We start from the raw sequence: 206906 nt of genomic DNA on the forward strand, positions 1-206906 counted from the left end.
CCGACGTTGACCAGGAGGGTGTCCTCGGTGGGCAGGGCGGTCAGCGCGGCGATGGCCGCGACGGCGTCCTCGACGTAGCAGAACGCCCGGAACTGGTCGGCGCCGTAGATCTCGAACGGGTCGGCGCCGCCGAGCAGCCGCTCGATGAACTGCGGGATGACGTGCTCGTAGCCCATCCGCGGCCCGTACACGTTGTGGAAGCGGACCATGCGCAGCGGGAAGCCGTACGCCTGGGCGTAGTTGCGGCAGAGCAGCTCGCCGGCGATCTTGCTGAAGCCGTACGAGGAGCGGGCCACCGTCGGGTCCGAGACGACCAGCTGGACGTCCTCGGGGGTCGGCACCGGGGCGACGCCGGCGGTGACGCTGCCCGCGTAGGCCTCGGAGGAGGAGGCGAAGCAGAGGGTGGCGCCGTCCAGCTCCTTGAACCAGTCCAGGACGTGGATGGTGGAGAGCAGGTTGGTGCGCAGCACCCGCTGCGGCTCCTGGTTGGAGTACACGACGCCGACGACGGCGGCGAGGTGGTAGACCTCGTCGAAGTCGCGGGGCAGCCCGGCGGGCAGCGGGAGGGTCAGGTCGTGGGTGAACACCGTGACCTTGGAGCGGAGTTCGTCCAGCTCGTCGTCCTGGCGGCCGCGGCTGAAGTCGTCCAGGACGGTGACGTCGTGCTCGTCGGCGAGCCGGCGGGCCAGGTGCATGCCGATGAATCCGGCGCCACCGGTGATCAGGATCTTCTTACGCATGGCCGAGCCTCATTACGTTGGACGTGGCGGGGAGGATGCGCCAGGTGTCGTAGACGACGGCCGGCGGGGCCATGGTGGCCATCAGCGCGTCGATGTCCTGGTCGCGGTAGGAGAGGTGGTTGTTGAGGATGACCACGGCGTGGGCTCCCTCGAAGCCCTCCGCCAGGTCGACCGGGCGCACGCCGAGGGCGGCGAGGCGCTCGCGCGGGACGGCGAAGTCGTGGCCGACGATCTCGCCGACCCGGTCGCGCAGCACGTCGAGCAGGCCCTCGTAGGCGGCGCCGCGCAGGTCGTCGGTCTCGGGCTGGCCCTTGTAGGCGAAGCCGGAGACCAGCACCCGGGCGGTGGCCGGGTCGCAGCCCTGCTCCCACAGCGCGGCCAGCACCCGCTCGCCGATCCGGCTCGGCAGCGACTCGTTGAGCTGCCGGGCCGCGGCGATCATGCCCGGCGTGTGGCCGTGCGGCTTGAGCGCGTGCATCAGCAGGTACGGGTCCTTGGTGAGGCAGCTGCCGCCGACGAAGCCGGGCAGGCTCAGATCGGGCCGCGGGTAGCCGAAGTTGGCGTTCTTGATCAGCTCCACCGCGTCCAGGCCGAGCTTCTCGGCCATCAGCGCCACCTCGTTGCCGTACCCGTAGATCAGGTCGGTGTGGCAGTTGCAGATCAGCTTGATCATCTCGGCGGCCTCGACCGAGGAGACCGGCACCACGGTGGGCGTCTGCGAGGCGAACAGCTCGGTGGCGCGGCGCACGGCCTCGTCGCTGATGCCGCCGACGATCTGCGGCAATGACAGCAGCTCGTCCAACGCCTTGCCCTGGATGGTCCGTTCGGGGCAGAAGGCGACCAGCGGCTCGGCCACCGTGCGGCGCAGCAGCGGCAGCACCAGGTTGCGGGTGGTGCCGACCGGCACGGTGCTGCGGACGATCACCAGGGTGTTCTCGTCGATCCCGTCGGCGATGGTCTCCACCGCCGCCTGGAGGTGGCGCAGGTTGGGGTCGGTGCCGTCGACCTCGATCGGGGTGCCGACGCAGATGATGACCACCGGCGGCAGCGCGCCGGCCGCCAACTCGGAGGTGACCTTCAGCCGGCGGCTGCCGGCGGCGTCCCGGAAGACCTCCTCGACGCCGGGCTCGGCGAGCTGCAGCACGCCCGCGTCGAGGTCCTCGGCGACCGCCTTGTTGTACTCGTACCCGAGGACGCTCTTGCCGGTCTTCAGCAGGGCCGCGGTGAGCGTGACGCCCACGTACCCCAGACCCACGACGCAGACGTCGTAGTCGGCGTTGGACATGGTTGACTCCATCACTTCCCCTTCGGGTTCGGAACGGGTGGCATCAGGCGGTCGGGTCGCCGGCGGCGGCCCCGACGACCCAGAAGGTCTTCTCCGGCTTTCCGCCCAGCTGGCGCTTCTGGTCGTCGAGGCCCTTGACCTCGGAACCGCCCGCGTCGACCTCGCGGATGCCCTGCTCCCACATGAGCCGGAACACGGTCAGCCAGACGTACTGCGGAATGGCGGTGAATCCGGTGCTGTCCTTGAAGAGCCCGGTCAGCCTTTCCCGGAAACGCATGGTCATGGTGCAGTAGAGAGCGGCCCGCCGCTCTCCGATGCGCTCCCCCGCGAAGAACATCGCGGGGAATTTCTCGCCGTCCTCGGTGACGATGTTGCCGAGGTAGGAGAAGTAGTCCTTCTCGTTGTCTCCGCCGGGCCGCACGCGGACGATGGCGAGGTAGTCCTCCGGGGTCGAACCGACCACGGTGCCCTGTTCGCGGCGGGCCTGGAAGTAGCTCTCCACGACGCCGCGGGCGCTCTCCTTCTCGGGCCCGGAGTAGTGGTAGGGCTCGATCTGGAAGGAGAGGTGGGGATTGCGCTCCAGGAAGTTCTGGAAGCGCCGGTAGGCCATCTTGTTCTTGTTCTTGTACTTCCGCCGCTCCTCGCCGGCCAGCTTGGCGACCTGGAGCGTGCCGTCCTCGTCCTGGTCGAACACCTCGTCCAGGTAGTAGACCCGGTTCGGGTAGGTCTCGTCCTCCTCCGGGGCCCCGAGGTGCCAGGGGTCGGTGTCGATCCCGGCGAATCCGGCGGCCAGGAAGGCGTCGCGATCCTCGGCCGACAGGTGCCGGACGTACACCGACTCCCGGGCCAGGCCGGCCGCGCGGACGGTGGCGATGAACTCCCGGACCGCCTCGAAGCGGGTCGGGCCCTTCGGGGCGACGATGTGGAGGTGCTTGGCGACGTGCCCCTCCTTGCTGAAGTACCCGACCCCGAAGATGTTGGTCCCGTCGTGGTAGACGAGCCCGTTCGGGTACTTGCTGCTGGCGCCGCGGAGGTTGTAGCCGTTCGCGTAGAGCATGAGGCCGATGTGGCCCATGGCGAACGAGCCGTCCTTGTACTTCTGAATGATGTCGAAGGACTCCTCGACCGGCGTGATGCGCGGCCCGAATATCTCCCTGAGACGGTCCTCGAATTGGTCCCGTTCGATCGCGAGAAGGCGCACAGGTATTCAACCTCCAACAGGCTCGGGAATTGATTTCCAGGAGCCCTGGTCAGTATGCGGCGAGCTTATCGTGTCCGGCTCGTGCAAGAAAGGTGGGAATGGGAATTCCGGCTTTTCCGCGGAATGGACCTCCCGCGGTCAGCGGCCCGGCAGCACCTCGGCCCGGGACCGGCGCAGGGCCGGCGCGGGCAGCGCCTTGCGGTCGAGCTTGCCGATGGGGGTGAGCGGCAGTGCGTCCAGCGGGACGAACTGGCTGGGCACCATGTGCTCCGGCAGGCTGCGCCGGAGGTGGTCCCGCAGCTGCTCCCCGGTCGGCGCGGAGGGGCCGGCCGGGGCCGTGTACGCCACCAGGCGGGAACCGCCGGGAAGATCGTCACGGAGTACTACCGCAGCCTGTACGACACCGGGGCAGGATGTCAACGCCTCTTCGACCTCTCCGAGTTCGACCCGGAAGCCACGCACCTTGACCTGCGCGTCCAGCCGCCCGAAGTAGTCCAGCAGGCCGCTCTCCGGACGCCGGCACACCCGGTCCCCGGTCCGGTACATCCGGGCGCCGGGGGCGCCGGAGAACGGGTCCGGGAGGAACCGCTCGGCAGTCAGCCCGGGGCGGCCCTGGTAGCCGCGGGTGACCTGGGCGCCGCCGACGAACAGCTCGCCGGAGGTGCCGTCGGGCACCGGCCGCAGCTCCTCGTCCAGCACGTAGGCGTGCACGGCGGGCAACGGCGTGCCGATGGACACCATCCGGTCGTCCCAGTCGAGCAGGCAGGCGGCCGCCGACACGGTGGTCTCGGTCGGCCCGTAGATGTTGAACACCTGAGTCACCCCGCGCGCCCGCAGTTCGGCGAGCAGCGCCCTGGGCATCGCCTCGCCGCCGGTGAGGACGGCCTTGACCCGCGGTGGCGGGCCGCCCAGGGCGACCATCTGGGCCAGTGCGGAGGGCACCGCGCAGACCGCGTCACCGGTGACCCAGCCGTCCGGTTCGACCAGCGAGAACACGTCCTGGGCCAGCATCACCCGGCCGCCCGCGTACAGCGGGGCGAAGATGTCGCAGACCGAGAAGTCGAACGAGGTGGGGCAGGTCGCCACCATGGTGGCGGACGCCACCGGCCCCAGCAGGGCGACCGCGGCGGCGACGAACTCGCTCATCGCCCCCCGGGGCACCAGCACGCCCTTGGGGCGGCCGGTGGAGCCCGAGGTGTAGATCACGTACGCGAGTTGGCCGTCGAGCACCGGTGGGGCGTCGGCCGCCGGGGCGTCCGGCCCGCCGCGCACCAGCTCCTCCAGGACCAGCTCCGGGCCGTCGTACGCCAGCGTGCCGGCGTGCCGGCGCTCGGCCAGCACGGCCGCGGCGCCCGAGTCGGCCAGCATGTAGCCGATCCGGTCCTGGGGGTAGGCCGGGTCCAACGGAACGTACGCGGCGCCCGCCTTGAGGACGCCCACCAGGGCGGCGAGCATCTCCGGGGTGCGGCCGGCCAGTACGGCCACCCGGCTCTCCGCCCCGATGCCGAGGGCCCGCAGGTGGGCGGCCACCCGGTCGGCGGCGGCCCCCAGTTCGCCGTACGTCCAGGTGCGCCCCTCGCCGGTGACGGCGGGCCGTCCGGGCTCGCGGGCCGTCCACCGCTCGAACGCGGCGACGACGTCGATGACCGGTTCAGCGCTCGGTGCCGGCACTGTGTCCTCCTCTGCTCTTCATGACGTGAAGCTGGCGGTCCAGATAGGGCGCCAGTGCGCTCCTCGGGTGGGCGGCCACCTCCTCCGGCGGCCCGGCGGCCACCAGTTCGCCGCCGTTCTCACCGCCGCCGGGGCCCAGGTCGACGATCCAGTCGCAGGCCGCCGCGAACTCGACGCTGTGCTCGATGACCACCGCGGTGTTGCCCAGGTCCACCAGGTCGTGGACGACCCCCAGCAGCACCTCCACGTCGGAGAAGTGCAGCCCGGTGGTCGGCTCGTCGATCAGGTAGAGCGTGCGGCCGTCGTCCCGCCGCATCAACTCCCGGGAGAGCTTGAGGCGTTGGGCCTCGCCGCCGCTGAGGGTGGTGGTGTCCTGGCCGAGCGCGAGGTAGCCGAGCCCGACCTGGCAGAGCATCCGCAGCGGGTGGGCGACGGCCGGGATGTCCCCGAACACCTCCAGCGCCTCGGCCACCTCGAGGTCCAGGGTCTGGGCGATGTCCCGCCCCCGGTAGGTGACTTCGAGCACCCGCGGGTGGTAGCGGCGCCCGTCGCAGGAGGGGCAGCGCACCGAGAAGTCCGCCAGGAACAGCATCTCGATCCGGATGGTGCCCTTGCCCGCGCAGCGGTCGCAGCGCCCGCCCTTCTCGGTGTTGAAGCTGAACATCGCGGTGGACCAGCGGCGGCGGACGGCCTCCTCGGTCTTCGCGAAGAGCTTGCGGATCTCGTCGAAGATGCCCACGTAGGTGGCCGGGGTGGAGCGGGAGGAGGCGCCGATGGACTCCTGGGTGACGGTGACCACCCGGCTGAACCGCTCCCAGCCGGACAGCTCGGCGAACGGCCCGACAGGCGCCCGGCGGTGGGTCAGGGCCTGCTCCAGGGCGGGCTGCAGGGTGCGGGTGATCAGCGAGCTCTTGCCGCTGCCGCTCACCCCGGTGACGCAGGTCAGCAGGCCCACCGGGATGGCGGCGTCCACCCCGCGCAGGTTGTGCAGCCGGGCGCCGCGGATGCTCAGCCAGTGCTCCCCGGGGCTGCGCCGCCCTTCCCGGGGTGAACCGACGACCAGCTCACCGCGCAGGTAGGCGGCGGTGCGCGACTCCGGGTGGGCGATCACCTCGGCCGTGGGGCCGGCCGCGATCACCCGGCCGCCCCGGATGCCCGCGCCCGGGCCCAGGTCCACCAGGTGGTCGGCGGTCTCCATGGTCTCCTGGTCGTGCTCGACCACCAGCACGGTGTTGCCCGCGTCGGCGAGCTGCCGCAGCAGCGCGATCAGCCGGGAGTTGTCCTTGGCGTGCAGGCCGATGGACGGCTCGTCGAGCACGTAGGTGACGCCGACCAGCCCGCAGCCCAGCTGCCGGGCCAGCCGGAGCCGCTGGCCCTCGCCCGCCGACAGGGTGGGCGCGGAGCGGTCCAGCGAGAGGTAGCCCAGGCCCACGTCGAGCATGAAGGTCAGCCGGGTGCCGATCTGGACCAGCAGTTCCTCGGCGAGTTCGGCGAGGAAGGTGGTGGCGAGCTCGGCGCGGACCTCCGCCAGCCACTCGGCCAGCCGGGCCACCGGCAGCGCGTTCACCTCGGCGATGTTGAGGTCGGCCAGCCGCACCGCGAGCGCCTCGGCGTGGTGCCGGGTGCCGCCGCAGGCGGTGCAGCCGCGGGCCGCCATGAACACCTGGTAGAAGGACTTGCGCTCGGGCGAGTCCGCCTCGCGGAACAGCCGCTCCAGGTGCTGGGCCAGCCCGTCGAAGGGCTTGCGCTCCAGTTCCCGGGCGAGCGGCTCCGGCAGCGGCCGCGCGGTGGCGCCGGTGAGCACCAGCTCGCGCACGCCCTCGGGGAGCAGGTGCCAGGGCGTGTCCAGGCCGGCGCCGGCCAGTTCGAGCACCGTGGGCAGTTCGCGCAGCGGCCACCAGGTCTTCTTGCTGCGGGTGCGGTCCCCGAAGAAGGTCAGCGCGCCGGAGCGGACGGAGGCCTCCGGGTCGCCGACCAGCAGCGCCGGGTCCACCTGGTAGGTGAAGCCGAGGCCCTGGCACTCCTCGCACATCCCGGCCGGGGAGTTGGGGGTGAACCAGTGCGAGGAGGTGGCGCGGGCCTCGGTGCCGCAGTCCGGGCAGATCCAGCCGGCCGTCAGGTGGCGCACGATGGCGCCGTCGCGCCGGGCGACCAGCGGGCCGCCGTCGCGGTGGGCCGCCTCGACGGCCTGCCGGGCCCGGGCCAGGTCCTCCTCGCCGGGGGCGGCGGGCAGCAGCAGGACCCGCCCGCCGGGCTCCTCGCCGACGGCGGGCCGGTACAGCTCCACCGGCTCGGCGGCGGCGGCCAGGGCCAGCGCCGCGAGGTGCTCGCCGACGTCGCGCGGGTGGATGTGCTGCCCGCAGCCGCGGCACTCGTGCCGGCCGGCCCGCGCGAACAGCAGCCGCAGCCGGTCCGAGATCTCGGTGATGGTGCCGACGTTGGAGCGGGGGTTGCGGCTGATGGTGCGCTGCTCGATGGCGACCGTGGGGCTGAGGCCGCTGATCCACTCCACCGCGGGCTTGGGCACCTTGGGCAGCTTCCGGCGGACGTACGCGGACAGGCTGTCCAGGTACTGCCGGTAGCCCTCGGCGTAGATCGTGTCGAAGGCCAGCGAGGACTTGCCGCTGCCGGAGACGCCGGTGAACACCGTGACTCCGTGCCGCGGCACGGCCAGCTCCTCGATCCGCAGATTGTGCTCCCGTACTCCCCGGAGCACGATCCAGTCGCGCGGATCGGGTGCGGCGGGAGTCGTCCCGCCGCCGTGGTCGGCCTTGCTCAATGCGTTCACCGCTTCTCTCTCGGCGTCGTTCAGTGGTGCGGGCTGGGCCCGTCGGGCTGGTCGAGGACCAGCCGGGCGGGGCGCAGGTATCCGGGCAGGAGGGTGCGCAGGCGCTTGGTGAGCGCCGCCGCGTCGGGGGCCTGGTCGGCGGCCCCGGCCGGCCGGGGGGTGATCCGGGCGGTCAGCTTGCCGTCCTCGTCGAACTCCACCCGGGCGTCGGCGACTTCGGGCAGCGCCGTGAGCGCCCAGCGGGCCTCGGCCGGCCGGACGGTGTAGCCGGCCGGGTCGACCCGCTGCTCGGCGGCGGCGCCGAGCAGCTCCAGCCCGCCGTCGGCGGCCTCCCGGGCCAGCAGTCCGGTGGCGAGTTCGCCGCCGGGCACCGCCGCTCCGCCGACGCGCAGTTCGCCGACGGCGCCGGGCAGCACCCGGCGGCCGGAGGCGTCCGCGGGCCACAGCCGCAGCCGGTCGGGTGCAGCGGTGGCGGCCAGGGCCGGTCCGCGGCCGTGGTCGGCGCCGGCCGGGACGGGCCACAGCTCCAGACCCGCCGGGCCGACGGCCCGCAGCACGACCGGCCCGTCGGTGCCGGCCGGGAGCCGGCCGTGCTCGCCGGTGAGGACCAGGGTGCGCAGCCCGGCCAGGGCCGCCGGGTTCGTGCGGTGCACGTTCTCGGCGGGCAGCACAACGACGTCCGCCCCGCCCTCGGGCAGCCGGCCGGCTGCCCCGGCGGGGACGACGACGGCGCCGGCCGCCAGCGGTGCCAGCAGTTCCAGCAGGGCCGTCACGGTGCCCGCGGGGGCGGCGGCCGACCAGCGGGTGCCCGGTCCGGCCTGGCAGCGGTCGGCCCACAGCCGGCCCAGCGCGGCCAGTACGGCGGGCTCCAGCACCGGGCCGGTGCCGGGGTCGACGCCCCGGCCGTCCCGCAGCGCGGCGAGCAGCCGGGCGGCGGCGGCCGGCGTGGGCGCGATGTCGGCGAGCGGCAGCGGGCCGTCCGCCGGGGAGCCCTGGGGCACCCCGGTGACCAGCTGCCACAGCTCCCGGTAGCCGAGCGGGCCGTCCGCGGTCGCCAACGCCACGTCCTGCGGGCGCAGTTCGGCGGCGCGGCGGACCGCCTCGGCGATGCCCTCGGCGGGTTCGGCCGCCGGGAACGCCGGGGCGGGGGCGCCGAGTTCGGCGGTCGGGGCGTCCGGGCGGTCCAGCACGGCGGTGAGCACTTCCGCGTACTGGCCCACCAGCCGGGCGGCGCCGGCCGCCGTGAAGAGGTCCTCGGCGAGCACGAACTGCACGGTGAGGGTGGACGGCTTCTCCACCAGCCGGACCTCCACGTCGAAGGCGCTGGAGGCGGTGGGTTCGCCGATCCGGGCGAAGCCCACCCGCAGTTCCCCGAGGTCCGCGCCGGCGACCGAGTTCATCGCGTGCACGCTCAGGAACATCGCCTGGGTGAGCGGGTTGTGGCTGTCCTCGCGGCGGGGCCGCAGCCGGCCGGTGATCCGGTGGGCGGGCATGTCCGCGTGCTCCTGGGCCTCCAGGACGGCGCTGCGGGTGGCCGCCAGCAGATCGGTGAAGGTGGTGCCCGGTCCGTTCGGCGCCGCCACGACCGCGATCATGTTGCCGAAGTCGCCGATCACGTGCTCCACCTCCGGACGGGTCCGGTAGGCGGTGAGCGTACTGGTGGCGAACGCGGACTGCCCGGTGGCGCGGCCGAGCAGCAGGTGGAAGACGGCGGTGAGGGCCATGTACGTGGTCACGCCGGTGCCGCGGCACAGCGCGCGCAGCCGTTCGGTGACGGCCTCGTCCAGCGGGAGGTCGAGCACCCGGCCCCGGAAGGACCGCTGGGCGGGCCGGGGCAGGTCGGCCGGGAGGTCCAGCAGCGCGGGCAGGCCGCTCAGCCGGGACTCCCAGTAGCCGAACTCGGCCTCCATCCGGGCCTCGTCCATCCACTGCCGCTGCCACAGCGAGAAGTCCGAGTACTGCACCGGCAGCGGGGCGAGCGGGGAGGGCCGGCCGGCCCGGAAGGCCGCGTACAGCTCGCCCACCTCGCGCACCAGGATGCCGATCGACCAGTCGTCGAAGGCGATCTGATGGGTCGTCAGGGCGAGCAGTGAGCTGTCCTCGGCGGTGCGCAGCAGCAGCGCCCGCAGCAGTCGGCCCTCGGCGAGGGCGAACGGCCGGGCCCGCTCCTGCCCGACCAGCGCGAGGACCTGCGCCTCCCGCTCGCCGTCCGGCACCGCGCGCAGGTCGCGCTCGGTGATCAGCGGGCCGGCCGGGGGCTCCTCGGCGGCCTGGACGGCGGTGCGGCCGAGCACGTGGAAGCCGGTGCGCAGGACTTCGTGCCGGGTGACGATCTCGCGCAGCACCCGGTCCAGCAGGGCGGGGTCGAGCGGGCCGTCGAGCCGCAGCGTGGCGGAGACGTTGTGCATCGGCGAGGCGGGCTGCAGCCGGCTGTTCCACCACACCCACTCCTGGGTGTAGGAGAGCGGGAAGAGGTTCATGACGCTCCCCTCCTGCTCCACCAGCCGGCCCAGCCGGTTGCGGTCCGCGGCGGTGAGGGCGGCGAGCTTCTCGGTCCAGCGCATCCGGTCATCCCTCCCCGTCTGTCAGGGCGCCCAGCCGGGCCAGCAGGTCGTCCAGGCCGGCCTCGGTGCGGGCCACCGAGCGGATCGGGCCGGGGGCGCCGGCGCCCACCGCGTCGCCCTGCTGCTCGACGAGCTTGGCCAGGCCGGCCACGGTGCGGTCCTCGAACAGGGCGCGGACGGCGATCTCGGTGCCGAGCGCCTCGCGCACCCGGTGGGTGACCACGGTGGCCAGCAGCGAGTGGCCGCCGAGGGCGAAGAAGTCGTCGTTCAGGCCGACCCGCTCGACGCCGAGGACGTCCTCCCAGATGGCGGCGAGGGCCTTCTCCACCTCGGTGACGGGGGCGGCGTACGGCTCGTCCGCGTCGCGCTCGGCGGCGGGCGCGGCGGGCAGCGCCGACACGTCGACCTTCCCGGTGGGCAGCAGCGGGAGCGCGTCGAGCCGGACGAAGGCGGCGGGCACCAGGTGGTCGGGCAGCACGGCGCCGGTGTGCTCGCGCAGTTCCCGGGCGGTCGGCGCGGCGGTCGTGGCCGGGGTCCAGTGGGCGACCAGGCGCGGGCCGCCGGCGTCGGTGCCGTCAACAGCGTCTCCACCGTCGGCGCCCTGGAGGCCGACCACGCAGTCCGCGACGCCGGGGTGCTCGCGCAGCCGGGCCTCCACCTCCGCGGGCTCCACCCGGAAGCCGCGGATCTGGATCTGGCGGTCGGCGCGGCCGCAGAACCGGACGGTGCCGTCGGGCAGGTAGCGGCCGAGGTCGCCGGTGCGGAACCAGCGGTCCGCCGGGTCGCCGGTGACCGGGCTGGTGTGGAACCGGGCGGCGGTCAGCGCGGCGTCCGCCGGGTAGCCCGCGGACAGGTGGGGCGAGCGGACGTGGATCTCGGCCGGTTCGCCGACGCCGGCCGGGGCGCCGGCCGGGTTGAGCAGGATCAGCTGGGAGCCGGGGGTGCCGGAGCCGAGCGGGATCTCGGCCGCGGGCTCGCCGGCCGGCACCCGGTGGGCGCTCATCGCCTGCGGGGTCTCGGTCGCGCCGTAGAAGTTGACGCAGGTCACGTCCGGGTTCAGCGAGCGGGCCAGGGTGACGTGGTGTCCGCGCAGCCGGTCGCCGCCGAAGAACAGGTGCCGCAGGGCGGGGGCGGTGCGCGCGGCGGGCCGGCCGGCGAGCAGGTACTCCAGGGTCGCCGGGGTCAGGTTGGCCACGGTGATCCGCTGCGCCTCGGCCCAGTCGGCGAACCGGCCGGGCAGCGTGGCGTGGTCGGGGACGCAGACGGTGGCGCCGAGGGCGAGCGGGACGAGGACGTCGCGCAGCATCGGGTCGTGGCCGGGGGCGGAGAGCAGGGCGAAGCGGTCCTCGGCGGTGAGCCCGTACTCGTCCCGGTACCAGGCGGTGAAGTGCGCCAGCGGCCCGTGGGTGCCGAGCACCGCCTTGGGGCGGCCGGTGGAGCCGGAGGTGAAGGCCAGGTAGGCGGGCGAGTCCGGGCCGGGGATGAACTGCGGTACCCCGACGGGCTGTTCGGTGAGGTCGTCGCGGCAGGGCAGCACCGGGGCGGCCCCGGTCCGCGCCAGGAGTTCGGCCGGGACCTCGGCGCCGTCGGTGCGCACCAGGGCGCGCGGGGCGGCGAGGGTCAGCTGCTCGGCGAGCCGGGCGGCGGGCTCGGCGGTGTCCAGGACGAGGAAGGCGGCCCCGGCGGCGAGGGTGCCGAGCATCGCGCAGGCCAGTTCGGCGCCGCGCGGCCCGTACAGGGCGACGACGTCGCCGGCGGCGACCCCGGCGGAGCGCAGCCGGTGGGCCAGCCGGTGGGCGCGCTCGGCCAGTTGCCCGTACGTCCAGTGGCCGGCCGGCTGCTCGACGGCGATCCGCTCCGGCGCGGTGCGGGCCCGCTCGGCGAAGGCCTCGGCGATGCCGCCCCGCCAGTCGGCCGCCAGCGGGCGGGCCGGGTCGGGCAGCACCGCGCGGGCCCGGTCGGTGACCAGGCTGTACGCCGAGACGGGCCGGTCGGGGTCGGCGGCGATCTGCTCGACCAGGGCGACGTACTGCTCCAGCAGCTGTCCGGCCCGCTCCTCCGTGAAGAGGTCGGCGTTGTGGACGAGGGTGAGGTCGCGGCCGTCGAGGCCGGCGTAGAGGGTCAGGTCGAACTTGGCGCCGGCGTCCGGGACGTGCAGGAACCGGGCGCTCAGGCCGGGCAGTTCGAGCCGCTGCTCGGCGAACGGGACCATGTTGAAGAAGACCTGGAAGACCGGGGTGCGGTCGAGTCGCCGCTTGGGCTGGAGGTCGATCAGGATCCGCTCGAACGGCAGGTCGCGGTCGGCGTAGGCGTCGTAGGCGGTGTCCCGCACCTGGCCGAGCAGGTCGCGGAAGGCCGGGTCGCCGGAGAGGTCGGTGCGCAGCGCCAGGGTGTTGACGAAGAAGCCGACCAGCGGCTCGATCTCGGACCGGGTGCGGCCGGCCTCGGGGATGCCCACGATCAGGTCGTCCTGGCCGCTGAGGCGGTGCAGCAGCACCTTGAAGGCGGCCAGCATGACGGTGAAGCGGGTGGCCCCGGTCTGCTGGGCGAGGCGGTTCAGGGCGTCGGCCGTCGCGGCCGGGACGCTCCGCTCGGCCCGGCCGGCCCGGAAGGTGCGCACGGCGGGCCGGGGGAAGTCCAGCGGCAGGTTGAGGTCGGGCAGTTCGCCGGCGAGCCGGGTGCGCCAGCGGTCCAGCTGGGCGGCGCAGGCGTCGCTCTCCAGCCACTCGGCGTGCCAGGCGGCGTAGTCGCCGTACTGGACCGGCAGGGCCGGCAGCTCGGCGGGGCGGCCTTCGGTCAGCGCCCGGTAGTGGGCGGCGAGTTCGTCGGCGAGGACGGACACCGACCAGCCGTCGGCGACGATGTGGTGCAGGGTGAGCAGCAGGACGTGCTCGTCGTCGTCGGTGCGCAGCAGGGTGGTGCGCAGCAGCGGGTCCGCGGCGAGGTCGAACGGGGCGGCGGCCTCGGCCTCGGAGCGGCGGGCGACCTCGGCGGCGCGCTCGGGCTCGGGCAGTTCGCGCAGGTCGAACTGGACCAGGGGGATGTGCCGTTCGGCGTCGACCCGCTGGCGGGGGCGGCCGCCGTGGTCCTCGAAGGAGGTGCGCAGCACCTCGTGCCGGGCGGCGATCAGGTTGACGGCCCGCTCCAGCAGGGCGGCGTCGAGCGCGCCGGTCAGCCGGACGGCCGCGGGCATGTGGTACGAGGGGTTGCCGGGCTCCATCCGGTCGAGCAGCCACAGCCGTTCCTGGACCGGCGAGGCCGGCAGGGTGGCGTCGGGGCGGCGCGGCACCGGCCGCGGTCCGTCGGTGGCGGTGCCCGCGGACAGCAAGGCGATCAGCTCACCCTTGTGCGCGGTGAGCTCGGCGCGCAGTCCGTCGGGGAGTCCCGCGCCGGGGGCGCTGTAGCGCAGTCTTCCGTCCTCCACCCGCAGGTGGATGTCCTGCTCACGCAGGCGGGCCAGCAGATCGATCAGCGACATGGTGCGTCGCACTCCTTACTTGTCCACCGCGATGACGCGGAACTCGCTGGTGTAGCTGGATCCCTGATGGTCTTTCAGCCAGGTCTGCTCGCTGGTCGGGAGCATCTCGCCGACCGAGATGGTCAGCCGGCCGTCCGACTGTCCGGGGGCGCCGCGGACGACGTGGGCGAAGGCGTTGACGAACAGCGGGCTGTCCAGGTCGACGTAGAACGGCTTGCTCTCGTGGGCGGCCTTGACGAAGACGAACCGGGGGATGCCGTGCTCGCGGGCCCAGGCACGGGCGGCGGTGAACCGGGCCGCCTCGTCCTTCTCCCGGGCGAAGGCGAGTTCGGCAGGGTCGAAGCGCCAGGACTCGCGGGCGACCACCAGCCGGTCGACGGTCACCCGGGGGGTGTGCCGGCGGGCGGGCATCGGCTGGAAGCGGCTGGTCACCTTGAACCCGATCGCCTCGGCGAGGAGTTCGACCAGGTCGAGTTCGATGCCGTCCGTGCCGTCGGTGCCGGTGCGGGCCACCACCGTGCCGTCGCGCAGTCCGATCCGGACCTCGGCGGCGTTCAGCGCGCGGGGGTGGCCGGTGAGCCAGGAGCCCTCGTCGCCGAGCAGCAGCCGGTGGTCCCGGTCGGTGAACAGCCGGATGGTGGTGCGGGTGGAGTAGAACCACTCCTTGGGCAGCACCGGCTGGACCCTCGGCGCCGTCATGTCGGCCAGGGTGGCCCGTTCCAGCGCCTGCGGGTCCGGGTGCTGGTCGACGAAGAGCAGGTTGCGCAGGGTGTTGACGCCGACGTGCAGTTCGCCCATCACCAGCTGGTAGTCGCCGGCGGAGACCGCCTCCGGGCTCGCGGCCGCGATCATCACGTCGGGCGCCTGGTAGCGGGCGCCCGGCCAGCCGGGGGCGTCGGCCGCGAAGGCCCGGTCGACCAGCGGGCGCAGCTGCTCGGTGGTGAGGTCGACGCGGCGTCCTTCGAGCGGGCCGAGCACGGTGCTCCAGCGGTCCTGGAGTTCGGTGACGGCCTGGTCGACGATCCGCTGGTCGGGGCCGAGCAGGGCGGTCTGCAGCCGGGCCCAGAGGTCGGTGAGGCGGGGTTCGGTGTCCGGGCGTTCGGCGACCATCCGGTCGTAGCCGCGCCGGAACTCCTCCCGGTAGGCCTGCGCGACCCGGGCGGTCAGCCAGCGGGCGGAGTCCAGCATCAGGGAGAGCGGGCCGCCCAGTTCGGCGAGCAGTTCGGGGCCGACCTCGACCCGGCCGTCGCGCCGGCAGTCCTCGTAGACCAGGGTGCGGGCGCCGTAGGTCTCGCCGTGGGCGCGGGTGGCGGCGGTGCCGGTCAGCTCGGTGAAGACGGACTCCAGGTCGGCCAGCGCCCGGTCCAGCTCGTCGGGCTGCCCGGCGGCGGCCGCCACCCGGTCGCGGGCGTCGGTGAGCCGGCCGAGCCGCGCCAGGGCGTCGGCGCGCAGCGCCGGGTCGCCGATCCGCTCCAGCTGCTCGCGCAGGGCCAGCTCCGGGCGCGGCTGCACCGGGAGTTCGAGGTCCCAGGCGATCAGCCCGGTGGCGCAGAGCGACTCCAGCAGGGCGAAGGCCTCCGCCTCGGCCAGGCCGAGGTCGGCGGCCACCTGGACGGCGGTGCGGGAGCCGTCGCACAGCGCGAGGACGGCGCGCAGCACGGCGGCCTTGGCCGGCGGCAGGTCGACGGTGCGGCCCGGCAGGCGCAGGGTGGCGCCCTCCAGGGCGGCGGAGGGCAGCCGGCGGGGCGGGAACCAGCGGCGCAGTGCGGGGCCGGTGCCCAGGGAGCGCACCAGGGCGTCCAGGCACCACTGCTCGAAGTAGACCTCGCGGCGGGCGACCAGGCCCTCGCCGGGGGTGACGGCCAGGGCCGGCCCGGCGGGGACGGCCTCGGCCCAGCCGACCGGTCCGAAGAAGCCGATGGAGTCGTTCTTGACGGTGTAGCGCTGGAGGTAGCCGGCGACCAGCGCCTCGTGCTCGCGCCGGCGGGAGTTGCGCCGCCCGTCGCCGCCGACCTTGCGCACGCCGTCGGCGTAGGCCTTGCGGTTCTGCCAGATCACGGCCTCGCGGAAGCGCGGGTCGGCGGCGGTGCGGTCGAGCACGGCGGAGAGCTGGGCGAGGTCCTCGGCGAAGACCTTCTCCAGGTCGCGCTCGGCGCCGGCCACCCGCTCCTCGGCCTCGACCAGCGCGGCCACCGCGGGCAGTCCGGCGAATTCGGGCCCCGGTAGGCCGCCCTTGTTGAGGCGGCTGATCGCCTTCAGCAGCGGGCGGCGCAGGGCGGTGTCGTCCCACTGGCCGGCGGCGCGCAGGTCGTCCAGCGCGGTCCGCAGGGCGTCGAGCGCGCCGGCCCGGGCGTCGGCGGCGCGGTCGCGGACCCGCAGCAGCCGGTCGGCGGCGGCGGCCGCGCCGGGTGCGGCCAGGTCGAGCACCTGCCCGGCCGGGAAGCCCGTGCCGCGCAGGCCCATGGTCCGCCACATCCGCCAGTCGCCGGACGGCAGGGGCACCAGGTGGCCGCCGGGGTCGGTCACAGCTCGCCGTCCTCTCGGGACGCGTCGGCGGCGGCGCCTTCCTTGGCCCACAGCAGCGCGTCGATGATCGCGGCGCCCTGGGCGACGGTGCGGGTCTGCATCACGCTGCGGACCGGGACGTCGACGCCGAGGGCGTCCCGGACGCCGGAGATGAGCTGGACGGCCAGCAGCGAGTGCCCGCCCAGGTCGTAGAAGTCGTCCTCGATGCCGATGGGTTCGACGCCGAGCACCTCGGACCAGATCTTGGCCAGGGCGCGTTCGGTGTCGGTGCGGGGTGCCACGTAGCCGGTCAGGGCGTCCTCCTCGGTTGCGGCGTCGCGGGCCGCGCGCCGGGTCAGCAGTTCGGCCGGGCAGAGCTCGGCGACGGGGGTGTCGGGCCGGTCCAGGAGGTCGTCCAGGACGGTCCGGTAGTGCGCCGCCAGCTGCTCCGCGGTGGCGGCGGTGAAGATGTCGGTGCTGTACTCCAGGGCCGCGTGCAGGTCGGGCCCGGCGTCCACGAGGGTGAGCATCAGCTCGTACTGGGCGGTGCGGTGCGCCAGCGGGTACGGCGCCAGGCGCAGCTGCCCCCAGGTGGCGGCGGCGCCGTCGGCGGTGCCGAGCACGAAGCCGGCGGTCTCGGCGTGGGCGTGCGGCCGCTGCAGCACGAAGACCGCCTGGAACAGCGGGTTGCGGCCGGGCTCGCGGCGCGGTTGCACCGTCTCCAGGACGAGGGACATCGGGTACGCCTGGTGGTCCAGGGCGGCCAGCACGGTGCGGTGCAGCCGGGCGGTGAAGGCGCGGGGCGTCACGCCGTCCTCGAAGCCGGCCCGGACGGCGACCATGTTGGTGAAGTAGCCGACGGTGTCCTCGGCGTCCTTGGCGCCCCGGTTGGCGGCGGCGGTGCCGACGATCAGCTCCGACTGGCCGCCGGCGTGGTGCAGGGCGATCTGGAAGGCCGCCAGCAGCACGGTGTAGAGCGTGGTGCCGGTCTCCTGGGCGAGGGCGCGCAGCCGGGCGGTCCGCTCGGCGTCGACCTGGAACGGGATCCGCGCGCCCCGGTAGCTGGGGGCCGCCGGGTGCGGCGCGTCCAGCGGGAGGTCGAGCAGCGGCAGCGGCCCGGCGAGTTCCTCGCGCCAGTAGGCCTGGAGGGCCTCGCCGGCGGGCCCGGCCAGCAGTCGGCGCTCGCGGCTGACCTGGTCGGCGTAGCGGCCGGCCGGGGCGGTCCGCTCCGGCGTGGTGCCGGCGGCCAGGGCGGTGTAGCGGCGGCCGAGTTCGGCGGTCAGGTTGACCATCGACCAGAGGTCGGCGGCGATGTGGTGGACGGTCAGCAGCAGGACGTGGGCGTCCTGGGCGCGGACCAGCAGGTCGGCCCGGAGCACCGGGTCGTGGGCCAGGTCGAAGGGGCGGCGGGCGAGCGCGGAGAGCCGCTCGGACAGCTGCTCCGGGTCGTCCCCGGTGGCGTCGGTGACCCGCAGTTCGATCGGGTCCGCGCTGAGCACGGGGACGGTCTCGCCGCCGCTCACCCGGTAGCGGGTGCGCAGCGTCTCGTGCCGGTCGGCGACCTGGCGCAGGGCGGTGCCCAGCGCCTCGGTGTCCAGCGGGCCGGTCAGCTCCAGGGCGACCGGGATGTTGTAGGCGGAGGCGGCCGGGTCCTGCTGCTGGACGTGCCAGATCGAGCGCTGGCCCAGGGTCATGCCGGGGCCCTCGGCGGCCGCGCCGTCGGCGGGGCCGGACCGCGGCTCGTCGAGTGGGGTGGCCGCGGCGGCGAGGGCGTCGAGGTCGGCGCCGCCGAGCATCAGGCTGAGCGGCAGTTCGACGCCGAGGTCCTCGCGGATCCGGTTGGCGAGCAGGACGGCGGCCAGCGAGTCGATGCCCAGGCTGGTGAGCGGCACCCCGGTGGTGGCGACCTGCCCGGCGGCGCAGCCGAGTGCGTCGGCGATCCGCTGCCGCAGCACCCGGTGGACGAGCGCGGTGCGCTCGGCCGGGGCCAGCGCGGCCACCTCGGCCGGGCCGGGCAGGGTCTCGGCGGCCGCCCGGGACGGGCCGCCGCCGAGCGGCTCGAACTCCCCGGCGGCGTAGCGCTGCCGGCTGAGCGAGCGCTGGATCTTGCCGCTGGTGGTCTTGGGGACGGTGCCGGGCCGGAGCAGCAGCACCTCGTGGACGGCGACGTCGCAGCGGTCCATCACCGCGGCGCGCGCGGCCGCGGTGGCCTCGGCGACGTCGAGGGTGGCCAGTGCGCGGCCCTCGACCTCCTGGAGGACGACGAGCACCTGCTCGCCGTCGTGCTCGGCGGCGACGGCGGCGCCGCAGCCGGACCGGAAGGCGGGGTGGGCGTCCTCGACGGCGAGTTCGACGTCGGTGGGGTAGAAGTTGCGGCCGCGGACGATGATCAGGTCCTTGCTGCGGCCGGTCACGTACAGCTCGCCGTCGGCGAGGAAGCCGAGGTCGCCGGTGCGCAGCCAGTCGCGCGGGTCGGTGTCGTCCTGGCCGGCCGGGCGGGCGGCGAAGACCTCCGCGGTGGTGTCCGGGTTGTCCCAGTAGCCGCGGGCGACGCTCGGGCCGTGCACCCAGATCTCGCCGACCCGGCGCTCGGGCAGCGGCTGCTTGGTGGCGGGATCGACGATCAGCAGCTGCTGGTCGTCGGCGGGCCGGCCGGTGCCGACCAGGGCGCGGGCCGGGCGGTCGGTGCCGGGGGTCTCGGCCCGGCCGGCTTCCAGACCGGCGGCGTCCACCTCCAGGACGGTCGGCTCGGCGGCGGCCGGGGTGCCGGTGACGAACAGGGTCGCCTCGGCCATGCCGTAGCAGGGCAGGAAGCTGCTGCGGCGGAAGCCGCAGTCCGCGAAGGCCGCCTCGAAGGCGTCCAGGGTCGCGGCGCGGATCGGCTCGGCGCCGTTGAAGGCCACCCGCCAGGTGCTGAGGTCGAGTTCGGCGCGGTCCGCGTCGGTGGCCAGCCGGGCGCACATCTCGTACGCGAAGTTGGGGCCGCCGCTGAGTTCGGCGCCCTCGGCGGAGATGGCCCGCAGCCACTGCATCGGGCGGCGCAGGAAGCTCATCGGGGACATCAGGGTGACCGGGAAGCCCGCGTACAGCGGGGTGAGGATGCCGCCGATCAGGCCCATGTCGTGGTACGGCGGGAGCCAGACCACGGCGCTGGTCTCCTCGTGGCAGTCGAACGCCTCGCTGATCATGCGGAGGTTGTGCAGCAGGTTGCCGTGGCTGAGCATCACGCCCTTGGGCGCCGCAGTGGAGCCCGAGGTGTACTGCAGGAAGGCGGGGCTGTCGGTGTCCGGCCGGTGGCCGCTCCACCGGTCGGCGAGCCCGGCGTCCAGCCCGTCGGTGGCGGCGGTGCGCAGCCCGTCCAGGCCGAGTCCGGCGCCGTCGCGGCCGAGCAGGTCGAGCACCGGGGTGACGGTGAGGGCGAAGCCGGCCCGGGCGTCGGCGGCGATCGAGCCGAGCCGGGAGGCGTTGCGCAGGGAGCGCGGCGGGTAGACCGGGACGGGCACGACCCCGGCGTAGAGGGCGCCGAAGAAGGCCCTGACGTAGTCCAGGCCCGGCGGGTAGAGCAGCAGGGCGCGGTCGGTTGCGGCGGCGCCCTGCTCGCGCAGCAGGCCGGCCACCGTACGGGCGTCGCGGTCCAGTTCGGCGTAGCTGATGGTCTCGGCGGTGTCGCCGTCGCCGAGGAAGCGGTAGGCGGTGCGCTCCGGGGCCGCTTCGGCCCGGCCGCGCAGCAGCCCGACGAGGGTCGAGGTCATCAGCGGGTTCCCCCCTGGTCGGTGGTCGGGCCGCGGTGGCTCGCGGCCGCGGCCACCTCGGCGCGCCGGATCTTGCCGGACGAGGTCTTCGGGAGCGCGGCGGTGAACTCGACGCCGCCGGGCACCTGGTGCGGCTGGAGCCGTTCCCGGCACCAGGCGCTGAGTTCGGCCGCGGTGAGCGCTCCGGTGGCCACCACGGTGGCCCGCACGCGCTGGCCGCCGTCCGCGAGGGTCTCGCCCCACACGGCGGCCTCGGTGAGCAGCGGGTGGTCGAGCAGGACCCGCTCGACCTCCACCGGATTGACCTTCTTGCCGCCGACGTTGACGAAGGTGTCCTTGCGGCCGATCAGGTGCAGCCGGCCGGCGTCGTCGAGCCGGGCGAGGTCGCCGGTGCGGTACCAGCCGTCGTGCAGCACGGCGGCGGTGGTCTCCGGCCGGTCCAGGTAGCCGAGGAACATGGCGGGGGTGCGGACCAGCAGCAGGCCCTCCGCGCCGGGGGCGACGTCGCGGTCGGCGTCGTCGACCAGCCGCAGGTCCACGCCGGGGACGGGCCGGCCGACGCCGTCGGCGCCGGCCGCGCCGGCCGCGGTGTCGGCCTCCGGCCGCCGGCAGGCGATGATCCCGGCCTCGGTGCAGCCGTAGACCTCGCTGACCCGGACGCCGAAGCGGTCGGCGAACCGGTCGGCGGTGTCCGGGTGCAGGGCCGCCCCGGAGGACAGGCAGAGCCGCAGCGGCAGCGGGCCCGCCGGGGCGCTCGCGCCGGCCGAGCGGGTCAGCAGGTCGCAGGCGAGCGGGGTGGCGACCAGCACGGTGGCGCCGGTGCGCTCCAGTTCGGCGACGAGCCGGCCGGGGGTGAAGCGGCCGAGCAGCACCAGCCGGGCGCCGGTCAGCAGCGAGGTGACCAGGCCGGCGACCATCCCGAAGGAGTGCAGCAGCGGTACGGCCGTCAGCACGGTGTCCTGCGGGCCGTAGCCGAAGGAGGCGCGGTAGATCAGGCCGCCCTGCACCAGGTTGTGCTGGGTGTGCACGGCCGCCTTGGGCTCCCCGGTGGAGCCGGAGCTGAACTGGTGCAGGAACGGGGCGTCGCCGTCCGGCTCGGCCGGGGCCGGCCGCTCGGCCTCGCCGGCCTGGGGCAGTGCGTCGGTCGCCACGGCCGGGCCGGGCCAGCCGCCGGCGCCGGCCAGGGCGGTCAGCCGTTCGGCGCGGCCGATCAGCACCGCCTCGGCGGCGTCCGGGGCCAGCCCGGTGAGCTGGGAGAGCGTGGCGCCGGGCTCGGCGGGCACCAGCCGGACGCCGGTGCGGGCGGCGGCCAGGAAGGCCAGCAGGCAGTCCGGGGTGTTGTCGAACAGCAGCACGGCGGTGCCGCCCGGGGCCGCCCCGGCCCCGGCGAGCCGGGCGGCGGCCCGCTCGGTCTGCCGGTGCAGGGTGGCGAAGTCCAGTGCGGTGCCCGCCAGTTCGACGGCCGTGCGGTCGGGCCAGCGCTCGGCGGCGGCGGCCAGCAGGCCGCCCAGGGTGCGGGGGGTGTCAGCTGCGGACGGCATCGGCGTCCTCCTCGGCGGCCTGGAAGTCGAGCGCCTGGTGGCGGAAGTAGTGGTCGTACAGCTCCGCGTACCGGCCGCCGGCCGCCAGCAGGGCGTCGTGGGTGCCCTGTTCGACGATCCGGCCGGCGTCGACGACGAGGATCCGGTCGGCCTTGCGGACGGTGGGCAGCCGGTGGGCGACCACCACGGTGGTGCGGCCCGCGGAGACCGCGTCCAGCCCCTCCTGCACCTGGGCCTCGGTCAGCGGGTCGACGCTCGCGGTGGCCTCGTCGAGGATCAGCAGGGACGGGTTGCCGAGCATCACCCGGGCCAGCACGATCAGTTGCCGCTGGCCCGCGGACAGGGTGCCGCCGCCCTCGTTGACCGGGGTGTCGATGCCCTCGGGCAGGACGTCCAGCCAGTCGCCGCCGGCCACCGAGCGGGCGGCGGCCAGGATCTCCTCGGGGGTGGCGCCGGCCCGGCCGTAGCCGATGTTCTCCCCGACGGTGCCGGAGAACAGGAACGGCGCCTGCGGGACGATGCCCAGGTGGCTCTTGTAGGCGTCCAGGTCCAGGGTGCGGATGTCCTGGCCGTCGATGAGCAGTTCACCGCCGCCGAACTCGTAGGCCCGGGTGATCAGCCGGATGACGCTGGACTTCCCGGCGCCGGTGTGGCCGACCAGGGCGACCGTCTCGCCGGCGTCGATCTTCAGGTCGAGCCCGGTCAGCACGGGCTTGTCGGCGCGGTAGCCGAAGTCGACCGCGCGGAACTCGACGGTGCCGTCCAGCCGGGGCACCGGGCGGGCGTCGCTCTGGCGCACCGCGGGCTCCAGGTCGACCAGGGCGAAGATCCGCTCGGAGGCGGCCAGGCCCTGCTGGAACTGGTTCCAGAAGGAGGCGATGCTGGTCAGCGGGAACCAGAACAGTGTCAGGGCCTCCAGGAACAGCGACCACTCCCCCGCCGTGACGGAGCCGTCGGTGAGCAGGTCCCCGCCGAGCACCACCACGCCGACGGTGCCCAGCCCGGTGAGCGTCAGCAGCAGCGGGAAGATCCCGCTGAACAGCCGGTTCAGCCGGACGGTGGCCCGGAACCAGCGCTGGTTCACCTCGACCAGCCCGGCGTGGGTGGACTCCTCCCGCTGGAAGTTGCGGGCCACCGCGATGCCGCGCAGGGTCTCCTGCACATAGCCGTTGATCTGCGCCAGCGAGCGCTGCTGTTGCTGGGACGCCCGCCGCGACACCCACCGGAAGCCCAGGCTGACCAGCACGATCAGGGCGGCCGTGGCCGCGGTGACCAGCGCCAGCGGCACGTTGATGACGAACATCGCGACCAGCAGCAGCCCGATCATCAGGACCTGGCCGACCAGCCCGAGGGTGAGCGTGGCGAGGGTGCCGAAGGCCTGGGTGTCGGCGGTGATCCGGCTGGCCACCGAGCCGGAGGCCTGGGCGTCGTGGAAGGCCATGTCCTGGCGGAGCACCGCCTCGAACGCCCGGCGGCGCATCTCCAGCACGACGTCGCCGACCAGGATGCCGACGGCCCGCTGCTGGAAGAAGGTCAGCAGCCAGGAGACCAGGCCGGTGCCGAGCGCGGCCGCGGTCAGCGGCAGCACCGTCGCTCCGACGTTCTCGCGGGCGGCGTCGTCCACGATGGAGGCGACCAGCAGGGGGAAGGCCGCCCCGGCGACCGCCGCGCCGACCACGGCCAGCGCGATCAGCGCCACCGTGCCGCCCTTGGCGGCGAACAGGGGACGGATCCGGCGCAGCAACTCCCGGTCGCCGTAGGCGCGGTCGTAGCTGTCGGCGGTGATCCCGTCGAGTATGTCTGCCATCAGTGGACTTCCTCTCCGGACCGGCCGGCCGTCTCCCGCAGGTGCGGCGCGAAGATCCGGTGGTACAGCTCGCAGCTCTCCAGCAGGTCCTCGTGGCGTCCGCGGCCCACGATCCGGCCCCGGTCCAGGACCAGGACGAGGTCGGCGCTGCGGATCCGGGACAGCCGGGGGGTGACCATGAAGGTGGTGCGGCCCGCCGCGGCCCGCCGCACGGCCTGCTGGATCCTCTCCTCGGTGGCGCTGTCCACCGCGCTGGTGGAGTCGTCCAGGACGAGGATCCGCGGGTCGGCCAGCAGGGCGCGGGCGATGGCGATGCGCTGGCGCTGGCCGCCGGACAGGGTGGCCCCGCGCTCGCCGACCACGGTGTCGTAGCCGTGCTCGGTGCCGGTGATGAACTCGTGGGCGTGCGCGGCCCGCGCGGCCTCCTCCAGCTCGTCCCGGGTGGGTTCCCGGTCGGCGCCGAAGGCCAGGTTGTCCGCGATGGACCGGGAGAACAGCACCACGTCCTGCTCGATCACCGAGATCTGCGAGCGCAGCGTCTGGGCGTGCCAGGCGGTGGTGGCCACCCCGTCGACGAGCACCTCGCCGGAGTCCGGCGCGTAGGTGCGGTTCAGCAGTTGCAGCAGTGTGGACTTGCCGCTGCCGGTCGGCCCGACCAGGGCCACCGTCATGCCCGGTTCCACGGCGAAGGAGATGTCCTCCAGCACCGGCTTGTCGCCGTGCCCGAAGGAGACCCGGTCGAAGACCACGGTGCCGGTGAGTTCGGCCCGGTGGCCGGCCTCGGTGTCCTCGGAGCCGGAGCGGTCGGTGATGACCTCCAGGATCCGCCGGGCGCCGGCGATGCCGAGGAAGATCAGGCCGACGCTGAACGAGGCCAGCTGGGTGGGCGCCCGCAGGGCGCCCACCAGCCCCAGGAAGGCGACGAACTGACCGATCGTCAGATCACCGGTGGAGACCAGGTGAGCGCCGTGCAGCAGGGCGGCCGCCAGCGCGGCCACCAGCAGCAGGGTGGGCAGGTAGAGGGCCTGCTCCTTGGCCTGGCGCACCGAGGCGTCCCGGTAGGCGGTCGCCTTCGCCATGAACCGGCGCTGCTCGGCGGCCCGGCGGCCGGTGGCGTCGACGGTCTCCATCCCCGCGATGGTCTGCGAGACCTGGGCGCTGAACTCGCCGAAGCGGGCCCGGGTGGCGCCGGCCGCCGGGTCGAGCCGGCGGCCGTACTCGGCCAGCGCCACCCCGAACAGCACCAGGAACACCACGGGCACCAGCAGCAGTTGCGCGTCGATCAGGCCGATGAACACCACCGGCACGATCAGCCCGAGCAGCATGTCGAGGGTGAGGTCCAGGCCGGGCGACAGCATCAGGTTGACGGCCTGGGCGTCCCCGGTGACCCGGGCCGAGAGGTCGCCCACCCGGCGCCGGTTGAAGAACTCCTGGCCCTTCTGGAGCAGGGCCGAGAACAGCGTGGAGCGCACGTCGCGCTCCAGGCCGCAGGCGTACGCCTCCAGCGCGTAGGTGGCGACGAAGCCGGCGATCCCGCGCACCGCGACCAGGGCCAGCAGCACCAGCACCATGGAGTCGAACCGCCCCCGGTCGGGGGTGCTGCCGAGCAGGGCGTCGAAGGCGGCGCCGATCACCACCGGGACCGCCGCGGCCAGCAGGTGCCACACCACCGAGCCGGTGAGGTGGGCCGCGATCCAGCCCTTGGACCGGGCGAGGTGGGACTTCAGGAACGGGCCGACCCGCTCGCCGGGGGCCGGGGGCGGGGCCGCGCGCCGCGGCTTCGCGGTGGTCGCGGTGGTCATGCGTTCTCCAGGGGGGTGTCGTCCGGGGCCGCGCCGGGCTCCCGCAGGTATCCGCTGCGGACCAGCTCGGTGAGGTACGTGTGCAGCAGGGGCTCGTCGATCGGCGGGCAGTCGGTGCCGGACTCCCGGTACGCGGGCCGGGCCGGGCCGGGTACGGCCGCGCCCAGCCCGGCGGGGGCCGCGCCCGCGCCGGGGGCGGCGAACAGCGGCAGGAACGGGAAGAGGGCGTTGTCCCAGGAGTGCGCGGCAGACTCCTGGAGGGCGCTCAGCCAGTCGCCGTAGGAGACTTCGCGGAGCGGGTAGCCGTAGCCGGCGACCCAGTCGAAGACCGTGCCGAGGCCGACCGGCTCGGGGTGGGCCAGGTCGTACGAGGCGGGCTCCGCTCCCGGGCGGGAGGCGAGCGCCAGCACCGCGCCGGCGACCCGGTCCACCGGCACCAGCTGCACCGGGAGGTCCAGGTCGGGGTAACACCCCAGCTGAACACTGCCCTTGATGATCGCCCAGATCAAGTCCTTCGGGTTGCCGATTCCGGTCCCGCTGTGGCCGCCGATGTAGTCGGGGCGGTACACGGCGACCGGGACGCCCCGCTCGCGGGCGGCGACCGCCAGGTGCTCGGCGGCCCACTTGCTCTGGTTGTAGCCGCCCGTGACGGCCGTGGCGGCCGTGCCCGGCTCGGGCACCGAGGCGGTGGAGACGTGGTGCACGGGGATGCCCCCGCCCCGCGCGGCCAGCCGCAGCACCTCCTGGGTGCCGTCCACGTTGGCGGCCCGCAGCGTGGCGTACGGCAGGGTGAAGCTCACCCAGGCGCCGCTGTGGTGGACGGCGTCCACCGTGCGGGCGAGTGCGTCGAAGCGCTCGGCGGGCAGGCCGAGCAGCGGCTGCGCCAGGTCACCGGGCTCGATCACCACCCGGCCCGGCTCGGGCGCGGGCAGCCCGTAGCCGTCGAGGGCCTTGACCAGCCGCCGGCGGCCGTCCTCCGCGTCCTCGGCCCGCAGCAGGCAGTGCACGGTGGCCCGGGTGCCGCGCAGCAGCCCGTCCAGCAGGTGGGCGCCCAGGAAGCCGGTGGCACCGGTGAGCAGCACCGCCGAGGGCTCCCCGGTCCGGGGGCGGCCCGCGCCGGGGGCCACCCGGATCTCCGGGTCCAGCTCCGGCGGTGCGCTCGGCCCGGCACCCTGGTCGACGGCCTCGGCGCCGGCCGGCGCGGTGCGGGCGGCGTCCACCCGCTGGGCCAGTTCGGCCACCGTGGTCGCCTCGAACAGGGCGATCAGCGGCAGGTCCACCGCGCAGGCACGGCGCAGTTCGAACAGCACCCGGGGCACCAGCAGGCTGTGCCCGCCGAGTTGGAAGAAGTCGTCCTCGGCGGTGACCTCCCGGCCGCCCAGGACCTTGGTCCAGATCCCGGCGACCAGTTCCTCGGTGGCGGTGGCGAACACCGCCTCCGCGGGCCGCTCGACCGGCTCCCCGGCGGGCGCCGGGAGGGCCTTGCGATCGTGCTTGCCGTTGGCGTTCAGCGGCATCCGGTCGAGCAGGGTGATGGTGGACGGCACCATGTAGTACGGCAGTTGGGTGCGCAGGTGGTCCTGGAGGGCGAGCGGCTCGGGGGTGCGGCCCGCGCGCGGCTCGACGTACCCGGCGAGCCGCCGCTCGCCCTTGGCGTCCACGTGGACGACGACCGCCGCGGCCTGCACCTCGGGGTGCTGGCCGAGGACGGACTCGACCTCCTCCAGCTCGATCCGGAAGCCGCGGATCTTCACCTGGCGGTCCACCCGGCCCAGCACCTCGACGTCGCCGCCGGGCAGCAGTCGGGCGAGGTCGCCGGTGTTGTAGAGGCGGTCGCCGGGCCGGTCGCCGAACGGGTGCGGCAGGAAGCGCTCGGCGGTCAGCGCGGGCCGGCCGACGTAGCCGCGGGCCAGCGCCAGGCCGCCGATGTACAGCGTCCCGTTGACCCCGACCGGCACCGGCTGGAGCCGGTCGTCCAGGACGTAGAACTGGGTGTTGGGCAGCGGCCGTCCGATCGGGACGGGCTCCTCCTCGGAGCGCTCCGGCATCGGGGTCTCGAACAGGCCGCTGTCCACCGTGGATTCGGTGATGCCGTACGAGTTGACCAGCCGGGTGCCGGGCGGGCAGAGCTTCTTGAGGTTCCAGTAGTCGCGCATGAACCAGATGTCCGCGCCGACCGCCAGCACCTTGAAGTTGTCCAGCAGCCTGCCCTGTTCGGTGACGTGGGCGCTGAGCAGCCGGATCACCACGGGGACGAGGTCGGCGAAGTCGACCCGCTCGCGCTGGAGCAGGTCGTACAGCTTGGCCGGGTCGAGCAGCGTCTCGCGCTGGCAGAGCACCAGGGTGCCGCCGGAGCCCAGGGCGCGGACCATGTCGCCGGTGAACACGTCGAAGGCGATGTTGGCGGCCTGGAGGTGCCGGCGCACCACGGTGCCCAGCTCGTAGACCCGCTCCCAGGAGCGGTAGGCGCTCATCAGCGCGCCGTGGGTGAGCATGGCGCCCTTGGCCCGGCCGGTGGAGCCGGAGGTGTACACCAGGAAGGCCAGGTTGTCGGCCACCGGCTCCACCGCGTCGGCCACGGCGGCCGTTTCGGTGGCGTCCTCGGCCAGCCAGTCGTCGAACCAGCCGACGGTCATCCCGTCGGTGAGGCCGGGCACGGTGCCGGCGATGTCGTGCCGGGTGAGCAGCAGCCGGACGGAGGCGTCGGTCAGGATGAAGCGCAACCGCTCCACCGGGTTGGCCGGGTCCAGCGGCACGTAGGCGCCGCCGGCCTTGAGGACGCCGAGCACCGCGGCCACCGAGTCGGCGCAGCGCGGCGCGCACAGCCCGACCCGGACTTCCGGGCCGACGCCGAGGGCGCGCAGCCGGGCGGCCACGATCCCGGCCCGGCGGTCGAGTTCGCGGTAGCTGACCCGGTCCTCACCGTCCACCACCGCGACGGCGTCGGGGGTGGCGCGGACGTGCTGCTCGAACAGCCGGTGGACGCACTCGTCGGGGCCGACCTCCACCGAGATCCGGTTGTCCCGGGTGAGCGCCTCGGTGCGCTCCTCCTCCGAGAGCAGCGGCAGCTCGGACACCCGCAGCGCCGGGTCGGCGACCGCGGCCAGCAGCAGCCGCTCGAAGTGGCCGGCCATCCGCCCGATCGTCGCGTCGGTGTACAGGTCGGTGTTGTACTCCCAGTCGCAGCGCAGCCGTTCGCCCTCGTCGACGACGTCCAGGGAGAGGTCGTACATCGCGGTGCGCTTGCCCTCCCCGGTGAACGGGGAGATCCGCAGGCCGGCCAGGTCGAGGTCGGCGCGCGGCACGTTGTGCAGCGACAGCATGGTCTGGAACAGCGGGGCGCGGCTGAGGTCGCGGTCCGGCTGGATCTCCTCCACCACCTGCTCGAACGGCACGTCGAGGTGGGCGAAGTCGGCCAGGCAGGCCCGCTTGGTGCGGGCCAGCAGCTCGCCGAAGGCCGGGTCGCCGGAGAGGTCGGCGCGCAGGGCCAGGGTGTTCACCAGGAACCCGATGAGCGGCTCGGTCTCGGGCCGGCCGCGGCCGGCCACCGAGGTGCCGACCACCAGGTCGTCCTGCCCGGAGTAGCGGTGCAGCAGGGCCGTGTAGCCGGCCAGCAGGGTCATGAACAGGGTCGCGCCGGCCTCGGCGGCGACGGCCCGCAGGCCGGCGGTCGCCTCGGCGGACAGGTGGATCGAGCGGGTCCGCCCGGCGTAGGTCTGCACCGGCGGGCGGGCCCGGTCGGTGGGCACGGCGAGGCTGGGCAGTTCGCCGCGGAAGCGCTCGCGCCAGTGGGCCAGGCCCTCGGCCCGGCTCTCGGCGCTGTGCCCGCGCTGCCAGTGGGCGTAGTCGGCGTACTGGACGTCCAGCGGCGGCAGCGGGTCGGTGCCGCCCGCGCGAAGCGCCGCGTAGACGGCGGCGAACTCCCGGGTGAGCACGCCCATCGACCAGTCGTCGGTGATGATGTGGTGCAGGTTGAGCAGGACGACGGTCTCGTCGTCGCTCAGCCGGACCAGGGTCACCCGGAACAGCGGGCCGCGGCTGAGGTCGAACGGGGTGGCCGCGTGGGTGGCGGCGAGCCGGCGCACCTCGTCCTCGGCGTCGGCGGCGCCGCGCAGGTCGACCGTCTCGGGCCGCCAGTCGACGGCCCGCGCCTCGGCGACCAGCTGCACCGGTTCGCCGTCCACCGAGCCGAAGGTGGTGCGCAGGGTCTCGTGCCGGCGCACCAGCGCCTGGAAGGCGGCGGTCGCCAGGTCGAGGTCCACCGGGCCCGTCAGGCGCAGCGCGTACGGCATGTTGTACGCGGTGTCGCCCGGGTTGAGCTGGGCGAGGAACCACAGCCGCTGCTGGGCGTAGGAGAGCGGGGCCCCGCCGCCCGAGGGGCGGCGGGTGATCCCGGCGGGGGCCGCGGCGGCGCGTTCGCGCAGCCGGCTCATCAGGAGGGCGTACTTGGCGGGCGACTGCTCGCGCAGCCGCCGCAGCTTCTCCGGGGTGTCGGTCATGCCGCGCCCGTCCCGGCCGTCTCGGCGAGCGCGACCAGGGCCGCCTCGGCGGCGTCGGCCGCCACGGCCGGGGCCCGGGTGCCGGTCCAGGCGAGGTGGAGCCGGCCGTCGCGCAGGTGGCTGACGACGTACGGCGTCCGGGCGCGCGGGCCGAACGGGGCGGCCAGGTCATGGTCGGCGGAGCCGGCGTGCCGCAGCGGGCCGTCGGCGGCGGGCAGCGGGTCGAGGTCGCCGAGGTGGGTGACGGCGACCGGGACGGCCCCGGCGGGGGCGGTGACGGGGGTGGCGAGGGCGGTGCGGACCCGCTCCAGGGTCGGCGCCGGCCCGGTGCCGTGCTCCGCGGTCGGCGCGGCCACCGCGAACAGCCCGGCCGGGTGCGGGAGTCCGGCGCTCTGGTCGTCGACGGCGAGCAGCAGGGCGCTCGCCCCGCAGGCCTCGGTGAGGCCGTGGGTGACGGCGGCCGCGACCAGGGCGGCGAGCGGGGCGCCGGTGGCGGTGAGCGCCGCGGTGAGCCCGGCGTCCAGCACGGTGCGGCGGACCGGATCCGGGGCGCCGTCGGCCGGCGCGGCGGGCGGGGTCCAGAGCTCGCCGGTGACCGGCACCGGGGCGGAGTGCTCCGGCACGGCCCGCGGGGCGGGCGCGGCGGGCAGCCCGGCGGGCTCGCCGGCCGCGATCCGGCCGAGCGCGGTGCCCAGGTCGTCGAGCAGGCGGCGCCAGCCGGCGGTGTCGGCGGCCAGCTCGTGCGCGATCAGCAGCAACTGGGGGGCACGGTCGCGCTGTTCGGCCAGGGCGGCGGTGAACAGCGTTCCCTGTTCCGGGTTCAGCCGGGTGCGCAGCCGCTCGGCCGCCACCCGCAGGGCGCCGGGGACGCGGGCGGGCTGGTATCCGGTGAGGTCGAGGACGGCGACCGGCACGCCGCCGGTCAGCCCGGCGACCTCGCGCCGCCACCCGTCCTCCTGGCGGCGGAACCTGGTGCGCAGCGCGTCGTGCCGCTGGACCAGGGCGAGCACGGCCTTGCGGACGGTGTCGGCGGTGGTACCCGCCGGCAGGTCGAGCAGCAGGGCGCGGGCCCGGCCGGCCAGGGCGTCGCCGGCCTGCTCCAGCAGCAGCCGCTGGGCGGCGGTAAGCAGGTCGTCGGCCGTCCGGGCGTCGTCGGTGTCCGGGGCGAGCCGCTTGCCGGTCTCGGGGGCCGGGTCGGGCAGGGCCCGCCGGTCCACCGCGCCGTCGGCCTGGCGCGGGATCGCGCTCAGCTCGACCCAGTGCTCGGGCAGCAGGATCTCCGGCAGCCGGGCGCCGACGGCGGCGCGGGCCGCGTCCGGGGTGAGCCCGGTGCGGGGCACGTAGTAGGCGGCCATCCGGCGGCCGAGCCGGCTGCGGTCGCCCGGGTCGGTGTAGCCGATGGTGGCGAGCATGGAGCGGACGCGTCCGGTGTTGACCGGGGTGCGCAGTTCGGCGTCGGCCTCGGCCCGGGCGAGGTGGCCGAGCCGGACCTCCCAGCGGGTCGGCGACTCGTAGTTGTGGTAGCCGCGCTCCAGCCGGTGCACGTACACGCCGACGTCGTTGATCATGCAGTTGGAGCTGCAGAAGCCGGTGTCCTTGGGCGCCGCCCAGAGCGTCTCGGCGGAGGCCAGGAAGGCCCGGATGTCGTCCTTGGTGACGTCGGAGTAGCGGTAGTAGTCGACCACCTCGACGCGGTCCAGCACCCCGTCGGAGAGCGCGGAGCCGACCTGGTGGTAGACCTTGCGGCCGACCTCCAGCTGCTGCTCGATCCGGGCCGGGTCGTACTCGCCGTTGCGGTAGAACCACAGCAGCCGCTCGTCGATGATCTGGCCCCGGGAGAGGCCGGTGACGATGCTCGGGATGCCGCGCTCGTGGGCCAGCTGGTGGCTGAGGTCGAGCAGTGAGCGGAAGCAGCCGTTGCAGACGCTCTTGTGCTGCTCCAGGCTGCGCAGGAAGATCCGGTTCTGGTCGGCCCGGGTCATCGTGACGTGCTCGATGCCCAGCGCCTTGGTGATGGTCTCGACGTTCTCCAGCGCGGTGCGGGAGATGAAGCCGTTGTCGAAGGTGAAGGTCATCACCCGCAGGCCCATCCGGACCAGCTGGTGCAGCACGTAGGTGCTGTCCTTGCCGCCGCTGAACAGCAGCAGGGCGTCGTACTCGGAGCCGGCCGCCTCGGCGCGCTCGCGCAGGATCCGGGTGAACTCGTCCAGCTCCCCGAAGTAGGAGAGGATCTCGGGCCCGTGCTCGGCCTGCATCAGGCACAGGTCGCAGACGCCGTCGCCGTCCAGCCGGGTGCCGGGGTAGGCGGCGTCCATGCCGCAGCGCACGCAGTGCTCGGCCGGGACGGAGTCGACGGAGACGCCCTGGAAGACCACGGCGCAGTCGGCGATCCGCGGGTCGGCGAGCAGGGCGTCCTCGATCTGCCGTTCCAGGACGCGGATGCCCGCGCGGTCCAGCGAGTCGGCCGGCTCGGCGGCGGCGGCGGTGCCGACGGCGCTGGTGTCAGCGGCGGCGGTGTCGGGGGTGGTGGTGTCGGGGGTGGTGGTCACGTCAGTTACCGCCGTTCTGGGCCAGCAGCCGCTCGGCCTCGGCCTCGTCCAGGTCGTCGAGGTCGGCGAGCAGGTCGTCCAGGTCGGAGCCGGCCGAGAGGAGGGCCTCCTCGATCTCGGTCGCCAGGCCCTCGATGGTCGGGGCGGCCAGGAACTTCTGCAGGTGGACGTCCACCCCGAACTCGGCGGTGATCGCGGCGATCAGCCGCATGACCAGCAGCGAGTGGCCGCCGATCCGGAAGAAGTCGTGCGTGACGCCCGGCTTGTCCACCGGCAGCAGCTTCGCCCAGATCCCCGCGAGGGTCTCCTCGGTGGCGGTGCGCGGCGCGACGTAGTCCTGCTCCGCCTGCTGCTGCGGTGCCAGCGGCACGGGCAGCGCCCGGCGGTCCACCTTGCCGCTGATGGTGCGCGGCAGCTGCTCCAGCGGGACGAACACCCGGGGCAGGTGGGAGTCGGGCACCCGGGGCGCCAGGTGCTCGCGCAGGTCCGCCGCCTCGACGGGCTGGATCTGCTCCACGAAGGCGCACAGGTAGGCGGGGTTGCCCTCGTCGTCCGGGACGACGGTGACGGCGGCGTCCTTCACCGAGTGGTGGGCGCGCAGCAGGTGCTCGATCTCGCCGAGTTCGACGCGCACGCCGCCCAGCTTGATCTGCTGGTCCCGCCGGCCGACGTACTCCAGGGTGCCGTCCGGCAGGGCGCGGGCGAAGTCGCCGGTGCGGTAGACGAAGTCCTCCGGGTCGTCGCCCAGCGGGTTGGGCACGAAGGCGGCCCGGGTGGCGTCCGGCTGGTGGAAGTAGCCCAGCGACATGTACGGCGTGCGGATGTGGATCTCGCCGACCGCGCCCTCGGCGCACGGCCGGTTGCGGCCGTCGAGCAGCACCACACGGGCGCCGGGCATGGCCTTGCCGATCGGGACGCTGGAGCGCTCGGTGTCCGCCGGGGTGATGAAGTGGAAGGTCTTGGTCATGGTGGTCTCGCTCGGCCCGTACAGGTTGAGCAGGCTGATCCGCTCCCCGTACCGCTCGAACCACCGGGCGGCGTCGGTCGGCGCCACCGGCTCGCCGGCCAGCGCGACGCAGCGCAGCGCGGACAGCTCGGGGCCGCCGTCGGCCCGCGACGGCAGCATGCCGCGCCAGACCGTGGGGACGGTGTGGACCAGCTCGATCCGCTCCTCGTCGATCCAGCGGGCCAGTGCCGGGCCGTCCAGGGCGAGACCGGCCGGCGGGACGCACACGGTGCCGCCGGTGGTGAGCGGCACGAACAGGTCGCGCAGGATCGCGTCAAAGGCGGGCGAGGCCAGCTGGCTGACCCTGGTGCCCGGCCGCACGTCGAGCAGTTCGGTCTCCCAGCGGACGAAGTGGTCGATGCCCTGCATCCGGCCGACGATCGCCTTGGGCTGCCCGGTCGAGCCGGAGGTGAAGAAGATGTACGCCGCGTCGTCCGGGTCGGGCCGGTGGATCCGCTCCGGGGCCGCGCCGGTGGGCTCGGAGGAGAGGTCCAGCGGGACGCGCCGGGCCAGCGGCAGGGACGGCTCCAGGATCTCGTCCGCCCGGTCGGCGGCGGAGGCGCCGACGATCACCCACTCGGGGGCGGTGGCGGTGAGCATGGTGCGCAGCCGCAGCGGCGGGGCGGTCAGGTCCACCGGCACGAAGACGCCGCCCGCCTTCAGCACCGCCAGGATCGCGACGACCAGCTCGCGCCGGTCCTCGGCCAGGATCGGCACCACACAACCGGCGCCCGCGCCGGACTCGCGGATGGCGACGGCGAGTTCGTCCGAACGGGAGGCCAGTTCGGCGTAGCTGAGCCGGCCGTGCGGGCACTCGACCGCGGTGTGGTCGCCGAAGCGCTGGGCGGCCTGCTGTACGAGACCGTGGACTGCGTGGAAGGCCATCGAGCTTCCTCCAGGGAGGGGCGGCAACACGGGCCGCCCCGGTGATCAGGCGTCAGGAAGGGAAAAGGTGTCGAGCAGCACGCCGAAGGTCAGGACGACCAGCAGCAGGTCGTCGCCGAGGTGCGGGTGAACCTCGTAACCCGGCCGGCGGTACTGCTCCTTGAGGTGCTCGACCACGTCGGGGTCGAAGTAGCCCTGCCGCTTGATCCGGTCGTAGGACAGCAGGTCCTCGACCCAGTCGATCCGCTCGCGCAGCAGGGCGGGGCTGCCCTGGGCCCGGAAGCCGAACTTCTCCCGGTTGATGATCTCCTCGGGCACCAGCCCCCGGGCGGCTTCCTTGAGCACGTACTTCTCGGTGCTCGCGGTCACCTTCAGGCGGGGCGGGACGGTGGTGGCGAAGCGCACCAGGTCCGGGTCGAGGAACGGGTACCGGGCCTCCACCGAATTGGCCAGCGCCATCCGGTCCCCGTGGTCGGAGAGCAGGTGGTCGGCGAGCCGGAGCTTGAAGTCGAGGTAGGAACGCTGGTGCACCGGGTGGCGCCCGCGCAGCATCTCCGGGTCGACGACGGGCCCGGCCAGGCAGTCGAACTCGGCGTGGGCGTCCCGCAGGGCGGGGGCGTACAGGTCGAGCTTGGACTCCCGCCAGGCGTGGTAGTCGCGCTCGTAGAACACGTGCGGGTCGCCCCAGACGGTGCGGCGCAGCTCCTCCTCGAAGGGGTCGCCGCCGGTGCGCCGGCCGCCCAGGTCGAAGCGGTAGCCGAGGTAGCCGGCGAACAGCTCGTCGGCGCCCTCACCGGTGAGGACCACCCGGGTGCCGGAGTCCCGGACGGCGGCCGACAGCGCCATCGAGCAGGTGTTGTAGGTCTCCTTCACCGGGCACTCGGCGTGGCCGACCATGCCGCGCAGCCGGGCGGCGATGTCGCCCGGGCGGAACTCGGTCTCGGTGTGCTCGGAGCCGAGGTGGCGGGCCATCAGCCGCTGGTGGCGGGACTCGTCGATGCCCCGGTCGGGGAAGGTGATGGAGAACGACCGGGGCACCGTCGCGCCGCTGTTGCGGTGCACCAGGGCGCCGATCAGGGAGGAGTCGAGTCCGCCGCTGAGGTAGTAGCCGACCGGGACGTCCGCCTGGAGCCGGCGGCGCACCGACTGCTCCAGCAACTCCCTTACGGTGTCCACGTAGTAGCGGTCGGGGTGCTCGGCCGGCTCGCCCGGCACGTCCACCGGGTAGTCGAGGTCCCAGTACTTCTCGGTGCGCACCGCGCCGTCCTCGACCAGCAGGAAGTGGCCGTTCTCCAGGCTGCTGACCCCCTCGAACAGGGTGCGCGGCCCGACGGTGCCGGGGAAGGTGAGCACCTGGTCGAGACCGGTCAGATCGGCCCGGCGGGGCACCGCCGGGTGCGCCAGCACGGCCTTGATCTCCGAACCGAAGACGAACCGGCCGCCGGCCACCGCGTAGTACAGCGGCAGGATGCCCATCTGGTCGCGGGCCAGGAACAGCCGGCGCCGCCGGGTGTCGTGGACGGCGAAGGCGAACTGGCCGTTCAGCCGCTCCAGCAGCCCGGTGCCGTACTCCTCGTACAGGTGGACGATCACCTCGACATCGGTGCGGGTGCGGAACCGGTGGCCCTTGGCCTCCAGTTCGGCGCGCAGCTCCCGGTGGTTGAAGATCTCACCGTTGCAGACCATGGCGATCGAGCCGTCCTCGTTGAGGATCGGCTGGTCGCCGTCGTCCAGGCCGACGATGCTCAGCCGGCGGAAGCCCAGGGCCACCCCGTCGCGCACCAGCCGACCGCCGGAGTCCGGGCCGCGGTGCAGCAGGGTCGCGGTCATCCGGTCGAGCACCTCGTCGCCCTCGGCGAGGCCGGTGCCCGCGAGGTCCAGGTATCCGGTGACTCCGCACATCTCAGAACCCCCCGAGGTCGTCGTTGAAGCCCGCGGCGGCGTCCGCTCCGGACTGCTGCGGGTCGGCGGCGCCCAGGTCGAGCGCGGAGACCGGGCGGTCCGGGTCGGCGCACGCGTCGGCGAGCAGCGCCAGGTACTGCCGGGCCGTGCGCTCGATCGTCGATCGGTCGAACAGCCGGGTGCTGTACTCCAGTTGGCCGCGCATCTCGTCCTCGAACTCGAACAGGTCGAAGCGCAGGTCGAAGATCGAGGTGGTGCGCACGTCGTCCAGCCGGGTCATCACCACGCCGGGCAGCTCGGCCTGGCGGCGGCGCGGCGGGATGTTCTGCAGGATGAACATCACCTGGAACAGCGGATTGCGGTTGACCGCGCGCTCCGGCCGCACCGCCTCGACCAGGGTCCGGAAAGGCAGATCGCGGTGGACGAAGCCCTGGAGGGCGGTGGTCCGGGTGCGGCCCAGCAGCTCACGGAAGGTCGGGTCGCCGCCGAGGTCGCCGCGCATCACCAGGGTGTCCGCGAAGTAGCCGACCAGCGGCCCCCACTGGGGCTTGTCCCGGTTGCCGACCGGCGTGCCCACCAGCAGGTCCTGCTGGCCGGTGAGCCGGTGCAGCAGGGCGGTGAAAGCGGCCAGGGTGACCATGAAGGTGCTGGCCCGGGAGGCGCGGGCGAGCCCGGTGAGGGCCGTGCGGAGCTCGGCGGGCACCTGGAAGACGTGGCGGTCGCCGGCGAAGTCGGCGGCGCCGGTGCGGGGCCGGTCGGTGGGCAGGTCCAGGGTGACCGGGGCGCCGGCCAGCTGCCGGGTCCAGTAGTCCGCCAGGGCCCGGCCGCGCGGTCCGGCGAGCCGCTCGCGCTGCTCCCGGGCGTAGTCGGTGAACTGGACGGCGAGTTCGGGCAGCGACACCGGCGCGCCGGTGACCTCGCCCGCGTACAGGTCCGCGACCTCCTGGAGCAGCACCTGCACGGACCAGCCGTCGGAGACGATGTGGTGGATGACCAGCGCCATCACGTGCCGCTCGGCCCCGGTGCGGACCAGCTCCACCCGGAACAGCGGCGGACGGCCCAGGTCGAAGGGGCGGTGGGCGGCCTCGGCGACGGTCCGCTCGGCGGCCGCCGTGCGGTCCGCCTCGGGCAGGCCGGTCAGGTCGGTGACGGTGAGCGGCACCGGGACGGACTCGGCCACCCGCTGGTACGGGACGCCGTCGACGGCGACCACGGACGCCCGCAGCATCTGCTGGCGGCGGACGACGGCGGCCAACGCCCGGCGCAGCGCCTCGGTGTCCAGCGGGCCGTCCAACTGCCAGAGCACGGTGGAGTTGTAGCCGGCGTTGCCCGGGTCGAGCCGGTCGAGCAGCCAGAGCTGCTCCTGGGTGACGGAGACCGGGGCGAGGCCCTCCGGGGGGAGCGCGGCGGCTGGAGTCCGCGCGACGCTCTGCCCAGCGGCCTGCCCAGCGGTCTGCCCAGCGGCCTGCTCAGCGGTCTGCGCGGACGTGGAGCTATTCGGCACGGTGCACCCCTGTGGTCGCCATGAGTGTGTCCAGCGGGATCCCCGGGTCCTGCGCGACCTCGGCGAGGACCGCGGTCAGCTCGGCGAGCAGCGCCACCGCGTCGTGGTCGGAGCAGTGGGCGCGGCGGTGGCTGAGCAGGGCGCGCAGGTCGCCGTCCTCCTCGTAGAAGACCAGGTCGAGGTCGTAGAGGGTGCCGGGGTCGTGGTTGAGCAGCCGGGCGGTCAGCCCGGGAAAGGCCGGCGGGACCTCGGGGGTGCTCTGGTGCGAGAACAGCACGTTCACCGGGGAGCGGAAGCCCCCGCCGCGGCGCGGCCGCAACCGCTCGACCACCCGCTCGAAGGGCAACTCCCGGTGCCCGTAGGCACCCAGGGCCGCCCGGCGGACGTCGCGGAGCAGGTCCCGGAAGCTCGCGTCCGGGTCCACCTCGGTGCGGATGACCAGCAGGTTCACGAAGAAGCCGACCGCGGACTCGAACTCCGGGCGGCTGCGGACGGCCGCCCGGGTGCCGACCGCGATGTCGGTGGCGCCGCTGCGGCGGTGCAGCACGACCGCGAAGGCGGCCAGCAGCAGCATGAACGGGGTGACCCGCTCGCTCCGGTAGACCGCGCGGAGCGCGTCGTGGACGGCGCCGGGCACCGTGGTCCACTGGGTCGCGACGGCGCGGGCGCCGGGCGCGACGGTTCCGGCCGGCGCGTCGGCCGTACGGGCCGGCGGCACCGGGGCGAGGCCCGCGAGCCGCTCCGTCCAGTACGCCAGCTGGCGCTGGTGGCCGGCGCCCTCGCTCCACTCGCGCTGCCAGTGCACGAAGTCCGGGAACTGGGCCCCGGGCGCGTCCAACTCCGCCTCGCTGCCGTCGAGTTCGGCACCGTAGAGGGTGGCGAGCTCCGGCAGCAGGACGTTCCACCAGGACCACGCATCGGAGACCAGGTGGTGCAGCGTGAGCCGCAGCACGTACTCGTCGGGCCCCAGCGCGACCACCAGGCCGCGCAGCACCGGCCCGCGGGCCAGGTCGAAGGGAGTGGCCTGGTCGGCCGCCAGCACGGCGGCCAGTTCGGCCTCGCCCGCGGCCGCGGGCAGGTGGGAGAGGTCCAGTACGGGCAGCTCGATGCCGCACTCGTCGGAGACCTGCTGCACCGGGCTGCCGTCGACCAGCGGGAACGTGGTGCGCAGCGCGGCGTGCCGGCCCCGCAGCAGCTCCAGCGCGCGCCGCAGCGCGGCGGTGTCGAGCGGGCCGTTCAGCCGGAAGGTCATCGGGTCCACGTAGACCGGCGAGCCCGACATGCGCTCCAGGAACCACATCCCCAACTGGCCCGGCGTGAGCGGGTGTTGGACGGTAGTGGGGGCGACGGTCACGGCCGGCCTCCTTCGCGGGCGGCCCGCGCGTTGGCCTGGGCCTCGCGCGCGATGGCCCGGAAGAACTGCGGGTAGCTGGGCGAGGTGTGGGCCGCGTGCGCCAGGGCGACGTCGTGGCGCTCGCGCAGCTGGTTGATCGGCACGACCATGGCGGCGTGGTGCTCGATGTGCAGGTTGTTGCCGTTGGTGTACCAGGTGCTGAACCAACTGCCCGTGATGGAGCGGGTGTTGCGCAGCACGTCGGTGGAGGAGTTGTCGCACAGGATGTGCTCGGGCAGCTCGACCAGGAAGTGCAGCGGGACGGCGACCAGCAGCGGCAGCAGCCAGATCCACAGCACCGGCTCGCCGTACCCGAGCAGGGCCAGCGCGATCGCGCCGAGGATCGGCACGGCGAACAGCCGGTATTCGGCCACCACTTCGCGCTGACGGCTCTCGGAGATCTGACCCATGTCGTAGGACCACCGGCCGGCCCAGCAGCGGACGATGTCGGCCACGGCACTGCCGAGCCGGCCGAACGCCAGCGCCTCGCGGACCAGCGCCGGCCAGGTGACCGGCTGACGCGAGTCGAAGCCGAAGAACTCCGAGTCCTGGTCGGTGCCGAGGTAGCGGTGGTGCTGGAGGTGGCGCACCCGGTAGTGGCTGTACGACACCAGCATCGGGATGCCCAGCGGGACACCGGCCAGCCGGTGCCAGCGGGCCCGGCGGAACGCCGAGTGGTGCAGGCACTGGTGCTGGAGCTCCAGCCAGTGGGCGTACATGGCGCCGATCAGCACGACGCCGAGCACTCTCGCCGGCCAGGCCTCCGGGACCAGGACGAGCACCGCACCGGCGACCCAAATGCCGTATGCGACAAGGAGTTTGACAATGAAGACGCGTTCGTCGGTGGCGGTGACCTTGGCCCGCCGGAACAGGTCCTTCGGCGACGCGGGGGTCACGTCGGACGTCGTCATGAACGGAAACCTTCCTTGCGTCAGCCTCCTGTGGGTACGCCACAGCGCCCTGGCGGCACGGCGGCCGGACAGGGAATGGCGTCGCCCCGGTGAGGCGCGGAGATCGGAGAACGCGGCCCCCCGGCCCGGGCAGGGCGGGGCTGACGCGCACACGTGAGCACGCCGGCGGCAGCGTCGGGAGACCGCAGGCGCAGACCGGTCCGGTGAACGACCGGCCGGCATGTGGTGATCAGCAAGAAAGCACGGTGACGCGGGCTCCCGGACTCGCCGGGAGGCCCGTCACCGGGGGAAGTTGGTGACGAAACAGGCCGCCTGGGCGGCCGCGGTCGGCTGCTCGAAGAGCTCGTTGAGGAGCAGGCCCTCAAGCTCCAACGCGGCGTCCTGGTCGATGCCGTGAGTGGCCATCAGACGACCGATCGCCTGAAGTGCAAGCAGAGAGTAACCACCGAGCTCGAAGAAATCGGAGCTCTCGGGGTCGATCGAGTCAGGCGCCACTTCGAGCACGTCCGACCATATGTCGATGACGGCAAGGGTGGCCACCGGCAAGGCGGGAGCCTGCCCGGCGATGGCGCCAATCGTGTTGCTGTCGTCCTGAATCACTACGGTTCCCCCCATAGGAAGCCATTGAGGTCCAGCGTCAACTTGCTTCATTCATCGGCGGACCAAGGGGGTCATCAGACCCCGGCCGGCGCCGGGTCGAGCTCATATCCATCCAGCGGATGTCTGCATCCAAGCATGTCCATGATTGCCTCCGCAAGAGACCAAGTCCGCCAGCCCTCGGGCCCCCTGGCGTGCAGGGATGCATGAACCGGAACCCCCCGTTCGGCGGGCTTGCCCGCCCGATCCCCTGTGGTACCGTACGCCGCAGCGACGGGTCCACCCGGCTTTCCCGCCGGGCAATTTCTTCACCTTCTCGGGCGAGTCCCACTGCGGCAACGAACAATGACCGCACGGCGATCGCGGACCGCACCGACACCTTCCCGACCGGGGGCCGACACCGGCAGACGCCCCGGCAATCCATTCCGTTGGACACCGTGATTCCCGCGTCCGCACCGGGATCCGCAGGGGGGCAGAATCGTGATACCAGTCGACGACCGAACCGCCACCGGGGCACCGGAAAACGCGCCCGCGCGAACACTGGGAGTACTCGGCGGCATGGGGCCGGCGGCCACTGCGGAGTTCCTCCGGCTGCTCTCGCTCGCCGTACCCGCGCGGACGGACCAGGAGCACCCCCGGGTCCTCCTGCTGTCCGAACCCGGCATACCGGAGCGCACCGGGGCGATCCTCGCCGGTACGGACGAACCGCTGCAGCCGATCCGCACCGCCCTGGGGCAACTCGCCTCCTGGGGCGCCGATCTGCTCGTGGTGCCGTGCAACACCGCGCACGCCTTCATCGAGCGGCTGCAGGGCGAGCTGCCGGTGCCCGTCCTCAACATCGCCGACGCCACGCTCCGGGCCGCCATGCGGACCAGCCCGGCGGGCGGCTGGCTGGCGGCGACCACCGGCACCGTGCACAGCGGCATCTACCAACGGCGGGCCGCCGAACTCGGCTACCGGCTGCTGGTCCCCGAGGAGCCGCTGCGCTCCGAGATCCACCGGGCCGGCGTCCTGGTGAAGGCCAACCGGCCGGCCGAGGGCGCCGCCGTCCTGTCCACCGCGGTGCGCGGACTGTGGCAGCGGCACGACCTCCCGGTGCTCACCGCCTGCACCGAACTCCCGCTCGCCTACCAGGCCGCCGGCCTGCCCGCGGAGCGCGAGATCTCCAGCCTGGCCGCCCTGGTCGCGGCCTGTGTCACCGAACTGCGCACCCCACGGGAACGCCACACCCCGCAGGCCGTCATCAGCACTGCGGGGTGGCGGAGTTGACCGGCTCCTGCCGGTCGGTACGGCTACTGCTGTCCGGCGAGCACCAGCTCGGCCACCTCGTCCGCGCGGGCGAAGCGGACGTCACCCCGGGAGAGGACGAACCGGATGAACTCCTCCAGGGCCTTCAGCCGCGAGGGGCGTCCGGTGAGGAAGGGGTGCACGGTCAGCATGCACAGCGACCCGAACCCGCGCATCGCCTCCAGCTCCGAGGTCCACAGGTCCACCACCTTCGACGGCGCCTCGATCAGCTGGCCGATGTTCGGCTCGGGCAGGAAGGCGTACTGCTCCCAGTCGTCCAGCAGCCACTGCACCGGCAGCTCGGCGATCGTCCGCTCCCCGCTGCGCAGCGCGTACGGCCGGTCGTCGTCCATCAGCGAGGAGTCGTAGCGCAGCCCGTACTCACCGAGCAGGTCGAGGGTGTACCGGGTCATCTCCCAGTTCGGCGCGCGGTACCCGGTCGGCTGCACGCCGAATCGGGAGAACGTCTCCAGGCTCCGCTCGATCTCCTCGCGCTGCTCGCTTTCGGAAAGGTGCACCGGGTGCCGGTGGGTGAATCCGTGCAGCGCTATTTCATGCCCCTTTTCGGCGACGGATTCCATCACCGACGGCCAGCGTTCGGCAGATACTCCGGGCACGAAGAAGGTGGCCGGAAGGCCGTAGCGGTCCAGCAGGTCGAGGATCCTCGGCACCCCGACCCGGGGGCCGTAGGCCTGGTGGGACATGGTGGTCAGATGGTCGATGTAGTGCTCGCCACGGGCCAGCACCGGCGACTCGGCGTCCACGTCGATCCCCAGGACCACCACGGCGGACGAGCCCTGCAGCCAGTCCCCGGCCGGCACCCGCTCGGGCCAGTCGACCGTGGGAATCTCGATCCGATCCTTCTGCATCATCCCTGAATTACCTTTCCGAGACGTATTCGGAGAAGCCGCTGAGGCGACCTCCGGCGACACTCTAGCAATTCCGCCAGGAAAAGAAAGAGGGAATCCAAGTGAGTAGTCGAACGAATGACATTCCGGCCGACGCCGAGAAGTTCCGGGTCGTGGTGAACCACGAGGAACAGTATTCGGTGTGGCCGCTCGACCGGGAGCTGCCGAACGGCTGGCGGGACGCCGGCGTGCAGGGCGACAAGGAGGCCTGCCTCGCCCACGTCGAGGAGGTCTGGACGGACATGCGCCCGCTGAGCCTGCGCACCGGGCTGACCGGGAGCGCCGCCTCCGGCACCGCGGAAGCCCCGGAAGCGGGGGCCTCGGCGTGACCCCGCCCCTGACCCTGACCATCGACGGCGCGGCGGTGCCCGGCGCCGCCGAGCTGCCCGTGGAGGACCCGGCCACCGGGGCGCCCTTCGCCCAGGCGCCCGCCTGCTCCCCCGACCAGCTCGACGCCGCCGTCACCGCCGCCGCGGCCGCCAGGGCCGGCTGGGCGCTGGTGCCGATCGCCGAGCGCCGGGCCGCCCTGCGCGCCTGTGGCGAGGCCCTCGGGGCGCACCTGGAGGAGGTGGCCGGGCTGCTCAGCCGGGAGCAGGGCAAGCCCCTGGCCGCCGCCCGGGCCGAACTGCGGCTGTCCGCCGACTGGTTCGGGCACACCGCCGAACTGAAGCTGGACACCGAGGAGTTGCCCGCCGAGGACGGCGCCCGGATCACCCTGGAGCGGGTGCCGCATGGCGTGGTCGCGGCCATCGCCCCGTCCAACTTCCCGATCATCCTGTCGGTCTGCAAGTTCGCCCCGGCCCTGCTCGCCGGCAACACCGTGGTCGTCAAGCCCTCCCCGGAGACCCCGCTGTCGACGCTGCGGATGGGCGAACTGCTCCGCGACCACCTGCCGCCGGGCGTGTTCAACGTCGTCTCCGGCGACCACTCGCTGGGCCGGACGCTCACCGAGCACCCGGCAGTGGACATGATCTCCTTCACCGGGTCGGTGGAGACCGGCCGGGCGATCGCCCGCCAGGCGGCGGACCGGCTGCTGCCCGTGGTCCTCGAACTCGGCGGCAACGACCCGGCGATCGTGCTCCCGGGCGCCGACCCCGCCGCCGTGGCACCCGCGCTGTTCGGCGCCGCGCTCGCCAACAGCGGCCAGTTCTGCGCCGCCGTCAAGCGGGTCTACGTCCCGCGCGCGCAGGCCGCCGCCCTCACCTCGGCACTGGCCGCCCTGGCCGGCTCCGCGGTGGTCGGCCCCGGCGACGACCCGCAGTCCCGGTTCGGCCCGCTGATCAGCCGGGCCCAGCGGGACCGGGTGCACGCGCTGGTCGAGGACGCCGTCGCCCGGGGCGCCCGGGTGGTGGCCGGCGGCACCCCGCTGCCCGGTCCGGGCCACTTCTACCCCCCGACCGTGGTGACCGACCTGCCGGAGGGCTGCGAGCTCGAACTGGAGGAGCAGTTCGGCCCGGTCATCCCGGTGATCGCGTACGACGACCCGGCCGACGCCGTCCGCCGGGCCAACGCCACCCGCTACGGCCTCGGCGCCTCGCTCTGGGGCCCGCCGGAGGCCGCCGAGGAGCTCGCCCCGCTCCTCGACAGCGGCACCGTGTGGATCAACACCCACGGGGACCTGCGCCCCGATGTGCCGTTCGGCGGGGTCCGGTCCTCCGGCCTGGGCGTCGAGTACGGCCACTGGGGACTGCTCGAGTACACGCGGATCAAGGTCCGCAACAGCGCACGGCGCTGACCAGCCGATCATGGGCGACAGGAGAGTGATGAAAGCCAGGATCCGCCGCACGGCGGGAGTACTGGGCGCCACGTTCACTGCGGGCGTGACGTTGTTCGTGTTCGGCGTCGGCTTCGGACCGGTACCGGCGCTCGGCCGGGCGCTGATGCCCGGCGGCGGCGTCTGGCCGTCGGCCGAGGACGCCCGCCCGGTCACCGACGAGCAGATCCGCATACCCGGCCTCGGCCACCCGGTGGACGTCTCGTTCACCGCGGACGGCGTGGCCTCGGTCCACGCCACCTCGGACGAGGACCTGTTCACCGCCCAGGGCTACCTCGCCGCCCGGTTCCGCCTGTTCCAGATGGACGCCCAGCGGCGCCTGGGCGAGGGCCGGCTCGCCGAGCTGAACGGCCCCTCCGGCATCGACTCGGACGTCTTCGAGCTGACCCTCGGCATCCACCGCACCGCGGAGGCCACCTGGGCGGCCACCCCGCACGACGGCAAGGCCGCCAAGGCGCTCACCGCCTACGCGGCCGGCGTCAACGCGCGGCTGGACGAACTCGACAAGAACGGGCAGTGGCCCACCGTCTACGGACTGACCGGCGTCCGGCCGGAACGCTGGACCCCGGTGGACAGCCTGGTCGTCCAGGGCGTGCTCACCCAGACGCTGAGCTTCGACACCCGGCCGCTGACCTACGCGCTGCTGAGCAACTCCCTCGGCGCGGAACGGACTTCGGACTGGTTCCCGGTCGTCCCCGCCAACGAGCAGCACCCGTACGCCCCGGGCCCGTACCAGAACCTCGGCACCGCGCCGCTGCACAGCCCGAACGCCAACGCGGCCTCGGTCGCCGGCCACCCGGGCGTCCCGGGCGCCGGCACCCCGGGGCCGGCCACCGGTCAGCCGGCCGCCGGTCAAGCAGCCAACGGTCAAGCGGCCGCCACTCCGGATGCCGCTCAGCCGACGGCGGGCGCAACACCGGACCCGGCCCAGCCGACGGCGACGGCCACCGCGACCGCCACGGCGGCGTCGACCAGCGTCACCGGCACCAGCGGCAGCGGCAGCGGCACCAGCGCGGCCACCGCCGAAGCCGCCACCGCCGTCCTCCAGGGCATGGCCAAGCTCCCGGAGACCACCCGCCACCTCTACCCCAACAGCAACGCCTGGCTGGCGAACGGCCCGGCCACCGGCGGCGGCGGCGCGATCCTCGCCGGTGACCCCCACCTCAAGCTGTCGCTCCCCTCCTACTGGTACGAGGTCTCGCTCAAGTCCCCCGGCTACGACGTCTCCGGCGCCAGCCTGCCCGGCATGCCGGCCGTGCTCATCGGCCGCAACGCCGACGTCTCCTGGTCGCTGACGGCGGTCCAGAACCAGTCCACCTTCTTCTACCGGGAGAAGACCGACCCGCAGCACCCGGACTCCTACTTCTGGAAGGGCGCCTGGTACCCGGTCGAGAAGGTGAAGTACACCGTCCCGGTGCGCGGCGGCGCCCCCGTCCCGGTCGAGGTCGGCCTGACCGTGCACGGCCCGCTGCTGACCGAGAAGGGCGAGACCACCTCGGTCGAGTGGATGGGCAACCGCCCGTCGCAGAACCTCACCGCCCTGCTCGACCTCAACACCGCCACCGACTGGAACAGCTTCCGCACCGCGCTGCGCAGTTGGCAGGCTCCGGCGCAGAACTTCGCCTACGCCGACAAGAAGGGCGACATCGGGATCATCGCCCCCGGCTCGTACCCGCAGATCGCCTCGGGCGACGCCCGCGGACCGCTGCCGGGCACCGGCGAGTCGGACGTCGTCGGCGCCATCCCGTTCGACGCGGTGCCGCAGGTCCACAACCCGCCGTCCGGGCTCCTGGTCACCGCCAACCAGCGGCCGGTCGGCCCGGACTACCCCTACTACATCGGCCCCGCCGCGAACTTCGACACCGGCTACCGCACCAACCGCATCCTCGCCGAACTGTCCAAGGCCGGCGGCAAGCTCACCGCCGACTCGTTCGCGACCCTGCAGAACGACGTCACCGACGACCTCGCCCGGCGCATGGTGCCCAAGCTGCTCCAGTCCCTGGACGGCGCGCAGCTGACGCCCCAGCAGGAGGCGGCCCGCAAGCTGCTCGCCGACTGGAACGGCTCGATGGACGCCGACTCCCCGGCCGCCGCGATCTGGTTCGCCTTCTACGGCGGCTACGTCGAGCAGGTCTTCAAGCCCTGGTGGGACTCGGCCAAGGTGCCGGTGGACACCGACCCGGCCGGTCTCGACCTGCTGCGCACCCCGGTCGGGCTGATGCAGGACCTGGAGAAGTGGACCTTCACCGACCCGGAGAACCCCGCGTTCACCGCCCCGGGCGGCCCCCGGCGCACCGCCGCCGACGTGATGCGCTCCTCCTTCACCGAAGCGGTCGGCTACCTGGACGGCCGGCTCGGCGGGCAGCCCGGCACGTGGAAGTGGGGCCGCATCCACGAACGCGTGGTGCCCTCACTGACCGGCGCCCCCGCCCTGGGCGACGGCCCGTACCCGGCCGGCGGCAGCCCATGGACCGTCAACGTGGCCGAGAACGGTCTGAGTTCGAACTACGGACCGAGCTGGCGGATGGTCGTCGGCTGGAGCCCCTCCGGCACCGCCGACGCCCGCGCCGTCTACCCCGGCGGCCAGAGCGACAACCCGGCCTCCCGCTGGTACAAGAACCTCGCCCCGGACTGGTGGAACGGCACCCTCCGTCCGCTGCGCACCGCCGACGAACAGGGCGCGGGCGACATCCGCTGGAGCTTGCGAGGCGAAGGATGACCGACATGACCAAGCCGACCGAGGCCCCCGAGGCGCCGGCCGCGACCGAAGCCCCTGAGGCTCCTACCGCCCTTGAGCCTCCCGAGGAAGCCCCGGCATCCGCCACCCCCGCACCGCGCCGCACCACCGCCGTCCTGGTCACCCTCGTCGGCGGAACGGCGGTGACGGCCCTCGGCACCCTGCTCGGGCTCTGGTTCCTCCCCTTCCTGGTCGGCCTCGCCGCCGGCCTCACCAGCCGGTTCGTCCGCACCCCCCGCGGCTACCTCACCGCTCCGGCGGCGGCCGCCCTCGGCTGGGCGATCCCGCTGGGCCTCCAGGCCCTGGGCGGGGCGCCGGTCGGCGAGGTCGCCCGGACCACCGCCGCCCTGGCCGGCCTCCCCGCGTTCGCCACCGCCATCGTGGCCGTCGCCCTGCTGATCCCGCTGCTCCAGGCCCTGGTCGGGGTCTGGTTCGGCCGGACGGTCGGCCCCCGCGGGCGCACCGCCTGACCGTCCGGTGCCCCCGGCCGAACGCCGGGGGCACCGGCCCCCTCAGCCCCGACTCCCCTCCCAGTCCCTCCAACTCCCCATCCCCATCCCCAGAAGGGAACCACCACATGGCGCTGTCCCTCATCGGCAGCAAGATGGCCACGCTCTCGGGTCTCCGCAGCATCATGGAGGACATCGCCACCAGCACGGCCTCGGGCCCGGCCGACTGGCTGAACCTGGGCATCGGCAACCCGGCCTCGCTCCCGGAGGCGATCGCCGAATGGCGGAGCCTGACCGAGGAGGCCCTCGCCGAGGACTTCGCCTCGGCCAGCTGCCTGTACGGCCCGTCCCGCGGCTCGGCCGCCCTGGTGGAGGCCATCACCGAGTACTTCAACACCCGGTACGGCTGGTCCCTCACCGCCCGCAACGTCGCCGTCGGCCCCGGCAGCCAGATGCTCTGCTTCACCGCCGCCGCCCTCTTCGCGGGCCCCGGCCCCGCGGGCACCGGCGGAACCAAGGTCGTCCTGCCGATGTCCCCCGACTACACCGGCTACCAGGGCCTCTGTCTCCACCCGGACGGCGTGGTCGGCGTCCCCGCCACCCCCGTCCCCGAAGGCCCCCACCGCTTCCGCTACGCCTTCGACTTCGCCGCCCTGGAGGCGCAGCCCGACACCGGGATGCTGCTGCTCTCCAGCCCCGGCAACCCGACCGGCCGGGCCGTCGACGCCGCCGAACTCGACGCCCTGGTCGACCACGCCCGCCGCCGCGACGTCCCCCTGCTGCTCGACCACGCCTACGGCGAACCCTTCCCCCGGATCGCCCCCACCCTGACGCCGCCGCCCTTCGACGACCACGTGATCAACTGCTTCACCCTGTCCAAGGCCGGCCTCCCGGGCGAACGCATCGCCTTCGCCATCGGCGCGGAACGCTGGATCACCCCGATGGTCTCCTTCCTCGCCAACTCCGCCCTGCACGCACCCCAGTTGCAGCAGTCGGTGGTCGCCCGCGCCCTGACCTCCGGCCGCCTGGACCGCCTCGTCTCCGACACCCTCTCCCCCTTCTACCAGGAGCGCCGCCGCCTGGCCGAGAAGCTCTTCGAGGAGGCCCTGCCCGAGTCCGTCCCCTGGCGCCTCCACTCCGGCGACGGCGGCATGTTCTGCTGGTTCTGGATCGACGACGACCGCTTCGACGACACCGTCCTCTACGAACACCTCAAGCAGCACAAGGTCTTCATCGTCCCCGGCCGCCACTTCTTCCCCACCACCCCCGGCACCCCCACCGCCCCCCACCACACCCGCTGCTTCCGCGTCAGCCTCAGCCCCACCCTCGACACCCTCACCGAGGGCATCACCCGCATCGCCGCCACCCTCCGCACCCTCTGCCCCTGACCACCCGCCACGCACCTCCCCCACCGGCGCCCCGACCGTCGGCACACCCGGCCGGCCACCGCGCGCCAGAATGGAACCATGCCCTCCCTGGAGACCACGCCGAAGATCCGTACCCGGATGAGCCACCAGCGCAGCCCGTGGCCGCCCGCCAGGCGGCCCGGCGCGGCATGTGCGCGTTGATGGTGATCGGCGGGTCCGGCAGCGCGGCGATCCGCACTCGGGCGCCGGACTCGACCTCCCCGTCGCACTCGTACGGGAACCCGTAGGCGCGGGTGCCCGGCCCGTCGAACCGGCAGTCGGGGTTCTGGGTGAGGGTCAGGAACCGGCCGCCGACCGCCGGTCTGCGGCGGATGCCCACGCGCACGGGCCCTCGTCAGTCGGCCGCCGCGGCGCCGTCCAGCCGGATCAGGCCGAGATCGGCCATGGCCTCCGCGAAGGCCGGGCCGTCCGTCCTGCTCCAGTCGGGGTCGTAGTAGGGGAACCGCTCGGCATCGTATTCGTGGCCGGCCTGCAGGAAGAGGTCGATGTAGTCGTGGGCGACCCGCCGCTCGGCGTCGGTCTCCGGGACCGCGACGTACGACACGCTCCACTGCGCCCGGAGCCTTCCGAACAGGGACGCGTGCCAGAGGCGCACGTCGAACACGATGAGGTCGCCGGGGCCGCAGTCCAGGCTCGTCCCCGGCCACCAGTCGGCCTCACCGGCTTCGTCCAGGGGGCTGTCCGTCGGCCAGGCCGCCCGGTAGTCGGTGAGCCGGTCGCTGAACTCGCCGCGGTGTGAGCCCGCGATCACCTGGAGCGCGCCGGAGTCCGCGGTCAACGGACGGAAATAGGTGACCATCTTCACCGCGTGCAACGCGGGATCAGCGGCGTCCCGATGCCATGGGGAGGCGTCGTTGTAGAGCATCCCCTTGGCCGGCTTGGGTATGACCGGGCCGTCGAGCAGGGCCTCGCCGAGCTCGACCAGACGGGGTCCGGCGACGAGACGCCGGCTCGTGGTGCTGCCCTCCCCCATCATCGGCAGGTAGTACCCCATGGAGCCGGTGACCACGTCGGGGATCTCGGTGGGCAGCTCGTAGGCACTGGCGAGTTGCGCCGTCACCTCGGCTTCGAGGGAGGCGACGGTTCCGGCGTCGAAGAAGCCTTCCAGTTTGAGGAAGCCGAACTGCCGGTAGAAGGAGAGCTGGCGGGGGGAGAGCGCGTGCTGGGTCACGACGACACCTCTGATGTCACGACCGATGCGGCCGACGTGGAGGGGGCGGCCGACGTCGCGGCCGGTACAGGTGATTCCGGCTTTCGGTACTCCGGCGTGGACATGCCGCCCAGCCGGTATCTCAGGGTCGGCGTCTCGGTGCATCCGACGGGGATGTCCAGTCGGCGGATCTGTTCCAGCAGGATGTCGTCCTCGCCGACCCGCGCCTGGATCTCCGCTTCGCTCCGGGTGCGGCGGAATGTCAGCAGGCGCAACAGATCGCGGCGCAGCAGCCACGCCCCCATGTCGACCATGCCGTTCAGGCCCGCCCCGGGGATCACGGCGCGGTCCCGGACGATCGGGCTGCCGGGTTCCAGCACCCGGACCGCGGACAGCTGCTCGAACAGCTCGGCGGCGGCCTCGGAGGGCGGCAGCCACGGGAAACGGTCCACGGTGGCGGGCGAGCCGGAATCATCGATCAAGGTCCGCCACGAGTGCGCCGCCGGATAGCCCGCGTCGGCGACGGCCAGCAGGCTGGACAGGTGGTCGGGGTCCCACTCGTTGTCGTCGTCGAGGAAGGCGATGAAGTCCCCGGTACACCCGGCGACGGCCAGCTCCCGGAGGGCCGCGATCCGCGCGAAGGGTTCGTTCGGCAGCATGCCGTCGGCGCCCAGGGTGACCACGGCACAGCCCGCGTCCGCGACGGCCGCCGGGACCCGGTCCGCGTCCACCCACACCGTCAGCCTGACCTCGGCATCGACATCCTGCTTCGCCACGCCGGCCAGGGCTGCTTCCAGGGTGTCCCGATCTCCCCTGGTGACCATGACGACCTCGATGGTCGGCCGGTCCCGCGGCAGTGCGGGCCGGAGAGCGGCCGGTTCCCGGTCGAGTTCCCGGAGCGTGGCCGCCAGATGGACCAGGCGGGACTCGTCGGCGAGGAAGGCGTGGTGCGGCACCACCACGTACTCGCGGTGCCAGGTCCGGGAGTTGGGCAGCGGTACGGCGGGGGCCCGCAGGGCGGCGTACTGCTTGATGGTCTCCGGCAGGTACAGCGGCCCTTCGACGACCGGCGGGTACACCGAGTCGAGGATCAGGCCGGTCTGCTCCTCCACGGCCGCGATCACCTCGGCCGGACTGCCGACACCGGCCGGGACGCGCACCGCGACGCCGTAGAACGCTCCGCCGGCGACGGCGCTCCGGTCGGCGGTCATCGACCACCGGCTCCCGTCGAGGGCCCCGGCCAGGATCGCGACGCCGTCCGCACGGCGCCGCGCCTGCCGGTCGAACCTGGCCAGCTGGTCGACGAGCAGCGCCGCGGCGAACTCGGGCGGCGAGTGGTTGGCCCCGTGGAGCAGGTGCGCGGGTTCCAGCTCGTTGGCGGAGGTGCGCGACACCGCATCGGTGCGCCGGCGCGAGTCCATGACCAGCGACTCCAGCCGGGCCGCCGTCTCCGGATCGTCGGTGAGGACCGCGCCGCCCTCGCCGCTGGTGATGATCTTCGTGGCCTGGAGGCTCAGGATGGAGACGTCGCCGAGCGAGCCGATCCTGCGTCCGTCGGCGGTCGCCCCGAACTGGGCGTGCGAAGCGTCCTCGACCACCGGCACCCCGGGGAACCGCGCCCGGGCCGCATCCACGTCGAAGTGCTGCGCGTACAGATGGATGCCGAGGATCGCCGACGGCGTCTCGGCCAGGGTCGCGACGTCGCCGCACGGCGATTCGGGGGTGGCGTCGAAGAACACCGGCGTGGCTCCCACGCGCAACACCGAGGTGGCGCAGCTGACCCAGGTGGTCGCGGTCATGGCCACGGTGTCACCGGGCCCGATACCCAGGGCGTGCAGCGCGGTCACGATCGCGCTCGATCCGCTGGTGACCAGGACACAGTGCCGGCGGCCGGACATCCGCGCCACGGTGGCCGCGGCGGCGACGTTCTGCGACGGCCAGGTGCTCTTGCTGCCGCTGACGGCCAGCCGCCCGCTCTGCAGTGCCCGGACCACCGCCCGCTCGGTGTCCTCGTCCGCTTCGGGCCAGCGCGGCCAGCAGGAAACCTTCCGCCCGGGCGACGGAGATGGTGCATGGTTCATCGGCGTCAGGTCCTATCCATCTGGGTGGTGAATGCAGCGCAAGACGTCTGCGTGAGGATGACGATGCGCCGGCCATGGGCGAACTGCCGATCGCGTCGACGTCGATATCGCGATCGGCGATCTTCTGCCTGAACTGTGCCGCCGGCCCGCGTCGCAGGGGGTGGCTCCGGCCGGACGGCGCCAGTACACCAGCCACGGATCAACGTCGGATCAACAACGTGTACGCACGTTGTTGATCCGACGTTGAGAGTCCATCCATCGGCGACTGATTGGCTACGGAAAAGCCACCTTCACGACACCCGTTCCCCCGCTGGCGACGGGGCCGGAGCCGCCGCACACGGCAGTACGGCGGTAAGCCGCTACGGCGCTACGGCAGTACGCCGACCCGCCCCGCCGGCCGACCACCGCCGGCCGGCGCCGCCCGATCGAACCCGAACGTTCCGAGCAACCTTGGAGTCCTCACGATGAGCACCCGGATCGGCCGACCCCGCATCGCCGTCGTCGGCGGCGGCGGAAGGATCGGTAGCACCCACGCCCGCCATCTCGTCGAGCTCGGAGCCGACGTCACGGTGGTCGAACCCGACCCGGCACGCGCCGCGGCGCTCTCGGCCGCACTCGGCTGCCGCGTCGTCCCGCATGCGGCCGGGCTGCCCGATGCGGACGGGGCCGTGGTGTGCACGCCGACCGATACCCATGCGGCCGTGGTCGCCGGCCTGCTGCCGCTCGGGATCCCGGTGTTGCTGGAGAAGCCGTGCACGGCACAGCCGGAGGCCAGCGCACGCCTCGGCGCGCTCGCCGACGAGGCCGGGGTGCCCCTGCGGATCGGCTTCCAGCGTCGGTTCTCCCCGGAGTACGCCGCACTGCGACGGGAGTACCGCGCCCAGCCCGACCAGTTCGGGTTCGCCGTGTTCACCAGCTTGGACGGGGCCCCGCCGCCCCAGGGGTACCAGGTCGCCGGCGGCAGCCTCGCCTTCGACCTCCAGATCCACGACATCGACCTGGTCCTGTGGCTCTTCGGGTCCGAGGTCGTCGAGGTCTCGGCGTCCCAGAGCGACGCCGGCGCGGCGGCCGACCTCCTGGTGACCACGTTGACGCTGGCCTCCGGGACGGTGTGCTCCGTGGTGAGCAAGCGGGCCAGTCCGGGCGGCTGCCAGGCCTATGCCGAGCTCATCGGCTCCAGCACGCTGCTGGACACCCGGCCGAACACCGCCCCGGGTCCGCACCCCGACTTCCGGTCCCGGTTCGCCGCGGCGTACCGCGCCGAGATGGCGGCCTTCCTCGCGTTCGTCGAGGGCGGACCGGACGAACTGCCGCACTGGCGGGACGCGGTGGCCGCGGAGACAGTCTGCGCCCGGATCGACGAGGCGCTCAGTCCGGCGGGCGCCCACGCCGGGGCGCCCGTTGGCTGAGAGCGGGTCGGGTCGGCGCGCGGCCCCCGCGGGCGTGCGGCCCGGCTCGTGCTGACCGATCCGCTGCACGCCCGCTCGCAGGCCGGCGCGGGTGTCGGATGACAGCACCGGGTATCGCCGCGGAATCCCGCGGCTCCGACGCACGACTGGGACGGGACATGTCCAAGGGCCCCTTCACGTTCGACATCATGGGACCGATCCGCGCCGCCCTGAACGGCGCCCCGCTCCCCCTGGGCGGCCCGCAGCAGTGCGCGGTCCTCACGCTGCTGCTGATCCGGGCCGGAGAGTCGGTCCCGCTCCACGAGATCAGCGACCTGCTCTGGCAGGACGACCCGCCGGCCACCGCGGCGAACGTCGTACACCACCACATCAGTGCGCTGCGACGCATGCTCGAACCGGATCTGGGCCGGCGCGACGCCGGACGCTGGCTGCTGCGCAGCAGCGTCGGCTACCGGCTGGACGTCGATCCGGACTCCGTCGACCTGCACGTGTTCCGCGGGCTCGTCGAACGCGGCCGCGACCGCGCCGCCCGATCCGACTGGGAGCAGGCGGCGAGTCTGTACCGCGAGGCACTCACACTGCGGCGGGGCTCCGTGGGCACCGGCAGCCCGCAGAACGTCGCCGGCACCGCCTTGTTCCAGGCCGCCGAGAGCGAGTACGCCAAGGCGGTGGTGGAGGCCGCGCAGATCCACCACCGGATCGGCCACGGGCACTGGATACTCCCTCCGCTCCGGCTGACCGCGGAGCGCTATCCGCTGGACGAACAGCTCCAAGCCGCCCTGGTCCGCGCACTCGGCGCGGCCGGCCGCCAGGTCGAGGCGCTCGACATCTACCGGCGGATCCGGACCACGCTCTCGGAGGAGCTGGGCATCGAGCCCGGCGACGCGCTGCGCGCCGCCCAGACCGCGGTGTTGCGGCAGAGCGTTCGCACGGACGCCACCGCGGATCCGGAGGACACCGCGCCCGCACCGACCGCCGCGGCCCCGCACCCACAGCCAGCCCCGGTCCCGCACCCGCACCCGACCCCGCACCCACACCCGGCCCCGACCCCGCACCCACACCCGGCCCCGGCCCAACTTCCGCCCGGCCTCCCGGTGTTCGTCGGCCGGGACGAGGAGCTGGCCCGGATCCTGGCCCTCGCTGCCGACGCCTCCGGCCCGGTCATCGCGACGATGAACGGTATGGCCGGGATCGGGAAGACCGCGCTGGCCGTGCACGCGGCCCACCTGCTGGCCGAGCGCTTCCCCGACGGGCAGCTCTTCGTGAACCTGCACGGCTTCGACGACTCGGCCGCGGCCCTCGCGCCCGCCGACGCGCTGCGCTGCCTGCTCGAATGCCTCGGCCTGCCGGCCAGGGACCTGCCCTCGACCCTTCCGGGGCTGACCGGCACATACCGCAGCCTTCTGGCCGACCGCAGGGTCCTGATCGTGCTCGACAACGCCAGGGACGCGCAGCAGGTCCAACCGTTGCTGCCGTCGGCGCCCGGCTGCATGGCCCTCGTCACGAGCCGCAACGTGCTCGAACAGCTGCTGGTCACCCACAACGCCCGTCCGGTGTCCGTGCCGCCGTTCAGCGTGGGCGAGGGCCGTGTCGTCCTGGAGCGGCACATCGGGCCGTCCCGGACGGCCGGCCAGGCGCGGGCCCTCGAGGCGATCGTCGAGTCCTGTCGCGGGGTGCCGATCGCCCTGGCGGTCGCGGCCGCACGCGCGTCGTTGAACCCGGGCCGGCCGCTGAAGTCGATCGCGGGAGAGCTGCGGACCGCGGCGAACAGCCTCGACGCCTTCTTCTCCCCGGATCCCGACCTCGACCTGCGCCGCGCCCTGACCTGCTCGTACCGGGTGCTCGACGACGCGACGGCCCGGCTCTTCCGGCGCCTGGGCGAGGGCGCGGACCGCCGTGTCCGGGTGGAGGCCGCAGCCGCGCTCGCCGGGTTGCCGGTAGCGCGCTGCCGGCAGTTGCTGGTCGGCATGGTCGCCGAGTCCCTGATCTCCGAGCCGACACCGGGCTGCTTCGAGATGCACCGGTTCGTCGCCGACTACGCGCTCGAAGCCGAGCACCGCGTCGAATCGCCCGCGGCACAGGTCGCGCAGGCGGACTGCACAGGCGGCCGCGCCCGGCACCGCGCCGCGCCCGCCCGCCGCCCGGTCCACCGGCTGGCGGCTCCGTCGACCGGTTGACGCGCTGCGGCGACCACCCCTCCCGCGCCTGGCGCCGGCCCGAGTCGGCGCCAGGCGCGGCCGCATAGGGATCCCCGGGCCGCGCCGGAACGCCGGGCGGACGAAGCACGTCGCACCGGTCCCCTACCCGAGCGCCGACGCCGCGCGCTGATACGCCGCCACGTCGGCGATGATCGTGGCCAGGTCGTGGCGCGGCCGGTAGCCGATCTGCGCGAAGGCCTTGGCGCAGTCGGGTGCGCGGCTGGGCACCTCCTCGAAGCCCGGGCCGTAGGTCTCGTAGGCCTGCTGGTACTCGACGTGCACGATCTCGCTCGATGACTGCGTGACGGCGACGACCCGCCGGGCCAGCTCGGCGATGTCCACCTGTTCGAGGCCGCCCAGGTTGAACGTCCCGCCGTGGGCGGTCTCGTCCTCGAGCAGCGCGACGAGCGCCGGGACGATGTCGAGCACGTGGCAGAAGCAGCGCCGCTGCGCCCCGCCGCCGTAGACCGTCAGCGGATCGCCCGCCAGCGCCTGGCCGACGAACCGCGGGACGACCATGCCGTAGCGTCCGGTCTGCCGCGGCCCCACCGTGTTGAACAGCCGCACCGTGACCGCCCGCAGCGCGTGCTTGGCCACGTAGCCGTAGGTCAGCGACTCCGCGACAGCCTTGGCCTCCGCGTACGTCCAGCGGCTCAGCTGGGGCGGGCCCAGGATCTGGTCGTCCTGCTCGGTCAGCCGCGGCTTGCTGTTCTTGCCGTACACCTCGCTGCTCGACGCCATCAGGATCGGCACGTCGTGTGCGTGCGCGGCGGCGAGGACGTTCTCGGCACCGTGGATGTTGGTCCGCAGTCCGCCGAGCGGGTCCTCCAGGACGTTGAACACCCCGACCAGGGCGCCGAGGTGGAACACCCGGTCAACCGTGGCGACCTCGCGTCGCACCAGTGCCTCGTCGCAGACGGAGCCGGTGACGGTGCGCAGGCGCGGGTGGCTGCGCACCGACGCCAGATTGGCCATGCTCCCGGTGGTCAGGTTGTCGAGGACGACGACCTCGTCCCCGGCCGCCAGCAGGTGTTCGGTCAGATGGGAGCCGATGAATCCGGCTCCTCCGGTCACAAGGCTTCTCATCGCGGTACACGTTCCTCACCCGCGGGCAGGCCCACATCGGTCAGTTCGGTCATCGGCCAGGAAATCGGTGCGCAGCGGAACGCCGCCGGTCCGGAGGTGCCGGCCTCGTCCTCGGTCGGGTCGAACTCGGACGGGTCGAACTCGGTCGGGTCGAACTCGGTCAGGTCGAACTGGTGCAGTTCCCGGCGGAGCGGAGTGGTGAACTCCCAGTACGGGCGGTCGTACGCCGCCAGCGCCTCGTTCAGTTCGGGGTCCGGCACGGGCACCGGCGCGGTGCTCACGCCGGACAGGACGAACACCTCCCGGCAGACCCGGTCCATCTCGGCCAGCACGCGGCTGAAGGTACCGTCCGGGAAGTGACGCCAGTAGTCGGTGATCACGCCGAGCGCGTAGTGCTTCCCGGCACCCGGGAGCCGGGTCCCGAGCAGCGGCAGGTGGTGTCCCGGGCCGTCGGGCAGGTCGGCCGGGTAGCACACGGTGTCCGGGGCGGGCAGGCCCGCCGGCCAGCCCTGCGGGGCGCCGACCAGCAGGACGGGGCCGTCCGCGTCCGTGATCCGGCGGGTCAGCCGGTCCAGGGCGGCCAGGCGGCCGCAGTCCGCGGTCGCGGCGTCCAGGCCGTCGGAGAACCGTTCCAGCGCGGGGATCAGGTCGCGGGAGTGGGCGATGTCGTAGCTGCACACCGCCTCGACGTCCAGGCTCGGGTAGTCGCGCACAAGGATGTGTTCGTTGCGCCGGTCGCGCACCACCTCGCGGTTCCGGTCGCGCTCGTGCGGCTGGTGCAGGGTGATCGCCGCGGGGGCGAAGACCGTGGGCAGGCCGGCCCGGGCGAGCCGGTAGCCGAGTTCGATGTCCTCGATGCCCTTGACCTCGAACCGCGTGTCGAATCCGCCGACGAGGTCGAAGAACGACTTGGGCACGGCGGCGTTGAGCGTCCAGAAGAACGCCCAGTCGGCCGGACGGGGCCGGGCCAGCAGCTCGGTGAGGGGATCGTGCAGCGAGGGGGTCCGGGCCAGCCGTGCGAAGACGGCGTCCGGATCGGAGAAGTCCCAGTCCGCTCCGAGCTTCAGTCGCCATGCCTCCGGCGTCAGTTCGCGCCCGGCGCCGTATCCGCAGACGGCGACCGGGCCACCGGCCTGGGCGTCGAGGTGGGCGCGCAGCAGGTCCGGGTGGCACAGGCAGTCGGCGTCGAGCAGGACCAGCAGCCCGCCGCGCGCCGCCGCCGCGCCCGTGTTGCGGGCCACGCCCGCGCCCCGGGCGCGCTCGTGCCGCAGCAGCCTGATCCGGTCACCGTCGGCGAACTGCGCGACGGTCTCACCGACCGGCTCGTCGGACCCGTCGTCCACCACGACGATCTCGAACGCACCCGGGTCCAGGGTCTGGCGCCGCAGGCTGGCCAGGCAGTGCTGCAGGGCTCGCGTCCGGTTGTGGGCGGGGATGACGACGGTGATTTCGGGTTCTGCCATGCCTGGGGTTCCTTCCGGTCGGGGCCGTCGGCTCCTCTCGGAGCCGGTCGGCGTCGGCGGCGTGGGCCGGGCCGTGCGTGTCGGACACGGCACCGGCGGCGTGGGCCGGGCCGTGCATGTCGGACACGGCACCGGCCCGGACGCGGATCAGGTGGATCCCGTCCGATGGCTACAGGACGGTCCGGTGGACTTCGAACGCCTCCGCGTGCCGCACGCCGATCGCGGCACCCCGCAGGGTGGCGAGCGCCGCGATCGACTCCTCGCTGCGGATGTGCGGAGCGGGCCGGTGCTGGGACCGGTAGGCCCGGATCGCCGCCAGCTTGGTGTCCAGACGGCCGGTGATGTCGGCGTACGCGGTGGACAGCGGCAGCGGTTCGGACGCCCACTGGATCTTGGACGACTCGTAGCTCATCACATGCGGGACGAGCCACTTGCCGAACTGGGAGCCGATCGGCCGGGCCGCGGCGAAGCCGGCGGCGAAGGTGGCCGCATGGTCCTGGTCGTAGTCCCGGCCGCTGGGCAGCAGCAGCAGGTCCGGGCGCAGCCGGTCCATCTGCTCCTGGAACAGGTCGACCAGTTCCCTGCGGGGAAGCGTGTCGAGCCGCTCGTTGAGCTGCCGGTCGCCGTGGACGACGGTGTAGCCGAAGCCGAGCAGCGCACTGACCTGTTCGACCTCGTCCAGCCGCGCCTGGTAGGTGACCGGCTCGTCCAGCCCGTAGTGCGCCATCCCGTCCACCGACAGGTACACCACGTGCACCTCGCCGCCTGCCGCGGACACCGAGGACAGCAGCCCTCCGCAGCCGAGCACCTCGTCGTCCGCGTGCGGCGAGAGCACCAGCACGCTATGGAAGTTCCTCACGGTTCCGGCTCCTTTCCTTGTCGCTGTCGCCCGGCCACGCCCGCGTTCCGGAGGCGTCGCCGTCGGGGCTCCCGGTGCCGTCGGGGCTCCCGGTGCCGTCGGCGGCTTCGGCGAGCAGCGTTCTGATCGATGTGGTCGACACGAACGGGAGGCCGGCCAGGGCGGCGAGGGGCTCGGGCCCCACGGCGGCGAGCGCGGCCAGGTCCTCGAAGGTCGGCGGTGTGTCCGGCTCGTCGGTCAGCGCGTCCCAGGCGCGCAGCCGGCGCCCGAGCTCGACCACCGGCTCCGGGCCGGGGCCCACCGCCGCGACGGCGTGGGCCCGCAGGGCCGCGGGCGTCTCGGGCGTCCCGGAGGGGAGCGCCCCGACGGCGTGCATGTGGTCGAGCACCGCGACCAGCCGCCGCCGTGACTCCTCGTCGACCGGCGCGTCGCGGGGTCGGCCGAGCAGCGCGGCCACGTCGTACGGCGCCGGCAGCGCGGCCGGGTCCGGGTCCGGCCGGCGCCGCCAGTACGGCGGGGTGAGGTGGTAGAGCTCTGCGAGGTGCCGGCGCAACCGCGGCCAGGGGTACTCGTCGAGCACGCGCCGGACCTCGACGGTGTCGCCGGGCGGCTCGGGCCGGTGCACCTGGACCCCGTCGCGGGCGGCCAGCACCGTCTGGTCGCTCACCGTGCGGCCGTCGCCGGCCGGCACCCACGCCCGGGGCGACGGCGGGTGCCGGTCGGCGGTGACGGTCAGCACGACGTCGGCGGCGAACGCTGCGGCGCGGGTCCACCACTCCGCCGCGTCCAGGCTCGCGTCACCGTGCCGGTATTCGATCGAGTCGTCGGCCCGGCCTACTGACCTGGCGATCTTGAGCGCCGGGTGTTCCAAGCGGCGCTTGAGGTCGTCCCGCAGCTGTCTGATCCGGGTCGCGTCCACCGGCGGCGGCCCGGGCAGCGGCTGGCAGAACCGCGTGCCCCGGTGCGCCTCGGCCCGGATCGAGGTGCCCAGGCGGAAGTGCAGCCACTGCCGGGCCTGGAAGCGGGCCAGGTGGCCGGCGTGCAGGGCGGTGTCGGTGCCGAAGGGGACCCCGACGTGGACGTGGCCACCGGCCCGGACGCTGGTGTAGCCGCCGCAATCGCGGATGATCGCGCACACCTCGACGAGGTCCTCGTACGCCTGCGGGGTGTCCCGCAGGATCGGCGACACGACTTCGCCGTCTCCCTCGGCCTCCTCCAGCTCGACCCGCCAGGTACGGCGGTCCTCGCTGTAGGGCTCGGCGCCGTCGGGCCCGCGGTCGGCGCCGTGCTGCCGCACCCGGGCGTCGCGGGCGAGCCCGCGCGTGCGCAGCAGCGCGGCGATCGCGTCGATCTGCGGGGTGCTGAGCAGCGTTCCGTCCGCCGCCCGGGCACCGCGCCCGGCGTGGAACTCGATCTCCACGCCGCGGGTGACCAGCCTCCCGACGCCGCCGAGCAGCCGCCGGTACTCGGTCTCCAGTGGCGGCAGCCCGGCCCGCAGCCGGCGGGCCACCCGGTGCGCCGCCTCGTCGAAGAGCCGGTGGTCGCGCAGGTAGGCGGCGGTCGGCCCGGCGGGCAGCAATCGGCGCAGCCGATCGCGCACCTCCGCCGTCGTCATCATGGCCGGCCGGCCGTCGGCCGGCTCCAGATGCGGCGGCAGGCCGCGGGGCAGCAGCCGGTCCTGGTGATCGGCGAACCTGGGGACGGCGCCGGCGTGCGGCGGGTGGGAGCGCCACGCGTCGGCCCGTTCGTCGGCGCCGTCCGCCCACTTGAGCCGGACGCCGCGGCGCAGGTCCGCGACGACGTAGCCAGGCGCGGGCACGTGCACGGATTCGCCCCACCGCGCCGCCAGTTCGGCTGCCCACCCCGGCTCCACACCGGAGGCGGCCAGGCACACCTCGAAGCCCGCGTGGCCGTGTTCGCGGAGCAGTTCGGCCACCTCGCCCGGTGCCGGCAGCGGTGCGCCGTCGCGCAGGGTGAGCACGCACAGCCCTTCGGGTCCGGTCGCGCCGTGCACCTCGATTCCGGACACCGGGCCGGCCTGCCCCTGCGCCACGGTCACTCCGATCCGCGCAGCACGCCCCAGGTGTGGTGGACACACCTGACTCCGCCGTGGATCCGGACGGTGAACCCGCGCTCCCGGGCCCCCGTGCACAGCAGCCCGTCCCAGCCCATCTGCTCCTCCCAGTCGAACAGCACCGGTGCCCGGGAGACGACGGCGTTGGCCCAGACAGTGCAGGCGCCGCCGACGCAGCCCACGTCGAGTGGCTCGTCCGGCAGTTCCTCCCACGGGATCGGCGCGCCCCAGCCGCCCTCGGGTACTGCCTTGCCCCCGCAGACGTAGCGCCCCTCGACCCGGTCCCAGGCCGCGGAGATCGCCGCGAGCGGCGTGCCGCTCGGGCGCGAGTACTCCTCGACGAGCCGGCGCACGGCGTCGGCCGGCGGGTCGATGTCGTCCTCCAGCGTCAGGACCAGGTCCTCCTTGATCCTCGGCAGGACCGAGGCGTAGAGGCGGGCCACGTGCAGGTTCCGCTCCCGCTTCAGGTACCACTCGTCCGGCGACGGCCGGTACACGGTGCCGTCGACGGTGAAGTCGAGGTGCTCGATCCCCCGGGCGGCCTGGATCCTGACGCTTGCGGCCCGCAGCCGCTCGGTGAACTCCGGATCGCGGCTGTTGTCCACCACGTAGAGCGAGGTCCGGGCGGGCAGCTCGGTCTTCAGCAGCATCTCCTCCCACCGGGAGAAGGTGCTCTCGCGCCCGGCGTGCAGCGAGACGATGGCCAGCGAGCGCTTCTGCCAGGCGTCGGCCGTGGCGTCGGCCTCGGACCGCGGCGCCGGCGGTGCCGCGAAGCTGACGGCGCGCCAGCCGGCGGCGGTCAGGTCCAGGCAGAGCGCGTGGTCGAGCGACGCGGGCCCGTCGCACCGGTCCGGCCACCACCCCACCAGCTCGGCGGCGGCACGCCGCCAGACCGAGGCTGGCTCGATGCCGTCGGCCACCCGCAGCGCCCAGTAGTCCCGCTCACCGTCCTCGCTGCCGGGCGACAGCACCGCGACGTCGGAGGGCGCCGTGCCCACGGCCCGCTGGGCGGCCGCGAGCAGACCCGCCGGGACGACCGCGTCGACGAACACCGCCCAGCGGGCGTCCGTCGCGGCCCAGCCCGCGGTGCGGGCCTGCGCCCGGCTCGGCCAGTCACCGGCCAGGACCGTCCAGCCCTCGGGCGCCTGAAGGGGGGCCGAAGCGCCGAAGCCGAGCAGGATCCGCTCGGCGGGCGCCGGGACCTGGGCGTCGACCGCGGCCAGCACCGCGCCGAGCCCGCCGGGACCGCCGGCGTCCGCCGTGACGATGACGGCGATCTCGGGGGCCGCGGTCACGCCGCGCTCACCGCGTGGTCGGAGAGCACCTTGGCCAGGGCGTCGACGCAGTCCTGGATGTCCTCGGGCCCGGCCGCGGGGTGGACGGGCAGGCAGAACGCCGTGCTCGCGCACAGGTCGGAGTTCGGGCAGGTCTCGTTGGAGGGGTTGCCCGCGAAGATGGGCTGGCGGGTGAGCGGGATCGGGTAGCGGCGCTGCGCGGGGATCCCCGCCTGCTGCAACTCGGAGACCAGCGTGACGACGTCGAGGACGGACGGGTCGGTGGTGAGCCGCAGGGTGTACTTCCACGGTGCGGCCACCCCGCCGGGCACGACCTTCGGCAGCGAGAGGCCGGGCAGCTGCGCCAGGCCTTCGTCGAGCAGGGCTCCGTTGCGGCGGCGTGCGGCGACGAAGCCGTCGAGCCTGCCCAACTGCACCAGGCCGACGGCCGCCTGCGGCGAGGTCAGCCGGTAGTTGTAGCCGACCGCGGCGTGGTGGAACAGCCCGGGGCCGGCCGGCACCAGGCCGTGGTCCCGCAGCATGCGCAGCGAGGCGGCCAGGTCCGCATCCGCCGTCAGCAGAGCGCCTCCCTCGCCTCCGGTCGTCATCGTCTTGTCCTGCCAGAAGCTGAAGGTGCCGACGTCGCCGATCGTGCCGACACGGCGGCCGTCGACCTCGGCGCCGTGGCCTTGGGCGGTGTCCTCGACGAGCTTGATCCCGTGCCGACGCGCCATCTCCGCCAACTGCCCGACCGGCGCCGGGTATCCGTTGAGGTGCACGGCGATGACGGCCTTGGTGCGCTCACTGATCTTGGCCTCGGCGTCGGCCGGGTCGATGCAGAAGGTGTCCGGGTCGATGTCCACGAAGACGGGGGTGGCGCCGAGGTAGGCGATGGGAGAGGCGGATCCCACGAAGGTGTAGGCCGGCACCAGGACCTCGTCGCCCGGGCCGATGCCCAGCGCCGCGAGCGCGAGGTGGATGGCGCTGGTGCCGTTGTTCACGGCGATCGCGTGCGGCGCCGAATGCCACTGCGCGTAAGCCTCTTCGAACGTGGCGACGTGACGGCCGGAGTTCTGTGAGAGCTCGTTGGTCAGCAGGACGGCGGCGGCGGCGTCCACCTCCTGCGGGCCGAGCTGGGGCCAGGACGGGAAGTTCTTCGTTCGTACGGCGGACACGTCTCTCCCAGCGGGTTCGAAGGTGAGGAGGGAACGGTTCACAACCGGCTCCGTCCCGGCCGCTGAGCTTAGGCACGGGCACTGGTGGAGGAATGAACGCCGTCTGTCGGCGGCGTTCAGAGCGCGGTCAGAGCTTGATCACTGGACTTCCCTAACGTTCTCGCCAGACATCCGAGAGATTGGCGGCTTCGTGGAGCAGGGACTTGCGCCGGTGCCGGAGGGCCCGAAGCGGCCTTTCCGGGACCAGTGGGAAGCGGCGGTCGCCGAGGCCTACGCGGACGAGCTCGACGTCGCCGACGTCTCGATCGACACCGCGTTCAGCACATCCGGCGACGACGAGGCGGCCGACCGCATCGTGGACCGGCTGTTCGAGACGACCCGCGCCCGGCTGCCCCGGGCCGAACTCACCGCCCGCGACACCGTCGAACGGGTCGCCGCGTACCTGCGCGAGCGCGCGCCGTCCGACCGCTGCCTCCAACTGCCGGCCGACTTCGATCCGCACGCTCCCTCGCTGTTCTACTTCCACTCCGCTTCCGGCACGGCGATGGCCATCAGGACCCTGCGCTCGGTGCTGCCGGTCCAGTCGGTCGGCGTGCGCGCCGCCGGGCTGGAGGGCGAGCGCGAGGTGCCCCGCAGCATCGAGGAGTTCGCCTCGATCTACCTGGAGGAGTTGCTGCGGCTGCCGGCGGAGCAGCCGTATCTGCTGTGCGGCTTCTCGACCGGTGGCGCGATCGCCTTCGAGGTCGCCTGCCGGCTGCTGGCGGAGGGTCGGCGCGTCGCGATGCTCGCCCTCATCGACAGCCAGCCGCCGGACCCGTCGCTCGCCGCGGGGGTGTCCTCGGAGGAGGTGTTGATCGGCGGCAGACTGCAGGAGCTGCTCCGCCGGATCGGCGTCGACGTGCCCTACACCATCACGGTCGGGGACGCGGGCGTCGTCAGCAGCCTGAAGGAGGCCCGCGTGCTCGCGGAGACGGTCGGACCGGAGGTCCTGCGGCGCCAACTGGAGGTCTTCGCCCGCGCCCTGCGCGCCGACCGGTTCTACCACCCCGGCTACTACGCCGGCGACCTGCACTACTTCAACGCCCACATCACCGACGACCTGGTCGGCAACTGGGAGCCCCACGCCCGGCGCGTCATCCGCCACCGCGTCGAGGCCGACCACCACGAGTACTCGATCTTCCCCGACCCGGGATTCCGCACCGAGTTCGTGAACGCGGTCCGCGACGCCTTGTCCGAAAGGCCGTGACAGGCATGATCGAGAGCACTCCGTCCGCACCGCCCGCGCAGCGGCGTCCGAGCAGCCACGTCGAGTGGACCGAGGCCCGCCTCGAGAACCACGAGCTGAACCTCCGTGAGTTCGAGCAGCGGGCGACGCGTCTGCACAGCCTGCCCCGGGTGCTGTTCGTGGAGCTGACCGAGAACTGCAACCTCTCCTGCCCGATGTGCCGCTCGGCCGGCAAGTTCGACCGCTCCCGCAACATGAGCCAGGAGCTGTTCGACCGGATCGCGCGCGAACTGTTCCCCACCGCCGAGATCGTGGACCTGCGCGGCTGGGGCGAGAGCACGATCCTGAAGAACTTCCCCCGGTTCGTCGACCAGACCCTCGACTACGGCTGCCGGGTCCGCATGGTGACCAACCTGACGGCGTTCCACGAGGCGACGTGGCGCAAGCTCGTGCGTTCCGGCGCCCTGATCTCGGTGTCCTTCGACGCCGGCGAGCGCGAGACGTTCGGCAAGGTCCGCCGCGGCGCCGACATGAACGTGGTGCTGCGCAACCTGGAGGTGCTGGTCGACGAGGCACACGCCAGCGGAGTGGGCACCGGCAACATCCACCTCAACGTGACCGTGCAGCCCGCGGCACTCGACGAGCTGACCACCATCGCCAAGCACGCCGCACGGCTCGGCGTCGGCATGCACCTCAGCCCGATCACCCTCCCGGACGGGCATCCGGACCAACTGCTGTACCACCGTCCCGAGGTGCTCCGCGCGCTCGCCGAACTGGCGGAGGTGGCCGAGTCGACCGAGGTGGACGTTCAGCTCAACACGGCGCTGGACGAGCTGTGGGCCGACGACGACACGGCGAACAAGACCTGCACGCATCCGTGGATGTACCTGTACGTCAACTACCGCGGCGGCGTGGGCTTCTGCGACCACCTGATCGGCTCGCCCGCGGAGCACCATCTGGTCGGCGATCTGAACACCGCCGGCCTGCGGGAGATCTGGAACAACGAGCAGTACCTGTCGTTGCGCGCCCAGCACGGCGCCGGCCGCGAGCACATCGACCCGAAGTTCGAGGACTGCCGCTGGTGCTACCGCAACCGCTACCTGGACTTCGACCACGAGTCGTACCAACCGTACGAGAAGCACCGGACGCGGCTGACCCGCTCCCTGTGCGCGTCCTTCGTACCCGGTCCGGCGATCGCGCCGCCGGGGAGCCGACTGCTGCCGTTGTCCGTCCGCCCGGCGCCCGCTGCCGAGGGGGAGCAGTGACGGCGCCGCGACAGCCCGCGCGGCCGGAGACGGACGAGCGCTCCCACCTGCTCCCGCTGGCCGGCTCCGACTGGGCCGTGTGGCGTGACATCGTGCTGCGCGGCGCCGGCTTCCCGGCGACCGAGGCGCGCCGGCTCTCGGCGCCCGGCCTGGCGCAGGCCGCCGGTCTTCCGGACCAGGAGTTCGACGGGCTGTGGAAGGCGGAGCTCGAACGGCTGGCGGACTCGCTGCGCGAGGTGGCGGCCGACCCGCGGTTCCGCGAGGCCGTCGCCTGGCAGAACCCCGCCGCGGTGCGCAGCGCCGTGGACAAGGTCGGCCGGCCGGCCGAACCGGGCCGCACCACGGAGCTCAAGCATCTGCAACTCGTCGCCAACTACCTGCAGCGGTACACCGTCAAGAACGACACCATCGGCTTCTTCGGCCCGGCCGCCTGGGGTCGGCTGACCGAGTCCGACCGGCCGATGGACTGCGCCGGCGGGCCCGGCCTGCTCGCCGACCGCACGGTCTACTTCGAGAACTGGGCGATCGACACGCTCGCCCGGCGACTGTCCGACCAGCCCGGCATGCGCCGATGGCTGCGGCCGGTGCTCTCCGGCGGGGTCTTCGTGGACGACGACCGGCTCCTGCGTCCTTACCGGGAACCCGTCGAGCTGCCGCCCGGCGTCCTGTCCCTGCTCCGGATGTGCGACGGATCGCGGACCCTCGCCGAGCTGGCGGCGCGGCGGGACACCTCGACGGTCGACTCGATCGTCGAGGAGCTGCGGCCGTGGCTGGACGACGGCGTGGTGCGGATGGACCTGAGCGGTCCGATCGAGGCGCATCCCGAACGGACGCTGCGGGAACGGCTCGCCCTGGTCGGCGACCGGGAGCCGCGCGAGCGCGCGCTCGCCGCGCTCGACGAGCTGGAGCGCGGCCGGGACGCGGTCGCCGCGGCGGCCGGCCGGCCGGACCAGCTGATGGCCGCCACCGCGGCGCTGGACGAGGCGTTCCTGCGGATCACCGGCAGCGACGCCGTACGCAGGCACGGCGAGATGTACGCCGGGCGGACCCTGGTCTACGAGGACACCAGGCGCGACGTGGATCTGGAGATCGGACGACCAGTGCAGGAGGCGATCGGCGGGCCGCTCGGCCTGGTGGCCGACAGCGCCCGGTGGTTCGCCGACCGCGCCGGCCGCAACTACCTGGACCTGTTCGGTTCCCTGCTCGACCGGCACAGCCGCGCCAGCGGCCGCGACCGCCTTCCGCTGTCCCAGCTGCTGGGGATGGCCACCCGGCAGCTGACGACCCGCGGCGGGCCGCCGGAGCCGGTGGCGGACGCGGTGTCCCGGCTGCAGGCCAAGTGGGCGCGGATCCTCCGGGTACCGGACGGCGCGCGGCGCCACGAACCGACCGTCGAGTCGATCCGGGACGCGGTCCGCCGGGAGTTCCCCGCGACCGCCCCGTTGTGGTCCGCGGCGCGGCACCACTCCCCCGACCTGATGATCGCCGCGGCCGGGCTGGACGCGGTGCGCCTCGGGCAGTTCACGGCGGTGATGGGCGAGCTGCATCTGGCCACGAACACGCTCGAGGCCCGCCCCTTCGTGGAGCGGCACGCGGACGTCGGCCGACTGCTCGAAGCCGCGGAGCGCGACCACGCCGGCCGCCGCTGGTACTCGGTGCCCAGCAAGGACTCACCACTGGTCAACTCCCGCAGCTACCCGGCCGCGCTGCTCTCGCCGCACTTCCGGTACTGGTGCCTGCACGACAGCGACACCGGCGCGCCCGGCCCGGTGTTCCCGTCCGCCGCGTTGGAGGTGTGCCGCGAGGACGGGCGCCTGGTGGTGGTCTCGAAGACCGGCGAGGGACCGTGGGACCTGCTGGAGGTGCTCGCCGAGCAGGTCTCCGCCGCGATCGTGGGCGCGTTCCGCCCGCTGGCGCCGGCCCGGCACCTGCCGCGGATCTCGATCGGCCGCCTGGTGGTCCAACGGGAGGCCTGGAGCTTCGAGCCGGCCGAGCTGGAGTGGGCGTTCGCCAAGACCGCGGCCCGGCGGTTCCGGGAGGCGCAGAGGTTCCGGGAGGCGCACGACATGCCGGTGCGGACCTTCTGCCGCGTGCACACCGAGCGCAAGCCGACCCTGACCGACTTCAGCAGCGTCCTGATGCTGGAGCAGACCGCGCGCGCGGTGCGCCGGGCCGCGGCGGACACCGCCGAACGCCGGAGCGTGACGATCTCGGAGATGCTGCCGGACCTCGGCCAGACCTGGCTGACCGACGCCGCCGGCGCCCCGTACACGGCCGAGCTCCGGATGGTGCTCGTCGACCCGCTCGGCACCGAGGGAGCCCGGCTGTGACCCCTGCGGCCATCGAGGCGTCCGGGCTCGGCCGGTCGTTCACCGTGGCGGAACGGGACGCCGGGCTGCGCTCGGCGGTCGGCGTCCTGGTCCGCCGGCGCAAGCAACAGGTGCACGCCCTGCAGGACGTGGGCATCCGGGTCGAGCCGGGAGAGATCGTCGGCATCCTCGGCGCGAACGGGGCAGGAAAGACCACCCTGCTCAAGCTGCTCTCCGGGCTGCTCCACCCCTCGACGGGATCGGTGCGCGTGCTCGGCCACGATCCGGCCCGGCGCGAGCCGGCCTACCTGCGCCGCATGGCGCTGGTCATGGGCAACCGGTACCAGTTGCAATGGGATCTGCCCGCCGTCGACTCCTTCGAGCTCAACCGGGCGATCTACCGGATCCCCCGCGAGCGTTTCCGGCAGACCAGGGACGAACTGGTCGAACTGCTGGACCTCGGCGACCTGGTGCGCAAGCCGGTACGCAACCTCTCGCTGGGCGAGCGGATGAAGATGGAGCTGGTCGGCTCGCTGCTGCACGGGCCGGAGATGCTGTTCCTGGACGAGCCGACCCTCGGCCTGGACGTCGCCATGCAGCGGCGGATCCGGACGTTCGTCGCCGACTACAACCGGACCCGGTCCGCGACCGTGCTGCTGACCAGCCACTACATGGCCGACATCGAAGCGCTCTGCCAACGGGTCGTGGTGGTCCACCGCGGCCGGGTGCTCTACGACGGAGACCTGTCGCAGCTCGGCGAGCGCTTCGCCGCGCACCGCGACATCGAGGTGACGCCGACCGGTCCCGACGTGGACCTGAGCGGGTTCGGCGAGTGCCGGCCCGCTTCCGCCGGGCGGTTGCGGGTCCGGGTCGAGGCGGCACGGGTGCCGGAGGTGACGACCCGGTTGCTGGCCGGGGGTGGGGTCACGGACCTCACCGTGACGCGGCCCGCGATCGAGGACGTCATCGAGCACATCTTCACCTCGGACGCGGTCGACCTGCGGGTCGACGGCGCCGACCCGGCGGGCCACGGCGCCCCGGCCACGGCGGCGGCCCCATGACGGCCGGGGCCGCGGCGGACCGCGTGCGGGCGCTGGCCGCCTTCTACGCGGCCGCCGGCCGGCAGTCGATGACCCAGCAGCTGACCTATCGCGCCAGCAGCCTGCTGCTGATGGCCGGCATGCTCACCGAGCCGGTGATCTACCTGGTCGTGTGGTCGGCGATCGCCCGCGCCCAGGGCGGATCCGTCGACGGGTACACGCCGGGCACCCTGGCGGCCTACTACATCACCTGGACCCTGGTGCGGAACATGAACGTCGGCTACGCGCCGGCCGGGTTCGAGCACCGGATCACCACCGGCCGGATGTCGGGCCGGATGCTGCTGCCGATCCATCCGATCCACTACGACCTGGCCGGCTTCGGCGGGGCCAAGATCGTCTGGATCGCCCAGTGGCTTCCCGTCGCCGCCGTGCTCGTCCTGCTGTTCCACCCGACGGCGCATCCGACCCCGGTCGGTGTGCTGGTCTTCCTGGTGTCGATCTGGGCGGCGTTCGTCATCCGCTCGCTGTTCCTCTGGCTGATCGGGCTGGTGACGTTCTGGACCACCAGGGCGAGCGCGCTGTTCGAGCTCTACCTCCTGCTCGAACTCCTGCTGTCCGGACGGCTGGTGCCGCTCGCACTGCTGCCGCAGTGGATGCGGAGCGCGGCCGGGTGGTTCCCGTTCGAGTGGATGTTCAGCTTCCCGATCAACGCGCTGATCGCACCCGGCCCGGCTCCGCGGCTCCTGGCGGGACTGGGCGTCCAGGCGCTGTGGATCGGCGTGGGAGCGCTGCTCGTGGCGGTGGTCTGGCGGCGCGCCGTGCGCCGGTACACCGGGGTGGGCGCGTGAACATCCGACTGGCCGCGCTGTACCTGCGCCTGCTGCTGCTCAACGAGATGCAGTACCGGGCGAACTTCCTGCTGCGCATCGCCACCTCCGTGCTGTCCCTGGGCACCTCGGTGATCACACTGGCTCTGGTCTTCCGCCAGGTCCAGCGACTGGACGGCTGGGACCTGTACCAGCTGGTGGTCCTGGCCGGCGTCTACACCACCCTCAGCGGCTTCACCCAGATGCTGGTGATGCCCAACGCGCTGTCCCTGTTGACGGACATCCAGGAGGGCGCCCTCGACGCGGTGCTGCTCAAGCCCGCCGGTGCCCTGCTGACCGTCAGCGTGCGCTCGTCGAAGGTGTGGCAGGGGCTGGACGTGGCGATCGGCCTGGCCACGACGGCGACCGGTGCGGTGCTCTCCGGCGGCGTGGGCCTGTCGGCGGTCCCGGTCTTCGCCGTCACGCTGCTGTGCGCGGCCGCGCTGATCTACAGCTTCCTGATGTCGATCGCCATCAGCGCGTTCTGGTTCGTGAAGCTGGACAACGTCGCCGAACTGTTCTCGGGCCTGTTCCAGGCGGCACGCTGGCCGGTCGGCCTCTACCCCGGGTGGATGCGGATCGGGCTCACGGTCCTGATCCCGATCGGCCTGGCCGTCACGGTGCCCGCCGAAGTCCTCACCTCCCGGGCGGCCGGGGCGGGCCCGGCCGCGTTGGCCGCATTCGCCGCCGCCGGCCTCGCCTTCACCCGGTTCCTGTGGCGGCGCGGTCTGCGGCGCTACTCGGGTGCCTCAGCCTGAAACCTCGTACGGAGACCCTGTGGACATCAGCCTCTTCTCTTTCGCCGACGACGCGTCGCGCACCGACCGGGGACGCTACGACCTGCTGCTCGACGGGGCCCGGCCGGCCGACGACGCGGGCCTGCGCGCGGTGTGGACACCGGAGCGGCCTGTTCGGGTCCCCGGACACCGCGCGCCGCACCCTCCGGTCCTTCGAGGACATGGGGGTCGACGAGGTGGCCTGCCTGATCGACTTCGGTGTCGAGCCCGAGGCCGTGATGAGCGGCCTCCACCGGATCGCCGACCTGGCCCGTGAGCACGCCTGACGTTCCCGCACGAGAAACGAGACGACCGATGACCCTGCACGAACTCGTCGCCGCGGCGGCCCGGCGCGCCCCGCAGGCACCGGCGGTGATCACCTCGCACCGCACGCTCAGTTACGCCGAACTGGACGGCCTGGCCGAGGCCGTGGCCGAACGGCTGCGCGGATCGGTGCGCCCCGAAGAACCGGTCGCCGTGGCCCTGGACAAGGGCTGGGAGCAGATCGTCGCGGTCCTGGGCGTCCTGAAGGCGGGGGCGGCCTACCTGCCGCTCTCCACCGACCTGCCCGAGGCCCGGCTCCGGCAGCTGGTCGAGCTCGGCCGCTGCTCCCATGTGCTCACGCAGGCCTCGCTGTCCACGTCCGCGGCCTGGCCCGCGGACGCGGCCGTCTCCACCCTGGAGGGCCTCGACCCCGCGCCGGCCGGACCGGTCGCGGGCACCCGGGACAGCCTGGCCTACGTGATGTTCACGTCGGGCTCGACCGGCACGCCCAAGGGCGTGATGGTGGAGCACGGCGGCGTCACGGACACCGTGCTGGAGATCAACCGGCGCTTCGGCGTCGGGCCTCGGGACCGCTCCCTCGCACTGACCTCGCTCAGCTTCGACCTGTCGGTCTACGAGATCTTCGGTCCCCTGGCCGCCGGCGGCGCGGTCGTCGTCCCCGACCCGGAGCGTGCGGGCGACCCGGCGCACTGGGCCGAGCTCATGGAGCGGCACGGGGTCAGCCTCTGGCACACGGTGCCGGCGCTGCTGGAGATGCTCGTGTCCTGGCTGGGCGAATCGGGCGTGCCGGCTCCCGGGCCGCTGCGCCTCGCGGTGCTCAGCGGCGACTGGATCCCGGTGGGCCTGCCGGACCGGGTGCGCGACCGGTACCCCGCGGCCCGCGTGGTGAGCATGGGCGGCGCGACCGAGACGTCGATCAACTCCCTCGTCTACGAGATCGGCGACGTCGACCCGGCCTGGACGAGCATCCCCTACGGCGACCCGCTGCCGGGCGAGGGCTTCCTCCTTCTCGACGACTCGCTCGCCCCGGTCCCGGCCGGGACCGCCGGCGAGCTCTGCATCACGGGCACCGGCCTCGCCCGGGGCTACTGGGACGACCCGCGACAGACCGAGGCCGCCTTCGTCCGGCACCCCGAGCTCGGCGTGCGCATGTACCGCACCGGAGACCGGGCCCGGGTCCGCCCCGACGGCACCCTGGAGTTCCTCGGGCGAAGCGACCTGCAGGTCAAGATCCACGGATTCCGGGTCGAGCTCGGCGAGATCGAGGCCTCGCTGCGCGGCGCCACGGACGTCGACCAGGCGGTCGCGCTCGCGCTCGGCCCGAAGACGGCGCGCGACCGCGTCGTCGCCTTCGTCACCCCCGGCCCGCACGCCGTGCCCGACGAGGCGGCGATCACCGCCGAGCTCGCCGCACGGCTGCCCGGCCATCTCGTCCCGCAGCGGATCCATGTGGTCGCGGCACTCCCGCTGACCGCGAACGGGAAGGTCGACCGGGCCGCGCTCGCCTCGACGGCCGCGACGCGGTCCGGCCCGGACGCCGAGCCGCCGCGGCCCGGTACCGAACAGCAGCTCGCGGACATCCTCACCGAACTGCTCGGCCGCCCCGTCGCCGACCGCTCGGCCGACTTCTTCGAGCTCGGCGGCAACTCGCTGCTGTCCGTCCAGTTCGTCACCCGGCTGCGTCGGCGGCTCGGGCTCGACGTCCCCCTGGGCCTGCCGCTCCGGCGGCGCACGATCGCCGGGATGGCCGAGGCGCTCGCCGGCCTGCCCGCCGTGCGCGATGCCGCGGAGCCGAGGCTGGTTCCGCGCGCCGGCACCGGGCCGGCCCCGGTCTCCTTCGGCCAGGAGCAGGTGATCTTCCTCGACCAGCTGGCCGGGGGCGACCGCGCCTACCACTTCCAATGCGTCATCCGCTTCCGCGGCGAACTCCGGCCGGACCTCGTCCAGCGGGCCCTGACCGAGGTCACCCGGCGGCACGAGATCCTGCGCACCACCTTCCACCTCACCGGGAGCGGCCCGGTCCAGGTGGTGCACGACCCGGCCGAGGTGCCGCTGCACGAGCTCGATCTGCGCGCGGTCGCGGACGCCGACCGCGAAGCGGCGCTGACCGCGGCGCTCTGCGCCGAGTTCGACCGCGACTTCGACATCGCCACCGGCCCGCTGGCCGTGTGGACGCTGATCCGGCTGGCGCAGGACGACTGGGCGCTGGTCGAGACCGAGCACCATCTGGTGCACGACGGCTGGTCGGTCTCGGTGTTCTGGCGGGAGATCGGCGAGCTCTACTCGGCGTGGGCGGACGGGCGCGAACCCGAACTGGCCGACCTGCCGGTCCAGTTCGCCGACTACGCCGCCTGGCAGCGGGAGCGCTACGCAGCCCGGCGTGAGCAGGTGCTTCCGTACTGGACGGATCGCCTGGCCGGCACGGGCACCTTCGACCTGGCCGTGAGCCGACCGCGCCCGCCCAAACAGACCTTCCGCGGCACGGCCATCCGGGTCGCGGTGCCCGACGACCTCTATGCCCGGCTGCGCGAGTGCGGGCGGGACGAGGGCGTGTCGCTGTTCGTCGTCATGTTCGCCGGGTTCGCCGTGCTGATGAACCGTTACAGCGGGGCCCGCGATCTGACCATCGGCTCCTGGCTGGCCAACCGCGACAGCCCGGAGACCGAGAACCTGCTCGGCATGCTGGTCAACATGGTCGGCATGCGGCTGCGGTTGGGCGAGGACCTGTCCTTCCAGGAGCTGCTCGGCCAGACCCGCGACGCCGTGCTGGAGGCGCTGGCGCACGGCGAGGCCCCCTTCGAGGACGTCGTGCGCGCGTTGGACCTGCCGCGCGACCCGAGCCGGAACGCACTGGTGCAGACCTGCTTCAGCTTCCACGACTCGCCGGTGCCCTCGTTCGACTGGCCGGGGGCGCGGGGCACCCTGGTCGAACACAACAACGGCAGTGCCAAGTTCGACCTCAATGTCGTCGTCATCCCCCGGGCCGAGCAGCTGCGCCGGGCGGGCGCCCCGGGCGAGCGGGAGAAGCTCGCCCTGATGTGGGAGTTCAACACCGACCTGATCGACCAGGACGCGGCGCAGCGCATGGTCGACCACTACCTGCGGCTGCTGAGCTCGGCGGTGGCCGACCCGAGCGGGGCGGTCGACGCCCTGGACATGCTCGTGCCCGAGGACCGCACGGCCATCGCCGCCTCCAGCGGGACGGCGCGGGACTTCCCGGCCGAGGACGACGTCGTCGCGCTCATCGCGCGCCAGGCCGCCGCGCGCCCCGACGCCCCGGCGGTCACGGCGGGCGGGCGGACCCTGACCTACGCCGAACTCCAGGCCCGGGCCGAGGGGTTGGCCGGCCGACTGGCCGCGCTCGGCATCGGCCCCGGCCACCGGGTCGGCCTGTGCGTCGACCGCTCCGTCTCCACCGTGGTCGGACTGGTGGGCGTGCTGCTGACCGGCGCCGCCTTCGTGCCGCTGGACCACCGGCACCCCGCGGCTCGGAACGAGTACGTGCTCGACGACGCCGACGTCAAGGTCATCGTGACCACTCCGGAGATCGGCGGCCAGTTCCCCGGCCGTCACAAGGAGTTCGTCAACGGCAAACCCGGACCGGCTCCCGAGTACGTCGCCGACCCCGGGAGCGAGGCGTACGTGCTCTACACCTCGGGCTCGACCGGCCGGCCCAAGGGCGTGCGAGTGCCACGGCGCGCGCTGGCCGGGCTCCTGGCCTCGATACGGGCCCGGATCGGCTTCACCGAGGCCGACACGCTGCTGGCCGTGACCACGCTGGCCTTCGACATCTCGCTGCTGGAACTGCTGCTCCCGTTCGTGTCCGGCGGCCAGGTGGTGATCGCCGACGAGAGGTCGACCTCGGACGGGGAAGCGCTGGTCGGCCTGCTGGCCCGGCACTCGGCGACGGTCATGCAGGCGACACCGCTGACCTGGCGCATGCTCGTGGCCGCGAAGTGGTGGCCGGCCAACCGGTTCACCGCGCTGTGCGGCGGGGAGGCGATGCCCGCAGACCTGGCGGCGGAGCTGGTCGAACGGGCCTCCGTCTGCTGGAACCTGTACGGCCCCACCGAGACCACCATCTGGTCGACTGCGTACCGGCTCGACGGCGGCGAGTCGCCGGTGCCGATCGGCACGCCGCTGGCCAACACCGTGGCCCGGGTCCTCGACGACCGGCTGCGGCCGGTGCCGCCGGGCCTGCCGGGCCAGCTCTACCTGGGCGGTACCGGAGTCGCCGACGGCTACACCGCCGCCGGACTCACCGAGGAGCGCTTCACCGCCCTGCCGGGCGAGGACGGCCGGTTCTACCGGACGGGCGACGTGGTGCGACTGCGGAGCGACGGCGGGCTCGAGTTCCTGCATCGCGCGGACCGGCAGCTGAAGCTGCGGGGCTACCGGATCGAGCCGACCGAGATCGAGCAGGTGCTGCTCGCCCACCCGGCCGTGGCGGATTGCGCCGTCGAGCCGAAGGGCGACCCGGCCAGGCTGATCGGCTACGTCGTCAAGGCCGACGCCGCCGTGACCTCCGCCGAACTGACCGAGCACCTCGCGGCCGCGCTGCCCGCCTACATGGTGCCGCAGGCACTCGTCGACCTGGATCGGCTGCCGCTGTCGCCGAGCGGCAAGCTGGACCGGGCGGCGCTGCCGGAGCCCGGCCCGTCGGCCGGGACCGCGGACGCAGCCGGCCGCGCCCCGCTGACCGGGCCCGAGCAGGAGCTGGCCGCGCTCTGGTCGGAGGTGCTCGGCGGTGTCGCCGTGGGGCCCGACGACGACTTCTTCGAGATCGGCGGGCACTCCCTGCTGGCACTGCGCCTGGTGTCCAGGGTCCGGGCGAAGCTGGGCGGCGCGATCAGCGTGGACACGGTGTTCGACTTCCCGACGGTGCGGTCGATGACGGCCGAGCTGGGCCGGACGGGCCGATGAGCACCCAGCAGGCGTTCGCCCCCACACCGGCCGCCGCGGCCTACGTGGGGGAAAGGTTCGGGCTGGCCGGCACCGCGCTCGGCGCGGAGCCGACGGCCCGCGGGCTGTGCGGCCGGATCTGGGAGCTGACGGCCGCCGGCACCCGGCACGCGCTCAAGGAGCTGTTCTGGGACGACGACCAGGACGAGCGGGAGATCCGCGGCCGGGTCCGGTTCGAGACGGCGGCGCGGGCCGCCGGGGTCGGGTGTCCGCAGAGCCTGCCCACCGTGGACGGCGACTACCTGTGCCGGCTTCCCCCTGAACTCGGGGACGTCTACGTCCGGCTCTACGGCTGGATCGACGGCAGGCCCCTGACTCCCGCGGACCGCGCCGCCGAGCAGGCCGCGGACTGGCTCGGCGACTGCCTGGCCCGGCTGCACCGGCTGGCTCTGCGGGACCAGGACGCCGGTGCGCCGGACAGCAGGTTCGAGCGCGTGCCGACCGCGGATCAGTGGCAGGAACTGCTCGACGCCCTGCGCGCACAGCGCGTCGGGTGGGCCGACCGGCTCGAACGGCTGATGCCCGCGGTCGGGGAGCTGTCCGAGCTCGTCGTCCCCTTGGACCGGGACGCCCTGATCATGTGCCACCTCGATCTCACGCCCGAGAACGTGATGCGTGAGCGCACCGGCGGGTTCGTGCTCGTCGACTGGGACAACGCCGGGCCGGGCTCGGCCGACCACGAGCTCGCGGCGGCCCTGATGGCCTGGCACGCACCCGACGGCCGGGCGCGGACGGACCGCGTCGCCGCCACGGCGGCCGCGTACGCACGGGCCGGCGGCCCCGGCCGTGTCAGGGACCTGTCGTGCTTCTCCGGGTACCTGGGCACGGTCCTCAACAACCTGTACACGCAGGCGTCGGTCGCGATCGCGGCGGACGCGCGCGAAGAACACCGTGAGCTCGCGCGGACCAAGGTCCGGCAGGTGATGGCGAACCTGCCCAGCCGGTCCGCACTCGAACAAGTCGGCCTGAGCGCCGAGACCCGATGAGAGGGACGCAGCGATGACGATGAAGTACGGGAAGATCGCCGGCGTGGACCGCGAGGTCTCGCGCATCACGCTGGGCACGTCCGGCATGCGGACGTACGAGAAGGCCGCACCCCTGCTGGAGCACTTCTTCGGGCAGGGCGGCAATCTCCTGGACACGGCCTTCGCCTACGGCGGCGGCGTGTGCGAGGAGGTCCTCGGCACGTGGCTGGCCCGCAACACGCCGGACGAGCCGCCGGTGATCATCGCCAAGGGGGCGCACCCGCCGAAGTGCGCGCCCGAGACGATCGCCGAAGAGCTCTCGATCTCTCTGGAGCGCCTGGGCGTCCCGCGGGTGGACATGTACCTGCTGCACCGCGACGACGAGCAGATCCCGGTCGGCGCATGGGTGGACGCGCTGGAGGCCGAGGTCCGCGCCGGCCGGATCGGCGCCTACGGCGGTTCCAACTGGCGACGGGCCCGCGTCGAGGAGGCCACCGCGTACGCGCGTTCCACGGGCGGGCAGGGCTTCGCCGCGGTGAGCAACCACTTCGCGCTGGCGAAGATGGCCGAGCCGCTGTACCCGGGGTGCATCGCCGCCGATGAGGACGACCTCGCCTGGTTCGCCCGGAACGACGTGGCGTTGATCCCCTGGTCCAGTCAGGCGCGCGGGTTCTTCTCCGGCGTCGACCTCGGCCTGCTCGACCCGAACATGGTGCGCTGCTGGGACACGCCGGCCAACCGCGGCCGCCGCGAGCGCGCCCAGCGGCTGGCCGCGCGGCTCGGCGTCGAGACGATCAACGTCGCCCTCGCCTACGTGCTGGCGCACCCGGCGGCCTTCCCCGTCATCGGGCCCCGCGACCCGGCCGAGGCCGCGATCGCGCTCGGTGCCCTGAACATCGAGCTCGACGCCGCCGCGCTCGCCGAGCTGAACGGCGACGGGCGGCTGGGCTGAGCCCGCCGGCCGGACAAGGAGGAATGCGATGACGAGTCGGGAAGTACTGCCGAGCCTGGTCGGCGACGTCTCGGACTTCTACGCGAAACACTGGCGCACCGCTCCGGCGGTGTTCAGGCCGCGGGAACGGGAGCAGGCGCCCGACTCGACGGGCCCGATCGGTTCGCTCAGCCCGATCAGCCTGCGGGAGGTCGACGACGCGATCGATTCGGGACTGCTGCGCGCGCCCTACCTGGAAATGGTGCGCAAGTCCACGCCGATCGACATGGGCGACTACACGAGGGCCCGCACCGTCAACAACGTGCTCGCCGAGGGCTTCGCGGACGCCGAGGGCATCAGACGCATGATGGACGACGGCGTGACCCTGCTGCTGCGCAATGTGGAGCACTGGCACATGGCCACCCGCGAGGCCGCCACACTGCTCGAACGGAGCCTCGGGCGCCGCGTCGAGGCGTTCCTGTTCGCGACCCCGCCCGGCGAGCAGGGCCTGCCCGTCCACCGCGACGACGCCGACGTGCTGCTGGTGCAGATCCAGGGCGGCAAGCGCTGGAAGGTCTACGCCGGACCGCGCAGCACCGCCTGGTCGCCGGGCCGGGCCGGCAACGTGGGCCCGGCGCTGCTGGCGGAGGTCGTGCGCGAGGGCGAGGTGCTCTACATCCCGCGCGGATTCGCCCACGAGGCGGTCGGGGAGCAGGACGAGCTGTCCGTGCACCTGTCGTTCACGATCCGGGAGGTCGGCCGCTCCGAGCTGCATGCGGCGTTGGAGCGCCTGTTGCTGGACGGGATGCCGCTCAACCACCGCCCCCGCACCGAGCAGGAGCTGCTGGACGACGCCGAGCACCTGCTGGACCGGTTCCGCGCCGGAGCCGGCCGCCTCACCGCCGCCGATGTCCTCGCCGAGGCACGCCGGGCGGAGGCCGTCGGCGGGGAACCCGCCCGATCCGCGCTGGCCACGCGCGCAGGGGAGACGCCGTCGTGACGCCGGCACGAACGCCGTGAAGCCCTGCGGATCCGGCGGCCGCCGGCCCCGACCGGCCGCGGGTCGTCCGGTCGACCGTTGGATCCGCACTCCGCTGGTGGAGACCTGCGGCGATCGCCTCGCGAGCCGGAACGCCCGGCTCGCGAGCTGCCGTTGCCGTTGCCGTTGCCGTTGCCGTTGCCGTCACGATCCGCCGGAATGGCCGACAAGTACCGGCATCCGTACGCCGGTTCCACTGCCGGAATTCCGCAGTCGCCGCACCGGCGGTGGCTCGATTCACCTGGGTGGGAAGTCGGGGTGGGAAGTCGTCGGCCGGCGCCGCGACCGGTTCCCGCGCCGAGGTGAACCGGATGAGTCATCCACTCCTGAACGTCGTCCAAGCTTCACTCCGAGGGGGGTTGTGCGCGCAATGAGTTCCCGTACACCTGTTGATCTGGTCGTGGTCGGCCTGGGCTACGTGGGCCTACCGCTGGTCCGTGGGGCCGCCCGGGCGGGCCTGCGGGTGGCGGGCTTGGACCTGAGCCGTCCGGTGGTGGACGGGCTCAACGCGGGGCGCTCCCACATCGATGACATTTCCGACGCCGAGGTGGCGGCGATGCTGGACCACGGGTTCAGGGCCACCACCGAGGCCTCGGTGATCGCCGGCGCGAAGGCGGTGGTGATCTGCGTGCCGACCCCGTTGACCGCGCACGGAGCTCCCGACCTGTCCGCGGTGAACAGCGCGGTCGCCGTGGTGGCCGATCACCTGCGAGCCGGAACGCTGGTGGTGCTGGAGTCGACGACCTACCCGGGCACGACCGATGACGTCGTCCGGCCGGCGCTGGAGGCCGGCGGACTGCGCGTCGGGATCGACTTCCACCTCGCCTTCTCCCCCGAGCGCATCGACCCGGGAAATCCCGACTTCGGACTTGAGAACACCCCCAAGGTGGTCGGCGGGTGCACTCCGGACTGCACGAAGGCCGCCCGCCGGCTCTACGAGCATTTCGTCGGGGAGGTGGTGGAGGCCAAGAGCCCGCGGGAAGCAGAGATGGCGAAACTCCTCGAGAACACCTACCGGCACGTCAACATCGCGTTGGTCAACGAGATGGCCATGTTCTGCCGGGAGATCGACGTCGACCTGTGGGACGCCATCCGCTGCGCCTCGACGAAGCCGTTCGGATTCGCCCCGTTCTATCCCGGGCCCGGCGTGGGCGGCCACTGCATTCCCATCGACCCGAACTACCTCTCCCACAAGGTCCGGTCGCTGGGTATTCCGTTCCGGTTCGTCGAGCTGGCGCAGGAGATCAACCAGCGGATGCCGGTGCACGTGGTCCAGCGGTCGGTCGATCTGCTCAACGGCCGGGGCAAGGCGATGAACGGCTCTCGGGTGCTGCTGCTGGGCGTCACCTACAAGCCCGACATCTCCGACCAGCGCGAGACGCCGGCCACCGCGCTCGTGCTCGAAATGCGACGACGCGGGGCGGACGTCCGGTACTACGATCCCAAGGTCGCGACCTGGGACGTGGCCGGAACACCGGTGGAGCGGGTGACGGACTACCTGGCCGACGCCGAGACGGCCGACCTCACGATCCTGCTCCAGCCCCACAGCGACATCGACGTCGTCAAGCTCGCCGACCGCGCGGATCTGCTCTTCGACACCCGGGGGAAGACCCTCGGGCACCCGCGAGCGGTGCAGCTGTGACGACGGCGATGAGCTTCGACGGCCCCTCCACGCCGGCCTCGGTTTCTCCCACGAGGACCGGAAGACCAACGTCACGCGGATCGGCCTGGTCGCCGAGATGCTCGCCGCCGAGGGCGTCACCGCACTGGTTCCGGGGCTCGCCCCTCACGCCGGCCGCCGGGACGCCGTCCGCGCCTACCACGTGACCGGCGGGGCCGAGTACCTGGAGGTCCAGATGACTCGGCCCCACCGGTCCGGCGAAGCCGCACCTGGCCGGCGCCGGGGCGGGCAGCCTTCGGGCCACGGCGCCGGCACAGCGCCGCGACCTACACCGTCGCGACCTACCAGCCCACGGACAGCTGCACGGCGAATCCGGTGTCGCCGTCCCGCCTCCACCGTCGGTGCGGGCCCGGTCCGCGCCGGGAGCCGGGCCCGGCGGTGCTACGCGGCGAGGGCGACGCGCTTGGGGGCCCGACGGCGGGAGGAGCTCTGGTTGTCTCGGCTCGCGGCAGCCCGGTTGTCACCGACGGTGGAGGCGGGACGGCCGCGCCGGCCGCGGTTCGCGGAGGGGCTGCGGCGCGGCCGTTCCACGACGGGATCGGCGATCACGGTGGGGATCCCGGTGGGCACCCGGGCACCGGTGATACGGGCCAGCTCCTCGTCGCCGGCGCTGACCCTGGTCGTGATGGGGGTGATGGCGGCGGTGGCCATCATGCGGGTCATCTCGCGGCGCTGGTTGGGCAGCACCAGCGTGACGACGGTGCCGGACTCGCCGGCCCGGGCGGTGCGGCCGCCCCGGTGGAGGTAGTCCTTGTGGTCGGCGGGCGGGTCCAGGTTGACGACGAGGTCGAGTCCGTCGATGTGGATGCCGCGGGCGGCGACGTTGGTCGCGATCAACGCGGTGACCTGGCCGGTACGGAACTGCTCCAGGGTGCGGGTGCGCTGGGGCTGGGACTTGCCGCCGTGCAGGGCCGCGGCCTTCACCCCGTTCGCGAGCAGGTCCTGCACCAGGCGGTCCGCGCCGTGCTTGGTGTCGGTGAACATGATCACCCCGCCGTCGCGGGACGCGATGTGGGCGATCGTGGCGTTCTTGTCGAAGTTCTGCACATGGAGCACGTGGTGCTCCATGGTGCTGACCGCTCCGGCGGACGGGTCCACCGAGTGGGTGACCGGGTCGTTGAGGAAGCGGCGCACCAGGCGGTCGACGTTACGGTCCAGGGTGGCGGAGAACAGCATCGTCTGGCAGCCCTCGGCCACCTGGTCAAGGAGCTCGGTGACCTGCGGCAGGAAGCCCATGTCGGCCATCTGGTCGGCCTCGTCGAGCACCGCGATGCCGACCCCGTCCAGCTGGCAGTCGCCGCGCTGGATCAGGTCCTTGAGCCGGCCGGGGGTGGCCACCACCACCTCCGCGCCCCGGTTCAGCATGTGTGCCTGGCGTCCGATCGACACCCCGCCGACCACGGTCGCCATCCGCAGGCGCACCGCGTGGGCGAAGGGGGTGAGGGCGTCGGTGACCTGCTGCGCGAGTTCGCGGGTGGGGACCAGCACCAGGGCCAGCGGGCGGCGCGGCTCGGCCCGCTGCCCGGCGGTGCGGGCCAGCACGGCGAGCCCGAACGCGATGGTCTTGCCGGAGCCGGTGCGGCCGCGTCCCAGGACGTCGCGGCCGGCCAGCGAGTTCGGCAGCGTCGCGGCCTGGATCGGGAACGGTGTCGTGACGCCCTGGCGGGTCAGGATGGAGAGCAGGGCCTTGGGCATGTCCAGCTCGTCGAAGGCCTCGACGGCCGGCAGCGCCGGGGTGGTGCTGACCGGCATCGCGAACTCGCCCTGCTGGGCGGAGCCCTGACGGGAGCCACGGCCGCCGGACGGGCGGTCGCCGTAGAAGGAGCCGCCGCCGGAGCGGGAGGACCCCGAGTGGCGGGAGGACGCCGAGGAGCGGGAGTTGGCGTTCTGGTACGACGAGCGACTGGAGCGCTTCATGGGAAACCTTCCGGTGCGGCACGTCGCGAGGCGGCTCCGCAGCGCGGGGCGCCGGCAGGAGGCTGCAACGGAACGGGCCTGAAGTATGGAGAGCGGAACGTGGACGGTAGAACCGTGCGGCACGTCACCTACGGTCGGCGCTCACCGCACAGAGCGGGAGCGAGGAACCTCAAAGCCGTGTCATGTCACGGCAGGGCGCCGATCCGGACGCGGCGCTGGGCGTCTCGCGTGGGGATGGGCGGCGGTGGCGGGGCCAGGGGGCCGGACACGGCCGGGGGATGCTCGGTGACGCAATGCCGAGGGGCCCGCACCAGGCATGTGTGCGTGGTGCGGGCCCCTCGCTGCTGGGCGGGTGCCGTGGCAGAAACTACAGCGGACGAATGTTCTCGGCCTGCGGGCCCTTCTGGCCCTGCGTGACGTCGAACTCGACCTTCTGGCCCTCGAGCAGCTCACGGAAGCCGTTGGCGTTGATGTTCGAGTAGTGGGCGAAGACGTCGGGGCCGCCACCCTCCTGCTCGATGAAGCCGAAGCCCTTTTCCGCGTTGAACCACTTCACAGTGCCATTAGCCATAAAAAAATCTCCTTCAAGGGACTGTCCGAAGCACGCACAGCGCGAGCCTCGAGTCACCGTATGGAGCACCCACCCGGAAAAGATCCGGGAAAGAAAAAATGCGCCTGCGATACATCAGCAGGCGCACACAAAGTTCATGGGAACCACTACTGCAACTAGGACCACAGTAGCAGGCCGCAGCCCGCGGCGGTGGGATATTTCCACCCCAGTTCTGCGGGGCCCACCCCTGGAGCTGCCGGACCAGAGCCGACGGGTCGGTCAACGCGCCTGGACAGCAAGCCTGTTGACCGAGTGGATCACTCCGCCCGGCCGGCCCGTGGTCCGATGACCGCAGCTGCGGTGCGTCCGCCCTCCCGGTGGCAGCCGCCAGGGGGACGGATCGCGCCTGCCGGCGCCGCCGAGGGGACGAACCGGACGAGCGCACGCGTCACTCAAGATCCCCCGGAAATCGATGGCGCCGAGAAAGCCCGGCCTCGCGCTTTCCGGCGCATACTGGAGCTGATGACTAAATACGCAGCAGTCCCCCGCCACCTGCCCACCAGCCCCTTCAAGGCCCGGGTGGAGGCCCCGCGCAAGCACTTCGCCGTCGGCGACCGGGTCACCCATGACACGTACGGCCTCGGCCGCACCATCGGCGTCGAAGGCGATTTCGCCGTGCTCGTCGACTTCGGGTCACGGCAGGAGCGCATCACTCAGCCGTACACCGCGCTGTTCAAGCTCTGAGCCCGGGCGCCACCCGTCCCGGTCGGCCGTCTCGTGCGGCGCGCCGGCAGGGCGCGCCGCCCGGGGCGGAGGTCTCGTCGTTCAGCGCGTGCCGTCCGGGCGGACCTCCGACCCGGCCGAGCACCGCTCTGGCATTCCCCGCCGCATGGCCGCCGGCGCCAGAAGGGCGGCTACGGCCGGAGGGGGGACTGCGGCGCGCGTCGTAGAGGTCGCGGGCCGGCAGTCCGGCTCTCCTCAGGTGCGGTCGCGGCGGAGTTCGGCGTTGATGCGCAGAGCCTCTTCGAGTTGGTCTTCGAGGATGATGATGCGGCACGCGGCGTCGAGGGCGGTGCCCTGGTCGATCAGCTCGCGAACGCGGGCGGCGATGCGCAGTTGGTAGCGGGAGTAGCGGCGGTGACCGCCGGCTGATCGCTGGGGGGTGATGAGTTTGGCCTCGTCGAGGCTACGCAGGAAGCCCGGCGTGGTGCCCAGGATCTCTGCGGCCCGGCCCATGGTGTAGGCGGGGTAGTCGTCGTCGTCGAACTTGGTCTCTGCGCTCATGTGGTCCGCCGTGTTGTGGTCGGTGGCGAGGGTGGCCTGTTCCACCAGCACCTTCTTTCTCGGGAAACGGGTCGAGGGCCCCGGCACTGTTGTGCGCCGGGGCCCAGGGATATGTGGATTCACTGCACCATCTACTGCACTACTGCTGTCGGCTGATGCGCCGACCTGCGGTGTCCGCACTGCCCGGGGGAGGGGCAGGATGCGGGGATCGCGTATGCGTGACCGAGGACCACCTCTTCCATGACGTTCCATGACGATGGCTACTGCGGTGACCGCCCAGCTGCTACTGCGTGCCGTGGCGGGCGATCCGACGGGGTGAACCCTTCCCTTCTCCTCTGGTGTGCATCGTGCGTACTGCGATACTGCGAACTGCCGGTACTGCGATCCTGCGCGTGCGCGACCGCCACCGCCCCGGACCCCAAGCACACCCGGGCCCGCGACGCCTGACAGGTCACCCGCCTTCCGCCAAGAGCCCCTTCTGCTGTCACCGGGGCCCCGCGTACTGACGACCTGCACGCCTCCTGCATCCCTGCTGGTACTGCGGTACTGCGGTACTGCCCAGGCAGTTCGTGTCTGCCTGTCCTGCGGTCCTGCTCTTCCAACACGAGGAACGTTACACAGACCGCTGGGCAATGTCTACTCTCGCCAGCACAGATTTCCATGTCCCGGCACGGGGCTTTATCGCGGTGTCCCAGGTCGGCCGGCGCTGGTGGGATCGCCGGCGCCGGAGCAGGCGGCGAGGGCGTCGCGCAGGGCGTAGAGGTCGGCGACGGTCGCCTGCTCGGCCAGGCGTGCGAGGAGCCGGCGCAGGACTCTTTCGTCGCCGTCGCGGACCGCCTCCACGATTCCGGCGAGCACGAAGGTGTCGGTGATCGGGGCGGACTGCTGCATCTCCACTCTCCTTCGCACCCCGGCGAGGGGCGGTGCGTGTGCCGTGTCTGCGCTCTGCGGCGCCCTGGTCGGGGCGGGAGACTACCGGCCGGGCCGGTGGCCTGGACCTGCGAGGGTGCCACTGCGGCGGTGTCGTTCAGCGGGTGGGTGCGAGCGTGGTGAGCGCGGCGGCCAGGATGTCGTGGACGGCGGGCGCGGCCGTACTGGAGGCGAGCAGGAAGCCGAAGACCACGGCGACGCAGGCCGTGAACCCGCTCGCCTGGCGCCGACGCACCAGAACGGCGAGGACCGCGCCGAAGAACACCACGGCCGACACGTTGAGGACCACGACCACCCCTCGGCGATCCGGCGGGCGACGGCCGAACCGCGCCCGGTATCTATTCCAGCCACCCCATATTTTTCCATGCCGCGATCACAGCTAGTGGAAATTGCCGTGACGCGTCGCGTCCGGCGCCGTCACGGGGTCGGGGCGTCCGTGCGGGCGGCTTGCGGCGGGCACTATCCTCGGTTCCATGTCGAACCCTGATGGGCTGCTCGTCGACATCGCCGCGATGGTGGAGTCCGAGCGCAGTAACCAGATGCCTTTGACCGTGGTCGTCCCGGGGGCGGTCATCACCGGCCGCCTGGCGCCGGAAAGCCTTTGGAACGAACGGGTGGCCGAAGTCCTCGGCGCCTCCGAGCACTTGAAGCCCTTCGCCGCGCTGTTCACGGCGCCCGCCACCGGCGACGGCGACGGCGTGGCGCCGCCTGCCGCGCGGCCGACGCACCTGCATCTGCACGTCGCCCGCATCCTGCAGGGCAGCTACGGCCTGCCCCACACGGGGGGCATGTACCGGATCGCCATCGCCGACGTGAGCAGCTGGACAGTGGGGGACCTCAGCTACTCCGACCAGTGACGCCCCGCCCGGGACGGGTGCGCCAGCGCTGCGGCACGGTCGCCGTGATCGTTCTCACCGTCGAGGGCCGCACCGCCGGGGTGTGGTTGTCGGAACGGTCCGGAGTGCCACGGTTGGTCGGCGTCGTTGCCGCGCCGTTCGATCAGGACGCGGGTCGCGTCGTCGCCGGTGATCCCGCCCCCTTGCCGCATCAGGGTGCGGGAGCGCGAGCGCGCCACCGCCCGCGCTCCTTCCTCGGCGTGCTCGATGCGGTTGTCCCGGGCGATGTGCTGCGCCCTGGCCGGACCGCTCCCCGCCGGGTGCGTGTTCCTCGATCAGGCCGTCGGTGAAGCGCGGCACCCGGTCGCCCGCCCGGAGGGCCGGCTCGCCGAGCCGGGGCCCGTCGCCGCCGAAGCCGACGGGCAGGGCGGTGGGGCCGTGCAGGTGCCGTAGGCACCGACGGCGACGGTCGCCTTGGTGGCCGCGGCCGGACCGTGGCCCGTCGCGTCGATCACGGCCAGGTGCCGCGGGCCGTGCATCGCCAGCGGCGGCAGGAGGGACCGCTGGATCTCCGCGGCCGCGCTCATCGGTCCGCGGCGCCGGGCCCGGACGAACTCGTCGGTGCACCTGTGCCTGGCGGTCGACGACCGCCGGCTTTCGCGCGCAGACTCACCACCTTGGTCGCCGCGGTACCGGCCCCTCGCGCCAGGCGTCCACCGGGATCCGGGCCTCGACCAGGGCCTCGGGATCCTGACGGGCAAGCGCGGTGCGCACGCCGTCGGTCGCCTCCGGTCCGGAACGTCTCCGGGGGGTTCGCACTGGTGCGAAGCGCCATCAGCTGTTGTAGCCTGTCATCCATTCGACGACAAAGGCACAGTCAGCGAAAGAGTGACGACGTGGATGTGCAGGACACCGGCGCGGCCGAGGTGGGTCCGGCCTCCTTCCTGGCCGCCGCCGCCGCGCTGGGCACGATGGAGGCCGCCGCCCGTACCGCCCGCCACGCCCCACCGGACCACTCCGGTCAGGACGACCCCGGGCAGGCCCTGGCCGCGCTGCTGATGCTGCGCCACCTGCGCCAGGAACTCGCGGGCTGGGAGACCGGCCTGATCGAGACCGCCCGCGACGCGGGAGCCACCTGGGCCGATCTCGCCGAACCGCTGGGCGTCCAGAGCCGCCAGGCCGCCGAGCGCCGCTACCTGCGCCTTCGTCCCAACGCCGATGCCGGCACCGGGGCGGGCAGCACCGGCGAGCAGCGTGTCCAGGCCGCGCGGGCTCAGCGCGCCGGCGACCGAGCGGTGACCACCTGGGCCCGCGACAACGCCGCCGACCTGCGCAGCCTCGCCGGTCAGATCGGTGCGCTGGGCGACCTGAGCCCCCAAGCGGCCCCCGCCATAGGACGCCTCCTCGACGCGCTCGGCCACCACGACCCCGCCCGCCTGCTCGCCCCGCTCGCCGAGACACGCCCCCTCCTGGGGACGGACCACCCGAAGCTCGCCGACCGCGTCGATCAGGTCACCTCCCGGACCGACCAGCTGCGCGCCGACAGTTCCCGGCACCTCCGCACACCCCCAGCCGGACCGTGACGGCCCCGGCGACGGCCCCTGCCCGGCTGTGGCCCACCCACCGCCGACCGTTCTGCCGCCGACCGCTCCGGCGCGCGGCCCCGGCCCGTCCCTCTCGGACCGCGACGCCTTGAGACTCCTCCTGTCCTGCTTCGGCACCGCCCGCCCCGGCCACGCCCGCCCCGAGCAGCCCTACCAGCCCCTCAGCCACATCTGACCACCACCGGGCCGTGCAGCACGCCGCCCGACCCCGATCGGCTCGACCCGGCCGGAACCCTTTCCACCACCTCGAAGGAGATGCCTCCCGTGCCCAGCCCGACCCAGACGCTGGAGTTCCAGGCGGAGACCCGCCAGCTGCTGCAGCTGGTGATCCACTCGATCTACTCGAACAAGGACATCTTCCTGCGCGAGCTGATCTCCAACGCCTCCGACGCCCTCGACAAGCTCCGCCTGGAATCCCTCACCGACACCGGCCTCGACGCCGACACCTCCGACCTCCACATCGTGCTGGAAGTCGACGCGCAGGCCCGGACCCTGACGGTGCGGGACAACGGCATCGGCATGACCCGCGAGGACGTCGTCGACCTGATCGGCACCATCGCCAAGTCCGGCACCGCCGGCCTGCTGGCCAAGATCAAGGAAGCCAAGGACGCGGAGGCGGCGCAGAGCCTGATCGGGCAGTTCGGCGTCGGGTTCTACTCCGCGTTCATGGTCGCCGACAAGGTCACCCTGCGCACCCGGCGGGCGGGCACCGAGCAGGGGACGGCGTGGGAGTCCGACGGCGAGGGCACCTACACCATCGCGGAGGCCGAAGGCCTGCCGGTGGGCACCTCGGTGACGCTGCACCTCAAGCCCGCGGACAGCGAGGACGGGCTGGGCGACTACCTGGCCGCGTGGAAGATCCGCCAGATCGTCAAGCAGTACTCCGACTTCATCCGCTGGCCCATCCGGATGGCCACCGAGGCCGCCGGCACCACCGGAGACACCGAGGCCGGCGTCGGGGAGGACAGCGAATCCGCCGCCGAGGACACCGCGCCGCGCGAGCTGGAGACCCTGAACTCGATGAAGGCGCTGTGGGCCCGCCCCCGCAGCGAGGTGAGCGAAGCCGAGTACCACGAGTTCTACCAGCAGATCAGCCACGACTGGCAGGCCCCGGCCGAGACCATCCACATGCGTGCCGAGGGCACCTTCGAGTACGAGGCGCTGCTGTTCGTCCCTGCCCACGCGCCGTTCGACCTGTTCTCCCGCGACTCCAAGCGGGGTGTGCAGCTGTACGTCAAGCGCGTGTTCATCATGGACGACTGCGACGCCCTGATGCCGAACTACCTGCGGTTCGTCAAGGGAGTCGTGGACGCCCACGACCTGTCGCTGAACGTCTCCCGCGAGATCCTGCAGCACGACCGCCAGATCACCGCGGTGCGCCGGCGCCTCGTCAAGAAGGTCCTCGGCGCGCTCAAGGGCGTGCAGAGCAACCGGGCGGAAACCTACGCCGAGCTGTGGGAGCAGTTCGGCCGGGTCCTCAAGGAGGGCCTGCTCGAGGACCGCGACAACACCGACGCACTGCTGGAACTGGTCAGCTCCGCCTCCACCCACGACCCGGAGAAGCCGACCACGCTGCGCGAGTACGTCGCGCGGATGAAGGACGGCCAGGACACCATCTACTACCTGACCGGCGAGACCCGGGCGATGGTGGAGAACTCCCCGCACATGGAGGCCTTCACCGCCAAGGGCTACGAGGTCCTGATCCTCACCGACCCCGTCGACGAGGTCTGGACCGACCAGGTGCCCGCCTTCGACGGCCACCGCTTCCAGTCCATCGCCAAGGGCCAGGTCGACCTGGACGAGGCCGACGGCGACGGCGACGACGAGGCGAAGGCCGAGAAGGCCCAGCGCGAACAGGACTTCGCCGCGCTGATCGCCTGGCTCCAGAACAACCTGTCCGACCACGTCAAGCAGGTCCGCCTCTCCACCCGCCTCACCACCTCCGCGGCCTGCCTGGTCGGCGACGCCCACGACCTGACCCCCACCCTGGAGAAGATGTACCGGGCGATGGGCCAGGAACTGCCCCCGGTCAAGCGCATCCTCGAACTCAACCCCACCCACCCGCTGATCACCGCCCTGCGCCGGGCGCACGAGACGAACGCCGACGACCCGGCGCTCACCGACACCGCCGAACTCGTCCACGGCAGCGCCCTGCTCGCCGAAGGCGGCGACCTGCCCGACCCGGCCCGCTTCACCCGGCTGCTGACCGACCGCCTCACCCTCGGCCTGTAGCTCCCCGCCGGGGTGCGGCCCGCCACGTGCCCCTCCGGCACCGCCGGCCGCACCCCGTACCGCTCGACCACCGCTCCCCGCGCGCTTCGCCGCACGAGGCCGGGTCGCTGGGCGGGCCGCGCCCCGGCCCAGCGGCCACGCCCCCGCGTCTCCCGCTCCGGTGCCTGGAAACGGAACCCGGCCACCGCCGACGGCCCCCGACCCGAGCAAGGACACCAGCGTGTACGAGTACACCGACCGCAAGAACCGCACCCTGACCGACCGCATCAACGAAGCCGCCCAGCGCCGCCCGGACCCCGGCACCGAGCAGGACAAGGCCGCAGCCACCGCACTGCTCGCCGACCTGCTCAACGCCGCCGCCCAGCACGGCATCACCCTCGACGTCTTCGACTGGGTCACCGACCTGCCCGGCACCTGCCACCGGGCCGTGGCCAGGCGCCGCGACCTCGCCGACCGCGTCCACGCCGCCGCCGAACGCCACCCGGACCACGGCACCGAGCACGACCAGGCCGCAGCCACCGCGCTGCTCGGCGACATCCTGCACGCCGCGGCGAAACACGGCATCACCCTCGACACCTTCGACTGGGTCACCGACCTGCCCAGCACCTGCTACCGCGCCGTCCTCAGGCGCCGCGACCTGGCCGACCGCGTCGACGAAGCGGCCCAACGCCGCACCGCCCCCGGCACCGAGGAACAGAAGGCCGCCGCGACCGCACTCCTGGCCGACATGCTCAACGCCGCGGCGAAGCACGGCATCTTCCTCGACACCTTCGACTGGGTCACCGACCTGCCCGGAAACTGCTACGCCGCCGTCGTCTCACCCCTGCACGCACGAGCCGCTCACTGGGCCACCGCCGGCTGAACCCGGCGGGCCGCGCCGTCCCGGTCCAGAAACCGCCCCGTCGGCCGGGCCCCAGGGAGAGAGTGCCCCGGTGCTGGGACGGCGCACCCGCCCGTTGGCGCTGCCGACGGCCCGGGTCGCCGTCGTCGGCCCGTCCTACCGGCTCGCCGACGGCACCGCCCGTCTGGTCAGCGCCCGTCTGGTCAGCGCCCGCGGCCGCGGGCTGCCCGCCGGCGCGGCGGCGTGACCGGGTTGCTCAGCGTTCCGCCAGGTCCGGGACGACCTCACGCAGCCGTTCGGCGCTGATCGCGCCCGCGCGCAGGAGGACGGGGGCCGTGCCGGTGATGTCCACGATCGAGGACGGCACGGCCGCCGGGGTCGGGCCCGCGTCGAGGTAGACGGCCACCGCCTCGCCGAGCATGCCCTGGGCGGCGTCGCAGTCCTGCGGCGACGGCTTGCCGGTCAGGTTGGCGCTGGAGACGGCCAGCGGCCCGGTGGCCATGAGCAGATCGAGGGCGACCGGGTGCGCCGGCATCCGGACCGCCACGGTGCCGTGCGTCTCCCCCAGGTCCCACCGGAGCGAGGGCTTGTGGCGGGCGACCAGCGTGAGTCCGCCCGGCCAGAACGCCTGCATGAGCTCCCGCGCCCGCTGCGGCAGGTCGTCGACCAGGGCGTCCAGATCGTCCGGCGAGCCGACCAGCACCGGCGAGGGCATGTTCCGGCCCCGCCCCTTGGCATCGAGCAACCGCGCGACGGCCTCGGGGCCGAAGGCATCGGCACCGAGGCCGTAGACGGTGTCGGTGGGCAGCACCACGATCTCGCCCCGGCGTACCGCCGAGACGGCCTCGCCCAGGCCCATGGCACGCTCGGCCGCCACCGAGCAGTCGAAACGACGTGACATCGCAGTTCTCCAACCGAGCGGGACATCCCGCTTCTCCTCGCGCGGGGAAGACCCGACGCGGCCGACCGCGGTCACATTACCCGCCGCCTTCCGCCTTCCGGAACGAGGGCCGCGTCCCCGCTGTGCTGCCGTCGGCCGGAGCCGGCCGGCCTCGGCCGGGCCGGGAACCTCCAGGTCCCAGCGTTGCGCGGCCCGCTGGCATGCTCCTGCGAGGTTGCGCCGGATGAGGTGGTGCCAGCGGGGCCGCCAGTGGGCCTCGGACCGGAGCCGCCCGATGCGCCGCGGCAGGAGCAGCCGGGTCCGGGGCGTCCGGGTGCTGTCGGTCACGCAACCGCTGACCCCTCTTTCCCCGTACCGGTCCCGTGACGGGGTGGCCGGCCGTCCGAGGACGCCGGTGGGGCGGGAAGCCGGGGAGGCTGTCCCGCCCCACCGGATCGGGGCCGGCGGCGCTGCGCCGCTCCTACCTGCGCGCGCCTCTCCCGCGGCTCAGGCGCACACCGCCGAACACCAGGGCGGCGATGAACAGCACGGCGCCGATGACGAGCAGCCACAGCAGGCCCTTCACCAGGGCGCCGACGAAGCCGAACACCACCGCGATCAGCAGGATGAACAGGAACAGTGCCATGCCGTTGTCCTCCTTCGGCGCGAACGTCAGTCGTTGCGCTTGAGGGCGCCCTTCACCCGGTCGGCGGCGCCGTGCACGGCGTCCTTGACGTCGTCGGCGGCCTGCCTGACCTTGGACTCCGCCTGGTCGGCCTGGCCCTCGCCCTTGAGTTCCTGGTCTCCGGTCAGGTCGCCGGTCTTCTCCTTCGCCTTGCCGGTCAGTTCCTGCGCCTTGTTCGACAGGTCACCCATCGGTTCCTCCAGTGGTCCGTCGGCGGTGCGGTGGCACCGCTCGTTCGTCACTCTTTGCCCGGTATGGGGGCTTTCATTCCTCCCTCGGTGCGGGCGACCGCCCACCCGGTGCGGGGTCAGGCGGCGGCAGGGGCGAGGTCGGCGCGGCCGAACAGGAGGGCATAGCCGCGCGGCAGGTAGTCGAGGAGTCGGGCGGTGAGGTCGTCGCCGACGAGGTCGGCGAGGGCGGTGAGGACGCAGGAGGCGTCCCAGCGGGCGGTGGCGAGGGTGGTGTTGAGGTTGCGCGCGACGGCTTCGACGAAGGCGGGGGCCGTGGCGGGGCGCCCGAGGGGGATGGGGGTGACGAGGGTGGCGCGAGCGTGTTCGGGCAGTGCGGCGGCGAGGGCGCAGCGTTCGTCGCCGGCCAGCTGGGAGCCGAGTATGCCCAGGACGGTGTCGAGGACGTGTTCGGCCTGCTCGTCGCTGGGGTAGCGGCCGAGGGTGCGCAGTCGCTGGATCAGGCGGCGGTGGCGGGTCATGGCGGGTGGCCTTCCTGGTGGGCTGCCGCGCAGGTGCGGCGGTCAGGGGTGTCGGCCGGAGGCAGCGGGGCGGCCGAAGAGGGTGTCGTAGCCGGGCGGGAGCTGGAGCAGGATCTGCTCCATGAGGTCGTCGCCGGCGGCGTCGGCGACGGTGGACAGGACGGCACCGATGTCCCACAGGGCGGTGGCCTCGGTGGCGCCCTCGATCCAGGCGGCGGTGGCGCGCACGAACCGTTCGGGGCTGAGCGGTGCGGCGGCCTGGAGCGGGCTGAGCAGGATCAGGGCGAGGTGTTCGGGCAGGTGGGCGGCGAGGTCGACGCGGACCTGCCCGATGAGGTGGGCGCCGAGCAGGGCGAGCACGACGCGGGCCGCACCCTCCGCTTCCTCGGGCGTGCTGTACTCGCCGCGTTCGCGGACGGTGTCAAGGAATGCTTCCCAGCGGATCGTCACCGTTGTTCACCTTCCTCCCGGGTGAGGGGTGGACGGGGCCCTCCCGGCGGCCGGACCGGGGACGGGGGTCAGGCGACGGGTGAGGCCGGTGAGCTTGAGGAGGCGGGCCACGGGGCGGCTGATGCCGTACAGGACGAGACGGCGTCCGCTGTGGTCGGCCTGGTCGCGAGCCTGGATGAGGGCGCCGAGGCCCACGCAGTCCATGAAGGTGACCTGCGACAGGTCGAGCGCCACCACGAGGTGTTCGTCGAGCGCGCGTTCCAGTTCGCGGCGGAGGCGCGGGGCGGTGTCGAGGTCGATCTCACCGCGCGCCCGGACCGTGAACGGGCTCAGCAGGGTGGTCATCGCAGGGCTCGCAGTCCCTCCCGCCCGCCGCGGCGGGCGGGAGAGCGGAAGGGGTGGGAGTGTCCCGCGCCGCCCCTCGGGGGGATCAGGGGCGGCACGGGACGGTCTGGGCGTGGCCGGTCAGGCCCGGATCTGCTTGCGGTCGCCGCTGTGGCTGATCGCGATCTTGCGGGGCTTGGCCTTCTCGGCGACCGGGATCTTCAAGGTCAGCACGCCGGCGTCGTAGTCGGCGGTGATCCCTTCCGGGTCGAGGGTGTCGGAGAGCATGACCTGCCGGGAGAACACGCCGAGCGGGCGCTCGGAGAGCTCCCACTTCACGCCCTCGCCCTCGCCCTCGCGGCGGGGGCGGCGCTCGGCCTTGACGGTCAGCATGTTCCGTTCGACGTCGATGTCGATCGCCTGCGGGTCCACCCCGGGCAGGTCGAAGCAGATCACGTACTCGTCACCGGCGCGGTAGGCGTCCAGCGGCATCGGGGTCGGACGCGACCAGGTGCCGGTCGTGTTCAGGAACTGCTGGGTCAGCCGGTCCAGCTCGCGGAACGGGTCAGTGCGCATCAGCATTGCGAAACACCTCCACTGATCGATGGGTGCCAGTGCGCTTCACCTGTCACCGTTGTAGCACGTCGTCCATTCAACGACAAGCGGAGTGTGTCATCGGTAGAATGACGTCATGACTACGAAGCCCCCGAAGCCCGAACCCGGCCCCGGGCCGGTCTCCTTCCTTGCCGCCGCCGCGGCACTCGCCTCCATCGACGACGCCGTCCGCACCGCCCGCGCACCCCACGCCGCCACCCAGGACACCGTGGAGGACGGTGCCGAACAGGCACTGGCCGCCCTGGTCCTGCTGCGCGAGCTGCGCACCCAGCTCGCAGGCTGGGAGGCCCCGCTGGTCGAGGCCGCCCGCGCCGGCGGCGCCACCTGGACCGATCTCGCCCGCCCCATGGGCGTCGCCAGCCGTCAGGCCGCCGAGAACCGCTACCTGCGCCTGCGCCCCGCCGGCACCACCGCACCCGGGGAGACCGGAGCCGAGCGCGTCAAGGCCGTACGCGACCGCCGGGCCGCCGACCGCGCCGTCAGCGCCTGGGCCCGCGACCACGGCGCCGCCCTGCGTGTCCTGGCCGCCCAGATCACCGCCGCCTCCGGCCACGTCCCGGCCGCCGGGCCCGCGCTGACCGCACTCACCACCGCCCTCGGCGCCGCCGACCCCGCCGACCTGATAGCCCCCCTGGCCGAGATCCGGCCCCACCTCGCCACCGCCCACCCCGATCTCGCCGACCGACTCGACGACCTCACCCGCCAGACCGACCGACTCCGCGATGACAGCGACCAACGACGCGCCTGACCCCCACACCACCGGCCCCGACCGGTGGCAGCCCATCCTCCGGAAACTGGCAGACCTCGAAACCCGGGTCCGCACCCTGGGCAGCGAGACCACCGCCGCCCTGGACACGCACCTGGCCCGACTCGATGCCCTGCGCCACCAACTGGCCCACCCCGGCCGGCCTCACGGCGGGGCAGCCCAGGAACCCGGCCGCAGCCGCGCGGCATCACCGGCGCCCCGCCGAGCGGCCCGTCACCCGTCGACGTGATCAACAACCTTCCCAGCACGGCGGGACAGCCGGCGGCACCCACCACCCGCTCAGGACGGACCGGCACCGGATCGCGTACCGGTCCGACGGCCGGCCGGTGCGTCCGCCGTGTCGGGCCCGGGAACCACGGCGTACCGGTTCGGGTCCGTGCGGGCGGAGTCCTCGCGCAGGACCGAGAGGTTCGGCATGGTGTCTTCCGGGACGGTGGGCCGGGCCAGGCCGCGGGGAACGGGACACACGGCCTGGCCCGGGGCAGGTGGGGATCACACGGGGACGGAGGTGGTCCCGGAGGGTTCCGCGCCGCGGGAGAGGGAGCGGTTCACGCGGCTCGACCGGCTCGCGACGGCTGATCAGTGCGCACGGGCGGCGGCGCGCCGGGCGCGGCGCCGGCTGCCGTTGACCATGTCGGTGAAGCGGTCGACAGCCCACGCCGTGCGCAGGCCGAACGGACCCAGCATCACGAAGGGTGGGAATTTCGGTTCCTTCGCCCAGATGCCGTCCAGGTCCTCGTGTCGCGATCCGTCCACGATCAGGTCGGCGATGAGTGACCCGACGTACGGCGCCTGGGCCAGTCCGTGTCCGTTGCACGCGATCGAGTAGTAGACGTCGTCCTCGATCCGGCCTGCGATCGACAGGAAGGACGAGGTCATCGCGATCCAGCCTCCCCACGCGCGTGCCACGGCGACGTCCGCGAGGCCGGGGAAGCGACTGGCGAACGCGCCGGCGAGCTCTTCGACCATGGCCCGGTCCGGGGCCTTTGCCGGGAGCGGGTACCGCTCACCCCGTTCGACGCGGCGGACGCCGAACACGATGGTGTTGCGCGGGGTGAGGCGGTAGTGCTCCATGATCTGGTGCTGGGTGATCACCCCTGATCGACTGCTCCAGCCCAGCGCGGCGATGCGTTCCGGGGCGATCGGCTCCGTCTCCATCTCGATGAGCCACATCGGCACCGAGAGGCGCTCGGGGGTGATGGCCCACTCGCCCGAGTACGCGTTCGTCGCGAGCACGACCGTGTTCGCTCGCACGCTGCCGCGAGGCGTCGAGATCACCACCTTGCCGCGGTCCCGCCTGACGTCGGTGACCCTGGTCCGTTCGAACACCTGCGCCGATGACGCGAGCACGGCGCCACGCACCCCGCGGCTCAGCTTGCCGGGATTCAGTGCTCCGCCCACGGCTTCCCGCATACCGCCCACGAAGGTGCGGGGGATGCCGAGTTCCTCGCTGGTACCGACCGTTCCCCGCCCTCCGGCGCGCCGGAGGATCGCGGCGATGGTCCGCGTCCGCAGCATCTGTCCTCGTCCCACCGCGGCGAAGGCGAGGCCGTTGGGCTCGTAGTCGCAGTCGATGTGGTGGGTCCTGATGAGGTCCTCCGTGAAGCGCGCCGAGTTCTCGGCCAGCTGCACCAGGCCGGGCACCTTCCTGGGGTAGAAGAGGCTCAGCAGTCGCAGGTCGCCGCCCGGGACGGAGGCGACCTGGCCCCCGTTGCGGGAGCTGGCGCCGTAGCCGCAGAACTCGGCTTCCAGCAGCACCACCTCCCGACCGCGCTCGGCGAGCCGCAGGGCCGTCGCCATGCCGCCCATGCCGCCGCCGATGACGGCGACGTCGCACGTGAGGTCGCCGTCGAGGCTCGGGAGGACGTCCGTGGGCGGGTCGATCCAGCCGGTGAAGGTGCTGTACTCGATGGTGTCGATGTTCATGACGGTGCGATCGCTTTCTGAGTCGGCCGCGGGCCCGGTGCCGCCATGACGTCGTGCAGGGCGCGGTGGGCGGAGAAGTGGCAGCCTGATGAGCTGCTCCAGGTGGTTCTCCTCGACCGTCTCCCGGAGGTAGTCCCGGATCAGCGGTGCGTCGGCGATCGCGGCTTCGTGGCGCCACGGCTTGAACGCGTAGCCGAAGGTGTGGAGGTCCGAGTCCGAGCGGATGCCCGGATAGCGGAAGAGGTCCCAGGTGCCGCCGATGGTGTCGCGGCCCTCGAGCACGAGCAGGGACTTGCCGGGCAGTTCCCGGCTGAAATAGCTGGCCGCACCGATACCGGAGATGCCCGCTCCGATGATGACCACGTCGAACTCCTCGACGGCGTCACGCACCTCAGTTGTCATGGCGTTTCCTCGCTGTTCCCGGGGTGGTGACCTCACTGTCGCCAGCCACGGCCACCGGTGAGAACGACAGCGCGCACCTGCTTCGCACCGGGCCCGGTGCACGATGCACCAGCCGGCCCGGCGGCGCCGCCCCGAGCCGCCGTCGACAGCCGAACACCCCGCCGGCCGACGTGCCCCCGGCGCTTCGAGAAGCCGGGCGCCCGGGGACGTCTCCGAAGCGGCCCGCCTCGCCGCAGGCCTTGTCGCAGGCCCTTGTCGTGACATCACGGGCGTGATAGAGCTTTGCGGCGATTACCGGTACTCATCACCCACCGCGGTCACCACGGGTCCGGAGCCCGGAGGAGTGCCTGTGGCGTCGGAGGGGCAGAACGCGGATCTCGCCGCCCCACGGCGGCGGAGGACGCGCCGGTCCGGCTCAGGTGGCCGCACCGACCCAGTTACTCGTCGTCCGACCCCGGCGAGCCGGCACCGCCCGGCCGGCCGGCTGAAAGGTGGTCACGTGGCCGGTCTCTCCACGACAGGGCGCTGCGAAGCCCCGGCGCGTGCGGCAGGCGCGGCCGACCTGCGGCACCGCGGGCTCGGTGGGCCGCAGACCGTCCGCGCGGTCGTCGCCGCGGTGGCGCCGTTCGGGATGGCCCCTCTCGCTGCCGTCGGCGGGTTGACGACGGGCGCCTTCGCTGCGGGCCGTGCCGCCGGCTCGCGCCTCCCCTGCCGGTGACGCCGCGCATGTCGGGAGCACCGGCTCCTCGAGGCCAGGAGCAGACTTCGGATATGGACGAGCTGTGGCCCCCGCCCTCCCTTGAGGTCGCCGACGCGATCAGGTCGTTGTGCCAGCGCCTGTTGACGGAAACGGACACCTTGCTCGACGCCGTCGCAAGGCCTTCTCTCGTGGCCCAGAACGATCCCGCCCTCCTCGCGGACGCCTCCCTGGTCGAGGAGGATCGCGAGCTCAACCGCTCCGATCTCCTCCAATGGCTGACGGCGAACATCCAGCAGCCGGGACGGCGGGTGGAGCCCTACGTGGGCCCGAGGACCACGGCGTACATCAATGACCTCGTCTCCCGTGGCATCGCGCCCGACTTCGCCGGTGCCTGGCGCGTGGCCCTGGGGATCGGATGGCGGCGGTGGCTGGAGGAGTGCGCGGCGCACTGCGCCGACCGTGACCTCCTGGTCGGCGTCCTGGACGTGTCGGCGAAGTCGCTGGTGCAGTACGCCCTCGACTCGGTCCTGGCCCTGCGCGAAGCCGGCCTCGCCGCGGCGATGGGCAATGCGGACGCCGACGCGATCGCCCTGATCCAGCTGATCGCCGGCGGGGCGCCGATGGCGGAGGATCTCGCCGAAGGACGCCTGCACTACCGGATGGCGCGCTGGCACACCGGTCTCGTGCTGTGGATCGACGACCCCCGGCAGGTCGACGCTCTGGACGAGGCGGTCTCGGCCGTGCGTTCCGTCGCTTCGGGTCGAAGCGCCCTGGTGGCGCGTGCCAGCGCCACGTCGCGTTGGATCTGGCTCTCGGGAGCAGGCATCCCGGACCTTCACCCAGTGGAGAAGGTCATGGCGACGGCTGACGAGGTTCGTGGGGCGGTGGGAAGGCCTGGGCATGGTCTCGAAGGGTTCCGGTCCAGTCACCAGGACGCTCTCGCGGCGCAGGCACTGGTCATCCGGCTTGGGTCCGATCGGCAGTTCCTCGCCTACGCCGACGTCGAGCTGATCGACGCGCTCACCAAGGATCGGGCCGGCGCCCGCCGGTTCGTCCTCAACACCCTCGGTCCGCTGGTCGAAGCCGACCCGGCACTACGGCAGGCACTCCTCACCTACGTGCAGTGCGGCTTCAACACCACCCGGGCGGCCGCCAACCTCTACGCGCACCGGAACACCGTCGAGCGGAGGGTCTCGCGCGCGAACGAGCTCTCGGCGGTCAAGGTGGAGGACAACCCGACCCACGTGGCGGCCGCGCTCCTCGTGCTGGACATCGCGCCCGACATCGCGACCGGTTCAAGCTGAACTCACGGCACCGGGGCCGACTTGGTGCTCCAGCTTCCTGAACCAGTGCAGGGCCGGGAGAGCGAGCAGGGTGGCGGTCAGCAGGGCCGTGAAGGCCATCGCGGGGCGGGTGACGAACAGTCCGACTGCCGTCGCCAGCAGTACCCCTCCGAGATTGCCCGCCATCCAGATGAGTCCAGCCGCCGTGCTCTCGGCTTCGGGCGCGTGTCGCTCGCTCAGGGACAGCACGATGGGAAGAGCGGGGAGCAGCACGAAGCCCGTCCCGGTGAGGGTGAGAAAGGCCGTGAGTGTGCTGGGGATCAGGGCGAGATGCAGGCAGGCCACAGCGGTGAAAGCGATCGCGACACCCATGACATCGATCTCGCGGCCGCGCCGATCTGCCCAGACCGGCACGACAGCACAGCCGATCACCCCGGCGATCATGGTCAGCGCGAGGATGAGGCCGGCGGTGGACTCAGGGACGCCTGCCGGCGCCAACAGCGGTTGCACGAACGTCGCGAGTGCGATGAACGTGCCCATGGGGATGGCGACGACCGCACACAGACGTCGTACGTATCGATTGCCGAACGCCGCGCGAAAGGCACGGAGGCCGCCGGTCGCGGCCGCGGACTCGCGGTTCGCATGCGGCGGGAAGCGAAGTGCCGCGATGAGACACAGCCCCGCGTCCATGGCGATCAGGGCTGTGATGAGGGTCAGGGTACGGATCTGGCTCTCACCAGGCAGGAACGCGCCGAGCAGGTAGCTCAGGACCATGCCGGCGAACGTGGCGGAGGACGCGACGGCGATCCCGGTGGCACGGTGCCGTTCCGCCAGGTAGCCCGCGGCAAGACCCGGTACGGCGTTCAGGATGAAGGGCTGTCCCACCGCGGCGACGACCTGGCCGACGAACGCCCAGGTGAAATCGTCCGCAACCAGTCTCAGAAACGCCCCTGACGCGGTGAGCACCGCGCCGATCACGAGGGCTGGACGCAGAAACCGGTCGAGCGCGATGCCGGCGGGGACGGCCAGCAGGACGTAGATCAGCGGGAAGACCTGGGAGAGCCAGCCGATCTCGCCGACGGAAACGCCGAAGTGCCGCGCGGCGTCCTGCGTCACGGGTGCGTAGTTCACGAAGAGCGCCTGGGTCGCGACTGCCAGGAGTCCGTAGCCCAGGAAGACCACCCACCGACTCTTCGGCTGCTCCACGCTCGGCGCAGCCGTGGTCGCGGCGACGCGTGCGACCCGTACGTTCTCGTTCGCGGTTCTGGATCTTGTGTGACGGCCATGCGACTCGCCGCGCCTCCGGGCGCTGAGTCGGATCATGACCGTGGCGACGACGCCTGCACCCAGGACGGCAGCTCCGCGCGCTCGTCGCTGTGCGGTCGACAACTCCGGCATCTCATTGTCCTTGTCGGTCGATCGTGGTGCTCCACTGTCGCGATCCGGATGACCCTTGGGTAGGGCACGGTGCACCCCGGTTGGCGCGGCGCTGTGCACTCGGCACTACCGGTGGTGGCCTCGGAGTCGCCGTTGTGGGACTTGCACCGCTGAGCGACGGACTTCGGGGCGGCGGCGGGGCCGGTTCCACGGTCGGTGCGGGCGCCGTGACGTTCGCCGTCACCGGTGCCGACACGTGCCCGGGCCCGGGCCCGGGCGGAAGGGTGCTCCGGCTGCCCGGATTTCGTCGCCCGCACCACACGGCGGGGAGCCGCGGTGCTAGCTTCGCCGTGGCCGGCAGAGGCAGGCGTCGGCAGCACCCGCACGGCGGCCGGCACAGCGACCGGGACGAGGGAGCAGCTTGACGCACCGAACCACCGACCGGCCCGTGATCGACCCGGCGGACCTCGCGGTACTCGAGGAAACCGTCGGACTCATCCGCTCGGCCCGGCTCGAAGACATCCTCGCTGAGCTGCCGCCGACCGTCGGGCCAAGGAAGCGCGCCGACTTGGCGCGTCACTGCACGCTCATCCACGCGGCTGCGCCGCTCTTCACCGCCGCGCCGGCCGAACTGCCGGAGGCGGCCGGCCTGCGGCTGACGGCGCCCGGCCCGCCGCCCCTGGACGGCTTCCTGCTCCGGGCCCGCCGCCGACCGGCCAACGGCGTTCCGGGGGCGGGCAGATGACCGTGACCACCGACGACTACCTCGTCGCCGCCTTCGGGGACCCCGCGCGCCGCCACACCCTCCCCGCCCTGTTCGACGCGGTGGTCGACCGCCTCCCCGACACGGTCGCGGTGCTCGACGCGGGCCGTGCGCGCACCTGGTCCCACTGGCGGGCCGAGTCGTACGCGTTGGCCGCCGCGCTGCAGGAGTCGGGCATCGGCACCGGGGACGTGGTGGCGGTCCAACTGCCCAACTGCTGGGAGTTCCTGGTCGCCCACCTGGCCGTGGCCGAACTCGGCGCGGTGCTGCTCCCGCTGCACCTGGCGCTCGGGGAGCGCGAGGCCGAGTCCCTGCTGACCCGGGCACGGGCCAGAGTCCTCATCCGCCCGGCCGGGCACCCGGCCCCGGGCGACGCCACCGACCGGATCTCGCCGGCCCGGCTCCCGGCCCTCGATCGCGTCCTGCTCGTCGGAGGGGAGCCGCATGCCGGGCACATCGGCCTCGATGAGCTGATGGACCGCCATATCGGTTCCCGGCCAAGGCCTGTGCTGGTGACGCCGGATCTGCCCTTCGTGCTGATGCCGTCCTCGGGCACCACCTCCGAGCGCCCGAAGCTCTGCCTGCACGCGCACGCGGGCCTGCTCGCCAACGCCGAGGCGGTCGCCGGGCAGAGCCTCGCCTCCCACGACGACGTGCTGATCAGCGCCAGCCCGTTCACCCACCTGTTCGGTCTGCTCTCCGTCCACCTCAGCCTGTTCACCGGCGGCAGGCAGGCCCTGCTGCGGCGCTGGGACGTGGCCGCCTTCGGGCGGCTGGCCCGCGACAGCGCGGCGAGCGTCCTGTTCGCCGTCCCCGCGCAGCTGCGTGACGTGCTCCGGTCCCCCGGGGAGCAGCGCGGCACCCTGCGGGAGGTCAGGACCGGTGGGGCCGCCGTTCCCGCCGAGTTGGTCGCCCGCATCCGCGGGGTGCTGGGCGCGACGACGGTCGTGCAGTGGGGCATGTCCGAGCTGGGCGCGGGTACCACGACCGGGCCGGACGACCCGGTCGAGGTGGCGGCCCACAGCATCGGGCGGCCGGTTCCCGGCGCTCAGGCACGGGTGGCCGGGCCCGACGGCACGCCGTACCCCGACGGGGAGACCGGCGAACTCCAGTACCGCAGCCCGTACTCGTTCCGTGGCTACCTCGACGATCCGCAGGCCACCCGGGCGGCCTTCACCCCGGACGGCTGGCTGCGCACCGGCGACCGGGCCCGGCGCAACCCCGACGGCACCTTCTCCTACCAGGGCCGCGATGCCGAACTCATCAACGTCGGCGGGCTGAAGTTCACCGCCTCGGAGGTCGAGACGGTGCTCAGCGGCCTGCCCCAGCCGCAGGCCCTCGCGGTGGCCGCACGCGCCGACGACAGGCTGGGCGAGTACCCCGTGCTGCTGGCAGCGCTACGGCAGGGGCACACGCTCGAACTGGCGCAGGTGCACGCCAGGCTCGCCGAGACCGGGGTGGCCCCCTACAAGTGGCCGCTGGAATTGCTGATCGTCGACCGGATCCCGGTGACGCCGACGGGCAAGGTGGCCCGGGCGCGGCTCGCCCCGCTGCTGGTGGGCCCGACGGACCCTGGCCCACCGGACGCCGACCCACCGGACGCCGACCCGGCACCGCTGCCGTCGCCCACGACGGCAGCGCTGGAGGCGGCGCTCTCCCAGGTCGAGGCCGAGATCGCCGCGGTCACCGGGCGCCCGGCGGAGGGCACCGCCGACCCCCGGACATCCTTCAGGGAGCTGGGCCTGGACTCCGCCGGAGCCGTACGACTCGCGGCGCGGCTCTCCGCCCTCACCGGACAGCGGCTACCGAGCACAGCCGCCTTCGACCACCCGTCGCCCTGGGAACTGGCCCGTTGGATAGCCGCCGGGCCGAACCGACGGGCAGCCCCCGAAGCGCCCCACCCCGGACCCCGGACCCGCCCCCGGCTCCCCGCGTCCGGTGACGATCCGGTCGTCATCACCGGCATCGGCTGCCGCTTCCCCGGGGGGATCGACACACCGGAGGGCCTGTGGCAGTTGCTCGCCGCAGGTCTGGAGACGGTCGGCGGCTTCCCCCAGGACCGCGGCTGGGACCTGGCCCGCCTCTACGACCCGGAGCCGGGCCGAGCCGGCCGCACCACCGCCCGCGGCGGAAGCTTTCTCACCGGGGACGGCGGAGCCGGGGCCTTCGACGCCGCGTTCTTCGCCCTCTCCCCGCGGGAGGCACTGGGCATGGACCCGCAGCAGCGCCTGCTGCTGGAGACGGGCTGGGAGGCCCTGGAGCGGGCCGGGACCGACCCGGCCGGGCTGCGCGGCAAGCCCGCCGGGGTCTACCTGGGCCTGATGCCCTCCGACTACGCACCGAGGCTGCACGAAGCCCCCGAGCTCTACGACGGACACCTGCTCACCGGCAACGCCCAGAGCGTGGCGTCCGGGCGGCTCGCCTACCTCCTGGGCCTGACCGGACCGGCCCTCACCGTGGACACCGCCTGCTCGTCCTCCCTGGTCGCCCTCCACCTCGCGGTCCAGGCCCTGCGCCGCGGCGAGGTGGACCTCGCCCTCGCCGGAGGGGCGACGGTGATGGCCACCCCGGCGTCCTTCGTCGACTTCGCCCGGCAGCGAGCACTGTCCCCGGACGGACGCTGCCGGGCCTTCGCCGCCGACGCCGACGGCGCGGGCTGGGGCGAGGGAGCCGCGGTGCTGGTGCTGGAGCGGCTCTCCGACGCCCGCGCGCACGGCCACCCGGTGCTCGCGGTGGTCTCCGGATCGGCGGTCAACCAGGACGGCGCCAGCAACGGACTGACCGCCCCCAGCGGGCCCGCCCAGCAGCAGGTCATCCGGCTGGCCCTGGCCGACGCCAACCTCACCGCCGACCAGATCGACGCCGTGGAGGCGCACGGCACCGGGACCCCGCTGGGGGACCGCGTCGAGGCGGGCGCGCTGCGGGCCGTCTTCGGCCCGGGCCGGCCGCGTGAACACCCGCTCCGGCTCGGGTCGGTGAAGTCGAACATCGGTCACACCCAGGCGGCGGCCGGGGTCGCCGGAGTGATCAAGGTGGTGCTCGCCCTGCGGCACGGCCTGCTGCCCCGCACCCTCCACGTGGACAGCGGCGCACCGGTGGCCGACCTCCCGCAGCCGCAGGACGACGCGGCGTACGAGGCCGTCCGACTGCTGCACCGTGCGCGGCCCTGGCCGGTCTCGGCCCGCCCACGCCGTGCCGGGGTCTCGGCTTTCGGCATCAGCGGGACCAATGCCCACGTCATCCTCACCGAGCCGCCGCCGGTGTCGCTCCAAGAGCCGGAGCAGGACCCCACCGGGCCCGGGCCGGCGGCGGACCAGCCGGTGGATCCCGCCGTTCCCTGGCTGCTGTCCGCGCGCAGCGACGAGGCGTTGCGCGCCGCGGCGCAGCGGCTCGCGGCGGCCACCGGGGCGGACGTCTCCCCCGGCCCGGCCGCGATCGGGGCCGCCCTGGCCCGGTCCCGGTCCACCTTCGAGCACCGGGCCGTGGTCGTGGGGCGGCACCGGGACGAGCTGCGCGACGCTCTGGCCGCCGTCGCGTCCGGCCGGTGGTCGGCCGACGTCGTGCAGGGCCGGAGCACGGGGCAGCGTGGCGGGACGGTCTTCGTCTTCCCCGGCCAGGGCGCGCAGTGGCCGGGCATGGCCGCCGACCTGCTGGACGCCTTCCCGGTCTTCGCCCGTTCGGTCCAGGAGTGCGAGCGGGCGCTCGCGCCGCACCTCGGCTTCTCGCTCGCGAGCGTGCTGCGGGGCGAGAGCGGCGCGCCGCCGCTGGAACGCGACGACGTCGCCCAGCCGGCCCTCTTCGCCGTGATGGTCTCGCTGGCCGCCCTCTGGCGCTCCTTCGGTGTCCACCCGGACGCGGTGGTGGGGCACAGCCAGGGCGAGATCGCCGCCGCCCACGTCTGCGGCGCGCTCCCGCTGGCGCAGGCGGCCCGGATCGTGGCGGTCCGCGCGCGGGCGGTGCGGCAACTGGCGCCCGGCAGGATGGCGGCGGTGGGCCTGCCCGCGCGGGAACTCGCCGACCGGCTGGCCCGGCGTACCGGACTGGCCCTGGCCGCGGAGAACTCCCCGCGGTCCGCGGTGGTCGCCGGAGACGTCACGGCCGTCGAGGAGTTCGTCGCCGAACTCGCCGAACACGGCGTGCGGGCCCGGATGCTGCCGGTCGGCTACGCGTCGCACAGCGCGGCGGTCGAGCCCCTGGAGGAGGCCCTGACCGCGAGCCTGGCAGGAGTCGGCGCCCGTCCGGGCCGCGTACCGTTCTTCTCCACGGTCGAACCGGGCCCCGGCCCCCTGGACTGCTCCCGGCTCGACGCCCACTACTGGTACCGCAACCTGCGGCAGCCGGTCCGGCTCCGCGACACGATCCAGTCCCTGCTGCGGCAGGGCCACCGCCGGTTCATCGAGATCGGCCCGCACCCCGTGCTGAGCCAGGCTGTCGAGGAGACGGCGGAGGCCGCCGGAGTCACCGCCACGACGGTCGGCACACTGCGCCAGGAGGCAGACGGTCCACGCCAGTTCCTGCTGTCGGCGGCGCGCGCCCAGATCGGTGGCGCACCGGTCGACTGGACCGCCGCGTTCACCGGGGTGCGGGGCGAGCACATCGACCTCCCCACCTATCCCTTCCAGCGTCGGCAGTACTGGCTGACGACAGATCAGCGCCCCGGCCGGGCCGGCGCCGAAGCACCGCCCCTGCCGGAGCCGGGCCGTCGGCAATCGCACGACCAGGATCTGCTGGCCCTCGTCCTGGCCCACACCGCCGCCGTGCTCGGCCACCCCGCAGGCACCCGGCTGCCCGCCGACGCGGCCTTCCAGGAGCTGGGCACCGGATCGATGGCAGCCGTCGAACTGCGGACCCGGCTCAGCCACACCCTGGGCATCGCCCTGTCAGCCACCGCCGTCTTCGACCACCCGACCCCCGCGCTGCTCGCCGCGCACCTGCGGGGCCGTCAGCAGCGGACCGCGTCCGCCGGACCCACCGCAGACCTGCCCGACGGCCTGGACGCCCTGTACCGGCACGCCTGCCGCAGCGGCCTGGGCACGGTCGCCGCCGACCTGCTGCGGACCGCCTCACGGCTGCGGCCGTCCTTCGACGGCTCCGCGGGCACCGAGAACGCACCGGCCGCCGTCCGCCTGCCGGGCGGCTCACGCAGACCGGCACCGGTGCTGCTCTGCCTTCCGTCGGTACTCCCGACCGGCGGCCCGCACGAGTACGCGCAGCTGGCGCGGTGCCTGCCCGGTTGGGAGACGGCGGTGCTCCCGCTGCCGGGGTTCGCCGCGGGCGAGCGCCTGCCGGACAGTGCGCACGCGCTCGTCACCGCGCACGCCGAGAGCGCACTGCGCTACACGGGCGACCGGCCGGTCCTGCTCTGCGGCCACTCCTCGGGCGGGCTCGTCGCACAGGCCCTCGCACAGCACCTGGGGTCGATCGGGCGGCCGGCGGCCGGTCTCGTCCTACTCGACACCCCTTGGCCGGAGCACGAGTTCAGCACGGTCACCCTCCCCGCCGTCCTCGCCCTCCTGGAGGAGCGGCAGCGGCCCGGCTCGCTCGCGGCCGAACCCGTCAACCCCACCCGGCTCACCGCGACCGGCGCGTACCTGCGCCTGCTGGACGGTCTCACGGACGGCGGCCCGGACGGCTCCGACACCGGCGCGTCCCCACCGACGCTGCTGGTCCGGGCCGAACGCCCGCTGGACGGGATCGGTGCCCTGGCGGCCCACTGGCCGCTCCCCCACACCCGAGTGGACGTCCCAGGCGATCACTTCACCATGCTGACCGAGGACGCGGCCTCGGTGGCCCGGGCGATCGACTCCTGGGCCTGCCCCGGCCTGCCGCGCCGCCCCACCCCCGCCAAGGAGCCCACCCAGTGAGCGACGCCCACGACACGCTGGCCGAAGCCGTCCTGCGAGCCGGCGCCGGCCGGCCTGGCCCGGCGCCCTATCCGGCGCTGCGCCGCATCACCGCCCGGACCGGCGGCGGCGGACCCCTGCTGACCACCGACCAGCCCGGCCTCAGGGCGCTGCTCGAAGTCACCGCCGCCGCCGATCCCAGGCTCTTCCACCTCATGTTCCTGCACCACTGCATGACCCTGGGCGCCGCGCTGGACTACGGCGCGACGAGCGGCGACATCGCCGAACTGGCCCAGGGCCGCTCGATCGGCGCGGCCCTTATGACCGAGTTGGGCCGGGGGAACAGCAGCTCCGACATCCGGACCGAAGCCGTCCTCGACCGCGCGAGCGGCGACTTCGTCCTGCACACCCCGGACGCCGCAGCGGCCAAGTACCCGCCGAACGTGGGCGAGGAGGGCATCTCCCGGACGGGGGTGGTGAGCGCCCGGCTGCGGGTCGACGGCACCGACCGAGGGGTCTTCCTCTTCCTGGTCACGCTCAGGGACGAGAACGGACCGTCAAGCGGAGTGACCGTCACTCCCCGTCCGCCCACCGCGCTGCTGCCGCTGGACTACGCCACCGTCCGCTTCGACCGCGTCCGGGTGCCCCGCCACCGCTGGCTGGCCGACGGCGCCCGGCTCACCGAGGACGGCGCCTTCTCCGATCCGGCCGGCGGAGCGGCGGACCGGACCCGCCGCAGCCTGGCGATGAGCCGCTTCGCCTGGGGCGCGGTCACCGCCGGCCTCGCCGCGGCGGCGCGGGCCGCCGTCGCGATCGCCCTGCCGCACGCGCTGCGCAGGGTGACCGCCGACCGCCTGGCCGGCGAGCGCCCCGCGCTCGGGCTGCGCCACCAGCAACGTCTGCTGTTCGGCGCCGCCGCCGCCGCGCACTCGGCCACCGTACTGGCCCGCCGGGCGACCGCGGCGAGCTGGCACATCCCCGAGGGGGGCGGTGCGGGCAGTGGACCGGCACCCGCGGTGATGCGCGCGCTGGCGCTGACCAAGGCCGGCGTCGACCGGCTCGCCGACCGGGCGGTGACCCAGTGCCGCTCGGCGGTCGGCGCGGTCGGCTTCTTCTCCGAGAACCGCCTGATCGAGTACCAGGCACTCACCATGGCGTTCCACTCGGCGGGCGGCGACAACCGGCTGATCCTGTTGGACGCCGCCCGGACGATGGTCGACGCCGTCGCCCACCCGGCGCCGGAGGAGCCGACGGGCCTCCCGCCGGCCGACGACGACGACGACTTCCACGCCCTGTTCCGGGCCCGTGAGCGCCTGCTGCACACCGAGCTGACGCACCGCCTGACCAGCTGCGAGGAGGCCGGAACGACCGCTGCGGCGGCCTGGGACGCCCACACCGACCTGGCGCTCCTCCTCGCCGAGGCCCACGTCGCCCGCACCACCGCGGAGGTTCTCCGGGCCGAGGCCCTGGAAGCGCAGGCGCGGGAGCCCGGGGCTGCGGGGCGCGGCTCCCTGCTGCACGACCTCTCCCTGCTCAGCTGCCTGGAAGAGGTCCGGACGCACAGCGGCTGGTTCGTGACCGAGGGGCTGCTCACTCCCGAACAGGTCCGCTCGCTGCCCGACCGCCTGAACGACCTGTGCCACCGCCTCCTCCCCCGGGCCACGGACCTGATCGACCTGATGGAAACCCCCCGAGCCGTCCTCTTCGGCCCTCTCACCGAACCGGACTACGTCAGGGCACTCGCCGAGCAGCCGCCCCGCCCCGACTGATCCCGGACAGGCTGACGGCCTCCGGGAGGCTCCGGGGCACCGGCGGCCCCCGACGGCCCCCGACGGCGCCCTCGTCCTCGTCGGCGCGCTTCCTGGCTCCGCGGGCCACGGTCAGAAGACCGACCAGCCGGTGAGTGTGGTGAAGGCGTCCAGCGCGGCGATGCCGGCCACGGAGTTGCCGTGCACATCGAGGGCCGGCCCCCACACGCACAGCCCGCAGCGGCCGGGGACGACGGCGAGGATGCCTCCGCTGACGCCGCTTTTGGCGGGCAGCCCCACCCGGTGGGCGACGTCCCCGGCGGCGTCGTAGGTGCCGCCGACCAGCATGACGGCGTTGATCCGCTTGGCCTCGCTGCGGGTGAGCAGGCGGGTGCCGTCGGCGCGGATGCCGTGTCTGGCCAGCAGGCAGGCCGCCCGGGCGAGGTCGTGGCAGGTCATGGTGATCGCGCACTGCTTGACGTAGTGGCGCAGGACGGTGGGCACGGGGTTGGTGAGCTTGCCGTGGTCGGCCAGCAGGTGGGCGAGGGCGGCGTTGCGGTGGCCGTGGCGCTGTTCGGAGGCGGCGACGCGGGCGTCGAAGTCGATGGCGGGGTTGCCGCTCTCCGCGCGGAGGAACTCCCGCAGGGCTCCACTGGCATCGCCGGTCAGGGTCTGCAGGCGGTCGGTGACCACCAGTGCGCCGGCGTTGACGAACGGGTTGCGCGGCACGCCCCCCTCACGCTCCAGCTGGGCCAGGGAGTTGAACGGCGAACCCGAGGGTTCCTTGCCCACCCGATGCCACAGGGTGTCGCCATCGGTGGCGAGGACCAGGGCGAGGGTGAACACCTTGGAGATCGACTGGATCGAGAACGGTGTCCGCCAGTCGCCCGCGCCGTGGACCGACCCGGGACCGGTGGCCGTGGCGAGGGCGATCCCGAAAGCAACCGGGTCGGCGCGGGCGAGCGCCGGGATGTAGGTGGCCACCTCTCCGGTGCCGGCGACCTGCCGCGCCGCCCTGGCCACCCGGCCGAGCACACTCGCGTACTCCATGCTCCCCCCTTGTGGTCCGACATCGCTGTCAGCACCCGGCCAAGGATGCGCGCAATGCCGGAAAGCGGGAAGACAGCGCGTCCACATCGGTACAGTTACCGAGAGAAGGCATTTGTGTACTGAAAGTAGTCTATCCATGTCGGATGACAGACTCGCGCAGCTGATCCAGCACGAGCCGAGCGCCAGGATCCTGCGGCTCGACGAGGTCACTTCCAGCCCCATGGTCGTCAAGTGCATGGGCCGGACCTACACGGCCACTCTGGTCGGCGACTCCGTTGACATCCAGGACCGCACCGACATCACCAGCCCACGCAGCCTGGGCACCGCCCGCCCCGGCCCGACCACGGACGACTGGGAGGTCACCACCTCCTGCGGGGCCCTGCTGACCAGCACCGCGGACCTCCTCCATGCCATGGCCGTGCTCCGACAGGCCCAGTGGCCCCCGCGCGACCAGGCAGCGCTGCCACGAGGCAGGCTGAGTGCGTGTCACCACACGAGCCGGGAGTCGACCAGGCCGGCCATCGTCACGGTCACCGGACCGGACACGACGTGAATCACCGGCATTGGTGCGGGCACACCTACGGGGGGCCGCCGGCCTGCGGCTCACCCGGGTCGCCCCGGTGCTCCGGCCATCCGGGGGTCGGCCATCCGGTGGTCGGCCAGGTCGACGGCGACATCCGGGTGCCACGGGAGCAGCCCGATGTCCTGGTCCTGCAGGGCCAGGACCAGCGCCGAGTCCGGCAGCGCCCGGCGCAGCTCGCGCAGCAGCGCCTCGGCGGTCGGCCGGTCGAGTCCGGCGGTGGGTTCGTCGAGCAGCAGGATGCGCGGGCGGCGCAGGAGCGCGCGGGCGATGGCGAGGCGGCGCCGCTGCCCCTGGGACAGTGCGCGGCCGGCCGGGCCGACCGGGGTGTCCAGGGGCAGGGAACCGAGCCCGACCGCCGCCAGTGCCGCGCGGAGCCGCTCCGGGTCGGCAAGCGGTGCGGCCAGGCACAGGTTGGCGGCGACGGTCGTGTCGGCGAGCCAGTCGTCGGCCTCGACCAGGGTGACCATGTCGGCGACCACGTCGGCGGGCAGCTCCGTGACCGGGGCGGCGCCCAGTCGCACCTGTCCGGAGGCAGTCGGCAGTCGTCCGGCCAACTGGCCCAGGAGCGTGGACTTCCCGCTGCCGTTGGGCCCGGTGACGACGACCAGCCCGGGCGCCCGGACGGTGAACGAGAGGGGCCGCCCGTCGTTGCCGGCGGGCAGGTCCAGCACGGTGAGAGCAGCGACTGCGCTGGTCGCCGCGTGCGGCTGCCGGTCGGTGGCGGTCGCGGTGAACGGGCCGAGCCGTGCGGCCGCGTCCTGGCCGGCGGTCAGCTCCCGGAGCAGCTGGGGAAGGCGGTCCAGCAGCTCCCACACCGCCGCGAGCAACAGCACCTCGCCGACGACGTCGGCCACCGGCTGCGACCGGGCACCCAGTTGCAGGCCGAGCAGCAGGGCGAGGCCCTGGCCGAGCGCGGCGAGCAGCCGCATGCCCAGGCGGCCCCGCCGCTGCTCGGCCGCCGCCGCGGCGGTACCCGCCTCCTCGCGTTCCTGCGCCGCCGCGACGACGCCGCCGGCCCGCGCCACCGCGTCCAGGCAGCGCAGTTCGTTGAAGGCGGCCCGGGCGGCGATCAGGTCCGTCCGCGCACCAGCCCGCGCGGCGGCGGCGGCCGCGAGGTGCCGTCGGGCCCGGTGGTTGGTGCGCACCGCCCACCAGCCACCGCCGGCGAGGACGGCGAGCTCGGCGGCGCCGAGCGCCGGGCTCGCCCGGAGCAGCAGCACCTCCACCAGCACCGTGGTCACGGCAGAGCCGACGAGTGGCGCGACGACCTGGGCGGGTAGTCCGGCGACCGTCTCCACGTCGGTGGTCAGCCTGTCGAGCAGTGTTCCGTCCCGTTGGGCGCGCAGCTCGCGCGCGCTCAGTTCGCCCGCGCCCCTGACCAGGCGGCCGCGCAGGGCCACGGTCGTGCCGAGGACGACCCGGTGGCTGGCCAGCCGTTCGAGGTAGCGCAGGGCGGTGCGTGCCAGGGCCAGGACGCGGACCGCGCCCGACGGGTACATCCACGACCAGGTGGTGTCGGCCAGCAGCGTCACCAGCGCGCAGGTCGCCAGGAACCAGCCGGACAGTCCCAGCAGGGCCGCGGCGCCCAGTTCCGCCGCCGCGGCCAGCAGGATGCCGGCGACCAGGTCGCGGCGGGGCATGGAGTGGCGCAGCAGTCGCCAGGCGCTCATCGCGTCCTCCCCCGGTCCAGGGTGATCGTCCGGTCCGCGAGCGGGAGCAGCTCGGGACTGTGGGTGGCGAGCAGCACGGTCCGACCGCGCGTCAGGGTGTGCAGGGCCGCGACCACGCGGGCCTGCGCCACCGGGTCGAGGTGGGCGGTGGGCTCGTCCAGGCAGAGCAGCGGCGCGTCCCTCAACAGTGCTCGCACCAGGGCGAGTTGTTGGGACTGGCCCGAGGAGAGCCCGCTCCCCCGCTCGCCGGCCGGTGTGTCCAGCCCGCCGGGCAGATCGGCGAGCAGGTCGCCGAAGCCGAGCGCGTGGAAGGCGGCGGTGAGGTCCGCGTCGGTGGCGTCGGGCCGGGCGAGGAGCAGGTTGTCGCGAACGGTGCCGGGCAGCAGGTGCGCGGGCTGGCCGACCCAGGCGACCGAGGCGGGGCACGCCGGCCGGAGGATGCCGTCCTGCTGGTGGGCGACGGTTCCGGCGGTGGGTGCGGTCAGACCCACGGCGACGGCGAGCAGCGTCGACTTGCCCGCACCGCTCGGCCCGGTGACGGCGAGGAAGGCGCCCGGGGCGAGGTCGAGGCTCACGTCGTCCAGGGCCGGGACCGTACGGTTGAAGTGACGGACCGTCACATGGTCCAGACGCACGCCGACGGCACCGCCACCGCGCCGGGCGGGTACGGGCGGGCGGGCGTCCTCGTCCTCGCCGCCGGAGCTGCCGAGGATCCCGTCGATCAGCTCCGCCGCGGCGCGGGCCTCGGCGCGGGCGTGGTAGCCGCGGGCCAGGTCACGGGCGGGGGCGAAGTAGGCGGGGGTGAGCACCAGCACGAAGAGTGCGGTGGCCAGGCTCATCTGCCCTGGTACCAGCGGCAGTCGGAGGTAGTCGAGCAGCACCAGTCCGCAGTAGGTCGCCACCACGGCGAGGGTGCCGGTGATCAGCAGCTCGATCCAGGCGGTGGAGAGGAAGGCGACCCGCAGCACCGCCTGGGTGCGGCGGGCCAGTTCCTCGTCATCCTCCCGCAGGGCGGTCGCGGCCGTCTCCCGCGCACCCAGGCCGATCAGGGTGGGCAGGCCGCGCAGTTGGTCGAGCAGGCGGGCGCCGTGCCGGCGCACCGCCGTGAGCTGTGCGTGGACGGCGGCCTGCGTGCCCAGCCCGATGACCTTGAGGTTGGCCGGCAGCAGCGGGGTGGCGACGACCAGGATCAGCGCCACGAACCAGCTGCGGACCGCGATGGCGGCGAGCACCAGGCCGCTGCCGAGCAGCATGGTGGTGCGCGCGGGGACGTACTCGGTGAGCCACTCGGTCAGCCTGGCGACCTCGCCGGTCATGGACTCGGCGAGGGCGGCATCGCCGGGGCCGGTGCGGGCGGGGCCGCTCGCGGGCAGGGCGGCGGCGAGCAGGCGCCCGCGCAGCGCCGCGCGTACCCGGCAGGCCCCGCGCGCGGCGGCCGCGTCGGCGCTGGACAGCAGCACGGCACGGACCGCCAGGCCCGCCGCGACGAGCCCGGCGGCCGGCAGGACCCGCACCGTGATCCGCTCGCCGTGCTGGGTGGCAAGCCCGCTCTGGGCGGCCCAGGCCAGGCCGGCCGCCCAGAGCACGGTGCCCAGCTGGGCCAGTCCCCGCAGCAGGCCCGCCCGCCGCAGCTCGCCGCGGCCGGGCTCGGCCCACGCGTGCAGCCGGGCCGACACGTCATCGCCCTGCCCCCGGTCCCGCTCGCCGAGTTCGGCCAGCAGGGCGGTCGATGTGCTCACGCCGTGACCTGCTCGGAGTCCGGGTCCGCGGGATCGAGGTCGAAGACCCCGTCCCGCTGGTCGCGCCGGTCGCCGACGATCCAGGCGATCAGGGCCGTCCCCGACAGCAGGGCGATCCCCACCGGGTCGATCCAGGTGGCGACGCCCCCGAAGACGTCCTGGGACATCGCCACCAGCCCGACGCCCAGCACGGTGAGCACGGTGCGCCGAACGGCGGTCACGAAGCCGCTCGGCTCGACCGGGGCCTGGCGGGACGGACGCGTGCGCACCCGGAGCGGGGCGAGCGGCGCCTCGGGCGCCTGCGTGAACTTGCCACGGAAGGCCCACCACGCGTACCCGTTGTAGGCGAACACCACGGGCATGCACAGTCCCACGCCGACCACCAGGAAGGTCTGCGAGCCGGACGGACTGGAGGCCTGATGGAGCGTCAGGTCCGGCGGCACGATCACTGGGACGGTCGCGATCACCAGTGCCAGCAGCCCGCAGACCTGAGCCGCGACCACCCCCGCGAAGGGCCGCCAGTCCGGCCGCCGCCCGAAGCCGTGCCAGGCCACCGCCCCCGCGGCCACCGCACCGGCGACCGCGATCCAGTACAGCGTCGCGCGCACGGGCTCGTCGAACCGGAACCGCTCCGGATCCGCGACCTCCAGGCCGAACCCGAGGATCAGCGCGGCCACCGCCGTACCCGCCAGCAGCGGACGCCCGGCCCGGCCCGCCCGCTCGCGGGCGGCGCCCTCGGTCTTGTCCTGCAGCCAGGCGGCGCCGGCCAGCAGGTAGAGCACCACCAGGCCGAGGGCGCACAGCACGCTGTAGGGGGTGAGCCAGTCGAAGGCACCGCCGCTGAACGAACCGCCGTGCTGCCGCAGGCCGGAGAGCACCCCGCCGAGCACCAGGCCCTGGCAGGCGGTCGCGGCGACCGACGCCGCGCCGAACAGCAGGGCCCAGCCGCGCCGGTAGCCGGTGGCGGCGCTCTGGAACTCCAGCCCCATGCCGCGCAGGATGATCGAGAGCAGCATGCCGGTCAGCGGCAGGTAGACCCCCGGCAGCACGGTCGCGGAGACGCCGGGCAGCCCGGCCCACAGGACGACGCCGGCCAGCACCAGCCAGCTCTCGTTGGCGTCCCAGGCGGTGGCGATCAACTCGCCGTACTCGCGCCGGTGCTCTCCTCTGGCGAACAGGCTGAGCATCCCGACGCCCAGGTCGTAGCCGTCCAGGACGACGTACATGCCGAGCGACAGCAGGAGCAGGGCGTAGGTGGCGTACTCAAGCAACGGGGGCCTCCGTTCCGAGGGTTGACTCTGCCGCGTCCGCGGGCGTCTCGGGGCCGGCCTTGACCGTACGGACGATGTAGCGGATCCAGACGGCCAGCAGGGTCGCGTAGAGGAGCACGAAGGCGGTCAGGGTGGTCGCGGCCTGCGCGGTGGTCAGGTGGGACAGCGCGTCGGAGGTGCGCAGCTTGCCGTACACCACCCAGGGCTGCCGCCCGGTCTCGGCGGTGATCCAGCCGCCGGTGATGGCGATGACGCCGGCCGGTGTCATCCAGACCATCCAGCGCAGGAAGCGGCGGGAGTCGAACAGCCGCCCGCGCAGGCGCAGCACCAGGCCGGCCAGCGCGGTGGCGAACATGGCGAGCGCGGCGAAGTACATGGCGCGGAAGCCGTAGAAGGCGCTCCACATGTTGGGCCGCTGGTCGGGCGGGGTCTGCAGCAGGCCGGGCACGTTCGCCTCGCCGGTGAGGTCGCGGCCGATCACCGCGCCCAGATGGGGCACCGTGATCCGCAGGTCGTTCCGGCCCTGATCGGTGTCGGGGACGACGACGAGGTTGTACCCGTTGTTGTCGGTGCGCCAGTTCCCCTCGAAGGCCTGTAGCTTCGCGGGCTGGTGCCCGCCCATGAAGATGGCGGTGGCGTCGCCCGCGTACAGCTGGATCGGCATCAGGACGGCGAGCACGCCGAGGGCGATCGACAGGCAGCGGCGGGCGAACGGCAGCGCGGCCCGGCGCCGCTGGACCAGGAACCAGGCGGAGATGCCGCCGACGAACCAGCTCGCGCTGATCAGCACCGCCAGCAGCATGTGCGGGAAGCGGTAGGTGAAGGCCGGGTTGAGCAGGACCTCGGTCCAGTCGCTCACCTGGAACTGACCGGCCGTCTCGGTGTACCCGACCGGGTCCTGCATCCAGCTGTTGGCGGAGAGGATCCAGGTGGTGGACAGCAGGGTGCCGAAGGCCACCATCCAGGAGGCGAAGGCCATGGTGCGCGGGCTGACCCGGCCTTCGCCGTAGAGCATGACGCCGATGAAGCCGGCCTCCAGGAAGAAGGCCGTGATGACCTCCATGCCGATGGTGACGCCGATGACGGGTCCGACCGCGTGGGCGAAGACGCCCCAGTTGAGACCGAACTCGAAGGTCATCACGGTGCCCGCGACGACGCCGAGGCCGAAGCCGACCGCGAAGATCTTCTTCCAGAACCGGAAGATCTGCTGGTAGAGCGGATTGCCCGTGCGCACGTAGACGGTCTGCACGACGGCGAGGAGGACGGAGAGGCCGACCGTGAGGGCCGGGAAGGACATGTGGAAGATCGCCGTGACGGCGAACTGCCACCGGGACAGTTCCAGGGCAGCCGGTGAGGCCATGAGGTCTCCGGGAGGAAGGTGCGCGGGACGGGCGGGTGCGGAGGTCGGAGCGCGGGATGTTCCGCGGATCGACCGCGCGCCAGGTGGGTCATGGAGCCGCCGCCTCCTTGGTGTGGCGGCGCGGCCATGAGTCACCGTCAGGCTAGGTGGCACCAGCCGACCGGTTTGCCCGTCAGCGCACTGCTTGCTGTCGGACGGCGCACCCGTACCGGCGGGGCGAGCCCCGGATCGGCTCGGGCCCCCGGACAGATCCCCGTCCAGGGGCCCGAGCCCGTCGACACCCCCGAGCCCGCCGACACCCGCGGGAGCGCCGACAGCGAATCGTTCGAGGGCCTCGGAGTTCGAGGGCCTCGGATTTTCGAGAGCCTCAGAGACCGAACCGCGCGCGGTGGGAGGCCGGAACCAGGTCGGCGTACTCGGGATGCTTGACGATCCAACCGCGGATGAACGGGCAGTAGGGCAGGACGGCGAGCTCCTGCCCGCGCGCCGCGTCCAGCGCGGCGCGCGCCAGCCGACCGCCCAGTCCGCGGCCCTCGAACCGCGGGTCGATCTCGGTGTGGATGAAGGCGATCTCGTCGCCGGAGCGGTGGTACTCGGCGAAGCCGGCGAGCTCTCCGCCGTCGCTGATCTCGAAACGCGACTTCTCGGCGTTGTCGCTGACGAGCTGCTGCTCCATCGTTTCCTCCTGCAGGGCGTGGCTGATGGCCGTAGGGATGCGCGGCACCGTTCCGCGGGTGCCCGAAGCATAGGGACCGCCGACCACGCCGCCGACCCGCGACAACACTCCTGTGCACTCCGAGGACAGCACAGGGCACACACGGGCAGCGCCCGGCCGGCCGGACCGCCTAGCGTCGGCCCCGAGCGGCCCCGTGCGGCCCCGCGCTGCCCGGAACCACCGGCGCGCGTCCGCGCGATGACGAGGAGACGACCGACAGATGAGTGGAACCGACGAGTTCGACGTTGTGGTGCTGGGCGCCGGCCCGACCGGGGAGAACCTCGCCGACCGTGCGAGGGCCGGCGGGCTGAGTGTGGCGATCGTGGAGCGGGAACTCGTCGGTGGCGAGTGCTCGTACTGGGCCTGCATGCCGAGCAAGGCGATGCTCCGGCCGGCGGCCGCGCTGCAGGACGCACGGCGGTTGCCCGGCGCCCGTGCGGCGATCACGGGTGTGCTCGATGCCGAGGCGGTCCTGCGGCGACGCGACGGCTTCGCGTCCCGGTGGCGGGACGACGGTCAGGTGTCCTGGCTGGAATCCGCCGGGATAGCACTGGTCCGCGGGCACGGCCGGCTGGACGGTGAACGGCGCGTGCTGGTCGACGAACCCGACGGCACCCGCCGTGTTCTGACGGCGCGTCATGCAGTGGCGGTCTGCACCGGAACGCGCGCCGCTGTGCCCGACCTGCCGGGGATCGCGCACACGGGCGTGTGGACGAGTCGTGAGGCGACCAGCGCGGAGCAGGTGCCCGCCCGGCTGGCCGTCGTCGGCGGCGGAGCCGTCGCGGTGGAGATGGCCACGGCCTGGCACGCACTGGGCAGCCAGGTGACCCTGCTCGTCCGCGAGTCGGGGCTGCTGTCGCGGATGGAGCCCTTCGTCGGCGGACTGGTCGCCGCCGCTCTTCAGGAGTCCGGTGTCGACGTGCGGTTCGGGGTGTCGGTGAGCGGCCTGGCACGTGACGGCGAGGTGGTCCTGGACCTCGGCGAACGGGGCGAACTGCGGGTGGACGAGGTGCTGTTCGCCACCGGGCGGCGGCCCGCGACCGGCGATCTGGGGCTGGAGACGGTCGGGTTGGCACCCGGCGACTGGATCGAGGTGGACGACACCGGGCGCGCCGTGGGCGTGGCCGGCGGGTGGCTCTACGCCGCCGGCGACGTGAACCACCGCGCACTGCTGACTCACCAAGGCAAGTACCAGGGACGGCTGTTCGGCACCGCGATCGCCGACCGGGCGGCCGGCCGTGAGCTCGACCTCGCTCCGTGGGGGCGCAGTGTCGCCACCGCCGACCGGGCCGGCGCGCCTCAGGTGGTGTTCACGGACCCGGAGGTCGCCTCGGTCGGGCTCACCCTCGCCGAGGCCGAGGCGAGCGGCCGGCGCGTGCGGGCCGTCGACTACCGGCTCGGCGACGTGGCGGGGGCCTCGCTGTACGCCGACGGGTACCGCGGCCAGGCGAGGGCCGTCATCGACCTGGACCGGGAAACCGTGGTGGGGGCGACCTTCGCGGGATCCGGGGTCGCGGAACTGCTTCACTCGGCGACCGTCGCCGTCACCGCGGAGGTACCGCTCCACCGGCTCTGGCATGCGGTGCCCGCCTATCCGACCATCAGCGAAGTGTGGCTGCGACTGCTGGAGACCTACCGCGGCTGAGACCCGGCCCCGGTGGGCCGGGGAACGCCGGGGCCGGGCCCGTCACGACGACGGGCCCGGCCCCGAGGAGGTCACGCCCCGGTCTGCGGGGTGACGACCAGGTGCTCGGCGAGGAACCAGACCTGGGTCTCGGCTGTACGGATGACCTGGGAGACCAGCAGGTCCTGGGTGCCGTCGTCGCCGAGCTCCGCCGTGCGGGTGGCCGCGTCGCGGGCCTCGGCGAGGATGCTCTCGTGGGCTTCGAGGAGCCGCGAGACCATCGCGTGGACGTCCTCGACACCGTCCGGCGGACGCGGAACGGACGTGAACTCGGCGGCGTGACGGGGGTCGCCCACCGCGACGCCGCCCAGGCTCTGCACCCGCTCGGCGAGCACGTCCACCAGGGCCAACTGCTCCTGCGCGTGCTTGTCGAAGAGCAGGTGCAGCTGGTAGAACGTCGGCCCGCGCATGCCCCAGTGGTGCTTCTTGTACATCGCGTACAGGAACTGGGTGTCGGCGAGGATGCGGTTGAGCCGCTGGCACGAGTACTGCCGGGCGTCGTGGGACAGCGCGATCGGCAGCTGGGTGACGGTGCCGAACTCCTGGATCTCGGGGCTGTGCTGGTGCAGGCGCGGTTGGCTGGTCATGGTGTTCCTCGGGCTCCTTGGAGTCGGGTTGTCAGTGGTTCACGGACCGGACGGCCGGCGACGTACGCGCTCGGACAGGGCGGCGATCAGCCTCGGCGCCGGTGGTCCGGCACCGGTGGTCCGGCACCACTCATCAGGCTAGGAATGCGCGGGCCTGCCGTCTGTTCCGACAACGCACCACCCAGAGCCGGTCCGCGCACCCGGTCCGGAATCGACCGCCTGTCACCTGCGCGGCTCCCCGGGTGTGCCCACCCGGGGCACTCTCGGACGACACAGGGTGCCCGAGGTGTTCGGGCTGTCCCGGGCGGCCGCCCGCGCCCTCGGTGACGCCCGTCATGCCGCGATGGCATGTCCGGACGCGACGGCGTGTCCGGACGTGACGGCGTGTCCGGACGTGACGGCGTGTCCGGACGTGACGGCGGCCTGCTCGTACCCGTCGCCCGCCGCCCCCGGAGGCACCGCGACGGGGGCGGGGCCCGTCCCCAGTCCCGCCTGCCACTCACGGGGGGAGACTCCGTAGGCCGCCCGGAACGACCGGCTGAAGTGACTGGCGCTCACGAACCCCCAACGGCCCGCGACCGCTGCCACGGTCGACCTGCCCGCCGCCGGGCGGGCCAGGTCCCGCCGGCACATGGCCAGGCGCTGCTGCTGGATCCAGCGCGCCACCGTCACGTCCTCGAACCGAAAGAGCTTGTGCAGGTACCGCACCGACACATGGTGTGCGGCCGCGATCCGCTCCGGCGCGAGACCCGGGTCCCCCAGGTGGCGCAGGATGTAGTCCTTCACCCGGGCCAGGGTGGCGAGGGCCGCCTCGGGCGCGTCGGGGGCGAACCGACCACGGCGCTCATGGGCGAGCACGACGAGCAGGTCCAGGGCCGTCGCGGCGAGCCGGGCGGCCACACCGGGCTCCAGCGAGCCGGCCGACCGGGAGAGGCGTTCCAGGTAGGCGGCCACCAGCGCCGCGGTGCCGTCGGCGGCGTCGAAGACCGTCGCGGTGAGCTCCCGCAGGTCCTCGCCGGACCCGCCCATCGCCGACCGCGGCCAGTGGAAGGCCGTGAACGCGAAGGCCTCGTGCAGTTCCACGGCGAACGGCCGCCCGGCGTCGGAGATGACGAAGGTGCCCGGACGCAGCAGCACCTGGCGGCCGTCCTGGTCCAGCCGGGCGGTGCCGTGGTGCTGGAGCGCCAGTGTGACGTGGTCCTCCCCGCCGCCGGCGATGAGCCCCGCGCTGCGGACGACCCGCTGCGGGCCGGCCTCCACCAGGGAGACCCGCAGGGCACCCAGGTGGTGGCTGGTGATGGTCGCGGGGGCGGGCGCGGATTCGAGCGGGGACACGTCCAGCGGGATGAAGGTGCGGGAGAGCACCTCGTGCCAGTACTCGGCACGGTCGGCGGACGATACCGCTGCGGTGTCGAGAACGACGGACATCAGCACTCCTGTATAGCTGCCTGGGCGGGCCGGACCGGCCGGTCCGGCGACGCTGGGAATCGGGCGGGCACGGAATCACCGCCGGCTCCGTCACACCGCGAGCCGTCCTGGCGGACCAGGAAGAACGGCAGGAAGAGCCGCGGCGCGGCGGGCGGCGCGGCGGTGCGTCAGTCGGCAGCGGCCCGGAGCACCCGCCACTCGCGCGGCGAAACCCCGTACGCGGCCCGGAAGGCCCGGCTGAAGTGCGCCGGGTTGACGAAGCCCCAGCGCTGGGCGACCGCCGACACCGTCGGCGCGGTACGGCTGCGGCGGCCCAGTTCGCGGGCGCATTCGTCCAGCCGGCGCCGCTGGATGAGTCGGCCCACCGTCACCTCCTCGCCCTCGAACAGCCGGTGCAGGTACCGCACGGAGATGTGGAGGGCCCGCGCGATCGTCTCGGGTGACATCTCCGGATCACCCAGGTGGAGGTCGATGTGCTCCCGCACCCGCCGGACCAGGTGGCCGTTCGGCGTACGGGGCCCTTCGGCGCCGTCGGCCTCCCGGTCGGCGGCCAGCTGGGCGACGAGCGTGCCGACCAGGTCGGCGACGCTGCCGGCCAGTCGGTCGCCGACCGGGGCGGAGTAGGAGTGCGCGGACGCGGCGAGGGTTTCGAGGAAGGGCAGCAGAACGGACCCGCACCCCTCCGCCGGGGTGACGGCCGTCCCCGCCACCTGCCGCAACTCGCGCTCCGGCACGCCCAGCAGCCGGCGCGGCAGGTGGAAGAGATGGGTGCGGAAGCGCTCCGGGAAGTCGACGGAGTACGGCCGCCCGGTGTCGTACAGGACGAGCCCGCCCTCGGCCACCTGCGCCCGGCGCCCGTCCTGCTCCAGCACGGCCCGGCCGGACAGCTGTACCCCGACCCCCACCTGCGGCTCGACCTGCGGGGTGCGGGCGATCAGCCCCGCGGTGCGGGAGACCCGCGCCGCGTCCGCCTCCAGCGTCGAGATCCGCAGGTAGCCGAGCCGGTTCGACACCAGGCGCCCGTCGAACGGCGCACCCGCGAGCGGGACCACCTCCACCGGCACCAGCGTCCGCGACATCGCCCCGCCCCAGTACGACGCCTTCTCGTCGTCCGGGACGGACGCCGTCGTCACCTGCAAAGCCATCTGCCTGCCCTCCGCCGAAGTCCTGCGACGAGCGTGCTGCGCGGACCGGGGGGACGCTTAGGTCATCTGACTGCTCCGGGGCCGTGGTGCGCTGCGAGAACGAAGGCGGTGCACGCTGGGCACACCACCGGGCTCAGCCGTCACCGAGGACGTGGGCGAGCGCGGCCCGCGAGGTGATGCCGAGCTTGGGGAACACCTTGTAGAGGTGGGCCGCGACGGTCCGGGGTGACAGCTGGAGCATGGTGCCGATCTCCTTGTTGCTCAGGCCGGTCGCGGCCAGCCGGGCGATCCGCAGCTCCTGGCCGGTCAATCCGGTCGGCTCCGCGGCCGGGTCGGCCGGTGACGGTGCCACCGGGTCGCCTGCGGCCCGCAGCTCCTCCTCGCACCGCCGCGCCCAGGGATCCGCCCGGAGTCGGCGGAACACGTGGTGCGCCACCCGCAGGACCTGCCGAGCCCCGGGCCGGTGCCGGCGGCGGAGCCAGGAACCGTGGGCGAGCCGCAGCCGGGCGAGGTCGAACACCCATCTCTCGGCCCCGGGCACGGCGTAGGCGTCGCGGTAGGCGGCTTCCGCCTCCTCATCGGGGGCGGCCAGTGCGGCGGCCGCCGCCAGCAGGAAGGCGTGGCGGTCGGAGATCGTCACCGAGTGCAACGCGAGGTGCGCCCGCGCCTCGTCGTCCCGGCCGGTGTGCACGGCGGCCGTCACCAGGTCGAAGACCAGCATGTGAGGCCAGGGAGGGCCGCCGGGCGGCCGGCCGGGCGGAGTGATCTCGCAGAAGTGCGCGTACGCCTCCTCGTAGCGCCCGTGGGCGAGCGCGGCCAGGCCGCGCAGGTGGGTCAGGCGGTCGAGGACGAACCGCATCCGGGCGCGCGTCGCGGTCGGCCCGATGGCCCGTTCGATCTCCCGCAGCCCGCTCTCGTCCCCCCGGCCGGCGAGGAAGTGGGCGTAGTGGTGACGGAACATCAGGGCGTTGCAGTGGTAGCCGAGTTCGTCCGCCTCCTCGGCCTCACGCAGGCAGACGGATGCCTGGTCCCAGCGGCCGAGCAGGAAGTCCTGATGGCACCTGGCCTTCGCCACCGAGCCCTGGCTGGCGTAGCCGTGCAGCCCGGAGAGACGCTGCCACAGGTCGCTCTCGGGGCAGTCGAGGGCGGAGGCGGTCCACAGCAGGAGCCAGGCCGTGCCGGCCTGCTGCTCCTGCGTCAGGCGGTCGGCCAGGGTCCGGAGCGCACCGACCGTGTCCGGGCCCGGGTCGGTCCAGGCCTGCAGGCAGAGCCTCCCCGCCTCCGAGACGTTGTCCCGGTGCCGCTCGAGGGCCCGCCACGCGCAGGGATCGTCCGTGTAGCTGGCGGCCAGCAACAGCTTGAAGTAGACCTGGTCGACCAGCCCGTCGAAGGTGTCGGCGCCCGGCGCGGTCAGGGCGTCGAGCGCCGCGGGCAGCAGTACGGCGGAGGACGTGAAGTCGACGTGGTGGCTCTGGTCGGCGTACACCGTGGCGTACCCGAACAGCGGGGCCACGTCATCGGGGACCGGCCCGCTCCTCAACTCCTCGACCAGGGCCGCGGTGTGGCGCAGCTGCCCGCCTCGGGCCGCCATCACCGCGGCCCAGGTGAGCCGGCGGGCGCGCTGGGCCGGATCGGCGCTGAGCACGGCGGCCCGTTCGAGCAGCAGGGCCCCTTCGGCGTCGCCGCCACGGCAGGCGAGTTCGGTGCCGACGTCCTGCAGGCGGTGCGCGAGGTCCTCGTCCGGCAGCAGCGCGGCGGACGCCTCGTGGGCCAACCGTCGGGGATCGTCCGGCGCGAAGGCGGCGGCGAGGGCGCGGTGGGCCTCGCCGCGTGCGCAGTCCGAGGCTGCCGAGATCACGGCGGTGCGGACCAGCGGGTGACGGAACACCAGCCGGCCGGCGGCATCGAGCCTGGCGAGACCGCCGGCCTCGATCCGCTCCAGGTGCCCGCGCACGTCACCGCCGGCGGCCCTCAGCCACGCCCCACCGCTGAAACCGTCGCCGGTCGACAGCGCGCCCAGCAGGAGGAGGCGCCCCGCCTCCGGGGTCAGTGCCTCGAGCCGCTCGGCGAACATCCGCTCCAGGTTCCGCCCCAGCGGCAGCCGGTCCGGCAGCGGGGCGGCCCCGCGTCGCTGGGCATCCGCCAGTTGCCGGGGCAGCTCCACCAGGGCCAGCGGGTTGCCGGCCGCCTCCGTCAGGATCCGCTCCGCGGTGCTCGCCGCCAGCTCCGGGTAGCGGGTGCCCAGCAGCAGGGCCGCATCGGCCCGGGAGAGCGCCCGTACCTCGACGGGTTCGACCGGCCAGGTCCGCACGGCCGTGCCCTCGGGGCGGCCGGCACCGACGATCACCAGCGGCAGCTCCGCACCGCGCCGGCGCAGGAAGGCGAAGACGGTCGCGCTCGACGAGTCGATCCACTGCAGGTCGTCCAGGATCAGCGCGACCGGGGCTCGCCGCGCCGCCTCGGCCACCAAGGCCAGGGTGGCGGCGCCGACGGCGAACCCGCTCGGCAGGCCGGCCCGGACGCCGAACGCACTGTCCAGGGACTCCCGCTGATGCGCGGACAGGGCACTGGAGCGCTGGAGCAGCGACCAGACGGCCTGGTGCAGGGCCCCGAACGCGAAGTCGGCCTCCCCCTCGGCGCCCACGGCCCGCAGCACGGTGAACCCCCGCTCGCGCGCCTCGCGCTCCGCCCAGGCCAGCAGTGTGCTCTTGCCGACACCGGCCTCACCCCGCAGCAACACCGCGGAGCCACCCGCGCCGCCCGCGGCCCGCACCAGGGCCGCGGTCAGCAACTCCGTCTCCCGCCGCCGACCGGTCGGGGTCGGGGCCGGGGCTTCGTCCACCATTCTCGTTCCTCCGGGTCGACCGGTCCGCTCGCTGTCCCGGACACCCAGGGCCACGCCCGGCAGAGCGTACCCCGGATGCGTCGGGTCGGGCCGCTGACCTGGAACGTCGCCCGCACCGGCGCCGCCTGCGGACCGTCTCGGCCCGTCCGCGGAACCGCGCTGAGCGGCGCCCGCCCGACCGGGCGGGCGCCGCTCTCGCGTTCTACACCTGCACCAGTGCCCTGACCTGGACTGACGTAGGCTGTGTGCACGCAGAGAACAGTCACGGTGCGCCGAGAGTCATGTGCCCGGCAGCGCGTCGGCCGGTCCCGGCACACGACCGGCGGGAGGGCGTCCATGACATCGGTGATCGACACGGCCGGCTTCCCGGACGGCGGGAGCCCGGTTCGCCGCCGGAGCCGGGCCGTCTCCACGGCCGCCGTGCCGGGGCCGGTCGCTTCGTCCGGGCAGACGGCAGGGTCGGGCGGTCCGCTGTCCCGTAGCGGCCTGCGCGGCCGAGAGGCCGAGCTCGAGGAACTGCAGGCGCTGATCTCCTCGGTGGCCCGCACCGGAAGCGGGAGGTTGGCCCTGATCCGGGGGGAGCCGGGTATCGGCAAGACCTCACTGCTCGCCGAGGCCGTCTCCAGGGCCACCGCGGCGGGATTCTCGGTCAGCCTCGGCAAAGCCGACGAGCTGCACCACCTTGTGCCGCTCTCGTCGTTGGCGGCCTGCCTCCTGCACGGCGATCAGCCGCTGTTGTCCGGCGATGCCCTCGCCGGTGTCGCCGGCAGTCACGATCGGCGGATCTGGCTGGTGGAGCGCCTGGCGGAGGCGATCGAGGCCAGGGCCGGCAGCGTGCCGGTGCTGATCGGTCTGGATGACGTGCAGTGGGCTGATCAGCTGAGCCGCTTCGCCCTGCAGCACCTCCCGAGCCGCCTGCGGACCTCGCCGGTCCTGTGGATACTGACCGGGCGACGGGAGCCCGCGGGCCCGGCGGAGGAGGTCGTCGCAGCCGCGACCGGCAACCTTCCGACGGCCACCGTGTCCTTGGGGCCCCTGTCCGGCGCGGCCATCGGTCAACTGGCCGGCGACACCCTCGGAGCAGCGGTTGACCAGCGGGTACGGGGCTTGCTCGACGGGGCCGGCGGGAACCCGTTCCTGGCGGTCGAGATGCTGGCCGGGCTGCGGACCGCCGACGCCTCGCAGGAGGTCGTGCCCTCCGGACTCGTGGTGGGTGTGCGCGGCAGGCTCAGGTCCCTGCAGCCCGGCACGCTGCGCTTCCTGCGGATGGGAGCGGTACTCGGCGGCAGCTTCGACTTCCACGACGCCGCCGCGCTCTGCGGCCGGCCGACGGCCGCACTGATCCCGGCGCTCGAGGAAGCGGTGCGCGCCGGACTCCTGGACGACGACGGCGACCACCTGGTCTTCCGGCACGATCTGCTGCGCCAGGCGGTCTACGCCGACATCCCGCCGTCGGCCCGCAAGGCGCTGCACCGCGAGGCCGCTCACCGCCTCGTCGCCGCGGGCCGGCAGCCGATCGACGCGGTGCCGCACATCCTCAGGGGGGCGCTGCCCGGGGACGAGGAAGCCGTGGCGCTGCTGCGGCGTGCGGTCGACGACGTGCTGACGGTCACACCGGGCCTGGCGGCCGACCTGATGACGCGCGCGCTCGAACTGGCGCCATCGGCAGGGCCGTTGAAGTTCGCGGTGGGCGAGCAGACGATCCTCTGTCTGACCCGGGCCGGCCGGAACCGCGAGGCGCTGGCGACGGGCGACCGGCTGTTGGCGGACCGGCCTTCGCTGGAGACGTTCGGTCGGCTGCAGGCCGCCCTCGGCGGGACGCTGTGGACCATGGATCTCGCCGGCGAACTGCGCCGCCGGGCCGAAACCGCTCTCGCCACCGGGGGCGCCGCCCCGGAGATCCGTGCACGGCTGGCCGCCCTGCGCGCACTGGCCCTGTCCCGAGGCCGTGATCTGGTCGCGGCGCGGGAGGCCGGCGAGAGCGCGCTGGATGCCGCTACCGCGATCGGTGACCGGGAGGCCCACGTCCTGGCCCTGTCCGGGCTCGGCGAGATCGCGCTGAACGCGGGTGAGAGCGCGGTCGCGCTGGGGCGCTTCGCCGCGCTGAGCGCCATCGATCCCGCTTTTCTTCCCGAGGAGATCGTCGCGCACCTGCACGTGGACGACTTCGAGTCCAGCGGACGACTGCTCCTGCGGGCGGCGGACAAGGCCGGGGCGGTGCGTCAGGCCATGCTGATGTGGGCCCAGGGCCAACACGATCTGGGGCTCGGCCGGCTCGACGACGCCGACGCCGACTTCGTGACCATGGAGCGCCTGGAGGACGAGGTACAGGTGCCCGTCCAGCAGGTGAACGGTCGTGTGATCCGCTCCCGGATCGCCCTGCTGCGCGGCGACCGGGAGGCGGCGCGGGAGCACCTGCTCGCCGCCCGGGAAGGACTGGCGGTCAAACCGAACCCGGGCAACACGGCCGCGGTGCGCTTCCTGGAGGCGGTCCATGCCGAGGCCGACGGGGACGTCGGGCTCGCCGTCGACAGGATCCGCCACGTGCAGCAGGCAGGACCCTTCATGCGGTGGCGGCTCCTGCGCGACTGGGTCGACTCCGCGATCCGCGTGTCCCTCAGCGGCGGGGAGCGCGAGCTCGCCGAGGACCTGGCCGCGCAGGCCGAGGCCCATGCCGAACGCAACCCGTCCGTACCGACCGCCGCGGGCATCGCGGCGCAGGCCCGCGGACTCGTGCGGAACGATCCGGCCGTCCTCGAACACTCCGTGGAACTGCTCAGGTCGAGCCCCCGCCCACTGGCCCGGGCCGCCGCCTGCGCCGACCTCGGACAGGCACTCCTCTCGGCAGGGCGACGGAGTGAGGCGGTGACCGCGCTGACCCACGCGCGTGGCACGTTCGCCGAGTCGGGCGCCCACGCCGCGGCGGCACTCGTCCAACGTGCTCTGGAGGGTGCCGGGGCCGGCAGCCGCAGGGCGGCGACCACCCAGCGCCCCGTCCAGGGCTGGGGCGCCCTCACGCCCTCGGAGAAGAAGGTCGCGCGCCTCATCGCCCAGGGCCGGACCAACCGGTCGGCGGCCGACGTGCTCGTCGTGTCCCCGCACACCGTCAACACCCACCTGGCGTCCGTCTTCCGCAAGTTGTCGATCGGCTCCCGGGTCCAGCTCGCCAACCTGGTCGCCTCCTTGCCCGACGACTGAGCGGGGCCCGGCCACCGGGCACGCCGTAAGCACTCCCGGGGGTGTTTAATGTGCGTTCGAACGGGAAAGCCCGGTCGGTCCGATGAACGGCACCACCGGAGTCCACGCCGTCACGCGACCGTTCCGCACCCCAGCACCCAGTCACCCGAGCGCCCAGTCACCCAGTCACCCAGTCACCCGGCAAAGGCAGCAGCATGACCTCACCGGCCAGATCGTCGGCACGGCGGATCGCCGCCCTCCTGACCGGGATCCTCGTCCTGGCGCCGGTCGTCACCGGGTGCGGTGGCGGGCCGACCGGGGGCGAGGTCACCTCCATCACCGCGCTCGACTACTACACCGACGGAACCGAACACACCCAGTGGGGCGACATGCTCACCGACTGCGGCAGGACGGTCGGGGTGCGGGTCGAGCAGACGAGCGTCCCGGGGGCCTCGCTCATCCCCAAGGTCCTGCAACAGGCGTCGTCGCGGACCCTCCCCGACCTGTTGATGCTCGACAACCCCGATCTGCAGCAGATCGCCCGGACCGGCGCGCTGACCCCGCTGGACGGCTACGGCATCGACTCCAGCGGCTTCGCCCGGGGAATCCTGTCGGCGGGCACCTACCAGGGACGGGTGTACGGGCTGGCCCCCAACGTCAGCACCGTCGCCCTCATCTACAACAAGGACATGCTCACCGAGGCCGGTGTCGCCGTCCCGAGGACCTGGGACGAACTGAAGGCGGCCGCCGCCGCGCTGACCCGCCCCGGGCGCTACGGAATGGCCGTCGACGCGAACGCGACATTCGAGGGCACCTGGCAGTTCCTGCCCTTCCTGTGGTCCAACGGCGGTGACGAGCGGCACCTGGACACCCCGCAGGCCGCACAGGCACTCCAGCTCTGGGTCGACCTGGTGCAGAGCGGATCCATGTCGAAGTCGGTGCTGAACTGGACGCAGGCCGATGTCCACGATCAGTTCGTCGCCGGAAGGACAGCCATGATGATCAACGGCCCGTGGCGGATCCCGGCCCTGAACCAGGACGAGAACCTGCACTGGGGAGTGGCCCCCGTACCCGTCCCCCAGTCGGGACGGACTCCGGTCACACCGCTCGGCGGCGAGGTGTGGACGGTCCCGCAGAATCCGTCCAGGACCCGGCAGGAGAAGGCCGCCCGGGTTCTCGCCTGTCTGAACTCCCCCTCGAACATGCTCACCCTGGCCCAGGAGCACTTCACCGTGCCCTCCCGCACCGCGGTGGCCGCGCAGCACGCCGAGGCGATCCCGTCGATGTCCGCCTTCACGGACAGCGTGGCGGCGGCGCGCGCCCGCACCGACGAGCTCGGCGTCGAGTGGCCCAGGGCGGCGACGGGAATCTACACCGCGGTCCAGTCCGCGCTGACGGGTGAGCAGACACCGGAGGTAGCCCTCAGCCATGCGCAGCAGACCGCGACCGGCCGCTGACCCGTCCCCGGTTCGGCGCGGGGAGCGATGGGCCCGGTGGATGTTCATCGCGCCCGCCGCCACGTACCTGCTGCTGTTCTTCGGCTACCCGATCGTCGAGAACGTCGTGATGAGCTTCCAGCAGTACACCGTCACGACGTTCTACACCGGTGACGCACCGTTCGTGGGACTGCGGAACTACGAGACGATCCTCTCGTCGAGCCGCTTCCCCCACACCCTGCTGACCACAGTCTTGTTCACGGCCGGCTCGGTCCTGGGGCAGTTCGCCGTCGGCCTGGCCCTCGCCCTGTTCTTCCAGCGCCGCTTCCCGCTCGGCGGCGTGCTGCGATCGCTCCTGCTGCTGCCGTGGCTGCTGCCGCTGGTGGCCTCCGGAACCACGTGGAAGTGGATGCTCGACCCCGACACCGGAGTCGTCAACGCGGTGCTGCGCGGCCTCCACCTCTCGTCGTCCGGTGTCCCCTGGCTCACCGGCACCTCCCAGGCGCTGATGTCGGTGGTCCTCGTCAACATCTGGGTCGGAGTCCCCTTCAACACCGCGATCCTGTACGGCGGTCTGCGGGACATCCCCCCGCACCTGTACGAGGCGGCGAAGCTGGACGGCGCCGGCCCGCTGGCCTCGTTCCGCCACATCACCTGGCCACTGCTGCGGCCCGTGGTGAGCGTCGTGCTGGTGCTGGGCGTGGTCTACACGGTCAAAGTGCTGGACATCATCCTGGTGGTGACGGGCGGAGGGCCGGCGAACGCCACGGAGACCATCGCCACCCAGTCCTACGAACTCTCCTTCCGGCAGTACGACTTCGGGCGCGGTGCCGCGATGAGCAACCTCCTCGTCCTCCTCTCCCTGGTGTTCGCCCTCCGCTACCTGCGCGCCGGGCGACGCGCCCGGGCCGTCTGGGAGGCCGTCCCATGAAGCGCCCACCCGGCCGCGGCGGCCCGCTGTCCACCCTCGTCGGGACAGCCCTGCTCGCGCTGATGCTGTTCCCCGTCTACTGGATGGTGAACGCCTCCCTCCAGCCGGCCGGCAACACCCTGCGGGGAGGGTGGCTCCCCCTCCATCCGGACCTCAGCGGATACGCCACCGCGTTGCGCGACCAGGGGCGCAACCTCGTCACCAGCCTCGTCGTGGCCCTCGGCAGCGTGGTACTCAGCCTCGCACTCGCCGCACCGGCGGCACACGCCCTGGCCCGGTTCCGCCTGCGCGGCACCAACCTCGTACTCCTCGGCGTCCTGACCGCCCAGACGGTGCCGAGCATCGTCGTGGCCGACGCGCTCTACGGCGCCTACAACGACCTGGGGCTGCTGAACTCCTACCTCGGGCTGATCCTCGCCGACTCCACCACCGGAGTCCCCTTCGCGATCGTCATCCTGCACGCGTTCATGCGGAGCATCCCCGAGGAGATCATCGAGGCCGCGCACGTGGACGGCGCCGGCCGGCTGCGCGTCTTCCGCTCCGTGGTCCTCCCGATGAGCCGCAACGCGTTGATCACGGCCGCCGTCTTCACCTTCCTCTTCGCCTGGAGCGACTTCCTCTTCGCCCTCACGCTGACCACCACGGAGACCGTCCGCCCGATCACCCTGGGCGTCTACCAGTACCTCGGCGCCCACACGAACCAGTGGAACGCCGTCATGGCCACCAGCGTCCTGGCGTCCGTTCCCGCCGCCGTCCTGCTCGTCGTCGCCCAGCGCCACGTCACCAGCGCCGTCAGCGGCGCGGCCCCGAAGTGAGGACCACCCCCGATCTAGTAGGTTCACGCGATGTCCCGCCGCGGGCCCGCTGGCAGGGTGTTCGGGAAGGCCCCCCGGTGGACGGGGATACCGATGGCCGATCGACCCGAGAGGAATCCGGTGCCCGCAACTCTTCTCTCCACTGCGCGACTGTCCGCCGCCGACCGGGCCGAGAGCTGGCACGAGACGGTGTCCCGTGCCTTCGTGCCGTTGGCGGTGGACCTCCTGGAGGAGGTGCCGTCACCCGGGACGATCGTCAGCCATCGGCTCGGATCGGTGCGGATAACGAGGGTCCAGGCGGGGCCACAGGTGGTGACGCGCAGCAGGCGCATGATCGCCGCGGGGGGCGCGCCGTCGATCGTCCTCAGCCTGCAGCAGCGTGGTACCGCGATCAAGGAGCAGGACGGCAGGGAGTCCGTCATCCGGCCGGGTGAGTTCTCCATCACCGATACGACCCGGGTCTACCGGAAGAGGATCGAGGAGGGGTTCGTCTTCACGTCCTTCCAGTTCCCCCGCGCGGAGTTGGACGTGTCGGAGCGGGACGTACGGGCACTGACCGCGACGTCGTTCAGCGGGACGGAGGGCAGCGCCGCGCTGGTGACGACCTACCTCGCGCGGATGGCGCGCGAGGCGGAGAGCCTGGACGAGGCCGTCGGCCGCCGGGCCGCGGCCACGGCGCTCGACCTGCTGGCGCTGCTCGTCGACGACCGGTCCGGGCGCTCCCAGCCGCAGGCTTCGCGGACGGCGGGCTCGCTGGAACGGGTCAAGGAGCACATCCTGCGCAACCTCCGCGATCCGGACCTGTCGCCGTCCACGATCGCCGAGGCGAACCTCATGTCGGTCCGCTTCCTCCACAAGCTCTTCCACCTCGAAGGCACCACGGTCGGCGGGTGGATCCGAAAGCAGCGACTGGAGCGTTGCAGCCGGGACCTCCTGCGCCCGGTGTCCGCAGAACTCGGCGTGGCGGGGATCGCCCGGCGCTGGGGCTTCGCCAACTCCAGTCACTTCAGCCGCGCCTTCCGCGCGGCCTACGGCATGACGCCGAGTGACTGGCAGGCCGGCGGCAAGCCGACGGGATGACCCGCCACCGACCCTTGTTTCCGAGCCGAGGAAGCCGGTCCAGCGCCCGGAGCACCTCGGCGCGCTGCGGAGTCAGCCGACGAAGCGGATCAGCGCCCGGGCCGGGCGTCTCGGCTCTCGTCTCCCGCCGCCGCGCGGCCCGTACGAACCTGCTGGTCTTCTCACCGGTCACGGCCACCCCCTGCTTCCGCGGGCGCTTCAGGCCGTGGCCGGACGAGCGGCGGTCCGGTTCGGGCGGACGAGGAAGGTGGCGGCGTAGACGCAACTGGCGGCGGCCATGATCGCGAAGCTCGGCGGCAGCGTGGGCGCTGCCGCGCTGAGCAGCAGCCCGCCCCACATCTCCACGACCGCGAGCGCGGCGGACAGCGCGAGCGCGCGGAACGGACGGTCGGTGAGCCGGATCGCCGCGCCCGCCGGGGCGGCGAGCAGGCCGAGCAGCAGCAGCGAGCCGACCGCCTGGGTGGCCTCACCCGCGCAGACACCCACCAGCGCGAGGAACCCGAAGCCCAGCAGCCGTACCGGCACACCCCGTGCGGCGGCTACCGCCTCGTCCAGGGTGGCGAACAGCAGTGGCCGGGCGATCAGCAGCACGACCACGCAGACCACGCCCGCGATCACCACCGCGAGGGTGGTCTGGTTGCCGTGCAGGCCGAAGATCGAGCCGAACAGCACGCTCGTGCCGGCGCCGCCCTGCGCCCCGCTGCGGGAGGTGGTGTAGATGGTCAGGAAGAACGCGCCCAGGCCGAGGATCCACGCGAAGACGCTGCCGATCACCACGTCGTCCGCCCGGCCACGCCGACCGAGCCCGCCGATCAGCAGGCCCACGCCGACGGTCGCGGCGAACAGTCCGAGCCGCAGGTCGTAGCCGCCGGCCAGGGCTGCCATCGCGCCGGTGAACGCGACATGGCTGAGCGCGTCACCGGTGAAGATCTGGGCCCGCAGCACCAGGAAGTAGCCCACCAGCCCGCAGGCCAGGGCGATGAACGTGCCCGCCAGCAGGGCGTGCTGGAAGAACGCCTGGTCCAGGACGGACATCATGCGGCACCTCCGGTCGCGAGCGGCGTACGCGCCCGGCCGGCCGCCTCCCGGGCGAAGCGGTACAGGTGCGCGAGGACGAATCCGGCGAAGGCGAAGCCGGTGACGAAGAACCCGAGCGGGTACGGCTGGTAGTACGCCGCGATCAGCCCCGCCCAGCAGACCACCAACCCCAGCATCACCGACAGCAACAGGCTCAGCCCCGGCCGGGCGGTGAGCTGCTGGGCGGTCGCGGCCGGGATCACCAGCAGCGCGAACACCAGCAGCGTGCCGGTGATCTGGCTCGCCTCGGCCGTGGCCGCGCCCAGCAGCACCAGGAACAGCGCGCCCAGCGGCCGTACCGGTACGCCGCGTCCGGCCGCCACCTCCGGATCTACGGAGGCGAACAGCAGCGGACGTCCGACCACCGCCAGCACGGCCAGCACCACCGCGCCGACCACCGCCAGGATCGCGACCTGGCCGGTGGTGATGCCCAGGAAGTCACCGAACAGCAGCGCCGTCGGCCCCTCCAACAGGCCCTTGTACAGGCTGATGAACAGGTACCCGCAGGCCAGTGCGAACGCCTGCACCGTGCCGGTGACGGCGGACTCCTCCGACCCGCCGCGCCGCAGTACGGCTATCACGAGGGCGGCGGCGACGCAGAACCCGAAGTAGCCGAGCGAGGTGGAGAAACCCGCCAGGATCGCCAGGGAGGCGCCGGGGAAGGCCGCGACGGAGAGCGTGTGCCCGGCGAAGGTCTGCCGGCGCAGCACCATGAACCAGCCGACCACCGCGCATACCACGGCCACGATCGCTCCCGCGCGGAAGGCGTTCACCATGGACAGGTAGGACCACATGTCCTGGAAGTCCGCGACGAGGTTCCAGGAGAAGACTGGTGAAGCGGCGTCAGCCAGTGGCATCGCGGCCTCCGGTGCCGTGCCGGTCGGTGTGGACGGCCGGGGCCTCCGGCTGGCCGACCACCACCAGCCGCCCGTCGCTGGTGCGCAGCACCTCGACGGGCGTGCGGTACAGCCGGGTCAGTGTCTCCGAGGTGATCACCTCGGCCGGGGTGCCCGAGACGGCGCCGCCCTCGGCGATGTAGACCACCCGGTCCAGGTGGTGGAGTATCGGGTTCACGTCGTGGGCGACCATCACCACCGACACCCCCTCCAGGTGGCAGATCTTGCCCAACAGGCAGGCGATCGCCGCCTGGTTGGTCAGGTCGAGGCTGTCCAGCGGCTCGTCCAGCAGCAGCACCCGCGGTCGCCGCACCAGCGCCTGGGCGATCAGCAGCCGCTGCTGCTCGCCGCCCGAGCACTGCCCTATCGGACGGTGCGCGTACGTCGCGGCACCGACCAACTCGACGACCTCCTCGACGCGTTCGCGCGCGGCCCGGCGCTTCGCCCGGCCCAGGCCCGGGACGGGGATCCCCCACGAATCCCCGTCCAGGCCCAGCCGCACCAGATCCACCCCGCGGATGCGCACACTCGCGTCGAAGTTGCGCCGCTGCGGCAGGTACCCGACGGCCGCGTTGCGCTCGCCGGGCGCCGCGCCGAGCACGCGGACCTCCCCGGCCGACGCCGGGAGGACCCCCAGCAGGACCTTGACCAGGGTGGACTTTCCGACCCCGTTGGGGCCGAGCACGGCGGTGAACTCCCCGGCCCCCACAGTCAGATCGACACCCGACCACAAGGTCCGCCCGCCCACGCGCACGGCGGCACCACGCAGCGACAGCACCGGCACCCGCTCGTCGCCGGGAGGGGTGCGCTCCATCTCCGTACGGACCTTCTCGGCCGGGTGGATGCTCACTTGCCCGTCGCCTGCTTCAGCGCGTCGGCGATGCCCTGCAACTGCTGGGCCTGCCAGTCCTGGAAGCCGGCGTTCGCCGGGGCGAGGGTCTCGGTGACCTGGGCGACCGGGATGCCCTGCGCCTTCGCGGCGTTGACCTGGGCGACCACGTCGGGGTTGGAGTTCTGGGAGTTGTAGACGTAGATCTTGATCTGCTTGCCGGCGATCTGCTGGTCGATGGCGGCCTTGTCGGCGGCCGTCGGGTCGGTGCCCTCGCTCTCCGCGTCCAGGAACGACTCCGGGGTCAGCATCTTCAGACCGACGCTCTCCGCGAGCGGGGTGACGATCGACTCCGAGGCACCGATCGGCGTGCCCGCGTACTTGGCCTTGATGTCCGCTTCGAGCTGGTTGTACCTGGCCAGTGTCTGCGTGGTGAAGGTCTGCTTCTGGGTGTCGAAGTAGGCCGCGTCGGCCGGGTCTATCTTCTTGTAGTCGGCGGTGATCCGGTCGATCACCTTGGTGACGCTCTCCGCCGAGTACCACTGGTGCGGGTTGTCGCCCTCCTTCTTGCCCAGCAGGTCCCCGACCTTCAGCGCGGTCCGGCTCGGCGCGGGGTTGGCGGCGAGCAGCTTGTCCGACCAGGCGTCGTACCCGATCCCGTTGCTGATCACGTAGTCCGCGCCCGCGACCGTCCGGCCGTCGGCGGCGGTCGGCTCGTAGGAGTGCGGGTCGGTGTCCGGGTTGCTGATGATGCTGCTCACCTTGACGTGCTCGCCGCCCAGCTGCGTGGCGATGGAGCCCCAGAAGTTCTCCGCCGCGGTGACCTGGATGACCTTCGATCCGCCGGCGCCGCTCGAACCGGCGGACGAGGTCTTCGCCGAGGACGCGGTCGAGCACGCGGCGGTGGCGGTGAGGGCGGCGACGACGGCGACGCCGAGCACGGCTCTGAGCGGGTTGCGGCGGGACTGGGCGGTGCTCATGACGGGCTACTCCTCGCATACCTGCCGGCCCCTGTCCGGGGGACAGGGGCCGGCGCCGGTGGACAGCCCTCAGCCTAGGTGGAAACGATTTTCAGAACCAGAGCACTCAAGGTCGAGATGGAAATCATTGCCAAAACTTGGGAACCGCATGGCCGCGACCGCGGTGCCGGGGTTGGTGATCGCTCGTAGCGGAACCCCGGCCGACGCCCGGCCGGGGTTCCTCGATGCGGTGGGTACCGGTCAGCGCTGGAGGGTGAGGAGGCCCGGCCGCCACGGCAGTTGGTCGTAGGGACGGGTCGCGCTGGAGGACGTGCCCTGGCAGCGGAGCTGGACGTGGCAGGGATCGGCGGTCATGGTCTGGTCCGGGCTGCTGCGGACCAGGTCGCCGTGGTCACTCGCGGTAGAGCAGGGCAGTGGCACCCGCCAGGACGGCGCTGGCGACCAGGGCCCAGGCGATCTGCCCGTGCAGGACCAGGACCGCCCCCGGCGCGGCACCGGCGAGCATGGTGGCGACGGAGAGGACCTTCCGGCGCTGGCGGGGGGCGGTGCCGCCGGCGAGGCGGGAGTCGGCGGCCAGGCCGGTGAGGGTGAGGGTGAGCACCGTGGTGGTGAGGTCCGGTATGCCCAGGCTCCGCACGGTGGCGTTGCGGATGCCCATCGCCAGGGCGAGCAGGGCGATCACCGGGTACTGCACCGCCCCCTCGGGGCTCCGGACGAAGAGGACGACGGCGGCCGCGGCGTGCAGCACCGCTTCCAGGAGGAAGGCCGCCCGCAGGCGCGCCGGGCTCCGGACCGCGGCCTGTCGGGTCGCGAGCCGGCCGGCCAGTCCCGCGCCGAGGAGGAACGCGGCGAGGGAGGTGAGCGAGCCGGCGACGGAGAAGCCGGGTGCTCCGGCGAGGGCGAAGGCGATGACGACGACGTTGCCGGTCATGTTCGCGGTGAAGACGTGACCGAGGCCGAGGTAGCTGACGGCGTCGATCAGGCCGCTGACCAGGGTGAGGCCGAAGAGGGCCAGGGCCAGCGGGTGGCGGTCGCGGATCTGCGGTCCGGACGACTGCGGCGGCGGGGATGTGGTCACGACGGCTCCTCGTGCGGATAGGGGGATACGGGGCGGGTGGGCACCGCCGAAGCTCGGGGGTGCCCACCCGCCGATGAGGTGGCTGAGCGTCAGAAGAAGCAGGGGTCCATCGGCACCTGGGGCTGCCCGGGGAGGCCGAGGCCGCGGGCCGTACGCCAGGCGTGCTGCTCGCCGGAGGCGGCCACGGCCTCCAGGACTCCCTCGGCCTGGTGGACGCCGGCCAGGCTGGGGGCGGGCGTCGCGTGGTAGCCGCCGAAGCGGGTGACCGGGCTCCAGGAGGGCGTCACCTCGGACAGTTCGGGGGCCAGCCCCTGGTGCTCCGCGGTGGCGTGGACGATGCGTCCGCCGACGACGGTGAGGACGGACTCGATGTGCGGGATGTCGGCCTCGGGCACGCTGAAGTAGTCGGCGCTGAGCAGCGCGAGGTCCGCGTAACTTCCCACTGTCAGGCGGCCCTTGACGTCCTCCTCGCCGGTGAGGCGGGCGCCGCCGAGGGTGTAGAGCTCCAGGGCCTGTTCGCGGCCGAGCCGGTTGTGCTCGGCGGCCAGGCGCCGCCCGCTGACGGCCCGGCCGGAGACCAGCCAGTGCAGGGCGACCCAGGGGTTGTAGGAGGAGACCCGGGTGGCGTCGGTGCCACCGGCGACGGTGAGGCCGCGGTCCAGCATGGCGCGCAGCGGCGGTGCCTCGGCGGCGGCCGGGGCGCCGTAGCGGGAGACGAAGGCCTCGCCCTGGAAGGACAGGCGGTTCTGGACGGAGACGGCGCCGCCGAGGGCCGCGATCCGGTCGAGGCTGTCGGGGCTGACGGTCTCGGCGTGGTCGAAGAGCCAGCGGTTGCCCTGGGGGAAGAGGCCTTCGGCGGCGAGCTTCTCGAAGACGGCGAGGTCGCGGCGGATGGTCTCGTCGTAGGTGGCGTGCAGCCTGAATCCCCAGCCGTGCTCCGTCAGCAGCCGGACGGCCTTCTCGAACTCGCTCTCGTAGGAGCCCAGTTGGGGCCGGGGCTCGGCGAAGTTCTCGAAGTCGGCGGCAGCCCAGGTGAGGTTCTCCCCCGCGCCGTTGAGGCGCAGCCACGCGTCGCCCTCGCCGGGGCGCACGGTGTTGACCCAGCGGGTGAGGTCGTCCAGTTCCTGCCCGGCGGTCTGCGGGAAGAGGTGGTAGGCGATGCGCAGGGTCAGCTCGCCGCGACGGGCGAGTTCCAGGACGGTGCCGTAGTTCTCGGGGAAGCTCTGGAAGCCGCCGGCGGCGTCGATGGCGGAGGTGAGGCCGAAGCGGTTGAGCTCGCGCAGGAAGTGCCGGGTGGAGCCGATGCGGTCGGCCTCGTCCAGGGTCGGCGCCTTGGCGAGGGTGGAGTAGAGCAGCAGGGCGCCCGGGGCGGCGATCAGCAGGCCGGTGGGTTCGCCGTCGTGGCCGCGCACGATCTGGCCGCCGGCCGGGTCGGGGGTGTCCCGGGTGAAGCCGGCGGCCCGCAGTGCGGCCTGGTTGAGCAGGGCCGACTGGTAGAGGTGCAGCACGAAGACGGGGGTGTCGGGGGCCGCCGCGTTGAGCTCGGCCAGGGTGGGCAGGCGCCGCTCGGCGAACTGGTCGGCGGACCAGCCGCCGACGACCCGCACCCACTGGCCGGGCGGAGTGCGCTCGGCCTGGAGCTTGAGCATGGTCAGGGCCTCACGCAGCGTCGGGACGCCGTCCCAGCGCAGCTCCATCACGTAGTTGAGGCCGCCGCGGATGACGTGCAGGTGCGCGTCGTTGAGCCCGGGCACGGCCCGGCGGCCGAGCGCGTCGACCACCCGGGTGTCGGGGCCGACCAGCGGGACGACGTCGGCGTCGCCCCCGACCGCCTGGATCCGACCGTCCCGCACGGCCACCGCCGTGGCCTGGGGGCGGCGCGGGTCGTTGGTGTACACCTTGGCGTTGCGCACCACGAGGTCGGCGGGCAGGGCGGGGGCGCCGGGACGGATCCCGGCGACGGGCATGGTGGACAACGAGGGGTCCCTTCGTACGGTGGTCTCGGCCCGACAGGGCCACCCGGCGAAACCTAGGCAACCGGTCCACCTCCGATGCACCCCGCCGCGCATCGCCGGTTGCCTTGCAGTGCACGGTGATCGGCGCTGCTCCGACGCGCCGGACGACTGTGCGTTGTCAGAACAGCCCAGGGCACAGAACGATCAGAACCCCGGGCCGGCCGCCCGCTAACGTCGTCGGTGTGCCGCCCCGGCCGGTCCCCGGGGACAGCGACTGACGCCGTGTCACTCACTCGTCCTCCCGGACGGATTCCCCCGCAGGCCTTCCCCCGTTCGGCTGTCGATCCGCCGACGGGGCCCTGCACCCCTCAGAAACGAGAAGAACCATGTTCGACATCACCAAGGTCCACGCCGCCCCGAGCCCCGACCTGCTCACCCCGGACAACGCGATGATGCTGTTCGTCGATCACCAGCCGCAGATGTTCTTCGGCACCGGCAGCGGTGACCGCACCTCCATCATCAACTCCACCGTCGGCCTGGCGAAGGCCGCGAAGATCTTCGACGTGCCGGTGGTGCTCTCGACCGTCGCCGCCGAGTCCTTCTCCGGACCGATCCTCCCCCAGTTGCGGGCCGTCTTCCCCGACCACGAGGTCATCGACCGGACCAGCATGAACGCCTGGGAGGACGAGGCCCTGGTCGCGGCGGTCAAGGCCACCGGCCGCAAGAAGATCATCCTGTCCGGCCTGTGGACCGAGGTCTGCCTGGTCCTGCCGGCGCTCTCGGCGCTGGGCCAGGGCTACGAGGTGTACGTCGTCTCCGACGCCTCGGGCGGCGTCAGCCCGCAGGCTCACGAGCACGCCCTGCAGCGGATGACCGCGGCCGGCGCCGTGCCCGTCACCTGGGTGCAGGTGCTGCTGGAGCTCCAGCGCGACTGGGCCCGCACCGAGACCTACGTCGCCGTGACGGACCTGGTCAAGGAGCACGCCGGCGCCTACGGCCTGGGCATCGTCTACGCCCAGTCCATGATCAACCCGCACGCCGCCGGCTGACGGACCGCACCGAACCGACGGAGTCAGACATGAACACGGGCCTTCTCCTGCTACGCCTGGTCGCCGGTCTGCTGATCGCCGGCCACGGCGTCCAGAAGGTCAGCTTCCACCTCGGTGGCGGCGGACTGGACGGCGGCACCGCCGAGTTCCGGGGCGACGGCTTCCGCGGCGGGAAGCTCACCGCCCTCGCCGCCGGCGGCACCCAGATCGGCGCCGGGCTGATGCTGGCCGCCGGACTGCTCACTCCGCTGGCCGGCGCGGGTGTCATGGGGGTGATGACCGTCGCCCTCACGGTCAAGTGGCCGCACGGGCTGTGGGTGCAGCACGACGGGTACGAGTTCCCGTTCGTCCTGATCGTCATCGGCGCGGCACTGACCGCCACCGGCCCCGGCCAGTGGTCGGTCGACGGCGCCCTCGGCCTGGCGCACTGGCCGCTGTGGTGGCTGCCCGCGGCCGTCCTCGCCGGCGTGGGCGGCGGTCTGGCCACCCGGCTCGCCCTGCACCGGACCTGACGGCGACGGCGAAGCCCCCGATCGGCTCGGGCCCCTGGACACCCCCCCGTGTCCAGGGGCCCGAGCCTTTCGTGCGCGGGGCCCGGTGGCCGACCGCCCGCCGGCTCCGGCGACGGCCTCACGCGGAGGAACCCGACTGTGTGCGCACCCCGTCCCGGGGTAGGCACACAGCCGGGTTCCGGCATGCGCGACGCAAGGGTCCGTGCGCCTCAGCGTGACCGGCCAGGCGGCCCGGCGCGCGGCTTCGACAGCCCACGGCACTCCCGGGCGACGCGATGTGCGCTCAGAGGCAAGCAGCCGCGGATGGCCGCCCTAGCGTGGGACGCGTCAACAGCACACCCGCTGCCCGAGAGGAACAAGTCCCATGCCGTTCATCACCGTTGGCCAGGAGAACTCCACCGCCATCGACCTCTACTACGAGGACCACGGCACCGGTCAGCCGGTCGTCCTGATCCACGGCTTCCCGCTGGACGGGCGCTCCTGGGAGCGGCAGAGCGCCGCCCTGCTCGACGCCGGCTACCGGGTCATCACCTACGACCGCCGCGGCTTCGGCCAGTCCTCGCAGCCCACCACCGGCTACGACTACGACACCTTCGCCGCCGACCTGAACACCGTGCTGGAGACCCTGGACCTGCGGGACGCCGTCCTGGTCGGCTTCTCCATGGGCACCGGCGAGGTCGCCCGCTACGTGTCCACCTACGGCTCGGCCCGCGTCGCCAAGGTCGCCTTCTTGGCCTCCCTGGAGCCGTTCCTGCTCAAGACCGACGACAACCCCGACGGCGCCGCCCCGAAGGAGTTCTTCGACGGCATCGTCGCCGCCGTGAAGGCCGACCGCTACGCCTTCTACGCCGGCTTCTTCAACGACTTCTACAACCTGGACGAGAACCTCGGCACCCGGATCAGCGAGGAGGCCGTCCGCAACAGCTGGAACACCGCGGCCTCCGGCGGCTCCTACGCCGCCTCGGCCGCCCCGACCACCTGGTACACGGACTTCCGCGCCGACATCCCGCGCATCGACGTTCCCGCCCTGATCCTGCACGGCACCGGCGACCGCACCCTGCCGGTCGACAACACCGGCCGCGTCTTCCACCGGGCCCTGCCCTCCGCCGAGTACGTGGAGATCGAGGGCGCGCCGCACGGCCTGCTGTGGACCCACGCCGAGGAGGTGAACACCGCGCTGCTGGCCTTCCTCGCCAAGTGACCCGGTCGGCCGCGCGCCCTCGTCCGCGGCCGCCCGTCCCCCGTCGGTGCCCGGCGCCCGCTCACCCGGGTGGTGGGCACCGACCCACGACCAGGAGGTCATCCGTGAAGCTTCGACTCACCCGGCTCGTCGTCCCGTTGGTGGCGGCGGCCGCCGCGCTGACGGCCGTCCCCGCCGCCTCGGCGGCCCCGAGCGCCCCGGCGAAGCGGCCGGGCTCGCACCAGCAGTTCGCCGTCGGCCCGCAGTACGACACCACCCACGTGTACGTGTCGCCGGGCAGCGAGCAGGCCTTCGTGGCCAGTTGGACGTCCACCTTCGGCGGCAGCACGCTCGGGCCGGTCTCCACCCAGGTGACCCCGACGCCCAGCCGGACGCTGTCCGAGCTGATCGTGTCGCCGGTCGGCACGCTGTCGGTGTTCGACTACACCACGCCCGTCCCGTACCCGTTCGGCACCGAGCGCACCGGCTGGCTGGTGACCGACCTCGACCAGGCCGTCCGGGCCGCCCGCGCCGACGGCGCGGCCGTGACCGTGGCGCCCTTCGCCGACCCGATCGGCCGGGACGCCGTCGTCCAGTTCCCCGGCGGGATCAACGCCCAGCTCTACGTGCACACCACCGCGCCGTCCTACCCGGCCCCGGCGAGCGTGCCGGAGAACCGGCTCTACCTGTCACCGGACTCGGTCGGCGCTTTCCTCGACAGCTACCTCGCCTTCACCCGGGGCCGCGTCGTCTCCGACGACCGGCGGGCCGACGGCGCCGCCATCGGCCTGCCCGGGACGACGTACCGGCTCATCCGCCTCACCTCCGGTTTCGGCGCCACCACGGTCACGGTGACGGACGGCCACCTGCCGAGCCCCTTCGGCCGGGAGCTCACCGGCTACGGCGTGCCCGACCTCGGCGCCACCCTGGAGCGGGCCAAGGCCGCCGGCGCCTCGGTGCTGTGGGGACCGGTCCGCGCGGGCGGCCGGGACAGCGCGATGGTGCAGTTCCCGGGCGGCTACATCGCGGAGCTCCACACCGACCGGTGACCGCGCCCCGGTGGCCGGGCCCCGGTGGCCGGGCTCCGGTGGCCGGGCTCCGGTGCCCTGCGACCGGGCGGGACCGCCCGGCGCCACGGGTCCCTGCCGGCTGCCACCTCGGCGGCGGGGACCGGTGGCGCGGGACCGCCCCGGGAGGACTCATGAGCCGGTCGTCGCGCCACGGCACATGGCCCCACCCCTCCGGCCCCACCCCTCCGGCCCCGCGTCGCCCGGCCGTTCAGCAGGACCGGCGGTGCAGGGCCATGTGCACGGTGTCGACGATCTGGATCAGCGCGGCCCGAGCGGTGCCGGTGGGGCAGTGCCCGGCGAGCAGCAGGAAGCCGTGCACCGTGCCCTGGTAGCGCGTTGCCACGACCGGCACGCCCGCGGCGCGGAGCCTGGCGGCGTAGGCCTCGCCCTCGTCCCGCAGCACGTCGGCCTCGGCGGTGACCACCAGCGCCGGGGGGAGCCCGACGAGTTCGTCCAGCGTGGCCCGCAGGGGGGCGGCGGTGGCCTCCCTCCGCAGGTGCGCCCCGGGCAGGTACGCGTCCCAGAAGCCGCGCATGTGGTCACGGTGCAGGAAGTAGCCCGTCGCGAACCGACGGTAGGACGCGGTGTCGAAGTCCGCGTCGGTCACCGGGCACAGCAGCACCTGGTGCGCGAATCGCACGTCCCCGCGCTGCTGCGCGAGCAGCGTCAGCGCCGCCACCACATTGGCCCCGGCGGAGTCGCCGACGGCGGCGATCCGGTCCCCTTCCAGGCCGATCTCGTGGCCGTGCGCGTGGATCCAACGGGCCACGGCGTAGCACTGTTCGAGGGCCACCGGGTAACGCGCCTCGGGCGCCGGGGAGTAGTCCACGTACACCACGGCGGCGTCCGTTCCCAGCGCGATGTCCTGGATCAGCCGGCCGTAGGAGGCGGCGTCGCCGAGCACCCAGCCGAGTCCGCCGAGGAACAGCACCACGGGGATCGGGTCCGCGGCGCCGGCGGGCCTGGTCACCTGCACGTGCACCCGCCCGGCCGGTCCGCAGGGCAGGGCGAGCCACTCCGTCGTGGTGCCGTACGGATCGTCCGGTGCCGCCGGGCCGGGCGCATCGGCGTTTCGGGTGGCGTCCGGGGTGGTGAGGAAGGCGAGGTCCGGCGGTTCCGTCGCAGACCGGCCCGCCCGGGCGTCCAGGAAGTCCTGGAGTTCCCGGTCGAGCACCGGTCGTCGGACGTGCGAGGGGGTGGGGTCGGACAACTCTTCGCTCCTGGCATGATCGGATGGGCGCAGCGGCGCGAGACGTACCCTGGCGTGTCCTCGGTTCGAGCGCCGAGCGGACGGCCGGTCCACCCGCGTCACGAGGACGCCACGCAACCGTACTGCCGGGTGTCGGCCCGGGTTGTCTGATCGTGCACAGGTTCCGGCCCGGAAGGCCGGCCGGAAGATCCCCGTGATGTGCGCCGGATTGACGAACCCGTGTCCGCCTGACGGCCACGGGCACCACGGGCGGGGCACCGCCGTGGCCGGACAACTCGCCCGCACGGACGGCCGGTTCCTCACTCGTCGCCGCGCCTCCCCGTCCTGGCACGGCGGAGGCCACGTCACCGGCCGGGAGACCGTTGCGCGGTACGGCACCCGCGGCCGCGGCGTCGTGGACGAGATCGGCGACCGCGGTCGGTCGGGAGACGGCCACGGCGTGCGAGTCGTGAAGTCGGCTTCACCCCAGCCGAGTTCGACCCCGTAAGAAGCCTGACGACGACCGGGCCGCCCCCGGCCGGCCACCCGCAGGCCGCCGGACCTCGCGCGCACGACCGGAACGGGCGCCCATCCCCGCCGGCTCGTCGGACAAACGATGCGCGGATCGTCACGGCGCGATGCACCGTCGGAACATCCACGCCGTCGCCGTGCCCCTACCCTGGAACGCGATCCGCCTCCCCCTGTTCCGGCAGCTCCCAGGACCCGAGGCGAGAGAAGCGCACCGCCACCGGCACGCGCGCGTCGGCACATCGGCGCATCCACGCCCCCATCGGACACCGCGCCCCGCCGGCAACGAACCCGGACGGCCGCCGTCGCCACCGGCGCCCGTCCCGCCACCGACCAGGAGAGCCCCCCATGCCCGCCCCCCACCCGCTGCCCAGCTCCCAGCCCCAGGCCGCCGGCGCCGACCTCGTCCTCCGCGCCCGTCTCGTCCTCGGCGAGCACGAGACCGTCGACATTCCCGTGCGCTTCGGGTACCGCAGCGACGACCCGCTCGCCGTCGCCCTCGAATTCCTCGGCCCCGCGGCCGAAGCGGGCACCTGGCGGTTCTCCCGCGACCTCCTCTGGGAGGGGCTCCAGAAGCCCGCCGGCCTCGGCGACGTCCGCATCTGGCCGCCCTGCACCTGCCACGGCCGCACGTCCCTGCGCATCATGCTCCTGGGACGGGACGGCACCGTCCTCCTCGACCTCCCGCCCCGACAGGTCAGGCGCTGGCTGCGCCGCGAGAGCTTCACCCTGGTACCCCAGGGGTCGGAAGCGGCCTCGATCGACTGGGACACCGCACTGGAGGCTCTGGCCGGCCGACGTCCGGGCGCCACCGGGTGACCACCGGGGCGCCACCTCCGCGGGATTCGGCGAACCTCCGACTGCGGCCACATCCCGCCCGGCAACTCCCTCGCGCCGGAACAGCCCACGCCGGGCCGCTGACCCCCGGCCGCTCCCCTGCCGCTCCCGCCCCGCCCGGTCCCGCGGACCCGGCGGGGCGGGTCGGTCGGCGGCGGGTGCGGCGGCGTACTCCTCGTCGGTGACGGGGGCAGCCGGCCGTACGTCGCGAGCCGGGGCGACGGTCACCCGGAACCGATTCGTCTCCGAGGCGGCGATGGCGTACGGGCTGTCCGCTGGTGGCCGGCCATCCGGCAGGTGCTGCTCATGATGGATTCCTGGGCCGCCGCAGCCACCTGCCGCAGGCAGCTTCCCGACGGCCGCGGACATGAGATTTCGTCCTGTGCGGGCTGTGCCGTAGAGTCGGTGTCACCGACGCGGGGTGGAGCAGCTCGGTAGCTCGCTGGGCTCATAACCCAGAGGTCGCAGGTTCAAATCCTGTCCCCGCTACTACGCAACAAGGCCGGGCCCGTCGCACTGTGTGCGACGGGCCCGGCCTTCGTGTTGGTTGCTCCCTCTCCCGCACGTGCTGTGGGAGTTCGAGGGCCACTGCCAAACCCACCGCCCACATCACGCACTCCACCAGGACACGTCGCTGACACCACGGCCCGTCCCGATCGCCGATACCGGGCGGATCGCCCGGCTGGACGTCCGAGAACGCGACCGTCTCGGCGGCGCCCTCCACGAGTACCGACATGCCGCATGACCTGTACGGACAGACTTGTCGGCACCCGCATGGGCGGCGCACGGCGGAAGACCTCCGGCAGGGGCCGCACCACGCGCCGTCCGCTGTGCCCAAGCGGCGCCGCCGTGCCAAGCGGCGCCGCCGTACCGGGAGGTCGGCGATCAGTCCGCCGTGGCGATCAGCGGCTGGAGCAGGATGTCGGGTTGGGCGCGCTGGAAGGCGTTCAGGTGCCACTTGTCCGCGAACAAGGCCAGCAGCGCGTTGTCCGAACGGCGGGTGAGCACCTCGCCGTTGGTCAGGCGGGCTTTGGCCAGGGCTGCGGCGCCGTCGGCGTCGGTGATCCGGGCCACGCGGTAGGACAGCTGGTCGAGGGCGATCGGGGAGGAGAACTCGTGCTCCATCCGGTGCAGGATCACGTCGAACTGCATCGGGCCGACCGCAGCCATGACCGGCGCCTGGTCGCCACGCCGGTCGGAGACCAGCACCTGGATCACGCCTTCCTCATCGAGTTGGGCGACCCCCTTGCGGAACTGCTTGGAACGGCTGATGTCCTTGGGCCGTGCCACCGCGAAGTACTCGGGGGCGAAGGCGGGCAGCGGGGGAAACTCGGTCTTCTTGCCGGTGAAGAGGGTGTCGCCGACCCGCAGCGCGCTCGCGTTGATCAGGCCGACCACGTCGCCGGGGTACGCGGTGTCGACCACGGTGCGCTCGGCGCCGAACACGGTGTGCGCGTACTTGGTGGCGAACGAGCGGCCGCTGGCCGCCCGGGTGACGTGCATGCCGCGCTCGAAGACGCCGGAGCAGACTCGGACGAAGGCGATCCGGTCGCGATGGGCCGGGTCCATGTTCGCCTGGATCTTGAACACCAGGCCGGAGAACTCCTCGCCGACCTCGCGGCTGCCGCCCTTGGCCAGCGGGCGGGGCCCGGGAGCCGGAGCGAGGTCGACCACGGCGTCCAGCAGGGGCTTCACACCGATGTTGGTCAGTGCGGCACCGAAGAAGACCGGGCTGATCTTGCCGGCCTCGAAGGCCTCCTGGTCGTAGCCGGGGCCGGAGGAGAGCACCAGCTCCAGCTCCTCCAGCGCGGTCGTCCAGGCTTCGCCCTCCTGCTCGGCAGCCTCCTTGGAGGTGAGCTGCTCCTCGAGGGCGGCGTGCGTGCCGGCCGGCACCTTGGTGTAGCGCAGCATCTGCTCGGTGTTCCCCGCTTCGACCAGGCCGCGCAGGTTACCCGCGTTGCCGACCGGCCAGACGACCGGGACGGGGGTGATCCCGAGGTGCGTCTCGATGTCCTCGAGCAGGGTGAGTGCATCCCGGCCGCGCCGGTCCCACTTGTTGATGAAGGTGATCACGGGGACGCCGCGATGGCGGCAGACCGCGAAGAGCTTGCGGGTCTGCTCCTCCAGGCCCTTGGCCGCGTCGACCAGCATGATCGCGCAGTCGACGGCGGCCAGCACCCGGTAGGTGTCCTCGGAGAAATCGGCGTGGCCGGGGGTGTCGACCAGGTTCATCACGTGGCCGCGATGGCCGAACTGCAGGGCGGCCGAGGTCACCGAGATACCGCGCTCGCGCTCCAACTCCATCCAGTCGCTGGTCACGCCGCGTCGGTCACCCTTGGCGTGCACCGCACCGGCAGAAGTGATCGCCCGCGCGTGCAGCGCCAGCGCCTCGGTGAGCGTGGACTTGCCCGCGTCCGGATGGCTGATCACGGCGAAGGTCCGTCGGCGGCCGGCCTCACGAAGGACCTGCGGGACGGGGACGGACTGTTCGGTGCTCACGTGTTTCCTCCGGTACGCATCGGCAGCAGGCCGGGTCATGCCTCTCCGTACCTGGTGAGCCGGGGATCAGGTCCACAGGCCCAGGAAGCGATAATAGGCTGCCGGACGGCGTGGCCCCGAAATTCCCGTTTGTCGGCTGCTGCCCCGGCTCCAGCCGGGAGGACAGCCGATCTGTCCGGGGTCGGGGCCGAGGCCGAGCCGGTCCAGGGTCCTCAGCCACCGGTTGCGCCGGCCCCGCCGGAACCCCCAGCACGGTTTGGCTTCCGGCGGACGTCTCCACTCGCGCAGCCAGGTCTGCTGGATATCTCGGCGTGGCTGAGGTTCGTACGGCGAGTTCGAGTCAACCAGCGGGCAAAGCCAGCGTGTGCGAATCCTGTCGTGTACTCCGCGTGGTCACGCTGGGGTGGCACCGGGAAGCGCGAGCGGTGGAGCCGGGGCGTTTCGCACCCGGCCCCACCGCTCTGCGCAACACAGGGATCGTTCAGCAGTCGGGACGGCAGGATTTGAACCTGCGACCTCTTGACCCCCAGCGGTCGAAAGGGCATCCGGCCAGTGTCCACCAGTCCAAACCACACAGGTCTGGACGTATCTCATCCACTCCCCACGACGCCTGATACCGCCTCATGACACCCAGTCCGTGAGAACTGTGTGAGAGGTACGCGAGCCGCAGTGAGCTTCCTCACTGCGGCCCAGCGGTGAGCACATGGATGCCGACGAACCTCTGCTGTCTCGCACGTGACGATTGTCCCAGCGGTGATATCGAGCGCGAAACGCCTCGGGATCAGCCCTGGAGCACCATGCACGTCCGGAGCAGCGGTTCCAGGCGCAACTGGCTTCCCTCGTGGTCGAACACCTGGAGGGCATCAAGGCAGGTAACGATCCAGCGGGCCTCGTCTTCGTCCTCGATCCGGACTGCCACGGCGGTCACCGCGCTCTCCTGGTCAAACGGGTCCTCCACGAACTCTTCGGCAAGAGACCGGTAGCCGGTCGCGAGCAACGGGTCCGCGTACACGCCGGTCACGTCGGCAAAGGCGCGAGCTTCAGCCCGGTCCCTGCGCAGGTCGGCCAGTCTGTGCAGCACCGCATCCGGATCGCCCAGTTCGCTGTGGAAACGGTGGGCCCGGTCGACCAGGATCGGCCAGCCTCCGGTCAGCTCGTGGAGACGGTCCAGGCGGTCCTCCGTATGGAACTTCTCGACCCGCTGGGCCCAGCCGCGCAAGCTGCGGCGGTCGTGCCGGCGCAGCACCACTGGAGCGGCCGAGGTGGATTCGGTGCCCATCAGCAGGGGACGCCACAGTCCCAGTTGGGAGGGGTCTGTGACCACGACCACCGCGCGGGTCACCCCCGGGGTCACAGGTAGCAGCGTATCGGCCAGGTCCACAGCCTGCCGGGGGGCCTCGGGCCGAGCGTCCGGGTACCGAGCGAAGTCACTGATGACTACACGTCGTTCACGCGGACGCCCACCTGTGAGTTCCTGCTTGTAGACACTGGGCCTGCCGACAGGCGGCAACGTCCAGTCGGCGATACGTCCGGCAATCGTACGAAGGGTGTCGCCGACGTCACCGACACCGGTCGCAGTTGTGCCGAGGACGACCCTCGTCTGGTTGGCTCGCTCGCCGAGGAGGTCGTCAAGCTGGGTAATGGTGAGCGGGGCCGACCGGCCATCGGGCAACTCAGGACGCCCCTCCTGCACGATGCTCTCCTGGAGCTCGCAGTCCTGTTCGGCCCTGAGCAGGCGGGCGTCCACCTCATGAGAGGTGCCGATCATGCGAAGGGCGTTCGGGCCCCTCAGATGCCAGCCCTGGCCATCGTGGTTGGGAGCGAGGATACCGAGGCCCACCATCTCGGAGAGATATGCGCGGAACCCCTCGGTGTCGAGTTGTTCGAATCCCTTGCGCCAGAATGTCTCGCACTCTTCGCGCAGTTCGGCGTCACTCAGCCGCACTTCCAGACCGCGATGGCGCGCGTGGTAGGCCAGCACGTTGGCGATCACGTCGTAGCGATGGTCGAGACTCAGGGTGTCCTTGAACGCCGCCGAGATGCCGTCCCTGAGGCCGGTGTCCGACTCCACGACCTCGATGTCGGCGATTTCTACCGCGTAGGGGGGTCCCTCGACCCCGCGCCTCGTCCGCTTGCGGTGCATCACCTCGACCAGCCGGTGACCGAACATCTGGAGCAGGAAAGGCTGGTAGGAGCAGTAGCCGAGTACCCGGTTGACGAGATCTATGTCCTGGAACTCGAAACCGAGCGCCCGCATGGGGTCGACCAACAGTTCGGCGGCGGACTGGGGAGCGAGCGGGCCAATCACCTTCGGGGTCTGCGCGAGGTGACCGAATGGCCCGTTGCTGGCGAGCTTGGAGAACCGCTGCACGGAGTGCAAGCCTGCGAAGACGACCTTGGCGCGGTCCTTGGTGTCGGAGCCGAGGCCCTTGAGCTTCTTGGTCTGATCGAAGCGGGGAGCATCCGCCTCGAAGAACTGGTCGCATTCGTCGAGCAGGACCAGCAGCCGCCGACGGGAGTCCCCGTCGAGCCAAGCGCAGATGCCCGCGCGAACCCGTTCGGAGATATCCTTCCCCGACTTACGGCTCGGCTGTCCGCCCAGCACTTCGGCCGTCCTGAGCTTCTGATCGAGGACACTCCACAGCGCCTCCGGTCCCAGCGAGCTGCCCTTACCGATGTTCTCCTGGTCGAGGTTGACGTACACCGCCAGCTGGTAACCGGGGCGCTGCTCCTCAAACCGCTCCCCGGCGTCACTGAGCAGGGCGGACTTACCGAGTCCCCGGCCGCCGAAGATAACCTGTGTGCCGCTCCGGTCGAGAACGCTCTTGCGCTCGACGTCGCGCCCGTAGAACATCTCCCGGCCGATCCGTCCGCGCTTCTCCCTGATGTAGGGATTGACGCCCGAGAACGGCAGCAGGGTCTGCGTGGCCGTGCTGACCTGCCGGTTCCCCCGTGCCGCGAGATAGGCCAGGGCTGCGTCGTCAACAACCAGCATCGGCTGCAACCGGGCTGATCCGACAGCGAGTTCGGCACGGGCCTCACGGCCCAGCGTGCCGAAGTAGAGCACGAGGAGGCTCGCGCCGCTCGTGTCGCCCTCCGCCAGACTCATCACGTACTTGGCGGACGGACGGCCCCAGACCATCAGCACACGCAGGTTGCCGCCCTGCTCCCGGATCTCCGAGCCGAACGCGGGCGCCTTCGCCCTACCGTTGATCTCCACTTCCGTCGCTTCGAACAGACGGTACTCGCGTCGGCGGTGGGACTTCTCGTCGAGCGGCTTGGCGCTCTTGGCTTCGTAGCCGAGGAGTTTGAGGGCTGGGAGCAGCTGCCGCCGGGCGGACACTTCAAGCCGGTCCTTCGGCTCGGTGGCACCCAGCTCCCGCCATTCCTCAACGGCGTCCGCCGCCAGGGCCGCCTCGTCGGTCGACAGCGCGCTGTAGTCCAGGATAGGGATGTTCGGGTGGGTTCCGCCGGATCGGATGAGGTCGACGAGGGCGTGGTCAATGCCCTTGGGCAGCCCATCGGGCACCGCCGGGAAGAACTCGGTCAGGTGGGACTCGCCGCCGTCGATCTCTGGAACATCCTCGCCGATCTCCAGGAAGTAGACCAGATCCGCGGCCGTGGCCAGGCCACCGGTGTCCAGGTGCCGCAGGACCTGTGAGCGCAACTCCTCTGTGGGGTCCAGGACGTCGAGCCGGGCTCGGATCCGGTCGGCCGCCTGCTGCCGGAAGGCGGGCAAGTCGTCCCGCACGGTGTCGAGCGCCCGTCGTACGTCGACCAGGCCGTACACGTCGATGTCGTCAAGCCGGCCCCTGGCGTCGGCAAGGAGTTCTTGGAGACGCAGGTCCTGGTCGTCGGTGATGGCACTGTCGGCCTGCGCCCGGTGCAGTTCCGCAACGAGGTCGTCGTGTTCGCCGTGCAGTTTCGCGCGCCGGGCAGCTGCCAAGGCCTCGATCTCGGCCACCGTCGGTGGGGTGAACTCCCCGGGCTGTGCGCCGGGCAGCAGCCCTCGTCCCGCCAGGTCGACGAGGTTACGAGCTGGGGCAAAGGCATCGTGGGCGAGCCGCTCGGCGAGAGCGTCCTGCCAGCTCCGGTCGACCGCGGTGAGCAGCTTGCCGAGCGCCGGACGCTGGCCGCGGCGGTCGCATACCTTCAGCAGTTCCGCGTCGAGCACGAGTTCGGGATCCACGGGGCTTCCGGGACGCGTCGTCACGGTGCCACTTTCCAGCAGGGCGAACAGCTCCTCCATGGAAGCGAGTGCCGCCCAGGCAGTAGCGGCCTTGACGGCGCCGTAACTTCGAGCCAACTGCTCCAGTTCGCCCAGTGCCGCCTCCCGGCCGTTCAGCAGGGAACGGCGCAGGGATGAGATCTCCTTGACCGCGCGGTTGCTGTCGGAGCGATCACCACGACGGATGGTGTCGACCGCCAGACACCACTCCTTGGCCAGGCCGACGGTTCGTTCCACGAGATGCACCAAGTCTTGCCGCCCGGAGCCCTGGAGCGGCTTGCCACTGGACGCGCGGTGCTTGCGGTCCATACGGTCGATCTCGTTGTTCACCTCGGGCAGCTTCGACAGGCGTTCGGCCTGCTCGCGTACCTGGGCCGCCCCGTCACGGTAGTCGCGGACCACGGTGGTGAGCATCGATCCGAGGAGGCCATCGTCGGACAGCCAGCGCTTGGCGATCTCCGTCGCCCGCACGAACCGAAGCCTCGGTGGTACCAGCAGAACACGACACTGCTCCAGCAACTCCCGCAACCGCACCTCCGCCCCGGAGACATCGGCGCTGACCGCCAGGGGCGAGGCCGTCATCAGGGCACCGCTGAGGGTACGGTCGGCCACCGCGGTCGCCGCCTCCGCCAACCGTTCCGGCAGCCGGGGTGCCAAGGCTTTCAACTGGGCGCCGGCCAGATGGTCCCCGGTGATCAGCGCCGTACGTAGCAGGGCGGGCAGCAGAAGGAGCTCACTGCCTTCCATGTCTCGGCCTTCGTATCCGCTGTACTGCCGGAGCAGGTCCGCGGTCAGCCGGGCTCCCTGGCTGTCACCCGGCGTCAGCAGTGCGGCGGCACCGGCCAGACGAAGCGCCACCACCTGCGGCTCGGCGTGACCGGCTGCGTTCGCGACATGGTGGGCGAGCCCGAAGCGTCGCTCCACGACCAGCCTCGTCAGTGCCTGCTCCGTTGCGACCGCGCCGAGGTTCTCCTCGGTGGTGACCCGGGCGAGATCCTTCGGAGCCGACTCTACGGACTGAGCGTCTTCGTCGTACGACCCGGTGGACACCAACGCGGGCACGGGGGCGAGCGCTGCCGGGAGGCCCGCCTTCAGGTCCGTAGTCGCTTCCACCGTCACGTCCGCGGATGCCATGGCCTGAGGCTCGTCACTGTCGAGCAGACCGGCCACGGGTGTCGGGACGGGAGTTTTTGGCTCGGGTACGGCGTGAGGCTGGGATCCCTCGGGGATGCGGCCACCGGGCTTGACCGTCAGGCCATCGTCCGGCTCCTCGGCGACCTGCTCCCCGTGCTCGGCGATCACGTCGGCGGCAGCAGGCTCGTCGGCCTCTCCGACATCGCCTTCAGCGGTCTTCACGTCCGCCTGGATCTCAACCTCGGTCCCGGCTTCGGCCGATTCCGCGAAGGCTTCCTCCGGCTGCGCCAGTACCAGCTCATGGGCCATGACCACCGCCATGGCACAGGTGGGCAGTAGCCGCACCATCTGATCCTGCAGAGCCAGAATCTCCGCCGCTGCGTATAGCTGCCGCCCGTCCCGGATCAGCCGCGCGAGGTCGGCGAGCGTGGCACTTTCCTGCCGTTGGGTCTGCTCCCATACCGCGGTGTCCAGCAGACGGCGAGTCGCTCCTCGCACGGCCTCGGCAGCGGATGCGGCGGGGCTGTCCGGTCGGCATGCGACGTCCAGCAGTTCCCGCAGCGTCTCCCGCACCTGGCGGTCATGGTCGTGTACCGTCCGGTACTCGCGTGCGGCCTGCGTCATGTTCTCCAGTCGGCGGGGCACCCCGTTCATCCCCGCTGCACGGAACACCGCGTCGGCGGTGTCGAAGACTGCGCCGAGCGCGTCCAGTGCGGCCAGGTCCTCGTCATGCGGAGGGCGGCCGTCGGCCACCGTACCGGTCACGTTCTCCGCAGCTTGCCGAGCCAGTGCGAGAGCCGACTCCAGCTGTCGGCAGACTCCCTCCGGATCCGTCTCCTGGTGGGCACGAGCCTCTTCGGACGCGGCCAACAGCACGTCGTGTGGCGCGCTGGAGTCCGACACAACGTCCTCGGAAGCTGGGGCCGTCCCATCCGACCCGTGGGTGACGGCAACCGCTTCACCGTCTCCGTCACCCTCAGACAGCCGCTCGCGGCCTTCTCGTATGCCCTTGAGGTCCGGGTACGCCGCCACTACGGAGCGGGCCTCGTCAGCCACGGAGGCCAGCCGTAGGGACTCCTCTTCGTCGGCCGTCTCGGTGAACCAGTCCTGGCCGGCCGCCCAGGCGAGCACGTAGGCGTCGGTGACGGAGGCGTTGCACCAGGCAAACACCGTGGCCCGGACCAGCGTGCCGCCCCATCGGGAGACGGGGTCGGATACGGTCGTGTCGTCCTGGGCGAAAACGGCCTCGGCGATCTGGTTCACCACGGTGGGCGTGAGGTCCCTGATGCCGCAGGTGCAGGCGTGCTGCCGGACATCGCGCCGTAACCGGGAGAGAACGTCCTGGCACAGGGCCCTCCCCACCCGCCGCGGGGCCGCCATGCGGATGCCCAGGTTGCCAAGCAACCGCTGCCGCTCCCTGGGCGCCAGTGAGTTGAAGGCGAGTTCCACCATGTCGACCGTGAAGCCGCTCATGATGGCGTCGACCGGGTGCTTCAAAGCGTTGAGCGCGGCGGCCAGGCCTTCGAGGTCCTCGGCCGAGGCAACCGGCGGGGACAACGGCGGCCCCGTGATGACGTGGTAGCGGTCGTGCATGTACGCCTACTCCGTTTCTGCGGCTGATTCTGCGGGATCGGCTCGCTCGACGCCGAGGAGCCGGAAAAGTGTGGGACAGGACGGCGGAAGGAGAGATTGGCGGCATGGATTCACGGATCAGCGGCCACGAGTGTGCTCAGTTACGAACGTGTAGCCGAAGGGCAGTTCCCAGCCATCCGCCTTGCCAAGCCGGCGGCAGTGTTCGCGGAAGGCAGCTCGCTGCGCTTCGCTGGGGAAGCAACCAGGCCGAAGGCGCCGAAGGTGACCTGCAACGAGTTGGGAGGTGAGCAGCCCCAAGCCCTCCAGGTCCGTGCCGCCCCAGGGGCGTATGACCCGTCGTGGTACGGGGCGGTAGCCGATGAGCGGGATGGTCAGCTGCCCGTCGCGCGCCGGGTAGTGGGGTTGGCCCCCGCCATCCCGGCTGCCAAGGGCCGGCTCCAGAAGTCGTTCCGCGATCAGCTCCGCGACGGCCGACTCCAGAGCGTCGGTCTGGGAGCGCGCCGGCCGACGCCCGTAGGTCGCACTCGGCAGAACCGAACGGTCCAACAGGGCATGGCCGTCCAGGGTGAGCAGCCCGCACCTGCGCACGGTGCGCATCACCAGCTGCCGAGGGCCGAGGCCGGCCGCGCTGTCACGATGGCGATCACTGCCGGGAGCATCCTCTCTGGTGAGCACGCGAGGGTCGTAGCAGTGCCCGATCACCCGGTCGCTGATGTGTAACGGCTCCGGGAGCGGGGCCGTTGCCACGCGGATCACCGTTCCACCGCGGAGCCAGCGCAACTCGAGCATCAGACCGGGGAAGAAGTCGCCGGGCCAGTGGATTCCCGTCAAACGACCGGGTTCGTCGCCGAGTTCGGCGATGACATCCTGAGCCGCCTCGCGATCGACGAGTGTCTGGCCGGCGTGACCAAGTTCGAGGTGTGACGTGAGACGTGGGCCCTTGGACCAGCGGAGTTCGCGTGCGACATGCGGGTGCAGGGGGAACCAGCCGTCGACGAGATGGGCCAGCCGCAATGGCGACCGCCAAGTGATCTCCTTCGCGTCGTTCCGTAGGAGTTCACCAGGGCCGAGGAGCGCATCGTCGGCGAGGGGCAGATCAACCGGATCGACGCCCGCTTCCGGATCCGTCCCTGCATCCGGATCCGACGGCGCAGGAAGCGTCGATGCCCAACCACGTCCTGCTGGGGCCAAGGGGTCGCCAGGCCCTCCGGCGCCACCAGGATGTTGAGACCGCCAGACGCCGCCGCTCTCGAAGGCGTCGTCGAACGTGATCAGGGAACCGTTCTCGAACAGGCCCTGGTCACTGTCCCCTCGGACAACGTCGGCGATCGTCAGGTTCGCCCGGAAGACCGCCGCGGCGTACCCCACTCCCCTGAGCAGTTCCGTCGCATCGGGGAACTGGCGAAGCCGCGGTCCGACCGCCGTGTACACGGTCGCCGGGGTGGTAAAGCCATGGCGCCGCCGCCTCGCCGGAGAGGCTGCATGTTCCACCGCAGCCGCGACGGACCTGAGGTCACCGCCACCCAACGGGCCTGTATCGCCCCAGCACTTCGCAAGAGAGGCCCGGGTCACGGCGTAGTGGCCCCACGTGCGCAGCGCGGCGCTGGAGCCGAGGACGCCCCTTACCGTGTCGAGCAGACCGAGTAAGCCCGCTCGCAGTTCGCCATCACGTGTGCCGCCGACGAGTTCGGCCAGTGACACGGGCACAAAGGGACTGAGCAGCTGATCCCGTGCCGTGTTCAGGAGATGGTCCGCATAGGCCGCCAGGTCGTCGCGCCGAGCCGCTTCCGGGGACGGGTAGGAGACATCGACGACGACGTGCCCGTCCTCGTTGATCCAGCGCCGACGTGTGCGTAAACGGTGGAGCTGGGCCGGTGAAAGGCTCAGGGCCGGGCCGAACGCATGGAGATCCGGGACCAGAAGTTCTCTTCGGCGGAGAGCCGCGCCGGTCGCTGGCCGGCCTGGGCCTGCGGCACCAACAGGTGCCCCCGACACCCAAGCTGGCACATCCCCGAGGGCTCCCACTTCCGGGTGTGCGCCCTCGCGGTGGACGATCTCCGCGTAGAGCGGGTCGGATCCCGTGGCCACGCACACCATGGCGCCGACCGGAAGCGGGCGAGTCAACTCCCCGAGGGTGACCACAGGGAAGTCATCGAGACGTAGGGGGCTGCCACCGTAACCGTCACCTCCGAGGTTGTACCCGAAGTACACAGCGTTGAAGGCGACGGCGGTGTGCACTGGTGCCTCTCGGGCAGCAACCACTGCTTCGAGATAGCGCAGCAGCAGACGCCGTTCCCTCCCGGGGCACGCGTCATAACCCTGCGTCATGGCCGCGGTCAGCAGAGCCTGGTCGCCATACGGATCGGGCACTCCCGTTCGCCCGTGATCGCCGCCCATTGCTGACATATACAGGTCCCCACCCATGGCACCTCCGCCGCACTACAGGCCACCCCGGCCCGCTTGCGGTAATTTCGGCAGACTACGCCGAGGCATGGGGTCCCCGTGGCAGTTTCCTCACTTTGTGATCGTTAATAGCCGCATACACCCAACTTGCACGGATCGTTACGCCTGTCATGCTCCATCCATTAAGGAGCAGAGTGCCAACGAGATTAATCACCACGCCGACCGGCGAGGGAGCGGTCCGCCACAGAACAGGCTCGAACTAGTGATCGTCGCACGGGCCGAACACTCGGGCCGGCCAGACTGCGCCGGCGTGCCGCCGTCGAGGTCCCGGCCGCAGGCGGAGTTCGAGGACAGCGGCAGTCAACCGGCCATCGCGGCCTCACCCAAGGCCAGGTAGCTACTGAGGTTGTCGGGGCGGGGCCGGTGGGGTGAGTGACAGGCCAGCACCTGGGGGCATCCCTCGATGAGAGCAAGCCGAACACAGCCACAGGACCTGTACCTGTCGGGGCCCACTTGATCGGCGCCGGAGAGCGTCAAGTGCCAACCCGTCAGAGCGAGCCTGCGATCACGGCGAGCAACTATCGCGACCATGGCTACGACCGCCAGAGCGGACGAACGGGAGAAACGGCGCAAATGCTCACCCGTTCACGACGCCAAGCGTCCTTCGCTCCGGGTGTCGAACCGTGACACCGCGAGACGGATGTGAGAGGCGTGCCCCGAGGAACATCAAAGGCCGCTTCCCCATGAGCGAGAAAACAGCCTCTGAACTGCGACAATGGAGCGAACTCAAGTCGGGACGACAGGATTTGAACCTGCGACCCCTTGACCCCCAGTCGCCCGGCGATACCCATCGCTGCACGTCAGACGGTAGACAGCCCGCGCTGTTCGTTCACCGAAAGGCGCCTCAGAGACACTGGTGAACGGCGGGTGGTCCCCGGCACTTCTCCAGCTCTCTCCGCTCCCTGACCCCCGCCGCCGATCTGCCCAGGCGGTAGAATCAGTGCGCTGCGCACCTTCCCGGAGGGTACGAGGCCTAGGTTCCGTGCGCCCTCAACAGGCGGCGATTGACGAATGGTTGTGCCCGTCAGGTGGTCACCATCTGACGTGAGCGTGGTTGCCCGGTAGGGCGCCCCCTGCCATTCCGATATCACTACCTGAGGATGGCCGCATGACCTCGACCGAGTACAAGCCTGCGCGTCGTGGACGGATCCGCGAGATCCTCACCGACGTCGTCGTCGGAGTCGCCTCCAACATGTTGGTGGCGGCGCTGACCTCGGTGGCGCACCTGCTTTTCTGACGCAGGTCAGTGGCGGGCCCGGAGAGCCCGCCACTTCCACCTCTCCAGGCCTTCCGTCAGAACAACCGAAGGTCGTTCTTGGGCTTCTTCCGTCCCCGCTTCGGACGGACGTGATGCCATGGCAGGCTCTCCCGAGTCGGCCGCAATCCGTCGATCTCGGTCTCTCCGACAAGGCCCTTGAGATAGGCCCGGGTCTCCTCGTCCGTGGAATAGAGCACCGTTGCCCGGCTCGCCCGAGTCATCAGCACGTGGTAGGCGTGCCGGATCAGGCGGGCGAACTCCTCGTCACCGACGCTGCTCGCGCTGACCTTCGGATCAAGCGATCCCGGGACTCTCACCCGCCTTGCACCTTCCGCCGACTTCTCCGTCTCCTTGCCTCGGCGGAACTCCCACCGGCCCTCCCGGCGCACCATGTCATCGCCCATGATCACTCCGCACCAGTCCCACTCGAGGCCCTGTGCGGTGTACACACACCCGATCTGGCCGATGCCGTTCTCGTGCATCGCCCACCTGACACCGGGCGGGACGCCGTCCGCGCAGAAGCTGTCGCTCTTCGCGTTCCACGGCTGATGCCAGTCACCGATCCTGACATCCCGCTCCAGTCGTTTCTCCCGGCCCAGGGGCTCGGTCCACGGCCAGCAGTAGCCGGCGACCATACGGGCGGATGCCCCGGCGCGCTCCTCGCCGAGGATGATGTCCCCGAGCGCGTCCGGCGTGTCCACCACCTCGACATGCATCAAGCCGTCCGGCGTCCAGCGCTCAGGTTCGTCATCCGAGATGCCGAGCAGCGCATGCACCCACCGGATGTACGCGTCACTGCCACCGCATCGGAACTGCTCGCGAAGGCCGTACCGCACCACCGTGGCTCCGAGCCGATCGGCCGCCTGCTGGATCAGGTCGACCGTACCGACCTCCTTCGGACGGACGACCTGGCCTTCGTCGAGGAAGAAGACCGTCAGCCGGGACGCATCGAGGAGTTCGTCCACCTGCGGCCGGGATCCCTGCTTCTCCGGCGGCCAGAACCGGTTCTCGGAGCGGTCACGGAGTCGGTGCGCCTCATCGCAGATCAGGACGTCGAGCGGCGGGTCGGGCGTCGTGACGTAGTCGAAGAAGTAGGTGAAGGTCTCCTTGAACTCCCGGTCACCGACACCGACGTGCTCCTGCATCGCCGCGTTGAAGGCCCTGCTCCCGCTGGCGTAGTTGACGTTGCGGCCTTCGGCCTCCAGCTCCGCCTTGATCTGCAGGCCGATGGCGCTCTTACCGGTGCCTGCACCACCGGTCACCAGGAAGACCACCCGTCGCTCGTCCGGCACCAGCGCGGACCGCCCCGGGGAGGGAAGTACCTTGGCAGCTGTCCCCAGGATCTGATCAGCCACCTCCTTCTGCCGCCCGCGCAGGGTGAAGACTGTGTCCGTGCCTCGGGACCACATCATCGCGTCGAGCAGCGGTGCGTTGCGCACGCCGATGCCCTGCAGCAGCTGCTCGGCCTCGGTGCCGCCGCCGTCGGCGGCGAAGTGTCCCTGCAAGTCGGTCAGCAACTGGCGGCGACGATCACCGGTGTACACCCGCGCGTAGACACCCGTCGGTGCGTCCACGTCGATCAGCGGGCGGACCGATTCCTCGGTGGCGTTGTGCAGGTAGGCGAAGCCGCCGCACTCGATGTCGACCGTACCGAAGGGGCCCCGGCTGCCGGTGAACGCACGGTAGTACTCGCGCAGTTGAAGCGCAGGGTGCTTCTTGGGCTTCGCCAGGCCCGCCACGTAGACCTGGTCCGCAATGGCCCGCTCGATCCTGGTCACCGTCGACCAACGCTTCAGCTCCACCAACTGGACGGACGGCCGATTCTCGCGTGGATGACGGCCCACGAGGACGACGTCCACGAGCCTGGGACTGCTCCCCTTGATGTCCTCGTCGGCAGTCGCGGCGCACTCGACGACCATCTGCACATTGCCACGATCAGCGGCGACCAGATCGTTCGCCAGACAGATCAAACTCTCCGCCCACGCGAACCGCTCCGTCTCCGAAGCCTCGTGCTCCCGGAACTTTCGCCACCGCTCGGCGAGATGCGGCACCATCCGGCGACGCGAGTTCAGAGTGAGCAGATCCTGCGCCGACAACTTCAGCAGGAGCATGGGCACGAACGGACTCCCCCAGACCAGACCACGAGTGATTCGTGCGGGTTGGGGGCATGTCCTCAGCGGGAAGCCTGTCGGGCCGCAAACAGTACCGCTGATCCTAAATGCGGAGGCGGCCGTCGGTACACAATGCTCATCGACGGCACACCCGTCAAGAGATCGACCCGGGCGAAGGTCCAGCCCAGGCGCCCGAGGCCCAGCCCAGCTCTCCCGGGCCTTCTCGTTTGCACCCGGCTCCAGTTCTCGCCGGCCCGACCGTGCCGGTCCGGGACAACGTCCGCCTCCACCGCGCCACGGAAAGCCCAAGTGTTCGGACACCCGCTCAGGCACTCCGTTATAGGTTGGCCCAGTCATCAGCGCGGCCCGCCGGGCTTCCCTTCAGGGACATGCCCCCACCCGCACGAGTCACTTCGTGCTGCCTGGGAGCATGTCTTGCTGTTCCGCGACTCCGCGTCCGCGGTCGCTGCCGAGAGCCTGGCCGGATCACTGTTCGTGCGCCTCATCGACCAGTTCGTCCATCAGCACGGCCACAAGCCCAGCGCATCCGAGGTTCGCTCCTGGGAGCGGAGCATCCCAGCCCTGACCAGTGCTCTCCTGGACGCCGGGCTCGGCATGGTCGAGGTGCTCCTCGAGTACTCGCTTCCGCTGAACAGCAAGCGCGCGGACGTCATACTCGCCGGCGTCCACCCGAGCACGGGCGAACCGTCGTACGTGGTGGTCGAGCTCAAGCAGTGGAGCAACGCGCTTCCGGAGGACGGCGAGCCGCTGCTCTGCCGGGTCGACGCGTACACCCGGCCGGTGCTGAACCCGATCGAGCAGGTCCGCGGCTACTGCGACTACCTGATCTCCTTCAACGGGGCACTCGCCGCCCATCCCGAGCGGTTGTCCGGCGTGGCCTTCCTCCACAACGCGACCGAGTTCGGCGTCCAGGGCCTCTACGAGGTGCCGCAGGACGAGCGCGGCCGGCTCTTCACCGCCGAGCGGCGCGGGGAGTTCGTCCAGTACCTCCGCTCGAAGTTGAAGCCGGTCTCCGGCGCGGAGGCGGCGGACCAGTTGCTCGCGGGCAAGGTGGCTCCGTCCAAGCAGCTGATGGCGGTCGCCGCCGACGAGGTCCGCGAGCGCGAGCAGTTCGTCCTGCTGGACGAACAGCGGGTCGCCTACGAGCTGGTGCTGCGCGCCGTCCGCCAGGCGCAGCGGTCCGACCGCAAGGAGGTCGTCGTCATCACGGGCGGCCCCGGTACCGGGAAGAGCGTCATCGCGCTGTCCCTGCTCGGCGATCTCTACCGGCGCGGCGTCACGGCCCTCCACGCCACCGGTTCCAGCTCCTTCACCACCACCATGCGCCGGATGGCCGGGGCGCGGAAGAAGCAGGTGCAGGAGCTGTTCAAGTACTTCAACAGCTTCATGACCGCCGAGCGCAACGGGCTGGACGTCCTGATCTGCGACGAGGCCCACCGGATCCGGGAGACGTCGGCGAACCGCTACACCCGGGCCGCCCAGCGCACCGGGAAGCCTCAGATCGAGGAACTGATCGACGCCGCCCGGGTGCCCGTGTTCCTGCTGGACGAGCACCAGGTCGTCCGGCCCGGCGAGATGGGCACCGTGGCCCAGATCCGGGCCGCCGCCGCGGTGAAGGGCCTGGACTGCCAGGTGGTCGAGCTGGACAGCCAGTTCCGCTGCGGAGGCAGTGACGCCTACCTGCACTGGGTGGTGCGCCTCCTGGACCTCGAACCCGGTGGCCCGGTCGGCTGGGAGCCCGACGGCAAGGTCGCCCTGGAGGTCGTGGACAGCCCCCAGGAGCTGGAGGCCCTCCTCGACGCCCGGCGCGCGGAGGGGTACGGCGCCCGCATGTCGGCCGGGTACTGCTGGAAGTGGACCACGAAGGTGGCCCCGGGCGATCCGCTCCCCCTCGACGTGCGCATCGGTGACTGGGCCCGCCCGTGGAACGTCTACGGCGACCGCTCGATCGCGGGCGCGCCTCCGGCCGCGCTGTGGGCCACCGACCCGGCCGGCTTCGGCCAGGTCGGCTGCGTGTACACCGCCCAGGGCTTCGAGTACGACTGGAGCGGCGTGATCCTCGGGCCGGACCTCGTCTGGCGCACCGACCGCTGGATCACCGACCGGACGGCGTCCAAGGACCCCGTCTTCCGCAAGTCCACCACCGACGCCGACGTCGACCGTCTGATCCGCAACACCTACAAGGTGCTGCTCACACGCGGAATGATCGGCACAGTCGTGTACTCCACGGACCCGGAGACGCGCGCCAAACTGCGGGAGCTGGTCAACGGGCGGCAGGCAGGAAAGATCGCCGTGGGGCACGGCCGCCGCGACTGACGGCCACTCACTGATCTCCGCACGCGCACGCGGTGCCGTCCGGTCTGCACGGCTTGTTCCCGGCCGTGCAGACCGGGGGCACGGTCAACGGCTGAGGGGGCAGCGGATCGGGCTTCGTCAGCCCGCATGGGCCGGGGTCAGGGGCTCCCGGGGTTCGCCCCGGAAGACCTGCGCGGCATGCCACTGCCGGTGCCGGCCCGCGACCGGCGGAACCCCTGCCTGCGGGCCGATGACCAACCGTCCGGCCAGCCCCAGCACATGCTGCCTGCTGGCCTCGCTGCGTCCGACGAAGCGCTGTGAGACGAGTATGCGGCGCCCCTCCCCCAGGCCCAGGACGCCCTTGTCGAAGAGCTTGTGGTGCAGGGAGCACAGGCACAGGCCGTTGTCGACCTCGTCCGGCCCGTCGTAGGACCACCAGCGCACATGCGCGGCCTCCAGACCGACCGTGCTCGCACCCAGCATCCCGTCGTAGCCACAGAATGCGCACTGGAACTCGTAGGCGGTCAGGACCAGTTCACGCATTCGCCGGTCCCGCTGCCGTCGCGCCGCCCGCTCAGGTGCGCCCAGGCTGCTTCCGGTCACACTTCCGGTCTCGGCCAGGTCCAGGTCGAGTCCGACGGCTTCACACAGGTCGGTGTGCAGTGACGGCGGGAAGTGGAAGTCCAGGACCACCCGCGCCAGACGACCCAGGAGCGCCGGCTCCTTCCTCAGCGCCGTTCGCAACTCGGGTACGAGCCTGCCGGTCGCACCGCTGGCGCGGAGGACCCGCACCCCGCTTCCAGGGCTCCCGGGCCCGTGGTCGGTCCTGACCTCCCACACGCCGTCACTGACCAGATGGTGAAACGGGTACGCCGGAGTCGTCGGATGCGACGGCCCGTACTCTTCGAGCAGCCGCTTCAACTCCTCCTCGACAGCGCTGTACCTCAGTTCGCCATCGGCATCGCGCTGGAAACTGCCCAGCGCGTACAGCAGCAACAGCGGTTTGTGCGGCGCCCGGACATCGTTGTTCGTCCACCGTCTCAGCTTCGCCACCCGCTCCAGCCAGTCCATGGCCGCCTAGCGTATTCCGGGGCACCGACACCACCTCAGCCTCAGTCCCCCGCAGGACACCGTCCTCGGCGTCGGCGTCGGTGCCGGTGTCGGCGTCGGTGTCGGTGTCGGTGTCGGTGTCGCCCACAGAAGGTTCCCGAACTCCTCCCGGAGATCCCCAGACCAATCCCGGGCCTCACTACGTGCCACTACCTGGTCCGTGCACCATGAGATCCCCCAGTGCGCCCTTGATCCACCGTGCTGTTCAGCGGACTGTCGGACCCTGAAGGTCGTAGGACGATCGATCGGGGGATTCTCATGTCGGATGCAGACTCCGCCAGTCCGTGGGCACGCACGGTCTTCGGCTCCCTGGCCACCGAGGTCGCGGCGATCGTGCCTGCATGCCTTGTCCGAGCCCACGAGCGAGCCCAAGGTGGCCATAAAGGTGTTCACACGCAGACGCTCGAAGCGTACGGACACGGGCTGTATGCCGCACAGTACGAGGAACTATCGGCCGGCCTCTCTCGGCTTCCCGGCATTGAGCTGGTCCGCCTCCAGGCGCGCACCATCGCCGTGGTCGCCGGCCATCTCATCTACCCTTACCGGTACGCGAAGAAGGACGTGCCCGTGACTGCCGCCAGACTCCGCAGCGCCTCAGGGATTCGCGCCGACCTCCTGCGCAGGCACGGCCCCGACCCACGCCAGGGAGAACTGGACCTCGGCATCGACCTGCCGGACGAGGACGAGCCCCACGCGGATCTCGCGCGCCTCTCACCGGACACCAAGCTCGTCCTCGTCGCCTACGCCTGCTCCCTGGCCGACGGCGTGGTCCGCCTCGAATGGGGATCCGCAGAACTTCACCGCGAAGACCGATCACTGATCTGGCACCACCACGAGCCCCTGCCCATCCCGCGACAGCACTGACGGACGGCCTCCCAGCAGGTCGCTGCTGGGAGGCCGTCCTCATCGCAAGTCGATCTGGTAACGCTCACTTGCGCACCGCCAAGGGGAACGCCCTGTTCACCGCAGCGCACGGTGGCGGGTGATGGCGGAGTGATGGCAGCTCAAACGCCATGCTCGGCCGGCTTCCTTCTCCCAACGCTGGGAGCCATCGTGGGTCCAGGCTCTCCTGGCTGGCGGTAACCACGTGGCTGTCCCCCCTGACCGTGGTCGGATCTACCGGCGCTGCGGCTGCCGCGACGCCAGCGGAAAACAGTTCGGTGCGCGGTGCCCGAGCCTCAACCACTCAAGTCGCCATGGCTCCTGGGGCTACGCCTTCGACGTGCCTTCGACCGGCGGGCGCCGTCGGCAGCGGTGCCGCAGCGGCTTCCGTACGCGCCGGGCCGCGCGCGAGGCGTCGGAGCCCGCTCTCGAGTGTGAGCGCACCGGGTTGGATCTCGACGACGACCTGACGGTGGCCGGGTATCTGACCGGTTGGCTGCGGACCAAGGAGGACGTACTCCAGCCCACCACCTACGCCCGCTACCGCCATCACCGTTCACCGGAACGAGAACAGCAGGCCTGTCATTTCTGACAGACCCGCTGGTCACATACGTCGGGACGACAGGATTTGAACCTGCGACCCCTTGACCCCCAGCGGTCGAAAGGGGGTGACGGCCAGTCCGTCCAGTCCAGAAACCGCAGGTCAGGGCCTGCCGCATCCAGGCCGCATGATGCCTGATGACACTCCATGACACCCAGTCCGTGAGAAGCGCGTGAGAGGTGACGACCAAACCGAGGCCGTGGATTCGGCGCGGGCAAGCGCGGGACGGGTTGTCCCTGTTCGCACATCCGCTGGACGAAGCGTCGCACGGTTCGGGCGCTGACGTGGATGCGCCGGGCGGCGGGTTCGGATGCGGGTCTTACAAGAGCCGCGCCGGATGACCGCCGACCTGGGCACCTCAATGCCGTTGCAGTCCGCCCCCGATCGGTGAAGCTCTGTCGCCGCCCGTAGGATCGCCGGACCGACATCCGCGCCGCCCGTTCGCCGGCCGCCGCGGACCGTACGGAATGGTTCCGAGCGCTCGAGTCGGACTTCCGGGAACGGATGGAGACATGACTGAACCTGCGGACGCCGTCGCGTCCGTTGCGGTCCTCGCGTCGCTTTCGACGGAGGAGTTCATCGCTGGGGTCGAGGCGGCCGCCGTGCGGTTCGACGCGGCGACCTACCCGCAGCGGGAGTTGCCTGCGGAGGACTGGCTCGGGCTGACGGGGGTGGGTGTGCTGCTGCCGGTGCTGCCGGTCGAGTACGGGGGCCGGAACAGCCACGTCGAGATGTGCCGGGTGGTCGAGGTCCTGGCGGAGCGGAACCTGGCCGTCGCCGTCTACACGGCGATCGTCACCGGACTGGCGCTGCGGCCCGTCGTGTTGTGGGCCGGGGAGGAGGCCAAGCGCGAGGTACTGCCCCTGTTCGCCGGTCCGGTGGCGCCGACGGCGGGGTTCGCCTCCACCGAGCCCGGCTGCGGCTCGGCCATGTCTGGCCTGACCACCACCTTCGAGGAGGTCGAGGGCGGCTACCACATCCGCGGCCGGAAGCACTGGCAGGCGCTGAGCGCCACCGCGTCCTGGTGGGTGGTCGTCGCCAAGCGGGACGGCGACAGCGGCCGCGAGTACGGGTGGTTCGTCGTCGAGCGCACCGACGGGTTCCGCACCTCGCAGCGGTACGAGGCGCTGGGCCTGAAGGTGATCGACTACGGGGTCAACGAGATCGACGCGTTCGTCCCCGCGCACCGGCGCATCGACGTCGGGGCGGGGAACCTGAGCTCGATGGTGGACATCTACCTGTCGGGGCGCGCGCTGATCGGCGCGCTGGCATGCGGCTTCCTGCGCCGCGTCGCCCGCGAGGCGCGCGCCTACGCCGATGCGCGTCGCATCGGGCGCTCACCGCTGTCAGCGATCGGGTTCGTCCGCTACCGGCTCGCAGCCATCGACAGCGCCCACACGGTCTGCACGGCGCTCAACCACTACGTCCGGACCCGGCTGGACCTCACGTCCGACCTTACCCCAGCGTTCCCCTTCATCCTGGCCGTCAAAGTCGTCGCCACCGAGCTGATGGTCAGCTCCGCCAACCACTACCAGCAGCTCGCCGGCGGTGAGGGCTACCGGAACGGCTCGCCGACCAACATCGCCGCCCAGGCGTTCCTGGACTCCCGGGTCTTCACCATATTCGACGGCACCAACGACCTCCTCAGCCAGCAGCTCGCCCGGCACTGCCTGGACAGCGCAGACGGCCGCTCCCTCAGCACCTTCCTGGCCGCCTGGGCGCCGACCGCGCCGGCCGTCTCGGTGCACGGCCTCGACCTGCGGTTCCTCGACGGGGAACTCGCCCAGGAGCACATGGTCCTGGCCGGCCGGGTGATCGCCGACACCTTCGCCGCCTCCCGCGTCCTGCAGTGGGCCACCGAGACCGGTGCCGACGCCGACCTGGCCCACCGGGCAGCCGCGTTCCTCAGGGCCGACATCGACCGCGTCCGCGTGGAGTTCGACCTCCTGGGGCGCCTCGGGGCCGGCGCCTGAACCGTGCTCCGCCGACCTCTCCCGGGCGGCGCAGCGCAGTCGGTGCGGTGATCGGCCGGTGCCGCGAGCTGCGCCGCACCACGGCTCGCCAAGGCTTCGCACCGGGGCTGGTCCCCAGGCTTGCCACGCGCCGACGACCTGTCAGGACTGGGGTCTTTCCACGGTTCGAATGGACCGGGCTCGGTGCTCTGCTGTGGGTAGCACCCATGGCGGCAAGGAGCTCCGATGACATCGATGCCCGTGGCCGGCCTGCGGCCCGGCCTGGGAGACGACCGCGCTGATCTGGTCGTCCGCAACGCGCGGATCCACACCGGGGACCGGCGACGCCCGACGGCCTCGGCGTTGACGGTGCACGGCGGGCGGATCGGCGTGGTCGGCGACGACCGGGACGTCGCGCCCTACCTCGGGCCGGACACCGTGGTGGTGGACGCGCAGTACCGCAGGGTCGTCCCCGGGCTGAACGACTCGCACTGCCACGTCGTCCGCGGCGGCCTGCACTTCGTCCTGGAGTTGCGGTGGGACGGCGTGCCGTCGCTCGCGGTGGTCCTCAGGATGCTGCGGGAACAGGCCGCCCGGACTCCGGCCGGCCAGTGGGTCCGGGTCGCCGGGGGCTGGAGCGTCGAGACGGTCGCCGAGCACCGCCTGCCCTCGCCCGCCGAGTTGAACGCGGCAGCGCCCGACACACCGGTGATCATCACGCACCTGTACCAGTCCGCCGTGCTGAACCGGGCGGCGCTGCGCGCAGCGGGCATCACCCGCGACAGCCCGAACCCGGCGGGCGGGCAGATCGTCCGCGGCCACGACGGCGAGCCGACCGGGATGCTGATCGCCGCCCCGGCCGCCGGACTGCTCTACGCGACGATCGCCAAGGCCCCGGTGCTCAACCCCGCGCTACAGAAGGCCTCCACCGCCCACTTCCTGCGCGAGCTGAACCGGTTCGGCCTGACCTCGTTGGTGGACGGCGCCGGCGGGTTCCAGGACTTCCCGTCGGGCTACACGGCCGTCACGGAGCTGGCCGCCGCGCAGGAGCTCACGGTGCGCATCGCCTACCACCTGTTCCCGCAGACCCTCGGGCAGGAGGTCGAGGACCTACGGCGCTGGGCCACCCTGGTCAAGCCCGGCGACGGGGACGAGTGGCTCAGGTTCAACGGCGCCGGCGAGAACCTCGTCTGGGCCGCCACCGATTTCGAGAACTTCGCCCAGCCGCGTCCCGAACTGGGCCCGTACGAGGACCAGTTGGAGCAGGCAGTGCGGGTCCTACTGGAGAACGGCTGGGGATTCAGACTCCACGCCACGTATGACGAGACCATCCGCCGCGACCTCGCCGTCTTCGAGAAGCTCGCCGCCGAAGGGCTCTTCCCGGGACCGGGACGATGGCTGTTCGACCACGCAGAGACCGTATCGCCGCAGAGTCTGGACCGCATCGCGGCGCTCGGCGGGTCGCTGGGGGTCCAGCACCGGCTGGCGTACCAGGGCGAGACCTTCGCGCGCCGATACGGCGCCGCCGCAGCGGCGGCCGCCCCGCCGCTCGGCGCGATGCTCGAACGCGGGCTGCACGTGGCGGCCGGTACCGATGCGACCCGGGTGTCCACCTACAACCCCTGGGTAGCCCTGCACTGGCTCGTCTCCGGGCGCACCGTCGGCGGCCTGCGCACCCGTTCGGCAGCACACTGCGTCAGCCGGGAGACCGCGCTGGAGATGTACACCGCCGCCGGCGCCCGGCTCACCGGCGAGCAGGAGATGAAGGGCCGGCTCAGCCCGGGCTTCCTCGCCGATCTGGCGATCCTCACCGACGACTACTTCACCGTCCCCGAGCAGGACATCCCACTCATCGAAGCCGCCCTCACCGTCGTCGGCGGCCGGATCGTGCACGCGGTCGGCGAGTTCGAGGGCCTCGCAGTGCCCGCGCCGCCGGTCGAACCCGACTGGAGCCCGCTGGCCCACTTCGGCGGTTACCAGGCCGGCCTGCGCCGGGTCGGCGACGGCGCGCGCCAGGCCGAGTTGCTGGGCCAGGCCGCCGCCGACTCCACGGAGCAGCTGCGCCGGTCCGGTCGGCGCGGGGCCGGTACCGAGGCGGACGCCGTCCTTCGGGTGTCCGACCCCTGCTTCGAGTGATCCGCCCCGAGCGCCTGACGCCCCCCTCCGCTCGGCACGACCGAATCCGACCCGATCGCGGACCGATCCCGAAAGGCCACGCCATGAGCCACCCGATGAACACCCCGGCGAACCGCCGCGCCCTGCTGCGCACGGCGGCCGTCCTGCCCGCGGTCGCCGTCGCCGGCACGGCCCTGGGCGGTGGCACGGCGGCCGCCGCCCAGGGCACCGGCACCGACCTGCCCGACTTCGCGCCCGTCCCGCTCGCCGCGAAGGGGCCGGCGATCAACGACGCGGGCTACTACGTCGGCCGGATCGACGGGAACCTCCACTGGGTCACCGACGGGTACTACCAGGCGATGTTCCTCAGCACCCGGGAAGGCGTCGTCCTGGTCGACGCCCCGCCGACCATCGGGCACAACCTGCTGCGGGCGATAGCCGACGTGACGCGGGCGAACGGCCGGCCGTCGCAGGTCACGCACCTCGTCTACTCGCACTCCCACGCCGACCACGCGGGCGCCTCGTCGATCCTGGGCAAGGACGTCGTGCGGATCGGTCACGCCGAGTGCCGGCGCCTGCTGCTGCGCGACGGCGACCCGAACCGTCCCGCGCCGACTGTCACCTTCAAGGATCGTTACACGGTGGAGGTCGGCGGCGAGCGTCTGGAACTGGCCTACCACGGCCCCAACCACAGCCCGGACAACATCTTCGTCCACGCGCCGGAGCACCGGACCCTGATGGTCGTCGACGTCCTGTACCCGGGCTGGGTGCCGTTCAAGAACCTCGCGGTCTCCCAGGACATCCCGGCCTGGCTGCGGGCGCAGGACATCGCCATGGGCTACCCCTGGCGGACCCTGGTCGGCGGTCACCTCGGCCGGCTCGGCGTGCGCGCGGACGGCGACCTCCAGCGTGCCTACACGGCCGACCTCGAAGCCGCCGCCCGCGCCTCGATGGACCTGGACCCCGGGCCGTACTTCGCGAAGTACGGCCCGCAGGGCAACTCCTGGGCGATCTTCAAGACCTACCTCGACGCGGTGGCGGCGCAGGCCGCCGCACCGGTGATCGCCAAGTACAACGGCGTCCTCGCCGCAGCCGACGTGTTCACGCTCGACAACGCCGCAGCGATGGTCGAGTCGCTCCGGATCGACGCCGGGATCCTCGGCCCGTTCAGCACCCGCCCCTGAGGACCGGTCGGCGCTCAGCGCCCCGAGAACCGGCCCGACTCACCGTCGCCTCCGGCCTGCTAGCGCCCTGCCCGGCACGAACAGGCCCAGCACGACCAGGCCCAGCACGACCAGGCCCAGCACGACCTGGCCCAGTACGACCCGACCCAGTCCCGCCCGATCCCCTTCCCGAGAAAGGGCACTCGGCCATGACCAGCCCGACCCCCGTCCTCTTCATCCACGGCCTGTGGCTGCACAGCACCTCCTGGCAGCCGTGGATCGACCTCTTCCGTGCCGAGGGCTACGCCCCGTCGGCGCCCGGCTGGCCCGGCGACCCGGACACCGTGGAGGAGGCCCGGCAGAACCCGGAGAGCATCGCCGACCACGGCATCGACGACGTCGTCGAGCACTACGCGACGATCATCCGCGGGCTGGGAGCGCCGCCGGTCCTGATCGGCCACTCCTTCGGCGGCATGATCGCCCAGAAGCTCCTCGGCCAGGAACTGGCGGCGGCGGCCGTGGCGATCGACGCAGCCCAGATCAAGGGCGTCCTGCCGCTTCCGCTGTCCGCGCTGCGCTCGACGCTGCCGGTGTTCAAGAACCCTGCGAACCGGCACCGCGCGGTGTCCCTGACCACCGAGCAGTTCCGCTTCGCGTTCGGCAACGCGCTGAGCGAGGAGGAGTCCGACGGACTCTTCGAGCGGTGGACCATCCCGGCGCCGGGCAAGCCCCTGTTCGAGGCGGCCGCGGCGAACTTCGACCCCCACTCGCCGGCCAAGGTCGACACCGCGAACTCCGGACGCGGCCCGCTGCTGCTGGTGTCCGGCGGCAAGGACCACACCGTCCCGGAGTCGGTGACCCGCGCCACGCTCAAACAATACCGGCACTCCGAGGCGGTCACCGAGTTCCTGTCCTTCCCCGGCCGCGGGCACTCGCTGACCGTCGACAGCGGCTGGCGCGAGGTCGCGGAGGCGGTGCTGGCCTGGCTCCGGCGCCAGGGCCCGACGGCCTGACCACCCGTCGACGGCGGCACGACCGCCGCCCGCCCGACCCGGCCCCGCCAGGGGCCGCCGACCCTCCGTCACCCGCCACCTGGAGCACTGAGTGAGACTCCCCCTGCCCGGAACCCGCAGCCGCCGTCGACTGCTAGGCGCGGCCCTGGCCGCGGCCGTCGCGCTGAGCACGGCGACGATCAGCGCCGCCGCGGGCCCCACGACCGCTTCCCCTGCCACCGCATCCGCCGGTGAACGGATCCCCGCGGGGTTCACCGAACACCGCGCCCGGGTCGCCGGCATCGGCCTGCACTACGTGACCGGCGGCCACGGGCCGACGCTGGTGCTGCTCCACGGCTACCCGCAGACCTGGTACGAGTGGCACGGCATCATGCCGGCCCTGGCCGAGCACTACACCGTCATCGCCCCGGACCTGCCCGGCGCCGGGCAGAGCGACGCGCCGCCCTCGGGCTACGACAAGAAGACGATGGCCGCCGAGCTCCACGCGCTGCTGGTGTCGCTCGGCAAGGACGACGACGTGCGGATCGTCGGTCACGACATCGGCACGATGGTCGCCTACTCCTACGCGGCGCAGTACCCCGCCACCGTCGAGAAGCTGGTCCTCAGCGAGGCTCCGATCCCGGACCTGAGCATCTACCAGATCCCGTCACTGACCGAGCGGGGCCCTGGGGTCTGGAACTTCGGGTTCTTCAACCTGACCGACGGCCTGCCGGAGAACATGATCCGGGGCCGTGAGGTCAGCTGGACCGCCGGCTTCATCGGCGGGTTCGAGGGCGTGCCGGGCGCGGTGAGCCAGGACGACATCCGGGTGTTCGCCCACTACCTGCGCGACCCCGCCCACCTGGCGGCGAGTCTGGCCTGGTTCCGGGTGTTCCCGCAGGACATCCGGGACAACGCGCAGTTCCAGCGGACCCCGCTCCCGATGCCGGTGCTCGCCATCGGCGCATCGGGCAGCCTCGGCAGCGCCGAGGGCGAGCAGATGAAGGCCTACGCCTCCCACGTCACCGGCGTGACCATCCCGAACTCCGGCCACTGGATCTACGAGGAGCGCCCCGAGGAACTGACCGCCTTGCTGCTCGACTTCCTCGGCCGCTCCTGACCCCGACGCCGCGCCACCCCCGACGCCGAAGGAGAACGCCCAGTGCCCGCCCCCCGCAACCACGGCCCGCTGCCCGCGCTGCTGCTGGCCCTTACGGTGGCGACCGGGCTGGTCGACGCCGTCAGCTATCTGGTGCTCGGCCACGTCTTCGTCGCCAACATGACCGGGAACGTCGTCTTCGCCGGCTTCGCCCTCAGCGGCGTCGACGGAGTCTCGTGGAGCGCGACGTTGCTGGCCCTGGCAGCCTTCGGCGCCGGGGCGTACCTCGGCGGACGCCACGTCGGTGGCAGCAGCACGCATCGCGGGCGACTGCTGGCGCTCTCGACCGCCGCGCAGTGCGCCGTCGTCATCGGGGCGGCCGTGCTGGCGGCGCTCGCCGACCCGGGGCGGCGAGCGGTCCAACTGGCCCTCGTCACCCTGCTCGCGGTCGCGATGGGGATGCAGAACGCCGTCGTGCGGCGCCTGGCCGTGCCCGACCTGACCACGACGGTGCTCACACTGACCACCGCAGGCCTGTTCGCCGACCGGACCAGCGCCCGCGTCCGCGGACTGCGCGTCGCCTCGATCCTGGCGATGGCCGCGGGCGCCTTCGGGGGCGGGCTTCTGCTGCGGCACGCCGACGTGGCGGCCCCGTTGTGGACGGCCGCGGGGCTGCTCGCCGTCTGTTCGGCCACCGCCGACCGGCTCAGCCGCGCACGGCACGCCGGAGTCTGGCACTGACCCGGTCCCGGCGCGGTGCGACGTGGTGTGGCGTGGCGTGGTGCGGCGCTACGGAACGTGCGCCGGGTTCGCACCGGAGGTCGCCGAACCGTCGGCGAGCGCGCCCTGGCCGAGTGCGGCGGCGATCTTCCGCCGCGAGGTGATGCCGAGTTTGCGGAACACCTTGTTCAGGTGGAACTCGACCGTCGAGGTCGTGATGAACAGCCGGGAGGCGATCTCGGCGTTGGTCAGTCCCGACACCGCCAGCAGCGCCACCTGGCGTTCCTGGGGGGTGAGGTCGAGGCTGGTCCCCGGCACGCGCCGGCGCGCCGTCTCCCCGGTCGCGAGCAGCTCGGTCCGGGCCCGTTCGGCGAACAGTGCCGCTCCCCCGGTCTCGAACAGCTCGTGCGCGGCCCGCAGGTGGGTCCTGGCCTCGGCGCGGCGCCTGCGCCGCCGGAGCCACTCGCCGAACAGCAGGCGTGACCGGGCCTGTTCCGCTGCCAACGGCACGCGCCCCAGCAGATCGACCGACTCCGCGTACCACTTCTCCGCCTCGGCGTCCTCGGCCACCAGCGCCCGGCACCGGGCCAACAGCCCCAACGCCCACGGCGTCCCGGCGAGCAGCGCACGTTCCTCGAGCCGCTCCAGCGCGCGGGTCGCCGTGCGCCGGTCGCCGGTGCGGACGGCGGCCTCGATGAGCAGCGGCAGCACCTGGTTTCCCTGTGACGGCGCGTCCTCGCGACAGACGGTCAGCGCATGACGCAGCGCCTCGTCGTAGCGCCCCCCGCCGAGCTCGAGAACGCAGAGCGCGTGGAGCGCCAGCTGGCGCAGCAAGCCCAGGCCGTAGGTCCCGGCGACGGCCTCCATCATCGCCACGGCGGCGCGTGTCTCGCCCTCCCGGCCCGTCCACGCGTACAGCAGGGCCCTGCGCAGGTCCCCGTGGGTCGTCAGCCCGATCGCGGTGGCGTAGTCGTCGGCCTCCGCGTAGAGCGCCTCCGCCGCGGCCGGCCGCCCGTTCCAGATCTCGGTGTACGCGAGGTCCGACAAGGACAGGCTGAGGCCGTAGAGCGCTCCGTTGCCGCGGTCCACGGCCGCCAGTCGGCCGACGATCTCCACGTACGCCCCGATGTCCCACACCTCGGTCGCCGCGATGCTCACCATGGCGCTGAACGGACTGGCCATGTTGCGCAGTTCGGGCGCGGAGCGGAGCCGGGCCAGGGCTGCGCGGAGCACCGTCACGCTGCTCCGGTAGCCGCTGGCCGACCGCAGGCTCAGTCCTTCGATCAGCCCCGTGGGGCTCCAGGCCTGATCGTCGGGCTCGGGCGGGGCGGCCGTCACGGCCCGGGACACCGCCGCCGAGGTCGTGCGGTAGACGGGCCCTCCGGCGATGACCGCGGCGTGCACGGCCTCGTAGAGCAGCTCCCGGGTCGTCCGGGGGTCAGCGTCGCCGAGTTCGGCCACGGCGTCGAGCATCATGGCCGGGACCCGGTCGATCCGGATGTTGAACAGCTCGATTGAGGCGCGCATCCGCAGCGCGCGGGCCCGGGTGGCAGGACGGTCGAGGGCGGGTACGGCGAGGTCGAGCAGCGGTTGCACCGCGGCGTGGTCGCCGGAGGCCTGGTGGGCCTCGGCCGCGGCGAGGTAGCGCTCGGCGCGCCGGGCTGGGTCGGTGGTGAGTTCGGCGGCCCTGGAAAGGAACAGCGCCTGGGCGGAGTAGCCGCCCCTGGACCGGGCCCAGTCCGAGGCGGCGTCCAGGTCCGCCGCGGCCGAGTCGTCGGGTCCGAGGGCCGCCTCGGCCCGGTGCCAGGCACGCCGGTCGGGCACGCGGGCCGGGTCGCTGGCCGCCGCGAGCGCGGCGTGGACCCGCCGCCGGTCGTCCCCCGAGGCCGCCGCGTAGACCGCCGACCGGATCAGCGGGTGCCGGAACCCGCCGCCGGCCCCGTGGTTGAGGATTCCCGCGTCGACGGCCGCGGTGGTGGCCCGGGCCGGCAGGCCGAGCACGCCTGCGGCCTGCCACACCACCGCCATGTCGTCGGTCGGCGCCGCTGCCATCAGCTGGAGCAGCGTCCGGGTGTCGGGGGGCAGCGCGGCCACCGACTGCCGGAAGTGCTCCTCCAGTAACCTGCCCACCGGCAGCGGCTCGGGCACCGGCGCGACCCCGGCGAGCTGTTCGGCGCCCAGGTTCGCGCCCAGTTCGATGAGCGCCAGCGGATTGCCCCCGGTGCCGGCCACGATCCGGTCCGCGACCGCGGTGTCCAGGTGGCCGGGCACGGCGAGGGCGAGCAGGTGCCGGGCGTCGGCGGCGGGCAGTCCGTCGACCCGCAGATGCGGCATGGCCTCGAAGAGTGTGCGGCCGCCGGGGTCGTCCCTGGCCGCGAAGATCAGGCCCAATGAGTCGGCGTGCAGTCGCCGGGCGACGAAGGCCAGCGTCTCGGCCGATTCCCGGTCGAGCCAGTGGACGTCGTCCACCAAGCAGAGCATCGGCTGCTCGGAGGCGACGTCGGAGAGCAGAGTCAGGGCCGCGAGGGCCACCAGGAGCCGGTCCGGTGGGGCGGCGTCGGCCAGGCCGAACGCCGCGTTCAGCGCGTCCCGCTGCCTGGTGGGCAGCCGGTCGACGCGGTGCAGGTGCGGGCGCAGCAGGCGGTGCAGCGCGCCGTAGCCCAGCGGCTGTTCGGCCTCGACGCCGACCAGCCTGGTCAGCTCCATGCCGGCGGCCAGGGCCGCCGCGTGGTCCAGCAGCCGCGTCTTGCCGATCCCGGCCTCGCCCACGAGCACCAAGGCGCCCCCGAACCCGTCGCGCACCGCGTCGAGCAGCTGTCCGATCACCTCGCGTTCGGCCAAGCGGCCGACCAGCGGCCGCACCGCCCCGGTTCGCGGCCCGCGCCACGCCATGGAAACCCCCTCGTCCTCGGAACACCGACCGGGGGAACACTAGACGCACCAGCATGAGGCGATCGAGCGTCACGTGACGGCGCATCGACGCAGGGTGCCGGCCACCGTGCGCAGCTCGGTGCGCGAGACGACGCCGAGCTTGGGGAAGATCCGGTGCAGGTGTGAACCGACCGTCCGGTAGGACAGCTAGAGCCTCTCGCCGATCTCACGGTTGGTCAGGCCGCCGGCCGCCGGCCGGACGATCTGCAACTCGTGCGGGGTCAGCCGGTCGTGCACGTCCGGTGCCCGGCCGCGACTGGTCTCACCGGCCGCCCGCAGGTCCCGGCGGGCCCTCTCTCCCCAGGGGATGGCACCGAGCGCGTCGAACATGTCGCGGGCGGTGCGGAGGTGGTCCCGGGACTCGACGCTGCGGCGGCGGCGCCGCAGCCACTCGCCGAAGGCCAGGTGGGCACGGGCCCGGGCCAGCGGCAGGGCGCTGAGGTCGGTGCCCAGTGCGGCCTCGAAGAGCGGCTCGGCGTCGCCGTCGGCCGCGACCAGCGCCCGGGCCAGGCGCAGATCGGCGCGCAGGGCCGGGGCCGGCGTCAGTTCGGCCACCGCCGCGAGCTCCGCCACGATCGGCAGCACCGCCGCTGTGCGTCCGCAGTGCGTCGCAACGTCGACCAGGCCCAGGGTGGTGCGCAGCAGGCCGATGTGCACGCCGACGACAGCGGTCGCGCTGACCGGCAGGTCCAGCGGCACGGGAGGGCGGCCCGTCTCCCGTGGGCCGGGCGCGCCGGGCAGTTCGACCAGCTGCTCCACGGCGGCGAGCCGGGCGGTGAGCCGCGTGACCGTACCCGCGGACAGGCCTGTCAGCTCGGCGATGCGATGTCTGGGGAGGGGGCCGTGGGCGAGCACGGTCCGGACGACCGCGGCGGCGTTGCGCATCGGGAGCGCTCCGATCGGGGCGGCGGGGCGAGGTCCGCCGAGACCCTGGCGGACCTGAATTTCAGTCCGCAAGTTAGTCACCGCGCCGTACGGCCGGCAAGGCCGGTGCCCGGTTCCGGCATCCGTTCGCCATCCGCCGCAACATTGCCGCAATACCCGCTCCCACCAGGCGGGATGAGCTTGACACCGGGTGCCGGCCCTCCACACGATGAGCCCATCACACCGGAACCGCGACCGAAGGAGGGACGATGACCGCCGCCGTCTGCCGTGCCTGTCTCCTCTCCTGTCGCCGCCCGGTTCCCGTCCGTCTCTGACGGACCCTCATCAAGCTGACTGACTTTCAGTCAGCTCCTTCCTCTCTGCCGCCGTCGCACACGTGCGCCGTCCGCCGTCCTTCCCCTCCGCAAGAAACCGAGGTACCGCCATGACCACTGCCGTCGAACTGCGTCTGACTCCGGCCGCCGGCCGCATCGGGGCGATCGTTCACGACGTCCGCCTCGGCGGCGACCTGCCCGCCGAGACCATCGCCGCGATCGAGGCCGCCCTGTACCGCCACAAGGTGCTGTTCTTCCGCGGTCAGCAGCACCTGGACGACGCCGGGCACGAGGCGTTCGCCCGGCTGCTCGGCCACCCGGTCGGCCATCCGACCGTCCCGAGCGCGGACGGACGGTACATCTTCGAGCTGGACGCCACCAAGGGCGTACGCGCCAACAACTGGCACACCGACGTGACGTTCGTCCCGTCCTACCCCAAGGCGTCCATCCTGCGGGCACTGGAGCTGCCGGAGGCGGGCGGCTCGACGGTCTGGGCCAACACCGCGGCCGCGTACGACGACCTGCCGGCCCCTCTGCAGACCCTGGCGGAGAGCCTACGGGCGGTGCACACCAACGACTACGACTACGCGGCGAGCCTCGCGCTGACCCCCGAGCTGGCGGAGAACAAGGAGGTCGCCGAGCTGTTCCGCCAGGTGTTCGTCTCCACTGCATTCAAGACCGAGCATCCGCTGGTGCGGGTGCACCCGGTGACCGACGAGAAGAGCCTGCTGCTGGGTGCGTTCGCCCAGCGGATCGTCGGGGTCCCGGGCCCCGACAGCAAGGCGCTGATCGCGCTGTTCCAGCGCTACGTCGAGCGGCTGGAGAACACGGTGCGCTGGGACTGGCAGGTCGGCGACGTGGCGATCTGGGACAACCGCGCGACCCAGCACTACGCCGTCAACGACTACGGTGACCAGCCGCGCCTGGTCCGCCGGATCACCCTGGACGGCGACCTGCCGGTCGGCGTGGACGGCGTGCCGAGCCGGCTGCTGGAGCCGGCCGACCCGCCGGCGGTGCCCGGCCTGGTGCCGGCCGAGCAGCTCGAACCGTCCGTCTGACGCCTCCGTACGCTCCGAAAGGTCCCGTCGATGCCCGCCACGGTCCGCCCCGTCCCCGCCCGCACCGGGGACGACCGGCGGGACGTCAATGCCGCCGCCGTGCTGCGGACCGTGCTGGACCACGGGCCGATCGCCCGCAGTCGGGTCGCCGCGCTGTCCGGACTGAGCCCGGCCGGGGTGTCCCGGCAGGTGACCGACCTCCTCCGGCTCGGACTGCTCTGCGAGCGGCCGGAGTTGACCGAGAGCGGGGCCGTCGGCCGGCCACAGTTGCCGGTGGACGTCGACACCGAGCGGCTGGCCGTGGCCGGCCTGCACGTCGGGGTGCCGTTCTCCACGCTGTCGCTGCTCGATCTGCGCGGCAACGTTCTGGCCCGGGAGCAGCTCGACAACCGTGGCCGCACGGGCCGGGCGGTGCTGGATCCGGCACTTGCCCGGCTGCCGGCGTTCCTGGCCGCCGCGCCGGGCGGGCGGTCCGTGGTCGGGCTCGGCGCGGTCACGGGCGGCTCGGTCGATCCGGTGCGCGGGGTGACGGTGCGCCACGCGCCGCTGGACTGGTGCGAGGTGCCGCTGCGGGCGCTCCTGGAGCGGGCCACGGGGCTGCCCGTCCAGGTGGACAACCATGCCCGGGCGCTGGCGCAGTCGGAGATCCTCTTCGGGCACCCGGCCGCGCGGCGCAGCCTGGTGCAGCTCTTCGTGGGCCATGTGGTGGACGCGGCTCTGGGCGTCGGCGGCCTGGTGCACCTGGGGCCGCAGTCGGCTACCGGCGACGTCGCGCACCTGCGGGTGGCCGGCAGTCGGGCCCGGTGCTGCTGCGGGCGGCGCGGCTGTTTCGCGGCCGCCGCCTCGGACACCGCGCTGTACCGGGAGGCGGCGGCCGCCGGGATCATCCCGGTGCCCGAGCGGGGCGAGATGATCGCGGCGGTGCGCGCCGGGGATCCCCACGCCGACCGGCTGGTGCTACGGCGGGCTCGGCTGATCGGGCAGGTCGTGGCGCTGCTGGTCGACGTGGTCAACCCGGACCTGGTGGTGCTCACCGAGACTTTCGCCCTGATGGACGGCCGCTATCTGGAGGCGATCCGCACCGAGGTCCTCCGCCGCTCGCACCTGTGCCAGGACGCCGGGCTGGTGATCACCCAGCAGCGCGGTGCCGACGCGCTCGCCGTGGCTGCGGGGGCGGTCGTGCTCGGTGCCCTGTACCGCAGCCCGTTGCAAGCCCTCGCCCGAGCCTGACAGCCGCCCCCACCCCCGCGCCCACCGCGCACTCCCTTACTTCCGCTGCGAAAGCAACTAACCATCCCCGGAAGGGGTCTCTGCCATGACCGACCACCTCGTCTCGCGCCGCGCCCTGCTCCGCGCCTCCGTCGCCGGAGCCGGCCTGCTGACGCTGGCGGCCTGCCGCTCGGCCGCCGACGGCGCCGGCGACGCCGCCTCGGCCGCGCCGCGCCGGGGCGGCACCCTCACCGTCGCCTCCGGCATCGACTTCACCCCGAGCCTGCTGTTCGCCCAGTCCGCCAACACCCTGGTCCAGCGGCTGGTCTTCAACACCCTCACCAGGTACGACAATGAGCTGCGGCCGCAGCCAGAGCTGGCCACCTCCTGGCAGGTCGCCGAGGACGGCCGCAGCGTCACCCTCAAGCTCCGCGAGGACGTGGTCTTCCACAACGGCCGGAAGTTCAGCGCGGACGACGTCGTCTTCGCCGTCAGGAACCTCCAGAACCCCTCCCGATCCGCCCAGTTGAGATCCACCGCGGCCGCCGTCACCGACTTCCGGAAGAACGGCGACCACGAGCTGACCCTGACCCTGGCCCACCCGGTCAGCAACCTCTTCGACCTCTTCGAATTCATGATCATCGCCGATGAGGCCACCGTCGAGGACGCCGTCGCCGGCAAGCAGCTGATCGGCACCGGGCCGTTCCGGTTCACCGAGCGCAAGCCCGGCGCCTCGATCACCTTCACCCGCAACGACCGGTGCTGGCAGCCCGAACGCCCCTACCTGGACGGCGTGGAGATCCGCGTCATCCCGCAGTCCGACTCCCTGCTGTCCTCCCTGAAGACCGGCCAGAGCCACCTGTCGTACGGCGTCCGCGGCAAGGACGTGGCCACGCTCAAGAACGACCCGCAGTTCCGGATCACCCAGTACGACACCGGCGCCGGCGCCTACTACATCGGCGTCAACGTCACCGCCGAGCACGTCGGCGACAAGCGCGTGCGGCAGGCCATCGCCTGGGCGGTGGACCGCGAGCGACTCGTGCAGCAGGCACTCGGCGGGTACGGCCTCGCGTCCTCCGCCCCCTGGCCCAAGTCCTCCCCCGCCTACAGCGCGGCAGGAGCCACCCGCTACCGCCACGACCCGGACAAGGCACGGCAGTTGCTCAAGGAGGCCGGGCTCGGACCGATCACCCTGCCGTTCGCGCACTCCAACGACCCGGGCGGCACCGCGATCGCCCAGATCCTCCAGTACGACCTCCAGCAGGTCGGCATCGAGACGGTCCTGCAGCCCACCGACTCACCGACCATGCAGAAGCAGCTGATCTCGCAGACCATGCCCGCGCTGTGGACGCTCAGCCACGGCTTCGCCCAACTGCACCCCGCCACCCTGGCGGTGAGCGCGTACCCGTTCAACGAGGCGAAGAACAGCTCGCACTTCAGCTCCCCTGCCTACACCGACATCGTGCAGCGCGCATGGAACCGCGCGGACAGCGACAGTGCCGAGGCCAAGGCGCTCTACCAGCAGATCACCGATGTCCTGCTGGACGAGGAGTTCGTCATCGACCTCGCGATCGCCGGGCAGGTCGAGGTGGCGGGCGCCAAGGTGCGCGGCGCGACCCTCAACAAGTTCAGCTACCTCAACCTCGACGACGCCTACCTGGCGGCCTGACCATGCGATCCTTCCTCCTGCGACGACTGCCCTCGGGGCTGCTGGTGCTCCTGCTGGCGTCGTTCCTCGTCTTCCTCGTCCTGCGGCTGATTCCCGGCGACCCCGCCACCAGCCTGGCCGGCCCGGACGCCGGGCCCGAGGCCGTCGCCGCCGTCCGCGCCCGGCTCGGCCTGGACGAGCCGCTGCCCAGCCAGTACCTGCGCTGGATAGGCGACCTGCTCACCGGGAACCTCGGCCCGAGCTACGCGATCGGCGGCCAGGTCGCCGACCTGATCGGCAACGGCCTCGGTGCCACCGTCGAACTCACCCTCGGCGCCCTGGTGCTGGTCGTCGCGCTGGCCCTGCCGCTCGGTGTGCTCGGCGCCTGCGCCCGGCGGCGTCCGGTCGCCGCCGCCGTCCGCGCGGTGACCACCGGGGTGCTCGCCGTACCGCCGTTCGTCACCGGGGTGGTGCTGGTCCTGGTGTTCGCGGTCACCCTCGGGTGGCTGCCGGCCGGCGGGCACGAGCCCCTCCTCGACCAACCCGACCTGGCGGTGCAGTACCTGCTGCTGCCCGCCGTCTGCCTCGCCCTGCCCAGCGCCGCCATCCTGGCGCGCTATCTCAAGGACGGCCTGGAGCGGGCCCTCGCCGAGGACTACGTGCGCACCGCGACCGCCCTCGGCGTCTCCCGCCGGCGGATCGTCTGGCGGCACGCACTGCCCAGCGCGCTGCCGCCCACGGTCACCGTCCTCGGCCTGCAGATCGGCCAACTCCTCGGCGGCACCGTGCTGGTGGAAGCCATCTTCGCCTGGCCGGGCCTCGGCCAGCTGACCGAGCAGGGCGTGCTGCGCCGGGACTACCCGGTGGTGCAGGACCTGCTCCTGCTGCTCGTCGCCGCCCACGTCGCCGTCCAGCTGCTCACCGACCTGGTGTACGCGTGGCTGGACCCCCGGATCCGCTGGGAGGGCCGATGACCGCCGCCGCCGAGACGCCGATGACGGCCGCCGCCACCGAGACCCGGAGCAGGAACCCGTACCTCGCGGGCCTGCTCACCGGACGCGGGCTGACCGGCCTGGCGCTGGTCGCCGCCGTGGTGCTGGCGGGGCTGTTGGCACCCGTGCTCACCAGTGCCGACCCGAACGCGCAGAGCGCGCTGGCGTTGGCCGGGCCGAGCGCGGCGCACCCGTTCGGCACCGACGACCTGGGGCGCGACCTGTTCAGCCGGGTCCTGCACGGGATCGGCACCGACCTGGTGATCAGTCTCACGGCCGTGCCGGTCGGCGCGGCGCTGGGCTGCACGCTGGCGCTGCTCGGGGCGGCCTCCCGGTTCGCCGACGTGGCGGTGCAGCGGGTCTTCGACCTGGTGCTGGCCTTCCCCGGGCTGATCCTGGCGCTCGCCGTCACCGCAGTGCTCGGGCCGGGGAGGTGGCCGGTGGTGATCGTCATCGCGCTGGCCGAAATCCCGGGGTTCGGAAGGCAGTTGCGCGCCGGGATCCTGGTGCAGCGGGAGCGCGAGTACGCGCTCGCCGCGCGGGTCGGCGGGGCCGGCCGGGCCCGGGTGCTCCTCCGGCACGTGCTGCCGAACGCGGCCGATCCGCTGATCGTGCAGAGCGCCGTCGCCCTGTCGATCGCCGTCTTCGTCGAGGGCGCGATGAGCTTCCTCGGCGTGGGCATCCGGCCGCCGGACCCGTCGCTCGGCAGCATCCTCAGCCAGTCCATGGCCTACCTGTCCACCCACCCGACCTTCGCGGCCGCCCCGCTGGTCGCGGTCACCGCGCTGGTGCTCGGATTCACCCTGATCGCCGAGGCCCTCAACCGGGGAGTGCGCCGATGAGCACTGTTCTCGAAGTACGCGACCTGACGGTCGAGTTCGAGCGGACCAGGGCCGTCGACAGGGTCGGCTTCGAGCTGGCCGCCGGGGATACGGTGGGTGTGGTCGGCGAGTCCGGCTCGGGCAAGTCCACCACCGCGCTCGCCCTGCTGCGGATGCTGCCCTCGGGCGGCCGGATCACCGCGGGCTCCGTCCTGCTGGACGGGCAGGACCTCGCCGCCCTCCCGGAGGACGCGCTGCGTGCCCTGCGCGGGCGACGGATCGCCATGGTCTTCCAGGACCCGATGTCCTCCCTCAACCCGGTGCTGACCATCGGCCGCCACCTGGACGAGGCGCTGCGCGCCCACACCGTCCACGACCGGGCAGCACGGCGGGAGCGGGCACTGGAGCTGCTCGACCTGGTCGGCATCCCCGAGGCGGCCGAGCGCCTGCGGGACCATCCGCACCAGTTCTCCGGCGGCCAGCGCCAGCGCATCATGATCGCCCTGGCCCTGGCCAACGAGCCCGACGTGCTGGTCGCCGACGAGCCGACCACCGCGCTCGACCCGACCGTCCAGCGGCAGATCCTGCGGCTGCTCGCCCGGATCAACGAGACCACCGGCACCGCCCTGGTGGTGATCAGCCACGACCTGGGGGTGATCGCGCAAACCTGCCGCCGCATCCTGGTGATGCGCCACGGCCGGGTCGTCGAGCACGGCCCCACCGAGGACATCCTCACCGAGCCCCGGCACCCCTACACCAGGCAGCTGGTGGCAGCGGTGCCCCGGCTGGACGCCCCGTCCACAGCCGCCGCCAACAGCTCCCCGGGCGAGGAGCCGGTGCTCACCATCTCCGGGCTGCGCAAGACCTACGGCACCCGCCGGCGGCGCACGGCGGCGCTGGACGGCGTGGACCTGGTCCTGCACCCCGGCGAGACGCTCGGGCTGGTCGGCGAGTCCGGCTCCGGGAAGTCCACCCTCGCCCAGGCGCTGGTGCAGGTGCACACGCCGACGGGGGGCAACATCCGCTTCCGCGGGCAGGACCTGCGGGCCGCCGGACGAGCCGCCAGGCGGGATATCCAGATGGTCTTCCAGGACCCGTACTCCTCGCTCAACCCCCGCATGACGGTGGGGCAGATCATCGCCGAGCCGCTGATCGCCCACCGCATCGGCGACCGCGCCTCGCGGGCTGCCCGGGTGGCGGAGCTGCTGCGCCGGGTCGGCCTGGACCCCGACACGGCCGACCGCCATCCGCGCGCCTTCTCCGGCGGCCAGCGCCAACGCATCGGCATCGCCCGGGCGCTCGCCCCCGAGCCCAGCGTCCTGATCTGCGACGAACCGGTCTCGGCGCTGGACGTCTCGATCCAGGCCCAGGTCGTCGAGCTGCTGGCCGAACTCCAGCGCGACCTCGGGCTCGCCGTGCTCTTCATCGCCCACGACCTCGCCGTGGTCCGCCAGGTCAGCCACCGCATCGCCGTCATGCGCCGGGGCCGGATCGTCGAGACCGGCCCCGCCGACCAGGTGGTCACCGACCCGCAGCACCCCTACACGGCCGAACTCCTCGCCGCCGTCCCCCGACTCACCATCCGGAGCACAGCATGAGCACCCGTCGCGACCCGTACGAGGGATTCACCGGCAGCGTGGGCCGCACCTTCCGCGAGTCCACGCCCGCATGGCCCAGCCGCACCCGCCCGCGCGAGGGCGCACCCAACATCGTCGTGGTCCTGATCGACGACATGGGCTACAGCGACATCGGACCGTTCGGCTCCGAGATCCCCACCCCGACGCTGGACCGCCTCGCCGCCACCGGAGTGAAGCTGGCCAACTACCACACCATGCCGCTCTGCTCGCCCGCCCGCGCCGCCCTGCTGACCGGCCTGAACCCGCACCGGGTCGGCTACTCCTTCGTCGCCAACGCCGATCCCGGCTTCCCCGGCTACGGCATGGAGGTCGCGGGCGACATCCCCACCCTCGCCGAGCTGCTGCACGACGGCGGCTACGCCACGTACGCCGTCGGCAAGTGGCACCTGACCCGCGACTCGGCCTCCAACGCGGCCAACGACCGCTCCAACTGGCCGCTGCAGAAGGGCTTCGACCAGTACTACGGCGTGCTGGAGGGCCTGACGAGTCTCTTCCACCCGCACCAACTGGTCCGCGACAACAGTCCGCTGGACATCGACGAGTTCCCGGACGGCTACTACTACACCGACGACATCACCGACCAGGCGATCGCCATGGTCAAGTCGCTGCGCGCACACGACGACACCAAGCCGTTCTTCCTCTACCTGGCGCACAACGCCGTCCACGGACCGCTCCAGGCCAAGCCGGAGGACCTGGCCCGGCACAAGGGCCGCTACGACGGGGGCTGGGACGAGCTGCGCGCCGCCCGTTTCGCCCGCCAGCTCGCCGCCGGGCACTTCCCCGAGGGCACCCGGCTGCCGGACCGCAACTCCGAGGCGGGCTACGACGTCGGGCCGTGGGACGGACTCACCGAGGTGCAGCAGAAGCTCTACGCCCGCTACATGGAGGTGTACGCGGCGATGGTCGACAACGTCGACCAGAACCTCGGCCGCCTCACCGACACCCTGGCCGCCCTCGGCGAACTCGACAACACTGTCATCCTCTTCACCTCCGACAACGGTGGCACCGGCGAGGGCGGACCGGAGGGCACCCGCAGCTACTTCAGCCGCTTCGTCCACCACCCCGACCTGCCCGCGGACTGGAACCCGGACGTCGAGCGGGAGATCGAGCTGATCGGCGGCCCGCAGAGCCTGGTCCACTATCCGCGCGGCTGGGGCATGGCCTCCAACACCCCCTTCCGCTTCTACAAGGGCCAGACCTACGCGGGCGGAGTACGGGTGCCGTTCGTCCTCTCCTGGCCCGCCGGTCTCCCGCGCGCCGAGAACGACACCGGTGTGCGCACGCAGTACCAGTACGTCACCGACCTCCTGCCCACCCTGCTCGAACTCGCGGGCATCGAAAGACCCGAGATCCGCGCCGGGCAGCCCGTCCAGGAGCTGGACGGCACCAGCTTCGCCTCCGTGCTTCGCGAGCCGCACGCCGACAGCACCCACACCGAGCAGTACTGCGAGATGACCGGCAACCGCAGCTACTACCGCAACGGCTGGAAGCTGGTCACTCTGCACCGCCCGGGCACGCCCTACGACGACGGCGAGTGGGCACTGTACGACCTGCACGCCGACCCCACCGAGATCGATGACCTCGCGGCCGAATTCCCCGCGGTCGTCAAGGAGTTGGCCGAGGCCTGGGAGAACGCCGCCTGGCGCGACGGCGTCTTCCCGCTCGCCGACGGCAGCGGCGCGCTGGCCCTGCGGGGGCCCGAGGACGCCCGCCTGCGCCGCCCGGTGACCCTGCTGGCCGGTACCCCGGAGCTGGAGCGCTACCGCTCCTCGCGGCTGATCTCCTTCCGCTCCTTCGACATCGTGGCCGAGCTCGACGACCACCGCGCCGACGACCAGGGCGTGCTCGTCTCGCACGGCGACCAGGGAGGCGGGTACAGCCTGTACGTGGAGGACGGCCGGCTCCGGTTCGCGTACAACGAGTACGGCGAGCTGTACGAGACGGATGCCCGGCCACTGGCCCCGGGCGCCCGCACCGTCACCGTCGAGGCCCTGGCCGTGGCCGACCTCAAGTGGGAGTTCCGGCTGCTGGTCGACGGTGAGGAGACCGGCCGCCTCGGACCGGTGCACCAACTCATCGGCATGGCCCCCTTCCAGGGCATCAGCGTCGGCCTCGACCGCAAGTCCCCGGTCTCCTGGCCGCTCTTCGAACGCCACCGCAGCTTCCGGTACACCGGCGCCCTCCGCTCGGTCACCTACGTGCCCGGCGAGCCCGCCCCGTACGACCCGGAGACCGTCGCGCGGGCGCTCCAGGCGGCCGCGGCGGCGTTCGAGTGACACAGGGCCCCGGCCCGCGCGGGCGGGCCGGGGCCGTCGCATCCGTGTGCCGTCAGAGCCAGGGGATCTGCTCGGCGGAGTAGCGGTAGGCGCGGAAGACGGCGTTCTGCGCTCCACGGGAGGACTCCAGGCCCACCCCCTGGCCGAAGGCGCCGAACTCGGGCACGACGTACTCCCAGACCACGTCCCCGTCCGGGGTGACCTCGAAGAGTCGGCCGAAGGAGCCCTCGGCGATGAAGGTGTTGCCGTTGGGAAGCCGCTGGGCGCTGGACATGTAGGGGCTGTAGAAGTTCTGCGGCGGGTTGTCCTCGTACGTCCAGACCAGCCGGCCGCTCGCCGGGTCGATCTCGACGACCCGGGAGTAGGGCACCGAGGTGGTGTCGCGGTAGGTGCCGTTGTCGAAGACCAGGATGGTGCCGCCCGCCAGCTCGTGCGGGTGGTGCTGCTGGGCGAGCACGTCCGGGCCGAGCCGCCAGCGGACACTCCCGTCGGCCCGGTCGACGGCGACCGTCGTGGAGGCGCTGCGGAAGCCCACCACCACGCCGCCGTCGGCGAGTTCGTTGACGGTGTTGGCCATCGGCCAGTGCTCGCGGGCGAAGTGCGGGTTGAGCGGGGCAAGTTCGGGGTCGAGGTGCTCGATCGCGGCCCAGCGCCAGACCACTTCGCCCTCCCACGTGAGCTCGTACACCACGTCGCCGTAGGTGACTCCGCCGGGCGCCTCCGAGCCGGGGATGCCGCCCGAGATGCGGGCGGCGTCGGCCGGGTCGAGCGGCTCGACGCCGAGGACCAGCAGGTTTCCGTTGCGCAGCACGGACGCGTCGTGGTGGTGGAACGGGTTCCGGACCTCGCGCAGCACCGTGCCGTCCGGCGCGATCTCCTGGAGGATGCGGCATGCAAGTGAGTTGGAACTTATCGGCGGGTGCGAACGGTACCGGTCGGCCGCCGTCGAAGTCCTCGACGGCGGCCGGTGCCGGATCCCGCGGGTGGTTGCGGCGGAGAGTCAGCCGGCCCGGTTCAGGGCAGTGGTGGCCTTCGCGCGGTGGTCGAGGTGGCTGGCGACGTCGACGACGCCGTCCACGCTGCGGCACAGGCGCTCGACCACCGCCGCCTGGCCGCCGTGGCCGAGCGCGCCGGTGAGGGTCACGCGGCCGTCCTGCACCCGGACGTCCACGGTGTCCGGGTCGATGCCCAGGACGCGGCGCAGGACCTCGGCCCGGATCTCCTCGCGGATCGCCGCATCGTGGCGCAGGAACACGCGGAGCAGGTCGCTGCGGCTGACGATGCCCACCAGGCGGCCGGCCTCGTCGACGACGGGCAGGCGCTTGACGCGCTCGCTCTGCATCAGGCGGGCCGCTTCGACCACCGTCCACTCCGGGCGCGCGCACACGGCCGGGGTGGTCATGAGGCCCACGGCGGTGGTCGCCCGGCTGCGGGCGCGCTCGCGGGGCGGCAGGTCCGGGGTGAGCAGCAGTCCGGCGGGGTCCTCCTGGGCGGCCTCGTTGAGCAGCAGGTCGGCTTCGGAGACCAGACCGAGCGGCCGGTCCTCCTGGTCCAGGACGGGCACGGCGGTGATGTCGTGCTCGGCGAGCAGCCGGACGATCTCCTTGAATCCGGTGTCGGGCCGTACGTGCACGACCGCCGGGGTCATCAGTTCTCCCACGATCCGGTGTCGCATGGTCGGTTCGCTCCTTTCCGATCGGCGGCGCGGCCGCGCGTCGGGTGCTGGGTGTGCGGGTCAGTCGTTCCGGTGGCGGACCACGACGACGGGGCAGGGCGCGTGCTGGACGCAGTGCTGGCCTACCGAGCCGAGCAGGGCTCCGGTGAATCCTCCGTGGCCCCTGCTGCCGACGACCAGGAGTTCGGCGCCGCGGGCCGCGTCCAGCAGGCACGCCGCGGCGCCGCCCTCCTGCACCCGGGTCCTGATCTCGACCGGGGCGTCGGAACCGGTCGCCACCGTGACGCTGTCGTCGAGGATCTTCCGCGCGATGCCCGGGAGATCCTCGTAGGCCTCGATCGGCACTGTCCACCCGGTGGCCACCGGGTGCTGCCACGCGATCAGGGCCTCCACCACGGCGCCCTGCATGCGGGCCTGGCCGACGGCCCACCGGAGTGCGTCGACCGATGCCGGCGATCCGTCGACACCGACCACGATCCGCTGCTCCGGTCCGGTCTGCTCGCTCACGTGCCTTCTCCTTCGTGTTCTCGTTGGTCTCAACCATCGGCACTGCCGGCGGACTTGCGAAGGACCGAACGGGTCCCGAAGGCCGGGACCTTCAGCCCGGCCCTTGCCCAGCACAGGAATGTGAGTTCCCTGCCGAAGGCGATGCCGTACGGTGCGGTCTTGGGCCTGCCGGTCCCGCCCGGACCGCGTGAGCGGTCGAGGCTGGGATCCGCCCCATGCCCCTCAGCGCCCCTTGCGCAGGGGGACGACGATCAACGGGCACTCCGCGTGCTCGACGAGGGCATGACTCACCGACCCCAGGAGCAGACCCCGGAAACTGCCGAGGCCCCGCGAACCGACAACGAGGCACAGGGCCCGAGTCGCCTCGCCCAGCAGTGCTCCCACGGGGCGCCCGAACACCACCTCGTGCTCGACTTCGACTCGCGGTCGCGCTTGCGCAACTCGGCGGTTGCGCGCAGCAGTTCGACCTCAGCGCGGCCTGCAGACTCAGCGCGCGCTGCGGAGGTCCGTTCCTGGCGGGCCCGGCAGACTCGGACTACGCGCAGCACGGCACCGCGTGCCGCGGCCTGCGCGAAGGCGAGTTCCAGAGCCGCCAGGGAGTCCTGCGATCCGTCCGCTCCGACGACGGCCAGCGGCCTGGGGCATTCACGGCGGTATCCGCCGTCTCGCGGACGACCGCCACCGGGCAGGGGGCGTGGGAGCTGAGCGACGCCGATCGGCGGGAGCGTGAGCACCTGCTCGGCAACCGGCCTGCGCTTGCCTCCGACGACCAGGAGCGAGGCGTCCGCGGCCTGCTCCAGCAGGCCTCGCGCCCGTGGCCCGTCGACCGCGCGGGTCTCGGTCTCCACACTGGGGTGCCTCTCCTCAACGAGCTTGAGTGCCTGTGCCAGGACGATGTCGCCCCCGACTCGGAGGTGATCGTTCAGCAGTCGCGGGGGTCCTCATCCGGATCGCTCTGCGGCCGCTCCAGGACGTGGACCAGCCGCAGCGCCCTGCCCGTGCGGGCGGCCTCGTCCGCCGCCCAGGTCACGGCTCCGCGGCTGGCCGCGGAGCGGCCGACGCCGACGACCAGGGGCCCGAGCAGGGACACGGGCGCGGGCACGGCGGGGGTTGGTCCGGGACTGTTCATGGGTCTCCTCCTCGGGTCCTGCGGTAGGTGTGCGCCCGGTCAACCCTTCCTTCCCGCACCGCTGTTCGGCAGGGTCCACATTGCCCTGCGGCAGAGCCCGAAGGTCCCGGTCCGCCGGTCCCGCGAACCCGGGATGCCACCGGGACCGTCGTTCCGCCATCGGTGACCAATGGCCCAACGACCCGTCGGCCGACTCGGGAGCAAGCTGTCGTCCGCACCCCCGATCGATGGACTCGATCGCCCGGCGTCGACCGCCGGGATCGCTGCTCATCCAGCCGATGGCGGTTCAGTGCACGACAGTTGAGGAGATCTCCGATGCCCAAGGCCCACCTGGTCGGAGGCGGCATCGCCGCCCTGTCCGCAGCAACGTTCCTCATCCGGGACGCGGGTTTCACCGGCGACGACATCCACCTCTACGAGGACCAGGAGGTGGTCGGCGGCAGCCTGGACGCGGGCGGTACGCCCGAGACGGGGTACACGATGCGCGGCGGCCGGATGTTCGAGGCACAGTTCCGCTGCACGTACGACCTGCTGTCCGGCATCCCGTCGCTGGACGACCCGTCGAAGTCGGCCACCCAGGACATCCTCGACTCACACGAGGAGTCCCCCTGGGACGACACCGCCCGCCTGGTGCGGGCGGGTGGCGAGATCTGCGACGGACACGCCATGGGCTTCTCCGAACGCCACCGGCTCGAACTGGTCAAGTGCCTGGCCACGCCCGAGCGGCTGCTGGACGGCAAGCGCATCACGGACTGCTTCGACGAGGGCTTCTTCACCACCGACTTCTGGTACATGTGGTGCACCACCTTCGCGTTCGAACCCTGGCACAGCGCCATCGAGTTCCAGCGCTACCTCAAGCGCTTCATCCACCTCTTCCCGGAGTTCCAGACGATGTCCGGGATCTACCGGACCCGCTACAACCAGTACGACTCGATCGTCCGCCCGCTCACCGCCTGGCTCCTGGAGCAGGGAGTCCACCTCCACACCGGCCGCCGAGTCGCGGACCTGGCCTTCCGGCGCGGGCCGGGAACGAGCGTCGAGCGCATCCACTTCACCGGCGCGCACGCCGACATCCCGGTTGCCGAGGACGACCTCGTGTTCGTCACCAACGGCTCGATGACCGCCGACTCCGTCCTCGGCTCCCACACCGCCCCGCCGGCGAGCCCGAACACCTCCCTCAGCCCCGACTCCTTCCTGCTGTGGCACCGGATAGCGCGCGGCCGCGAGGACTTCGGCAACCCCGCCGTCTTCGACCACCACCCGGACGAATCCACCTGGGAGTCCTTCACCGTCACGGCCAAGGACCCCGCCTTCCTCGACTGGATGGAGAAGTTCACCGGCCGCCCGACCGGCCACGGCGGACTGCTCACCCTCACCGACTCCCCGTGGCTGCTCACCGTCGTCGTCAACCGCCAGCCGGTCTACCAGCAGCAGCCCGAGGAGGTATCCGTGTGGTGGGGCTACGGCCTCTTCCCCGACAAGCCCGGCACCTTCGTCAAGAAGCCGATGAGGGAGTGCAGCGGCGCGGAGATCCTCCAGGAAGTCCTCCAGCACCTGGCCGTGGACCCCGACACCGCCGAGAAGATCGCCGAGACCTCGAACGCCATCCCCTGCCTGATGCCCTACATCACCAGCCAGTTCCTGGCACGAAGCCACGGCGACCGGCCGCAGGTGGTCCCGAAGGGCTCCACCAACCTCGCCTTCATCGGCCAGTACGCCGAGGTCCCCGACGACGTCGTCTTCACCGTCGAGTACTCCGTACGCACCGCCTGGGCCGCCGTCGCGCAACTGCTCGACCTCGACCGGCAGCCCCCGGCTGTCCACAAGGGCCACCACGACCCGCACGTCCTGGCTCAGGCCCTGCACACCATGCACCGCAAGTAGCCCGACCGGCGCACCCCGGGGAGGCGGGCGCGGCGCCGTCCGCCTCCCCGCTCCACCCGGCCCCGGTGCCTGGGAGCTCGGCGCCTCAAGGCCCGGCCGACGGTCCTGTCCCGGCGCCACAGAACGACCGATCCATCGTGAAATCGACAAGGAGAGCTCGCCATGGCCGTCCATCACCCGCACCTCCCCCGGTTCACCCACCGTCTGACCACGGGCCGGCGCCCGGTCGCGACCCGGCGCTCCCGGGAGACATCGGGCGCCGTCGCCCTGACCACCGGGGCAGGGCTCGCGATCGCGGGCGCCAGGATCACCGTCGGCTTCGTCTTCCTCTGGGCCTTCCTCGACAAGACATTCGGCCTCGGCTACGCCACCGGAGAGGCCGGCTCCTGGCTCAACGGCGGCTCCCCGACGAAGGGCTTCCTCAGCCACGTCTCGGCCGGTCCGCTCCAGTCCACCTTCCACGCCTGGGCCGGGCAGGCCTGGGCCGACTGGCTGTTCATGCTCGGCCTGCTCGGCATCGGCCTCGCCTTCGTCGGCGGCGTCGGGATGCGCGTCGCCGCCGGTGGCGGCACCCTGCTCCTGGCCCTGATGTGGGCCGCCGAGTGGCCGCCCGCCCGGCAGCTGGCCAACGGCGCCGCCAGCGGTTCCAGCAACCCCGTCGTCGACTACCACGTCGTCTACGCGCTGCTGCTCATCGCGCTGGCCGCCGTCGGCGCGGGCGATGTCTGGGGGCTGGGGCGCCGCTGGGCTGCCCTCCCGGTCGTCCGCGAGCACGCCTGGCTCCGCTGAGACCCCACCGCCGTCCCGGAAGCACCGCACACTGAGGCCCCGCGGCCGGAGCCCGGCGGCACCAACCCCTCCACGGGGAAGGTGCCGTCGGCTCCGGCGGTTTCCGGTTCAGCGCGCCCCTGATCTCCGACACCACACCGGCAGACATCGCTGCCGGCTGGGGCAGCCAGACCAAGGCCGGCGCACCGTGTCAGGCCGCGGCGCCCACCCGCCGCGGCACTTCGGCTCCCGGGCACACGAGAGCGAGGCTTCCCGTCGGGGAGCCTCGCTCTCGTGCGATGCGTCGGCGTCCGGTCAGGTACGTCAGACGGTGTGCAGGCCGTGGGCCTCGAACACGGCACGCGCCTGCGCCGTCTGGTCGCTGGTGGGCGCCGGGGTGTCCGCCAGCGTGCAGTCCAGGCCCAGCGCACGCCACTTCGCCATGCCGAGCTTGTGGAACGGGAGGACGTCGACCCTGGTGACGTTGCCCAGCGACGCGGCGAAGGCGGCGACCCCCTCGACGTTCTCGATGGGGTCGGTCAGGCCGGGGACGAGGACGAAGCGGACCCAGGCCTCCTTGCCGAGATCCGCCAGACGGCGGGCGAAGTCCAGGGTGGGGGCCAGCTCCCGCCCGGTCAGGTGCCGGTAGAGGGCGCGGTCCCAGGACTTGACGTCGAGCAGGACGAGGTCGGTGTCGGCGAGCAGCGCGTCGGTGGCGCGGATGCCCAGGAAGCCGGAGGTGTCCAGCGCGGTGTGCAGGCCGAGTCCGTGCTTGAAGCGGTGCAGCAACTCGCCGGTGAAAACCGGCTGAAGCAGCGGCTCGCCACCGCTGACGGTGGCGCCGCCGCCGGAGGCGCGGATGAACTCGACGCACTTGGCCGCCTCGCTGACGATCTCGTCCGCGCGGATGCGCCGCCCGTCACGCAGGTGCCAGGTATCGGGGTTGTGGCAGTACAGGCAGCGCAGCGGGCACCCGGCCAGGAAGGCGACGAAGCGGGTGCCGGGGCCGTCGACACCGGTGGACAGGTCCCAGGAGTGGAACATTCCGCCGGCCGGGCGCCTGCTGGCGACGGCGGCCGGTGTCGCGGCCGACGCGGATCGACTCGACAGATGGACGGGCAGAACGGGGTCGGGCATGGGAATCTCCCGGTAAAGCGCGGTGCCGGCGCCCTTGGTCGGGGATGCGCCGGCACCGCGAGCGGGGGTGAGGCCTACAGGGCGTCGTGGAAGGTGCGGCCGATCACGTCGAGCTGCTGCTCCCGCGTGAGGCGGACGAAGTTGACCGCGTAGCCGCTGACCCGGATGGTCAGCTGCGGGTACTTCTCCGGGTGGTCCATGGCGTCCAACAGGGTGTCCCGGTCGAGGACGTTGACGTTCATGTGGAAGCCGTGGCAGGTGACGTAGCCGTCCAGGACGCCCACCAGGTTGGTGATCCGCTCGGCCTCGGTGCGCCCGAGCGCGTCCGGGGTGACGGTGTTGGTGAGCGAGATGCCGTCCTCGGCCTGCTGGTACGGCAGCTTCGCGACGGAGAGCGCGCTGGCCACGTAGCCGTGGACGTCGCGCCCGTTCATCGGGTTGGCGCCGGGGGAGAACGGCTCGCCAGTCCGCCGTCCGTCCGGGGTGTTGCCGGTCTTCTTGCCGTAGACGACGTTGGAGGTGATGGTCAGGACGGACTGGGTGTGCTCGGCGCCCCGATAGGTGGGGTGCTTGCGCACCTTCGCCATGAAGTCCTCGACCAGCCGGACCGCGATCTCGTCCGCCCGGTCGTCGTTGTTGCCGTACGCCGGATACTCCCCGTCGACGAGGTAGTCGGTGACCAGCCCGGTCTCGTCCCGCACGGGCCGGACCTTCGCGTACTTGATGGCCGACAGCGAGTCGGCGGCCACCGCGAGCCCGGCGATGCCGCAGGCCATGGTGCGCCGGACGTCCCGGTCGTGCAGGGCCATCTCGATCCGCTCGTAGGCGTACCTGTCGTGCATGTAGTGGATGACGTTCAGGGCGTGGACGTACGTCCCGGCCAGCCACTCCAACTGCTCGTCGAGGCGGGCCAGCACCTCGTCGTAGTCGAGCACGGTTCCGTCGACCGGATCGGTGGCCGGGCCGACCTGGGCGCCGGTCAGCTCGTCCCGGCCGCCGTTGATCGCGTAGAGGAGGGTCTTGGCGAGGTTGACCCGGGCGCCGAAGAACTGCATCTGCTTGCCGACCTCCATGGCGGAGACGCAGCAGGCGATCGCGGTGTCGTCGCCGAAGCGCGGGCGCATCAGCTCGTCGGACTCGTACTGCACCGAGGAGGTGTCGATCGACACTCGGGCGCAGAACTCCTTGAATCCCCTTGGGAGTTGCGGAGACCAGAAGACCGTCATGTTGGGCTCGGGCGCCGGGCCCAGGTTGTAGAGGGTCTGCAGGTAGCGGAAGGACGTCCGGGTGACCAGCGTCCGCCCGTCGGCGCCCATGCCGCCGATCGACTCGGTGACCCAGGTCGGGTCCCCGGAGAACAGCTCGTCGTACTCGGGGGTGCGCAGGAAGCGGACGATTCGGAGCTTGATGACGAAGTCGTCCACCAGCTCCTGGGCCTGGCGCTCCGTCAGTACACCTTCGGCCAGGTCGCGCTGGAGATAGACGTCGAGGAAGGTCGAGGTGCGGCCGAGCGACATCGCCGCGCCGTTCTGCTCCTTGACCGCCGCCAGGTAGGCGAAGTAGAGCCACTGGATCGCCTCGCGGGCGGTCGCGGCCGGGCCCGAGATGTCGTACCCGTAGCCGTCGGCCATCTGCTTGAGTTCGCCCAGCGCCCGGATCTGCTCGGCGAGTTCCTCGCGTTCGCGGATCGTCTCCTCCAGCCGGGCGGGGTCGGTGGGCGCCGCGTCCAGTTCGGCCTTCTCGGCGAGCTTGGCCTCGATCAGACGGTCCACGCCGTACAGGGCGACGCGGCGGTAGTCGCCGATGATCCGCCCGCGCCCGTAGGCGTCCGGCAGGCCGGTGATGACGCCGGCCTTGCGGGCGGCGAGGATCTCGGGGGTGTAGGCGTCGAAGACGCCGTCGTTGTGGGTCTTGCGGTACTCGGTGAAGACCTTCTCCAGCTGCGGGTCGACCGGGTAGCCGTAGGTGCGCAGCGCGCCAGCGACCATCCGCCAGCCGCCGCTCGGCATGATCGCGCGCTTGAGCGGGGCGTCGGTCTGCAGGCCGACGATCAACTCCCGTTCCCGGTCGATGTATCCAGGCGCATGCGCGGTGATGCTCGACGGGACGTCGTACGCGATGTCGAGGACCCCCTTGGCGCGCTCCTCGGGGAAGCGGGCGGTGATCCGCTTCCACACGGCCAACGTCCGCTCGGTGGGACCGACCAGGAAGGAACTGTCGCCCTCGTACGGGGTGTAGTTGTGCTGGATGAAGTCACGGACGTCGATCGCGTCCCGCCAGAGTCCGCCCTTGAAGCCGGCCCAGGCGCTCGTGGTGTTTTCCTGCTGCGAGGTGGCCATGTCGGTGTCCTCTCTCAGGCCTCGTCGCCGTAGTAGGCCTGGCGCATCAGCTGCTGCATGTCGGCGACCATCGGCATCCGGGGGTTGGCGGGGGCGCACTGGTCCTCGTAGGCGTTCATCGCCTGCTGGGGCAGGGCGGCGAGGAAGGCCGCCTCGTCCACGCCCGCCGCCTTGTAGGAGCGCGGGATGCCGACCTTGTCGCGCAGTTCCTCGACCGCCGCCGCGAGGGACTCGACGCCCTGCTCCGGGGTCGCGGCCGGCAGGCCGAGCATCCGGGCGATGGCCTGATAGCGCTCCGGGGCGGTGTAGCTCTGGTACTTGGGCCAGCCGGTGACCTTCGCCGGGGCGGAGCCGTTCCAGCGGATCACGTGCGGCAGCAGCAGGGCGTTGGTGCGGCCGTGGGCGATGTGGAAGGTGGCGCCGAGGGTGTGAGCCATGGCGTGGACCGCGCCCAGGAAGGCGGAGCCGAAGGCCATTCCGGCGATCGTCCCGGCGTTGTGCATCTTCTCCCGTGCCACCGGGTCGTCCGGGCCGTTCAGCACGGCCCGTTCCAGGTTCTCGAAGATGAGCCGGATACCCTGGAGCGCCAGGCCGTCGGTGAAGTCGTTGGCGTAGACGGACACGTAGGTCTCGATGCAGTGGGTGAGGGCGTCGAAGCCGGTGTCCGCGGTGACGTGCTTCGGCAGGCCGGTGGTGAGCGCCGGGTCGACGATGGCCACGCTCGGGGTGAGCGCGTAGTCGGCGAGCGGGTACTTCTGGCCGGTGGCGGTGTCGGTGATCACCGCGAAGGGGGTGACCTCGCTGCCGGTGCCGGAGGTGGTCGGGATGCACACCAGCTTGGCCTTCTCGCCGAGGTCGGGGAAGGTGAAGGCGCGCTTGCGGATGTCGAAGAACTTCTCCTTCAGGTCCGCGAACTCGACCTCCGGGTGCTCGTACATCAGCCACATCACCTTGGCGGCGTCCATCGGTGAGCCGCCGCCGAGCGCGATGATGGTGTCCGGTTCGAACTCCCGCATCAGGGCGGCGCCCTTGCGTACGGTGTCGATGCTCGGATTGGGCTCGACGTCGTCCACCACCCGCACCTCGACCGGGTCGCGGCGGCGGTCGAGCACGCCGCGGATCCGCTCCAGGTGGCCGATCTCCACCATGGTCCGGTCGGTGACAACGGCGATCCGGTGGGCGTTCGGCATGCTCGCCAGGTACTTGACCGAGTTGCGCTCGAAGTAGATCTTCGGCGGGACCTTGAACCACTGCATGTTGGTGTTGCGCCGCCCGATCCGCTTGATGTTGACGAGGTTCAGCGCCGAGACGTTCCCGGACACCGAGTTGTGCCCGTAGCTGCCGCAGCCGAGGGTCATCGAGGGGGTGAAGGCGTTGTAGACGTCGCCGATGCCGCCCTGCGAGCTGGGCGCGTTCCAGATGATCCGGCAGGCCTTGACCGCGTGCCCGAACTCCTCGGCGAACGCCGCGTCCTCGGTGTGCACCGCGGCCGAGTGCCCGAGGCCGTCGAACTCCACCATCGCAGCGGCCAGTTCGACACCCTCGCGGCGCGAGCGGGCGGTGAGGACGGCGAGCACCGGGCAGAGCTTCTCCCGGGTCAGCGGTTCGGCCGGCCCGACCCGGTCGCAGTCGGCGAGGATCACCGAGGTGTCGGCCGGCACCTCGAAGCCCGCCTCCTCGGCCACCTGCGCGGCCGAACGGCCCACCACCGCCGAGTTCAGCCGGCCGCCGGCGCAGCCGGTACCGTCGCCGGTACCGAACAGGTACCGCTCCAGCAGCGCCTTCTCCTCGACGCTCGCGTGGTGCGCCTTCAGCTTCCGGAACTCGGCGAGCGCGGCGTCGCGGATCTCCGCGTCCAGGACGACGGCCTGTTCGGAGGCGCAGATCATGCCGTTGTCGAAGGACTTGGACAGGACGATGTCGTTGACCGCCCGCTTCAGGTCCGCGCTCCGCTCCACGTACGCCGGCACGTTGCCCGCGCCAACGCCCAGAGCCGGCTTGCCGCACGAGTACGCGGCCCGCACCATCGCGTTGCCGCCGGTGGCCAGGATCGTCGCGACGTCCGGGTGCTTCATCAGCGCGCCGGTGGCCGCCATCGACGGCTCCTCGATCCACTGGATGCAGTGCTCCGGCGCGCCGGCCGCCACCGCCGCGTCCCGCACGATCCGGGCCGCCTCGGCGGAGCAACGCTGGGCCGAGGGGTGGAAGCCGAAGACGATCGGGTTGCGGGTCTTGAGCGCGAGCAGGCACTTGAAGATCGTCGTCGAGGTCGGGTTGGTGACCGGGGTGATACCCGCGACCACGCCGACCGGCTCGGCGATCTCCACGATGCCGTCGATCTCGTCCCGGTGCACCACCCCGACCGTTTTCGTCCGGGCCATCACGTGGGTGACGTTCTCGCAGGCGAAGACGTTCTTCACCGCCTTGTCCTCGAACACCCCGCGCCCGGTCTCCTCCACCGCCAGCACCGCGAGGCCGGTGTGCCGCTCCAGCGCGGCCAGCGAGGCCTTCTTGACGATGTGATCGACCTGCTCCTGGGTGAACGGCGCATACGCGGCCAGCGCGTCGAGCGCGTTGCGCACCAGACGGTCGACAGCGATGTCCGCGGTCGGCACTGTGACCTGGGCCTGGACCGGGACGGAGGGGGCTTTCGCCTCGGTCTGTGTCTGGCGGGGCATGGGCTGGACCACCTTTCGGTTTCCGGGGAAGCTGGCGCCCGCAGATGTCCGGTCGGGCTGTCCACCGACAGCCTCCCCCGGCCGATGCGGGCCGGGCCCCGGCCATTGGGGGTAGTCCTGCGGGCCGAAGGTCCTCTCGTTCGCCCGCGCCCGCGTGGTCCCCCGTGGACACGCCGACGGCCGTGGTGCGGACCGCTGTCGGTCCGCACCACGGCCGTGCGCGGGGCCGGCCTCAGTCGTGCGGCACGATCGCGACCGGGCTGTGCGCGTGGTGGAGCACGGCGTGGGCGACGGAGCCCAGCCAGGGCGCGGCCGGGTGGAGCCTGGGCCGGCGGCGTCCCACCACCGTCAGGCAGGCGCTCCGGGAGGCCTCCACCAGCGCCCGTCCGGCCGGCCAGGCGGTGAGCTCGGCCTGGACCCGGACCTCCGGGTGCTTCTCCCGCCAGGGGGCCAGGGCGTCCTGGAGCCGCATCAGCTCCGCGGCTTCCAACGCCTCCCTGATCTCCCGCTGGTCCACCACGGCCTCGGTCGAGTACGGCCCCGCGGGCACCTTCCGGCTCTCCAGCACGCGCAGCGTCGCGCCCCGTGCCGCGGCCTGTTCGAAGGCGAAGGCGATGACGTCCGGGCAGGCCTGGTCGCTGTCCAGCCCGACCACCACGTCGCCCGAGCCGCCGCCCTGGCCGTCGGCCCCGGCGCGGAGCAGCACGACGGGGCAGTTCGCGTGGCCCGCCACCCGCAGCGAGACGGAGCCGACCAGCAGCCCGGCGAACCCTCCCAGGCCGCGCGAGCCGAGCACCAGCAGGCCGTTGCGGCCCCCGGCGGCGGCGAGCGCGTAGGCCGGGTTCCCCGGCATGTGCTCGCAGGTCAGCTCCAGGCCGGGCAGCACGCTCGCTATGTGGTCCCGGGTGGCGAGCACCGACGGCGGCAGCGGCTCGCCGCCGCGGTCGGCCTCCCCGGGCGCGGGCGAGCTCGCGCCCCCGGCGTGGAGCAGCCGCAGCGGCCGGCCGCTGCGGCGCGCCTCCTGGGCAGCCCACTCGGCGGCGGCTGTACTCGTTCCCGATCCGTCGACTCCGACCACTACGGCGTACGGCATGATGACGGCCCTCCCTCGTTCGACGGTCCCGGCGCGGATGCCGGCGACCCCGGTGCGCGATCCACGATCGCGGTCGCCGCAGGCCGGTCCCAGGGGCCGAGCAGCCCCCAGGTGTGGCCCGAAGGTCCCGCTCACGCCTCCGGGACGATGGCGACCGGGCAGAGCGTGTGGTGCAGGACGGCGTGGCCGACCGGGCCGAGCGCGCCGACCAGGACTGCGGGCCGCCTGCCCAGCACCAGCAGTCGGGCCTTGGCCGACGCCTCCACCAGCGCCAGGCCCGCTCCCGCGCCTGTGCTGTCCGCGACGGCCTCGACCTCGGGATGGGCGGCCTGCCACGGCGCGAGGGTGCGGGCGAGGAGTTCGTCCTCGTCGTCGTCTGCCCCGGCGGCCGAGGCGTGGACGACGTGCAGCGGCAGTCCGTGGCGGCGTGCAGCGGCGAAGGCGAACTCCAGGGCCGCTTCGGTGGGTCGGCGGGCGTCCAGCCCGAGCACGATCTGCTCACGCGGTTCCGGACCCGGAGGGTCCACCGGGAGCACCACGGTCGGGCAGCCTGCTCGGGCGGCCAGGTGCAGGGCGGTGGACCCGATGCGCAGTCCGGGGAAGCCGCCGGCACCGCGGGCGGCGACAACGAGCAGTTCGGCGTCCTCCCCCGCGGCCACCAGCGCTGCGGTGGCGAGGTCGTGGACCTCCTCGGTGCGGGTCTCCAGCTGCGGGTAGCGCACCGCCAGGACGTGGCGGACCTCGTGCAGAAGGGCGCCTGGGTCGGGCCGCCGTCCTGCCGACCAGCTGGGGAGCAGATGAGGCATCAGGGGCAGGGCGTGCAGGACGCGCAGCGGGCAGCCGCGCAGCAGCGCCTCGCGGGCGGCCCAGTCGGCGGCGGTCAGGCTGGTGTCGGAGCCGTCGATTCCGACGGTGACGGGTAGCTCCATGGTGCTGTTCTCCTGCCGTTCGGCCCCCCTGGTTTTGGGTCAGCCCTGCCAGGTCCAGTCGGTGACCTCGGGCAGGTCGGTGCCGTGCTCGCGGATCCAGTCGTGGTGACGGGCACGTCGGTCTGTCATCTCCTGGCGCAGGGTGGCGGCGCGCACGGCCAGGCCGGGGACGCGGTCGATGACGTCCATGACGAGGCGGTAGCGGTCGAGGTCGTTGCGGACCACCATGTCGAAGGGCGTGGTGGTGGTGCCGGACTCCTTGTAGCCGCGCACGTGCAGCTGCGGGTGGACGGCCCGGCGGTAGGCGAGGCGGTGGATCAGCCACGGGTAGCCGTGGTAGGCGAAGATCACCGGCCGGTCGTGGGTGAACAGGGCGTCGAACTCGGCGTCGGGCATCCCGTGCGGGTGTTCCTCCGCGGGCATCAGCCGGGCCAGGTCGACCACGTTGACCACCCGGACGTGGAGGTCGGGCAGGTGTCGGCGGAGCAGGTCGGCAGCCGCGAGGACCTCCTGGGTGGGCACGTCACCGGCGCAGGCGAGGACGACGTCCGGCTCGGTGCCGTCCTCGGTGCCGGCCCATTCCCAGATCCCGGCGCCACGGGCGCAGTGGGCCCGCGCCTCGTCGAGGGTGAGCCAGTCGATGCAGGGCTGCTTGCCGGCGACCACGACGTTGACGTAGTCGCGGCTGCGCAGCACGTGGTCGGCGGTGGCGAGCAGGGTGTTGGCGTCCGGCGGGAAATAGACCCGCACGGCTTCGGGGCTCTTGTTGAGGACGTGGTCGACGAAGCCGGGGTCCTGGTGGGAGAAGCCGTTGTGGTCCTGGCGCCAGACGTGGGAGGTGAGCAGGTAGTTGAGCGAGGCGATCGGTGCGCGCCAGGGCAGGGCGCGGGTGGTGCGCAGCCACTTGATGTGCTGGTTGACCATGGAGTCGACGATGTGGACGAAGGCCTCGTAGCAGGAGAACAGGCCGTGCCGGCCGGTCAGCAGGTAGCCCTCCAGCCAGCCCTGGCAGGTGTGTTCGGAGAGGATCTCCATCACCCGGCCGTCGTGGGCGAGGTGTTCGTCGACGGGCAGGGTGTCGGCCTGCCACGCCTTGCCGGTCGCCCGGTAGACGGCCTGGAGGCGGTTGGAGGCGGTCTCGTCCGGGCCGACCAGGCGGAAGTCCCGGCGCTCGGCGGTGTCCGCCATCAGCTGGGCCAGCAGGTCGCCGAGCACCCGGGTGGGTTCGTGCAGCGTCGCGCCGGGCTTGTCCACGGGTACGGCGTAGCGCTCCAGCGGCGGCATCGGCAGGTCGCGCAGCAGCAGGCCGCCGTTGGCGTGCGGGTTGGCGCCGAGGCGGCGGGTGCCTTCGGGGACGCAGTCGAGGACCTGCGCCGCCGGGCGCCCGAGTTCGTCGAAGAGTTCCTCCGGCCGGTAGGAGCGCAGCCAGTCCTCCAGCTGCCGCAGGTGCGCGGGGTTGTCGCGGACCTGGTCGAGCGGCACCTGGTGGGCGCGCCAGGTGCCCTCGACCGGCAGGCCGTCGACCTCCGCCGGGCCCGTCCAGCCCTTGGGCGTGCGCAGCACGATGAGCGGCCAGTGCGGTCGGCGGGTGCTGCCGCCGGCGCGGGCCTCGTGCTGGATGGCGGCGATCCGGTCCAGGGCGGTGTCCATGGCCTCGGCCATGGCACGGTGGACCGTGAGCGGGTCGTCGCCGACTACGTACAGCGGGGCGTGGCCGTAGCCGCGCAGCAGGGCGTCGAGTTCGGCCTCGGGCAGGCGGGCGAGGACCGTCGGGTTGGCGATCTTGTAGCCGTTGAGGTGGAGGATCGGCAGGACGGCCCCGTCGTGGACGGGGTCGAGGAACTTGTTGCCGTGCCAGGAAGCCGCCAGCGGGCCGGTCTCGGCCTCGCCGTCGCCGATCACGCAGGCGACCAGCAGGCCGGGGTTGTCGAAGGCGGCACCGTAGGCGTGTGAGAGCGCGTAGCCGAGTTCCCCGCCTTCGTGGATGGAGCCGGGCGTCTCGGGGGCGACGTGACTGGGCACGCCGCCGGGGAAGGAGAACCGGCGGAACAGCCGGGCCATGCCGGCCTCGTCGCGGGTGATGTCGGGGTAGGTGTCGGTGTAGCTGCCGTCGAGCCAGGAGTTCGCGAGGACGGCGGGCCCGCCGTGCCCGGGGCCCCAGACGCAGACGGCGTCGAGGTCCCGGGCCTTGATCACACGGTTGAGGTGGGTGTGCACCAGGTTGAGGCCGGGCGAGGTGCCCCAGTGGCCCAGCAGGCGGGGCTTGATGTGCTCGGGACGCAGCGGTTCGCGCAGCAAGGGGTTCGCCATCAGGTAGATCTGGCCGGCCGCAAGGTAGTTGGCGGCCCGCCAGTGGACATCGAGCGCCCGGACCTCCTCGTCGGACGGTCCAGCGGGAGCCGAACTGGGGGTGATGGGCATGGCTGCGCACTCCTCGGAGTCTGTCGGATTCACCGACCGCCGACGGTCGGCCGACCTTCATCCTTCCCCCTCGGCCGAGGTCCGCGCAGGGCCGAAAAGGCCTCGTTCCACGGGATACCGGGGGCCGGTGGTCCCTGTTGTCCACGACTTCATCCGGACGGCCCCGCACCGCGCTCCGCCCCGGGACGTACGGCCCCGAAGTGGGGACCGCCGGCCCTGCGTCCGGGTGCGTCGCGTGCCACAGGCTGGCTGGCACCTGCACGACCCGTGCAGGCGCGCCGCACGGCGTGGACTCGTGGACGAGTGGGACAGATCATGATCGACAGCGGGCGCGGGACGAAGGCCTACCTGGTCGGCGGCGGCATAGCGGCACTGGCCGCCGCGGCCTTCCTGATCCGCGACGGCGAGTTCCCCGGCGAGAACATCCACGTCCTGGAGCAGCTCCCGCTGGCCGGCGGCTCGCTCGACGGGCGTGGATCCCCGGAACGGGCGTACGTGACCCGGGGCGGGCGGATGCTGGAGGACGAGGCGTACACCTGCCTGTGGAACCTCCTGGAGACGATCCCCACCCTCGACGACGAGAACGTCTCGGTGCGGGACGAGATCATCCGGTTCAACCGGGACTGCCCCACCCGTGCCAGGGCCCGGCTGATCGACCGGGACCACCGCGTCCTCGACGCCGCGCGCCTGGGTCTCGACGCCCAGGACCGGCTGGAGCTGGCCCGGTTGCTGGTCCTGCCGGAGTCGGTGATCGGCGACCGCCGGATCGACCAGTTCTTTTCCGAACACTTCTTCGCCACGAACTTCTGGGCGATGTGGCGCACCACCTTCGCCTTCCAGAACTGGCACAGCGCGATCGAGCTCAAGCGCTACTTCCTGCGCTTCCTCCAGGAGTTCCCGCGCATCCACACCCTGGCGGGCGTGCGCCGCACCCGCCTCAACCAGTACGACTCCATCGTCCGGCCGCTCACCCGGTGGCTGCAGGAGCGCGGTGTGCGCTTCGAGCACGGCGTCACCGTCACCGACGTCGACTTCACCGAGCAGGACGGTATCCGCCGCGCGAAGCGCCTCCACCTGCTCCGCGACGGCCACCGGGAGAGCGTCGAACTCGCCGAGCTCGACCTGGCGTTCATCACGCTCGGCTCGATGACCGCCGACGCTGCCTACGGCGACGACGACACCGTGCCGGAGCTGATCCGGGACAAGCGGGACGGCAACTGGACGCTGTGGGAGACCCTCTCCCGCAAGGCGCCGGACTTCGGCCAGCCGGCGGTCTTCAACGGCAACGTCGGCGAAGCCGCCTGGGAATCCTTCACGTTGACCATGCGAAGCCCCGCGCTGCTCGAGCACATCGAGGAGTTCAGCGGCAACGCCCCGGGCACCGGCGCGCTGATGACCTTCAAGGACTCGCCCTGGCTGATGTCGATCGTCGTGCCCCGTCAGCCGCACTTCGACGGGCAGCCCAAGGACGTCTTCACCCTCTGGGGCTACGGCCTGTTCATCGACACACCCGGCGAGCACACCGGCACGACGATGGCCGAGTCCACCGGACGGGAGATCCTCGCCGAACTCCTCGGCCAGCTCGGCTTCGACGACATCGCCGACGAGGTCCGCGCCACCACCACCGTCACCACCGTGATGATGCCCTACATCACCAGCCAGTTCGCCCGCCGCTCGGTCCACGACCGGCCCCGGGTGATCCCGCACGGTGCCCGGAACTTCGCCTTCCTCGGCCAGTACGTCGAGATCCCCGAGGACGTCGTCTTCACCGTCGAGTACTCGGTGCGCGGCGCCATGCACGCCGTGTACCGACTGCTCGGCCTCGACAAGCCGATTCCGCCCGTCCACCACGCCCTCTCCGATCCGAAGACGGCGTTCCGGGCGCTGAAGACCGCCTTCGGCC

Annotated in this window: 140 protein-coding genes, 2 tRNA genes and 2 pseudogenes (1 of these 144 running past the window's edge); 65 read left to right on the top strand and 79 right to left on the bottom strand. The window is 72.7% G+C overall.

Annotated features, from left to right (window positions below):
• From ACZ3YL_RS03270 to ACZ3YL_RS03365, 20 genes are all read right to left on the bottom strand, one after another.
• Positions 1-740 carry the 5' portion of an NAD-dependent epimerase/dehydratase family protein gene (locus ACZ3YL_RS03270; protein ID WP_188309675.1) on the bottom strand. The gene continues 241 nt to the left of window position 1, outside the view, so 740 of the gene's 981 nt are visible here — the first part of the coding sequence; the start codon lies at positions 738-740; the stop codon falls past the left edge of the window.
• The gene (locus ACZ3YL_RS03275) at positions 733-2025 is read right to left on the bottom strand and encodes a nucleotide sugar dehydrogenase (RefSeq protein WP_223243533.1); all 1293 of its coding nucleotides are present in this window, start codon (positions 2023-2025) and stop codon (positions 733-735) included. Before ACZ3YL_RS03275 ends, ACZ3YL_RS03270 begins: the two co-directional genes overlap by 8 nt.
• 43 nt (positions 2026-2068) lie before the next feature.
• Positions 2069-3226: a hypothetical protein gene (locus ACZ3YL_RS03280; protein ID WP_465655029.1), complete on the bottom strand. Its 1158-nt coding sequence runs from the start codon at positions 3224-3226 to the stop codon at positions 2069-2071.
• A gap of 138 nt (positions 3227-3364) precedes the next feature.
• Complete coding sequence (locus tag ACZ3YL_RS03285; protein ID WP_188309672.1) at positions 3365-4897, bottom strand: amino acid adenylation domain-containing protein; 1533 nt, start codon at positions 4895-4897, stop codon at positions 3365-3367.
• Positions 4878-7685 carry an excinuclease ABC subunit UvrA gene (gene uvrA, locus ACZ3YL_RS03290; protein WP_317621499.1) on the bottom strand — a complete coding sequence of 936 codons (2808 nt, stop codon included), beginning with the start codon at positions 7683-7685 and terminating at the stop codon, positions 4878-4880. Before uvrA ends, ACZ3YL_RS03285 begins: the two co-directional genes overlap by 20 nt.
• A gap of 20 nt (positions 7686-7705) precedes the next feature.
• Positions 7706-10249, bottom strand: a complete 2544-nt coding sequence (locus ACZ3YL_RS03295) for a condensation domain-containing protein (protein WP_465655031.1) — start codon at positions 10247-10249, stop codon at positions 7706-7708.
• 4 nt (positions 10250-10253) lie between these two features.
• A complete protein-coding gene (locus ACZ3YL_RS03300) occupies positions 10254-13727 on the bottom strand; it encodes an amino acid adenylation domain-containing protein (RefSeq protein ID WP_465655032.1) in 3474 nt (1157 codons plus the stop codon).
• A 15-nt stretch (positions 13728-13742) separates the two neighbouring features.
• Positions 13743-16253 (bottom strand): lantibiotic dehydratase, encoded by a 2511-nt coding sequence (locus tag ACZ3YL_RS03305; protein WP_465655034.1) that lies wholly within the window; start codon positions 16251-16253, stop codon positions 13743-13745.
• A complete protein-coding gene (locus tag ACZ3YL_RS03310; protein ID WP_465655036.1) occupies positions 16250-19984 on the bottom strand; it encodes a condensation domain-containing protein in 3735 nt (1244 codons plus the stop codon). Before ACZ3YL_RS03310 ends, ACZ3YL_RS03305 begins: the two co-directional genes overlap by 4 nt.
• Entirely contained in the window at positions 19984-21525 is a 1542-nt protein-coding gene (locus ACZ3YL_RS03315) for a class I adenylate-forming enzyme family protein (protein ID WP_465655038.1), read from the bottom strand. Before ACZ3YL_RS03315 ends, ACZ3YL_RS03310 begins: the two co-directional genes overlap by 1 nt.
• Positions 21509-23332 (bottom strand): ABC transporter ATP-binding protein, encoded by a 1824-nt coding sequence (locus ACZ3YL_RS03320; RefSeq protein ID WP_188306501.1) that lies wholly within the window; start codon positions 23330-23332, stop codon positions 21509-21511. The genes ACZ3YL_RS03315 and ACZ3YL_RS03320 overlap by 17 nt, the downstream gene beginning before the upstream one ends.
• On the bottom strand, positions 23332-25134 hold the full coding sequence (locus tag ACZ3YL_RS03325; protein WP_465655040.1) for an ABC transporter ATP-binding protein: 1803 nt from the start codon (positions 25132-25134) through the stop codon (positions 23332-23334). The genes ACZ3YL_RS03320 and ACZ3YL_RS03325 overlap by 1 nt, the downstream gene beginning before the upstream one ends.
• Entirely contained in the window at positions 25131-29633 is a 4503-nt protein-coding gene (locus tag ACZ3YL_RS03330) for a non-ribosomal peptide synthetase family protein (protein WP_465655042.1), read from the bottom strand. The genes ACZ3YL_RS03325 and ACZ3YL_RS03330 overlap by 4 nt, the downstream gene beginning before the upstream one ends.
• Positions 29630-32182 (bottom strand): condensation domain-containing protein, encoded by a 2553-nt coding sequence (locus tag ACZ3YL_RS03335; RefSeq protein WP_465655044.1) that lies wholly within the window; start codon positions 32180-32182, stop codon positions 29630-29632. Before ACZ3YL_RS03335 ends, ACZ3YL_RS03330 begins: the two co-directional genes overlap by 4 nt.
• Before the next feature lies 1 nt (position 32183).
• Positions 32184-34073 carry a non-ribosomal peptide synthetase gene (locus ACZ3YL_RS03340; RefSeq protein WP_188307588.1) on the bottom strand — a complete coding sequence of 630 codons (1890 nt, stop codon included), beginning with the start codon at positions 34071-34073 and terminating at the stop codon, positions 32184-32186.
• Between the two features lie 45 nt (positions 34074-34118).
• Positions 34119-35975, bottom strand: a complete 1857-nt coding sequence (gene asnB / locus ACZ3YL_RS03345) for an asparagine synthase (glutamine-hydrolyzing) (protein ID WP_465655046.1) — start codon at positions 35973-35975, stop codon at positions 34119-34121.
• Between the two features lies 1 nt (position 35976).
• Positions 35977-37479, bottom strand: coding sequence for a condensation domain-containing protein (locus ACZ3YL_RS03350; protein WP_465655047.1), 1503 nt, complete (start codon positions 37477-37479; stop codon positions 35977-35979).
• On the bottom strand, positions 37469-38833 hold the full coding sequence (locus tag ACZ3YL_RS03355; RefSeq protein WP_465655049.1) for a condensation domain-containing protein: 1365 nt from the start codon (positions 38831-38833) through the stop codon (positions 37469-37471). The genes ACZ3YL_RS03350 and ACZ3YL_RS03355 overlap by 11 nt, the downstream gene beginning before the upstream one ends.
• The gene (locus tag ACZ3YL_RS03360; protein WP_188307584.1) at positions 38830-39783 is read right to left on the bottom strand and encodes a fatty acid desaturase family protein; all 954 of its coding nucleotides are present in this window, start codon (positions 39781-39783) and stop codon (positions 38830-38832) included. Before ACZ3YL_RS03360 ends, ACZ3YL_RS03355 begins: the two co-directional genes overlap by 4 nt.
• A gap of 279 nt (positions 39784-40062) precedes the next feature.
• Positions 40063-40383, bottom strand: coding sequence for an acyl carrier protein (locus tag ACZ3YL_RS03365; RefSeq protein ID WP_188307583.1), 321 nt, complete (start codon positions 40381-40383; stop codon positions 40063-40065).
• 477 nt (positions 40384-40860) lie between these two features.
• Here ACZ3YL_RS03365 and ACZ3YL_RS03370 point away from each other — a divergent pair, with 477 nt between their 5' ends.
• Positions 40861-41649 (top strand): aspartate/glutamate racemase family protein, encoded by a 789-nt coding sequence (locus tag ACZ3YL_RS03370; protein WP_465655052.1) that lies wholly within the window; start codon positions 40861-40863, stop codon positions 41647-41649.
• A 23-nt stretch (positions 41650-41672) separates the two neighbouring features.
• Here ACZ3YL_RS03370 and ACZ3YL_RS03375 read toward each other — a convergent pair whose 3' ends face one another.
• Positions 41673-42539, bottom strand: coding sequence for a polysaccharide deacetylase family protein (locus ACZ3YL_RS03375; protein WP_188307581.1), 867 nt, complete (start codon positions 42537-42539; stop codon positions 41673-41675).
• 98 nt (positions 42540-42637) lie between these two features.
• Here ACZ3YL_RS03375 and ACZ3YL_RS03380 point away from each other — a divergent pair, with 98 nt between their 5' ends.
• The 5 genes from ACZ3YL_RS03380 (at position 42638) to ACZ3YL_RS03400 (ending at position 48923) form a co-directional block, all read left to right on the top strand.
• Complete coding sequence (locus ACZ3YL_RS03380) at positions 42638-42904, top strand: MbtH family protein (protein ID WP_411293048.1); 267 nt, start codon at positions 42638-42640, stop codon at positions 42902-42904.
• Entirely contained in the window at positions 42901-44310 is a 1410-nt protein-coding gene (locus tag ACZ3YL_RS03385; RefSeq protein WP_465655055.1) for an aldehyde dehydrogenase family protein, read from the top strand. Before ACZ3YL_RS03380 ends, ACZ3YL_RS03385 begins: the two co-directional genes overlap by 4 nt.
• Positions 44311-44395: 85 nt before the next feature.
• Entirely contained in the window at positions 44396-47068 is a 2673-nt protein-coding gene (locus tag ACZ3YL_RS03390; RefSeq protein WP_465655057.1) for a penicillin acylase family protein, read from the top strand.
• 5 nt (positions 47069-47073) lie between these two features.
• Positions 47074-47556 (top strand): hypothetical protein, encoded by a 483-nt coding sequence (locus ACZ3YL_RS03395; RefSeq protein ID WP_465655058.1) that lies wholly within the window; start codon positions 47074-47076, stop codon positions 47554-47556.
• Between the two features lie 107 nt (positions 47557-47663).
• Entirely contained in the window at positions 47664-48923 is a 1260-nt protein-coding gene (locus tag ACZ3YL_RS03400) for a valine--pyruvate transaminase (RefSeq protein WP_465655060.1), read from the top strand.
• A gap of 373 nt (positions 48924-49296) precedes the next feature.
• On the opposite strand, the gene ACZ3YL_RS03405 is transcribed toward ACZ3YL_RS03400, so the two are convergent.
• The gene (locus tag ACZ3YL_RS03405) at positions 49297-50133 is read right to left on the bottom strand and encodes a phytanoyl-CoA dioxygenase family protein (protein WP_188307566.1); all 837 of its coding nucleotides are present in this window, start codon (positions 50131-50133) and stop codon (positions 49297-49299) included.
• Positions 50130-52193, bottom strand: coding sequence for a DegT/DnrJ/EryC1/StrS family aminotransferase (locus tag ACZ3YL_RS03410; RefSeq protein WP_465655061.1), 2064 nt, complete (start codon positions 52191-52193; stop codon positions 50130-50132). Before ACZ3YL_RS03410 ends, ACZ3YL_RS03405 begins: the two co-directional genes overlap by 4 nt.
• A gap of 464 nt (positions 52194-52657) precedes the next feature.
• Here ACZ3YL_RS03410 and ACZ3YL_RS03415 point away from each other — a divergent pair, with 464 nt between their 5' ends.
• Both ACZ3YL_RS03415 and ACZ3YL_RS03420 read left to right on the top strand, forming a co-directional pair.
• Entirely contained in the window at positions 52658-53602 is a 945-nt protein-coding gene (locus tag ACZ3YL_RS03415) for a Gfo/Idh/MocA family protein (RefSeq protein WP_465655063.1), read from the top strand.
• Between the two features lie 158 nt (positions 53603-53760).
• Positions 53761-55779, top strand: a complete 2019-nt coding sequence (locus tag ACZ3YL_RS03420) for an AfsR/SARP family transcriptional regulator (RefSeq protein ID WP_465655064.1) — start codon at positions 53761-53763, stop codon at positions 55777-55779.
• A gap of 123 nt (positions 55780-55902) precedes the next feature.
• On the opposite strand, the gene ACZ3YL_RS03425 is transcribed toward ACZ3YL_RS03420, so the two are convergent.
• The 6 genes from ACZ3YL_RS03425 to ACZ3YL_RS03450 form a co-directional block, all read right to left on the bottom strand.
• Positions 55903-56886, bottom strand: a complete 984-nt coding sequence (locus ACZ3YL_RS03425; protein ID WP_188307562.1) for an NAD-dependent epimerase/dehydratase family protein — start codon at positions 56884-56886, stop codon at positions 55903-55905.
• Entirely contained in the window at positions 56883-58349 is a 1467-nt protein-coding gene (locus ACZ3YL_RS03430; RefSeq protein ID WP_465655067.1) for a glycosyltransferase, read from the bottom strand. Before ACZ3YL_RS03430 ends, ACZ3YL_RS03425 begins: the two co-directional genes overlap by 4 nt.
• 169 nt (positions 58350-58518) lie before the next feature.
• Positions 58519-59208 (bottom strand): PIG-L deacetylase family protein, encoded by a 690-nt coding sequence (locus tag ACZ3YL_RS03435; RefSeq protein ID WP_465655068.1) that lies wholly within the window; start codon positions 59206-59208, stop codon positions 58519-58521.
• On the bottom strand, positions 59192-61261 hold the full coding sequence (locus ACZ3YL_RS03440) for a hypothetical protein (protein ID WP_465655069.1): 2070 nt from the start codon (positions 61259-61261) through the stop codon (positions 59192-59194). Before ACZ3YL_RS03440 ends, ACZ3YL_RS03435 begins: the two co-directional genes overlap by 17 nt.
• A 2-nt stretch (positions 61262-61263) precedes the next feature.
• Entirely contained in the window at positions 61264-62577 is a 1314-nt protein-coding gene (locus tag ACZ3YL_RS03445; RefSeq protein WP_465655071.1) for a hypothetical protein, read from the bottom strand.
• Complete coding sequence (locus ACZ3YL_RS03450) at positions 62574-63731, bottom strand: DegT/DnrJ/EryC1/StrS family aminotransferase (protein ID WP_465655073.1); 1158 nt, start codon at positions 63729-63731, stop codon at positions 62574-62576. Before ACZ3YL_RS03450 ends, ACZ3YL_RS03445 begins: the two co-directional genes overlap by 4 nt.
• A 190-nt stretch (positions 63732-63921) precedes the next feature.
• Between ACZ3YL_RS03450 and ACZ3YL_RS03455 the strand changes: the two genes are divergently transcribed.
• The 12 genes and pseudogenes from ACZ3YL_RS03455 to ACZ3YL_RS03510 form a co-directional block, all read left to right on the top strand.
• The gene (locus tag ACZ3YL_RS03455) at positions 63922-64977 is read left to right on the top strand and encodes a thioesterase domain-containing protein (protein ID WP_188305977.1); all 1056 of its coding nucleotides are present in this window, start codon (positions 63922-63924) and stop codon (positions 64975-64977) included.
• A gap of 5 nt (positions 64978-64982) precedes the next feature.
• Positions 64983-66221: a radical SAM protein gene (locus ACZ3YL_RS03460; RefSeq protein WP_465655075.1), complete on the top strand. Its 1239-nt coding sequence runs from the start codon at positions 64983-64985 to the stop codon at positions 66219-66221.
• Positions 66218-68551 carry a lantibiotic dehydratase gene (locus tag ACZ3YL_RS03465; protein ID WP_465655077.1) on the top strand — a complete coding sequence of 778 codons (2334 nt, stop codon included), beginning with the start codon at positions 66218-66220 and terminating at the stop codon, positions 68549-68551. Before ACZ3YL_RS03460 ends, ACZ3YL_RS03465 begins: the two co-directional genes overlap by 4 nt.
• Entirely contained in the window at positions 68548-69591 is a 1044-nt protein-coding gene (locus ACZ3YL_RS03470) for an ABC transporter ATP-binding protein (RefSeq protein ID WP_465655078.1), read from the top strand. The genes ACZ3YL_RS03465 and ACZ3YL_RS03470 overlap by 4 nt, the downstream gene beginning before the upstream one ends.
• Positions 69588-70418, top strand: coding sequence for an ABC transporter permease (locus ACZ3YL_RS03475; RefSeq protein ID WP_188305973.1), 831 nt, complete (start codon positions 69588-69590; stop codon positions 70416-70418). Before ACZ3YL_RS03470 ends, ACZ3YL_RS03475 begins: the two co-directional genes overlap by 4 nt.
• Positions 70415-71194, top strand: coding sequence for an ABC transporter permease (locus ACZ3YL_RS03480; RefSeq protein WP_465655080.1), 780 nt, complete (start codon positions 70415-70417; stop codon positions 71192-71194). The genes ACZ3YL_RS03475 and ACZ3YL_RS03480 overlap by 4 nt, the downstream gene beginning before the upstream one ends.
• A 333-nt stretch (positions 71195-71527) precedes the next feature.
• Positions 71528-76420, top strand: coding sequence for an amino acid adenylation domain-containing protein (locus ACZ3YL_RS03485; protein ID WP_465655082.1), 4893 nt, complete (start codon positions 71528-71530; stop codon positions 76418-76420).
• Positions 76417-77445 (top strand): phosphotransferase enzyme family protein, encoded by a 1029-nt coding sequence (locus ACZ3YL_RS03490; protein ID WP_465655084.1) that lies wholly within the window; start codon positions 76417-76419, stop codon positions 77443-77445. Before ACZ3YL_RS03485 ends, ACZ3YL_RS03490 begins: the two co-directional genes overlap by 4 nt.
• 13 nt (positions 77446-77458) lie before the next feature.
• Positions 77459-78376, top strand: a complete 918-nt coding sequence (locus tag ACZ3YL_RS03495) for an aldo/keto reductase (protein WP_188305969.1) — start codon at positions 77459-77461, stop codon at positions 78374-78376.
• Positions 78377-78404: 28 nt separating this feature from the next.
• A complete protein-coding gene (locus ACZ3YL_RS03500; protein WP_465655087.1) occupies positions 78405-79355 on the top strand; it encodes a JmjC domain-containing protein in 951 nt (316 codons plus the stop codon).
• A gap of 409 nt (positions 79356-79764) precedes the next feature.
• Positions 79765-81036 (top strand): nucleotide sugar dehydrogenase, encoded by a 1272-nt coding sequence (locus ACZ3YL_RS03505; protein WP_188305984.1) that lies wholly within the window; start codon positions 79765-79767, stop codon positions 81034-81036.
• Positions 80978-81205: pseudogene (locus tag ACZ3YL_RS03510) on the top strand (adenylyl-sulfate kinase); the annotation flags it as partial. The gene ACZ3YL_RS03505 and the pseudogene ACZ3YL_RS03510, both read left to right, overlap by 59 nt.
• Positions 81206-81456: 251 nt before the next feature.
• On the opposite strand, the gene ACZ3YL_RS03515 reads toward ACZ3YL_RS03510, so the two are convergent.
• Positions 81457-82992 (bottom strand): DEAD/DEAH box helicase, encoded by a 1536-nt coding sequence (locus ACZ3YL_RS03515; protein ID WP_188305967.1) that lies wholly within the window; start codon positions 82990-82992, stop codon positions 81457-81459.
• Between the two features lie 367 nt (positions 82993-83359).
• Positions 83360-83563: a cold-shock protein gene (locus tag ACZ3YL_RS03520; protein ID WP_030918248.1), complete on the bottom strand. Its 204-nt coding sequence runs from the start codon at positions 83561-83563 to the stop codon at positions 83360-83362.
• A 501-nt stretch (positions 83564-84064) separates the two neighbouring features.
• Between ACZ3YL_RS03520 and ACZ3YL_RS03525 the strand changes: the two genes are divergently transcribed.
• The gene (locus ACZ3YL_RS03525; RefSeq protein WP_188305966.1) at positions 84065-84286 is read left to right on the top strand and encodes a hypothetical protein; all 222 of its coding nucleotides are present in this window, start codon (positions 84065-84067) and stop codon (positions 84284-84286) included.
• 234 nt (positions 84287-84520) lie between these two features.
• Here ACZ3YL_RS03525 and ACZ3YL_RS03530 read toward each other — a convergent pair whose 3' ends face one another.
• The 3 genes from ACZ3YL_RS03530 to ACZ3YL_RS03540 all read right to left on the bottom strand — a co-directional run bounded on the left by ACZ3YL_RS03530 (position 84521) and on the right by ACZ3YL_RS03540 (position 86045).
• Positions 84521-84826 carry a MerR family transcriptional regulator gene (locus ACZ3YL_RS03530; protein WP_188305983.1) on the bottom strand — a complete coding sequence of 102 codons (306 nt, stop codon included), beginning with the start codon at positions 84824-84826 and terminating at the stop codon, positions 84521-84523.
• 678 nt (positions 84827-85504) lie between these two features.
• Positions 85505-85717 carry a hypothetical protein gene (locus ACZ3YL_RS03535; protein ID WP_188305965.1) on the bottom strand — a complete coding sequence of 71 codons (213 nt, stop codon included), beginning with the start codon at positions 85715-85717 and terminating at the stop codon, positions 85505-85507.
• A 136-nt stretch (positions 85718-85853) separates the two neighbouring features.
• Positions 85854-86045: a hypothetical protein gene (locus ACZ3YL_RS03540; RefSeq protein ID WP_188305964.1), complete on the bottom strand. Its 192-nt coding sequence runs from the start codon at positions 86043-86045 to the stop codon at positions 85854-85856.
• A gap of 184 nt (positions 86046-86229) precedes the next feature.
• Between ACZ3YL_RS03540 and ACZ3YL_RS03545 the strand changes: the two genes are divergently transcribed.
• The 6 genes from ACZ3YL_RS03545 (at position 86230) to ACZ3YL_RS03570 (ending at position 91516) form a co-directional block, all read left to right on the top strand.
• The gene (locus ACZ3YL_RS03545) at positions 86230-86613 is read left to right on the top strand and encodes a hypothetical protein (RefSeq protein ID WP_188305963.1); all 384 of its coding nucleotides are present in this window, start codon (positions 86230-86232) and stop codon (positions 86611-86613) included.
• Positions 86614-86781: 168 nt separating this feature from the next.
• A complete protein-coding gene (locus ACZ3YL_RS03550; protein ID WP_465655091.1) occupies positions 86782-87045 on the top strand; it encodes a hypothetical protein in 264 nt (87 codons plus the stop codon).
• Positions 87046-87488: 443 nt separating this feature from the next.
• Positions 87489-88175: a type III effector protein gene (locus ACZ3YL_RS03555; protein ID WP_317621164.1), complete on the top strand. Its 687-nt coding sequence runs from the start codon at positions 87489-87491 to the stop codon at positions 88173-88175.
• A 276-nt stretch (positions 88176-88451) separates the two neighbouring features.
• Entirely contained in the window at positions 88452-90428 is a 1977-nt protein-coding gene (htpG, locus tag ACZ3YL_RS03560) for a molecular chaperone HtpG (RefSeq protein ID WP_465655093.1), read from the top strand.
• Positions 90429-90648: 220 nt separating this feature from the next.
• Positions 90649-91290 carry a hypothetical protein gene (locus tag ACZ3YL_RS03565; protein ID WP_188305960.1) on the top strand — a complete coding sequence of 214 codons (642 nt, stop codon included), beginning with the start codon at positions 90649-90651 and terminating at the stop codon, positions 91288-91290.
• Between the two features lie 70 nt (positions 91291-91360).
• Entirely contained in the window at positions 91361-91516 is a 156-nt protein-coding gene (locus tag ACZ3YL_RS03570) for a hypothetical protein (RefSeq protein WP_465655095.1), read from the top strand.
• 9 nt (positions 91517-91525) lie between these two features.
• On the opposite strand, the gene ACZ3YL_RS03575 is transcribed toward ACZ3YL_RS03570, so the two are convergent.
• The 7 genes from ACZ3YL_RS03575 to ACZ3YL_RS03605 form a co-directional block, all read right to left on the bottom strand.
• On the bottom strand, positions 91526-92170 hold the full coding sequence (locus ACZ3YL_RS03575) for an L-threonylcarbamoyladenylate synthase (RefSeq protein WP_465655097.1): 645 nt from the start codon (positions 92168-92170) through the stop codon (positions 91526-91528).
• Between the two features lie 460 nt (positions 92171-92630).
• Positions 92631-92795: a hypothetical protein gene (locus ACZ3YL_RS03580; RefSeq protein WP_188305957.1), complete on the bottom strand. Its 165-nt coding sequence runs from the start codon at positions 92793-92795 to the stop codon at positions 92631-92633.
• Positions 92796-92821: 26 nt separating this feature from the next.
• Complete coding sequence (locus tag ACZ3YL_RS03585) at positions 92822-93025, bottom strand: CsbD family protein (RefSeq protein ID WP_188305956.1); 204 nt, start codon at positions 93023-93025, stop codon at positions 92822-92824.
• A 116-nt stretch (positions 93026-93141) separates the two neighbouring features.
• Complete coding sequence (locus ACZ3YL_RS03590) at positions 93142-93543, bottom strand: DUF2267 domain-containing protein (RefSeq protein ID WP_188305955.1); 402 nt, start codon at positions 93541-93543, stop codon at positions 93142-93144.
• Between the two features lie 42 nt (positions 93544-93585).
• Positions 93586-93993 (bottom strand): DUF2267 domain-containing protein, encoded by a 408-nt coding sequence (locus ACZ3YL_RS03595; protein WP_188305954.1) that lies wholly within the window; start codon positions 93991-93993, stop codon positions 93586-93588.
• Between the two features lie 6 nt (positions 93994-93999).
• The gene (locus tag ACZ3YL_RS03600) at positions 94000-94338 is read right to left on the bottom strand and encodes an STAS domain-containing protein (protein WP_465655101.1); all 339 of its coding nucleotides are present in this window, start codon (positions 94336-94338) and stop codon (positions 94000-94002) included.
• Between the two features lie 120 nt (positions 94339-94458).
• Positions 94459-94899: an Hsp20/alpha crystallin family protein gene (locus tag ACZ3YL_RS03605; protein ID WP_188305952.1), complete on the bottom strand. Its 441-nt coding sequence runs from the start codon at positions 94897-94899 to the stop codon at positions 94459-94461.
• 109 nt (positions 94900-95008) lie between these two features.
• On the opposite strand from ACZ3YL_RS03605, the gene ACZ3YL_RS03610 reads away from it, so the two are divergent.
• Entirely contained in the window at positions 95009-95680 is a 672-nt protein-coding gene (locus ACZ3YL_RS03610) for a hypothetical protein (protein WP_465655103.1), read from the top strand.
• Between the two features lie 597 nt (positions 95681-96277).
• Here ACZ3YL_RS03610 and ACZ3YL_RS03615 read toward each other — a convergent pair.
• The gene (locus ACZ3YL_RS03615; protein ID WP_465655105.1) at positions 96278-98026 is read right to left on the bottom strand and encodes an NAD(P)/FAD-dependent oxidoreductase; all 1749 of its coding nucleotides are present in this window, start codon (positions 98024-98026) and stop codon (positions 96278-96280) included.
• A 771-nt stretch (positions 98027-98797) separates the two neighbouring features.
• On the opposite strand from ACZ3YL_RS03615, the gene ACZ3YL_RS03620 reads away from it, so the two are divergent.
• Positions 98798-100030, top strand: coding sequence for a PucR family transcriptional regulator (locus ACZ3YL_RS03620; RefSeq protein ID WP_465655107.1), 1233 nt, complete (start codon positions 98798-98800; stop codon positions 100028-100030).
• Here ACZ3YL_RS03620 and ACZ3YL_RS03625 read toward each other — a convergent pair.
• Complete coding sequence (locus ACZ3YL_RS03625; RefSeq protein ID WP_465655109.1) at positions 100022-101191, bottom strand: MFS transporter; 1170 nt, start codon at positions 101189-101191, stop codon at positions 100022-100024. The two genes, ACZ3YL_RS03620 and ACZ3YL_RS03625, sit on opposite strands and share 9 nt — an antisense overlap.
• A 616-nt stretch (positions 101192-101807) precedes the next feature.
• Between ACZ3YL_RS03625 and ACZ3YL_RS03630 the strand changes: the two genes are divergently transcribed.
• The 3 genes from ACZ3YL_RS03630 to ACZ3YL_RS03640 are packed head-to-tail and all read left to right on the top strand — an operon-like array spanning position 101808 to position 109761.
• The gene (locus tag ACZ3YL_RS03630) at positions 101808-102131 is read left to right on the top strand and encodes a hypothetical protein (RefSeq protein WP_188305943.1); all 324 of its coding nucleotides are present in this window, start codon (positions 101808-101810) and stop codon (positions 102129-102131) included.
• Positions 102128-108013 (top strand): type I polyketide synthase, encoded by a 5886-nt coding sequence (locus tag ACZ3YL_RS03635; protein ID WP_465655111.1) that lies wholly within the window; start codon positions 102128-102130, stop codon positions 108011-108013. The genes ACZ3YL_RS03630 and ACZ3YL_RS03635 overlap by 4 nt, the downstream gene beginning before the upstream one ends.
• Positions 108010-109761 (top strand): acyl-CoA dehydrogenase, encoded by a 1752-nt coding sequence (locus tag ACZ3YL_RS03640; protein WP_465655113.1) that lies wholly within the window; start codon positions 108010-108012, stop codon positions 109759-109761. The genes ACZ3YL_RS03635 and ACZ3YL_RS03640 overlap by 4 nt, the downstream gene beginning before the upstream one ends.
• 111 nt (positions 109762-109872) lie before the next feature.
• On the opposite strand, the gene ACZ3YL_RS03645 is transcribed toward ACZ3YL_RS03640, so the two are convergent.
• On the bottom strand, positions 109873-110790 hold the full coding sequence (locus tag ACZ3YL_RS03645; protein ID WP_188307779.1) for a glutaminase: 918 nt from the start codon (positions 110788-110790) through the stop codon (positions 109873-109875).
• A gap of 136 nt (positions 110791-110926) precedes the next feature.
• On the opposite strand from ACZ3YL_RS03645, the gene ACZ3YL_RS03650 reads away from it, so the two are divergent.
• Positions 110927-111343, top strand: coding sequence for a hypothetical protein (locus ACZ3YL_RS03650; protein WP_465655114.1), 417 nt, complete (start codon positions 110927-110929; stop codon positions 111341-111343).
• Positions 111344-111393: 50 nt separating this feature from the next.
• Here the strand turns inward: ACZ3YL_RS03650 and ACZ3YL_RS03655 are convergent, their stop codons facing one another.
• The 5 genes from ACZ3YL_RS03655 to ACZ3YL_RS03675 all read right to left on the bottom strand — a co-directional run bounded on the left by ACZ3YL_RS03655 (position 111394) and on the right by ACZ3YL_RS03675 (position 118089).
• The gene (locus ACZ3YL_RS03655; protein ID WP_465655115.1) at positions 111394-113043 is read right to left on the bottom strand and encodes an ATP-binding cassette domain-containing protein; all 1650 of its coding nucleotides are present in this window, start codon (positions 113041-113043) and stop codon (positions 111394-111396) included.
• Positions 113040-114782: an ABC transporter ATP-binding protein/permease gene (locus ACZ3YL_RS03660; RefSeq protein ID WP_465655116.1), complete on the bottom strand. Its 1743-nt coding sequence runs from the start codon at positions 114780-114782 to the stop codon at positions 113040-113042. Before ACZ3YL_RS03660 ends, ACZ3YL_RS03655 begins: the two co-directional genes overlap by 4 nt.
• Positions 114779-116053: a cytochrome d ubiquinol oxidase subunit II gene (locus ACZ3YL_RS03665; RefSeq protein ID WP_465655118.1), complete on the bottom strand. Its 1275-nt coding sequence runs from the start codon at positions 116051-116053 to the stop codon at positions 114779-114781. Before ACZ3YL_RS03665 ends, ACZ3YL_RS03660 begins: the two co-directional genes overlap by 4 nt.
• Positions 116046-117413 carry a cytochrome ubiquinol oxidase subunit I gene (locus tag ACZ3YL_RS03670; protein ID WP_188301993.1) on the bottom strand — a complete coding sequence of 456 codons (1368 nt, stop codon included), beginning with the start codon at positions 117411-117413 and terminating at the stop codon, positions 116046-116048. Before ACZ3YL_RS03670 ends, ACZ3YL_RS03665 begins: the two co-directional genes overlap by 8 nt.
• Positions 117414-117780: 367 nt before the next feature.
• Complete coding sequence (locus ACZ3YL_RS03675) at positions 117781-118089, bottom strand: GNAT family N-acetyltransferase (RefSeq protein ID WP_188301994.1); 309 nt, start codon at positions 118087-118089, stop codon at positions 117781-117783.
• 259 nt (positions 118090-118348) lie between these two features.
• Between ACZ3YL_RS03675 and ACZ3YL_RS03680 the strand changes: the two genes are divergently transcribed.
• The gene (locus ACZ3YL_RS03680; RefSeq protein ID WP_188301995.1) at positions 118349-119773 is read left to right on the top strand and encodes a dihydrolipoyl dehydrogenase family protein; all 1425 of its coding nucleotides are present in this window, start codon (positions 118349-118351) and stop codon (positions 119771-119773) included.
• A gap of 71 nt (positions 119774-119844) precedes the next feature.
• On the opposite strand, the gene ACZ3YL_RS03685 is transcribed toward ACZ3YL_RS03680, so the two are convergent.
• The 4 genes from ACZ3YL_RS03685 to ACZ3YL_RS03700 form a co-directional block, all read right to left on the bottom strand.
• Entirely contained in the window at positions 119845-120399 is a 555-nt protein-coding gene (locus ACZ3YL_RS03685) for a Dps family protein (protein WP_188301996.1), read from the bottom strand.
• A 333-nt stretch (positions 120400-120732) separates the two neighbouring features.
• Positions 120733-121827 carry an AraC-like ligand-binding domain-containing protein gene (locus tag ACZ3YL_RS03690; protein WP_465655121.1) on the bottom strand — a complete coding sequence of 365 codons (1095 nt, stop codon included), beginning with the start codon at positions 121825-121827 and terminating at the stop codon, positions 120733-120735.
• Between the two features lie 167 nt (positions 121828-121994).
• A complete protein-coding gene (locus tag ACZ3YL_RS03695) occupies positions 121995-122972 on the bottom strand; it encodes an AraC-like ligand-binding domain-containing protein (RefSeq protein ID WP_188301998.1) in 978 nt (325 codons plus the stop codon).
• 133 nt (positions 122973-123105) lie between these two features.
• Complete coding sequence (locus ACZ3YL_RS03700; protein WP_465655123.1) at positions 123106-125817, bottom strand: helix-turn-helix transcriptional regulator; 2712 nt, start codon at positions 125815-125817, stop codon at positions 123106-123108.
• Positions 125818-126153: 336 nt separating this feature from the next.
• On the opposite strand from ACZ3YL_RS03700, the gene ACZ3YL_RS03705 reads away from it, so the two are divergent.
• From ACZ3YL_RS03705 to ACZ3YL_RS03725, 5 genes are all read left to right on the top strand, one after another.
• Positions 126154-129015 (top strand): ATP-binding protein, encoded by a 2862-nt coding sequence (locus tag ACZ3YL_RS03705; RefSeq protein WP_465655125.1) that lies wholly within the window; start codon positions 126154-126156, stop codon positions 129013-129015.
• Positions 129016-129209: 194 nt separating this feature from the next.
• Positions 129210-130451, top strand: a complete 1242-nt coding sequence (locus ACZ3YL_RS03710; RefSeq protein ID WP_188302001.1) for an ABC transporter substrate-binding protein — start codon at positions 129210-129212, stop codon at positions 130449-130451.
• Entirely contained in the window at positions 130423-131361 is a 939-nt protein-coding gene (locus ACZ3YL_RS03715; protein WP_465655126.1) for a carbohydrate ABC transporter permease, read from the top strand. The genes ACZ3YL_RS03710 and ACZ3YL_RS03715 overlap by 29 nt, the downstream gene beginning before the upstream one ends.
• The gene (locus ACZ3YL_RS03720) at positions 131358-132176 is read left to right on the top strand and encodes a carbohydrate ABC transporter permease (RefSeq protein ID WP_188302003.1); all 819 of its coding nucleotides are present in this window, start codon (positions 131358-131360) and stop codon (positions 132174-132176) included. The genes ACZ3YL_RS03715 and ACZ3YL_RS03720 overlap by 4 nt, the downstream gene beginning before the upstream one ends.
• Positions 132177-132296: 120 nt before the next feature.
• Positions 132297-133256, top strand: coding sequence for an AraC-like ligand-binding domain-containing protein (locus ACZ3YL_RS03725; RefSeq protein WP_465655128.1), 960 nt, complete (start codon positions 132297-132299; stop codon positions 133254-133256).
• Positions 133257-133454: 198 nt separating this feature from the next.
• Here ACZ3YL_RS03725 and ACZ3YL_RS03730 read toward each other — a convergent pair whose 3' ends face one another.
• The 6 genes from ACZ3YL_RS03730 to ACZ3YL_RS03755 all read right to left on the bottom strand — a co-directional run bounded on the left by ACZ3YL_RS03730 (position 133455) and on the right by ACZ3YL_RS03755 (position 140083).
• Positions 133455-134294, bottom strand: a complete 840-nt coding sequence (locus ACZ3YL_RS03730) for a metal ABC transporter permease (RefSeq protein WP_465655130.1) — start codon at positions 134292-134294, stop codon at positions 133455-133457.
• Positions 134291-135190 carry a metal ABC transporter permease gene (locus tag ACZ3YL_RS03735; RefSeq protein ID WP_465655132.1) on the bottom strand — a complete coding sequence of 300 codons (900 nt, stop codon included), beginning with the start codon at positions 135188-135190 and terminating at the stop codon, positions 134291-134293. Before ACZ3YL_RS03735 ends, ACZ3YL_RS03730 begins: the two co-directional genes overlap by 4 nt.
• Positions 135177-136079: a metal ABC transporter ATP-binding protein gene (locus ACZ3YL_RS03740; protein WP_465655134.1), complete on the bottom strand. Its 903-nt coding sequence runs from the start codon at positions 136077-136079 to the stop codon at positions 135177-135179. Before ACZ3YL_RS03740 ends, ACZ3YL_RS03735 begins: the two co-directional genes overlap by 14 nt.
• Entirely contained in the window at positions 136076-137038 is a 963-nt protein-coding gene (locus tag ACZ3YL_RS03745; RefSeq protein ID WP_465655136.1) for a metal ABC transporter solute-binding protein, Zn/Mn family, read from the bottom strand. Before ACZ3YL_RS03745 ends, ACZ3YL_RS03740 begins: the two co-directional genes overlap by 4 nt.
• Positions 137039-137429: 391 nt before the next feature.
• The gene (locus ACZ3YL_RS03750; RefSeq protein WP_465655138.1) at positions 137430-138116 is read right to left on the bottom strand and encodes a YoaK family protein; all 687 of its coding nucleotides are present in this window, start codon (positions 138114-138116) and stop codon (positions 137430-137432) included.
• Positions 138117-138205: 89 nt separating this feature from the next.
• Positions 138206-140083 (bottom strand): amidohydrolase, encoded by a 1878-nt coding sequence (locus ACZ3YL_RS03755; RefSeq protein WP_465655258.1) that lies wholly within the window; start codon positions 140081-140083, stop codon positions 138206-138208.
• Between the two features lie 374 nt (positions 140084-140457).
• Between ACZ3YL_RS03755 and ACZ3YL_RS03760 the strand changes: the two genes are divergently transcribed.
• The 4 genes from ACZ3YL_RS03760 to ACZ3YL_RS03775 all read left to right on the top strand — a co-directional run bounded on the left by ACZ3YL_RS03760 (position 140458) and on the right by ACZ3YL_RS03775 (position 143861).
• The gene (locus ACZ3YL_RS03760; protein WP_465655140.1) at positions 140458-141120 is read left to right on the top strand and encodes a hydrolase; all 663 of its coding nucleotides are present in this window, start codon (positions 140458-140460) and stop codon (positions 141118-141120) included.
• A gap of 29 nt (positions 141121-141149) precedes the next feature.
• Positions 141150-141632: a DoxX family protein gene (locus tag ACZ3YL_RS03765; protein WP_188302007.1), complete on the top strand. Its 483-nt coding sequence runs from the start codon at positions 141150-141152 to the stop codon at positions 141630-141632.
• Between the two features lie 364 nt (positions 141633-141996).
• On the top strand, positions 141997-142833 hold the full coding sequence (locus tag ACZ3YL_RS03770) for an alpha/beta fold hydrolase (protein WP_465655141.1): 837 nt from the start codon (positions 141997-141999) through the stop codon (positions 142831-142833).
• Positions 142834-142937: 104 nt separating this feature from the next.
• Positions 142938-143861, top strand: coding sequence for a VOC family protein (locus ACZ3YL_RS03775; protein WP_188302009.1), 924 nt, complete (start codon positions 142938-142940; stop codon positions 143859-143861).
• Positions 143862-144090: 229 nt separating this feature from the next.
• Here the strand turns inward: ACZ3YL_RS03775 and ACZ3YL_RS03780 are convergent, their stop codons facing one another.
• On the bottom strand, positions 144091-145092 hold the full coding sequence (locus tag ACZ3YL_RS03780; protein WP_223241543.1) for an alpha/beta hydrolase: 1002 nt from the start codon (positions 145090-145092) through the stop codon (positions 144091-144093).
• A gap of 855 nt (positions 145093-145947) precedes the next feature.
• Here ACZ3YL_RS03780 and ACZ3YL_RS03785 point away from each other — a divergent pair.
• Both ACZ3YL_RS03785 and ACZ3YL_RS03790 read left to right on the top strand, forming a co-directional pair.
• Complete coding sequence (locus ACZ3YL_RS03785) at positions 145948-146418, top strand: SsgA family sporulation/cell division regulator (RefSeq protein WP_465655144.1); 471 nt, start codon at positions 145948-145950, stop codon at positions 146416-146418.
• 433 nt (positions 146419-146851) lie between these two features.
• Positions 146852-146925: transfer RNA gene (locus ACZ3YL_RS03790), tRNA-Met, on the top strand.
• A 396-nt stretch (positions 146926-147321) separates the two neighbouring features.
• Here the strand turns inward: ACZ3YL_RS03790 and ACZ3YL_RS03795 are convergent.
• The 3 genes from ACZ3YL_RS03795 to ACZ3YL_RS03805 all read right to left on the bottom strand — a co-directional run bounded on the left by ACZ3YL_RS03795 (position 147322) and on the right by ACZ3YL_RS03805 (position 158314).
• Entirely contained in the window at positions 147322-148935 is a 1614-nt protein-coding gene (locus tag ACZ3YL_RS03795) for a peptide chain release factor 3 (protein ID WP_465655146.1), read from the bottom strand.
• Positions 148936-149716: 781 nt separating this feature from the next.
• The gene (locus tag ACZ3YL_RS03800; protein ID WP_465655147.1) at positions 149717-155890 is read right to left on the bottom strand and encodes a hypothetical protein; all 6174 of its coding nucleotides are present in this window, start codon (positions 155888-155890) and stop codon (positions 149717-149719) included.
• Between the two features lie 117 nt (positions 155891-156007).
• Complete coding sequence (locus ACZ3YL_RS03805; protein ID WP_465655149.1) at positions 156008-158314, bottom strand: hypothetical protein; 2307 nt, start codon at positions 158312-158314, stop codon at positions 156008-156010.
• A gap of 1147 nt (positions 158315-159461) precedes the next feature.
• On the opposite strand from ACZ3YL_RS03805, the gene ACZ3YL_RS03810 reads away from it, so the two are divergent.
• Positions 159462-159590, top strand: coding sequence for a DUF6408 family protein (locus ACZ3YL_RS03810; protein ID WP_465655151.1), 129 nt, complete (start codon positions 159462-159464; stop codon positions 159588-159590).
• A 56-nt stretch (positions 159591-159646) separates the two neighbouring features.
• Here ACZ3YL_RS03810 and ACZ3YL_RS03815 read toward each other — a convergent pair whose 3' ends face one another.
• Positions 159647-161722, bottom strand: a complete 2076-nt coding sequence (locus ACZ3YL_RS03815) for a DUF2075 domain-containing protein (RefSeq protein ID WP_465655153.1) — start codon at positions 161720-161722, stop codon at positions 159647-159649.
• A gap of 435 nt (positions 161723-162157) precedes the next feature.
• On the opposite strand from ACZ3YL_RS03815, the gene ACZ3YL_RS03820 reads away from it, so the two are divergent.
• A complete protein-coding gene (locus ACZ3YL_RS03820; protein WP_465655155.1) occupies positions 162158-164059 on the top strand; it encodes a DNA/RNA helicase domain-containing protein in 1902 nt (633 codons plus the stop codon).
• 117 nt (positions 164060-164176) lie between these two features.
• On the opposite strand, the gene ACZ3YL_RS03825 is transcribed toward ACZ3YL_RS03820, so the two are convergent.
• Complete coding sequence (locus ACZ3YL_RS03825) at positions 164177-165109, bottom strand: phosphorothioated DNA-binding restriction endonuclease (protein WP_465655156.1); 933 nt, start codon at positions 165107-165109, stop codon at positions 164177-164179.
• 297 nt (positions 165110-165406) lie between these two features.
• On the opposite strand from ACZ3YL_RS03825, the gene ACZ3YL_RS03830 reads away from it, so the two are divergent.
• Positions 165407-166012, top strand: a complete 606-nt coding sequence (locus ACZ3YL_RS03830) for a hypothetical protein (RefSeq protein WP_465655158.1) — start codon at positions 165407-165409, stop codon at positions 166010-166012.
• A gap of 466 nt (positions 166013-166478) precedes the next feature.
• Positions 166479-166622 (top strand): hypothetical protein, encoded by a 144-nt coding sequence (locus ACZ3YL_RS03835; protein ID WP_465655159.1) that lies wholly within the window; start codon positions 166479-166481, stop codon positions 166620-166622.
• A gap of 21 nt (positions 166623-166643) precedes the next feature.
• Here ACZ3YL_RS03835 and ACZ3YL_RS03840 read toward each other — a convergent pair.
• A tRNA-Leu gene (locus tag ACZ3YL_RS03840) sits at positions 166644-166718 on the bottom strand.
• Positions 166719-167143: 425 nt separating this feature from the next.
• Between ACZ3YL_RS03840 and ACZ3YL_RS03845 the strand changes: the two genes are divergently transcribed.
• The 6 genes from ACZ3YL_RS03845 to ACZ3YL_RS03870 all read left to right on the top strand — a co-directional run bounded on the left by ACZ3YL_RS03845 (position 167144) and on the right by ACZ3YL_RS03870 (position 174693).
• Positions 167144-168604: an acyl-CoA dehydrogenase family protein gene (locus ACZ3YL_RS03845; RefSeq protein ID WP_465655161.1), complete on the top strand. Its 1461-nt coding sequence runs from the start codon at positions 167144-167146 to the stop codon at positions 168602-168604.
• Positions 168605-168829: 225 nt separating this feature from the next.
• Entirely contained in the window at positions 168830-170719 is a 1890-nt protein-coding gene (locus tag ACZ3YL_RS03850; RefSeq protein ID WP_465655163.1) for an amidohydrolase, read from the top strand.
• An 83-nt stretch (positions 170720-170802) separates the two neighbouring features.
• Positions 170803-171882 (top strand): MBL fold metallo-hydrolase, encoded by a 1080-nt coding sequence (locus tag ACZ3YL_RS03855; protein WP_465655165.1) that lies wholly within the window; start codon positions 170803-170805, stop codon positions 171880-171882.
• Between the two features lie 188 nt (positions 171883-172070).
• Positions 172071-172874, top strand: coding sequence for an alpha/beta hydrolase (locus ACZ3YL_RS03860; protein ID WP_188302016.1), 804 nt, complete (start codon positions 172071-172073; stop codon positions 172872-172874).
• A 91-nt stretch (positions 172875-172965) separates the two neighbouring features.
• A complete protein-coding gene (locus ACZ3YL_RS03865; protein ID WP_188302017.1) occupies positions 172966-173973 on the top strand; it encodes an alpha/beta fold hydrolase in 1008 nt (335 codons plus the stop codon).
• A gap of 42 nt (positions 173974-174015) precedes the next feature.
• A complete protein-coding gene (locus ACZ3YL_RS03870; protein ID WP_188302018.1) occupies positions 174016-174693 on the top strand; it encodes a YoaK family protein in 678 nt (225 codons plus the stop codon).
• 48 nt (positions 174694-174741) lie between these two features.
• Here ACZ3YL_RS03870 and ACZ3YL_RS03875 read toward each other — a convergent pair whose 3' ends face one another.
• On the bottom strand, positions 174742-177564 hold the full coding sequence (locus ACZ3YL_RS03875; protein WP_188302019.1) for a helix-turn-helix transcriptional regulator: 2823 nt from the start codon (positions 177562-177564) through the stop codon (positions 174742-174744).
• Positions 177565-177750: 186 nt separating this feature from the next.
• Entirely contained in the window at positions 177751-178488 is a 738-nt protein-coding gene (locus ACZ3YL_RS03880; RefSeq protein WP_465655168.1) for a hypothetical protein, read from the bottom strand.
• A gap of 424 nt (positions 178489-178912) precedes the next feature.
• On the opposite strand from ACZ3YL_RS03880, the gene ACZ3YL_RS03885 reads away from it, so the two are divergent.
• The 7 genes from ACZ3YL_RS03885 to ACZ3YL_RS03915 all read left to right on the top strand — a co-directional run bounded on the left by ACZ3YL_RS03885 (position 178913) and on the right by ACZ3YL_RS03915 (position 188443).
• Positions 178913-179860, top strand: coding sequence for a TauD/TfdA dioxygenase family protein (locus tag ACZ3YL_RS03885; protein ID WP_188302021.1), 948 nt, complete (start codon positions 178913-178915; stop codon positions 179858-179860).
• A gap of 30 nt (positions 179861-179890) precedes the next feature.
• Positions 179891-181090, top strand: coding sequence for an ROK family transcriptional regulator (locus tag ACZ3YL_RS03890; protein ID WP_188302022.1), 1200 nt, complete (start codon positions 179891-179893; stop codon positions 181088-181090).
• Positions 181091-181175: 85 nt separating this feature from the next.
• The gene (locus tag ACZ3YL_RS03895) at positions 181176-182738 is read left to right on the top strand and encodes an ABC transporter substrate-binding protein (RefSeq protein ID WP_188302023.1); all 1563 of its coding nucleotides are present in this window, start codon (positions 181176-181178) and stop codon (positions 182736-182738) included.
• A gap of 2 nt (positions 182739-182740) precedes the next feature.
• Positions 182741-183691 (top strand): ABC transporter permease, encoded by a 951-nt coding sequence (locus tag ACZ3YL_RS03900; RefSeq protein WP_188302024.1) that lies wholly within the window; start codon positions 182741-182743, stop codon positions 183689-183691.
• Positions 183688-184551, top strand: coding sequence for an ABC transporter permease (locus tag ACZ3YL_RS03905; RefSeq protein WP_465655171.1), 864 nt, complete (start codon positions 183688-183690; stop codon positions 184549-184551). The genes ACZ3YL_RS03900 and ACZ3YL_RS03905 overlap by 4 nt, the downstream gene beginning before the upstream one ends.
• Positions 184548-186128 carry an ABC transporter ATP-binding protein gene (locus ACZ3YL_RS03910; protein ID WP_465655173.1) on the top strand — a complete coding sequence of 527 codons (1581 nt, stop codon included), beginning with the start codon at positions 184548-184550 and terminating at the stop codon, positions 186126-186128. Before ACZ3YL_RS03905 ends, ACZ3YL_RS03910 begins: the two co-directional genes overlap by 4 nt.
• Positions 186125-188443, top strand: a complete 2319-nt coding sequence (locus ACZ3YL_RS03915; RefSeq protein ID WP_465655175.1) for an arylsulfatase — start codon at positions 186125-186127, stop codon at positions 188441-188443. Before ACZ3YL_RS03910 ends, ACZ3YL_RS03915 begins: the two co-directional genes overlap by 4 nt.
• 52 nt (positions 188444-188495) lie before the next feature.
• On the opposite strand, the gene ACZ3YL_RS03920 is transcribed toward ACZ3YL_RS03915, so the two are convergent.
• The 5 genes and pseudogenes from ACZ3YL_RS03920 to ACZ3YL_RS03940 form a co-directional block, all read right to left on the bottom strand.
• The gene (locus ACZ3YL_RS03920; RefSeq protein ID WP_465655177.1) at positions 188496-189299 is read right to left on the bottom strand and encodes an aryl-sulfate sulfotransferase; all 804 of its coding nucleotides are present in this window, start codon (positions 189297-189299) and stop codon (positions 188496-188498) included.
• Positions 189300-189443: 144 nt separating this feature from the next.
• A complete protein-coding gene (locus ACZ3YL_RS03925) occupies positions 189444-190118 on the bottom strand; it encodes a CBS domain-containing protein (RefSeq protein WP_188302028.1) in 675 nt (224 codons plus the stop codon).
• A 60-nt stretch (positions 190119-190178) separates the two neighbouring features.
• A complete protein-coding gene (locus ACZ3YL_RS03930) occupies positions 190179-190625 on the bottom strand; it encodes a universal stress protein (protein WP_465655179.1) in 447 nt (148 codons plus the stop codon).
• Positions 190626-190847: 222 nt separating this feature from the next.
• A pseudogene (locus tag ACZ3YL_RS03935) lies at positions 190848-191473 on the bottom strand (universal stress protein).
• Positions 191474-191547: 74 nt separating this feature from the next.
• Positions 191548-191754, bottom strand: coding sequence for a universal stress protein (locus tag ACZ3YL_RS03940; RefSeq protein ID WP_188302029.1), 207 nt, complete (start codon positions 191752-191754; stop codon positions 191548-191550).
• A 315-nt stretch (positions 191755-192069) separates the two neighbouring features.
• Here ACZ3YL_RS03940 and ACZ3YL_RS03945 point away from each other — a divergent pair, with 315 nt between their 5' ends.
• Both ACZ3YL_RS03945 and ACZ3YL_RS03950 read left to right on the top strand, forming a co-directional pair.
• Positions 192070-193638, top strand: a complete 1569-nt coding sequence (locus ACZ3YL_RS03945) for an oleate hydratase (RefSeq protein WP_465655181.1) — start codon at positions 192070-192072, stop codon at positions 193636-193638.
• Positions 193639-193800: 162 nt separating this feature from the next.
• On the top strand, positions 193801-194427 hold the full coding sequence (locus ACZ3YL_RS03950; protein WP_188302031.1) for a hypothetical protein: 627 nt from the start codon (positions 193801-193803) through the stop codon (positions 194425-194427).
• 303 nt (positions 194428-194730) lie between these two features.
• On the opposite strand, the gene pflA is transcribed toward ACZ3YL_RS03950, so the two are convergent.
• The 6 genes from pflA to ACZ3YL_RS03980 form a co-directional block, all read right to left on the bottom strand.
• Positions 194731-195543 (bottom strand): pyruvate formate-lyase-activating protein, encoded by an 813-nt coding sequence (gene pflA / locus ACZ3YL_RS03955; protein ID WP_465655183.1) that lies wholly within the window; start codon positions 195541-195543, stop codon positions 194731-194733.
• A gap of 74 nt (positions 195544-195617) precedes the next feature.
• Entirely contained in the window at positions 195618-197882 is a 2265-nt protein-coding gene (pflB, locus tag ACZ3YL_RS03960) for a formate C-acetyltransferase (RefSeq protein ID WP_465655185.1), read from the bottom strand.
• 14 nt (positions 197883-197896) lie between these two features.
• Positions 197897-200560, bottom strand: a complete 2664-nt coding sequence (adhE, locus tag ACZ3YL_RS03965) for a bifunctional acetaldehyde-CoA/alcohol dehydrogenase (protein ID WP_465655187.1) — start codon at positions 200558-200560, stop codon at positions 197897-197899.
• A gap of 232 nt (positions 200561-200792) precedes the next feature.
• Positions 200793-201653: a universal stress protein gene (locus tag ACZ3YL_RS03970; RefSeq protein WP_188302035.1), complete on the bottom strand. Its 861-nt coding sequence runs from the start codon at positions 201651-201653 to the stop codon at positions 200793-200795.
• A 131-nt stretch (positions 201654-201784) separates the two neighbouring features.
• Positions 201785-202582, bottom strand: a complete 798-nt coding sequence (locus ACZ3YL_RS03975; RefSeq protein WP_465655189.1) for a universal stress protein — start codon at positions 202580-202582, stop codon at positions 201785-201787.
• A 39-nt stretch (positions 202583-202621) separates the two neighbouring features.
• Positions 202622-205003 carry a phosphoketolase family protein gene (locus ACZ3YL_RS03980; RefSeq protein ID WP_465655191.1) on the bottom strand — a complete coding sequence of 794 codons (2382 nt, stop codon included), beginning with the start codon at positions 205001-205003 and terminating at the stop codon, positions 202622-202624.
• A 315-nt stretch (positions 205004-205318) separates the two neighbouring features.
• Here ACZ3YL_RS03980 and ACZ3YL_RS03985 point away from each other — a divergent pair.
• Positions 205319-206906 (top strand): oleate hydratase (locus ACZ3YL_RS03985; RefSeq protein WP_465655193.1); only part of this gene is annotated, 1588 nt, incomplete at its 3' end.

The organism is Kitasatospora sp. NPDC023176, from assembly GCF_055560495.1.

Bases quoted from the DNA above. Each gene is read 5' to 3' on its own strand.
- ACZ3YL_RS03845 (WP_465655161.1), top strand. From the start codon at position 167,144: ATGACTGAACCTGCGGACGCCGTCGCGTCCGTTGCGGTCCTCGCGTCG.
- ACZ3YL_RS03330 (WP_465655042.1), bottom strand. From the start codon at position 29,633: ATGACCGACACCCCGGAGAAGCTGCGGCGGCTGCGCGAGCAGTCGCCC.
- ACZ3YL_RS03805 (WP_465655149.1), bottom strand. From the start codon at position 158,314: ATGGGTGGGGACCTGTATATGTCAGCAATGGGCGGCGATCACGGGCGA.
- ACZ3YL_RS03635 (WP_465655111.1), top strand. From the start codon at position 102,128: ATGACCGTGACCACCGACGACTACCTCGTCGCCGCCTTCGGGGACCCC.
- ACZ3YL_RS03690 (WP_465655121.1), bottom strand. From the start codon at position 121,827: ATGTCCGTCGTTCTCGACACCGCAGCGGTATCGTCCGCCGACCGTGCC.
- ACZ3YL_RS03905 (WP_465655171.1), top strand. From the start codon at position 183,688: ATGACCGCCGCCGCCGAGACGCCGATGACGGCCGCCGCCACCGAGACC.
- ACZ3YL_RS03940 (WP_188302029.1), bottom strand. From the start codon at position 191,754: ATGAACAGTCCCGGACCAACCCCCGCCGTGCCCGCGCCCGTGTCCCTG.
- ACZ3YL_RS03425 (WP_188307562.1), bottom strand. From the start codon at position 56,886: ATGAGAAGCCTTGTGACCGGAGGAGCCGGATTCATCGGCTCCCATCTG.
- ACZ3YL_RS03735 (WP_465655132.1), bottom strand. From the start codon at position 135,190: ATGCCACTGGCTGACGCCGCTTCACCAGTCTTCTCCTGGAACCTCGTC.
- ACZ3YL_RS03925 (WP_188302028.1), bottom strand. From the start codon at position 190,118: ATGCGACACCGGATCGTGGGAGAACTGATGACCCCGGCGGTCGTGCAC.
- ACZ3YL_RS03545 (WP_188305963.1), top strand. From the start codon at position 86,230: ATGTCGAACCCTGATGGGCTGCTCGTCGACATCGCCGCGATGGTGGAG.
- ACZ3YL_RS03585 (WP_188305956.1), bottom strand. From the start codon at position 93,025: ATGGGTGACCTGTCGAACAAGGCGCAGGAACTGACCGGCAAGGCGAAG.
- ACZ3YL_RS03650 (WP_465655114.1), top strand. From the start codon at position 110,927: ATGTCGGATGACAGACTCGCGCAGCTGATCCAGCACGAGCCGAGCGCC.
- ACZ3YL_RS03915 (WP_465655175.1), top strand. From the start codon at position 186,125: ATGAGCACCCGTCGCGACCCGTACGAGGGATTCACCGGCAGCGTGGGC.
- ACZ3YL_RS03325 (WP_465655040.1), bottom strand. From the start codon at position 25,134: ATGACCACCGCGACCACCGCGAAGCCGCGGCGCGCGGCCCCGCCCCCG.
- ACZ3YL_RS03580 (WP_188305957.1), bottom strand. From the start codon at position 92,795: ATGGCACTGTTCCTGTTCATCCTGCTGATCGCGGTGGTGTTCGGCTTC.
- ACZ3YL_RS03715 (WP_465655126.1), top strand. From the start codon at position 130,423: ATGCGCAGCAGACCGCGACCGGCCGCTGACCCGTCCCCGGTTCGGCGC.
- ACZ3YL_RS03765 (WP_188302007.1), top strand. From the start codon at position 141,150: ATGAACACGGGCCTTCTCCTGCTACGCCTGGTCGCCGGTCTGCTGATC.
- ACZ3YL_RS03760 (WP_465655140.1), top strand. From the start codon at position 140,458: ATGTTCGACATCACCAAGGTCCACGCCGCCCCGAGCCCCGACCTGCTC.
- ACZ3YL_RS03770 (WP_465655141.1), top strand. From the start codon at position 141,997: ATGCCGTTCATCACCGTTGGCCAGGAGAACTCCACCGCCATCGACCTC.
- ACZ3YL_RS03785 (WP_465655144.1), top strand. From the start codon at position 145,948: ATGCCCGCCCCCCACCCGCTGCCCAGCTCCCAGCCCCAGGCCGCCGGC.
- ACZ3YL_RS03475 (WP_188305973.1), top strand. From the start codon at position 69,588: ATGACGGCCGGGGCCGCGGCGGACCGCGTGCGGGCGCTGGCCGCCTTC.
- ACZ3YL_RS03680 (WP_188301995.1), top strand. From the start codon at position 118,349: ATGAGTGGAACCGACGAGTTCGACGTTGTGGTGCTGGGCGCCGGCCCG.
- ACZ3YL_RS03900 (WP_188302024.1), top strand. From the start codon at position 182,741: ATGCGATCCTTCCTCCTGCGACGACTGCCCTCGGGGCTGCTGGTGCTC.
- ACZ3YL_RS03485 (WP_465655082.1), top strand. From the start codon at position 71,528: ATGACCCTGCACGAACTCGTCGCCGCGGCGGCCCGGCGCGCCCCGCAG.
- ACZ3YL_RS03340 (WP_188307588.1), bottom strand. From the start codon at position 34,073: ATGGCCTTCCACGCAGTCCACGGTCTCGTACAGCAGGCCGCCCAGCGC.
- pflA (WP_465655183.1), bottom strand. From the start codon at position 195,543: ATGCCCGACCCCGTTCTGCCCGTCCATCTGTCGAGTCGATCCGCGTCG.
- ACZ3YL_RS03310 (WP_465655036.1), bottom strand. From the start codon at position 19,984: ATGACCTCGACCCTCGTCGGGCTGCTGCGCGGCCGGGCCGAAGCGGCC.
- ACZ3YL_RS03670 (WP_188301993.1), bottom strand. From the start codon at position 117,413: ATGGCCTCACCGGCTGCCCTGGAACTGTCCCGGTGGCAGTTCGCCGTC.
- ACZ3YL_RS03300 (WP_465655032.1), bottom strand. From the start codon at position 13,727: ATGTCGCTGATCGATCTGCTGGCCCGCCTGCGTGAGCAGGACATCCAC.
- ACZ3YL_RS03525 (WP_188305966.1), top strand. From the start codon at position 84,065: ATGACTAAATACGCAGCAGTCCCCCGCCACCTGCCCACCAGCCCCTTC.
- ACZ3YL_RS03710 (WP_188302001.1), top strand. From the start codon at position 129,210: ATGACCTCACCGGCCAGATCGTCGGCACGGCGGATCGCCGCCCTCCTG.
- ACZ3YL_RS03975 (WP_465655189.1), bottom strand. From the start codon at position 202,582: ATGGAGCTACCCGTCACCGTCGGAATCGACGGCTCCGACACCAGCCTG.
- ACZ3YL_RS03700 (WP_465655123.1), bottom strand. From the start codon at position 125,817: ATGGTGGACGAAGCCCCGGCCCCGACCCCGACCGGTCGGCGGCGGGAG.
- ACZ3YL_RS03895 (WP_188302023.1), top strand. From the start codon at position 181,176: ATGACCGACCACCTCGTCTCGCGCCGCGCCCTGCTCCGCGCCTCCGTC.
- ACZ3YL_RS03800 (WP_465655147.1), bottom strand. From the start codon at position 155,890: ATGCACGACCGCTACCACGTCATCACGGGGCCGCCGTTGTCCCCGCCG.
- ACZ3YL_RS03490 (WP_465655084.1), top strand. From the start codon at position 76,417: ATGAGCACCCAGCAGGCGTTCGCCCCCACACCGGCCGCCGCGGCCTAC.
- ACZ3YL_RS03655 (WP_465655115.1), bottom strand. From the start codon at position 113,043: ATGAGCGCCTGGCGACTGCTGCGCCACTCCATGCCCCGCCGCGACCTG.
- ACZ3YL_RS03515 (WP_188305967.1), bottom strand. From the start codon at position 82,992: ATGAAGCGCTCCAGTCGCTCGTCGTACCAGAACGCCAACTCCCGCTCC.
- ACZ3YL_RS03275 (WP_223243533.1), bottom strand. From the start codon at position 2,025: ATGTCCAACGCCGACTACGACGTCTGCGTCGTGGGTCTGGGGTACGTG.
- ACZ3YL_RS03430 (WP_465655067.1), bottom strand. From the start codon at position 58,349: ATGGCAGAACCCGAAATCACCGTCGTCATCCCCGCCCACAACCGGACG.
- ACZ3YL_RS03695 (WP_188301998.1), bottom strand. From the start codon at position 122,972: ATGGCTTTGCAGGTGACGACGGCGTCCGTCCCGGACGACGAGAAGGCG.
- ACZ3YL_RS03460 (WP_465655075.1), top strand. From the start codon at position 64,983: ATGATCGAGAGCACTCCGTCCGCACCGCCCGCGCAGCGGCGTCCGAGC.
- ACZ3YL_RS03815 (WP_465655153.1), bottom strand. From the start codon at position 161,722: ATGCTCCTGCTGAAGTTGTCGGCGCAGGATCTGCTCACTCTGAACTCG.
- ACZ3YL_RS03590 (WP_188305955.1), bottom strand. From the start codon at position 93,543: ATGACCCGCCACCGCCGCCTGATCCAGCGACTGCGCACCCTCGGCCGC.
- ACZ3YL_RS03860 (WP_188302016.1), top strand. From the start codon at position 172,071: ATGACCAGCCCGACCCCCGTCCTCTTCATCCACGGCCTGTGGCTGCAC.
- ACZ3YL_RS03520 (WP_030918248.1), bottom strand. From the start codon at position 83,563: ATGGCTAATGGCACTGTGAAGTGGTTCAACGCGGAAAAGGGCTTCGGC.
- ACZ3YL_RS03850 (WP_465655163.1), top strand. From the start codon at position 168,830: ATGACATCGATGCCCGTGGCCGGCCTGCGGCCCGGCCTGGGAGACGAC.
- ACZ3YL_RS03600 (WP_465655101.1), bottom strand. From the start codon at position 94,338: ATGACCACCCTGCTGAGCCCGTTCACGGTCCGGGCGCGCGGTGAGATC.
- ACZ3YL_RS03755 (WP_465655258.1), bottom strand. From the start codon at position 140,083: ATGCCCGTCGCCGGGATCCGTCCCGGCGCCCCCGCCCTGCCCGCCGAC.
- ACZ3YL_RS03825 (WP_465655156.1), bottom strand. From the start codon at position 165,109: ATGGACTGGCTGGAGCGGGTGGCGAAGCTGAGACGGTGGACGAACAAC.
- ACZ3YL_RS03610 (WP_465655103.1), top strand. From the start codon at position 95,009: ATGACTACGAAGCCCCCGAAGCCCGAACCCGGCCCCGGGCCGGTCTCC.
- ACZ3YL_RS03890 (WP_188302022.1), top strand. From the start codon at position 179,891: ATGCCCGCCACGGTCCGCCCCGTCCCCGCCCGCACCGGGGACGACCGG.
- ACZ3YL_RS03605 (WP_188305952.1), bottom strand. From the start codon at position 94,899: ATGCTGATGCGCACTGACCCGTTCCGCGAGCTGGACCGGCTGACCCAG.
- ACZ3YL_RS03620 (WP_465655107.1), top strand. From the start codon at position 98,798: ATGGACGAGCTGTGGCCCCCGCCCTCCCTTGAGGTCGCCGACGCGATC.
- ACZ3YL_RS03505 (WP_188305984.1), top strand. From the start codon at position 79,765: ATGAGTTCCCGTACACCTGTTGATCTGGTCGTGGTCGGCCTGGGCTAC.
- ACZ3YL_RS03745 (WP_465655136.1), bottom strand. From the start codon at position 137,038: ATGAGCACCGCCCAGTCCCGCCGCAACCCGCTCAGAGCCGTGCTCGGC.
- ACZ3YL_RS03415 (WP_465655063.1), top strand. From the start codon at position 52,658: ATGAGCACCCGGATCGGCCGACCCCGCATCGCCGTCGTCGGCGGCGGC.
- ACZ3YL_RS03945 (WP_465655181.1), top strand. From the start codon at position 192,070: ATGCCCAAGGCCCACCTGGTCGGAGGCGGCATCGCCGCCCTGTCCGCA.
- ACZ3YL_RS03615 (WP_465655105.1), bottom strand. From the start codon at position 98,026: ATGACAACTGAGGTGCGTGACGCCGTCGAGGAGTTCGACGTGGTCATC.
- ACZ3YL_RS03885 (WP_188302021.1), top strand. From the start codon at position 178,913: ATGACCACTGCCGTCGAACTGCGTCTGACTCCGGCCGCCGGCCGCATC.
- ACZ3YL_RS03910 (WP_465655173.1), top strand. From the start codon at position 184,548: ATGAGCACTGTTCTCGAAGTACGCGACCTGACGGTCGAGTTCGAGCGG.
- ACZ3YL_RS03530 (WP_188305983.1), bottom strand. From the start codon at position 84,826: ATGAGCGCAGAGACCAAGTTCGACGACGACGACTACCCCGCCTACACC.
- htpG (WP_465655093.1), top strand. From the start codon at position 88,452: ATGCCTCCCGTGCCCAGCCCGACCCAGACGCTGGAGTTCCAGGCGGAG.
- ACZ3YL_RS03880 (WP_465655168.1), bottom strand. From the start codon at position 178,488: ATGCGCAACGCCGCCGCGGTCGTCCGGACCGTGCTCGCCCACGGCCCC.
- ACZ3YL_RS03875 (WP_188302019.1), bottom strand. From the start codon at position 177,564: ATGGCGTGGCGCGGGCCGCGAACCGGGGCGGTGCGGCCGCTGGTCGGC.
- ACZ3YL_RS03980 (WP_465655191.1), bottom strand. From the start codon at position 205,003: ATGCCCATCACCCCCAGTTCGGCTCCCGCTGGACCGTCCGACGAGGAG.
- ACZ3YL_RS03360 (WP_188307584.1), bottom strand. From the start codon at position 39,783: ATGACGACGTCCGACGTGACCCCCGCGTCGCCGAAGGACCTGTTCCGG.
- ACZ3YL_RS03410 (WP_465655061.1), bottom strand. From the start codon at position 52,193: ATGAACCATGCACCATCTCCGTCGCCCGGGCGGAAGGTTTCCTGCTGG.
- asnB (WP_465655046.1), bottom strand. From the start codon at position 35,975: ATGTGCGGAGTCACCGGATACCTGGACCTCGCGGGCACCGGCCTCGCC.
- ACZ3YL_RS03830 (WP_465655158.1), top strand. From the start codon at position 165,407: ATGTCGGATGCAGACTCCGCCAGTCCGTGGGCACGCACGGTCTTCGGC.
- ACZ3YL_RS03705 (WP_465655125.1), top strand. From the start codon at position 126,154: ATGACATCGGTGATCGACACGGCCGGCTTCCCGGACGGCGGGAGCCCG.
- ACZ3YL_RS03400 (WP_465655060.1), top strand. From the start codon at position 47,664: ATGGCGCTGTCCCTCATCGGCAGCAAGATGGCCACGCTCTCGGGTCTC.
- ACZ3YL_RS03685 (WP_188301996.1), bottom strand. From the start codon at position 120,399: ATGACCAGCCAACCGCGCCTGCACCAGCACAGCCCCGAGATCCAGGAG.
- ACZ3YL_RS03320 (WP_188306501.1), bottom strand. From the start codon at position 23,332: ATGGCAGACATACTCGACGGGATCACCGCCGACAGCTACGACCGCGCC.
- ACZ3YL_RS03720 (WP_188302003.1), top strand. From the start codon at position 131,358: ATGAAGCGCCCACCCGGCCGCGGCGGCCCGCTGTCCACCCTCGTCGGG.
- ACZ3YL_RS03535 (WP_188305965.1), bottom strand. From the start codon at position 85,717: ATGCAGCAGTCCGCCCCGATCACCGACACCTTCGTGCTCGCCGGAATC.
- ACZ3YL_RS03575 (WP_465655097.1), bottom strand. From the start codon at position 92,170: ATGTCACGTCGTTTCGACTGCTCGGTGGCGGCCGAGCGTGCCATGGGC.
- pflB (WP_465655185.1), bottom strand. From the start codon at position 197,882: ATGGCCACCTCGCAGCAGGAAAACACCACGAGCGCCTGGGCCGGCTTC.
- adhE (WP_465655187.1), bottom strand. From the start codon at position 200,560: ATGCCCCGCCAGACACAGACCGAGGCGAAAGCCCCCTCCGTCCCGGTC.
- ACZ3YL_RS03500 (WP_465655087.1), top strand. From the start codon at position 78,405: ATGACGAGTCGGGAAGTACTGCCGAGCCTGGTCGGCGACGTCTCGGAC.
- ACZ3YL_RS03675 (WP_188301994.1), bottom strand. From the start codon at position 118,089: ATGGAGCAGCAGCTCGTCAGCGACAACGCCGAGAAGTCGCGTTTCGAG.
- ACZ3YL_RS03315 (WP_465655038.1), bottom strand. From the start codon at position 21,525: ATGCCGTCCGCAGCTGACACCCCCCGCACCCTGGGCGGCCTGCTGGCC.
- ACZ3YL_RS03950 (WP_188302031.1), top strand. From the start codon at position 193,801: ATGGCCGTCCATCACCCGCACCTCCCCCGGTTCACCCACCGTCTGACC.
- ACZ3YL_RS03295 (WP_465655031.1), bottom strand. From the start codon at position 10,249: ATGCGCTGGACCGAGAAGCTCGCCGCCCTCACCGCCGCGGACCGCAAC.
- ACZ3YL_RS03730 (WP_465655130.1), bottom strand. From the start codon at position 134,294: ATGATGTCCGTCCTGGACCAGGCGTTCTTCCAGCACGCCCTGCTGGCG.
- ACZ3YL_RS03645 (WP_188307779.1), bottom strand. From the start codon at position 110,790: ATGGAGTACGCGAGTGTGCTCGGCCGGGTGGCCAGGGCGGCGCGGCAG.
- ACZ3YL_RS03495 (WP_188305969.1), top strand. From the start codon at position 77,459: ATGACGATGAAGTACGGGAAGATCGCCGGCGTGGACCGCGAGGTCTCG.
- ACZ3YL_RS03810 (WP_465655151.1), top strand. From the start codon at position 159,462: ATGACCTCGACCGAGTACAAGCCTGCGCGTCGTGGACGGATCCGCGAG.
- ACZ3YL_RS03420 (WP_465655064.1), top strand. From the start codon at position 53,761: ATGTCCAAGGGCCCCTTCACGTTCGACATCATGGGACCGATCCGCGCC.
- ACZ3YL_RS03855 (WP_465655165.1), top strand. From the start codon at position 170,803: ATGAGCCACCCGATGAACACCCCGGCGAACCGCCGCGCCCTGCTGCGC.
- ACZ3YL_RS03395 (WP_465655058.1), top strand. From the start codon at position 47,074: ATGACCAAGCCGACCGAGGCCCCCGAGGCGCCGGCCGCGACCGAAGCC.
- ACZ3YL_RS03375 (WP_188307581.1), bottom strand. From the start codon at position 42,539: ATGATGCAGAAGGATCGGATCGAGATTCCCACGGTCGACTGGCCCGAG.
- ACZ3YL_RS03970 (WP_188302035.1), bottom strand. From the start codon at position 201,653: ATGCCGTACGCCGTAGTGGTCGGAGTCGACGGATCGGGAACGAGTACA.